Raw genomic sequence first — 230,686 nt, 5'->3', positions numbered from 1 at the left:
CGAAGAAGGTCAGTGCGCTGTTCACGAAGTACATCAGGAAGATCGCGCCTCCCGGCGTGACGGTCACCGTGCAGTCGCTGCATGGCGGTGAGCCCGCGATCACCCCCATCGACAGTCCGGGCGTGCGTGCTGCGTACGCGGCACTGGAGAAGGGCTTCGGCAAGAAGCCGCTCTATCAACGCGAAGGCGGTTCCATTCCGATCGTCGTGCAATTCAAGAAGCTGCTCAAGATCGATACGGTGCTTCTCGGGTTCGGATTGCCCGATGAGAACGCCCATGCCCCGGACGAGTTCATGCATTTGCCGAACTTCTTCGGCGGGATCCGCACCGCGGCACATTTTCTGAATGAGTTGCCTGCGTTCATGAAGAAGGGGGGCTGAGCCCGGGGGGCTTCGCATGCTACGTGTCAACATCCTCCTTCATGTGCACACCGTTGGCCTGAGGCGTGACCTCCGGGTCTTTCGTGCGGTCCTCCGCGGCAGGCCGGTTGAACTGACGATCACGGCTTTCGATCCCGCCCTCGCTCCGCGTCTCCGGCGTGGGGTCCGGCGTGCGATCTATACATTGCTTCCGCGAAAGCGGTACGACATCAACGTGTTCGTGGAAGAGATCAGTGAACAGTGGTTGCCGTTCGCACGCGTGAACTGCCTGATGCCGCATCAGGAGTGGTTGAGCGAAGGAAGCCGTGCGCTGCTGTCGCGATTGGATGTGGTCCTGAGCAAGACGCATTTTGCCGAGAGGCTGTTCGCGGAACTCGGTCTGCGGTCGATCTACACGGGGTTCACGACACTGGACCGGTACAACCCGGGCATTCGGAAGGACTTTGGCGCGTGCATTCACGTCGCGGGGAGCAGCCTCCAGAAGGGGAGCATGGCCGTGAACCGGACATGGCTCGACAACCCTTCCTTCCCGACACTGGAAATGTACTGGTACGAACCCTCGGCCCGGCCCATCGGGGCTTCCAACATTCGCCTCGAGCGCGGATTCCTGACGGAGCGTGTGATCCACGAGGCGCAGAATCATTGCGGGATCCACCTGTGCCCGTCGGAGGCCGAGGGATACGGACATTATCTTGCGGAGGCGATGAGTTGCGGTGCACTGGTCGTGAGCACCGACGCGCCGCCTATGAACGAGCTTGTCACGAATGAGCGGGGCGTCCTGGTCGGCTACGATCGTGTTGCACCGCAGGCAGTAGGCACGAACTTCTATGTGGATGAGCAGAAACTTGCCGTTGCCATGCGCGGGATCTTCGCGATGCCCATCGAAGAGCGGAAGCGTCTCGGTGAAGCGGCGCGCTCGTGGTTCGTCGAGAACGACAGGGCATTCCGAAACCGGTTCTGGGAGGTGTTGCAGGGGCTCGCCTGAGCGGTCCGGCAGGCGCGCTGTCAGCTTCCGTGAGTGAGCGGGAACCGCACATCGAATCGTGTGCCACCGGCGGTCGTGATCTGACACCGGCCTTCGATCTGTTCCACGAGGATCTCCACGAGGTGAAGGCCGAGTGTTGAGCCCTTTGCGTTCTCCGGTGCGGGGGGAAGCCCCTGCCCGTTGTCGGCAACGGTCAGCACACATTCTCCGTCCGGGGAGGATCGTGCGGTGACCCTGATGGTTCCTTCCGCATCCCCCGGGAATGCATGTTTGAATGCGTTGGTCACCAGTTCGCTCACGATCAGTCCGAGCGGGATAGCGACATCGAGGGTGACGGAGATCGGATCGCTCGACACATCGATGCGCACCCGGCGGCTCCCGTGCGAGCTCTGGAGATGATTCACGAGGTCCGCGAGGTAATCCGCGAGGTCGATCCCCATGAACGTTCCGGTCCTGTACAGTCGCTCGTGAACGAGCGCCATGGCCCTGATCCGGTCCTGGCTTTCGAGCATGAGGCCGCGTGAGTGTTCGTCGATGACATTGTCCGATTGAAGACTGAGAAGGCTGGAGACGACCTGGAGATTGTTCTTGACCCGGTGATGGATCTCCTTGAGGAGGATCTCTTTCTCCTGCAGTGAATCGCGCAGGTGGGTCTCGGAAGACTGTAGCTGTTCATTGCGCGCCACCAATGCCGCATTGAGATGCTCGAGTTCCCCCTGACGTGCCGCCAGTTCTCTGGCCGCACTGCTTCTCTCGCGGTAGCGGAAGAACAGGACGAGCCCCAGGAGGAGGCTCAGCGCGGCCAGCGCGATGAGGTAGTTCCTGACGGATCTGGCCTGTTCGAGGGCCAGTTGCTGGATGATCTGCTCCTTCCGTTCGGAATCGAAGCGGACCTGGAGCTCGGCAAGGTGGCGTCCGTTCCTTTCGTTGTCCAGGGAATCTCTGAGGCGAATGAAGGCGACGAGGCTGTCGTATGCCAGGCGGTAGTTCCCCTGGGCGGCAAGGTTGAGCGGGATCTCCTGTGCGCTCAGAATGGCGATGCGTGAGAGGCCGATGGACAGGCTGATGGCCTCAGCCTTGCGGGCGCAGGCGAGGGCCCGTGCATGATCGCCCTTCTCGCGGGCGAGGATGGCCATGTTCTTGTACGTTGTCGCGATGAGGTTTCCGCTTCCCGTGTGCATACTGGTGGCATGGGACTTCCTGTAGCTCTCCTCAGCCTCCCCGTAGCGTCGCTGCATCCGGTAGACATTGCCGATGTTATTGAGCAGGACAGCGATACTATTGGACCCGGGGCTCGTCCTTGTGCGATAGGCCAGTAATGCCTCATAGTAGATGAGAGCGGAATCGAGAGATCCGCGGCTGGCCATCCAGCTTCCGAGATGATTGCGGGTGATCGCGACGCCCTCGGAATCCCCAAGGGCCATGGCGGCGGCGAGAGCGCGACGGAAGAACCCGATATCGCTCACCGAGGTACCGAAGTCCCGTGCGGCAAGTCCAAGATGATTGTCGATACGCACCCCGAGCACGAGGTGGCCGGCCCGGCGTGCGATGGTCAGGGCTTCGAATCCCTGTTGGAGTGCGACGGTGGGGTCGCCCCGCGTATATGCCATCAACCCGGCATTGTTCAACGCTGCGGCTATGAGCGAGTCGTCGCCTGCAGAACGTGCGAGGTCCAGCGCGCGGAGATGGTACGCTTCGGAGGAATCGTTCGCGCCGCTTTGAAAGTACGCCTCGCCGGCAAGCTGGCATCCAAGTGCCTGAAGCCGGAGATCGCCATTGGTTCGGGAGATCGCAAGTCCGCGGAGTGCACACCGGAGAGAGGTTGCGGGGTCGGTTTCTGCGGTGAAGCGGGCCGAGTCGAAGAGCGCGGTCGCTGCGTAACGGACTGCGCTTGCCGTGGGGGCTTGCACGCTGTCCGGTCCGGCATTGCTTCGTGAGGCCGGAAAGAGCAGGATCGATCCTACGAAGAACGCACCGATCTTGATGAAGTGTTCGAATTCGGCTCGCATCAGGCTCTCTTTTGCGACGAAAGTACGAGGACTGCGCTTCAAATGCAACTGGATCGGCGGGGGTGGTCTGGCCCCTATGAGGGCCCGATCGCAACGTGCAGCAAACACGACGAAGCTGGAAGAAAAGATGTCGATATTCATCCGTTCGCTGGAACCCGGGGACGCTGCACTGCTCTGGGAATTCACATACCTTGCTGTGCATGTCCCGCCTGGCGAGCCGCCGTACCCGCGCGACATTCTTGATATCCCCGCCATCAGGCAGTATGCGAAAGCATGGGGTAGGGAAGGCGACCTCGGCGTTGTGGCGTGTGAGGGCGAACGCGTGGTCGGTGCTGCGTGGACACGGCTGCTGGGCGGCGAACCAAAGGGATTCGGGTATGTTGATGAGGAGACCCCGGAACTCGCCATGTCGGTGGTGAGGGAATACCGGGGCCAGGGGATCGGGACCGGTCTGTTGGCGCGTGTGCTTGAGGAAGCCGCGGAGCGATTTCCGGGAGTATCTCTGAGCGTAGATGACGACAATCCGGCGAAGCGGTTGTATCTGCGTGCGGGCTTCACGCCTGTAGGCCTGGTGGGGACTTCTGTGACGATGGTGAAGCGATTCGGCAACACCGGAAGATCACCGGTGAAATGAGGGCGCGAAGCAGTTGAAAATATCGAGGGGATTGAGTATATTATCTATCCCCTCACGGGGATTTTGCTGGCGTAGCTCAGTTGGTTAGAGCACCAGATTGTGGATCTGGGGGTCACTGGTTCAAATCCAGTCGCCAGTACTTCAGAAACGCCAATTCTCAGGTGCCGATGAAGGCGATGTTTTACCTTGACAAATGCAGGCGCAATAGGTACATTTGAGCAGCTTCATAATCCGATACGCCGGTAGGCCGGCACCGACCCCCCGGCACGATTCGTGCCGGGGGGTCACATTTTTTGGGGGGAGTAATGCAGATTGCTATATTGCTTGACGGGGACTTCACCCGTCGAATTCTCGAGCGCAAGATCGGCCATCGGCCGTCAGTGGCCGAACTTGAAGTGTCCTGTAAGAGACTGGGCCACCTGGGGGAGGATATTGTGGGAGTGTACTTCTACGATTGCCCCCCATTCGCAGAGACCAGGCCCCTTCCGGTGTCGCGTAGAGACTTTGACTTCTCGTCGACTCGCGTCTATCACCGAGCACAAGCATTCCAACATGATCTGAAGCATAACCCCTTTTTCACGTATCGGGCTGGTCATTTGTCATTTGATGGGTGGCAACTCAAGCAGGAATCGATCGATCGCTTGATCAAGAAGCCGGGACCCCTCACAGACGAGGATTTTGTGCCGGTGCTGTCCCAGAAGCAGGTTGACATGAAGATCGGCCTGGATGTGGCGAAGCTAGCGATTGACAAGAAAGTTGGGAGGATATTGCTCGCGACCTCAGACGCAGACTTTGTCCCGGCAATAAGCTTTGCTCGATCAAAGAACATCGAGATGGTCCTGGTGTCGGACCTCCCGGCGATCAAATACTCCAAAGGGGTTCTCCTCAAAGCATTCAACTCTCATCGGACCATGTGATCACATCTTAGATAGCACATCCGTTTTGAACCCGGCCCTTCGCCGGGTTCAATCGTTTACTACCCGATTCAATTCCTGTACTCAGCATCCACGATCCCCGTTCACCCCATTCCCTGGCATTCAAGCAACCACGCGTGATATTGAACCGGACACGTGCTTCTCTCCGTAGCTCCGCACGTGCTTCGTACCCCTGATGTAAACCATCGAAAGCGAACATGAAGAAGTGGCTCCTCGTCTTCCTTCTCTCCGCACCCACCGCCGTCCTCGGTCAGCACGGGTACGGACGCAAGCTCCTGCCCTGAACGCCCCTCCATCACAGGATTGGAATGGCACTATCCGCATCCGCTCAACGGAACGACACAGATCGTCTTCCGGATTGCAGACGCTGGTTATGCATCGTTGAAGGTGTATGATGTCTTGGGACGCGAGGTGGCGGATCTGTACGAAGGGCGGTGGCAACCCGGGGTGTACGCGGCGGCTTGCAATGCCAGCGATCTGGCGAGCGACGTCTACCTCTGCCGCCTCAGCGTGGATGGCTTCTCTGAAACGCGGAGATTGATCCTCATGAAGTACGTTTCACGGGATCGATGTGCAACTCCGGACCCGGCTCACGATGGGCCGGGTCCGGTGTTCTCCGTGTCACTGCCGCCAGGTGACGGGGACCTGTCTGTTCATGCTGAAGGTCGCGTCCACGGAGTGGAAGCCTGTGTCATCCACACTCCACTCCTGCGTTCGCGTGATGCTGAGCTTTCCCGGACCCGGATCGAAGCCGCTCACATCCAAGCCATCCAGGCTCCCATCATCGACCTGGGAGTTGCTGACGTTCCTGGATGCATCGCTTGCCCTCCCCAGCACGGTGTTCCCCGAACCCGCGACATAGCGGATCGTGAATTTGTCCGAACGGGACAGTGTGGCGCCCGCGATGGTGGGCGCGGCGAAGACGGGTCGCTCCGGCACTGTGACGCGCGCGGTGCTGATGATGCCTGCATCCTTGTACGTGATCACGTATGACCCTTTCGCAGGCTGTTGCGGGATGCGCTCGGCATGGCCGTAGAACGAGCCGTACCAGGACATCGTGATGCCATTGCACTGGACGGTGATGCCGGGATCGATCTGCACCGGATTCCCGCTGAAGAGGAATTGAACGACGGTCATTACTTTGCCATCACCGGGCTTCTCGTCAAGATCCAGCACCGTGATCCGTACATCAAGGCCGGACGCCGGTCCATGATAGATCGATGGGGTGCAACATCCGACACATCCCTCCATGGTCGCGCATAGCGCCACGAGTACCGCAAGGATGTATCCGCTGCCACCCCGGATTGTGCCACGCATGCCTGCCTCCTGGTGAGAGTGGCCATGGGGCATCTGATCTTCTCCGGTCCGCGTGCACTCCCTGCCTCCTTCTCCGATCCTCGATGCTCACAGCCATGTAATCGCTATAGTTGTGTTCGTGTCGTATTTGGTCTTCGCCGATGCGAAGCCCGTCCCGGACAGGGCTCCCTCCAGCGTCCGTGTGATGCTCAGGGTTCCCGGCCCCGGGACGAAGGCGCTGACATCGAGTCCGTCGTGTATCCCGTCATCAGGCTGCGAATTGTTCGCGGCGTTTGATGCATCGTTCGCACCTCCGCGGACGGACGTCCCGCCCCCCGGTATGTAATGTATGGAAAATGTAGTGGAACGTGCAAGTAGTGCGCCAGAAAGGGTGGGGGACGAGAATATGGGCCGCGCCGGCACCGTGACATTCGCTGTGGTTGTCACACCTCCCCGGGTGAATGTGCAGGTATAGGTCCCTCCGAAGGGCTGGATGGGGATCCGCTCGGCGTGCCCGAACATCAATCCGTTCCAGGGAAGCACAACACCATTGCATTTCAGCGTGATCGCCGATCCCAACTCCACGGTTGAGCTGCCCTGGAAGAACTGCATCACCACGATCACTTTGCCATCTGAGGGCATCTCGGCAAGATCCAGCACCGAGATCTTGAGATCCAACGCAGATGCCGGGGCGTCAACGACGGTCGGCTGCTGACATCCGCTGCATCCGGCCAGACCAAGACACAGCACAAGCACGATCACGCTCGTCATGAGCGACTGCACATTGTTCGTATTGGCTCGTATCATCCTACCCTCCGGGTATGTGTTGTGAATATGGACAATCCTCCGTCCTCGATCCTCCGTCTTCCAACTTCCATCTTCCATCCTCGATCTTCCATCCTCCATCTTCAATAAGTCTTCGCTACTCCCGACAGAAAGAACTTGCTCAGCAACTCACTTACCGAAAGCCCCAGCGACGACGGCACCCGTCCGGGTGTGCCGATCATCGAGATCGGGATGATGATGAGATGGCCGCCGGACGAAGGCCAGACCTCCCCCCCTTTCATGGTGAAGTTCCAACTCCCACCGGGGGCACAGGAGACGTAGTTACTGTCTCCCTGGTACCACCCGCGGTCCCGGGATGACGGCACAGCCCAGAGCCGGTTCGGATCCACGACCCAGATCTTCGAATTCCCGGACCCGTCGGTCGTTACTCCATAGGCGATGAGCGAATGTCCGCCGCCGCTGATCGGGTTCGTGGTCTTCGTAATGGAGATGATACACGGGCCTTCTTTTCCGATGGCCTGACGCGCAAGGGCTACCGCGAAGTTCGAGTTCTGCGAATGGCCCAGCTGCGCCTGGTCGAGATAGGTCTCGATGGAGGCAAGCGACAACTGCCGGCCGTGCATGATGTTGACGAGCCTGCGCAAGCCGGGGTCGTCCGGCCCCTTCGCCCCGGACCAGACCGTATCGCCCCGATAACTGCCCGTCGGAGCGCAGTAGCCATAGTACCCCCCGAACTTGTTCACCATCAGGCTCAGGAGGCAGATGCCGTAGCAATTGCCAAGCCCCCCGTCATTGTTGGGATCGGGCAGCTTCTTCCTGAACGCCTGCTCATAGAAGAGCTTGTCGAAGGTGGCCGAAAGCCACGTGCCTTCCGGATCTACGGGTATCCCGAAAAAGGAGTGGGAATAGATGTCCCACGTGAACAACGTGTCGGTGAAGTTCCGGAACCCCCAGCTGTATTTCTCTGCTGCGGCCGGATCGGGGTTCTGCGACCGTGCGCTCCCCCCGATGATCAGCAGCGCGGATCCGAGTAGCAACAGGCGGCTCACTCTCTGCACTGTCCTCATCACGCCTCCTATGGATGATTGCCGGGTTTCGGGTCTGACAACTTCGTCAACATCCCGTCGCGCCGGAGCGCAACGACCCGGTAATAGTAGTTCGTGTTCCGCGCAACGGAGACGTCCGTATAACTGCTGGACCGTTGCAGGCTCTCGATCTGATAGTACTGTCCGTTCGCCGACGTACTCCGGAAGACGAAGAAGCCCTGAACCTTCGAGGTGTCGTATCCCGGGGTCCAGACGAGCGTGAGTCCGCACGGGTCGTCCGCCGGCAGTACGGCGAGGATCTGCGGTGGTGTCTCACGGTTCGATGCGAATGTGAACGTGCCGATGGCCAGTGCACTGTCCGGGCGGCTCTGGTTCCCCGCCCTGTCGACACCCAGCACTTTGTACCAGTAGATCCGCTTGCGGTCGGCCGTGCTGTCCGTCCACGAACCGATACTCATGTACGGATTGCTCACCAGCGGGATGCTGTCGCATCCTACCGCGGGTGGCGCCGCATACGGCGCCTGCAAGCGGCTTCCCGTGCCGGGAGGAAGCACGACGGTCATGCCCCCCACCCACGCATACGGTCCGGCCTGCGACTCCGAGCGGAACACATGGTACGCCGCAATGTCCTGGACCGGCGGGCCGATGTAGTCCACCTGGATCGCGCTGTCGCGCGCCATCAGCCCCGCAACGATCGCGGGCTCGGGTGGCGTTCTGTCGCGCAGATGTTCGCAGACGATGATCTCCGATGAGAGTGGAAGTGGGAGTCTGCCGCTGATGTTCTGTGCATGATCCTGCGCCTTGACGAGGTACGCATAACACAGCGGGGACCCCGCCGGCACGGAATGATCATCGAAGTACGTAGGGTTGCCAAGCGCCTTCGCATCCGACGCGGACACGATGCCGACCAGCACGAACGGGCCTCCGCAATCCCGCTTGCCATTCGTGGAGATGTCGTGGATCACGCCGCCCGCATCCGCCGCCGACCGGCAGGGATACCACCCCCCGCGGTCACAGTGCGACCGGAAGATGAGGTACTGATCCACCCCGCACTCCGTGCTGAGTTCCCACTTCACCCGGATGAAGTCATCGAACCCCGTCGCCGTCGTACCGGTCACGATCGATGGAGGCGTAATATCCTTGAGCGCTGCGCCGACGGCGATGGACCGCCGCGATACGTTGCCGGCGTTGTCGCGCGCCTCGACGCGGAAGAAGAGGGTGCTGTCCAGACATGCGCTCCGCAAACCCGCTGTGCTGTCGAATGCTGTGAAGACGAGACTGTCGTTGGGAAGCGGAGCGGTCACAACCGGGGGGACGAGCACCGCTCCGCTATCGGGATGCTGTCCCTGGGTATACCGGTACACCCTGTACGATGCGACGGCTTCCCGGTGACCGTCGACATCGTGGCGAACCTTCGACCAGCGGACCCTGAATGCGCTGCTGGCCTCGATGGCATCCACCATGATGTCTCCCGGCACGGCGGGCGGCGTCCTGTCCACGGGTATGCCCGACACGGCATTCGATAGCGGCCCTGTGTTTCCGAGCACATCCCTGAGCTGCACGCGGTACCAGTATTTCACGCCATTGGCCGGGCCGGCGAACGGGAACGGATTGCCCGGAACGGTGCGCGGCTCAGGATCGCCGAGGGCTCCCCAGCGCTCGTAGTCCGTGAAGCCGTGAGCGATCGGTGCCACCGCGGCACTGTCCAGGTCCAGGGAGATCTCGGCACTCACGTCGGCGTCGTTGACCTTCCGGTATGGTCCGAAGAGGCTCGTCGACCGGACCACCACGAACGATGAGAACGCGGCAGGTGGCTTGTTCCACAGGATCTGGATCTTTGCGTCCCCGATGACCGGCCGGACGTTCGCAGGCACGGGGATGGGCGCTGGAATCCCTGCCGTGACAGCAGTTTCGTTCACTCCCGACGCCGGCAGTTCGGTGCCTCCGGTGCCCACGCGGACAATACGGTACGAGTACGGAGTACCGTTCACGACACTGCCGTCGATGAACGACTGTCCCATGACCTGCGCAATAGCGGGACGGGCAGCAGCGAGGATCTGGACGCGCCGCCACTGCGGCGAGCCGGCAGGGAAGTGGACGATCGAAAAGACGTTCGCCAGTGGCTGGATCGCACCGCCTGCGCCGGTGCTGTCCGCGAGCGCGTACGCGATCGTGTTCCAGTCGTCGGAATCACGGGGGATGATGCTCTTGAACGCCGTCGTGTCGGTGACCGGCGCGATCACGGCTGCATTCAGCGGCGACGGGGGATATGTTGCCGCTCCACCGAGCTTGCGGTACAGATGGTATCCCCGGATGGGCGTGCCGGAGGAGTCGGCGCTCCATGTGAGCAGTACCCGTTTCGCGGGTGCCGGCTGCGTGGCTGCGCTGAGGTCCTGCGCGAATGCTGCGTGTGGAGTGGCAAGGGCCAGAAGCGCCACAGCCAGGAACGTTGCGCCGCGGACCACGGTGCGCCAGCGAACCGCCGGAGCACCGTGACCCGCGAAATATGATCGAGTGTTCATGATATCTCCGTCAGTAAATGTAGAATCCCTGGCTGGCATTGAAGCCGCAATGGAGCGTCGTCCCGCCGCAGAACACGAGGAAGACACAGGCATCCATGCCGATCTCCCCGGCGAAGGCGGGGGGATAGCCCACGATGAGCTGCAGGTTTCCCCATGCGTCCGCGCTCACGATCCCGCCCAGGATCTTCCCCCAGAGGTACAGCCCGACATTGCCGATGAGACCGAATCCACCGCCGATGTCGCCACCATATCCCGCGAACGCGCCGAGCGCGGCGAATGCCTGATATCCTCCGGAGAAGACATAGCCAAAATTCTTCGCATCACCCCAGCTCACATAGGCGTACACGCCGGTGATGCGCTGCGGCAGCGCCTGTTTGTTCAGCCCGAAGCGTCCGCTGATCCCATCCATCACCCAGATGTTGTCCTTGTTGGAGTTGATCCCGAACCAGAGGCCGGCCTCCTTGTTGCTGGAGGAAGCACCCGATGCACCGCCGCCCATGGAGTACATCGAGACCGCAACGCGCCCCTGGATCGTCTCGTGGTCGGCCCCGATGTGCCACTGCAGCTCGCCTGCACCGGATGTCCCCGCGAGGAGGCTGTTCATGTCGACGATGCCCTTGAGGTATCCTTCGGCGTAGTCGGCATCGCGATCGATCGACAGCGTGATGTAGCCTATCACCTCGATGTTGCGCGTTAAGAGAACGGCATACGCATCACCCGCGAAGAGCATGTCCGTGCGCGAGGGCGTGTATCCGATGGCCACGCTTACGGCACCGGCGGTCCGACCGACGATGCTGAACCCCGCCCCGGCGTTCGCCGACAGTTCACCACCCACCGCGACGCGTTCAAGTTTGTCACCGACGATGCAACCACATCCCCAGATGTTCTTCATCGCACTCATCGTGAGGAGCGGGCCGAGATTCACGCCGCCTTCGGATGCGCGGCTCAGGGAGAAGCATGATCGTTCAGCCTTCACATCGATGCGACCGGGGAGCGGGCTGTCGAACAGGACATACCGGGTGATCGTCGCCGTTCCGGGCCCCGTGAAGCCGTCCTGCTGCAGACTGTCGTACCCGACCCTGAAGTCCAGATCGGCGACACCATCACCCCAGTCCCTTGCCAGATGGAGGTCGGAGATCCCTCTGCCATAGGAGGAACTCAGCGGCGTGCGCACCGTGCGCCCGGCGTAGACGCCGTCCGGGCGATTCGGCGATCTCCAGTCATACACCCAGAGCGGCTTTGCGCCGAAGAAGCTGAAGGCCAGATCGCCGTAGGTGACGAGGTACCCGGAATCGTTCGGAGCGGCGGGATTGTAGTCCGACAGCCCGACGAATGACGGTGCATACGGGATCCTGTCGAAGCACTGGCTCCGCCCGTTGTAGTCGAAGGAAAGCCTGCCGAGGTTACCCGTGGCCAGGATCTCACCCCACGTCAGCCAGAACGGGCGTGCAAAATGCCGCGGTTCGGCGATGCCGGCTGCCGTGGTGTAGATCACGCCGAGCTTCACGCACACCACGCCCGCAGCTTGTGTGGAATCCTCCGGAACGAGGGACACGCCCCAGTACTTCATGCTCAGTGTGTGCGAGAGATCGAGTTGCGCGCCCCCTGCTTCAGCCGTAGAGGTGAAGACGAGGTTGGAGAAGCGTGTCGTATCGTTGACCGGGCCGCCGAGGAAGATCCTTCCGTCGAAGTTACTGTCCCATGTCGCACTCTCGACGAATCGCATGCGCATCAGGCGTTGTTTGGAGCGCGGCTCGGACTTGAATGAGACACGCAACGGGCCGCCGCCGAGATAGCGGGGGTCGGTGGACCAGGTGGGACCGAGCTTCACCTCGTCCTTCTGTGCGATGAACTTGGCAATGATCACCTCCGTGTGGATCCCGGTGCCGATGACGTTCATCCAATCCACGATCACGCTGGAGTCCGCGAAGTCGAGTTTGCGCGGTTGCAGGATCGTCCCACCCGGCACGTCCTGGGTCCAGATCGTGAACTTCCGCCCGCGAAGATTCGTGAGCGTCACGCCCTGGATACCCTGTGCCTCGAGAGTGATGTCCGCGGTGTCGGTGACAGGCCGCTGGAACGTCCCACCGGCCGTGGGGTAGTACGGTGCGCGCTGCCGCGCAGCAAGATAGCAGAACCCGCGTGCAGGTTGCCCGAGGATGAGATCCTGTCCGAGCTGATAGTAACGCGGCGAACCGGAGGTCTTGAAGAACTCACCCCAGGTGAATCCCCCTCTCACCGTCACAGCACCGAAAAGGTCCATGTCGCTCTGGACGAGCAGGGTGTCATACGCGGCCACCACGCGCTGGCCCGATTCATCCCGGATCGCCGCGGACGGGAGCTGGATCTCGCCGGCGAAGAACTCGCCGGACTGCACCCCGCACGATCCGAGCCGGATCGATCCGTTGGGTGGATGCAGGGCAACGCGATAGCCAAGCGGCTCGAGGGTTTCGAAGGTGAAAGGTGCCGCGAGGTTGAGACGTGCAGAGAGTCCGGCCCCGGTGATCAATCCGTGGGTGAACGTGTACTTCGCTTTCACGTAGCCCCGGTTGGAGATCACGGGTGCCGAAGGCGGGTCCGGGGTTTCCCCCGCATGCAGGACGACGCCCTTCCACCCTGCCGCAAGGGGTGGAGCACCCGATGCGTCGGAATGTGTGTTCGAAAAATCGATCGTGTATCCGCGTCCCTGCACCTGGATGCCCGTCTCGCCGACATAGAACGGGCCGTACGAAGAGTCGGGCACTTCACGGTATAGATCACAGAGGACGGTGATCGGTGTCCATGGGAGCGCTAACTCAGACCGTATGCACTGGACCGCACTCACCATGCACACCGGAAGGCGGATGTTCCCCTTCACGCTCGCGCGGACCGGCGTGATGATCAGCGAATCGATGGCGAGGCCGAATCCGGCGGATGCGATCACATACGCCGGCGGTGTGGGGATCGCCGGTGAGGTGGGGTAGACCGCTTCTCCGGCGGTCAGCACCACCGTGGCCGCGGCCGGGCCGGACCACTGTGCGCCGGTGAACCGGACGCGTATTCCCTGTGGCCCATTGAGGTCATGGAGAATACCGAGGAGGTGATTCTTGTCCTTGAGGAGTTGCGCCGCCGTGGACCGTTGCGGAAGCTCAAGCTGTATCTTCTCGCCGATGCGGGCTTCAGGCGAAACAAGCAGTGCGTCGTCAATGTGGATCTGGCGGGATGAATCCTCGATGGACTCGACCACCGCAAAGGTCCTCGGAGAGCGCGGTATGTTACCCCATGGGAAGGGTGGAAAGATCGGGAGGCAGTTGAACCGTACACGTCCGATGCCGCTCCGGGGGCCGGCCACGACATTGATATCGTAGCGCTCAACCTCGATCCTGAACGTTCCAGCGATCAGCGTCCGGGGGAACGGCTTCGCAGGAGCGGGCAGGAGTGTCTGGGATCGGGTATGCGTGAGGCCCGGGATGAGAAGTGTGAGCAGAAAGGCTGCGGCCGGGAGATGCTTCATGGCTCCTCCGTTGCGGTGAACGGTCGTGCCGGATCAGGAGGGACGGGGATTCCGGAGTGGTGAGATCAGATGAATGTGAAGGGAGTGGCGCAACTGTGCGCGGGCCCGGTGGGAAAGCCGTGGCAGGGTACTGCTCATGCAGCATGAGTCGTGCGGCCAAGAGGCACTCTACGAATGAGTGGATGACGGTGCCGGTAATGCGACCCACATCAAAGAACGGAATGACCGGAAAAACGATTGCGAGAATATGAGAAATTCGGCGGTCTCTGTCAAGGAGCCGCGGCATCAGACCAATTCCAGTCCTTCCCCAGACGGACCGTCTCACGGATGAGGATGTCCAGATCATGGTTCGTGGTCCGGTGGTTGGTGATGCACACCCGCAGGGCGTATGTGCCATCGATCACCGTGTACGATGGGGCTGCCAGGCCCCCTTCGTGAAGGCGCAGGAGGAGTTCCTTATTCAAGGCATCCAGCGCGGATGGATCCGTGAGTCCGCCCCGGTACCGAAAACACACGATGTTCAGGGGGACATCGGAAACACATTCGAGGTCCGGGTTGTTTGCGACGATGTGTTCCAGGTACCGCGCCTGCCGGACATTCTGCTGGATCATCCTGCCGAATTTGTCGATGCCGTATTCCTGGATCGCCATCCAGACCTTCAGTGCGCGGAACCCGCGGCTGAGCTCGATCCCGTAGTCACTGAACCAGAGATCGCCGCCGCCGATGCCGCGCTTCCAGATAGTGCGGGGTGAGGGCGAATGTCGTCCTGTGCAGGTCCGCGTCACGGACGAGCGCGCATCCCACCTCGTACTGGAGATACATCCACTTGTGCATGTCGAACGCCAGCGAATCGGCACGCTCCATGCCTTTGACGAGGTGCCGCAGGTCCGGCGCCAGCGCGGCAAGCGCTCCGAAGGCTCCGTCCAGGGACGACGTTCACTGTGCCGGCATCCGACCACGCAGAAAGGATGATCACCGCGCTTGCGGTCTTCGAGTATCGCTGTTCGCAATGCCGCCGTGTCAATGGTGAGATCCTTGCGTGTCGGGATCATGCGCAAGGCCTGGTGCCCGAGTCCCAACAGCTCCGTGGCCTTCTGGATGGAACTGTGTGTTTCCACGGACGCGTAAAGCCGCATGGGGCGCGGCGCGTGTCCGACCCCCTCCGTCCGGATATCGAACCCTGCTTTGCTGTTCCGCGCCACCGTGAGTCCAACAAGATTGGCCATCGAGCCACCGCTGACAAGGAGTCCGCTCGCCCCGGTTGGGAAGCCGAGCATCTCTTTGCACCACGAGATCACCTGCGATTCAACCAGGCTTCCCGATTGCGACCCTCCGCCCTGATTCAGGTTGATCCCGGCCGCCAACATCTCGGCGAGCATTCCCGTCACGGTGCCGTTCCCCATGACCCCCAGAATCTCGGGTGCGTGTTTCCCGTAGGATAGGGAAGGACGGTGTCCTTGAATCTTGCGTAGACCTCCGCCGCATCGGTCGGCCCGTGCGGCAGCGGCTGATGGAACCCATCCCGGATCTCTTCGGGGATCGGTCGCCAGACGGGTCGCACCCGTGCCGTTCGCAGGTACTCGACCATGTCGTCAACCATCTGCTTCCCCAGCGTACGGATCGCGTTCCAATCCTCGGGGTCAAGGCTCTCTTCCTGGTGCAGTTCCGGATCTGCCATGGTGTTCGGTGGTGTTGTGGAGAATGTGATGGCGAAAGGATGACCCGCCAACTCACTATAACACGGCTGATCAGGAAATGTTCCGGCTCCGCGTCCGCTTGTTTGCCACACGCGATTCCGCTATATTGTTATGAAATGGCGATTTTCACTCCTTCCCTGGACAACGTTCAACCATGATCCGGTGATCGTTGTCCGCGGACAATTGACGCAACACACAGTCCTGCTCCACTATGCCCGACGAACGTATCGTAGAACCACGGCTCCTGCGCGGTTTCCGGGATTATCTCCCCGCACAGATGAACGCCCGCCTCAAACTCATCGCAACCATCCGCCAGGTGTATGAGCGCTACGGCTTCCTGCCGCTGGAGACCCCCGCGCAGGAGTACCGCGTCACCCTCATGGGGTATGGCGATGAGAACACCAAACAGATCTTCGGCTTCACGAACCCCGAAGAAGAAGAAGTCGCCCTGCGGTTCGACCTGACCGTTCCGCTCGCGCGGGTGGTCGCCCAGTACCCGGACCTCCCTCTGCCGTTCCGGCGCTATCAGGTTGCACCGGTCTGGCGCGCCGACAAACCCGACCCCGGACGCTTCCGCGAGTTCATACAATTCGATCTCGACTCCGTCGGCTCATCGTCCCTTGCGGCCGATGCGGAGATCATCTGTGGCATCTACGATACGCTCACCGCGTTGGTGGACGACCGCTTCATCCTGCGCTTCAGCAGCCGGAAGGTCCTGAACAGTCTCCTGGATTTTGCCGGCATCCCGCGCGAGATGGCGCACGGCGTGTTCCGCATCCTCGATAAGCTCGAGAAGATCGGGATCGAGAACGTCGCGAAAGAACTGATGACCGGCCGCATCGACGTGTCGGGCGACAAGATCCCCGGGCTCGGACTGGCCGAAAGCGCAGTGACGCGCATCCGCGAGTTCCTCGCGATCCCGCGCGGGACCCGGAGCGCAACCCTCGAAGCTCTCGCCCGGCTCTTCAGCGGTGTACCCTCCGCGGAGGAGGCGGTCAATGACCTCAGCTTCATCTGCACGTCCCTCGACGCTCTCGCGATCCCGGAAGCCACCGTTGTGCTCGACCTGAGCATCGCGCGCGGACTTGATTATTACACCGGCCCCGTCTTTGAAGCCCAGCTCCTCGATGCACCGGAGATCGGCTCGGTGGTTGGCGGCGGACGTTACGACGGCCTCGTGGAACGTTTCCTCGGGCGGAAGATCCCTGCTGTCGGTGCATCGATCGGCGTGGACCGGCTCTTCGCGGCGCTCCAGAAGCTTGGCCGCCTCCCCGCGCAGAGCGCCACCGCACACGCCCTCGTGACCATCATGGAACCGGCGCGACTGGCGGACTATCAGCGCCTGACACGCCAGCTCCGGCAGGCAGGCATCAACACGGAAATGTATCTCGGCGAAGAGAAAAGCCCCGGGAAACAGTTGCAGTATGCCAACCGCCTCGGTATCCCGGTCGCGATCCTGATGGGGAGCAATGAGTTCGAGAAGGGCGAGGTGACGGTGAAGGACCTGATCCTCGGCGGACAGTTGCAGGAGAAGAAGAAGTCGGCCGCAGGCAAGGACCGCGAGGCCTACCTGGCGGAGACACGCACGGTGCAGGTGACCGTTCCTGTCGACGCATGCGCGCAGACCGTCCTGGACGTGCTCGCGCGCCATTCCATCCATCCCGGACGCTGAACGGAGACAGAGCATGGCCAGGTCGATACAGGTTGATGGCGCGACACTGACGATCGATCGGGTGGTGGCCGTTGCGCGGGGCGGTGCTCCTGCCCGCCTCGCCACGTCAACGCGCGCTGCCATGCGGCGCTCCCGCGAGTGGGTCGAATGTGCGGTCCGCGATCATGCCGTCGTGTACGGCGTGACCACCGGCTTCGGCGCCTTTCAGAATGTCTCTGTTCGCCCCGAACGTCTCCGCGAACTTCAGCGCAATCTCATCCTCAGCCACTGTGCGGGCGTCGGCGCACCCTTCGCCGAAGAGATCGTCCGGGCAATGCTGTTGCTCCGGGCCAACGCGCTTGCGCGCGGACATTCCGGGATCCGCATCTCGACCGTTGAACGCCTCCTCGATATGCTTAATCGCGGTGTCCATCCGGTCGTTCCCGAGCAGGGATCGGTGGGATCCAGCGGTGACCTTGCCCCGCTGTCGCACGCCGCCGCGGTCCTCATCGGCGAAGGCGAAGCATTCTATCGAGGGAAGCGCATGACCGGCAAGGCAGCCATGCGTGCGGCGGGGATCGAACCCGTGGTCCTGGAAGCCAAGGAAGGGCTGGCGCTGAACAACGGCACGCAGGCCATGACCGCTGTCGGTGCGCTTGCCGTCTATGATGCCCGCCGGCTTGCGGACATTGCGGACATCGCCATGGCCCTCAGCCTGGAGGCGGTGAAAGGGAAGAGTACACCCTTCGCCGAGAAGGTCCTTGCCACACGTCCGCACGCCGGACAGGCCCGCGCTGCGCGGAACATCCGCGCCATGATCCGCAACAGCCGGCTCGTGGACCGTGTGGACCATGACACCCGTTCCAAGGTGCAGGATTCGTACTCCATCCGCTGCGCTCCCCAGGTGCATGGTGCGTCGCGCGATGCGATCGAGTATGTGGCCGGCGTGGTGGAGACCGAAGTGAATTCCACCACGGACAATCCCCTCATCTTCCCTGACTCCAACGAAGTGTTCAGCGTCGGCAATTTCCACGGCCAGCCGGTGGCGCTGGCCATGGACTTCCTCGCGCTTGCCGTTGCGGAACTCGGCAACATCTCCGAGCGGCGTACGGCGAAGCTTATGGACCGGCAGCACAGCTGCGGGCTTCCTGCGTTCCTCGCGGTGAACGGCGGACTCGAATCCGGATTGATGATCGAACAGTACGCTGCTGCCGCGCTCGTGTCCGAGAACAAAGTGCTGATCCATCCTGCCAGCGGAGATTCCATCCCGACATCGGCGAACCAGGAAGACCACGTGAGCATGGGAACCATCGCCGCACGCCAGGCACGGCAGGTGATCCAGAATGTGGAACGGGTGCTCGCCATCGAACTGCACGGGGCCATCGAGGCACTCGGGTACCGCTCCGAGCGGCCGGGCGACGGTACGCACAAGGCGTCTAAGCTCCTGCGTGAGGTCGTGCCACCGCTGCGCGGCGACCGTCCTCTGTCGGGCGATATCGAGGCGATCGTGACCTTCATGCGCGGCAAAGAACTGACCGATATCCTGAACTGACCGGACATTCGTCCGATCATGTGCCCTGTGAACTTCCGGAGGTGACCATGAGTGTCTGGACCGCCAACGCTGACCGCTACACAACCTTGCCTTTTCGCCGTTGTGGCCGGAGCGGGCTCCGCCTTCCGCCGATCTCGCTCGGACTCTGGCACAATTTCGGTGGGGTGGACACGCTGGAGACCGCCCGTGCGATCATCCGCCGCTCCTTCGACCTCGGCATCACGCATTTTGATCTCGCGAACAATTACGGCCCGCCTCCCGGCTCTGCGGAAGAGACCTTCGGCCTGCTCATGAAGCAGGACCTCCTGCCGTACCGTGACGAACTCATCATCTCCACGAAAGCCGGTTACTGGATGTGGCCGGGTCCGTACGGGGAGTGGGGGTCGCGGAAGTATCTCCTCGCCAGCCTCGATCAAAGCCTGAAGCGGATGGGGCTCGAGTACGTGGACATCTTCTACTCGCACCGCTTCGATCCCGAGACACCGCTCGAAGAGACCATGGGTGCGCTGGATCATGCTGTGCGGTCCGGACGCGCACTGTACGCCGGGATCTCGAGTTATGGTGCGGAGCATACGCGCAAAGCCGCCGCGCTCCTGCGCGAGATGGGCACGCCCTGCGTGATCCATCAGCCGGTGTACAATATGTTCAACCGCTGGATCGAACCCGATCTGCTCGGCGCGCTCAACGACGAGGGTATGGGGTGCATCGTATTCTCTCCGCTTGCGCAGGGAATGCTGACGACGAAATATCTCGGCGGCATCCCGGCGGATTCGCGGGCGGGCAAGCCTCATGGATTTCTCCGGCCGGAGCACGTCACCGATGAACGGCTCACGAAGGTGCGCGCCCTCGACGCCATCGCCCGCGGCAGGGGGCAGTCGATCGCCCAGCTTGCGCTCAGCTGGGTGCTGCGCCATCCGGGAGTCACTTCCGCACTCGTCGGTGCAAGCACCGTAGCCCAGATGGAAGAGAATATTGCCGTTGCCTACGCCCCGCTGCTCACCGCCGATGAACTCGCAGCGATCGAGAAGATCCTGGCGTAGCAGGGCGGCGGCCGGCGGAACCCCGTGCCCTTCCGGCATGTTAGGTAAAGAAAGGGAGATATGCGTATGCGTGGTTTCGGGTCGATACTTCTTGCTCTGATGCTCTTCAGCGTCACCGCTGCTCCCGCCCAGAAGGTCCGCGTCTTTGTTCTTGCAACGAAAGGATTCGTGAGCGTGGAGAAGGTGAAGAAGACGGATGAGGAATGGCGGAAGATCCTGGCCCCGGAGGTCTTCGAGGTCACCCGCCAGCGTGGAACAGAACGGGCATGCTCCGGCGCGTATTGGTCGCATCATGAAGCCGGATCGTATTCCTGCGTCTGTTGCGGCCTGGATCTGTTCACGTCGGACTCCAAATTCGACTCCGGCACGGGATGGCCGAGTTTCTTCCAGCCGGTGGCAAAGGAGAATGTGATCGAGGAGCAGGACCGGAGCTTCGGGATGGTCCGGACGGAGATCCTCTGTGCAAAGTGCGATTCCCATCTCGGGCACGTCTTTGAAGACGGCCCACGGCCCACCGGGCTGCGATACTGCCTCAATTCCCTTGCCCTGAAGTTCACGCCGGCCCCAGGCGCCCCGAAATAGGCATTGTCCGCCGCAGGCAACCGTCCCACCGGGGCCGGGCGGTTGCAACTGTGCATGCTGAACGGTATCTTTTCGCAGTATCCTCACATTCCAGCATCCCCGGACAGACGATTGCCACGCAGGAAGATACTCTTCACATCCAGCTTCACTTCCTCGTTCATTCTTGAAGACGCTGAGATCCTGCGGGGCCATGGCGAGGTCACGCATCTCCTTACACGTTCCCCGGCGGACCTGCTCCACCTTCCCCATGCGGTATCCCGTGCAGATGTGACCTTCACCTGGTTCGCTTCAACCTATGCGAGCGCCGTGGTCGGGCTTGCCCGGCTGTCGGGCAAACCGAGCATTGTCGTCCTCGGCGGGGCGGATGTCGTCACACGTCCGGCCATCGGCTACGGACTGGCGAATACGCCATGGAAGCGATGGCTGCTGATCCGCACGCTGCGGAACGCCACACGCTTGCTTCCCGTCGATCCCACGCTGCGCGATGCAGCGCTTGCCTTGACTCCCATCCGCCCCGAAGCCATCACGGTGATGCCGACGGGCTATGACGAGGCCTCCTGGCTTCCGGGCCAGAAGGAATCTGATCTCGTGCTGACCGTTGCGGGATGCGAGACTGAAGAACGCATGAGGGTGAAAGGTATCGACCGGTTGCTTGCCGTCGCGAAGGGGATGCCCGACGTCCGCTTTGTGGTGATCGGTATCGATCCCGCGATCGAACATCTCCTTGCACCGTTGCGTCCTCCGAATGTTCAGATCAACGGCCCTGTGGCACGCGAGGAGTTGTTGCCATGGTACCAGCGTACGTCGGTGTACTGCCAGCCTTCGCTGAGTGAAGGGCTCCCGAATGCGATGTGCGAGGCAATGCTGTGCGGCTGCATCCCGGTCGGGACGGATGTCGGCGGCATGCCGTATGCGATCGGCGATGCGGGCATCGTCGTGCAGGCCGGAAACGATGAGGAACTTGCCGCCGCCATCCGTGTAGGGCTCCGATCGTCCACCGACAGGCGCGCACGTGCGCGTGCACGCATCGCGCAGGAATTCCCACTCGTCAAACGCCGTGAGGCACTGGCCGCGCTGCTCGGGGAGTTGTGTCCGTGAAACGGCCTCTGCGCAATCTCCTGTCTCTCGCCTGGTCCGATCTCGGAAGCCGTGCGATCGGCTTCTTCATTACCGTGTATCTTGCCCGGGTCCTTGGCCCTGCGGCGTACGGACTGGTGGGCGTCGGATTCGCGGTGCTCGGCCATGCCCAGTTGCTCTCGAGTCCCGGTATGCAGGTGGTCGAGGCGCGCAACGCTGCGCGGCCGGGCATGATGGACGCGGTCCGCTTCGGTGGCGTCGTCAGCGTGCGCGTCCTCCTTGCCGTGTGCGTGTTGGTCCCTGCCGGGGTCGTGACCCTGTTGCTCCCGTTGGATGCACAAACGACGGCGGTGATCGTGTGGAGTCTCGTGGTGCTTCTGCCGCTTGCCATAGCGCCCGATTGGTTCCTTCAGGGGCGCGAACGGATGGGCCCCATGGGCACGGCACGGGTCTTTGGCTACGCGGTGTATGGCGCTGTGGTGTGGTTGCTGGTCGGCGCACCGGAAGATGCTGCGATGGCGCCGGTTGCGTATGGTGCGGGGATCCTTGCGACAGCGACGGTGTTGTGGCTGGTCGTGCGAAAGGAATTCGGGCTTCCGCATTTCAGGTTCGATGTTCCCCTCTGGAGGTCCATCCTGCGGGAGAACTTCCCGGTCGGGATCGCGATGTTCGTGGGACAGCAGGTGATGAACCTTCCTCCCATCCTGCTGGCGGCAATGCGGACGACGACGGATGCGGGTGTCTATACCGCCGCATTGAAACTCGTCTTCCTCTTGCTGGCGCTCGACAGGGTCCTGAATGCGTTGTTGCTCCCTGCATTGACGCGGGTTCGTGAAACGCGCCCCGCAGATCTGCTGCATGTCTCCGGACTTGTCGCAAGGTCCGTGGTGGCCCTTGCCGGACTCATCGTCGTACCGGGGATGTTCATCGCCCCCTTGATGATGCAGATGGTGTTCGGGAACGCCTATGCGGATGCCGGAATGATCGCACGCATCCTCCTGGTCTATGTCGGACTCACGCTGGTCAATTCCGTTGCCGTGTGTCTGCTCCTTGCTTTGGGAAGGGAACGCATCTATAGCCGCGCGATGATCATCGGATCAACTGTTCTTGCCGCGGCCATGGTGGTGTTCACCCCATGGTGGGGCCCCGCGGGTACGGCCCTGGGAGCCGTTCTCGGCGAACTCGTGACCGTCTTCCTGATGATCAGGTATGCATCGAAGGAGGTGCAGGCTTTCACACGTGAAGCATTCCTCCGGCCGCTGCTCGCAGCCGGGGGCGCGGTGATACCGGGGTGCGCTCTTGTGGGATGGTCCGCTCCCGTCGCCGCTGGTGTTGCCGTTACCACGTTCGCTGCGATCGCCATAGGTTTGAAGGTGTTCAATGGCGCTGATCTGGCGTATCTCAAGGAGCGCTTCCTGTGAATCTGTGCGCAGGCATAGCCGGCTCTTCGGCCCTCTGGGAACACATGCTCCAGCGGGAGGGATTCCCGTGGACCCATGTGGATCTGACGACCGGTGACGGTGTGGAAGGATGTAGTGTCGTGATCGTGACCTCGCCGACCGACCGCGCCGGCCTGGATACTCTTGCGCAGTTCCTTCATCGCGGAGGGGCCGTGCTCGCCGCCGCTGCGCATGTTGCCGGCCTGGGTGGCTCCACGGTGCGCAGGGAGGAACTTGCGTATCTCGTGTCCGATGGCGATCCGGTCTTCCCGACGGTCCGGCTGATCGACCTCGACATGGAAGGCCAGGTGCCGCGTGAAGCACGGCACCTCCGGACCCCCGGCGGGATGTTTGGTGTCTTTGCCGGGCCTCTCGCCGGCGGTTTCGCGGTCCTTCTGCCTTTCGATCCCGGAGAGGTGCTGTTCGGCACGCGCACCGTGGACCGCGCTTTCTACGCGCGGCATGACCGGCTTCCGACGGAACGCGTATCGCGCGTTTCCCGCGGAGAGATCTCGTCGCTCATCCATGATGCGCTGGCATTCCTGCATCACGCACGGTCCATCCCGTACGCACACCTCTGGTATTATCCCGGCACGCGCCGCAACGTGCTCTCGTTCCGCATCGACACGGACGGATCGGAACGGGCGGACATCGACGGTCTGTACGAAATGTTGCGGTCGGCTTCCGTGCCGGCGACATGGTTCCTCGACGTGTCGGCACATGAGGATTGGCTGGCCCATTTCAAGAGGTGTGAGGGGCATGAGATCGGGCTGCATTGCTACCGGCACCGGCTCCATGAAGATCTCCGCGATCAGGAATCCGACTGGCAGCGCGGGCTTGCGCTGATCAGGGCCGCAGGGTTCTCTCCCGTCGGAATGGCGGCGCCATTCGGCGCGTGGTCGCCCGCAGTGGGGCAGGTGATCGACCGGCTCGGTCTGTCGTATTCGTCCGAGTTCTCGTACGCGTATGATACATTCCCTGTGGTGCCATCGGTGCCGGGTGGTGCGTTGCGGACGCTGCAGCTTCCGATCCACCCGGTGAGTACCGGAAGTTTGCGCCGTGCGGGCTTCAGCATCCCTCATATGAAAGAATACTTCGTTGCCGCGGCCGAGTCGCTGCTCGCACGCGACCTTCCGTTGGCGTTCTATCATCATCCGACACAACGCGCCCCGGGTGTCTTCGAAGCATTGTTCGACCATATCCGCGCGCGTGGCATCTCACCGGTCCGTATGGATGCCATGGCGCAATGGTGGTCGGGCAGGATGGCTCTGACCCCTTCCTTCCGGACCGACGGTGGGATCCTGGAGGCCGCAGCGGCCGGGAGGATGCGCGAGGCTGATGCCGCGATCCACATCGTGTTCCCGTCCGGTGAAGATGCTCTTGTGGAGGCCGGGTCCACGATCGAGCTCCGGACCGTCGACAGGTCGCCGCGGCAGCAGCACATCGTTCCTGCCGATGTCCGCGTCATCAGAGAGTTCGATCCGCGCCGTACATTTGGTGACATGTTCACATCGTTGCTCAGGAGGTTGGCGTGACCGTTCATATGATCACCTATCATGCCGTCTCGATCCTGCACGGCGGCCCACGCACGCAGATCACCGAAACGGCACGTCATCTTGAAACGCAGGGCGTCCGCGTCCGGTTCTTCGATCCCTGGTCACCCTTCCGGCCAGAGCCAGGGGATATCGCGCACATCTTTGCCGCGAACATCGGCACGTATCATATCGCACGAGAGATCAAGGCCCTGGGCGTCCCGTTCGTGGTCTCGCCCATCACGTATTCAAGCCACGGCTCCTCGTTCATCCGCCGCGCCCGTGCCGCATCACGCATCATGCAGCGCGTGGGGCCGGGTATATGGACCGACTACGCGCTCTGTGCCGATATCTGTGCTTGGGCGGAGCGTGTGCTTCCGAACACAGAGGCGGAAGGGGAGTTGATCAGGAACGGGTATGGTGTGCCTCCGCAGCGCGTACGCGTTGTGCCCAACGGGGTGGATGAGCGTTTTGCATCGGGCGATCCCGACCTTTTCCGGAAAGTCTATGGGATCGAGAAGTTCATTCTGAATGTCGGACACATCGGGCACCGGCGCAAGAATGTGCTGCAACTTATCCGTGCGCTGGGTGCCATCGACTATCCCGCTGTGATCATCGGGCGGATCATTCAGGGGCCGTATGGTGATGCATGTGTGAAGGAAGCTGCGAAGCACAAACACATCCGGCTCATCGACGGGCTCGGGAACGACTCTGCGATGCTCGCATCGGCATACGCTGCCTGCGAGGTCTTCGCCCTTCCGTCGCTCTTTGAGACCCCGGGCATCGCTGCGCTCGAGGCCGGACTCGCGGGAGCAAAGATCGTGATCACGCCGCATGGCGGCACCAGGGACTACTTCGGTGCAATGGCGACCTACGTTGAGCCGGATGACGAGGGATCCATCAGGCAGGGGATCGAGGTTGCGCTCCGTACGGCGAAAGACACGAAGCTGAAGGAGCACATCGCCGGCAAGTTCCTGTGGAAGCACGTTGCTGCGAAGACGGAAGCCATATATAAAGAGGTCACGCGGTGCTAATCGGCTGATTTTTGAATGAATGGCTGATATTGTGCAGGCCGGGAGAAATCCCGGCCTTTTTTTGCGCTATTCTGAGGCATTTTCGGGGGATCGGATGGCGTGGATGTTGCAGGAAAGTAGTGTACGGACTCTGCGCGGATGGATCCGCCACCGTGCTGAGACGCCCCGAACTGAGCCTTTCGGGAGAACGCCACACGGTCATAGACGTCAACGGATTGCACTTCCATGCACCATTCTGCAATTGTCATTCTGCTGTTCGGGGTGGTGTTGTCCGGCCTCGGATCGGCTTTCGCCCAGGCCCCTCCGGCAGATGAGGGGGTGCAGTCGCTCGATGAACTCCTCTCCGTCCGCGTCAGCACCGCGTCGCTCTACTCCCAGCTTGCCCGTGAAGCACCTGCATCCGTCTCGATCATCGCTGCGGACGACATTGCCCGGTTCCAGATCCGCACCCTCGCCGAACTCCTGTCGCATGTGCGCAGCTTCTATGTGACCGATGACAGGAACTACGAGTATGTGGGTGTACGGGGATTCGGCCGGCCAACCGACTACAACAATCGTATCCTCCTGTTGTGGAACGGCCACGTCATGAATGACAATCTGTATTCCTCCTCCGCACTCGGTTTTGATTTCTCACCGGACCTCAATAGCGTCGAGCGCGTGGAGATCGTGCGTGGGCCCGGTTCGCCCCTCTACGGCGCCAATGCCATGCTCGCGGTCATCAACATCATCGGCAAGACGGGCGCCGAAGTGAATGGCGTCGAAGCTTCCGGGGAGTATGGCTCCGGTGCATATGCCCGGGGCTCGGTGGTGTATGGCACGCAGACCTCCAGCGGGGTGGATGCCGTGCTCTCCGGATCATGGGTGGACCGCCGCGGGTTCGATCTCTACTTCCCGGAATTCGATGCCCCCGAAACGCATGACGGTGTCGCCCGGGATGCCGATCGGGAACAGTCGATCGGTGCCACTGCGCGTTTGTCGTTCGGTGACCTCACCGTGATGGGTGTCTTCTCCAACAGAACCAAACGGATCCCCACCGCATCCTACGAAACGACGTTCGGTGACAGTCGCGCTCGCACGGAGGACCGCCGTTGGGCAGCGCAGATGGAATATGCACACGAATTCTCACCGTCCTTCCGTCTTTCCGGCAGGCTCTCGTACGATGGCTACGACTACGGAGGGGTCTATCCCTACGAGTATCTCCAGTTCGATGGCTCCTCGGGACGGTGGTGGACCGGCCGGGTTCATGTGCAATGGGATACCCATGAAGCCAACAGGTTCGATGCAGGGATCGAGTTCAGGCACAACCCCAGGGCGGATTACCGCGTGTGGACGGAGGAGATCTATGACTACTCGCGCAATGCACCTTTCGATGTTGCCTCGCTCTTCGTCCAGGATACCTACCAGATGATACCCGAGGTATCGCTTTCTCTTGCATTGCGCGCCGACCACCATAGTGTGTCGGGGTGGTTGCTCTCTCCACGCCTCACGCTGGTGGCCAACCCCGGCTCGCGCACGACCATCAAGGCATTGTACGGTGAGGCATTCCGTGCACCGAGCGTCTACGAGCTGTACTACGAAGAAGGGAACGGCCTCGTCAGCAATCCTTCTCTGCGTCCGGAGCGCGTGCGGACCTTTGAGCTGTCGGCGGAGCAACGCCTCAGCACCGTGACCTATGCCTTACTGTCCGTGTACCAGTATAGTATGTGGGATCTCATCGAGCAAACGACGCTGCAGGCGGAAGCGGTCGGCCAGCATCGGAATATCGGTTCGGTGCACGCCCGTGGCATCGAAGCAGAGATGATCACCCGGATGCCCGCGGGGCATACCGCATCACTGACCGTCGGGACGCAGTACGGCGAAGGCCTTGGCCTGCGACCCGCACTGGTCAACTCGCCGCGCACCATCATCGGACTCAGTGCCAGCGTGAAGTTTCTGGAGCGATGTGAGGTCGCGGTCAGAGCCCGGTATGAATCGGGGCGGTGGACCCTCGCAGGGGCAGAGACCGATGCTGCGGTCGTGGTCAATGCGTTCTTCAATGTTCTGCGCATCGGCGGACGCGTGGACCTTTGCTTTGCCGCACGGAACATCCTTGATGCGAGTGTTTCGTATCCCGGCGGGCTGGAACACCGGCAGGACAGGATCATACAGGATGGCAGGACGCTGGGGATGAAGGCGGTCGTTCGATGGTGATGTGCCGGATCCGACATACTGTCAGGATGATGTGCCGGCTGTGCCGTGTGGGAGCCGGAGCGCTCCTCATGGCCGGCCTGGCCGCCGCCATGACCGTGGCGGCGCAGGAGATGAGCGTCCCGCTCGATGTTCAGGTGGAGCTGATGGTGCGGTTGTTCTCCTTTGACCGCGCCATGGATGGAAGGGCGAGCGCCGGCCTGACCATTGGCATTCTGTACCAGGAACGGTACCGGGCCTCCGCGAGTGCGGCGGACGAGGTGGAGGAGCTTCTCTCGCATGCCGAGTGGGCCTCTGCAGGCCCGGCACAGATCGTCCGGATCCCATGGGAGGGGCGTGCTGCAACGGAACAACTGTTGCGTGAGAAGAAAGTGCGCATTCTGTACGTTGCCCCGTTGCGTTCGGTCGATCTTCAATCCCTCTGCGACATCTGCTCGGCACAGCAGATCCCTGCATTCACCGGGGTTGCGGACTATGTCAACGAAGGCATCCCGCTCGGCGTCGCCCGCAGGGGCGGAAGGGCGGCCATCCTCGTGAATCTGCCCGCGGCGCGGCGCGCCGGTCTCGATCTGAGTTCCCGCGTCCTCCATATCGCGGAGGTCATCGGCGAATGAACCTGACCCCGTCCCTGCTCCGGCGCCTCCCGTTGCGGTGGCGATTCGTCATCCCGACGGCAGTGGTGTTCCTGCTGATCTCAGGCTTCTTCCTGGTATTCATCCCGGCGAGCATCGAGCAGCAGGGGACGCGGGCGCTCATCGCAAAGGCCCGTGTCGTCAGCACCATGACCGCGGCGAGCGTGCTTCCCGCCCTCGTGTTCTCGGATTCCGAACAGATCGCCACGGGACTCCGCACGGCGCAGTTGAGTCCCGACCTGGTCTACGCCGTCGTCACCGACCAGAAGGGAGTGGTGCGGGGCTCCGTGGGCAAGGCGGACGCCGAGCGCTGTGACTACAGGCATACACCGCTCGATGGGCGGGAGATGGACAGGGGCCGGATCTGGCAGACCCAAACAGCGATCATCCATCATGATGAGGTGATCGGCACCCTCCACATGGGCTTTTCACGGGAGGCCATCCGGCAGGAAGGAGCCCGCATACGAAGCGAGACGGCATTGGTGATCTTCGGGGTGCTCCTTGTGGAGCTTATGCTCGTCATCGGCGTCAGCGGCGTCGTGACCTCCCACCTGGAAACGATGGCCGGCGCTGCGCATGCGGTGCGCGAAGGGAATCTCACGGTGCGCGCACCGGTGGGACCGGGAGGTGAGGTCGGCGAACTCGCTGAGGCATTCAACGCCATGCTGGACCGCCTGACGGCCGCGCAGCATGAACTGGGCGAGGTGAATCGCGACCTGGAAGATCGCGTGGCCGTCCGCACCGGTGAGTTGGAAGCCGAAGTGATCGAGCATCGCCGGACGGAAGAAGCACTGCGTATCAGCGAGGAGCGCCAGCGCCAGATCATCGACCTCGTCCCGAACCTTATCTTCGTCAAGGACGCGAACGGACGCTTCCTGATGGTGAATGCCGCCTTCGCGGAGTTCTACGGGAAGACCGTCGAAGAGATCCAGGGCGCGGACGAATCTGCACTCGGCCTGACTGACGCGGAAGTGTCGCGCTACCGCGCCGAAGACCAGGAGGTGTTGCGGTCCGGCGTACCACGGTTCGTTCCGGAGTCCAGTGCCGTGGCGGCCGACGGCTCCGAGCGCACGTTGCATTCCATCAAGATCCCGTTCACTTTCTCGCGGACCACCTCGGTGTGCGTGCTCTGCGTCACGACCGACGTCACGGCGATCAAGAATGCCGAGAAGGGCCTCACACAGTCGCTCCGTGAGAAAGACGTCCTGTTGAAAGAGGTCCATCATCGCGTGAAGAACAACCTGCAGGTCATCAACAGCCTGCTCTCCCTGCAGGCGCAGGAGTTCGTTGATCCGGTCCTCCGTGAGGCATTGATCGAGAGCCAGAATCGCATCCGCTCCATGGCAATGGTGCATGAGCAGTTGTACAGCGCGGGGGATCTGGCGGGGATCGACTTCGGCGACTATATCTCACGGCTTGCGGGACAACTCATGCGGTTGGTGACCCGCCCCGGGATCACCTATGAGGTGGAGAGCGATCATGTGTCGATCGGCATCGACGTTGCGGTGCCGTGCGGGCTGATCGTGAACGAACTCATCTCGAACGCCCTGAAACACGCGTTCCAGGGGAGGGAGAAGGGACACATCATCATCTCCCTCCACCCCTTCAATGATGAGTTCGCGGAATTCATGGTGCGCGACGACGGCGTGGGGTTGCCGGCCTCCCTCGATCCGGAAGCGGTACCGACGATGGGATTGACGCTCGTAACGAGCCTGACGAAGCAGGTCCATGGCACCCTGGCGCTGGACCGGACCGGGGGGACGGCTTTTGTGATCAGGTTCCGGCTTCGTTGAAGCGGTCAGGGGTGAAGGGGTTCCACGAGCAGTGGGATCTCCTTGCCGCTGAGCATGCCGAGCTGCATGTCGAAGCGCTCCCCGTGCACGGAGATCGTCCCCCACCCGGGCATCTGGTAGTCGCCCGTGCTGGCACGGTCGAAGCGAAGGGTGATGCCCCTGCCGAAATCAACGAGGAGCCACGTGGGCCCCTGTGCAGCGATGCGGCCGGTATCGCTTTTCGCCAGGACAAGATACAGATGGCCATCGTTCCGGAACGGGGTCGTGGTGTCGATCGGCACCAGCGTGTTGAGGGACCGGAACCTGATGGTGTTCGGGACGTGGAGGACCGCCGTGGAGAGGTCGGTAGAGGCACGGAGGGAGTCCGTCACGGGCTGGAATGAGGAAGCGCATCCGGTGAGGAGTGCTCCCAGAAGAAGCATCGGGATCATACGTGTCATGATGCAGGCACCATTCAGATGTGGCAGATCACGCATTCCCGGGCCGTTGCTGCTGCCCGGAAGGCGCGGGGTGTGCGTCTTTCGCCATTGCCGCTGACAGTTCGTGCCCGAGGTATCGGTCGACACCCGCGTGAACGAGATAGAGCAGTGGAGTGATGGCGATCGCGATCGCGAATTTATAGAGATAATTGGTGAGGCCGATCGAAAAAATCTGGCTCGCGGACAACGGGCCGTAGAATGCGATGAACAGCACGACGAACGAATCGATGAGTTGTGAGACGACGGTCGAGCCTGTAGCGCGCAACCAGAGCATCGAGCCCTTCGTGCGCTTCCGGATCTCGTGGAAGACGGCGATGTCCACGAACTGGCCAATGACGTAGGCGGTCAGCGACCCGAGGATGATCCGTGCGGAAACGCCGAACACGGTATTGAAGGCGACATCGGGCACCGGAGAGATGGCGGCAGCCGGGATCGCCATCTCGACCTGGAGGAGCACGAGCGCGAACAGGACCATCACCATCCCGAGGAGGGTGATGAAACGGATGCCTGTGCGCCCGTAGTACTCGTTGATGATGTCGGTGACGATGAACGTGATCGGAAAGGGGATAACCCCCATCGTCAGCGTGAACACGATGCCGTTACCAAGGGCCATCTGGATCAATTTGCCACCCGTGGTTTCGGCGAGGATGAGCGCCGTCAGAAAAATGGCACTGAGAACGGTGAAAAGGATGACGCGCTTGTCCATACGGTATCGGCCCTAGAGTGAATGCTGTAAGATACTAATTCTCTGACTAATCTGAAGTTAGGCGTGCCGATTTATTGATTTTCACGAAGCAAATCGATTGATTGCATCGTCGTCGAGCACAATAAGGTATCCGGTGAGAGCCCACGTCCTGTTCGTTGTCGTTCTTGTTGCACTTGGCCTGCTGATCCCGCTTGCGATCGGCTTGCGGGGCTGTGACTACTACACAACCCCCGAAGCCGAGCGTCCGTTCCACCCGCACTATGAAGAACTCAAGCCCTCGGGCGTGGAAAGCCACGGGTACGGGATCGTTGGATCGCTGATGATCATGAGCGGCGTGGGGATGTACGCCTCACGAAAGCGCCTGTCGTTCCTCAGGAATGCCGGCCCCATCCGGACATACCTGTCGGTCCACATCTTCCTCTGCCTGCTCGGCCCTTCCCTCATCATATACCATACGACCTTCAAGTTTGGCGGCCTCGTGGCTGTGAGCGTCTGGAGCATGCTTGCCGTCGTTGCCAGCGGCGTCATCGGGCGTTATCTCTACATTCAGATCCCAAAGACGATGCAGGGGCAGGAAATGACCGAAGGAGAGATGACGCGTGAGAGTGAGGCACTGCGTCAGACCCTTCTGGAAACGAGCGGCCTGTCGCAGGCAGATCTGGACCGGATGGAGGCTACGGTACATTCACGCGAAAGCAAGCGGCACACCGGGATGCTGGGTGTCCTGCTGGATGGTCTCACCTTCGATCTGCACCGCCGCCGCCAGCTCCGCATATTCCGCCAGGAACTAGAGCGGTCGCGCATCTCCGGCCAGCTCCTTGCACGGCTCTCCCATCTCGCGCTGCGGCGCTCGGTCCTCCGGCGACGGGTGGAGATGCTCGAACAGTCGCGCCGGATCTTCCATCTCTGGCATGTGATCCATCTCCCGTTCACGATCGTGATGTTCGTGATCCTTTTCCTTCACGTTGGGGTGGCTGTGGCGTTCGGCTATTGGTGGATATGGTGACATGAGAACTCTGTTCGGGGGCTTTCTTTGCGTCGTGGTCGTTCTGTCCACCGCGTCCGTCCGGGCTCAGATCTCTCCGGGCGAGCTGTCGACCGCGCACGCATCCCTGGAAGGCATGGACAAATGCACGACATGCCACAGCCTCGGCAAGAACATCGACAATGAGAAATGTCTCGGCTGTCATACGGACATCGCGGACCGGATGTCGCGCCGTGCCGGCCTCCATGGGGGCCTCCGCTCCCACAAGTGCGTGGAATGCCACAAGGAACACCACGGACGGGGGTTCAGCATCGTACGGTTCGATACGACGCATTTCGATCACGAGAGAGCAGGGTTCACCCTGACGGGGAAGCACGCGCGCAACGCCTGCGTCGCGTGTCACCGGCCGTCCAATGTCCGTGAGGAACGCATCCGGAGCAATACCGCCAGAATGAAAGCGGGGACGTTCCTCGGCCTCGGGAGAGAATGCCTGAGTTGCCACAAGGATCATCACGGAGGCCAGTTCACCAAGGCCTGCACCACATGTCACGGCCAGGAGAGCTGGAAACCTCCGACGGGATTCTCCCACGATCGGACACGGTTCGCACTCACAGGCCGGCATGAGAAAGTGGAGTGCAGCAAATGCCATCGCGCCCCTTCTCCCGGTGGGGTGATCGCGTATACCGGACTGAAGTTCGCCTCGTGCTCGTCGTGTCACAAGGACCCGCACGCAGGAAAATTCAAGAAGTCGTGCGAGAGCTGTCATTCGACCGCCGGTTGGAGCTCGGGTGTTGCAGCGCATTTCGATCATAGTACGACCCGTTTTCCGTTGCGGGGAAAGCACGCGACAACTCTCTGTGAGCGGTGTCATCGAGGCCGGGAGACCGGGAGTGCGCGGTTCGTGATCAAAGAGTTCGGGAAGTGCGTGGACTGTCACGCCGATCCTCACCGCGGCAAGTTCGTGCCGGATGGTACGACGAAGCGTTGCGAGGAATGTCATGTGGAGAGTGGTTGGAAGGATGGGAAGGCAATGACGTTCGATCATGGTGAAACCCGGTTCGCGTTGCGGGATGCCCACAAGGCCGCACAATGCGCGAAGTGCCACGGTAATGCCCCCCAGCAGTCGATAAAGGCTTCGCTGTCACAGCGCCAGACGCGCTACGAATGCGATGATTGCCATCTGGACACACATGAAAAGCAGTTCACGACGGCTGCAGGGCGCACGGCGTGTGAACGGTGCCACACCGAGCGGGCGTTCATCCCTCCTGCCTACACCGTTGCCGATCACCGGGCCTCCGGATTTCCGCTCATCGGATCACATGCGGCGGTCGCCTGCGCAGAATGTCACACACGCACGAGCATCAACGGAAGGTCCGTGAGGCGTTTCCACTGGGACCAGATGCCGGCGTGCAAAGAGTGTCATAAGGACGTTCACCGCGGCCAGTTCGACCGCATCGTGCAGAAAGGGTGCATCGAGTGCCATTCTCCCCGGTCATGGAACGAGGTGCAGTTCGGTCACGAGCGCACGCCGTTTCCGCTGACGGGGAAACACGTCGGGGTGACCTGTTCCCTGTGCCATGGCCCGGGTGGCAAGGATGCACCACTGGCGCAATGGCGGTTCGCAGGTACGTCACACCAATGTGTGGATTGTCACGGTAAGAATGTGGGGCCATTATGAGTGTGAGGACAGGGGAAGACAAGCATGCGGAGGGCATCATGCGATCAGTCATCGTGAAGTTCATCCTTGCCATCGCGGGGATCTGTCTCACGGCCATTGCCGTGCACGCGCAGGATTCGCCGCACGGCAAACTCTCCGTCGCGTGCGATCAGTGCCATGACACCGATTCCTGGAAGGTCCTGACACCGGGTGTGAAGTTCAAACATTCCCAGACGGGGTTCCCGCTGGTTGGGCAGCACGCGCAGGTGGCCTGCAGGCAGTGCCATGCAACATTGAAGTTCTCGGAGGCGACGGATCGTTGCGGTACGTGTCACACGGATGTCCATCGTAATGAGTTGGGCCCGAACTGCGAGCGATGCCATTCATCGGAATCCTGGCTGGTCCCGGATATGCCCCAGCGGCACGTCTCCACCAGATTCGCCTTGCTCGGCGCCCACCGCCGTGCACAGTGCCAGGCATGCCACACCAACGAGCAGAAGCATACGTACGCCGGCGCCCCGATCGACTGCTATAGCTGTCACCGCAACGACTATGATGCCACGACGGCGCCGGCGCACCGTGCGTCCGGTATCAACACCACGTGCGAAACGTGCCACTCGGTGTCGGCGGCGGCCTGGGGAGGGAAGTTCGATCACACCACGACCGGGTTCCCGCTGGTGGGTTCCCATGCCGCTGTTGCCTGTGCCCAGTGCCACAAGAACAACACCTTCAAAGGCCTGCCGTCACACTGCGCCTCGTGCCACACGGGCGAATACACACGCACGACCAAGCCGCCGCATCAGTCGGCAGGGTTCGGTACGGATTGTGCCCAGTGTCACGCCGCGTCTTCTTCCACCTGGACGGCGAAGTTCGATCACGCGGCGACCGCCTTCCCGCTGGTCGGATCGCACATGGCGGTGCCGTGCGCCGACTGCCACAAGAACAACGTCTACAAGGGTCTGCCATCAACCTGCTTCTCGTGTCATGCCAATGACTATAATGCAACGAAGAATCCGCCGCATCTGGCCTCGGGCCTGAGCACGGATTGCATCCAATGCCATTCGGCATCTTCGTCGGTGTGGGGCGGGAAATTCGATCATGCCACGACGGCATTCCCCCTGACCGGGCTGCATGCGACGGTCCAGTGTATGGCATGTCACAAGAACAATGTCTTCAAAGGTCTTGCTACTACCTGCAATGCATGTCATGCGGCGGACTTCACGGCAACGAAGAATCCGCCTCATCAGGCTGCCGGGTTCGGGACGGATTGCGCGCAGTGTCATACGACGACATCCTCGGCGTGGGTGTCGAAGTTTGACCACGCCACGACCGGGTTCAACCTGGCAGGCTCCCATGCGGCGGTGCCGTGCGTCGACTGCCACAAGAACAATGTGTACAAGGGGCTACCGTCGGACTGCTACTCGTGCCATAGCGCCGAGTATACGGCCACGACGAATCCTCCGCATCGGACATCCGGGTTGAGCACGGATTGTAATCTGTGCCATTCGGGCTCGGCGACCACCTGGGGCGGGAAATTCGATCACTCTGCCACGCTGTTCCCGTTGACCGGTGCGCATGTCACGGTACAGTGCATGACCTGCCACAAGAACAATGTCTTCAAGGGGCTGCCGGCGCGAACTGCTATTCGTGTCATGCCGCCGACTATGCCGCAACGACGACCCCGCCGCACCAGGTCTCGGGCCTGGGGACGGACTGCATCCAGTGCCATTCGGCGTCCTCGACGACATGGGGCGGGAAATTCGATCACGCAAGTACCGGCTTCCCGTTGAACGGTTCCCATGCTGCGGTGCCGTGCCTCCAGTGCCACAAGAACAATGTTTTCAAGGGGCTGCCGGCCGATTGCTACTCGTGCCACGCAACGGATTTCAATGGAACCAAGAATCCGCCACATCAGGCATCGGGGTTCGCGACCGATTGCGTGACGTGCCACGGCACGGGTGCGGCCAACTGGGCCGGAAGTTTCAATCACTCGCAGACCGGCTTTGCGTTGAACGGGCGGCATGTGGGCGTGGCCTGCGCCCAGTGCCACGTCAACAATGTCTACAAGGGACTGCCTTCCACCTGCGTGTCGTGTCACCAGCAGGACTACAACGCATCGACAAACCCGAATCACACGACGTCGGGTTTCCCGACGACCTGCGAAACCTGCCACTCGTCATCGGGTTGGACACCTTCGACATTCGACCACGAACCATCCTTCCCGATCTCGGCGACGGCGGTCCACCGGCCGGGACGGTGGACGTCGTGCGCGGATTGTCATACGTCGGCATCCGACATCCGGGTCTTCTCATGCATCGGGTGCCATGAGCATGCACAGAGTTCGATGGATTCCAAGCATCGTGGCAATACAAGGTATAGTTACAGCAGTGCGGCGTGCTATAACTGCCATCCGCGGGGGCGTGAGTGACCGGCATCTGGCGCTTCATAGGCGTATGCGGTATTGTGTGTGTGCTGGGCGGGGTCGGGCACGCACAACGTCAAGCGACGATCGTGAACGTGCGTGCCGCGGTGACGTATGTCTCCGGCGCCGCGGCGTACGTCGGCGCAGGCAGGGAACAACGCCTTGCGGTCGGCGATACGATCACGTTCGAGAAATCGGGCAAGGCGATCGGGCGGGGCGTGGTTGCTGCGGTCTCGGCACGTTCGTCGATGGTTCCCCTGGAAGGTGGCGCGCGTGCTGTGGCGGTCGGCGACAGCGTGACGGCCCGGCTCTGGCGCCGCCCTGAACCCGTCGTGACGCAGGGCCCGAAAGGCCGGGGCGAGTCCGGTGCCGCGCTGTCACCGCCGCTTGTCACCGGGCGCATCGCGCTGCAATATTTCGGCATGCGCTCCGCCGAGGGGTTCACGACCTCGTTGCCGACCCTGATGGCGAACCTGTCGATGCCTGCACTCTTTGGATCCCGGATCTCCTTCTCCCTGCACGGGAGAGTGTCGCGTGAGCTTGCGGATGCCTCACAACTGAATTTCTCACGGACGCGCACGAATGTCCGGATCTATGATGCCGCCTTCCGGCTCGAGCCGGCGGGCAATGGAGCAGGATTCGGCCTCGGCCGCGTGACGCCCCGGTATGCGGCGGGTCTCGGACCTCTCGATGGTGTGGAGGCCTTCGTGCGTTCCGGAAGGTTCACGACCGGCATCCTCGGCGGGTTCCAGCCGGACTATGCCAACTCGGGCATCGATACCTACCGTCAGAAGGCGGCTCTGTTCGTGAACTATGGATGGCCGAGTGCGGGGAATGGTGGTGGGGACGTCACGCTTGCCTACGGTCGCCTGATGTACCGGGGAAAACTGGACCGGGATTTCATGTACCTGCAGAGCAGCATGCGGCTCGGGTCGGCGTTCTTCCTGTATCAGTCCACGGAGATCGACATCGTCGGCCTCGACGGCGCTGCCCGGACGAGCAAACCACGTTTGACGAACACGTTCGTGAATATCTCCGTGTCTCCCACCGACTGGCTTACGCTGGATGGCGGATACGATGCCACACGTATGGTGTACTATCTTGAATCCATGAACGTCCGGTCCGATACCATTATGGACAATACCGTCCGGCAGGGGATCCGCGGCGGAATGATGATCCGCCTGCCGGCGCGCATCCAGATCGGCGGACGGATCAACGTACGCCCACGGATCGCGGATCTCCGGACATCGCGGACGATCATTGGCACATTCAGGATGGGGAATATTCTGCAGACGGGGGCGAGTCTGGGATTGATGGGTGCGACCATCAAGGGGACGTATGCGGATGGTACGAACTTCTCAGGGAACATCGACTATTCGTTCCCGTCGGGATCATCGCTGACCTTGAGTGCGGAGCAGTATGCGTACACGCTGTTCCGATCAAAAGAGAAGCAGACGACAACGACGGCGAGTCTCATGCTGCAGATGATCCTCGGTTCACGGTGGTACCTGTTCGGCGGGTTCGACCAGGTCTGGGAGAATGACCGTCCCCTTCAGAGGATCATTGCCGAGTTGGGGTTCCGACTCTAAGGAGCACCGTGGAATCACTTCTGACCATTGCGATAGCATTCGCGATCATTGCCGTTTCGGTGATCCCGTATTACCGGCGCCAGCGCCGGAAGGAAACGGACGCGAAGAACCGGATGCGCGAGCTGAAGATGACCGGCCTCGATGTTGCGGGCGGGATGCATCCGCGCATCGATGCGCTCCAGTGTATCGGCTGCGGGAATTGTGTCATGGCCTGCCCCGAGGAGAATGTTCTGGGGATCGTCGAAGGAACCGCCGTCCTCCTTCATGGGGCCAAATGTGTCGGCCATGGCCGGTGCGCCGACGCCTGTCCGGTAGGCGGGATCAACCTCGTGTTCGCCCCTCCGGGCCGCAATGCGGAGCTTCCCGTCCTGAATGACCGGATGGAGACCACGCGGCCGGGGATCTTTGTCGCGGGTGAACTGGGCGGCATCGGGCTCATCCGCAATGCGGTCTCCCAGGGCGTGCGGGTCGTCGGGGAGATCGCGGCCGATCCGACCCGGGCAAGCGGCGACATGTATGATGTGGTGGTCGTCGGCGCTGGTCCCGCGGGCCTGACGGCCTCTCTCGCGGCGCAGGAAGCAGGCCTCCGCTATGTCGCGCTGGAACAGGAGACCATCGGCGGGACCATTCTGCACTATCCCCGGCGGAAGATCGTCCTCACATCCCCGTTCGAACTGCCGCTCTGGGGGAAGGTGAAATTCTCCGAGGTCTCCAAAGAGGAACTCCTGTCGCTCTGGGAGCGGATCCTGCAGAAAACGAAGTTGAATGTGCATACGAATGAGAAGGTGCTCGCGGTAGCCGGCGATCCTGGCGGCTACGAAGTGCGAACGCCCGTAGGATCATACCGGACCAGGTACGTCGTGCTGGCGCTCGGGCGACGTGGCACGCCCCGCAAACTCGGCGTGACGGGTGAGGAGCAGGGAAAGGTGATGTATCGCCTTCTGGATGCCAGTTCGTATGAAGGAAGCGACATCCTCGTGGTGGGCGGGGGAGACAGCGCCGTGGAAGCCGCGGTGGGGTTGTCCCTCCGGGCAAGGAACCGTGTCACGCTGTCCTATCGTCGCGAGGCCTTTTCACGCATCAAAGACCGGAACAAGAAAGCGATCGATGAGGCCGTCAGCCGCAGCCTGGTCCGTCTGGTGTGGAACTCCGGTGTGCGCGAGATCCTGCCGGAGCAGGTCCGCCTCGAGATAGCCGGAAGTGAGGAGACAGTACGGAACGACTACGTGTTCATCTTTGCCGGTGGTGAGCTGCCGTTCGCATTCCTGAAAGAGATCGGCGTCGGGTTCCAGATGCAGGACGCGTGATGCATGCAGGCAGCAGAGAGCTGAATTCAGATATCTGATCGGGAAGCCCATCATCTCAGCAGCGTCATGCTTCTGAAGACGGCCCATGGATCTGCAGCCATTCCGCACCAGTACATCCCGCAGGGCAGTCCCTCCGCATCGTTGAATCTCAGCGGCATTCTCAATACATTCCATGATCCGTCCCACGATCATGGTCCCTCATGCGTGCACATGTCATTTCCATTTCCGTTGCACTAACGCTTGTCCTGGCGATCGTTGCGCTCGTTGTGTTCGATCGCGTGAGTGTCGGTGGGGACGAAACGGATGGCATTGTCCGCGTCTACTATGCCGATAACATCTCGCCGGCGCACCAGAGCGTCATCGACCGGTTCAATGCGCTGCATCAAGGCCGTGTCGAAGTGGTTCCTGTCAACCTGCCGTTCGAGAAGTTCAGCACCAATGAACGGAAGGAATTGTTGGCCCGCTCGCTGAGGAATAAGAGTGACCGGCTGGACATCTTCACCGTGGACCACATCTGGGTGGCTCGATTCTCGCGTTGGTGCGAGCCTCTGGACAGTCTCATCTCTGCGGATGACCGTTCGGCCGTTCTTCCCCAGGCACAGGAATCATGTTTCTTTGATGGCCGTTTGATGGCCATTCCGATGTACATCGACATCGGACTGCTGTACTATCGGGCGGACCTCATGCGTCGGCTACGGCCCGACCCCGCGTTCGAGGCCAGGCTGCGCGCGTCGCTCACCTGGGACGAATTCCGGGCGGTTGGCCGCGATGCGAGAGCAAGGGGTTGGCCGTTCTACTTCTTCCAGGCGAACGATTATGAAGGGTTGACATGCAACTTCTTTGAATTGATCGCCGGTCAGGACGACCGGTTCTTCACGCGCCGGCCCATCGATTTTGAACGTCCCGAGCCACGCCGGGCGTTGGGAATGCTTGTGGATTTTGCTGCCGTGGACGGCATCAGCCCCCGGGAGGTCTGCGAGTTCGACGAGATCCAGAGCTACACGCACATGCTGGAACGCAACGGCGTTGCGGTGCGCGGATGGCCGAACTTCCTGGAAAAATATCGCCGCTGGTACGCGGACACGCTGAAGCTGGACCTTGTGCAGCGCGCTCCGTTGCCACATTTCACAGGGCGCCGGCCGGTGAGTGTGTTCGGAGGATGGAACTTCATGGTCTCGCGCTTCAGCGCACGCAAAAAGGAGGCGGTGGAGCTGGCACGCTTTTTTCAGCGCGTGGACATGCAGAAGATCCTGTTCGAAGTGGGCGGCTACATCCCGACGAATATGGAGGTGTATACCGATCCCGCCTACATGCAGCGTCATCCGATCCTGCAGTACTATGCCGGGTTGATCGGCAACGGGTTCCACCGTCCGGCACTTATGGAATACACCAAGTTGTCGGACATCGTGTCACGTGCTGCCAATCGCGCGGTGAAGGGTGAGATCAGCATTGACAGCGCTCTCCACGACATGAATACACAGATCCGCGCCGCGGGCGCGATGCAGTGAGAAGGGCCGGGTCATGAGCAGCGAAACGATGCGGGCGGGCATGGCGGGTCATCTGCGAGCCTACCAGTTCGATCTGAAACACGTGACTGTGCTGTTCATTGTCCTTCTGATCTTCCAACTGGTTGTCTCTATCCTCCATAAGACCTCGGTGGCAAAGTTTCTCGGGCACACCCAGGAATGGTACCAGCAGGATTCCGCCGAACGCCTTGCGAACCTCACCGCAACATCGCTGGAGCTGCAACTCGAGGGGTATGGTGGCGAAGCAGATCCGGGGTCGCGAGAGGGCCGCCGGATCATCCAGGGCTTGAATATCATCCTCAGCCAGCAACTCCTCAATCAGAACGTCCGCGAGGTCTGCGTCATTGTTCCGGTCCAGGGCAGCCTTGCCGCGATCGATGACGGTCATACCCTCTACGAGTATATGTTCCTCGGCAGGCGGGAACTGCCCTCGACCGCGATCGATCACCATGCTGCCATCGCGCTCTACCGGGAGCACGAGCAGGAGTTCAGGAGCAGTGAGCAGATCCGGGCGATCGTCGAAGGGAAGCAGACCTTTCATGTCTATGTGCCATTCGTTGTGCGCGGAGAGTTCACCGGCGCTGTGTACATGAAGAACACTCCCGACTTCAGCTTCCTGTCCCGCGAGATCATCACCAATTACGACGAGATCGCCCTGACATTCTCCGCCCTTATCCTCTTCGGGTTGCTGGCCATGTTCTACGTCTCCTCGTACACGCTCCGCCAGCGCAACGAAGCCCAGGCCCAGCTCTTTCAAAAGGAGAAGGAGCATCTCGCCGAGCAGATCCATCACGAGAAAGAGCTGCTGTTCACCAAGCGCATCTACCACACGCACCACAAGGCGGAAAAGATCATGGGGTTCATCAAAGAGGACCTCCGGAACCTGACCGCCGGGACGATGGAGGGAGTGAAGTACCGGGTGACGCGCTATTCGAACTTCGTGGCGCGCGTGATCTACGACATGAAGTGGTTCGATCCACCCCTGCAGACCATCCGGAGCCCGATCTTCCACACGGACGTGAATGAAGTCATTCGTTTCCTTGTGCAGAACGTCTTCCTGCGGATCGCGCACAGCAGGGATCGGGTGAAATTCGACTTTGTTCTGGACCCCGCGTTGCCTCCGGTGCATATCAATGAATATGTGGTGTGGGAGGTGATAGAACCTATCATCCAGAATTCCATCGAGCATGCGGATGCCGCGTCGATCGTCGTCACCATCAGCACGTCCTTTGATGCCGCGAGCGGTACAGGGACGATCCGGATCGCCGATGACGGCAGGGGGATCGAACCCTGGTTGCTGGAACGCGACGACCAGGGGGTCCCCAGGATCTTCCGGGAGCAGAGCAGCACCAAAGGGACCGGCGAATCGGAGCACGCGGGGTATGGCTGCTATCTCGCCTATGAGATCGCCCGCCAGCGCTGCGGATGGTCGCTCGAAGCCGGGAATCTGGCCGGCGGCGGATGCGCGTTCACCTTCACCTTCACGGCATGACAGCAGAGCAGGAGACCACGAGTGACTACCCCGACACGCATCCGCACATTGCTCATCGAGGACGAAGAGTACGACGTCCGGAGGGTGCACAATACGCTCAGGCCGTATGCCCACCTGATCCAATGCGACGACCTGGTGTCGGATGGCTACACGGCGCTGGAGCTGCTCCGCGCGCATCCGGGCGCGTTCGATGTTGTGATCATGGATTTCCAGATCGCGGGTGGACTCATGGGGGAGCGTCTCATCACCGCGATCAAGACGAACGATCCGTCGGTGCAGGTGATCGTGGTGACCAAGATGACCGTGAACGTGGCCGATGTGGAGTTCGCGAACCGGCTCATGACCGCCGGGGCATTCTGGTACTGCACCAAATACCCGGGCGATATCGAGGCGCACATCTATCAACCCACCGACTTTGTGCTGAGCATCCTGAATGCGGCGAATAAGTGCCGCCTCGAACGCCAGCAGCAAATAAGCAACCGCAAACTGATGCGCAACGTCGAGGCGATCCTGGGGCAGAAGACCATGATCGGCACCTCCACGATGCTCCGGACCCTTGTCGAGGAGGTGGACCGGTGTGCGCGGAGCGATGCGAGCGTGCTCATCACCGGCTCGTCGGGCACAGGCAAGGAGCTGGTGGCGACGAACATCCATTATCGCAGCCGGCGGAAGCTCGAGAATTTCGTGGCGGTGAACTGCGGCAGCATTCCCCATGAACTGGTGGAAAGCGAGTTGTTCGGATATGTCAAGGGCGCGTTCACCGGTGCCAACACCACAAAAGCGGGGTTGTTCGAAACGGCGAGTGGGGGATCGCTCTTCCTCGATGAAGTGAGCGAACTGCCGCTTGCAGCCCAGGTCAAGCTCCTGCGCGTACTGCAGGAGGGAGAGATCGAGAAGATCGGACGCACGGGCCGCGTAGCGGTCGATGTGCGGATCATCGCCGCCTCCAACAAAGACCTGCGCATCGAGGTGGAAGAGAGGCGGTTCCGCGAGGATCTCTTCTTCCGGTTGAACGTGCTGCCGGTCTACGTCCCTTCGCTTCGTGAACGTCCGGAGGACACTGTCGCCTTGCTCCACCACTTCCTGCAGTCGTACGCGGTGGATATGGGGCGTCAAGTCCCCGGGCTGAGCGCGGAAGGGCTTCGCCTGCTCCAGGCATACACCTGGCCCGGCAACGTCCGGGAACTGATGAATGTGATCCAGCGGCTGTTGCTCCGCGTGGAGAACGTGATCACGGAGTACGACGTGCGTGAGGCCCTCGGCCCCCACGGGCAGGTGTCGCACACGAGCGACGGGCTGCTCATCGATTTCGGCGGGACAGGTGACCTTCCGTCGCTCCGCGAGATGGAGCGCGTATTCCGTGAGCGGTACCTGCTGTTCGTCCGTCAGCAGTCGCAATCCGACGCCGAGGCAGCCAAGCGCCTTGGCCTCGCCCCCCCCAACTATCATCGCATGTGCAAGGAACTGGGCATCAAATGACCACCCGCAACCGTCAGAACCTTTTCCGTGGCATCCTCATTGTTACCCCTCTGTTGCTGATCGGGCTTGCCGAAATCATCTTCCGTGTGGCGGGGATCTGGGCGCCGGAACCGGTGATCGTTGAAGTGCCGGGTACGTCCGGGCAGACCATCGAATTCAACATCCATGCGGGCCGCCGCTACTTTTCGGACCGCCAGACAGCCGTCCCGATGCTCGCGCCTGAGGTCTTCCCGAAGTCCAAGACCTCCACCACATTCCGCATCCTCTGCCTCGGTGAGTCGTCGACTGCCGGGTTCCCGTACGATTGCCAGGTCCCATTCCCGTGGCAACTGGGGCGCATTCTCACGGAAGCATATCCCGACAGAAAGATCGAAGTACTCAATGCCGGGATGTCAGCGATCAGCAGCTATGTGATCGTGGACATGCTCCCGGAGTTGCTTGAAGCCGGGCCGGATCTCGTGCTCGTCTATGCCGGCCACGATGAGTTCTACGGCGCGTATGGAAGTGCATCAGCGCTCTCCCGCGGGAATAACGACCTGCTCGTCAGGGCGTCGCTTGCGGTCCAGAAAACTCATGTCGGGCAAATGATCCGCCGCACCATCGACGCGCTCCGGCCGGAGCCGCCCGACAGTACCCCGGCCGATGCCCTGATGCAGCGCGTCGTCGGGGATCAGAATATCGCCCTTGGTTCGCCACAGTACCTTGCTACAATGGAGGCCTTTCGGAAGAACCTGGGCAGGATCGCCGATGCATGTGCGGCGCGCAAGGTCCCGGTCCTGTTCTCTACAGTGGTCAGCAATGATCGTGACCTTCCTCCCTTTGCAGGCACCGGAGGTGACTCCCCGGCGCGCGTTCGCGAGCTGCTGCAGGCGGGCGATAAAGCGTTGAAGAGCGGCGATGCCACGCGCGCTGCGCGGGGATACGCTGATGTGCTGGCGATCGATCCCACCAATGCCGATGCGCTGTACGGCTCAGCACGCCTTCTCTTTGCGGCCGGCGACAGCAATGGAGCACGGAAGAGGTTTCTGGATGCGCGCGATCACGACCAGATGCGCTTCCGGGCGTCCACCGGGGCGAATGAGATCATCGCTGCGGTGGCGAAAGAGAAAGGGGCGTGGCTGGTGGATCTCGAGGACATCCTCTCCGCGCGTTCGCCGGCCCGTACCATCGGGCGTGAGTGGATCTGTGACCACCTCCATCCGGATGCCCGCGGGTATTATATGCTCGCTGTGGCGTTCTCTGTGGGCATCCAGCGTATGCACCTGCTCCCTGCACCGGCACCGGGATTCAGGTTGCGTCAGGACCCGTACGGGGTGACGCCCCTTGATCGTGCGATCGGGCTCGCGAAGGTCAGCCCGACCATGCGCCGTTGGCCGTTCACACCGGAGACGGTCACACCCGATACAGCACTGGCACATGAGGACAGCGCGTGTGCCCGTATCGCCATGGAGTACGTGCGCACTCATGGCGTGTGGTCGCGCGCGCATGCAGACATGGCACTGTCATGGATGCACCGGAAGCATTGGGAGGCGGCACGCCGCGAATGTGAAGCCATCGCGCTGTTCGTGCCGGCCGATCCCTGGCCGTATCGGATGATGGCGGAGACATACCGTCAGCAGACGCGGTGGGACCTCTGTGCGGAGGCTCTGGAACAGGCGGCCCACCGTTCACGGCAGCAGGGGATGTTGCTCTACGAACTCGGGCTGGCCCGCATGCAGAGTGGCGATACGCGTGGTGCCATCGACGCCCTGACAACGGCGGTACAGGCCCCGGAGTTCTCACGCGATGAGCGGGCGAATGCGCGGTACCATCTCGCCGGCTTGCTCGCCGATGATGGCCGGCCGGACGAAGCCAAACGGGTCCTGCGATCACTCCTCACGGACCTGCCATCGTTCGAGCCAGCGCGCATTCTTCTTGCACGATTGGAAGGGATACAACAATGAGAACCCGCCTGCTCGCAGGTGCCCTCTTTCTTACCGTTGTCATGGCCTGGCAGGAATGTGCCGCCCAGAAGCCCTATCGAGGGGCCGAGTACAGGACCATTGCGACCATGACCTACGGCCGGTTCGAAGTGCGGATGCGCACCGCCGGTGTCTCCGGCATGCTCTCCTCCTTCTTCACCTACTACGATCCTGCATCGCCATGGAATGAGATCGACATCGAGAATATGGGGCGCTACACGAACGAAGTACAGTACAATACCATCGTCCCAACGCAGGCAGACAACCACGTGGAGCGGCAGATGGTGCAGTTCGATCCCCATGCCGGTTTCCATACGTATACGATCGATTGGACACCTGCGTACGTTGCGTGGCGCATCGACGGAGATGAGGTATGCCGGCAGACCGGCACACACATCGGCCTTCTGACCAAAGCGCAAAAGCTCATGATGAATATCTGGCAGCCGAACTATGTTGACTGGGCCGGCCCATTCTCCGCGGCACAGCTGCCGGTGTATGCATACTACGACTGGGTGAAGTACTACAGGTATACGCCTGGCAGCAATGATGATTTTACGCTGGAGTGGACCGATGACTTCACGTCCTTCGATGGGGGGCGCTGGCAGAAGGCCACCCACACCTGGGACGGGAACAACGCACAATTCGTTGCCGAGAACGCCGTGCTCAGGGATGGGCACCTGATCCTGTGCCTCACCAGCAACATCGCCAGCGGGTTCCGTGGCACCATCCCGACGGGCGATGCGCAGGCTCCGTTCCCGGTCGGGGCATGGGGATACGACTCGACGATCGTCGTCCGGTTCTCGGAGCCCGTGGACCCGGTGACCGCGCAAACAGCATCCAACTATTTCGGCGGTTCCGCTCTCACATTCAAGAGTGCTGCGCTCCGGGCCGACGGCAGGACGGTGGATGTCGCCGTGTCCGGCATGGACCTGGCCTCCCCGTTCATGCTCTTCACACAGAACATCAAGGACCTCGCCACGCCCGCGAATGCCATGCCGGTAAACTCATTCCGGGTCGTCATGCCACGCACGCTCCCGATCCGGATCGATGTCGGCGGTGATGGTGCCGGTGCATATCTTCCGGATTCCTCATGGACCGCGGTGAAGCTTTACGGATCGGTTGGCGGAGTGCGTATCGCCATTCCGTCCGGCACAGCTATCGACAATGCGATGGAACCCGGGATGACGAGGTCCACGCTCAGAGGGATCTCGGGATATCACGTGCGTGTACCGAATGGACGGTACAGGGTGACAATGTTCTTTGTCGAAGATAGGTATGGCGAGGCTGGCAAACGCGTCTTCCGCGGCTTCGCCGAAGGACGGTTGGCATTCTCTGATCTTGACCTTTTCAAGAGTGCGGGTGTCAGGGACCAGCAGGTGGCCGTTGAGGCTGCCGGCGTGGTGCTGACGGATAACATGCTCGATCTGACGTTCACGGCATCGGTGGACTCGACAACGCTCTCAGGGCTTCTGATCGAGAGGGAGGGCGGGTCTCTCATCATGAAATAGTATCCCCTCTGATAACCGTCGTGTTATCAGTTTGATAATGAAGGGTGCCGTGTCCCCTGGGAAGCACCCTTTGCCGACTATTTTCTGCAGTTTCAAATATGGCACAGTCCGTGCAAGTATATCCGTGCACGGCACAGGCACACCCCTCTCTCCGGATGCCTCTCCGTCTTCCCGTCTCACGTGATCAAGCATTGCGTCAGGATCCTTCTGCATGAAGCGATGTCGCCGTTTGCTTCTTGCGACGGTTCTCATTGTCGGGTTCGTTCCGCCTTCGGCTGCACAGGTCGCGCGCATTCCGGCGACGCTGGCGCCTGTCGCGTTCGACGGTGCCACAAGTTTCACAGGTAACATCCACGACGTCTATCCGGACTTCCCGGCGCGCTTCAGTGGTGTGCGGGCTGAAGCGATCTCGAAAAGCACCGGCGGAATTGTCGATGTCACGATCAGTGTGTGGAACAGTTCCGGCGTTGCCTGGAATGTCCGGATCGTCGTGGAGGCCTGTGAATCATCCCGATCTTTCCGAAGCCCGTCTATGAATGCAAATGGAAGACGAGAGCCGAGGCCGTGGCGATCGACACATGCGTGAAGTTCGGCAGGCCGTTCGACGGTTGCCCCTCGATTCGCGGCGGGTGCAGGTTCATCGGCCGCACTGAGTCGGAAGAGTCCCTCTCGGTCGGCGTGGGACAGCAGACCGTTGGCCCGATCGCCCCTTCGGCCGGCCACTGCTGCGCGAGTTTTGGATGCTTGAATACCACCTGGAAGATCTGCATTTTGAGGGGGTTCTGATCAAATCCTCCCTCCGGACCATCATATGGGGTGATGGCACGGAGCGGAACACATCACCACTGACGGATCATCAACGAACGTGAAACTTTTCCGGCCTTTCATTCTCTTCGTGGCAGGACTTCTGGTCCTGCACACTGCGGTTGCGCAGAAGCGCACTCCTGTTCGCCCCGGTGCGGTCCGGGGTGTGGAATATGCGATCGATTCCATTCTCGCCGGACTCACCCTGCAGGAGAAGATCGGCCAGCTGGTGCAGTATAGTGGCGGCTGGAGCACAGGACCCAAGGGTGAGCAGATCATCAACCAGGAACAGCGCTCTCTCATCAGGTCCGGCGGCACCGGATCCCTCCTGAATGTCACAGGGGCAGCAGCTACACGGGAACTGCAGCGCATTGCTGTCGAAGAATCGCGTGCCCGCATCCCGTTGATCTTCGGGCTCGATGTGATCCACGGATTCAAGACGACCTTCCCGATCCCGCTCGCCGAGGCGGCGTCATGGGACCCGGCGGCTGTGGAGTTGTCGGCCCGCATCAGCGCTACCGAAGCGGCATCGGCAGGCATCCATTGGACCTTCGCGCCGATGGTCGATATCGCGCGCGATCCGCGGTGGGGACGGATCGCCGAAGGGTCGGGAGAAGATACCTATCTCGGCTCGGTCATGGCCGCCGCGCGCGTCAGGGGGTTTCAAGGTACGCGGCTCGATGACCCCATGTCACTTGTCGCCTGCGTGAAGCATTATGCGGCCTATGGCGCCGCGGAAGGCGGGCGCGACTACAATACGGTGGATATGTCCGAACAGACCCTCCGCGATGTCTACCTTCCGCCGTTCAAGGCGGCATTGGATGCCGGTGCGGGGACCTTCATGGCTTCGTTCAACGAGATCAACGGTGTTGCCAGCTCGGGGAGCCGCTTCCTCATGACGAAGGTCCTTCGCGAGGAATGGAAGTTTGACGGCTTCGTGGTGAGCGATTGGGGCTCGATCGGGGAACTCATCCCGCACGGCTTCGCGGCCGATCCGGGGCAGGCGGCTGAGCGCGCCATCAATGCGGGCGTCGATATGGACATGGAGGCGCGCGCCTACCGCGACAGCCTCGCTTCACTCGTGAAGCAGAAGCGCGTGTCTGTTGCCACGATCGATGAATCGGTCCGCCGCGTCCTCCGTATCAAGTTCCGCCTCGGGCTGTTTTCGGACCCGTACCGCGGAACCTCGGTGGAACGGGAGAACGGGATGCTGCGCCATCCGTCACATATTGCGGCCGCGCGGACCATTGCCCGGAGTTCGATCGTCCTGTTGAAGAACGAGAACAGCCTCCTCCCGTTGTCGCTGAAGGCAGGCGCGATCGCGGTGATCGGACCGCTTGCACAGAACAAGCGTGACCCCGTCGGTACATGGCCCGGTCCCACGGACACGAATAATGTCGTGACGGTACTGGAGGGTATTCAGGAGGCGGCTGCGGGTTCTCTGATCATGTATGCCCGTGGATGTGGCATCGATGATGCCGATACCACGGGATTCGCGGCAGCCGTGAACGTCGCACGCAAAGCGGATGTGGTGGTGATGGTGATGGGTGAGTCCAATGAGATGAGCGGCGAAGCATGCTGCCGCTCTTTCATTGGGCTCCCCGGTAACCAGCTTGACCTGGTGAAAGCGGTGCAGGCGACCGGGACGCCGATCGTGCTGGTACTCATGAATGGCCGCCCGCTCGCCATCAGCTGGGAGGCGGCCAATCTCCCCGCGATCGTGGAATCCTGGCACCTCGGACACGAGACAGGTCATGCCATCGCCGATGTGCTCTTCGGTACCTATGCCCCCACGGGACGCCTCCCGGTAACCTTCCCACGCGTCACCGGCCAGGTTCCCCTCTACTATAACCATAAGAATACCGGACGGCCATTCAACGACACGTCCCACTATACATCCCGGTACCTTGACATTCCGTCGACTCCATTGTATCCTTTCGGGTACGGTTTGACCTACACCACGTTCGGATATTCCGATCTGGTGATCGACGCTGCGACACTCCATCCGGCGGATTCGTTGCGTGTGCGTGTGACCGTCAGGAATACCGGCACGCGTGATGGTGATGAGGTGGTCCAGGTATACGTCCGTGATGATGTGGGCACTCTGACCCGCCCGGTCCGCGAATTGAAGGCGTTCAAACGTGTCCACCTCGCTGCAGGTGCATCCGCTACGGTGGCCCTGGCGATCCCGGTGTCGGATCTCGCGTACACAGGCGCGGATATGAAGAGGCGTGTCGAACCCGGCACCTTCACGGTGTTCGTTGGCTCGAACGCCGCTGCAGACCTTGCCGCACATTGTGAAGTGGTGGCGAAATGAAGATGTCAGGTCGCAGCATCCTCCGGTGATATCCGGACGGCTGCGCGCGGTCAATCCTCGTCGCGGGACTCGCGTTCGATCAATCGCGTGATCGCCTTCTCCCATTTGATGCGCAGCGGGTGCGTGGGAGGAATACATGCGGCGGCTTCATTTCCCACGGTCTTCGTGCGTATCAACGGCGTGAGCAGGACGTCATAGAGCGCACCCCGCCTCACCAGCTTCAGCACGATTCGGCCTTCGGGTGCGGCATTCCCTTCGGATGTATCCGCCGCGGACAACTCATTCCTCTTCAGGGTTCTCCAACCCGATTCCAATGTGAACCCTGCCGGGTCCACATGTTCTACCTGATACCCGTCGACAGTGATCGCCAGACTGAGGGTCCGGAAGGCCTCTTCTACAGAGGGAGCCTGCGCACGGTATTTGATACCCTGGAATGGGGCCGCGCAACCCGCGACCGAGCCCAAAAGCCCGATGAAAAGGCCAAATATGGTCATATTGCGTGAGTGTGCTTTCACCTTATTGTCCTCTTTTCCCCAACCTATGAATCCTTCCTTGCAGAAGCAATACGGCTTTGCACCCGTTGCAGCGTCACGGTGTTCGGATCCACTTCCTGAGGCGCCCAGCAAGGTCGGGGGTGTCGCTCGCGCCTCCTTGCCCCGGGCTCATTGGAGGTGGAGGATGCTAACAATTTGGTAACACTGAGGTAACATTCAGATAACAGTCGTTTCCTACTTTTGTGCATAATTTACTGTTCTACATACCGGGGCGGAGTGCCCCTTGCACAAAGGACCATGCGGATGAACCATCGGGTGATGATCGGGCTCTGCTCACTCGTTCTTGCGGTTTCCACGCTTCCGGCGTTTGCCCAGGAAACCTCCAAAAATGAGGATGTGGAAGAGGTGCGGGTGGCGCTGGAGAACATGTCGGAGACGTTCACGGAGTACAAAGGATACATTGACGCGCTCCGGAAGATCAAGATCACAGGATACATGCAGACCCAGTTCCGCACCACGGACATGATCAATGCGCCGTGGACCGTTGGCAATTTCTCCGGTGGGGCATTCCCGGCGAACGCCAAGAACCTGTTCCAGGTGCGCCGCGGAAGATTGAAGTTCACCTACGACAACGTGCTGACGCAATTCGTCATCCAGGCAGACTTCATCAATACCGGGGTCACCCTGAAGGACGCCTACATCTCCGTGACCGAGCCCTGGATCCGGAGTTTCGGTGTCCAGGCGGGTGTCTTCGACAGGCCCTTTGGATACGAGATCTCGCTCTCGTCGAGCAACCGGGAGACCCCTGAACGGTCGCGCCTGTTCCAGACCCTCTTCCCCGGAGAACGCGATCTCGGCGCTAAGGTCTTCTACGCTCCGCAGATCGGTCCGCTGACCGGATTCCGTGCCGAGGTCGGGCTCTTCAACGGGGTCGGGCCCAATGCGAATGAGGTCGACAACTTCAAGGATCTCGTCGGACATCTCAGCTATCAGATCCCCTTCGAAGAGCAGAACGCCGAGCTTGACCTCGGGCTCTCGGGGTATTTCGGGAATGTGCGGTCTGCCTCGAAATTCGTGTACGGCATCGCCGATGCCGCCAATGGGGCAAAGCGGTTCGTGGTGGACAGCACGGCGTCCAATCTCAGCAGCGGGGTTGCCCGCACGTATATCGGCGCTGATGCACAATTGTATCTGAACGTGTTCGCGTTCGGGGGAACGATCCTGCGCGGGGAGGTCGTGATGGGGAAACAGCCCGGGACCCTTTCCAGCAATGCCAGCCTGCAGGCCGCGATCTCCGGGGATGTTGCGAAGCGCTCCTTCACAGGATACTATGTCTACCTCGTCCAGAACTTTGGTTCTCAGGACCAGATCGTCGTAAAATACGATGCCCTGAATCCGAACACGGAGGTCAGCACCACGGACTTCCGTACCGGAACGAATCTGACGGTCGCGGACATTCCGTTCCGGACCCTCGGCCTTGGCTATATCCACTATCTTGATGACAACGTCAAGGTGGTGCTCTACTACGAGTTCATTGCGAACGCACACCTCGACGCGGCTTCGCTCGCCACATCATCGTCGCTCTTTCCGTATACGAACGATGTACGCGACAATGTCCTCACGGTTCGCATGCAATACAAATTCTGACGATACCACTTCCATCAAAGGGATGCATATGAAGAAGACGATCTTCGGGCTCGCAGTGGCTCTGGCTCTGAGTGCCGCCGCCACTCCGGCTCAAGAGGTGATCACGGTCAAGGGTTCCGATACCATGGTGATCCTCGCCCAGCGCTGGGCGGAACGCTACATGAGCAAGCATAGCCATGTCACGATCCAGGTGACCGGCGGTGGTTCCGGCACAGGGATCTCGGCCCTGATCAACGGGACCACGGATATCTGCAATGCCTCGCGGCCGATGAAGCCCAGCGAACGCGACAAGCTGAAGGTCCGGTTCGGATCTCTCGGTGTGGAGATCAAGGCGGCGAAGGACGGACTCTCCGTCTACGTGAACGAATCGAACCCGATCGCCGAGCTGAGCATTTCCCAGCTCAAGGCCATCTACACGGGGCAGATCACGAACTGGAAAGCGGTGGGTGGGAGGGACGAGCGGATCATCGTGTATGGCCGCGAGAACAACTCCGGGACGTACGTGTACTTCAAGGACAATGTGCTTGATGGGGATGACTACGCTCCGGCGATGCAGAGCATGCCCGGGACGGCCGCCGTCGTGAACGCGGTGGCGAAGGACCGCAATGGGATCGGCTACGGTGGCGCGGCCTACGGAAAAGGGATCCGCGAGATCCGGGTCCGGAAGGATGAGAGTGGTCCCGGGTATGCGCCAACGGCCGAGAATATCAAGTCCGGCATCTATCCGATCACTCGGTTCCTCTATATGTATGTGAAGAACCGGCCCACGGGGGCGATGAAGGAGTACATCGACTGGATCCTGAGCGACGAAGGACAGTCCGTGGTGAACGATGTCGGCTATTTCCCCATCCGCTAGGAAACATCGTGACTCTCCCGGCTCAGCCCTCAGGATCGGCAATGAACGAAGCAGCACACCACAGGACTCTGACACGAACGGATCTGCGCAAGCGGATCCGCCCGTCGGAGTTCATCGCAGAGAAGTCCATCACGGCGGTGGCGTTGCTGTCCCTCGCATCGATCATCATGATCTTCATCTTCGCGTTCCGCGAGGCCGCCCCGATCTTCTTCCAGAAGCAAGCAGTGCCGTCGGCTGCCGCGCAGGCCCCGATGGAGGAACAGGAAACATACGGTGAGGAGATGGTTGCACAGATTCCGGGGGACGCCGTAGGGGGAAAGGGGGGAGTCGAGACGGGCAGCGGCGAGGGCGAGAACGTGACCATGGAGAACCTCCTGGGCACCATGTGGCAGCCGGTGTCTTCCGTCCCCAAATTCGGACTCTTGCCGCTCGTCGTCGGGTCATTCAAGGTCACGCTTCTGGCGATCCTGCTCGCCGCCCCCATCGGTATTCTGGCGGCGCTCTTCACGTCGTCGTTCGCCCCGCGCTGGTCGAAGGAGATCCTGAAGCCGGCGATCGAGATCCTGGCCGGCTTCCCCTCGGTGGTGATCGGGTTCTTCGGACTCGTCACGATGGCGACCTTCCTGCAGAGTACCTTCGGCTATACTTACCGGCTGAACGCCTTCGTGGGCGGGGTGGCAATGTCGCTGGCTGTCATCCCCATCATTTATACGGTCACCGAGGACGCATTGAACGCGGTCCCGAAGTACCTCACCGAGGCGAGCCTGGCTCTTGGCGCGACGAAATGGGAGACGGCATTGTTCGTGACGCTCCCCGCGGCGACGCCGGGGGTGTTCGCGGCGGTGGTCCTGGGCTTCGGACGCGCATTCGGAGAGACGATGATCGTGCTCATGGTCACCGGCAACGCAGCCCTTCTCACCCCGGGAGTGTTCGAGCCCGTCCGCACCATGTCGGCCACGATCGGTTCGGAGATGGCCGAGGTGGTGTTCGGCGAGACGCATTACACCGTGCTCTTCCTGATCGGCGCGATCCTCTTCGTCTTCACCTTCTCCCTCAACGCCTTCGCGGAGATCTTCGTCCGCCAGCGATTGTTGCGCAGATTCAGGGGGGCATGAGATGCGCGCCAGCAGAAAGATCATGGGTGCGGGGATCGTCACCGTCAGTGCCGTTGCGGCCCTGGGCATTGTGGCGGTCGTGGTGGTGGTCATGGGTACCATCATCATCGGCGGCTGGAGCACGATGTCCTGGGAATTCCTGACGGCGGCACCATCGGAAGGAATGACGGAGGGCGGGATCTTCCCGGCGATCGTCGGGACGATGCTCCTGGTGCTCATGATGTCCATTGCGGGCGTCCCGGTCGGCACGATCACGGCGATCTATCTGTGCGAGTATGCCGGCACACGTTCACTCCTTGTCCGCGGGATCCGGTTCGCCGTCAATATGCTGGCAGGTGTTCCGGCGATCGTGTTCGGCTTGTTCGGCCTGGGGTTCTTCATCCAGTTCGTCGGCGGGGGATGGATGCGATGCTGACGGGAGGACGCAGCTCCGGTGGGCCCAGCCGAACATCCTCTGGGCAAGCCTGACGATGGCCCTGCTGACCCTCCCGGTGGTGATCATCTCCGTGGAGGAGGCGATCAAGACCGTGCCACAGGATCTCCGCGCTGCGAGTCTTGCGCTCGGCGCAACGAAATGGCAGACGATCCGGCGTGTGGTGATCCCGAATTCGTTGACCGGCATCATGACCGGGGGGATCCTCGCGGTAAGCCGGGGGGCGGGGGAGGTCGCTCCCATTCTCTTCACAGGTGCGGCGTACTTCCTGCCTCATCTTCCGGGAAGTGTCTCCGACCAGTTCATGGAGCTGGGGTACCACATTTATATCATGTCCACGCAATCCACGAACGTTGACGCAACCCGCGGGATCCAGTACGCCACGACGCTGGTGCTGCTGCTCCTGACGTTCATCCTGAATTTCTCAGCAATCTTCCTGCGGTCCCGCGTGCGGGCCCGACAACAACGCGCATGAACTCCGACACCACACCGCTGCAGCCCAAGATCAGTGCGTCATCCGTCAGCGTCCTGTATGGACAGAAGGCAGCGCTCAGGAACATCTCGATCGATATTCCCGCGCACCAGGTGACCGCCTTCATCGGCCCGTCGGGGTGCGGGAAGTCCACATTCCTCCGGACATTCAACAGGATGAATGACCTCATCGACGATGCCAGCATCGAAGGGAGCGTCTCCATTGACGGCGTGGATATCTACGACCGGGGGATCGATGTGGTGGAGCTCCGGAAGCGTGTCGGCATGATCTTTCAGCGTTCGAACCCGTTCCCGAAGTCGATCTACGACAATATCGCGTACGGTCCGCGCATCAATGGCATCCGCGACCGCGCGAGACTGGATGGGATCGTTGAAACGGCACTGCGGCGCTCTGCCATCTGGGATGAAGTGAAGGACGACCTGCAGAAGAGCGCTCTGGCGCTGTCAGGCGGGCAGCAGCAGCGCCTGTGCATCGCGCGCGCCCTTGCCGTCGACCCGGCAGTGCTGCTCATGGATGAGCCTGCCAGCGCACTCGATCCCATCGCGACCGCGAAGATCGAAGAGTTGATCTATGAACTCAAAGAGCGCTACACGATCGTCATTGTGACACACAATATGCAGCAGGCGGCGCGGGTGAGCGACCGCACGGCCTTTTTCTACCTCGGCGAACTCGTGGAATACGACGAGACAAGGAAGATCTTCACTTCACCGTCGAAGCGGCAGACGGAAGAATACATCACGGGACGATTCGGATAGGACATGGAACGACATTTCGAGCAGGACCTCACGGAGCTCCGTGCGGACATCGTACGGATGGGACATCTGGTGGATGAGCAACTCGCCGCGGCCTGCCGTGCGCTCTTTTCGGGAGATGGTGTCCTGGCGGAGCGTGTGATCGGACGGGACACGGAGGTGGATCACTATGATACCCTCATCGAGGAGCGCTGTCAGAAGTACTTCGCGCTCACCGCGCCCGTGGCGGCGGACCTGCGGTTGCTGATGTCCGCGCTCATGATCGATGCGCAGCTCGAGCGGATGGGGGATATCGCGGTGAACATCGCGGAGCGTGTCGCCCCACTTGCCGCCCACCGCGACCTCCTGGCCACGACGCGCATCGAGGAGATGACCTCTGCGGCGCTGACGATGGTGCGGGAGAGTCTGGATAGTTTTATCCGTGGGGATGCCGTTCTCGCCAAGCGCGTGGTCGAAGCTGATGTCGTGGTGGACGAGATCGATCGGGAGATCATGGGGCGGGTGGTCGCATTGATGCAGAAAGACCAGGCACTCGTTGTGCCGGGAGTGCATATTCTCCTCCTGTCGCGGCACATCGAGCGGCTGGCGGACCATGCAACGAATGTGGCGGAAGATGTGGTCTTTCTGGTCGAGGCGCGGATCGTGAAGCATTCATGGCGCGGCGGCGACCCCGTATTATAGAAGGCGGGCAGCCCGGTTGCCGCCATTGATCGGATCCGATGGTGGGTGGGGTGGAGCATGCACCGCCCCTACAAAATCACGCGCCTCCCGGTTTCCCTCACGCAGACCCTCAGATCCCACCGAAGGCCCCTAAGAACCGCTCTTGTTTGTTGTAGGGGCGGGGTATCCTGCGCCCTGACACGAATTTTCCCGCCATTTCCGGCATTTTTGGCGGTTAAGAAACATTCTAGTTGCTACAATGCAACATTGTAGCTACATTTACGTCTACATAATGACTGTAAGTCATAAACTGGAATTTCGGTAAATTATGGGCATTTTCGAGCGAAAAGAGCGGGAGAAGGAGCGGCGCAAGGAAGAGATCGTGGATGCCGCCCGAAGAGTCTTTTTTGACAAGGGGTTGGTGGTGGCGACGATGGATGAGATCGCCGAAGCGGCGGAACTCAGCAAGGCCACGCTGTACCTCCATTTCCCAAGCAAAGAAGACCTCTACCTCGCCGTGGCCATGGGCGGCTTACGCTCCCTGCACGGAAGGTTCCAGGAGATCATCGAACAGGAGCCTTCCGTCGTCCGTGCATTACACAGGATGAAGGACGCGTACATGGAGTTCTTCCGCACCCAGCGGCAGTACGTCCAGATGTTCAGCTTCCTGCAGATGTCCCAGTTCCACAAGCAGGTGTCCGACCAGATGCGCTCCAATTGCGACGCGGAGAACGACAAGCACTGGGAAGCCATCATCAATCTGCTCCGTCGTGGGGTGGAGCAGAAGATCATCCGGGATGACATCGATCCGACGGAGATGGCGATCGTGCTCTGGTCCAATGCCTCGTCGTTGATGTTGCGGGCGGACAACGAGCACGACATGTGGAAGCGGCGCCGGAACATCGACCTGCGCAAGACCATGGAAACGTCGTTCCGTATGACCATCGATGCACTTCTTACCCCTGCGGCGCGGCTGGAATATCAGGCCATGCTGCTTGCTGAACGAGCAATTGTACATTCATCATGAGGGATACATGAAACGCCGATTCCTTCTGCTGGTCCTGGGCCTTGTGCTGGCGACAGCGGCCCTTGCCCAGCAGAAACTGACTTTGACGATCGACCAGGCCATCCAGACCGGCCTGCAGAACAGCAAGATGCTGCACACCGCACGCTTCAAGCAGGATGCTGCCGATGCACGCGCGAGCGAAATGCAGGCAGCCGCATTGCCGGCGTTGAAATTCAACGCCGCCTATACACGGCTCAGTGATGTCCCGTCGCAGGGATTCGTGATGCCGGCGAATACCTTCGGCCCGGGGTTCCCTCCCGCGCCGGTGAACGTCGTGCTGTCGCCTACCATCCTGGACAACTACACGCTCCGTGCGACGGTGCAGCAGCCGATCTGGACAGGTGGGAAGATCTCCGGTGCCATCGAAGCGGCGCAGGAAGCGGCGGTCGCATCCGGATTCGACGTGAAGAAGGACCGCGCCGACCTGATCTTCAACATCACTGCCGCGTACTGGAACCTGTTCCGTGCACGCGAAGCAAAGGCCTTCGTCGATACGAACGTGGCACAGGTGAAGGCTCATCTGACGGATGCGGAGAATCTGCAGCGGCAGGGGATGATCACCACCAACGACCTGATGAAGGTCCAGGTGCAGCTCTCCGATGCCCAGGTCCGCGCCATCGACGCCGACAATATGGTGCGCATGGCGCTCTACGGGTTGAACAACACGCTCGGCCTGCCCCTGCAAACGGAGATCACGCTGGCCTCCACGATGCAGCGCCACGACCGGACCTACGCATCGATCGATACGCTGGTGGAACGCGCCATGAACAACCGGCCGGAACTGGCCGCCATGCAGGCCCGTGTCCGCGCCAGCGAAGCCGGCGTTACCGCTGCCCGGGGTGGGTGGTGGCCACAGCTCGCGCTGGTCGGCAACTACAACTATCTGAATCCCAACCAGCGCTACTTCCCGCTCAAGAAGGAGTTCAAGGATAGCTGGGATGTTTCCGTGTCTCTCTCCTTCGACATCTGGAACTGGCTGCAGACCGCGAACCAGTCGGCGCAGGCGACCGCCCAGCTCTCCCAGGCCCGTGAAGGGCTGGCGATGATGGGCGACGGGGTGATGCTGGAGGTGACGCAGAACTATCTGGGCATCCAGAAAGCCCGTGAGCGGGCCACCGTGTCCGAGAAGGGCGTGGCGCAGGCCGAGGAGAATTACCGCATCACGAAAGGGAAGTTCGTACAGGGGATGGCCGCGAATTCTGAACTGCTCGACGCCGAGGTGGCGCTCCTGCAGTCGCGCCTGAACCTCGTGCAATCCAAGGTTGACTACGAACTCGCTGTCGCCGGGCTGACCCGCGCGATCGGTGAATAATTCAGACTCTCAGCGAACAGGAAGACATCAATGCGAACCAGATCGAAGATCATGCTTTTCGGCGGACTCCTCCTGGCCGTGCTTGTGGTCCTGATGTTCAGGAACCGGGCAGCCATGAATGCCCCCACATCCACCAGCGCGGTCATCACCACGCACTCCGTTGCGGTGGCCCGGGCGGTCCGCCAGTCCATCGATGAGAGCTTCTCGGTGGTCGGGACAACCTATGCCTTCAACGACGTCACCATTCTCTCCGAAACATCGGGTCGCGTGGTGAAGGTGCTCGCCGAGGTGGGCGACCACAAGCAGGCAGGTGCGGTGCTGGTTGAAGTGGACAGCGAACTGAAGGTCGCCGCGTTCAAGGCGGCGGAAGTGGCGTACGAAAAGGCAAAGAAGGACCTTGCCCGCTATGAGGCCCTGTACAAGGAAGGGTCCATCCCCGATGCGCAGATCGAACAGGCACGGTGGACGTTCCAGACGGCGGAGGCCGGGTTCATCGTGGCCCGCAGGCAGCTCTCCGACACACGCATCACCACTCCGATCGCCGGCGTCGTCACCGCTCGCTTTGTGAACCTCGGCACGATGGTGATGGGCGCCCCCCAGGCGACACAGATCGCGAATGTCGTCGACCTCTCCCGGCTCAAGGTGAAGGTCAATGTCGCCGAGAAGGATGTCTTCAAACTGCATACAGGCGACGCGGTGGACGTCCTGACCGATGTGTTTCCCGGGATGGTCTTTGCCGGGTCGGTATTCACGGTCTCCTCGAAGGGCGACGATGCGCATACGTACGGGGTGGAGGTTCTCGTGAAAGATCCCGCCCAGAAGCTGAAGGCGGGGATGTTCGCGCGTGTGACCTTCCGTCCGAAGTCCACCGGTTCGTCCGTGCAGATCCCGCGCCGTGCGATTGTGGGGAGCATCCAGGATCCGAAAGTGTATATCGTCAAGAACGGCACCGCACTCCTGCGCCCGGTGGTCGTGACCCGCGAGGCGGGCATGATGGTCGCTCTCTCGGAGGGTGTGATGGAAGGCGATTCGGTGGTCGTGGATGGCCAGAACAATCTGAATGACAACGTCGCCGTTGTCGTCCGTCAGCAGTAACGGCAAGGACCTGAAAACATGACGATCACAGAACTTTCTATCAAACGGCCGACGCTCGTGGTGGTGGTGTTTAGCGTCCTCGCGGTGCTCGGCCTTTTCAGTTACGTGCAGCTGAACTACGAACTGCTGCCGAAGATGTCGATCCCCGTGGTGACCATCACCACGGTCTATCCCGGCGCCTCGCCGTACGAGGTCGAGAACAATGTCAGCAAGATCATTGAAGACGCCGTATCGGGCATCGACAAGATCGATAACGTCCGGTCGAGTTCGTTCGAGGGGATGTCCCTCGTCATCATCGAATTCAAGCAGGATGCGATCATCGACTTCGTCGTCCAGGACGCTGCGCGCAAGGTGAATGCGGTCCTCTCGAGGCTGCCGACCGATGCAAAGCAGCCGACGGTCTCGAAGATCTCGTTCGACGAGATCCCGGTCCTCCGCATGGGGATCACGAGCAACATGGATTCCCGGGAGTTCTATCAGTTCGTGAAGGACCGGATCCAACCGCGGCTTTCCCAGGTGGCGGGTGTCGCCCAGGTGTCGCTCTCGGGCGGGGACGAGCGCGAGATCAAGGTGAACCTGAATGCCTCCAAACTGCGGTCCTATGGGCTCTCCGTGATGCAGGTTCTCGGTGCGGTGCGCAGTGCCAACATGGATTTCCCGACCGGCAAGTTCAAAGACACGGATGCGGAATTCGTCGTCCGTATCGCCGGCAAATTCAAGTCCATCAATGAGCTCCAGGAACTGGTCGTCGGGCGCTCGAAACAGGGCGGCGATATCCGCCTCGGCGATGTGGCGGAAGTCCAGGATGGCCTGAAGGACTACTCCCTGATCAACCGGGTGAACGGCATCACGGCCATTGGCATCCAGGCCGTGAAACAGTCCGACGGCAACGCCGTTGAGGTCAGCAAACTCCTTCACAAGGAGCTGGAGAAGATCCAGAAGGAGTATGCCGCGCAGGGGATCGTCTTCACCATCGCCCAGGATAGCTCGACCTTTACGCTTGAAGCTGCGAATGCGGTGAAAGAGGACCTTGCCCTTGCCGTGGTGATGGTGGCCATCGTCATGCTGCTGTTTCTCCACAGTGTCCGGAACTCGGTCATCGTGCTCGTTGCCATCCCGGCATCGTTGATCACGACCTTCGGGTTCATGTATGCCATGGGTTTCTCGCTGAACCTCATGACCCTGCTGGGCATGTCACTGGTGATCGGTATCCTTGTGGACGACTCCATTGTGGTGCTGGAAAATATCTACCATCACCTGGAAAAGGGGGAGGAGCCCCGTTCGGCGGCGCTCACCGGACGGAATGAGATCGGCTTCGCGGCACTTTCCATCACCATGGTGGATGTGGTCGTGTTTCTGCCGCTGTCCCTGGTGAGCGGTGTGGTGGGCCAGATCATGCGGCAATATGCCCTGGTCGTTGTGGGTGCTACGCTGACCAGCTTGTTCGTGTCGTTCACGATCACCCCGTTGCTTGCATCGCGCTTCGCGAGGCAGGAGCGCCTCACGGAACGGACGCTGCTCGGACGGTTCGCGCTGGCGTTCGAGAAGTTCTATCACGGGTTCACGGCATTCTATCAGCTCATCATCGCATGGTCGCTCCATCACAAGGGAAAGGTCTTCATCGCGACCACGGTGCTGTTCTTCCTGGCGATGCTCCTCGTGCCGTTCGGCTTCATCGGGAACGAGTTCATGCCGGTCGCCGACCGTGGCGAGTTCAGCGTCTCTGTGGAAATGCCCCCGGGAACGAGCATCGAAGACAACAATCAGACCACGTTGCGCATCGAGAAGATCCTGGCGGGGATGCCCGAAGTGGAAAAAGTGTTCACGGGCGTCGGCTCCCAGGAGTCCGGTTCGCTCACGTTCTCGAGCAATAACCTGACCCAATTGAACGTTGCCCTCGTGCCGAAGAACCGGCGGAAGCGCTCCACCACCGAGGTCGGTGAGGAGATCAAGCGCCAGCTCTTTGAGATCCCCGGGGTGAAGGCGTACGTCCTGCCGATCGGTATGTTCGGCTCTGCCAACCAGTCGGCGCTCCAGATCGGGATCTATGGGACCGACAACGCGTCGATCAGCCGCGCGGCCATCCAGGTGTCCGATGTGCTCAAAAGCGTGTCGGGTACCACCGACGTGCGTTTGTCGTCGGAGACGTCCAAGCCGGAGATGCGGGTGGAGATCGACCGTGCGAAGATGTCCCAGTTGGGCCTGAGCATCGCGGATGTGGGATCGACCCTGCGTGTGGCGCTCACCGGCGACGACGAGTCCAAGTATCGCGACGGGACCACGGAGTATGACATCCGGATCCAGTTCGACGAATTCAACAGGACGCGGACCGACGACATCGGCAGCATCGCGTTCATGAATGCGCGCGGGCAGCAGGTGGAGCTGAAGCAGTTCGCGACCGTGTCCCAGGGGGCGGGCCCGACGAAGCTCGAGCGTCGCGACCGTATCGGGGTCATCTATGTGAGCGGTGAAACGCTTGGCCGTGCCACGGGTACGATCATGGAGGACTTCAAAACGAAGATCGCCTCGGTGAAGTTGCCCGAAGGGATCTCCCTGACGTACCTGGGCATGGAAAAGATGCGTGCGGAAGGATTCACGAGCCTGTTCCTTGCCATGTTCGTGGGTATTCTGTTCATCTATCTGATCATGGTGGCGCTCTACGACTCGTATGTGTATCCGTTCGTCGTGCTCTTCTCGTTGCCGCTGGCCATGGTGGGTGCCATGGTGGCATTGGCGGTGACGGGCAAAGCGCTTAGTATCTTCACCATGCTCGGTATCATCATGCTCATGGGCCTTGTAGCCAAGAATGCCATCCTGCTCGTCGACCGTACGAATTCGACACGAGAGGATCAGGGGCTGTCGGTGTACGATGCGCTCCTGGAAGCAGCCCGCGCCCGCATGCGGCCGATCCTCATGACGACACTGACCATGATCTTCGGTATGCTGCCGATCGCACTGTCCAGGTCATCCGGGTCGGAGTGGAAGTCCGGCCTTGCATGGGCACTGATCGGTGGGTTGACGAGTTCGTTGTTCCTGACGCTGATCGTTGTGCCGGTGGTGTATCTGAAGGTGGAAGAGTTGAGAAAGAGCATCCCCGCGTTCTTTGCGAAGCCTTCCGGACTGTTCTCGCGCTTCCGCAAGAAGACGGCCACCGACGGCGAACTCGCCTCGTAACAGTGTTCTGGCACTCCGGTGGGATCCCCGATCCCACCGGAGTGCATGGGTGTGCTCCCTCCTCCTTCATCTTTTTCTTCTTCTTCCGTGCTTCACCCTTCCGCATCCCTGTCCGTACTTGCTCCGCGACCCTTCCTTTTGAAAAATAAAACCGTTTCACCCTTGATTTAATCAAGAATCCGATGCACTTTTCATGTGAGGGGGGCCTCCACAGCGGCAGCCAATCACGATCGGATCGTATTTCATGGGAACCTTTCAATTTTGGGACTGGTTTGCGCTCGGCGCATATTTCGCCATCCTCCTTGGCGTAGCATGGTGGGTGATCAGAAAAGGGAAGGATGAGACCGCAGACTACTTTCTGGCCGGAAGAAACCTCGGCTGGTGGCTGATCGGCGCGTCCATTTTTGCTTCGAATATCGGCTCGGAGCATATTGTCGGCCTTGCCGGATCGGGCGCGCGCGATGGCGTCACCATGGCGCACTATGAGTTCCATGGCTGGTGCCTGTTGGTGCTGGCATGGGTACTCGTGCCGTTCTATGCGCGTTCGCTCGTCTTCACGATGCCGGAGTTCCTCGAGCGACGCTTCTCCGTTCACTCCCGCTACGTGCTTTCCATCGCATCGCTGATCGCGTTCATCGTCACCAAGATCGCCGTCGGCATCTTTGCCGGAGGCGTCGTGTTCGGCACGTTGCTCCCGGAGATGCAGGTCACGATCGCCGGGGTCGTTGTCGACAGCTTCTGGATCGGGTCGGTCCTGGTGATCGTGCTGACCGGCCTCTATACCGTCCTTGGTGGCATGCGCGCTGTCGCCTATGGCGACGCGATCCAGGTGGTCATCCTGATCATCGGTTCGGCGCTACTCACGATCTACGGTCTCATCGAGCTTGGCGGATGGAGCGAATTGAGGCTCATTGCCGGATCGGAGATGTTCAATCTCTGGAAGCCGCTGATACCCGTGGGCGTTGAGGGTACCTGGTCTCCCGTGATCGAGTACAACCGCCGGTGCGCTGGTGAAGCAGGCGTGGTACTTCAACACCGAGTTCCCGTGGCTGGGCATGGCGATCTGTGCTCCGGTGATCGGACTGTGGTACTGGTGCACGGACCAGTATATCGTGCAGCGTGCCCTGGGTGCTCCGAACGAAAAGATCGCACGGCGCGGGTCACTCTTTGCAGCGATCCTGAAGCTCTTCCCGGTCTATCTCTTCATCATCCCCGGACTGATCGCGTTCGCTCTCGCAAAGAGTGGCAAGGTTCCCGGCCTGGAGGTCATGTATGACCCGGCAACGGGGAAAGCGACAGAGGCCGCACAGGCGGCATTTCCGCTGCTGGTCCAGCACCTGCTCCCGACCGGATTACGGGGGATCGTGGTGGCAGGGCTGCTGTCGGCTTTGATGAGTTCGCTGGCCGGCGTGTTCAATGCATCATCAACGCTGTTCACGGTGGATATCTACGAGAAGCTCCGTCCGAAGGCGACAGAGGCCGAACTGGTCCGGATGGGCCGGATCGCGACCGTCGTGCTGACCGTGATCGCTCTGGCATGGATTCCTGTGATCAAAGGTGCGTCGGGGTTGTACGTTTACCTGCAATCGGTGCAAAGTTACCTGGCCCCACCGATCTTTGTGGTCTTTTTCTTCGGTGTCTTCTGGAAGCGGCTCAATGCGAAGGGTTGCCTCTGGGCGTTGATCATCGGATTCGTGCTCGGGATCTTCCGTCTGCTGGTGGACACCCCCGTGACGCTGGGGATGAAGGATGTGTATGCCCCCGGGAGCATGTTGTGGATCGTGCAGAACATCAACTTCCAGTACTTCAGCATCCTGATCACACTCGTCTCGGCCCTCGTCATGGTGGGCGTGAGTTATATGACGGCGGCACCCGACTACGCGAAGATCCAGAACCTGTCGTTCGGCACGCGGACAGACCAGCACAAGCTGGATTCGGCCGCAAGCTGGGATTGGCGCGATATCGTCACATCGGCCGTTGTCCTCGTGGTCATCATCGCCGGATATCTGTACTTCGTCGGCTGAGCGAAACGCATCTTGACATAGGGCACACCCTCCCTGAGGAGGGTGTGCCTTTCTTTTGGATCGAGTCCTTGCTCCATCGGGACCACGGGCGATTCCGCACGGGCGCAAGATTGACTCTCGCGAAGTTGCGCCGTACATTGAAGAATAACGGTTTGCGATCCGATCAACTGCCTTTAGGGGGGCCCATGAAGCGCATCGCTATTCTCCTTACCGCCCTGTTCCTTGCCACACCGCTCACCGCTCAGTACGTGTCATTCTACGTCCAGCATCCGCAGCAGACGTGGAAATACGGCACCGGGACGATCAATAATGCAACAGTCGTCCTGCGTCCCCACGGGGCATTTCTCCAGTGCGACCTCTACCTGCTCTTTTCCGCAAAGGGTCTCAACTTTTCCAGCGCTGATAGCGTTGAGGTGCAACTGAACTTCCCACTTCCCGCCGGCGCGGCGGTGACGGACCTCTGGCTCTGGGTCGATCAGCAGACTGCGGGACCATCCTCGACCGCTGGACCGCATCAACATCTGAAGGATCGTAGCGGAGACGACCCCGCCTTCCGCCCCCTTACAAAGACCGGATCCTCCAGTTACTCCCTCAGGGTCTATCCATTGCCCGGCGATGCTACGCGGCGGGTCATGATCCTCATGTGATCCCGATGACCTGGGCGCGCCTCTTCGGGGGCTTGAATATCTTGAAGGCCTCCCGGTATGGCCCGCCGATGTTCAGAGTGCGTTATAAGCCGGATAGCCTGTACAACGCCGCGAGGATCAACGAGATACCCGGGATCCAGTTCCAGACGGTCACGGACTCCGCCTCAGGGGCAGTACTTCAAGCAGAGTTGCCATCAACGGCCTTGAACGCACTCGGCCAGCTTTCCGTCTCGATGGATCGACCTTCAACTGATTCCGTCTTCCTCTCCGTGTTCCGGCGCGGGAACGAAGGCTTCTACCAGTTGGGCCTGACCCCATCGACGATCATGGACTTCGTCGCGCCCCGGAAGATCGCCGTCGTTGTGGCCTATGACAGTCTGGCGACGAACGTTCGGCCGCCCACGTTCCGGCTTCCACGGTCTGAACTCGATCTGCTGTGCACTGCCGAGGATTCGCTTGCCGTCATCTTCGCAGGAAAGCAGGGTCTGCAGAGGGTCAATGAAGGCTGGCTCCCCGGCTCTTCAGATGGGATCGAATACCTCTTTTCCCGGATCGACGAGTACCGGCTATCGGGGACATCATCATTGAAGGCTCTTCTTCTCGATGCAGGAACTTTCATCAGTGAGTACGGCAACCGCGGTACGATCCTTCTTGTCTCCGCATCCGCCGAGTACACCGACCCGCTCAAGGCGAACCCTGTCCTGGCGGAGATCCGACAGGGACTGCCTGCGGATGCGACAGTGAACATAGTGAGCTTCGCCGGCCGTAAGTAGCACGCCATGTGAACAGGGTCCTACTCGCAACGATTATCTCTTTCTGAACCTCAGTGACATGACCAAGGGTATATTGTCGCCGCGACATCCTACACTGTGGAATTTGCACCGCTGTTGAAGGGTGTCCTTCCGTATCTGCGTGGCACGATCGAAGCACTGGATGTCCACACATCCGTTGCCGATGGCCTCGCAACGGCACGGTATCGGGTGTCTGACCAGAGCCTGGCCCTCGACGCTTCGTACATTCAGGTGGGGAGGTTCTACGGTGATCTGCCGTTCGAGGTAGAGGTGGGAATTCTACGGGGGGGGGTGCCTGAGGTCAAGCGATTCGTCATTCCGGACTCGCCACGACGAACTGGCGATTCCACTCTCGCGCAGGCCTGGGCCAGCGCACACATCGCGTTCCTGGAATCGCAACCCTCAACACCTTCCCTCACACAGCAGATCGTCTCACTCAGCGTCCGCGAGAGGGTACTTTCGAAATTCACCGCATTCCTGGCACTCGAACCCAATGATACGCTCCCAGCCTGCAAAACGTGCCGGGATGAATCGGGTGGCACGACGGCAGTTCAGGACCCGAAGGCTGTGTTCTTACCCAGGATTCCCTGCTCGCAGTCTACCCCAATCCGTTCAATGCGTCAACGGTGATCAGTGTGCGGCTGCCTTCGGGTGTGAAACCTGACGAAGTGAGTCTGCGCATCTATAACATTCTTGGCCAGCTCGTCCGTACCTTCGATACTGCCGGGTTGGATATGGCTGCACCGACGCGCGTGACGTGGGATGCCCGCAATGATCACGGGGCGGCGCAGTCCTCCGGTACCTACCTGCTGGTGTTGCAGTCGCCGAAAGGCAACATGGTCAAAAGGCTGTTGCTCGTCAAGTGACCCGGATGACAGACCGGGCGCATGTCATCATGCCGACCCCACAACGGTCGTGGCTGCTGACATTGATATCTCGATCCTTTGTGGTACATACGGTGTGTCCTGGCGAAAAGGTGTTTCCCATGCAATTGCGTCGTCAATGGAATTCCCACGTATCATCGCTCCTCCTGATGGTGGTCCTGTGCCTTGGGATCACGACAGCATCCGGTCAATTCGTGCAGCGTGGTGACAAGCTGCTGGTGCATGGAAGTACCAGCGACCCGCGTCAGGGTCTCGATGTCGACGTCTCGGGTGATGGAAGAACGGCCGTGATCGCGGGGCCGGGTGACAACAACGGCGAGGGCGGCATCTGGGTCTTCGTCCGGCAGAATGATGCCTGGGTCCAGCAAGGTGGGAAGCTTCTCGGAGCAGGGGCTGAGGAAAACGCCTATCAAGGCGCATCGGTCGCGATATCCCATGATGGAAATACGATCATCGTGGGAGGGACGAACGACTCCTACGGGACAGGTGCCGCTTGGGTCTTTGTCCGATCGGGCGGGACATGGGTGCAGCAGGGGAGCAAGCTCGTCGGGTCGGGTGCGACCTATCGGTCGAATCAGGGAGGGGATGTTGCCCTTTCTCACGATGGGAATACTGCCCTGGTTGGAGGCTATGGCGACTCGAACCGTGTCGGTGCCGTGTGGGTGTTCGTCCGGAGCGGCGGGGTCTGGATCCAGCAGGGATCCAAGCTCGTGGGGTCCGGATCCGCTGAGAGGCCTGCGCAGGGAGGCAGCATCGATCTGTCCGCAGATGGGAACACCGCGGTGGTCGGTGGGAGCGCTGACAGCACCGAGATCGGGGCATTCTGGACATTCACGCGGAACGGAGATACATGGTCTCAGATGGGTGAGAAAGTGGTCGCCCCGGGAGGCGTGGGGATCCAGTACCAGGGTTGTGATGTGTCGATCTCGGCTGACGGAAATACCGCCCTTATAGGCGCTAACGGCGATAGCGGCCTGACGGGTTGTGCACGCGTCTACATGCGGGAAGGGAATGCATGGGTGCAGCAAGGCGAGAAGCTCGTGCCCTGGGATGTCGGCTATCACTCGGGGGTCGGGTCTTCCGTGGCGCTCTCAGATGATGGCAATACTGCGGTTGTCGGGGCAATGCGTGACGATAGTCAACGAGGTGCGCTCTGGGTATTCAAGCGCGATGCTGGCGCGTGGAGCCAATACGGCATCAAGCTTGTCGGAACAGGAGGGTCCTGGGATGCCCGCCAGGGAAGGGTCGCGATCTCCGGTGACGCTACGACGGTGTTCTCAGGTGGAGTATGGGACAACAGCGGCATCGGCGCGACATGGGTATTTGTTGACCGATCGATCGATGTGACAGTCTCCGACCCCCGGTCAGCCGACCCCGCAGGTGCCGGCGGCCTGGTGCGACTCTTCGCTGAAGATGGAGAACTTGTGGCATCGGGTGCGACGAATGATTCGGGAAGAGTGTCGTTCTATGCGGTGGCGCCGGGTACCGGGTACACGTGCAGCGTGGACTGGCCCTCTCCTGATACGGGTGCAGTATTCGACACGACGTACTGGGGATCGCTGGATGGCGTTACTCTCGTCAGCGGCAGGACCACTTCGGTGCTCTTCGAACGGAATGCCCCGCGCCTCGACTCGATCGATGTGCTGGATGCGGGCTCGGGGGTCAGTGTGCGTGGATCCGTTGTGCATGCGGGTTTCCCGCTGCGGCTCAGGCTCACGGTCACCAACCCACACGCGGAACGCCCGGCACATGTTCAGGGGCGGATCATGCTTCGCACCGATTCTACCGGCGGATACCCTTTGGTGCTTGCCACAGAAGAACGCGACCTGATGCCGGAATCAACAGGGGTCCTGTCGGTTATCCTCACCCCCACCGCGGAAGGGGCGTATACCGGAGCCGCAGGAGTGATGACTGGAGTGCCCGGCGGGCTGCGGGTTTCCGATGCGTTGGAGTTCAGATCGACGCCACTCTTCACCACGGTGCTCCCGCCCTTGCCGGGCGTGCCGCTCCTGGCATACCCGGAACCGGATGTGCCGGACCAGGCGGTGGACCTCCAGCTTCGCTGGCATCCCGCACAGACAGCTGCACGATATCACGTGCAGCTTGCGACAGATTCGACATTCGCTGCGGGCTTGCTTCTGAATGATTCGACGATCACGGACACTGTTCGTCAGACCGGCGCACTTCCCTTCTTCACGTTGCTGTACTGGCGAGTGCGGGCGGTGAATCTCACGGGTGCAAGTGCGTACGGCCCGGTGTGGGCATTTCGTACAAGGGTCGACACTCCCGCTACGCCGGTGCTCAAGACACCCCTGCGCGATGCGGTGGGGCTGCTCTCTTCCGTTGAGTTCCGATGGTACGCCACGCCGGGCGCAGAGCAGTACCATATACAGCTTTCGCCGGACAGCGCCGCTTGGTCCGGACCCCTTGTTGATGACTCCCTGGTTACGGATACGAGTCTGGCGGTTCACGGTCTGAGGTACGTACAGGCCTATCGCTGGCGTGTCCGCGCCAGGAACGCGTCGGGCGCAGGTTCGTGGTCGGAGGTCAGGGGCTTCCGGACCCGCGAGACGGATCCGGCGATCCCTACGCTGATCGCACCAGCAGATGGTGCGTCGACGGGGGACAGTACGGTACATCTGGCGTGGTCGCGACCGGAAGGGTCTCAAGGATTCATCGTTCACCTCGCTCCGGAATCACTTTTCACACCGGGTCCGGCGCTGCGCGAGATCGTGTCGTCTGATTCTACGGTGAGCGTTCGGGGCCTGTCGTTTGCGTCACGCTATTGGTGGCGTGTGACCGCCCGGTTTGACAGCAGTGTGTACGGCCCCACCTCTCCGGCATGGACCTTCATCACCGGGCTTCCGGTTCCCGGGGCAGTGCAGTTGTTGCAGCCGGCCCGGGATCTCGTCATTGCACGGGACACGCTGACATTCGTATGGCGAAAGGCCGGGCCTAACGTGTTGCGGTATTGGCTGGAATACGCGATCGACTCGACGTTCGTCGTGAAGGCTGTAGATTCACTCGTCAGTGATACTTCCAGGACGGTGGCCATTCCGGGCAATGGTCTGAGGTACTACTGGCGTGTGCGCGCGGGGAATCCCACCGGGTGGGGGGTGTTCAGTGAGGCCCGCACGTTCACGCGTGCTCTGGTGGCGGCCGGGAGGGACGGACACGACATCCCGGAGCGCTGGGTCCTTGAACAGAACTACCCCAATCCTTTCAATCCGTCGACGACCATCCGCTACGGGCTTCCAGTCCGATCGCATAGTCGGCTGGTGGTGTTCAACACGATCGGCGAGGAGGTCGCAGTGCTTCAGGATGGTAACGAGGACGCGGGATATCACGAGGTCAGGTTTGATGCCAGCGGGTTGCCGAGCGGCGTGTACCTCTGCCGGATACGTGCGGGGGCATTTGTTGCGACGACCAAGCTTCTGCTTGTGCGGTGAAGCCGGAGGTTCGGGTGACGGTGGGCGCACCCGGTTCCTGTTCTCCTCCGGACGGCGAGGAGAGAGAAGTGATCGCCTACGCAGTTGACTTCGCCCCGGCGACCGTGAGCCTGCCACGGTTGCGCCATCTGAAAGGGACCTTCGCTCCGCCAGGCACGATATCGCCCCGCGCACGGGTACGCTGTGTCTTTCTGCTGATCGTTGCCGGCGTCTCTGCCTTCCCGCTGAGAGCGCAAACCGTGACTTCTCCGTACCTCAACGATCCCGATCTTGCCATCGGGTACGTCGATAGCTGTGCCCGGTTCTGGATGAAGGCGTATGATTCCGTGCAGGGCGGCTTCTATATGAACATCGACCGGACGGGGAATCTGATCCGCTCCTGGGGGACCGGGAAGAACCCGCTGAATCAGTCGAGGGACGCGTACGGTTTTCTACGTGCCTATCAGATGACGGGAAAGCGGGAGTATCTGACCTATGCCCGGCGGGCTCTCGATTTTCTGCATCGGTCGGGTTGGGATGCACGGTATGGCGGGTGGTACACCGAAGTGAATGCTGCCGGCGTGGCCTCGAACCCCACGGCGAACAAGACCGCATACAATCAGCACTATGCGATGCTTGGCATCACCGCATCCGTGGAAGTGACAGATGACAGTCTGGACCGTGCGATGCTGAACCGGAGTCTCGCGCACATGGAGGCGCGTTTCTGGGATGCGCGTCCGGGTTCCTTTGGCTATTACGACAATACCCATGCGGATGGGACGCAGCCCTCGGGGAAGAGCTTCAACGCAACGGTTGATGCCGTGACAACGCATATGCTCTCGCTCTACCTCATGACAGGCTCCTACGTCCATCAACAACGTCTCGAGGCCCTGGCGGACAATATGGTCGATCGCTTAGCGGCATCGGCGGCGACGCAGGCCGCGGGGTTTGTGGAAGGGTATGACGCTGACTGGAACCCGGATCCGGGGAACACCATGACGATCATGGGGCATGTGCTCAAGACGGCATGGTGTTTGGCGCGGATGCAGCCGATCTGGCCGGATAATGGGCGCCTGGCAGTCGCGAAGCGACTGGTAGAGTTGGTGTTACAGCAGGGGTACGACCAGCAGAACGGGGGACCATACAAGGATTATGATCGGGTGACGGGGCAGATGCTGATGTGGGGGCAGGCGGACACCGCAAAGGCATGGTGGCAGATGGAGCAGGCGGTGACCGCTGGACTGATGCTGTACGCGGCCGATCCGGTGTATCTGCAAATGGCCGACAAGACCCTGAACTTCTACATGACCCATTTCGTGGACCACGTCTACGGCGATGTGTATGAGAACCGCACGAAGTATGGCGGGCAGATCTGGGACACGAACAAGGGGAGCAGCGGGAAAGCGGCGTATCATTCCATCGAATTGGGATATTACATCTACCTCTACGGGCATTTGCTGCTGCAGAACGATCAAGCGACGTTGCATTATGCCTTTCGATCCTGTCGCTCATGACCGTGTCATCATTGTATCGCCGGTGAGTATCCAGACTCAGGTCCTGAAAGTGACACTGGATGGTGTCCCATGGGCGTGGTGGACGGGTGGCAACAGTCTGCACATTCCGGCGCATGTGGGTGGTGATTTCGCTGTGACGTTCAGGCGATTCATTGCGGACGCCGGCGATGGCGCTCATGCAGATTTTCCGGACCGCATGCGATTGGAGCAGAATTATCCCAATCCATTCAATCCTTCAACCACGCTCACGTTTGCGCTTCCCATGGAGGCAGGGCAGTGATCCGCGTGCATGACCTGTTGGGCAGGGATACGCCTCGGTCTTGCGATCAGGAGGCGGATTTGACGGCTCGACGCATCGTTCGTCTGGAGGTGATGGTACGCGTAGAATGGCCCTCATGAAATAGGTGCGGGCGCGCCTTTCCCCGAGAATCTACTGGGTCTCCCGACCCTAGATGTCTCGGGGGCATTGGGAGTCCTGGAGAATTGCGAGGAGGCACCATTGCAGTGATCTGATATCACGGTGGAAAAAGCAACGGCCAATTGAGATCGCTGCTTCTTCCTATAATGCGGACGAGACGTCAGTCTATCACCATCCGACACTGTCGCTTTCGGGAAGGGGACATAGAATGGCGACCCCCGACGAGGCTTGTCAAGTGATTTGGCGGATCCACATCTGGCGCCAGTCCTTCGTGCCGTAGACCTGTTGTGATCGGAGCCGGATGCGAAACCGATAGGGAACAACTCCACTGGTAAGGGTGACCGGCGATCGTGACCGCCGCCCGGTGGCGAAGTATCTCAGCTTCGACGAGACAACCGTGTCGGAGCGTGGACCGAGTGCCCGGAGGAAGACCCTGGAAGAAAGGTGGGGATCAAACGCCCTTTACCCGTCACAAGAGGACATCGACCGGAGGTCTCGCCTCAGGAAGTACAACTCGGCCAGCTCGCCGTGCTGACGGACTGGAAGAGAGCCCAATATGAAGTGCTGTGGCTCTGAACGTGCGGAGAGCTATCTTCCCTTCAGGCCGCGCTGCCAGCGGCGCATCGTGTCCGATCGTGGCCCATTTGCAGGATAGCGCAGGGGATGGCGGGAAGGCTATGAGGATCTCCTCCGGAAGATTCGTATTTTGAAGAAGACTTCGGGAAAGCCAATTGCTATTGCAATAGGCTGAGACGTGCTTTCATCTCACTTCGAATCCCTCGCTCTCCGCAAATCCATCGTAAGCGCCAATTTTTCAATGGGTTATGATCCGCCGGATCGTCAGTATGTCGAAAGCGTGCCCATTCTACACCCCTTTGGACACGTGAGGTCCGCGCTCCCCCGGTCAGTCGATATGCCCATGACCCTTCCCCCGGTCTCGCTCCGGATCCTCCCGCTCACCGGTTGACTGCTCAGTCTCCAAACGGCCTTTTGATCGCCCCGGTGTCCCACCGGTGGAGATAGTCCTTCGTGACTTTCCGTACAAGCCCCCCCAGCAACAGCAGTCCGATGAGATTCGGAACGGCCATGAGCGCGTTGCCGATGTCCCCCATATTCCAGACGATCTGTAGATGCTGCCCTTGCAGAGGACGGCGCCAAAGAAGACAAAGACGCAGAAGATGTACCGGTAGGGCATCACGCTCCTGATGCCCCACATGTAGCGTGCCCCCTGTTCGCCGTAATACGACCACCCGATCAAGGTCGTGTAGCCGAAGAGGAAGCTGCTCACGCTGACGATCCATCCCCCCAGATCACTACCGAGACCAACGGCGAATGCGCTCTTCGTCAATTCGGTGCTCGTCAGTCCGGTCGTGTGCGGATGAAGATCGGATGCAAGAATGACGAAGGTCGTCATGCTGCAGACGATGATCGTATCGATGAAAGTCCCCATCATAGCGACCATGCCCTGCGCGGCCGATTCATTTCCCTTCGCGGCAGCGGCCGGGATGGAGCACGACCCGATGCCCGATTCGTTCGAGAGCGTCCCGCGCGCCACGCCGTAGCGGATGGCTTCCTTCACCGTGTGCCCGAGGAATCCGCCGACCATCGCTTCGTTCGTCAGCGCAGAACGGAGTACGATCATGATGATATCCGGGATGACAAGCACATTGGTGAGGATCACATACATGCCCGCACCCATATAGAGAACGATCATCCCCGGGACAAGGCGCTCTGCGACCGCAGCGATGCGTTTGACACCGCCAATGATCACGATGCCCACCAGGATCGCAAGTCCGATCCCGGTCCCGATGAACGGGATCCCGAAATCGCTGTTGAGCGCAAGCGCGATCGAATTGGACTGCGCCATGTTCCCGCTCCCGAAGGTCGCCATGACGATCACGGCGATCGAGAACCAGAGCGCGAGGAACTTGCCAAATGCCTTCCAGCGGATGCCATCGCGCAGATAGTACATCGCGCCACCGCTGTACGTCCCGTCTTCGTTTCTCACCCGGAAGTGGAGGCCCAGCATGCCTTCTGCATACTTCGTGGCCATCCCGAAGACCGCCGTCATCCACATCCAGAACGGAGCGCCCGGCCCTCCGCTCGCTATTGCTGTGGCCACACCCGCGATGTTCCCATTACCGACCGTCGCCGCCAGCGCCGTCATCAACGCCTGGAACGGCGTGATATCTCCCGTCCGTCCTTCCATCTCTTCCTTGTCCCTCCCCCGGAACATCAGCTTGAACGCCAGACCCAGCCGGCGGATCTGAATGAAGCCGGTCTGGAACGAGAGATAGATGCCCGTACCGGCGAGCAGGAGGATCACGACCGGCCACCAGATGTTGTCGGCGCCGATCGTCGAATAGTGCAGAAGCAGATCAAGGAACTCAGTCATCTGGTGTCTCCGGGTCGGTGAAGGATCAATTATTCAAAGATGCCGGTAAGGTTCAGAAGCACGGCGGCGATGATCAGGGGACACACGAAGCGAAGCATGAACGACCAGCCGGGGATGAGCGCCGAGTAGCGCGGACCCGCGCCAAGCTGGAGTTCCTCCGCGGCCTTCCGCGTTCCCCATATCCATCCGACGAGGATCGCAAGGAGCAATCCGCCGAAGGTCAGAGAGAGGTTGCCGAAGACGAAGTCCATGACGCCGAGGAAGTCACGTCCGCCGAACCAGTCGATGGAACTCAATGCGGGAACCGTTCCCTGCGAAAGGGCACTCGGCAGGCCGATCACAAAGACGATGGACGTGACGATCGCGACGGCCTTCTTCCGGGACCATTTCTTCTGATCGACGAGGAACGCGACGGGCACTTCGAGTAACGAGACCGTGGACGTGAGCGCAGCGATCGCCAGAAGAATGAAGAAGAAGACACCGACGATCGTTCCGCCGGGCATCATCTCGAAGATGCGCGGAAGAACATTGAACACGAGACTCGGGCCCTGTGTCGGTTCCTGTCCGACCGAAAAGAGCGCGGGAAACACCACCAGCCCGGCAAGGACGGCGATCAGCGTGTCGGCCAGTGCAACGCTCGCCGCGGAAATGGCAAGATTCTCCCGCTTGGAGATGTAGCTCCCGTACGTGATCATCGCCCCCATCCCCAGGCTCAGCGAGAAGAACGCCTGTCCGAGTGCGGCGAGGACGGTCGATCCGGTGATCTTGCTGAAATCAGGCTTGAGGTAGAACTCCACGCCCTTCGAAGCGCCTTCAAGCGTCAGCGCGAATGCGATCAACCCGAGAAGGATGAGGAAGAGCAAAGGCATCAGGATCTTTGACCACCGCTCGATGCCGCGTTCGACACCGCCGACGACCACCCCCGCCGTCAGCAGGAGGAACAACGCGAAATTTCCGATCTCAATGGCCGGGTCCGCGACGAATGAGCCAAAGCTCGAGCTGGAATGGGCGATCGTGCGGAAAATGTAGCCGACGGTCCAACCGGCGATTACCGCATAATAAGAGAGGATCGCCGCGCCGGTGATGACGCCCAGATAGCCGACGAGCGGCCAGAACCGGGATGTCGTGATCGCGCGGATCGCACCGACGGGATTCAGGGCCGTGTGGCGTCCGAGCGTCAGCTCCGCGATCAACACGGGGACCCCGATCGCGAAGACGCACGCGAGGTAGACGGCAACGAAGGCAGCGCCGCCCTGCATGCCGGTCACATACGGAAACCGCCAGATGTTGCCCAGCCCGATCGCCGATCCCGCGGCGGCGAGGATGAAGCCGGTCCTGGACGTCCAGGCGCCCCGTGTACTCTGTTCCATTCGAAGCTCCCAGCAGGTTGGAAACGCATGAAGTATCGTTGAGTATACAGATTTCACGTCCGAGAATCAATGAAGAACCCTCCCCCCCCGGACTATATTCGTGAGACAGAATTTTGTATCATAGGAGAGTCGTACCACGGGCGGAAGGGTTTACGCGATCCATGAGGGGAGAGTGATCGTGCATCTTCTGCCATATCAACCACTGTCCCTGCTGCTGGAGTAGGACGAACGGAGGGGTACGAGCATGCCTGCAGCCGATTTTCATCCGGACTATCGCCACCTGGAGCGGGTCCTGCATAACCAGCGTCCGGAGAGGCTGCCTCTCTACGAGCACCACATCGACAGGCCGTTCATCGAGAAGGTGGTGGCCCGTCAGATCGGGTCCCCGGGCACACGTCCGGCTGACCTTGCGCACTACTACACGCAGATCATCGGGTTCTGGAAGGAGATGACGTACGACGCCTTCGACTACGAGGCGGCGATCTGCGACATCCTGCCCGGGCACGGTGCGATCATGGGAGGGATGGCCGGGCCGATCCAGACACGGGAGGACTTCGACCGCTACCCGTGGAATGAAATTCCAACGCGTTTCTGGCAGATCTACGGGCCGCACTTTGAGGCGATCCGCAACGTCCTCCCCCCGGGAATGAAGGCGTACGGAGGCTGCGGCTACGGCATCTTCGAAGGAAGCCAGGATCTGGTCGGCTTCGAGCATCTGTGTATCATGCAGTATGAGGACCCCGAGCTCTTCCGGGACCTCTTCCTGCGGATCGGTGATCTCTGGGTGACGCTGTGGACGGGCGTCGCGGAGAAGTACGCCGACCTCTTCGTCTTCTTCAGGATGGGGGACGATCTGGGCTACAAGACGGGGACGATGCTTGCTCCCGAAACCATCAGGCGGCACATCCTCCCTCAATATACAAGGGTGATCGATCTCGTGCACCGCTCCGGGAAGAGATTCCTCCTCCATTCGTGCGGATGCATCTTCCCCGTGATGGAGGACATCATAGGTCTGGGCATCGACGCCAAACATTCCAATGAGGACCAGATCGCTCCGTTCGACCGGTGGGTCGAGAAGTACGGCGATCGGATCGGGCTGTTCGGAGGATTCGACCTGAACCTGCTGGTTCTGGAGACACCCCAGACGGTCTTTGAAACTGTCCTGGAGAGGGGAAGGCAATTCCGCGCGAGAACGCAAGGGTATGGCCTGGGCTCAGGCAACTCGATCCCGGAGTACATCCCTGTCGAGAACTACCTGGCCATGATCGAGGCCGCGAAAGAGATCAGAAGGCGCGAGGTGGCTGGCGCCTAGCGCACGGCTCCCGAAAGGAGCACAAGCGCGGACACGAGGTGCATTTCCTCGCGGTGTACAATGCCGGGATCCTGGGGATATACGGCCCTGGCTGGGCAACGACAGTTCTTGTGGACAACGATCTGGCGGCACGCTTCAAGTTGTGAACGTCGCAACACAATGGTGAAGAGCCGTCCGATGGAACCTTGACAGAGGAAGGCGTCAATGGTATATTGTCTCGTCAAGAGTGGCACTGAGACATTCCGGTGTCCGAACAGTGTCCGATCATCGGAGAAGACCGGGGAACGCTAGGGTAGTGGCGGGAGGCCTGATCTCCGACAAGGACTGTCTTCATTACCTGGAGCCATCCACGATGCGCCTTCCCTGGTTGTGCTTTGCTGTCGTGTTGCTCGTGGCCTCGCCTGCGCACCCACAAACGTCCACCGCGCGAATCACTCTGCCCAATGGCTGGAGCCTCACCCCCGCGGGCACGCAGCTTACGCTGGGCGACCTTCCGTTGAATTGCGCCATCTCCCACGGAAAGACACTGCTGGCCGTGACGAACAACGGTCAGAGCCGGCACTCGCTGCAACTGGTCAACCTGAAGGCCGGGCGCATCGTGGCGACGGTACCCATCCCGAAGGCCTGGTTTGGCCTTGCGTTCGGTGATGACGACAGGACCCTCTACGCATCGGGCGGGAACGACAACTGGATCCTGCGCTACGATGTGGGGAAGGATACGATCACGATGCGCGATACGCTTGTCCTCGGCCCGCCCTGGCCCCGGCGCATTTCTCCGGCCGGGCTTGCTGTGGACGAAGACGGTGGACGCCTGTACGTCGTGACCAAGGAAGATAGTGCGCTGTATACCGTGGACCTCGCCTCGAAGCGCGTCGCGCACAGAGTTCCGCTCGGTGGCGAGGGGTATACCTGTCTGCTTTCCGGTGACCGCACAAGAGTGTTTGCATCATGCTGGGGTGCGGACGTGGTCCGGCAATTCTCTACGAAGGATATGCGGGAGCTCGCAACGATCCGGGTGGGGGACAATCCGAACGATATGTGCCTCTCCGCGGACGGCGACCTTCTGTATGTCGCAAATGCGAACGACAACAGTGTCTCCGTGATCGATCTCGCCGCCGGACGGGTGATCGAAGCGCTGAACGCCGCCCTGTATCCCAACGCACCGAGCGGATCGACAACGAACAGCGTGGCCCTGAGCGAGAACGGGGAGACCTTGTATATCGCCAACGCGGACAATAACTGCCTCGCGGTGTTCGACGTGCGAACTCCGGGGAAGAGCCGGAGTCTCGGGTTCATCCCGACGGGGTGGTATCCGACATCGGTACGCATCGCCGGCGATGTGCTGTATGTTGCGAACGGGAAGGGGCTGTCCTCCATGGCAAATCCGTACGGCCCGAATCCGGCCGTGCGACAGCAAAAGGTGGTGTATCAGCAGGGGGATACCACGCGGCCGATCGGTGTGCAATACATCGGCGGGCTGTTCAAAGGGGCACTGAGCATCATCCCGATGCCGGATCAAGCACAACTCGCTGCGTATTCCCGGTCCGTCTATCAGAACACTCCGTACACGAAGGAGCATGAACGTCTCGCCGCGGGCGAGCCGGGGAATCCGGTCCCTCAACGTGTCGGCGATCCGTCCCCGATCACACACGTCTTCTACGTCATCAAAGAGAACCGGACCTATGACCAGGTGCTCGGTGATATGCCCGAAGGGAACGGCGACACCAGCCTCGTTCTGTTCGGCGAACGGATCACCCCCAACCAGCATTTGTTGGCGTGGGAGTTCGTGCTGCTGGATAATTTCTTCGTGGATGGGGAAGTGAGCGCGGACGGACACAACTGGAGCATGGGGGCGTATGCCACCGATTACCTCGAGAAGACATGGCCGACGAACTATGGAGGGCGAGGTGGCGGCTACGATGCGGAAGGTGCTCGGGGGATCGCGAACAACAAGCTGTTCATCTGGGACCAGTGCAGCGCGAAGGGCGTCTCGTACCGCACGTACGGAGAGTTCACGGATGGTACACGGGTGGGGATCAAGGTGCTCGAAGGCCACGTGTGTTCATCGTTCACGAGTTGGGACCAGTCGGTGCGCGACACGACACGCTTTGCGCAATGGAAGCGGGAGTTCGATTCTCTCGTCGTTGTGGGTGGGGTCCCACGGTTCAATACCCTCCGGTTCATCAATGATCACACCGAGGGTTTGCGGAGGGGGCGCGCAACACCGTTCGCCGCGGTGGCGGACAATGATCTCGCCGTGGGGTTGTTCGTGGAGTATCTCAGCAAGAGCCCGATCTGGAATGAAAGCGTCGTCTTCATCGTCGAAGATGATGCCCAGAACGGACCGGACCATGTGGACGCGCACCGGAGCACGGCCTATGTTGCGGGTGGGCGGGTGAAACGGCACTTCGTGGATCATACGCCGTATACCACCTCATCCGTCCTCCGCACGATCGAACTGATCCTGGGATTGGACCCGATGTCCCAATACGATGCCGGGGCGACTCCCATGTGGCGTTGTTTCACGGCGCAACCGGACCGGTCTCCCTTTGTCCATGTGCCGAACCGGGTGGACCTGGGCGAGATCAATCTGGCACTGAATGAATGGCAGCGGCGGAGCGAGGAATTCGATTTCACCATGGAAGACCGCGCGCCGGATGACGATCTGAACCGCGTTCTCTGGTTCGCGGTGAAAGGCGCGCACGTGCCATTCCCCGCCATCAACCGCGCGGCGTTCCTTTCGGTCACCCCCGGTGATGACGATGATGATTGACGGCGTTGCCACGACTTGTGGCTCTCGTACCGTCGCCGTACATTCATAGAGACTGAACCACGACGCCTCTTCCTCTGGAGAACCGATCCATGACGTCCAAAGAACGGATGATGTGCGCGCTGCACTGCGAGAAACCGGACAGACTTCCCGTCACCGTCCACCAGTGGCAGGGGTACCATCTCGATAAATATCTGAACGGCGCGACGCCCCTGCAGGCCTTTGAACGTTTCGGCATGGACGCCGCGGTGCAGTATTTTGAGGATATGGGTCAGTTCTGGCTTGTCGGGGCGGATTTCTCGAAGTTCTCCACGCCGGAATGGCGCGATGAAGTGACGGTCCTCAAGTCGGATCCCGAGAACCGCGTGAACCACCACAGAATCGTGACACCTGAAGGGGTGCTCACCTATAAGACGGCAGGGGACAGGAAGACCACCTGGATCACGGAATACCTCATCAAGCACGACGAGGATATCGAACTCATCCGCAAGTACATGCCGGTCCCTGCGCTTGATCCGGCGCCCCTGGCCCGGGCCTATGATGAGGTCGGCGATAAAGGGATCGTGCGCGGGTTCGTCTGGGGGGACCAGGCGGGTTGCTGGCAGCACGCCGCGTGCCTGATGGATATTACGGAGTTGATCTTCAAAGCGATGGATGAACCGGAGTGGGTGCATCATTTGCTGCAGGTCCTGCTCGAGAAGAAGCTGCGTTTCGTGGAGGGGATGAAAGGCGCGAAGTTCGACGTTGTGGAAACGGGCGGCGGCTCGTCCTCGTCTACGGTGATCTCCCCGGATCTCCACGAGAAGTTCTGCCTGCCGTATGACCGCACGTTGCACGACGCTTTGCACGCCCACGGGTTCACCGTGAGTTATCATACGTGCGGGGGCACGCGTGGTATCGAGGATCTGATCATTGCGAACGGCGCCGATGCCTCAGAAACCCTGGCTCCGCTCAGTATCGGCGGCAACCAGGAACCGTGGGAGGTGAAAGCGAAAACCGGGAACAGGATCGCACTGATCGGCGGCATGGACCAGCATTCCGTACTCACGCGCGGCTCTCACACCGAGATCACTGCTCAGGTGGAAACGCTGTTCACGAGGGTGGGCTATGACGGCGGGTACATTCTTTCCTGCGCCGACCATTTCTTCGAAACGCCACTTGAGAACATCGCCGCGTTCGCTCAAGCGGCACGGGCGTGTGTGTACTAGGCTTCCACGTCACAAGGGACGCTTCGAGCACAAAGTGGCTCATCATCAGTGGCACTGCGACATTCCCGTGCCGACACCCTCCCCGATCATCGGGGAGGGCCAGGGAACGGCAGGGAAGTGGCGGGGGACCGGATCGCGGATGGGCCACGTGAACCGTCGCACAGGAGGCATCGTGCGCCCACTGCCGGTTATCTCACCAGCAGCATGCGCCTGGTGGTGGAATACCGCCCCGCCATGAGCCGGTAGAAGTATACCCCGCTCGGAAGTTGCGATCCGTCCATCCTGACCGCGTGATATCCCGCCTGCCGTTCGCCGTCGTCGAGGAGTGCCACCTGTTGACCGAGCACGTTGAAAACCGTGAGCGAGACGTATGACCGTGCTGGCAGGGTATAGCCGATGGTCGTGGAAGGGTTGAATGGATCGGGAAAATTCTGGTCCAGACGGAATTCATCGGTTATGCGTTCCGTTCCCGGATGCACTGCCGTTGTCAACTCCGACAGCGCCCGTCTCCAAATGCCACCGTGCTTGTAGCCAGCATAGACATGTGTCGGCGAACATGCGATTGCCGTCACCCACGTGCTCGTCACGGTCGGTGTTGATGACCTCCAGTGTGCTCCGTTGTCGGTGGACAGGAAGAGGCCGCTGTCCGTTCCCGCGAACACAAAGCCGCTCTGTGCTTCCATGGTTCTGATGTACCTATCGGGGATGCCCTCGCCAGCGTCATGCCAGCTCGTGCCATGGTCTGTCGAAGCATACAGTCCACTATCGCATACGGTAAAGACGGTGCCGCCGGCGGCAAAAAGTATTCCGACGACGGACGAAAAATGAGCATGGCGGTGTGGAATGCCTGAGTCGACAGCAGCCCAGCTCGCACCGCCATCTGTCGTACAAAACACACCGCCTCCGTGACCGACCACGTCATTACGGGTCGCGACAAAGAGGCTCGTGTCAGAGATCGCGAGGGCGTTCACATCAGAACTGAAATCTCCCAGCCTGACCCCACGCGTCACCCTGCCGTCGTTGGCTATGCCGAAAATGCCCCCGGACGTACCTGCGTAAAGGACAGTGTCGGAAACCACAAAGGCGCGGACAGCATATGGCAATAACCGGTGATCGATCGTCGTCCAGCCTGTGTCGCTATGTGTAGATATGTAGACTCCTGGACCCCCGGCAATGATCGTCTTTTCTCTCATCGCAATGAGATTGATCCCCTTGGCGTCCCATCCTCCTCCGATCTGGGTCCACTGATCGCCGTTTGCAGCGGAAAGAAATATCCCTCCTGCATCGGTGGCGGCGAGCAGAGTTGCGCCGGAGACACCGAGTGCGCTGACGACGACCGGTGGCATGCCTGCATTGCCCTGGACCCAACGCATGCTATTGTCTGTAGATCTATAGGTCCCGAGCCCGCTCGTCCCGGCAAGGAGGTTTGGGCCGGACACGGCAATTGCATTGACCGTTGCTGTCAGTGAATCCCGGCCCGCACCCGTCCAATGAGCGCCATTGTCGGTTGTGGAGAACACGCCCCTGAGGGTGCCGGCAAAGAGGACGCTATCCCTGGCGGCGAGGCAGTTGATGCCTTTCTGTTTCAGACCAGCATTGACCTCCGTCCAGCTCGACCCGTTGTCGGTAGAGAGGAAGACGCCTTCTTCCTCGGTTCCGGCAAAGAGTTTCCCCCCGCCGGCATGCAAAGCACTGACAGCGTACCTCCAGCCGGTATAGTCATTGAGCCTCTTGAATGTCCAGGTTGCTCCATGATCGGTTGACAGGTAGACGCCAATGCTGTCGGAACCGGCGAACAGACAAGAATCACCCGAGGCAATGCAACGGATGAAGCCGGTAGACCACTGAGGCATCACGGGGAGTCCTGCGCTGGCGGCCTCCCAGGTCGTGCCGCCATCGACAGACACGAAGATGCCATAGTTGGTGCCGGCGAAGACCGAAGAATCCACGACCGCCAGAGCGGTGGGCTGTGTCCACGCCGGCAGGGAGTCGGTCGGCTCCCATGTCGTACCATTGTCTGCCGAACGAAAGATCCCTTCGCTTGTTCCGGCAAAGAGATATTGTTCCATTGTGGCGAGGCAGGATGCGCCCCTGGCTGTGAGACCTGCATTGACCGCCGTCCAGCTTGCGCCATTGTCGGTGGAGCGGAATATGCCGTTGCTTTGCGTGCCCGCAAAGAGATACGTGCCGTGTACGACGTAGCAGTTGATCGTACATCCATACGGGCCGTTCATGAGTTGCCATTGCGCGGATGCATACGGATTGAACGTGCCGATGGCAAGGGCGAAAAGGAAGAGTCGGGTTCTCATTGTATCCCCCCGCAGTGAAGATGAGAAGCATAGGATGAGCCAGGGGGTCGTCGGGTGGGTCCTGGAACCGGAGTGGAGGTGGGGATCCAGATGGGCGGCTCGATGGCTGTACAAACCATCAGTAGCTTACCTGTATCAAATATAGCCCGGCATGTTGGCAATGTCAATGGGGTTGAGGGGCGGACCATTCGCTATTCGGTGCGTGCCTGAACCCGGCCGCCTCTTCACTGGCGTAGGGACGGATGGCAAAGGCTGCGCCTTGCCCCATATCCACGGCTTTGCCTGATCGCGTCTGGAAGCCATACCACTCTTCTGCTCTCAGACCAGCCGTAGGCCTGAATGCACCCGATACGACGCCCGGGGGAACTATATCGTGTAGTATTGACGTTCATGACGGTACACCGCTTCGTGTGGGCATTCAGCTCTGCTGAGTGGTCGCCGCCCACGGCCCAATCCGCTTGGCTTTTCGCGTGTGCGATCAGATTCCGCAGCTTTCAGGAAGTGCTTGCGGAACTCACCCAGGTCGATCTGTACAGTGCAAGTCACAAGACTCACATCGATCGTCGTATGTTCCGGTCTTCTCAAACCATACTGGAGTTCTCTATGTCAAAAACCATGACTCTCCTTGCCATCTGCTGCCTCGTTGTTCTCGCCGGCTGCGGTGCGTCCCAAATGTCGTCGTACACTTCCAAGAATGTCGCAACAGAATGGAACATCACTGCAACCAAGTCGGCCGTCACCAACGTGATCACCATCGCCATCAATGATAGCGTGGTCGTTTCCGACAAGCCCGCCGCGTTTGCGAACACGATTGAAGGAAAAGGGACCTACCGGGGACATGCAGTGCACTTCTTCTCGGTGTACAATAGCGGGGTGCTGGGGATCTTTGGCACCGGCTGGGAAACGACCGTCCTTGTCGACAACGACCTGGCGGCACGCTTCAAACTGTGAACCGGAGATGGCCTGACCCCTGCATGTGATCCAGGAAGTTGAGGAAGGGATCGCAAGTAAGGGGGAAACCCTTCCATGCGATGAAAACGAAAGGGGGCATCGCTGCCCCCTCTCGTCTATCCGTTCGGCAGGATCGGCTCCCGCTCCCCGGCATCGAACATCGTCGGGAGCAACGGACGGTAAGCGTCCACAGATGGACTCGCCGGTCTCAGCCCTGTATCCGCATCTGCAGTTCCTGTCCAAGCTTCAACACAAAATCGCGATCCCTCCGGGCGTTGTTAAGAACGGCCTCCAGGTTGAAGTCCACGGGGTTCTCAACCACACAATCCTTCGTGAACTCAATGCACAGGTATCCGCTGAATCCCTTATGGGCAAGGGCCCGGGTCAGCCTCCTGTGGTCCAGATCTGCATTCTCGAGTAGCTCCATGGAGTCCCCTTTGCGCCCCTGGTAGTGGACATGGATCACGTCTGCTGCTACGAGTTCGTAGTCCCGTATCGCCTGGTTCGTGTCGCGCAGATCGAATGGCTGGAAACAGATCTTGAATCTGTCACTCTGCACATCCTGCATGAACCTCCGACAGGACCCAACGGTATCGAATAAAGTGTTCGGATGGGTCTCGCCGGTGATCGTAAGATCAAGAGATTCCGCCCGTTGTGTCATCTGCTTCATGGCTTCAACGGAGAGTTCGTACTCCCTGGGAGTGATGAGAGCTGAATCCCGGCTGCCCGCGAAGACCTTCACAATGTCCGCACCCAATATCTTCGCATAACTCAAGAGCCTGTTGGTTCTCTCGCCTTCCCTGCGACATTCTTCCCCCCCGACATGCAGCTGAGGATAGAGTCCGACCACGGGGAAGGATACTCCCAGAGAATTGCCGGCTGCACGGATCGCGCTGATCTGTGCCTCTGTTTCTTCAGAGATATGATGCTGCCAGATCTCAACGAAACGAAACCCGGTCTGAGCAATGGGCGCGAGAAGTTGCTCGAGCTTGTGGAACGGGACCTTTTCCTTCGTCCATCGATGCGGGTCAAGAGCTATGGAGTTCAGGACGAGCGTGACCATTCAGAACTTAGCTCCCTGGATAAGACCACCGGCGATCGACGCGAGCGGCTTGGTCAGGCGCTTCGACAGGATCATTGCCACCCCGATGATGAGCAGCAGTCCGCTGATCCCGAGGTTGACCCCGATGTTCGTCCTGGTACCGGGCACGGCCAGGATGAGAAGCGTCACTCCTGCCAATCCAACCGAGATCCATCCCACGAGGGGAAAGATGTTGGCCTCTTTTGCGCCGGTGGAGAGGACTTCCTTGACAACATCGACCGGTCTGTCCAGTCTGTCGAAGAAAGCGTTCACTTCAGCCTGCGATGCCTGCAGATCTCTTCCGAACATGGCTGCAAATCGATATGTCAGTGCGAAGTACGCGAGTGCTGAAAGCAGAAGCCAGAAGTGGGCCGACACCAGGAACTCCGTCCAACCAGCCATCAGGCTGCCTGCGAAGGTTCCGGGCGACAGGTCCGGATTGTGGTTGGCAAACAGGAAGAAGAAGTAGAGAACGACACTCAGCACCAGGCTGATCGCCAGGGCAGACATACGCCGTGCGTTGTACATCCGTCCCAGAGGATAGGAAGCGACGACAAACAGGAGTGTGATGGCCACCGTGATCAGGAACTGTTCCCCCAGCGAATAGTGCAGCACAAAGCGTGCGAGCGACGCCATCAATGCGCCTGCGATGACGGATGCCATGGCGGACCAGCGCGAGATCTTTCTGGTCATGATCCCCAGCAACACCGGTATCGCGCTGGGAACAGCCGTGAGTCCAAAGAAGATGGTGCTGATCGAGAATATCCCAAAATCGCTGTGGATGATCACCAGTGCAAGGAGGATCGCGATCAGGGCGAATACCGAGACAGAGATGCGACCCACGCGAAGCGTCTGCCTTTCCGTGGCGGCCGGCCTGAAGCGATTCTTGTAGAGGTCGATCGAAACGATCGAGGATACGGTGTTCCAGACTCCGCTCATGGAGGACATGGATGCTGCCATCATGGCGGAGAGGAAGAACCCTACAATACCAGCGGGCATGTAGCGCAGCACCACTGCAATGAAGACATTCTCATCTGCCTTGGTGACACCGGCGAAGTACCCGAGCATGGTGATGTCGGGCCACAGCACTTTCCCGATCAGCGGGGGGATGCCGAACAGGACAGGGGCAGTCAGGAATAGAACGAACGTGAACCATCCGACCTTCATGGCTTCCTTCTCGTCGCGGACGCTGTAGTAGCGCTGGGCCTTGTCGCCGACGGCATTGCCGAAGATGTTCGCCGCGATAAGCCCGAGCAGATACCAGTGGTCGTACATGGTGCCATCCGGCAACACGTGATGAAAGGTCAGCGGCTGGACCTGCCGGAGCAGGTCTCCGGCCGAACTGAACTCCCCTGACAGAAGGACGGCCGGAAGCAGTACCACGCAGACGGCGATCAGGATCAGGAACTGGACGACGTCCGTAATGCACACCGCCCATAAGCCACCCATGAACGTGTAGAGCATGATGATGATCCCGATGACGACGATCATCACATCGATGGCGACCATGGATCCGGGGAAGAGCGTGGGCGCACATATCTTGCTCAGCGATGCCAGATGATGGGCCGGCCAGTAGAGCATGGCCAGTGCCATGTACACGCTGAAAAAGAGATGCGTGGGTCTGTTGAACCGTGTCTCAATGTACTCGACCGGAGACGTGACACGGGTTCTCCGCCAGCGTTTGGCCGACATCAGGAAGCCGATCAGGAACGCAATGCTCCATGTCAGAAAGTACAACAGGCCAAACCAGCCCGTGTGATACACGAAGCTTGCCCCGCCGGTGAAGGTCCAGGCAGAGAACATGGTCATGTAGAGCGAGATACCCGACACCCACCATGGGATGAGGTTGCCTCCAATGAAGAAATCCTTCCCCCCCTTCATGAACCGGCTGAAGTAGACCCCGATGCCCAGCATGGAGACAAGATAGATACCGATGACCACGTAGTCGACAGCAGGAAGGCCAAACGTCATTTCAATTTCTCCTCTCCCGAAAGCTGCTGGCACGAACGGACGAATTCCGCCGAGGTCGAGGTGTATCCCAGAAATGCCTCGACGTGCCGGATGATGGCGCGCGTGACGGTCTGATCATCCATCGTGTCGTGATACTCCATCGCCGCGGTGCCGTCACGCAACAGAACGATCCTGTAATTCCTGTACAGGGCATCGGTCAGCGTGCCGAGAACGCAGGCGTTGGCTGCGAACCCCACCGTGATCAGGTTCTTGATCCGGAGATTCCGCAGGAGGGTCTCCAGGCAGGTCTCGAAAAATCCGCTGTACATCTGCTTCTGTACGATGTACTCTCCGGGCCCTGGTTCGACCAGGGTGCTGAAGCGGAATTCCACAGGATCGGTCTCCCACCGTTCTTCCACCGTGAGGCCGTGCGTCCTGACAAGGATCGACCCGAACTCACTCTTCTGTGTCGCCACCATCTGGTTGGAGTTGTTCAGATAGATGATCGGGATCCCGATCCTGCGGGCAGCCTCGAGCGCAGGCTTCACATGGCCGACCATGACCCGGCGCTCCACCTCGGTGGACCCTCTATAGAAGAGCGCGGGCCTTTCAGGTTCCGGCTCACCCGGACTGTACCCCAGCCCATAGACGTCGATCAGCATGAAGGCCGTCTCATCGCATGGCAATTCCAGGATCTCTTCGGCGTGCCCGAGGTACTCTTCGGGTGGGTACATCCGGTAATACCTGCCCGGGATGCTCAGGTTCATTGTCATTCTCCTTGTTCTTGGTACCTGGACCGGCCTTACACCGCCACGGGACAGATCTCTCCACCCATGCCCAGGATGACGACGCGGGCCGCATCTCCCTTCCTCTTCGCGCCTTCTCTCATTGCTTCCTGCACAGTGCCGAACGGGGTGAACCCCAACCGGCGGATCTCGTCCGGAGGGATCCCGGGGGACACCATGTACGCCTCTGTCCGACCGATCAGCCGTCCTCCCTGAACGATGTTGTGAGCTGAAACTTTGTCAAGCCGCCCCTGCGCAAGGAGCCGGGACGTCTCCTCCAACCCCCTGTATCCGAACTCCAGCACCTCAGGATGCTGACTGCCGACGCCCTCGGGGGCCGGTGTCACAAGAATGACCACGGCGCCATCGGGGACGATGCACTCGAGCGCGCACATCGCCTTGACCCCCTGCCAGAGGTCCTGATCCAGGGGGTGCGTGTCGATGAGAAATATCCCCGCCGCAGCCGGATCCGGCACGGGGACACGGTAGAATTCCCCTGACAGCGCACAGCCCGCTCTGTGGGCCTCAACCGGTTCTCCCGAGAAGCACCGGACGATCCGTCCGCTCCCGTCGAGCACGACGTTGACGATCGCCGTGAGCCCGGCCATCCGCGCGATCCTGTCGATCTGCTCACGCATGGGGTTGTCTCTGACCCCGAGCACATCTCTCTGCGGGAAGTGCACGCTTTTCCAATGGAACTCGCCAACGGCTTCTTCAGTGGCAACCCCGGGGGCAATGATCTTCCCGCCGCCGGAGAACCCCGCGGCAGGGTGGGGGGCGATGCTTCCGACACCGATCACGATGTCCGCATCGTGCATGGCGCAGTTCAGGAGCACCCGGTGTCCGTCCAGCTCGCCGTAGTCGTGGAGCGCACCGGGGTTCGCCCATTCGTGGTTCGCGACCGGAATCCGTCCAGCGATCGACGGGCCCACCCTGGCCGCGATCTCTTCGCGCGTCATGTGCCGGTGCGTTCCGAGTGCTATCAGCAGCCGTATGTTCGCTTCCCGCGCTCCTCCCCGTGCGAGCTCCGTCAAGAGGGGAGGGAGGATGCGATGGACGGGTGTGGGCCGGGAGATATCATCGACCACGATGAGCACACGGGAGTTCGGGGTGACGAGCTCCGAGAGCCTCGGCATCCCGATCGGTGCGCCAAGGCTCTCCTCAACAAGTGCTTCGGGCAACTGGCCCGATGGTGCCATCGCCCTGACCGTGTAGACCTCTACCGGATGGGTGGCCGGGATCTCAACGGGCGCGATCGAAGGATACGGGAACGAGTAGTTGAAACTATTTGATGTACTCATGATCCCTTCTGTCCGGAAATGCCTGCGGCGCCAACCCCCGAACCTTGTACCGGGAAACCCCCGTGAACCCCGCGTACTCGACCTTGTCGGTGATGCTGATCCGGGCATAGCGGAAGTCCCCTTCGATGCCGTCGGTGAATCTCCGGTACGATCCGTCCGATATGATGATCAGATCCTGCCCTTCCGTTGTTGTTACCCGGCACACCAGCGCCGAATCACCGGGTACATCCACCCGTTCGACAGCGATCCGGGTAGGATCGATCCGGCTCGAAGAGGCGAACGGATAGATCAGTGTCACCATGCGGTCGACGTTCGGGTTTCCCGAAAGATCTTTCCTGAAGATCAACCAGTCGATCTCCCTGTGGGAGGGCTCATGGGGAAGCCCGTTCAGATCCGCGCTTCCTGCGGTGCGAACCCTCTGAACATTCCGCACGTCTCTCCGGTCCTGCTTGATCACGAAACCCTTCTCACCCTGTGATGTGAAGCCATCCGGGAGTTCGGCCATGGTGGAGGGGGTATGGAAATTGAACTCCATATCCTGGTTACGTCCGGCTGTGACCACGTCGTCGACAATGAGCCAGTACTTTTTCTTTGCGGAGATGATGTGCCGGCGGTGCTTCGCCTTCTGGTACGTGAGGTAGCCGTCGTGTGAGGCAGCGAACACGTCGGTCTGCGCCATGGGAGACCAGACCTTGTCGTACCCCCGCATGTTCATCTTTTCCGGAACTGCCTGGTTGATCGTCACCATGTTGTGCGCACGGGGATGCTTGTACCAGCTCACGTGCAGAGAGTCCAGGTAGCCCAGCTCGCCGAGTCCGGCGTCCAGTGCGATGGGGATCCCGTTGGCGTAGATCTCGAAGGCCAGATGGTCGTAGTGGCTGTGATTCTGCCACTCGCCGTAGTTGAGTATAAGGAAGTGACTCTCCGGGCTCCAGGAATCCCGCATGACGACGAACTGCGAATGGGGGAAGTCCACGGACGTCGTCGCGGGGGGCGTGACGTTGAACGGCATGGAGGAGATCTCCTCCGCGGAGAATTCGTGCCGGACGGCACCAACGAAATCGCCCCGGCTGAAGAACCCGGCCATTTCCCGGAACATACGGACAAGGCTCTTGCCTCTCCCCGCGTCGTTGAAGGGCGCATTGACTCCCACCGGGGTGTTCGTCAGGACAAAGAACTCGATGAACTTTTCCAGCCGCCCCAGATAGGCGTCCTTCAGCGAGGGGTCGTTCTTGAAATACTGGAACATCATCATATAGCGGTAGAACACCGTGAACATGTACTCCGCATAGCTCGGCGTTCTCTCGATGTATCCCCCGTCGTCTTTGATGTCGTTCTCGAGGTGCTGGACCATGGTCTTTCTCCCCCGGTCCAGCCAGGAATCCGACTCGCGGAACTCCGGGTAGACCAGTGCCGCATAGGAGAGCGTCATGGCGGTGTGGGTCTGCCAGTTGTACGGGTGAAACGGGGTTTGTGCCAGACACTGGTCCAGCCACCGGGAAGATCCCAGGATGATCTTCAGCAGCCTCTTGTTGGTCTCCGGCGAGAGGTGCCGGGCGAACACCCTGTGAGCATCGATCAGCCGCTGCGTCCTGGCGGCCAGACCCAGCTCATACCAGACCACATCGTATTCAGTGATCTGGTTCGGCGCACGCTCCCCGCGGATGCTGTCGAGCTGGTCATACCATTGGTTGAAGAGACTCTCGAACGCCGATGCCGTAGCGGGATCACGCCGCACCAGAAAGTCGGCGATCAGAGCGTCGAGGAAGGAGAGGTAGTGGACGCCGTGTTTCGATGCATTCGGATAGTTGTGATTGAAGTCGATCTTCTTGCCCCAGTTGACCCCGTAGAGCGTGAATCCCTTCCCGGGCGTGAAGACCTGTTCCGCGGAGCGGACGATGGCCTGTGCCCGGCTCGAGTCCGTCCGGACCTCGTTCAGGAATTCGTCCGTGGTAATGAAGAACTTCTTGTTCTGAGGATCATACGTCGAGAGCCGCCCGTTGTCGCTCTTCCCGGTAACGGAATGGCGCAGGAGACCGGACACCCGGTCATACCGCCGGGCCGAGAGGGCCTCCCGCAGGTCGCCGGCGATGGCGGGCACGGCAAGCGAACCGACGAGTTCTTCGTCGGTGATGGCGCGGATCTTCTTCTCGAAGTAGGACTTGTCGATGAGGACGTCGTGCCATTCCGAAAGTGCGAGCTTATGATCCCAGCCGGCACGGTCGCCATGGGGGACCTCCTGCCTGCACAGAGGGCAATACCATTTGTCCCCGACCTGGTAGACGGTGGACTGGAGACGGATAACGGGACCGGACCGGTCCTTCTCGTCACGAGGAGTCTCCTGAGAAGAGAACGTGATCGGGAGGAGGGCAAGCAGGAAGAGCACTCCGTGCAGCATCGGCGGGACCTCGGGGGGTGTTGGTGGACTGTGAACATGGTAGTCAGCGGTCTTCAGAAATGCAAGCCATGCCTTGACATCCAAGTTGTTATTCCCCTTATTCGGAGTACGCGAGCGGGAAGTGAATCAATTCGTACGGGATAGACAAGCAGGAGCGCATCATGATCAGATCGTTGGTCCTTTGTTCCATTCTTCTCATAACAGGCATGGCGCATTCTGCGCCGGCCCGGAAGCCGGCCCGTTTGGCTCTGGTGCAACTCCTGGGCGGGCAAACGCAGGACTGGCGGCAGTATCTCGCCAAGGGGCTGGAGGCCATCGACGAGGCAGGGAAGCTGCAGGTGGACATGATCGTACTGCCGGAAGGCGTGAACTTCGGTCCGGGGGTGGATGTGACGTATGCGGAGGCGGCCATCGGCCTGGATTCTCCCGAGCTGGTTGAAGTCAGCAGGAAGGCCAGGCTGTATAACTGCTATATTGTCTTTCCGTTCATCCAGAAGGAACGCGGGAAGATCTACAACAGCGCGGCGGTGTTCGGCAGACAGGGGGAACTCGTCGGCGTCTATCACAAGACCCATGAGCCGCGCGCTGTCATTGAGACACAGAACGTCACCGTGGGGAATGAATGGCCGGTCTTTGATCTGGATATCGGAAAAGTCGGCATCATGATCTGCTATGACACGATCACTCCCGAGCCCGCACAGGTCTACAGTCTGCTGGGAGCCGAGTTGCTCGTTTTTCCACATGTGATCTCCATCCATCAGAACGGGGATCAATTCGATCTGCGTACGCGGGCGCGGGCGCTCGACGCATGTGTGTATGTCGCTTCGTGCGGGTGGGCCCGGCCGCACGACGCGGGCGAACCGGGGCCGCTCTCCGGGACGTGTGTGATCGACTATGAGGGCCGCGTCACCGCCCAGGCGGCAAAGGATACGAAGGACATCCTCGTTGTCACGGTTCCATTCACACAACCTCGCATCACCAAGGACCTTGGTGTGTACGGTGAGGCGGAGTGGAAGAAGGTGTATTTTGGCGAAAGGAGGCCGTGGCTGTACAAGGTACTCAGCGACGACAATAAGGCATGGCGGAGCTGGGCAACAGAGGAGAACTACTAGCCGGAGAAGCCGCCGAAGACGTGCTGCGGAAGATCGGCCCGCCGATGATCGCGGAGGGATACCGCTTTGTTGAGGAGTTTGTTATCTTGTGTGATCCGATCCCGGAACAGGGCGGCACCGCGGGTCGATCCCATGAAACGAAGACCGAAGGACGAACTGAGATGAGCACCCCGATGGTGCAGGAGAACGCTGGTAAGGTATACGAGTTCATGAAACGAGGGAATGCCGGGTTGACGCGGGAAACCGCGAACGAGGTGGACCACGACCCTGCCAGCTGGGGAATGGACATCGACGACTGGGATTGGAATGCCGGCGTCGGCATGATCGCGATATCCGACTACTATGAGAAGACCGGAAAGCCGGAGATCCTGGAGTTCATGCGGGGATGGGTCGCCCGGAACAAACACCAGTGTGCGAAGAAGGACCACGTCAATTACCTCGCACCGCTGGCCATGTACCCGGACATGTTCCTGAGGACGAAAGAGGCCTACTACCGCGATACAGCGGTCGAGTACGCTGACTGGGTCATGGCCAGTGCCGGGAGATCTGCAGACGGCGTGTTCTATCACGGGGCATCTGTTTCGGGGGAGGTGTGGGCCGATACTGTGTTCATGGCCCTGGTGTTTCTCTCGAAGACGGCGAAGCTCACCGGGAACTCCGCGATGGCGGAGGCGGTGATCAACCAGATCCTTGCACACTGCCGGCTCCTTCAGGACCCGGCCACCGGCGTACTGTACCACGGGTATCACTGCGTGGAGGATCACCACATGTCGGGAGCCCTCTGGACACGGGGCAACTCCTGGGTGGTGATCGGAGCCCCGATGATCATCGAGACCATCCGGGACATCGTGGAGATCCCGAAGGAACTCTTTGAACGGTATGAAAAGTTGGTGAGTGGCCTGCTGTCGTTCCAGGCGGAGGACGGTCTCTGGCATACGGTGATGACCAGGCCGGATTTCTACAAAGAGACCTCGGGAAGTGCGGGAGTGGCGGGAGGCATCCTCAAGGCGGTGCGCATCGGCATGCTCCAGCCGGACCTGTTGCCACGCGCTCGCAGAGCTCTTGATGCGGTGGTTGCGCAGATCAGCGCCGACGGCGGCGTGCAGGGCGTCTCGGGCGGAACGCCGATCATGCCGACGATCGATGCCTACGGGAAGCTGACCCGCTATCCAACATTGTACGGTCAGGGGCTGACGCTTCTGATGCTGAGCGAATGCCTGTACCAGGACATGGCCGGGGCAGGAAAAACATCGTCATAGTGAAGGCCGGTGGCATGAAGCAACCCACTCTACCCGTTCGGATCGGCATCCGTGCGCACGATTTCGGACGGCTACCGGCCGGAGAGCTCGCGGCGAAGATCGCTGCCGGTGGATTCTCCTGCGCGCAGCTCGCGGTTGGCAAGGCGATCGCCGGGATCACGCTCAAGCCCGGACTTCTGAATCCGGGGCTTGCGTTCGAGATCGGCGAGGAATTCCGCCGGCACGGAGTGCAGATCGCGGTGCTCGGGTGTTATGTCAATCCGCTCCATCCGGATCTTGCCACGCGCCGATCCCTGCTGACCCTCTTCAAGGAGCATCTGCGGTTCGCGCGGGATTTCGGCACCGGGCTTGTCGCCCTCGAAACCGGCTCGGTCAACGCCGACTACACGCCTCATCCCGATAACCACGGGGAAGCGGCTTTCCAGGATTCGCTCGCGAGCATTGCGGAGCTTGCCGCCGAAGCGGAACGGTTCGGGGTCCTCGTGGGCATCGAAGGGGTCGCCTCGCATGCGGTATCCACACCCCGGAAGATGCGGAAGATGCTGGACGCCGTCGGGTCGGCGAATCTGCAGGTCGTCTTCGATCCCGTCAACCTACTGACAGCCGAGAATCACTCCGAGCAGGAACGGGTCATCGGTGATTCCTTCGACTTGTTCGGAGACCGGATCGTGGCGATCCACGCGAAGGACTTCGTTATCGAGCATGGCCAGCTCAGGCCGGTCGCCGCGGGTGAGGGACATCTCCGGCACGATCTGGTGATGCGGTTCGTGGTCGAGGAAAAACCCGGGATCAGTATCCTGCTGGAAGATACGACAGAGCTGACAGCCCGGCCGTGTGCGGAGTTTCTGCGCAAGGTCCTGGGATGAGATCGGTCCCGCCGGTGCCATAGCGAAGCCGGGTGTGGTCACCGTCCCAACAAGCGGCCTGCAAACAGCGCGGCAACCGGGTTGTGGCGCACCCTTCCCGCCAGCGTCACCTGGCACACGATGTACGAACCGGCGCCGCGACGTTTCTCGGCGGCTGCGAACTTGCTTTGCCATGCGCCGCCTCCCCAGACCCCGTTCCCATTCGTCAGGATCGGATCCCACTCCCTGGCATCGAACACCGTCGGAAGCAACGGTGTGAAGTAGTCTACCGTGGGGTCATACCAGCACTTGAAGTCCTCCGGCTCGAACCCGGCAACGAGCTGGTGGCCGGTGGCACGCGACACGAACTCCCTGGCGCGCATCACGCATTCCTCGACACGTACCTCAGAGCCACCGATCTTGTATGTCCCGACGGGAAGCTCCAGAAACACTGCCCTCGCACCTCCAGCGACAGCACTATCGATGGTGCTCCGATGCTTCGCATATTCGGCAACGTCGTCGATCAGGAGTACAGATGGTGTTGCGCCGCCCTCGTTCATTCCCAGTTCCTCCAGCAACTGCCGCGCCCTTCCGTCACCTGTGCCGATAACGCGGATAGCCGCTGCACCAGGCGGTGGGAGTGAAGGGAACACGTCGAACTCGATGCTTGTGTCAACGATGATGCTGTCCGTATCGGCAAGCCCCAGCCGCAGGAGGAATCGGGTCCGCTCACGCACGTCGGGTGCCTGATGGACGAAGTAACCCTGGAAGGCCGCTCGGATGGATTCGACGGTGGCGGGCGACTGGCGCGAATAGACGGCGCGTCCATCCTGCTCGAGTTGCCACCGGAGCTGCAGTCCCTGTGGCGACGCGGGCGTGTCGTTGCAGAGCCAGAACTCGAACGACATCTGTTCTCCGGCCGTGAACGCCCAGCGGTCGGTGCGGATGTTCACCGCCAGCGGCTCGAGTGCATCGCGATATGCGAAGTACGCCGGCTTGGGGCGGCGCTCACAGTCCATGATCGTCTTCATCCAACTGGAAGGGAAGGCATCGATGAACAGGTGGATCGCGAAGCCTGTCATGCGATCGTCGCGGCGGAACCGTTCGGCGAAGAGCCGCGTTGCCCAGGCCTGGTGCCGTTGACTGGCGGCCACCCAATCAGCCAGCGAGTGCTGCGTGTCGAACCACATGTAGTGGAAATTGCCGGTCTGTGAGCCGGGGATGGCATTGGGTGACCATCGGGATTCGTCCGCGCCCGGCAGCCACGTGCGGGGATACCGGCGCCGCATGAGATCGGCCGGGTCGAGCCCCTCCGCACCGAACTCACCGCACGCGTACATCCAATCGGGTTTCACCGGTACCCAATATCCTCTGTGAAGCTTTCCCAGCTCGAGGCCGTGGCCGTTGTACCAACCGCAGTACACGTGATTGTCCGGCAGTGTCTCGCCCGGTGGGTCGTAGTCGCCTTCCACATGCTTGATGACGCGGTCCGGATTCAGTATCCGCACGGCCCGGTCGGCAGCGCCGAAAAATGCTTCGAGGTCGGGACGGGTCAGATGGCGCTGGGGCTTGCCATTGGCATTGGGAAACGGCTCGTTGATGTAGCTGATCATGATGTTGGAAGGATGGGCGCGGACGATCCGTTCCATCTCCTCCGCCTGACGGACGCCTTCCGCGACCTTGTTGTAGCGCATGCAGCCGAACAATGGAAGATCGGTCTGCAGCATCAACCCGAGACGGTCACAGTAGTCGTACACCTCAGGTTGTACAGGCCTCTGCGTCAGCCGGAGGTAGTTCATGTTGCAGATCTTGGCGAGCAGGATGTCGTCCACGAGCTGCGGGAAGTCCTTCTGAAACACATCCTGCTGTTCGAATCCCATCGTGTTTGCGCCACGCAGCCTGATCTGCTTATTATTGAGGAGCAAGCGTCCCCGCGGGATCGCATCGACATCCTGGCGCATGGTGCGCATACCGAACTGACGCTTCGCCTGGTCCACAACACGTCCGGCATCGTCGAGCAGTCGGACCTGGATCTGATAGAGCCAGGGTGTGTTGAGATCCCACCACCGGACCTCCGGTATGACGAGCGGCACTTTGAGCAGGTTCATGCCGGGACCCATCGTGAGGGTCACGTCCTGATTGTCCGTCGGCTTCTGGAGGTCTCCGACGCCGGGAATGATCCGGGTGCCGGGGATGTAGCGAAGGCGGCTGATGACCGTATCCCTGAAGTTCTGACCGTAGACGGAGATCTCCAGAGACGCCGGCTTGTTGCGCCGGTCCGTATTCCACACCTCGACCCATGCCTCGGCGCGTTCCTCGTCGGGCAGCGGCCGTACCCAGAGATCGGCAACGTGCATCGGGGCTCGACCCTCGACGATCACGTCCTGATAGATGCCGAATCCGGGCGGGCAATGGTGCCAGCCAAACCCGGGATCGTCCCACCCGAGGTTGGTTGCCGCATACATCTTGTCTCCTTCCTCATCCTGCCCCCACGAGTCGTTCCCCATGTAGATCGCATCGTTCTCAACCTGCACAAGCAGCGTGTTGGAGCCCTCGCGGACGTACCGGGTGCAATCGAATTCGAAGCCGGCGAAGAATCCCTCGTGCGAGCCGAGGTAGTGCCCGTTGACAAACACGCGCGCCTTGTAGTCCACCGCGCCAAACCGGACAAAGACCGCGCCCTTGCCGAGCATGGTCCGCGTCACCGGGAATGTTGTCCTGTAGAATGCGACCGCGCGGCCGATCGGTCCGCCGAAATGGGGGACCCTGACGTTCGTCCACCTTCCGGCACCCCGCAGCGTATGCTGAAAGTCCGATCGGTCGGCGTCGGTTTCCAGGCGCCATTGAAAGGTCTCGATCCGCACGGTCTCGCGGAGAGAGGGGAGGGCGGGGGCGAGGTCCTTGAGGTACTGCGCGTACACGGCGCGCTGCCGGGCAAGTTCTTCCTTCAACTCTTCGGGTGTGTCGATCTTTGGCCGTGGTGTGAAGGCTGCACCCGGATCGGACTCTCCACCCCGGAGGATGGTCCGGGGAAGCGACGGGGGATGCACGTCCTCAAGCGGGCCTCGATCTGATCCGATGGCACGGCCGCCGATGGCCGCGAATACGTCCGTGGCAACGGTAGGTGTGTCTCTGGCCGCCGGGCTGTGTTGCGTTTGCCGGGGTGCAGCCGTCTGCGACCATCCGAGGTGCCTGCCTATGTGAAGACTGACGAGGAGGCCTGGTATCAAGAATACGCGGGTACACTCAGAGAGTCGTTGTCTCATGTCGACGGAGAACCTCCTGCCTATTCGTCCAATGGGGCGCAACTGTTGTGATCTGCCGTCACTCTTTTGTATCGCTACAAGGTCAGAACCCCCGATGCGTTCGCTTCGGTCCGTGCGCGACCGGATTCGGTACTCATCATGCGGGGGTCAGGTCAAGATACTACTACCACACCGGCGTGTCAAATGCCGTCCATACCGTAAACCATACCTGAATCACACCTCGGATGACTCCGCGTGCAAGGCCGGTTGGTGAGGCGCGATGCCGTTCCATACGTGGACTCTCTTTGCGAACGGCTTGCATTTCCAAACATCACGGCGTATACTCGTGACGTACCTGCCCGTGTGTCACTCGTACCCTGTTCTCGCGACCGCCAGCCGGTCCGCCCTCATTACCCATGCGATCAACGGGAATGCACGTCGCCAACGCGTCGGCCCTGCGATCGCCGTTGCGATCGAAAAGGATCCCGTGCATGAACCTATATCTTCTCCTCCCTGCCCAACGGCGAAGTGCCTTCGCTTTCGTCTTCCTCTGTGTGAGCGCCCTGGTGTGTGGCGGATGCCGGCCCGCTGAGCCGGGCTCATACGAGCTTCGCGTTCCAGCGATGACCGTGACGTTCGATCCCACCGGTGCCGTGCAGCAGATCGTGATCCCCGGCCCTGATGGAGCGCGCAAGGTGCGGGCATTCACGCAGCTCCGCGATTGTGATCCGGAAGGAAACGTCACGTTCACACGCAATGACTCGCTCCTCAGCTTCCAACAAAAATGGACCTCACGGTCCGGTGGTAACTCGGCCCTGGTGACCGATGTGTTCCGGCGTGGGATCGGCAGTGTCCGTTGGGAAGTGGAGGTTGCGGGCCTGGAAGGGCCGTGGAGCACGCCGATAGAGACACACCTCATCTATCCCGACAGTGTGTCCGCAAAATTCTGGACTGCATGGGGGGACCCGAGACTGGGCGACATCCGTGGCCGGACGCCCGAGCAACAGCGCACCATCGGCATTCTTCCTTCAGATGTGACCGGCAATTGGAGCGATCCGCTTCTTCCCATCCCCTTCGTGAACGACACCATCTGGTATGGTGCCCCGCCGTACAGCTACGAAACACCGCGGATCGGGTTCATCCCCTTCCAGGGAAACCTCCTCGGGATACCGCTGGTCACCGTCTCCGAGGAACATGGAGACAGAGGGCTGAGCCTTGTCCAGTCGCCGGCGGACACACTGTTCGATATGAACCTCAGAGTGCGTTCTTCGGGGGCAATGGTCATCAGCCGAGAGTATCATCGCATTTCCGCGGCCGGCCCGATCCGCTTTCATATGGACCTTGTCGCTCATGAATCCGGGTGGCGCGGAGGTCTCCGCTGGATGACGAAGGCCTACCCCGGGTACTTCGAACCGAATATCCCGGAGGCACACGAGATCGCCGGCACCGGCGCCTACTCGTCGCTCGAAAAACCGTTCAATGTCCGGAAGATGCGAACGATGGCCTTTGGCGTGAACTGGAAGGCCAGCTTCGACTTTCCCTATATGGGCATGTTCATTCCTCCGGTGGCGAACGACACCGCGCAATGGACCAGATACGGCGGTGGGAGGACGACCATCGAGGCGATGCGCATGTACAGTGAGGGGATGAAGTGGCAGGGGTTCCATGTCCTGAGCTATTTCAATGTCACAGAATTCGGAGCCGAGGTGACCGATCCCGCCCCGCCCCGGAAAGCAACGAGTGAAGAGGATCTCTGGAAGAATGCGGACGACTTTCTGTACGCGAAACTCGCCGATGCGATCCTTCCCCTCCCGGCGGGAGTGACGCAGGAGATGCTCCCGTCGTATCCGCGGTCCCGGACCGGCGGCCCATTCTTTACATGGGGGAACGGCATCATCATGGATCCGGGAGAGCCGGTCTATCAGACGTTCCTTCTCGATCAGGCAGAAAAACATATCTCTCTGATCCCGGATGCGGCGGGCATCTGCATCGACAGGATGGATTGGCTCAGGATGTACAATGACCAGCGAGACGACAGCCTGAGCTGGTTCGGTGGACGTCCGACCCGTTCGTTGATCGTCTCCTGGAAGAGCATGCTGGACAGACTCGGACCGATGATGCACGACGCGGGGAAAGTGATCTTCGTCAACAATCACGATAAGCGCATCGATGTGCTCCGGCAGACCGATGGATTCTTCGATGAGTTCACGTATGCGGGATCTCCCCTCAACCTGACCGCGCTGATGGGGATCCGGCGGCCTGTTCTCGGTTGGACCTCGGAAGAGAAGAATCTCCGGCCGGATGCGGACGCGTTCTTCCAGCGCTACCTCCACCTTGGCGTCTATCCGATGGCTCCTTTCCCGGCCAATGACCATTCGCTCCAGCCCAGCGCCTGGGTGGACAAGCAGTACCTGGACTATGGTCCGCTCCTCAGTGTCCTGAAAGGTAAGAATTGGGTCCTTGAACCTCATTGCGTCGAGGCGAGGAATCAGCAGGCGAAGGTGAATCTGTTCGAGGTACCCGGAGGGTGGGTTGTTCCTGTTACGTTCGGACCCTCTCGTGGAAAGGTCACTGTCACGCTCAGGCGTGTGCCCGGTCTCAAGGCAACGCTGAAGGCGTATGCAGTGTACCCGGGTGGAGGGGCGCATGTTCCGGTCGTTCTGGCACCGGCCGGAGACGCGGTGAGGATGGTCGTCGGTATGCGCCGGGGATGCGCCATGGTGAAGATCGAAAAAGGCCTGTGACAATGAACCAGAAGAGCTATCTGACCTTCATCTGCTCGGTCGCAATGGTCGGCGGATTGATGTTCGGCTTCGATATCGCCATCATCTCCGGCGCGAATGCCTCGTTGCAATCGTATTTTCATCTCGATGAACTGGAGCTTGGCTGGGGGACGGGCTCGCTTGTTCTGGGGGCGATGTTCGGCGCATTGGGATCGGGAGGACTGGCAGACAGGTACGGGAGGAAGAGACTCCTGAGCTATGTGGCGTTGCTGTTCGCCCTCTCGTGTCTGGGCAGTGCGCTTTCCCACACCTTTATTGCCTTCGTGGTGAGCAGGATCGTGGGCGGACTCTCCGTCGGCGCGGCATCCGTACTTGCGCCGATGTATGTTGCCGAGATCGCGCCGAAAAAGATCCGGGGGATGCTCGTCTCCATCTACCAGCTCACGATCGTCATCGGGATCCTGATCTCCTATCTGATCAACTATGGCCTGTATGGTATCGAGAATGACTGGCGGTGGATGTTCGCGACAGGCGTCGCCCCGTCGGTGCTCTTCTTCCTGGGGCTCTTTGCGATCCCCGAGAGCCCACGCTGGCTCTATTTGAAGGGACAGAAGGAGAAATGCAGGGCGATCATCGGCCGGATCGCCGGGCCAGCCGAAGCGGATCTGGAGGTCGAGGAGATCGCCCGCACGCTGGAAGACCAGAAGAGCACATCGCAGTCCGGCGACCTGCTTGCCCCGTCGGTGCGCAAAGCAAGTTTCGTGGGATTCCTCATCGCGGGGCTTGTCCAGTTGAACGGGATGAACGCGGTCGTCAATTACGCCCCGAAGATCTTTCAGGGGGCCGGTTTCGAGATCCAGAACGCTCTGTTGAATACCTCGTTCATTGGCCTCATCAATTTCATCTTTACGTTCGTCGCGATCGTCGTGATCGATAAGGTCGGACGGAAGACCCTGTATCTGACCGGATCCCTGGGAATGTCTGTCTCGTTGCTCTGCCTGGCAGCGACATACTTCCTGCATCTCGAGGGGGTCCTGACCATGGTCTTCGTCCTGGCCTTTGTGGCGTTCTTTGCCGCCTGCATCGGCCCGGTATTCTGGACGCTTGTGGCGGAGATCTTCCCGAACCGGATCAGGGGGAAAGCCGTTGCCATCGCGTCCGCCATTCAGTGGAGCGTCTATTTCATTGTGGCTTTGCTCTTTCCCCGCTTCCTGGAGGTGGCCGGTGGAGGGATGGCATTCCTGTTCTTTGCAGGCATGACGACCGTGCAGTTCCTGCTTGTGCGGCACTACCTCCCCGAAACGAGAGGGAAGAGTCTGGAAGAGATAGAGATGCATTGGCATGAAGCACCCACCACAGGACATGCGCACCAGGAGTCGACACCACGGCCATGAATTCACGCGAACGGTTATTGCGCACGATCAATGGAGAGGTCACTGACCGGGTTCCGGTGACACTGTTCATCCAGGACCACGGGCATTTCATCCACCAACTCCACCCGGGGATCGATCCTCTCGATTACGAACAATTGACATGCAGGGTGATCGACTATCAACGCAGCCTTGGATGCGATGTCTTCGCGCGCATGATCTTTGATCTGTACCACCCGTTGGGCATCTGCCTCGGTGGCGTGGACGATGGACACGAGACCGACACATGGAAGGTGAAGACCGACGTCACCGAGGAGGGGAATAATCTTGTGCGGTCCTCCGTCATCACGACGCCGGACGGGAAGCTGTCGCAGGTATTCGTGCGTACGGCGCTGAACAGGGGAACCTACGTCTATTGCTGCACCAGGAAGCCCATCGCGACCGAGGCGGACCTGGACATCGCGATGACGTACGAACCGAAGATGTCGGCGGCGTACGGAGAGATGGTAAAGGGGAAGATCCGCCGGATCAAAGAGTACATCGGCAACGACGGGATCCTGGGGACCTGGGTGTCGGGTGGCCCCTTCAATAATGCCTCTATGATCATGGATCACACCCAGCTGTATATGCTCTTCCTGACCGAGCCGGAGTTCTTCGAGAAGCTGATGCGGTTCACGATCGATCGCACGCTGGACTACACCCGCGCCTTCATTGAGGGCGGCGCGGACGTCATGCTCGTTGGGGGGAACGTGCCGGGCGGATTCCTCGGATCCAGGACGTACGAACAGCATATTCTCACCCACGAGAAGCGGTACATCGATCTCATCCAGGAACAGGGTTGTCCTGCAGTGTACCACAATTGTGGCGAGATCATGTCCCTTGTGGGTTCATACAAGAAACTTGGAGCCCGGGTCGTTGAACCGTTCTCGCCGGTGCCTCTTGGCGATGCCGATCTGGGAAGAGCAGTCGACATCGTGCGGGGAGACTATGTCATCATCGGGGGCGTGGACCAGGTGAATGTCCTTCAGAAGGGGACGGTGGAGCAGGTCCGTCAGGCGACCATCGCAACGATGGAGGCGGGCAAAAGGAACGGCCCGTTCATCATCCAGAGTGCGGATTTCCTCGAGTACAACACTCCGATCGAGAACGTCGAAGCCTTCGTTGCGACGGCGCGGGCACATGCAGCGTACACGTAGGGCGACGTGCGGGTCCCGCATGCGTTTCTTCCTACTCGATCACCAATGAAGCCACGGCCTTGTCCGCCTTGACGACCTCTGACCAGAACGCCCGGTAGTCAGCATACGCCTCACGTGGTAGTTCCGTCGCGATCACTTCGAGTCGCCGCACATACAATACTTCCTGGGGCTTGATCACCCGGATCCCGGCGCTGTACCGCGCGAACGGGACATTCAACGTCGTGGGTTTCGGGAGGCTCTCCATATGGCTTCCCGGCGGGAGAAGATACGTGATCGAGTCGATATCGGTATACGCGTAGCGCTCGACGATCGGCTGACGGCGCAGGGTGTCGGGCGGTGGGATGTATCTCCGCCGTTCCATGAGATTCGGTGTGAAGAGCAGCCTCGTGCCCGCCCGGGAGCAATAGTCGCGGAGTCCTGCCGTGAACGATACCTCCACGGACAACTGCCTTCCGCTCACACCGGTGAAATCGGTCCGACGCAATTCGGCATCAGGATGCCCGATATCTTCCCGGAGCCATTGCTCCCGTTCGCGGGGAGTGGCGGTCTCCAACGCACTGCGGATGCGGTCCTGCTGGTTTCCTGTGTATCGTGTCCGGACCGTGGCAAAGGCGTTTGCAGCGGGGGTGACCGCCACGGAAGCCACGCGGACCTGGCAATTGTCGCCGGATGAACTTGCCGGCGTTCTGCAGAGCGTGCCACCGTTCGGTAGCACGAGTAGTCCGAATCTGTTCTCACCAGCAGAGCCGAGGTGGCCGAAAGGAGCGGTTTGATTCGTACACTCCAGCCAGATCGTGTCCTCCTGGGCCGGGACGCACAGGATGACGTGGTTGAAACTGTTGTGGGGGAATTCCCTGACCATCCAACGGGGTTCGGCCCCGGAATAGACGAGGACCGGGGATGATCCTATCCCGGCTGCGTGCAGCAGGGACGACATATAGTTCGTCAGCGCCTTACAGTCGCCGTATCCGCGCTCTTCCACGTAGGATGCAGGGAATGGCTGCCAGCCTCCGATGCCGAGGGAGACGTTGACGTAACGCGTCCGGTCCTGCATGTATTCGTACAGCGCCTGCACCTTGCCGCGGATCCCCGTGATCCCCTTCGTCCGTTCTGCCACATCAGCGAGCGTGCGGGGTGAGAGTGTCTGGCGCCCGACCGACAGTCCATGGTACCATGCTCCGAGTCCTGCCCATGTCGTGAGATCTCCAGGATGCCCCTCGACCTCGAACGTGTGCGGTGCCGTTCTCACACATGCGTATTGGTCCGTGGCCGGTGGACCCACCTGCTCCAACTCCAGTGCCGGGACCCGATTCGCTTCCCAATGATACACGGATCCGTCCTCTGTGCGCACCACGCGGGGCGGAGCGCGGCATTCGTCCACCACCGGACCGTGTCCTTCCCGCTGAGCCCGACCTCGAACACGGAATGCTCCACCGAGGCCCGCGTGAATTCAGGTTGCCATGAGGGCCAAGAGATCCCGGCTTCGTCAGACATCTCGTAGGAATACGCCACCGTGTAAGGATACTCGCCATGAAAGAGCTCGGCTGTGCGCACCCGGCTCTCATCGTAGAGTATGTAGTCTCCGATCGCCGCGAAGTCCTGCTGATCCCGCTCACCCAGCGACCGGATGTAGTTGCCCCGGGCATCATAGAGCTCGCCCTCAAGCTCTTCGATCTTCCTGAACTTGTCATGAGGAAGGTAGATCTGTCCATAGGGCCGCCCGGCAGCATTCAGGATCGTCACGGCGGTCAGGACTTTCCTCGTGGTGGTTGAACCGTTGACGATGAAGTGGGTCGAATCGATCCGCACGACGGCGTCGACATCCTTGAGCATCGCGGAGGAGATCGAGGAGGCCGGGAGCTTTCCATCAAGGTCCTGAGCGACGAGATGTCCGGACGGGCCGTCCACGAGGGTCAGAGTGAACCAGAGCATGGTCAGGCTGAATGCCCTGACCCGATCGATACTTCGTTGCATGTTCATGGGGGCGGCTATCCGCTATTTTTTTCTGGTTTTGGGAGTTGACGCGCCCTTCGGCGGTGCCGGCGGCGGGGGAGGGACCTTCGTCAATACGATCAGCTCAGCCTCCCGCGTCACGGACTCGTCGAAGACCTTCCGTAGATCCTTGTACGATCGTGGCTCGAAATACGTTCTGGTGATCTCGAATCGGGTGACAAGGCTGATGGTATCCCCCTTGACTGCGACCGACCGGCTATACCGCCCTCCATTGCCGGGAAGCGGAGTGGAGAATTCGACGGGGACACTTGTGACCGTATACCCCGGCGGGATCGCCAGGGTGATGGTGTACGTCGATGTCGATCCATACGGGATGTCGACCGGGAACGTACGCGTAGCGAGTTTGAACGGACTTGACATCCTTCGTTCAAACAGCATGGGATTGAGGAATATGCGGTCCTCAAGAACCTGTCCGGCCGTCGCTGAATTGAACGTCATCCGTACGTCCAGTGGACGGTCGGAGGAGTCACGGTTCTCGATGCTGAAGGAGTCCTGCGCGAAGCCTGTTGTCTCGGTGCGGAGCAGCCCCTTCACGTACTCGTCATCCTTCTTGCCGCTGAGCGAACTCCTCGCGTCCAGGGCACTGTTGCCTGAAAAACTCTTCCGTGCGCTTCCCGCGATGGAGCCATCCGCCGTGAGTGTTGCTGTGACAAAGACCGCCTCCTGTGAGTCCCCGCCTGGCGCGATAGGGATCCATGTTTCCGTGCCTTCTTTCACGAGAAGGCCTTCGTGGTTCAAAGCCCGGGTCGGCAATACGTTGAGCGGCCTCTGCCGTTCCGTCGCATCCACAAGGAAGGTCTCCCCACCGGCACGCACCTGCGCGATGAGGTAGTCGAAGTTCGTATAGATCGGCCAGAGTTTCTGGATCTTGCCATGGCTGCGCGTGCTCAGGAGGACCGGCGTTGCTTCAAGTCCTGCTGCCCGGAGCATGGCGATCAGAAGCACGTTGATCTCCGCGCTGTTCCCCTTTTTTACTGTCAGAACATCATTGAGGTCATGATGCACCCCGTAGCTGCGCCCTCCATCCCAGACAATGGTCTGCCGGATGTGATCATAGATCGCGGTCAGCTTCTCTTTGGGGTCCGCACAATGGGCCGTGAGCTCCAGTGCGAGGTCGCGTGTCCGGCCGGTCCCTTCGAGCGCACCGCCGAGCGCCTTAGGCTTCAGAAGTTCCTCCAGCAGCGCCGGCCAGGTTTGCAGGACCTTGATCATGGTCTCCCCGGGCCACTGGACCGCGGCAAGCTGAACGTTCAGCTTCAGCCTGTAGTCGTCGAGCGTCGTAATGTACGGCTCGCTCCTGAGTGCGGGCACATCGCTGCGGGCGTAGTGCAGGATCTGCATCTTCATCATCTGGCTGTTGCCCGACGAGAGGAAGGGACGTGTGTCGTAGTGGACGTCGTTGATGGCGTACGGCTCCGCACCGAACGACACGACGGCGAACTGAAAGACCACGGGTGAGACGACGTGGTACTCGCTCCAGAGCACGGGTTCGGTGGTCTGGAAGTCCCAGTCCGGCAGGTCCATCGGACCGCCGCCAGTTCTGCTGTACCTGAATTCGATCACGCATCCCTCTGCCAGCGCCGGGAGCGTGAACCGGACACGGCGCCAGTCCCCCGTCACTTCCTCCGTGAAGATCTCGTCCTCATCGAGTTCCGTCTGAACGGGTTCACCGTCCGCACCGAGCGTCGTGGTGATCCCTTCGATGTCGGTGATGCGTTCTCCATCCTTGCCTGCGAAATAGCTCACCGCGACCGTACCCCGGTCGAAGCCGGCCTTGGTCAGGATCTTGATGCGCGTGTGGCGGGTGAATGTCAGATCGTACTGTGACGAGAACGATCCTTCCCCGTAGTCGAAGAGGATCACCGCGTTCGCGTTGGAGTCGGCGGGAAACGACGTCATCTGAAGATGTTCGCGCGGCACTTCGCCCCAGGTCATTGCGGGGCGCTCCGCGGAATGGCCGGTGCGGATCGCGAGGAGAAGGGCGATGGCGACAGCGGTGATCGTAGTGCAATTCCAGCAACGCGTATTCATTCCTGGCCTCATAACGTGGAACGGCAGTTGAGCGATTGTCCCATGGTGGTGCGATCGGGTCCCCTTGAGCAGCGATCGTTGCGGTCCGTCAGCTCAGGAGAACACGGGAAGTGAGGTGCTGATAGGACGTCGGGTGGGGTGAGGCATGATGGGAAGGCATGTCTTCTGCAGAGAACGCAGATGGGGAAGATGGAGGGCCTGAAACGCAATAGGCCTCTTTCTCCATTCCGGATGTAATGAGGCCCGCACAATTCCCCCCGAGAAACCCTGGTCTCTCCCCTGACCTGTACTACAATGTAGTGGCTGCACACGGGAAAATCAAGCGTGCGGATCCCGGGCGATCACACCGGGCGATCACACCCGGGTGATCCCACCCGAACGATCCGGAAGCTGGTGCCTGCTCACCAGGACAACCGTGGGCCGGCCGGCACCTGAGGATCACTGTGAGATCAACCAGATTCTTCTGTAACAAAACAGCATCTGTCCGTGTTATGACTCGCAGGATGGAAGTTCCTCCCGACAATGCGGAACTTGACTGCAACTCCTGACTTTCGTATTCTCTGTGGTTGTCATCACCCGTTCTCTCCATTCGAAAGCCCGTTTGTATGCCCGGAGGCCCCTGGTTTGCACCCCCGTATGCCCCCCTCTCTCCGGGCTGTCCGCTCTCCGTTGTTTCAGCTCATACCGTCTGTCCGCCCGATCTGATCCATCCCCCATACTCACGTCGTGAGAGATCCACCACCATGCGGAATACCCCGTCCCCTCTCTTCCGCACCATGCTCTTTTGTGTGCTTGCTGCTCTCTTCCTTCTTCCATCTTCGGAGAGCTTCGCACGCAGGAAGTCCATTGTGCAATATGTGCATCAGATCTGGTCCACGGCCAACGGCATGCCGCAGAATTCTGCGGGGTCCATTCTGCAAACGCGCGACGGGTACATCTGGTTCGCAACGCAGGAAGGCCTTGCCCGCTTCGACGGGATGGAGTTCAGGGTGTTCGACAGGGTGAACACCAAAGAGCTTCCCATATCCTGGATGGTACGATTGAAAGAGGATAGTTCAGGTGCCCTCTGGATGCGGCCCGCCGGATTTGCACCCGGCATGGTCCGCATGCAGAATGGCATCTTCAAGAAGATCGACACATCGAACGGCCTCTCGCACAACCGTGCGATCACCTGGGAGAACGATGCCTATGGCACCATGTGGATCGGCACTCAGGGCGGACTCTTCGAGGCCCTGGGGGACTCGTTCCGGACGTACACGATGAAGGACGGACTCCCCGCCGACACGGTGATCGGTCTCTTTCGTGACAGCAAGGAACACCTCTGGGTCAGCACGATGGCAGGCCTGGCACGGATGTCAGGCGGAAAGATCGAAAGGATGTCCGGGCAGAAGGAATTCCCCGAAACGCTGTTCGTTCGCCTGAATGGGCCCGCGAATTGTTTCGAGGAGCGGAGCGGAACGCTGTGGTTCAGTACCCGCACGCATCTTCTCGCATACAATGACGGAGTGGTTACGCGCTATGAGAAGAGCACCGTCCTCCCCAACCCGGTGATCCAGGCCATGCATCAGGATGCGAAGGGGACCGTCTGGTTCGCGACCGCAGGAGGGCTGGCGTCATTCGCCGGGGGGACGTTCACCGGTTTTACGATCTCGCAGAATGCCGACGAGAACGATATCTTCGTGATCCGGGAAGACCGTGAAGGAAGCCTGTGGCTGGCCACGGGAAAGGGCATCGCCCGCTTCGCCGACGGGACCTTTGAACGCTTCGACCGTGCGCATGGGCTCTCCGACAACACGGTCCAGGACCTTGTGATCGATCGCGAGGGGAGCATCTGGGTGGGGACGAACGGCGGCGGTGTTGACCGGTTCCGTGACGAAAAATTCGTTGCCTATTCCCCGAAGGTTGGCCTCAGTTACGATCTGGTCTCCGCGGTCACCGAAGACCGATCGGGTGCGGTATGGATCGGCACGGCCTTCGGGGGCCTCAACAGGCTGAAAGACGGCGTCATCACGGTGTTCGACAACAAGCAGGGCGCGCCGTTTCAAGAGGTCCGTGCCCTGAAGGAAGATAAGGAGGGCACCCTCTGGATAGGTGCCCGGGGCGGCCTCTACACGGTGAAGAACGAGACGGTCTCCTTGCGTTCACGCATCGTTGACGGACGGCCGGAACCGCTCCCGGGGGCGTTTCTTCTGATACGTTCCGGCGACTGGCTGTTGAGCTCACGCAATACCCTTCAATCATATAAGGGCGGATCATTCACGACAGTTGCGACCGTAGGCACGCCGGGTGTCGCCGCGGACTTCATTCAACAGCTGTTCGAAGACCGGACCGGTGTTCTCTGGATGGCAACAGAGAACGGTCTGTATCGCTATCGAGACGGGAAAGCGGAAGCGGTCGGAGAAGCACAGGGGTTCACCGGGGGATCCGTCAACGCCCTCTATGAAGACCAGGATGGGGCGATCTGGATAGCAGCCTCCGACAATGGCCTCTTCCGATTCAAGGATGGGATATTCACGAACATCACCCCGAAACAAGGATTGTTCGACTACATCGCCTTCACGGTGTTCGAGGACAAGACCGGCTACCTCTGGTTATCGTGCAACAAGGGTGTGTACAGGGTCAGGAAGAACGACGTCAATGCCGTCATGGACGGAAAGGCGAAGTCCGTCACGTGTACCGCCTACGGCACGGCGGACGGCATGGAAAGCCGGGAATGCAACGGTGGCTACGCGCCCTCGGGCTTCCAATTGCAGGACGGCAGACTCTGCTTCGCAACGACGCGCGGGCTCGCCATGGTGAATCCTGCTGATATCCGCATCAATGCGGTGCCCCCGCCGGTCGTGATCGACCGGTTCGCGGTGGAAGGAGAACGCCAACCGCCGGATAGTGTGATTCATGTACCCGCGGGGAAGGCCCGGTTCGAATTCCACTATGCCGGTATCAGTTTCGCCGGCGCGAACGATGTCCGTTACAAATATCAGTTGGTTGGCTTCGACGAAGGCTGGATCGATGCGGGATCCCGGCGGCAGGCCTACTATACCCGGTTGAATCCGGGAGAATACACATTCCGTGTGATCGCGGCGAACAGCGATGGCATATGGAACGATACGGGGGCGACAGTGCGTTTCGTTCTCGAGCCTCATTTCTATCAGACGACATGGTTCATCGCTCTTGCGGTCTTTGCATTCCTGACGGTCGGCCCATCATTCTACTTCTACCGTATGCGCAGTATGAAGAAGCGCAGGGCCGAGCTTGAACAACTGGTCCAGGAACGAACGGGGGAGTTGGAGAAGACGCTTACCCATCTCAAGGGGGCACAGAACCAGCTTATCCTGTCCGAGAAGATGGCTTCGCTCGGCCAGTTGACCGCCGGGATCGCGCATGAGATCAAGAACCCGTTGAATTTCATCACGAACTTCTCGGTGCTTTCGAGCGATCTGACCAGGGATCTGCGGAAGGAGCTTGCAGCGGAACGCGGCCGCGTGGACCCCGGGCGGGCAGCGGAGATCGAAAGCCTGCTGAATGACCTCGAGCAGAACGTGACGAAGATCAATGATCATGGCAAGCGGGCTGACAGCATCGTCCGCGGCATGCTGTTGCACTCCCGTGGAAAAGCCGGAGAACGTCAGGACACCGACCTGAACGCGCTGCTGGCCGAGTACACGAACCTTGCGTATCACGGGATGCGGGCGCAGGACCAGTCGTTCAATGTGAAGATCGAGACCGACTTCGACCCGGCGGTCGGCAAGGTGAGCGTCGTTCCCCAGGATCTGAGCCGTGCGATCCTCAATATTGTGAACAATGCCTGTTACGCAGCGAACGACAAGAAGAAGACGTCGAAGAACGGATTCATGCCGGTCGTGCGCGTGAGTGCCAGGAGCGTGCCCGCAGGAGTGGAGATCCGTATCAGGGATAACGGGAACGGCATTCCTCAGTCCGTCCGGGACAAGATCTTCAATCCGTTCTTCACGACGAAGCCGGCCGGCGTCGGGACCGGTCTGGGGCTTTCGCTCTCGTATGATATCATCACCCAGATGCACAGGGGGGAGATCAGCGTGGACACGCAGGAAGGGGAGTTCACGGAGTTCGTGATCGTCCTCCCCCGACAACCGGTACCCGAAAAAGGAGTCGCAGCATGAAGATCATGATCGTTGATGACGAGCGGGACGTGGAGATCCTGTTCCGCCAGCAATTTCGGAGAGAGGTGAAGGATGGGCGCGTCGAGCTCTGTTATGCGTTCTCGGGGGAGGAGGCACTCGACTACTTGCAGACCGTGAGCCCTCCCGATGTGGTCTGTATCCTCTCTGATATCAACATGCCGGGCATCACCGGCATCGACCTGCTGAAGGCCGTCAAAGAGAAATACCCCGCGATCAGGGTGTCCATGATCACTGCGTACGGTGATGAGGTCAACTTCAAGACCGCGATCTCGGCAGGTGCGGAGAACTACTTTACGAAGCCCATCGACTTCGACCAGGTGAAACGCGATGTGCTGAAGCCAGCACCCGACACCGGTGGAGCAGCATAACCGATCAGAAAGGATCTCACGGTGCCCCCCAAGATTCTCGTCGTTGATGATGAGCCGGATCTTGAAGTCCTCATCCGACAGCGCTTCCGCAAGCAGATCCGCGAGAACGAGCTCACGTTCGAATTCGCCCAGAATGGTGTGCATGCCCTGCGCAAACTGGATGAACATAAGGACATTACCGTCATCCTCTCCGACATCAATATGCCGGAGATGGATGGCCTGACGCTGCTGGAACGCGTGGGTGAAAGGAACAACCCCGCGATCAAGTCCGTGATCATCTCTGCGTACGGGGATATGGAGAACATCCGGACGGCGATGAACCGCGGAGCGTTCGACTTCCTCACGAAGCCGATCGACTTTGCGGATCTGGAACTGACGGTGCGGAAGACCATGGACCAGCTCGAGGTCATCCGGCACGCGCTGCGGTCCAGGGACGAACTGCTTGCGGTGCAGCGCGATCTGGGCACCGCGACGCGCATCCAGCAAGCGTTGCTGCCGAAGGTCTTTCCTCCATTCCCGCAACACCCGCAGATCGGCCTGTACGCCGAGATGCTCACGGCGAAAGAGGTGGGCGGCGATTTCTATGACTACTATTTCATCGATGCTGATCGTCTTGCGTTCACGATCGGCGATGTCTCGGGGAAGGGGATACCGGCGGCGATCTACATGGCGGTCAGCCGGACGCTCCTGAAGGCGATCGCCCACCAGATCGTCAACCCGGGCGAGGTCCTCCGGAGGCTCAACACGTTGCTCATTCCTGAAAGCGAATCATCGACCTTCGTCACGGTCTTCTTCGGGGTGCTGAATATCCGCTCCGGTGAATTGCAGTTCAGCAATGGTGCTCAGAATTCGCCGTATCTGATGCGGGCGTCGGGTGAAGTGGAGCAGCTCCCCTTGACGGAGGGGTCGATCCTCGGGAAATTCGGTCACCTGGACTACGATACGAAGAAGGTCCGGCTCCTGCCCGGAGATACGCTGTTCCTCTATACGGATGGTGTCAGTGAGGCAATGGACGCGGACAACAATCAATATGGGGATGATCGCCTGATGAGCTATCTAGCGTCGGTGACCGGAGCGGCCATCGAAGAGGTCGTGAAGGGGAACATGGGGGATCTGAAGAAGCATACCGGTGAGGCGCCGCAGTCGGACGACATTACCCTGCTTGCACTGCGGTACAACGGGACCTAGCCTTTCTTGCGGAGCCGGTATCGTTTCGGTGACGCCTTCATCAGTTTGTTGAATACGCGGGAGAAGTACAGCGGATCGCTGAAGCCCAGTGCCGCGCTGATCTCCTTGATCTCCATATCCGTGTGATCGAGGTACTGGCACGCCCGCTGGATCTTGAGCTGCGTGAAATACTGCAGGGGAGAGTATCCGGTGGTCTTCTTGAAGCGGACGGAAAGATGCGATGGGGAAAGCCCGGCCGCTCCCGCGAGCCGGGCAAGGCTGCACTGCTCCGCAATATGCCGCTTCATGAAGTAGATGAGCTTCTGGATGTTCGTCTCTTCTCCTGTATTCCGGATCCGGGCGAACTGATCGGGGAAGATCACGCTCCCGAGGAAATGCCAGAGGCACATGCTCGCATACATGAGATTCTCATGGCTGTACCCCATGGAGAGGGCCTCGAAGATGTCATCGAAGAGCCCGATCCGCTCCGCAAGAAACGCTATGCTCCGTGGTTGTTCCGAACGTGCTTCCAGCAATGCGACAAGCTCACGAGCCTTTTCTCCTGCAAAGTGCACCCAGTAGATCGTCCACGGATCCCTGCGGTCGGCTCCGTAGCGGTGCGCCGTACCTTTCGGCAGGACGAAGAACTGGTCCTTGCCTACCTCGTGTCGTGACCCATCGAGTTCGTACCATCCGCGCCCCCCAACACAATATATGAGGATGTTTTCTGCCGCCCCCGTACGCCTCTCCCTGAAGTGATACTTTGCCTGAGGATAGTACCCAATGCACGCCACATAGAGCGGATCCGAGACCTCCGACCGGGAGAGGCCGGCGATGATCGGGCCGGGGACAACGATCGACCGTTCCCCCTCAAATCCACTTGCTTTCAGAGTTCTCATAGTGGCCCGCAATGGCACTGCGCAGGAATTCTGTCCATGCTTTCATCAAATCCGTCCATTCCATTTTGTGGAATTCTGATGCAAAATTCAAGGCGCGGTCCCGGTCGATTGAATGAAGGCACCGCCGCCAACGATCACTTTCCTGGTATGCCTATGCCATCCTCGAAGCAGTTCTTCGCGCTGTTCATGCTCGTCCTGATCCCGTCGTTGTCCCTGGGCCAACGGGATACCCTCGACCTCACCGGCCGGTGGTCCTTCGCCGTCGACAGCCTCCACCAGGGACTGCTGCAACGCTGGTACTCGTCGGGGCTCCCATCGAAACTCACGCAAAGCGTCACGGTCCCGCATACCTGGAATAGCATGCAGAACCTCGAGACCTATGCGGGGACCGGTTGGTACGAACGCACGGTGACCGTGCCAGGCTCCTGGAAGGGAAAGCGGATCGTCCTGCAGTTCTCGGCCGTGTACCACGATGCCAGCGTGTGGATCAACGGCAAGAAAGCCGGCGGGCACATCGGGTCCGGGTTCACGCCGTTCCAGCTCGAGGTGTCGGAACTTGTGCACCCGGGAGGCAAGGATGTCATCCGCGTGGCGGCAAGCAATTCCTATAGCCGCAACTCCATTCCGTTCGAGCGGTCGTTCGACTGGCCGAACGACGGGGGGATCATACGCCCCGTCGCACTTGTTGCCATGCCCCTCCAGAGCATCGGCGGCCTCCGTGTCTCCGGAATACCGGTGGATGCTCCGAGAGCGCCTTCAAGAGGGAAAGCACACATCTCCTTCGAACTGCAGGGGACGAACAGTGAAGGATGGGATGGATCGTCCTATCAACTTATCTTCCGGTGTGAACCTTTCACCGTTGAAAAACCTCTCTGCGATACGTCCTTTGTGATCACCCCTCTACAACGCCAGTGCACACAGACCATCGATCTCCCGCAGGTAGAGGCATGGAGTTTCGATGCGCCGAACCTCTACTCGCTCGAGGTCCGATTGCGGCGTGGGAACGTGCTCGTCGACCGGGCGACGGCCGTGTTCGGATTCAGAGAGATCCGCACGGATGGTGAGCGGCTGGTCCTGAACGGGGAACAGGTGCGCCTGATGGGGGTCGAATGGATGCCCGGCTCAAGCCTCGCACATGGCATGGCTGAGACAAAAGATGAGCTGATCGGGATGCTGGAGAAGCTCCGCGGAGTGAATGCCATCTTCACCAGGTTCCACTGGCAGCAGGATGACGCGGTGTTCGACTGGTGTGACCGGCATGGTGTGCTCGTCCAGGAAGAGGTTCCCCTGTGGGGTGGAGCGACCCCGTTGAACGACACGATCCTCACACTCGCACAACGTCATCTCGATGAGATGATCCGCGCGCATGGCAATCACCCGAGTATCGTCATGTGGGGCGTGGGGAACGAACTTGCCTCGCGCGAGCCGGCGATCGTGCAGGGCGTGCGCCAGCTCTACCGATACACCAGAGCCCTCGATCCCACCCGCCTCGTGAATTACGTGAGCAACAAGGCAGCGTTCTCCGGCGGCCGTGACGCGATCCGGGAGGGAGATGTGCTGATGTTCAACGAGTACCAGGACACGTGGTATCAGGGCGATCCGGCGCGCCTCGGGAACATGCTTGACACGCTCCATCTCGAGTATCCGGGCCGCCCGATCGTGATCTCGGAGTATGGACTGTGTGAGCCCGCGTTCCAGGGAGGGGACGAACGGCGCAGCAATGACATGATCTATCACACAGCCGTGTATGAGAGTCGGTCCTACATCGCCGGTGCGATCTATTTCTGCCTCAATGATTACCGGACGCATGTTGGCGAGGCAGGCGAAGGCATCCTGAAACGCCGCGTTCACGGCGTGTATGATCTCCAGGGCAATGCGAAACGGTCGGCCGGTGTCCTCCGCCGGATGAGTTCCCCGATCAAGGTCATCAATGTGCCGTGGAAGGGTAGTCATCTCATCGAGCTGAAGCTCGTGGGAGGTGGGGGATTGCCGCAGCACGTTTGCACGGGATACGCCCTGTACTGGTCTCGCCCGGGGAGCAGTATCTATCAGGCCAGCGCGTGGCGATCCCGGAACTCCGTGCCAACGGATCCACACATGTCTACCTCGATGAGTTCTCAGGCGACACGGTTGTCGCCACGCTCGTCCGCCCGACCGGGGAGGTTGTCGACTCCTGGGAACTCGCCCTGGACCGCAAGCCACAGTAAGCTACCGATCGAACACGGCCTTCAACGAAGAATGGATGCGACAACATGAACGTCCGAGTCTGGCAGGAAGAAGTGATCATCCCGACGTATGGCGTCGGCGCCCCGGAAAAAGAACCCCGTCTATCTCGAGAAGCGGATCTACCAGGGGAGCAGCGGAGTGGTCTACCCGCATCCGGTGATCGAGAAGATCCTGGATGAGAAGGCCGACAGGAGTTACATCGGCTGTTTCCTGGAGAACGAGTATCTCAAGATCATGATCCTGCCGGAGCTGGGCGGACGCGTGCAGATGGCGTTCGACAAGGTCAAGCAGCGGCATTTCATCTATTATCAGGACGTGATCAAGCCGGCGCTGGTGGGATTGACCGGGCCGTGGATCTCGGGCGGGATCGAGTTCAACTGGCCCCAGCACCACCGTCCGAGCACGTTCGAGCCCGTGGACCACGTCCTCGAGCAGAACGAGGATGGGAGCGCCACGGTGTGGTGCAGCGAGGTGGAGAGGATGTTTCGCACCAAAGGGATGACGGGATTCACGCTCTACCCGGGAGTGTCCTACCTGGAGATCAAGGTCAGGCTCTATAACCGGACCCCGTACCCGCAATCCTTCCTCTTCTGGGCGAATCCGGCTGTCCATGTCAATGATCACTATCAGTCGGTCTTCCCGCCGGATGTGCACGCGGTGTTCGATCACGGACGGAGGGATGTGTCGGAATTCCCGATCGCCCGGGGGACGTACTACAAGGTGGACTATTCCGCGGGAGTCGACATCTCCCGTTACAAGAACATCCCCGTCCCCACATCGTATATGGCTGTGCATTCGGCATACGATTTCCTCGGGGGATACGAACACGATACCGGCGGTGGTGTCCTGCATGTGGCTGATCATCACATCGCGCCGGGGAAGAAGCAGTGGACGTGGGGGAATGGTGATTTCGGCAAGGCCTGGGACCGGAACCTCACCGATAACGGCGGCCCCTACATCGAGCTGATGTGCGGCGTGTTCACCGACAACCAGCCGGATTTCTCCTGGATCATGCCGTACGAAGAACGTTCGTTCGAGCAGTACTTCATGCCGTACCACGATCTTGGTCTGGTCAAGAATGCAACGAAGGATGCGGCACTGAACCTGGAGGTCGATGGGCTGACGGTGCACGTCAAGGTCGGGGTGACACGACGCTACGAGAACGCCGTGGTGGAACTCCGTGATGGCGATGACGTCCTCTTCCGTGCGCCATGCGACCTGCAACCGGAGGCGATCTTCAGCACGGCGGCCACGCGGCAGAGGACGGAGAACCCCGAGCGGCTCTCGCTCCGTGTCATGAGTTCCGATGGCAGCATGCTCGTGTCCTGGAGGCCACACGGAGAGGCGCAACAGGAGATCCCCGGGCCTGCGAAGCCAGCACTGAGGCCACAGGAGATCGCGGGCAATGACCAGTTGTTCCTGACGGGGCTGCATCTTGAGCTCTACCGGCACGCGACCTATGATCCGGCCGACTATTACACGGAGGCGATCAGGCGCGACGCGGGCGATGTGCGGTGCAACAATGCCATGGGACTCCTGCATCTTCGTCGGGGGCAGCCGGAGACCGCTGAAGCATACTTCCGGGTGGCGATCGAGCGGCTGACGGAGCGCAATCCGAATCCCTATGATGGCGAACCGTATTACAATCTCGGATGCGCTCTCACGATGCAGTCGCGGTTCGGAGAAGCGTTCGATAGTTACTCCAAGGCCGTCTGGAATGCGCCGTTCCAGGATGCCGGGTACTTCGCCCTTGCCCAGCTCAGCGCAAGAAAGGGTAGCTTCGAGCAAGGGCTCGCATATGCCGAGCGGTCGCTGTCGCGCAATACACGCAATCACCGGTGCCGCCACCTCATCGCGATCCTTCTGCGAAAACTGGGGCGGACGGAAGCGGCGTCGGCCATGGTACGTGCGTCGCTGGATCTCGACCACTTCAATGTTGGATGCCTCTTCGAAGAGATGATGCTCGCCGAAGGGCGGGATGATGATGCGCGCGATGCGGCACGCCGGCGCCTGGCAGGGATCGCCCGGGGCAACGTTCATACGCACATCGAGTTTGCTCTTGACTATGCGGCAGCGGGACTCTATGCCGAGGCCACTGCGCTGCTCGCCGGGTGTCGCTCTTCTTCCGGGGCCCGGTATCCGATGATCCACTATTTCCTCGGACACTTCGCTTCCATGCAGGGGCGGCCGGCAGAGGCGCGGACACACTATGCAGATGCTGCGGGGGCCAGTCCCGACCTCTGCTTCCCGAATCGCTGGGAAGAAGTGCAAGCTTTACGCGACGCTCAGACCATCACCCCCCCCGATGCCAGGGCACCCTACTACCTGGGCAACCTCTGGTATGGCTTCCGCCGGTACGATGAGGCCATTCGCTGCTGGGAGCGCTCGATCGAACTCGATGACCGGTTCCCGACCGCCTGGAGGAACCTCGGGTTGGCGTACTACAATAAGCGGAGCGACAAGGGGCGAGCCCTCGCTGCCATGGAACGGGCCTTCGCTCTCGATCCGGCCGACGCACGTGTGCTGATGGAGCTGGATCAACTGTACAGGAAGCTCGGGCGCGCTCCGTCAGAGCGGTTGAGCAAGCTGGAGCAACACCTTCGACTCGTCGAGCATCGCGATGACCTCTACCTCGAACGTATCACGCTCCAAACCCTCCTCGGACACTACCGCACCGCCTATGATCTTCTGGCGCAGAGGCGATTCCATCCCTGGGAGGGGGGCGAAGGGAAGGTGACCGGTCAGTATGTGACGTGTTGTGTTGGACTGGCGAAGGAAGCGCTGGTGGATCGGCGATATCAGGAGGCGATCGAATTCCTGCAGGCCGCCGGAGAGTATCCTGAGAATCTCGGCGAGGGAAAACTCCCCGGTGCGCTGGAGAATGATCGTCACTACTACCTCGGTTGCGCGTATCAGGGCAAGGGTATACCGGAGAAAGCGGAAGAACAGCTCCGCAGGGCTACGGTGGGCCTGAAGGAACCGGCGCCTAGCGTATTTCTACAACGACCAGCGGCCGGACACGATCTACTATCAGGGTCTTGCTCTGCGAAAACTCGGCAACGAAGAAGAGGCGTCCGGGCGCTTCGCGACGCTGGTGCGGTTTGCGGAACAGCACATGAACGATGCCGTGACGATGGACTACTTCGCAGTGTCGTTCCCCGATCTGTTGATCTGGGACGAGGACCTGAGCGAACGCAACAGGATCAATTGTACATACCTGAAGGCGTTGGGGCTCCTGGGGCTGGGCAAGGCCGGGGAAGCGTCTTCACTGTTTCACGCTGTCCTTGACGCTGACCCCGCCCATGCCGGTGCCGCGACACACCTTTTGTTGCTCTGATCGCGCTTCTGTTCGGGGGCCCGCGCTAGTTCTGTGTCGCCGAGACCTTGATCGTCCACGCATGCCGGCAGGGGGGAGCCTGCCGGAGCGAGGCGGGGATGGACACGATCATGCGGTCGCCGTCCTGCTTCCAGTCGAGTCCGCCCTTTGCCCCGAGGAGGGAAACCTTTGCGCCTTTCGCGGCCTTGACCCCGACGAGGACAATGGATCCCGGCATCGAGGTTTCCTTCTCATCCGCAAGGTAGACGGCGCACAGGGCACCGCTCTTCTGACGGGTAAACCGGATCTTCTCGTTCTTATACGGCGCTACCGGTCGCGTACCGTAGATCGCTTCGCCGTTCACCTTCATCCACGCCCCGATCTCCTGTAACCGTTCGTATGCCACAGGTTCCAGGTCGCCCTGCGGATTCGGACCGACATCGAGCAGGAGACTCCCGCCGTTGGATACCACATCGGCCAGCATGTGTACCACTTTCCAGGTCGGTTTGTAGACGTCGTTCGGTACGTACCCCCAGTTGTTGGCCAGCGTGACGCACGCCTCCCAGGGTACCGGCAGGGGCTTCTCAATGACCTTCTGCTCGGGGGTCAGGTAGTTCTCGTAGCGTGAGGGGACCCAGCGATCCACGACCAGGAGGCCGGGTTGATGGCTCCGTGCCATCGCAGCGATCCGCGGCATGTTGATGTCCTGATCGACCTTCCTCATCTCGATGGTATTGAAGAAAGGAGAGTACTGCGCGAGCGGGGCGACCCATGCGCCGTCGAGCCAGAGGATATCCATCTTCCCATACCCCGTCATGAGCTCTTCGATCTGGGTGTACGTGTACTCCTGGAACTTCTTCCACTTGTCCGGATACTTCTTGGGGTCGTAGTTCACGTTCCGGTCCAGCGGCGGCCAGTAGGGATCCCAGTAGTACGGCACGTGCCAGTCGGGTTTCGAGAAGTACGCTCCCACCCAGAACCCCTCATTCCGGAATGCGCCGAAGACCTCTTTCGCGACATTGGCGCGCGGGTGTGTACTGAACGGGCTCCGGGGCGAAGTGATCTTATAGTCCGTGGTCTTCGTATCGAACATACAGAAGCCATCATGATGCTTCGTGGTGAAGACCACGTACTTCATGCCCGCGGCCTTTGTTGCGGCAGCCCACTTTTCGGGAGCGAAGCCTCTCGGGTCGAACTGCGTGATGACGTTCTCGTAGTTCGCCCTGTACGTGAAGTAGTTCTCGGCCCCCATCCCGTCGCGCGTGATCCAATCTTCCGGACAGAGCGACCAGCTTTCGATGATCCCCAGCTGGCTGTACAACCCCCAGTGCATGAAGAAACCGAACTTCAGGTCGCGCCACTGTTCCAGTTTGGCCGCTACCGCGGGATCTGTTTCCCACACGTAGGTTTCGGCCGATTCCTGGGCGATGGCCGGTATCAGGGTTGAGGCGAAGCAGAATGCTGCGGAAAGAAAGAGAAGGGATCGAATGGCTGACATCGACATCTCCGGAAAACAGTGATTGATGACAGAGAATGCTTCACGGGGCACTGTGAATGTACGGTACATATCGTCGGAAATCAAACGGCACGCGCAGGAGTTCTGCGGCGCCTGGCGGTGCGTCACCGGAGTTGCCTGAGTATCGCGCCGGCTTTCTTGTAAACCTTTGCCGCCTCTTCGGCACACCTTCTGGAAATGAGGTCGACGGGGAGCATGCCATTCTGTCCCGCGCTCGTGAGGAGTCGGGTTTCAAAGGCCCCCTGGCTTCTGAACTGATCCGATTCGAAGACACGCCACGCCTTCCGCGCCACGGGATAGTTGCGTGTGAAGCTCTTCCTGACACGTTCGTTGAGTGCGACATACCTCTTGAATCCTGCGGGCACCACCGTCTTTTCGAGAACGAATGCCGTGTCGAGGTGCCAGGCCAATCCTGCGGCATCGTCTCCTGTACGAAGGATAGCCGGGGTAGACGTGACGGAAGGATACCATGCGCTGAAGCCCTGGACATCCGGGATATGCAATGCGATCCAGACGATGGGGGCGATCGCTTCCGGGAGTCCGCTGCGGAGTTGTGCGACGAAGCAGTACCGCGTTCCATCGGCGCACACGGTCGGATCGTTCAGTGTGTGCGGATCACCCGCGGTACCGTTGGCCGACGAATCACGGGGTGTTTCTTCAAAGTGATCCCTCATGACCGCCACGGCATCCAGGACCGTCAGCTTGTGTTTCGGCCTGACCGCAAAGGGGAGCTGCTTCCGCGGATCGAGATCGATCCCCGATACGCGCCGGATGGCACTCCAGTGCCTGTAGATATTGCCCGGATGATCCAATGAATGCGGATTCGAGTACGCCTTCGCGAAGTTGAAGGCGCCGTCCCTGGCCGGATCGTACCAGCCACGCTGCATCGCATACTCCACGATATCCGGAGAGCCCAGGAAGTTGGCCGTATCCTTCAGGTCCACTTCCTGGATCGTGAAGCAGTTCGGTATAAGCACAACCATATCGTCGGGGACACGCTGCGCTACCAAGTGTTTTCCGTTGACCACCGCAAGGATCCAGGCCTCGTTCCTGTCCGCGATCACATAGCTCCTGCCTGAGGACGCATATCCGAAGCGATCGATAAGGCCGGTGGCTATCCTGACCCCCTCCCGGGCGGTCAAAGCCCGATCTGCCACGATCCGCCGCAGCCAGAAGACGATCCCACCTTCGACGAGTTCCGGCTTGTCTTCACGGGATGGGCAGCCGTCGGAGCTGATCGCGACGCCGTGCTCGTTGATATAGCTATCGCACACATCCCACCCGGGGACGTTGATCCAGAGTGATCCGAGCGTCGATGCTGCCTGCTGAACCGTGCCCCCTTTCCGTAGTGTGATCTGCTCCCCGGGCGCATGCGTGCGGGCCGGGACCTTGTAGAGGTTCACCGCAGGAGCATTGACGTCCTCGTTGTGGGCGGTGATGACCGACCCGTCGGCCGTAGCACCTTTGCCTGCGACCAGCGCGAAACAATCGAATGGTGGTTCCGGTCGATCCTGAGCCATCGAAGGCAGGAAGGCAGATGCCACCACGATCACCACGAGAACGACCAGATGGAATTGCCGGTGGACAGACATGAGATTCGCAGCTCCTATGTGACGATGAGTAATATCGCATTCATGATGGTGTCCTGCAAGGGGGGGAGGGGATCGGGGCCCGGCTCGATCGACGCCTCCACGACTCCTCCCCACACGTTCGGACGAGAATTTTCGCGCGGATTCTTGATTGATGTGCCCACCGGTCGTATATTGCAGTGCATTCACCGCATCTGCGCCAGCTCGCCGATCGAGCACATCCATCGTCGTCCCGTATCACCGACAGAGGCATCGACCGTATGATCTCCAACCCCATTCTCGGCGTGATCTTTCACTGGCTTGGCGGACTCGCGGCTGGCAGCTTCTACGTTCCCTATCGGGGAGTGAGACAGTGGTCCTGGGAGGTCTACTGGCTTGTGGGTGGCGTCTTCAGCTGGATCTTTGCACCCTGGATCATGGCGGCGATCAACACGCACGAGTTGCTGGCGACGCTCAGCGAGGCCCCGTGGGACAGCCTCCTCTGGGCGTACTTCTGGGGAACCATGTGGGGCGTCGGTGGATTGACCTTCGGCCTGTCGATGCGCTATCTCGGCCTGTCGCTCGGCATGGGCGTTGCACTCGGATACTGTGCTGCCTTCGGGACGCTCATGCCGCCGATCTTTCACGGGGAGTTCGTGGGCCAGGTCCTGGGAACAACATCGGGCCTGATCATCCTCCTCGGTGTTGCGGTCTGCCTCCTGGGCATCGGGATCGCGGGCCTGGCGGGACGGTCCAAGGAACGGGAGATGACGGACGAGCAGAAGGCCGCGACCATCAAGGAATTCAATTTCACGAAGGGGATCCTCGTTGCGACATTCTCCGGGATCATGAGTGCGAGCTTCGCTTACGGATTGGACGCCGCGGCGCCGATCGCAGACCTGTCGGCGAAACACGGCACGGACGTGTTTTGGACCGGGCTGCCGAAGCTCTGTGTCGTTCTGCTCGGGGGGTTCACCACGAACTTCATCTGGTGCGTCGTCCTGAATGTGAAGAACCGGACAGGCTATCAGTATTTCAGTCCGACGCTCCGCGCGGAGCACGGCAACGGTACCGGCGCGCGGGTACCCATGCTGCGCAACTACATGTTCAGCGCACTCGCGGGTGTGGTGTGGTATCTGCAATTCTTCTTCTACTCGATGGGCGAAACGCAGATGGGCGCCTACAAATTTTCCAGCTGGACCCTCCATATGGCAAGCATCATCATCTTCAGCTCGCTCTGGGGGATCGCCCTGAAGGAGTGGGCCGGGAGCAGCCGTTCGACCAAACGGACGCTCTTCCTCGGATTGGCGACGCTCATCCTGTCAACGATCATCGTTGGCTATGGCAACTACCTCGGTGTCGGATGACAGAGAACCTCCGGCGTCGTGGAAGCGGTATGGATCCGGGGGGATCCCTTCGTGCATCGAACACTGATCAGGTACCTATGAACTCTCACAACATGATCGTCCGACTCGTGACCACCATCGCACTTCTCTTTGCCGGCTGCGCTGCCGGAAAGGTCGCAGACTCAGGTCAGCCTGCGCGCATCGTCTTCTTCGGAGATTCCATCACGGAGGCGGGCGCCGCACCCGGGGGATACGTCGCACTCATCAAAGAAGCGTTGCAGCGCCGGGGGAGTGCCGCCGAGGTCATCGGCGCCGGCGTCAGCGGCAACAAGGTCGAGCAATTGCAGGCAAGGATCGACCGGGATGTGATCGCACGGAAGCCGACCACGGTGGTCGTGTACGTCGGGATCAACGATGTGTGGCATTGGACCATCGGCATCCCGGATGCGAAGGGCTCGACGAAGGAAGAGTTCGAGGCTGGCCTCCGGAACGTGATCGCGAAGATCCAGGGTGTGGGAGCGAAGGTGATCCTCTGCACGCCGAGCGTGATCGGAGAACGGAAGGCCGGTGCGAACCCCGAGGATGCGATGCTGGAGGAGTACAGCGCCATCGCCCGGCGCGTGGCAGGAGAGACCGGATCCACGCTGTGTGATCTCCGGAAGGCCTTCATGGACCATATCGCCGGGAACAATCCGGGTGATCAGGAGAAGGGCATCCTCACCACGGACCGTGTGCATCTGAATCCGGCAGGGAATGCATTCGTCGCGGCAGAGATGCTGCGCGTGCTGGATGCGCGGTAGGCGGTTGAACACACGTGTCGTGCAGGCGATCCGGTGCTGATGAGTGATACGCCGTTCAAACCCGCCATCCCCCGGCGGGTCCTCCTCGCCGACCTCTCGTTCCTGGGTCTGAGGCCTCGCGCGCGCTGATTTGTTGGGCCTCCATGTGCTGCGTGTCCGTGCGACGGCGCACGCGGCATGCCGGGGAAGGTCGTCAGGCCAAGGAGTGCTCTTCGGGGGCGAGGTGTTCACTCATGGTGTGATGGTACTCAATCGCCGCAAGGGCGGCCACCGTACCGTCCGCCACGGCGGTCGTGATCTGACGGAAGCGTTTTGTGACCGCATCGCCGGCAGCGAATACGCCGGGGATGTTCGTTTCGAGCTGGGAACCGACCTGGATCTCGCCCGCGGGTGTCAATGCAACGACACCCTTCAGGGATTCCGTGTTGGGGACGTAGCCAATGAAGATGAACACACCGTCGATCGCCACCTCGCGCGTCTCTCCCGTCGGTATGTGACGCAGGGTGACCCCCTCCACCGCTTCACCCCCCTTGAATGCAGCGATCGTCGACTCCATGATGAACGAGATCTTCGGGTTCCGCTGCGCTTCTTCTACGGCATAGCGCGATGCCTGGAAATGATCGAACTGATGGATGATCGTGACCGACGACGCATACTTCGTCAGTGAGACCGCCTCCTCCAGCGCGGAGTTGCCTCCACCCACCACAAGGATGTTCCTATCCTGGAAGAAGTCCCCATCGCATGTCGCGCAGTAGGAGATCCCCTTGCCGCGAAGGTCCATCTCACCCGGCACGCCGAGCATACGTGACCTGCCTCCCGGTGCAAGGATGACGACGGGTGCGGTGAACAATTCTTTGCCGTTGACCTCCACGGTCTTCGTCTCGCCTTCCAGCGCCAGCCGGGTAACCGACACGTTCGACCGGACGGTGCACCCGAAGTGCATCGCCTGCTTCTTCATGATCTGTCCGAGCTGATGGCCGCTCGTACTCTCGACGCCGGGGTAGTTCGCGACCTCATGGGTGAGCACCATCTGTCCGCCGGCCGTGCCCTCATTCAGAATGAGGGTCTTCAGCCTGGCGCGCGACAGGTAGATCCCCGCGGTGAGGCCCGCAGGGCCTCCGCCGAGCACGATCGCATCATAGTGCATGGTGGTCATAGCCATCATGCCTTCGCGGTGAAGACGGAGTTCAGGATCCCGGTCACCTGGTCCTTGGATTGGATGCTGCTTGTTGCCTTCACCACCTTGCCGTTCTTGTAGTACACGGTGAAGGGGAGGCCGCGGAAGGAGCTGCATTCGGGAAGGTTGCGGATGATGGCCGCTTCCGGACTATCGAAGGGGAAGTCACGGAATGCCACGTGTTTGTAATCGCCTTCGAGCTCTTCCATGACGCCATACACCGGGATGCACATGGGTCCCATGCGGCCGCAGCACACCATGACGTTCTCGTTCTTGCTGATGGCTTCGGTCAGTTCTGCGGCAGTGTTCAGATGTTGAAGATTGGTGTCCAGCATGATCATTCCTCGATTGTTGTGTCCATGTGATGCATGCGATGCCCCGGGAGGGTCAGGCCGAACTCCTGCCTCTCAGCGGCCGACGAACATCGCTCCGATGACAGCGCCGTAGATCGTGCTTGCCCAGGGGTTACTGGTGATCGGGCATGCGCCGCTCCGGCAGCCGATCACCTTATAATAGAGAAAACCTCCGGCAGCGCCGACGAGCACCGGCGCAATGAGCCAGAGCCATCCGAGGATGGTGGGGAGTGAAAGGTCGTCCATGGATCTCCTTGTGGGGGGTGGATGTGTATAAGATGCAGCCAGTTGGGGAAAAGGGGCGGCATCCCCAGGCCCTTCCACAGACCCATCCGCCTTAGGTACGGGAATCTGACCCTTTCTTCTCCCGGGGTGCATCCTATAGGTTGTATCTTCCATGACCATAAGGTGAGCTATGTCGCGACGTGCCCCCGTGAAACGGACAACCACTGTCTTCGTCTGGATCGCCATTACCCTTGTCGCTGTGGCCGCAGGATACTATGTCCTGCAGAATAGCGGCACCGTAGAGGCTGCATCTCCTGTCCCTGCGCTTCCCCCCTCGGCGGCATCCGGGACGGCTCCGGCATTCACCCTGAAGGATCTCTCCGGGAAGAATGTGTCGCTCGCCGATCTCAAGGGGAAGGTTGTCGTCCTGGATTTCTGGGCGACGTGGTGCCCGCCGTGCCGGAAGGAGATCCCGGATTTCATCAGCATCCAGAATGAATATGGCGCACGGGGCGTGCAAGTCGTGGGCATTGCACTCGACGAACTGCCGAAGGTGCAGGCCTTCGTGCGGGCCAACGGCATGAACTATCCGGTCCTCATGGGCAATGACGCGATCACCGCACAATACGGCGGCATCGAAGGTATCCCCACGACCTTCATCATCGACAGGAAGGGGAAGATCGTCGAGCGATTCGAAGGGTTCCGACCGCGTGAGACGTTCGTAGCGGCGATCACTCCGCTTCTCTGAGTTATCCCCGCCACAGTGTTGAGTTTGTCCGGGAGCCGGCGTACATTACGGAGGGGACCGAATCTCCTCCGTACTCTCCCGGAAGCATCCTGGCCATGCCCGCTTCGACCGATTCCTTTTCTTGCACCCATCAACTTCTGTCCTTCCAGTTCCTGAATTCTCTGCGAGGGGTGAGAGGACCGATCCGTTTCCACATCATCGTCATGCTCCTGCTTGGTGCGCCTCTCCGCGCACCGCTCGTGGCGCAATCTACTTCTTCGGCGTCCATTCAAGGATCGGTCCTGGCCCGGGACGGATCCCCGATCCCGCAAGCGTACGTCGAGATCCTGCATGTCCCAACATCGGATGTTCACCGCTCTGCAGCCAATATCGAAGGCCACTTTCATATCCCGGGCTTGAGGGTCGGGGGGCCATACGAACTGAAGGTTTCGCACATTGGCTACGGCACGCAACGCAGGACCGGCATCTACCTGAGGCTCCTGGAAGAGGTCAGAGTGTCCGTGGTCCTCGACCAGGTCACGCTCCCCGGAGACGAGGTCGTGGTCACCGGCACACGCGAGGGTTCCCTGACGACCCAGACCCAGGGCGTGTCTTCGCAGATCGGCAGAGAACAGATGGCAGCCTTGCCGCTTCCCTCTGCATCGATCGAAGATGCCCTGCGCCTGTCGCCGTATATGGTCGGGTCCAGCGCACTCGGCGTGAATGCGGTCTACAATGATGTATCCCTTGACGGCATCAGTGTTGCCGACCCCTTCGGCCTCCAGCGTGCAGAAAACCTCCCCGGTGGAATGCAGATCAGCCCTGTAGGAGTCCAGGCACTGGAGGAGGTTCGTGTGGATTTTTCCCCTTTTGATGTCCGCAGGGGCGGGTTCACCGGTGCCTCGATCGCTGCGGTCAGCCGCAGCGGCTCGAATACCCGGACGTGGTCGGCGTTCGCGCAGGGGGCAGGTGGATGGGCGCGTGGCCCGAATCCGGACGATGGCAGGCATGATCTCCGTGGATACTTCGATGGACGGGCCGGATTCAACGTCGGCGGGGCCGTGGTCCCGTCCAAGGCGTTCTATTTCCTCTCTGCCGAAGTCGCCGAGCAGCGTCTTCCTATCGAACGGCGATTCGGCGCACCATCGACGCGGGGGTCGGTGTACAGTTTTCCCGCCGGCGCGGCCGCGCAGTTCGTGTCCACTCTGAAACGCTCGGGGTACGACCCCGGTCGGATGGACATCGTAACGCTCGGACAGAAGATGATGACGATCTTCGGCCGGATCGACCTGGCCCTGACACCCCAGCACCAATTCAGTGTGCGCGTGAACTCGCTCGTGACAAGGGGCGACACGCCACCTCCGGGGACGACGGTGTTCGCCAGCGGAGCCCTTGCACGGACGTGGGCGGTGACGCATTCGCTCACACTGGAAGTGAACAGCGTGTGGAATTCCCGCGTGTCGAATGAGCTGCTCGCAGGGTATACGTCACGTCGTTTCTCCGTGACCCCGACAGGCGATGGATCTCCGTTCGTGGATGTGGTCGTGACGGACACCCGGGGATGGTGGAACCACCTGACCGCCGGTAGTGAGGTGGGCGGCCGCGGGAAGGATGTCGCACAGGATCATGTCGAGGTCAGGGACGCGGTCTCGATCACCTCCGGCGCGCATCTGTGGACGATCGGGTTGCATGGAGAGTTGAACTGGATCACGAACCGGCAGCTCTCGGCCCGATGGGGAAGCTACACCTTCGCAACATTGAACGACCTCTCCAGAGGGGCCCCGAGCGGATATGAATACCGGTACCCTCTCGAAGGGACGTCTCCCGACGGCGTGGCGTGGCGCATCGGTCAGATCAGTGCTTTCCTGCAGGATGAGTGGCGACCGTCCTCCCAGGTGTCGCTCTCTGCCGGGGTCCGGGTGGACCTGCCGTTCCTTCTCGACCGGCCACGGGAGAATGCTGCGGTACGGGAGGCATTCCTTCCACTGGGATATTCACTATCAACCTCGACGTTGCCGGCCATGCGGGCGATGATCTCGCCGCGGGTCGGCCTTTCCGTGTACCCGAAAGAGGACCGGACGGTCAGGCTTCGTGGGGGGATCGGACTGTTCACCGGACGGATCCCATACGCGTGGTTCGGCAATCTGTATGAAGGCACGGGGCTGGAATACGGCCATGTCAAACGCTCGGAGCGCGTGCCGGCATTCGTCGCCGATCCGGCCCGTCAGCCGACGCCCATGACCGACACGAACCTCTCTGCTACGTCGGAAGTTGTCGTTGCCGCAAGCGACTTCGTCCTTCCTCAGGAACTCCGATGGACCCTCGCGTTTGATCAAGACCTGCCGTGGAATCTGCGCTTGTCGGTGGAAGGGGTATTCTCGCGGACGATCAACGGCGTGGTCTTCAAGAACCTGAATCTGGCGCAAACCGGCACGATGGATGCCGAACGGGGCGGGGATCCCAGGGCCGTCTATGGATGGGCGTTCCCCATCGGACGTTGGCAGTATTCCCGCAATGATGGGAGATTCACCGATGTGATGTTGATGACGAATGCGACGGAGGGGACGTCCACGTTCCTCACGATGCAGCTCCAGCGCCGGCCGGGCCCTGATGGGGTCTTCGCCAGTCTGGCGTACACCTATGCCGACACGAGGGATCTGAATAGTGGAGCCTGGGACAACGCGTATGACCAGTGGCGGTACAATCCCGCTGCGGAACCGAATACCCCACGGCTGAACTATTCGTCCTTCGACCGAACGCATCGTCTTGCCGCCGCGGTAGCAGTGAAACACGACTGGGGGGGCGGGCATGCGACGACGCTGGGGATGGTGTACACGGGAGCATCCGGCATTCCCTACTCCTACGTCTACGATGGTGACCTGAATGGGGATGGTGAGTCCTTCAATGACCTGTTCTACATTCCAGGCACCTCCACGGAGATCCTGCTGGTGAATGAGGACGGTGGGTTAACGATCCCTACGGATCCGGGGTACAATGAACTGTTCAGCTTCATCGCGCACGATCCCTATCTCTCCATGCACCGCCGCCAGATCGCCGAGCGCAACGGGGCCCGTACGCCGTGGACCCATCTGCTTGATCTGCGTTGTGCGCACACCCTGCCGATGACCGGGGGGAATACGCTCGAGGTCAGTGCGGAACTGCTGAACGTGATGAACCTTCTCGATCCTTCATGGGGACAGGTGCAAACGGTGCCGTATCAGGTCGTACCGATCCTGCGGTTCTGGACACGGGATTCCCGTGGGCGTCCATGGTTCCGGTGGGCACCGCGGACGACGCCGTTCGTTGCCGAGCCGCTTCTTTCGCGCTGGCGGCTCCGGCTGGGGGTCAGGCTCTCATTCTAGGGGTGAGGGGAGAAACAGTGGCATAACAAACGAACGGCCCCGCCTTGCAGCGGGGCCGTTCTGGGTCTTGACCTGTGAAGTGCACGTACTAGACCACGTGCTTCCACCAGTAGTAGTATTCGTTGTTCAGTTGCTCCTGAGACGGCATGGGGAAGAACAACGTCTCGCCCTTCGTTGCGAACCAGAACCCGTGGCGAATGAGCGAGAAGGAGGTCTCGCCGAAGGCGGAGTTCAGACTCACGGTCTTTGTCTGCTTCTCGGGATGGCCCCTGAGCTCCATGATGTACTCGTACAGCCGGCGCGGATTCGTATCGGGGAACGGTGAATGCATCATCTCCCGGTTCGCGTTCTGCTTCAGGAACTCCTCGACGTTGAACTCATACTGTGTGAAACAGAAGGCCGGGGCGCCCTTGGACTCGGACTGCGTAAGGTACTTGGCGAACGACCGCTGGTCGAGTGTGGATGCGACCATGGCCGTCAGCGGCGTGATACCCTGATACACACGCACGAGGCCGGGTTCGTTCACCGCGGTGTACGGTTGCTGCTTCAGCGGCAGGCATTTGCCGTTCGGCAGCACCAGGTACAGGTCCTTCAACGCCTTGAAGTCGATGTGCTCGATGACGCCGTACGACTTGACGAATTTCGTCCGCTTCGGTGTGCCGTCCTCATGGGGAACCGTCAGGCCGAGGTAATGGTCGATCTTGAAGTAGGGATCGCGGTAGTTGATATCGATCTCAGCGAAGATCACCTTGCCGCGAAAATGCTTCGAGCTGCCGATGGTATAGTGTTCCGCGAACTGATCCGGGGCGAGCTGTGATGCCACCAGCGCATTGATCGGAAAGACCACCATGTACAGATGCTTGTTGTACTCGGCCATACCGTCACCTCAGGATTGACAGGAGAGTGAACGGGGCGCACCGCGCGCCCCGTTCGTTGCTAGTTCCGTGCGGGGTTACAGCTCGTCGAGTGACAGCGTTTCCCTGCCGCTTTGCCAGATCGCCCAGGCGATGGCCACGATGCAGACCACGACCACAAGGATCCCGGTCCCGATCGCGCCGCTGACAGAGGGGCTGATGACATTGTACTGCAAAACGAGTCCAAGTGCAAGAAGGCTGACCATGTTCATCACCTTGATGAGCGGATTGATCGCCGGGCCTGCCGTGTCCTTGAGCGGATCGCCGACCGTATCGCCGGTGATCGCCGCTTTGTGGGCCTCGGAACCCTTGCCGCCATAGATACCGTCCTCGATCATCTTCTTGGCATTGTCCCATGCGCCACCGGCATTGGACATGAACACGGCGAGCAGCTGGCCGACGAGGATCATGCCGGCAAGGAACCCACCCAGGGCGTACGGCCCGAGGAGGAAGCCTACCATCAGCGGCGTCATGATCGCGAGGATGGCCGGGCCGATGAGCTCTTTCTGGGCCGTCGCAGTACAGATGTTGACGACGCGGCCGTAATCCGGCTCCTTCGTGCCCGCCCAGATCTCCGGATCGCGGAACTGGATACGGCATTCCTTGACGATGAAGTAGGCAGCGCGTCCGACGGCACGGATGAGCATGCCGCTGAACAGGAACGGCACGGAGCCGCCGATGAGCATGCCGATGAACACATTCGGGTCGGCAAACGTCAACCGGCCGGCGTGTTCCGCATACTGGGCGAGTGTCATCAGATGGATGTTCTCTTCACTGCCGACAGCGATCACGGCGATGAAGCTGGAGAACAGGGACACGGCAGCGATGACCGCAGACCCGATCGCGATACCCTTGGTCTCTGCCTTCGTCGTGTTCCCGACCGCATCGAGGTCCGCGAGGATCTGGCGGGCGCGATGATAGTTGCCCGGTTTTTCCTGCTCCATCTGATGCGGATCGTAGCCCATTTCGCCGATGCCGTTGGCGTTGTCGGCCACGGGACCAAAGACGTCCATGGAGATCGTATTGCCGGTGAGGGTCAGCATGCCGATACCGGTCATGGCCACGCCATAGGCCACGAACAATGGCGGTGCGCCCGCATAGACCAGCACCGACAGGAGGATCGAGATCGCGATGACCAGCACAGCCGCAACGGCACTCTCATAGCCCAGCGCAAAACCCTGGATGATGTTCGTTGCATGGCCGGTCTGACATGCACGGGCAAGGTCCTGCACGGGCTTGTGACCGGTGTGCGTGTAGTAGCTCGTGACCTTATTCAGTGCGACCGCGAGGAACACACCGATGAGACAGGTCAGTGCCGGACGCAGATCGAGTCCCGGGAAGCCGAAGTTCTGGAAGAAGCTCAACGCTGACGGATCCCCGCCCGGGAAGCCGGCGAGGGCCGTGGGATTGGTTGCGAGATACGTTGCATCGAAGTTCAGGTAGAAGAACCCGAGAGCGAAGAACCCGATGACGCTGATCGCCGAACCGATCCAGAACCCACGATGCACGCTGCGCAGCGCGGTGTCCGAACTGTCGTCGGCCCCTGCCTTCACGGTATACGTGCTGATGATGGAACCCAGCACGCCGATACCGCGGACGAGGAGCGGGAAGATCACGCCTTTGTGTCCGAACGTTGCCATACCGAGGATCATGGCTGCGACGATGGTGACCTCGTAGGATTCAAAGATATCCGATGCCATGCCGGCGCAATCGCCGACATTGTCACCGACGTTGTCAGCGATCGTGGCGGCATTCCGCGGATCATCTTCCGGAATGTCCTTCTCGATCTTGCCCACGAGGTCGGCCCCGACGTCTGCCGCTTTCGTGTAGATACCGCCGCCAACGCGCATGAAGAGGGCGATGAGCGTTCCACCGAAACCGAAGCCGAGCAGCGCTTCGTAGGCCGATTCACCGAAGATGAGGAAGATCATCGTGCCGCCAAGGAGGCCGAGGCCGTCCGTCAGCATGCCGGTGACCGTCCCGGTCCGGTAGCCGAGCTGCATGGCTTCGCCGTACGAACGCGTTGCGGCCGCGGCGACGCGCAGGTTTCCCGTGGTCGCAAGACGCATGCCCACGAAGCCGACGGTCCAGCTGAAGATCGCGCCCACGAGGAATGCCATTGCCCGTCCCCACCGGAAGGCTTCTTCACTGCCGGAGTACGTGAAGTACAGCAGGGCGGAAATGATGATGATGAGCGGCCCGATCTGCTTGAACTGCGCAGCGAGATAGGCATTCGCGCCCTTGCGGACGGCGTTCGCGACATCCTGCATCTTCTGCGTGCCCTTGTCGGCCGCCAGGACCTGCCGGCTGAGGAGCAGGGCGTAGAGGAGTCCACCCACCGCGATACCGAGAACGGAAAGGAGACTCACGACCTCCATCTCCGTGTACTTCGGATTCGAGAAGAGTGAGAATGCACTGAATGAGTGTGACCCGGTCTCGGCGGAAGTCACCGCCTGGGGTTGAATGAAGTAGGCGCCGGCGAACGCGACGGCCATCACAACGAGGAAGGCCGTTTTGGTCGAGCGACGCCTGAAGAATTGAGAAATCGATTTGATCGTCATATGATCTCAGATGTCAGGTTCGTGTCAGATGGGATGTCAGGAAAGGCTCTCGGAAGCGGAGCGCCACCACTTGGCATATTCCACTTCGAGAACGCGGCGCTCGGGGAACCGGAAGAACTTCACTCCGGTGTTGTCGCCGAGGTAGAAGCCGCGATTGATCGTCCGGAAGAAGCCGCGCAGCACCGGATTGCGTGAAACAGTCTTTGTCGTCTTGGTCAGCCCCTTCGCAACATCCTTGAGGCAGTCGGAAATGTGCATCGGGTCCGGATACGGCAGATAGCCTGCAAGGTGACCGGCCTCATCCTTGTCCACGAGCAGGTCAGCGAAGAAAATGCGGGGAACATGGATGGCGCTGGCCGGATCGGTGATGAACTTGCAGAACTTTGCCGGATTGAGCGCTGAGGCGACGAGCGGGGAGAGAGGACTCAGCTCCTGGAAAAGATGGGCATCACCCTGCTTCTCCTCTTCCGGCTGCTGCGATTCACTCAGGTACATCACCCGTCCGTCGGCCGTGACGAGATACAATTTCTCGATCGCGGTCAGCGGGAGGTGCTCCAGCACCCGGTACACGCTGATGTACTTCGAGCGCTTCGGAGTGCCATCCTCATGCGGTGCACACCGCTTGGCGATATCGTCGAGTTTGAAGTAGTCGCTCTTCAGCTTGGGATCGATCTCGAAGAACAGCACGTTGCCCCGTGTGTGCTTCTGGTCACCCATTGCCATATAGCGACCGAATTCGATAGGTTCCAGATGGGAAGCCACGAGGGCTTCGAATCTGTAACATAACATATAAAAGTGAATGTTCATGGGAGTCACTTTCTGGTTGCTCATTCAATCAATCAATTCATCCCACCCCTCTACCCGTCCCTCCGATCAGAAATATACAAAAAAAACATCAGAATTCGTCCACGTTACCGGTACATGAATGGATTTTTTGGGTTCTCAGGTCCGGCTGTACAGTTACAGCTCCTCCTTTTTCCCCAATGCACTCCAGTATTCTTCAGAAATCAGGAAGCACTTCCAGCCCCGCAAGCTCCCGGGTCGGAGAACGTGCGGGGACCACGCACAAGGAAGCCTGGTGACGACGCTTTCCGGAGGGTGCGGGCGCTCCTTCCGGAAATTGATAGTTCCCCCGCGAATCAGTATCATGATGCGTCCACGAATTGACTCTCGCCGAAGAGTTCCGTGTGCCCCTGATCCGCTCCGAACCCCGAACCGAAAGAGCCTCTCGCATGAATCTGACCTCCCACCTCTCCCGGATCCTCTGTTTGCTCGCAGTGCTGGTTGGACCGATCTTCGCGGCAGAGAACAGTCCCGACTCGCTCACGTGGTATGAGCCGCCCGCCTGGAGCATCGAAGGGCGCGGCTGGACCGATGTGAAGCGTGCCTATGACCGTCTGCCCGCCCATGCCGAGAACGTCGTGCGCCGACCGGTATGGGATCTCTCCCGTCAGAGCGCAGGGATGAGTGTGCAGTTCCGGACCGATGCACAGGAGATACAGGTGAGGTACAGCCTGCTGCGGCCAGCCCTGGCCAAACCGCATATGGCAGCCACAGGTGTGAGCGGGGCAGACCTCTATGTGACGACCGAAACAGGAGAGTGGCGTTGGGTCGGTACCGTGCTGCCTGAGGATCGCATCGTGCGAGCGCCACTCATCAAGCAGATGTCACCCGGGATCAGGACATACCGTCTGTATCTGCCTCTCTATAATGGGGTCGACTCTCTCGCCCTCGGTGTTCCGCATGGTTCCCGGTTCGAGCCGATCGCGGCCGGGACCGGCAAATCGATCGTATTCTACGGAACCTCCATCATGCAGGGCGCATGCGCCTCCCGGCCCGGCATGGCGATCACGGCGATCCTCGGCAGGCGATTGGATCAGCCGACGATCAATCTCGGGTTCAGCGGGAATGGTTGGATGGAACCCGAACTGGCCGATCTCCTGGGCGAACTCGACGCGACGGTCTACGCACTCGATTGTCTGCCGAACATGAAGCCCGCACAGGTCCGGGAACGCGTGGAGCCCTTCGTGCGGAAGCTCCGTGCGGTCCGCCCGAAAACGCCGATCATCCTGGTGGAAGGGCGCATTTTCCCCAATGCCTTTGCGCTACCCGAACGTCGTTCGGCCCATGACGAGTCCCATGCCGCATTGCGTGCGATCTTCGAGAAGCTGCAGAAGGAAGGCATGCCAGCGCTGTACTATCTCAAGAGTGACGATCTGCTCGGGTCCGATGGAGAAGGGACGGTGGACGGGTCGCATCCGACGGACCTGGGGATGATGAGGTACGCGGATGCCTATGAGGTCATCCTGCGGCGCGCGCTGCGGGGGGAATGATCCTTCTCATCGCTTCAATGAGAGGTCCCTACGTGCTGATGCCCGGATGATCGCCTGCCTCCAGGATCCGCGTTCGTGGGATCGTTCGTAGGGGCGCAGCATGCTGCGCCCGTGCACATGCCCGGTCCGGCCTACCGAATGAATCCCGCCGGCGTTCGGAATCCGAGTACCTTGCCGGGAAGGTGGATCTGTATCGAGTCCGGAGGGAATGCATGCACGGTGGCAGAGCGGATGACGTCATCGGGCAAACGTGAATCCAGCAGCAGCACAATGTGGAGGGTGTCCCCGGTGCGTGTGATCCGTGACGGTACCTGTCCGGGCTGCGACCCTGCATCGCGGCGATACATCGGCAGAATGACCTCCTGATCCACGATGTACCGGGCGTGGCTGTATGTATTCGAAGTCCTGGCCCCCTGCATCTGCGCGCCGCGCGCCTCCATTCTTGCATCGTCGGTTGAAACGTCCCGGGCCCGTCCGGCCTTCGCTTTCGCTTCGCCCTCAAGCGGGAGGATGTTGCCCCACATGATGAGTGCTTCCCCGGTGCTCTTCTGCATCGCCCCTGCTGCATGGTCCGCCATCATTTCGACGGCTGGCGTGGCTTCTGCCGGAGCCGGGGCCAGGGCAAGCGACTCGCTTTCCCGTTTTGTCCGGATGTCAGTGTGTTCTTCCTGGACCGCTTCCTTCTTGACCGCGGGAGGCGGGACCGTCCGGGGTGTCTTTGCTTCCGCGAATTCCTGTGAGACGGGGTCCGTACCCGGTGCAGGGAGCGTACCGGTGGCCGCTGTTCCGGCGGTGTCGCTGATGGAGGAAGCCGGCGGCATGCGGAGCCACTGGTAGTAGATCCCGGTCCCCGCGATCACCAGGAGGACCGCAGCAGCGGCTAGAATGCGCGTCCACGGGACCTGCACCCTCTGCCCCTGCGCAACCCGCGACGCGATCCGGGCCTTCAGTGCGGCGCGTGCCCACGAGCGGGTTCCACGCACGATGAGAAGTTCCTGATCGTAGGCGGTGCGACACGGTGAGCACACGGCGCAGTGAGCTTCGACGGCCGCGAGGCTGTGGGCAGGGAGGCGGCCGCATGCGGCTTCCTCGAGCTGCTCAGGGGAAATGTGGGCCTGCTCAGCGTTGCTCATGGCCGTCCCGTGTCGAGCGCATCAAACGTTTCAGTTGCTCTTTGCATTGATACTTCTTTGATTTGGCTGTGGCCGCGTTGGCAAATCCGAGTGTACGGGCGACCTCTTCCATTGAGGCATCTTCCCAATAGAAGAGGACGAGCAGTGCCCGACAGGGGTCGCCCAGTGCATCGAGGGCAGCGTGGACAATGGTCAGGTCCTCTTCTTCTTCGAGCGCTTCCTGCGGCGACGGATCGTCATGCGGGACATCGAATTCCCGGATATCGGCGGGTGATTCCCGCCGGGCGCGCGCCAGACGTCGGAGCCAGAGGTTCCGGGCTGTGGCAAAGAGAAATGTGCCGATGGCGGCGGTATGCTCATAGCGCCCGGCTCTGACACGTTCCCACAGGATGACCAGGGCGTCCTGGAGGACGTCGGCGGCATCGTCTTGACTTCCGTTATTACGCATCACCAGTGCCGTAATAGTGCGCCGGTTGGCCGCATACAGGGCCTCCAGCGCCGATTCGTCGCCGCTACGGATGCCCTCCAGGATCCTGGCATCGGAGTTCAAGAATACGAGCGGCGGCCTCATTTACCTTTCACTGGTGAATGTCATGAACGGGTGTAAGGTGAACGGCACAACATACGAAGTTCACCGGATGGTATCAACCAGAACCAGAGGAGAAAACACCATGCGCACTGCCGTCCGCAGTATCACTGTCGTCGCGGCCTTCATCCTTGCTGTACTCCCGGGGGCCGCCCAGCCCCTGCGGACCACCACGGCCGGGGACCGGACCTCCGTCGATCTCACGATCTACAACCAGAACCTCTCCCTTATCCGTGAAGAGCGCACCCTGACCCTCGTACGTGGCCTGAGCCGGGCGGTGCTGCCGCAGATCCCCACCACGATCGATGGGACCTCACTGCACTTCCTCAGCCTGACGGATGCCGCAGCGGTACGGGTGCTGGAGCAGAACTACCAGTATGACCTGGTGCACCAGTCGAGACTGCTCGAACGCTACCTCGGAAAGGAGATCGAGTTCGTCCGCGTGAACCCCGAGACCAACAAGGAGTATACTGTCACCGGACGGCTACTGTCCACCGGCTACAGCGGACAGTCCATGATGAGCGGAATGGTCGCGGAGATCAACGGAAAGATCGAGGTCAATCCTGCCGGCCGGCTCGTCCTGCCCAGTCTGCCCGAAGGCCTCATCATTCGCCCGCAATTGGAATGGCTGGTATCCAACACGCGCGAAGGCGCACACCGTGCCGAGATCAGCTACCTGGCAGGCGGCCTGAGCTGGTCCAGCGACTATGTGGCCCTGCTGAACGCGGAGGATACCAGGGTGGACATCACCGGCTGGGTGACGTTGACCAACAATTCCGGCACATCCTTTCTGAATGCCGGGCTGAAGCTGGTTGCGGGCGACGTGAACGTTGTGCAGGAGGAGTTCGCGGGGAGAGTGCGGGCGCAGAAGACGATGATGGCCGAAGTTGCCGACGCCGCGCCTCAGTTCCAGCAGACCGAGTTGTTCGAGTACAAGCTCTACACATTGCAGCGGAAGACCGACATCCGCGACAATGAGACGAAGCAGGTGGAACTCATCGCGGCGAAGAATGTCCCCTCCCGCAAAATGTTCATTTACGACGGGCTGGGCGACCAGTGGCGGTACTGGTACAACAACTATTCGTACCGGTCGCAGGGAAGCTTCGGACAGTCTTCGAATCCGAAGGTCGGCGTGTACATGACCATCAAGAATGAGGAGAAGGGCGGACTCGGCATCCCTCTGCCGAAAGGGAAGGTGCGGGTGTACAAGCGCGATGCGGATGGCAAGGAGCAGTTCATCGGCGAGGACCGGATCGATCACACGCCGAAGGACGAGGAGATCCGGTTGTACCTTGGCAACGCGTTCGACATCGTCGGTGAGCGCTCACAGAAGGACTTCAAGACGATCGCCAGCGGCCATGTCGTGGAGGAGACCTTCGAGATCAAGATCCGCAACCATAAGAATGAGCCGGTCGAGGTCCAGGTCTACGAACACCCGTGGCGCTGGAGCCAATGGGAAGTGGTGAGTGCCAGCAACGAATGGGAAAAGGTCGACCAGTCCACACTCCGCTTTCCGGTGAAGCTCGGAAAAGATGGAGAGAAGGTGGTGCGGTACACGGTGCGCTACACCTGGTAATACGGTCGAAGGGGATACAACAAAGGGAAGAAGGAGTGTTCCTTCTTCCCTTTTTCATTGGCTCCGCGATCTTCGCCGCTCAGTTCACTCTGAACGGTATCGTCAACCACTTGACCGCCGGTGCGGAAGCGGTCGTGCCGGGGGAGAACGTGGAACGAAGCACCGCCGTCACAATGGGCTGATTGAATGCCGGGTTGGTGGACTTTGCGATCATGGTCTTTGCAGGTTTGCCATCCAGCCCGATCTGCACCATGACGACCACGTCGCCTGACGGCATGCTCTGCTGTTCGCTTGTGAACACGGGCTGAACGAGTTCCACGATACGCGGGTCACGATCTGCGATCACCGGTTCCACGGTGGGCTGCTGCCCGGCCACGGCTGCAGCGGTCTGCACCGGTGCTTCCACGGTCTTCGATGCGGTGACAGACTGTGGTTGAACGGCCGGGACGGAGACACTCTCCTGTACCGGCTCAGGCCCCTGCGCCTCCGGCGCCACCATGGTGCTTGCTTCCTGGAGCGGGGTGGACGCTGTCTCCGCGTCCCCGGTAGCCGGCGATGCTTCCACCGATGCCTGGTGCTGAGGATCCTCCGGTGATGACTGCTGTGCCTCAACCTGTAGTGACGGCGCGCTCTCATCCGCCGCGGAGAGGATCGTCACCAGCCCCGTGCCTCCCACCAGAGCGGCAAGCAAGACGGCGAACAGCCACCATTTCTTTCCACCCTTGTGTTCGCGGGCGGCGCCGGCCGTTTCAAGGACCCCGCATGTTTCCCCGGTGGCTGCGGACAGTGCGGACGCGTGCGCCGGCGGTGCCGGGATCGATGGCGCTGCAACCCAGGCAGTGTCGGAGGCAGTGACCTCGATGATACGTTCCTCAACGCGCGGGGCGGGAACCGGCGGTGCTGCGGCCTCTTCGGCGGCCCCGGCGATCCCGGCCCTCTGCTGCAGTTCCACGAGCTGGCGGATGGTCCGTTCGTATTCGAGTGCGGTCTTGTCGTCCGGCGCGATGATCTTCACCCGGCGGATCTCCACGAGCGCGCTGCCGTAGGCACCCTTCTTCAGATATTCGTCGGCGTGCTGGAAGTACTGCTCCTTCAATTGCGTGCGCGCGGCCTCGCGATCCACGCGGTCCGGTGCCGGACGCGGTGGTGCGGGGGGCGGGGGAACGGGCTTCGCGGGTACGCCGGAGCGGACCGCCTGCACCGCACCCTGGATCAATCCGGGCAACGAGTCGAGCAGTTCTTTCTTCTGTGCTTCGCTCGGGTCGGTGTCGCGAGGAAGGACGAGCAATCGCTCGAGCTGCTTCTCAAGTGCGACAAAGAAGGTTGTCTGGGGATAGTGTGCCTTGATCTTCCGCAGCCGGATCAGGGCATCGGCGAATTGGCCGCCTTCTGCCATCGCCTGGATCTCATAGACCTGCTCGGCTGCCAGGCCCTGCTGGGATGATGTCGCTCCGCTGCTCATTCTCCGTTCGCCACTTTGTCGTAGTGATAGATCAGTTTCAGGGGCGTATTCGCCGACTGCTGGTGGTGCCGGAGCTCCTGCTGACGGATCTTGATCTCCGCCCGCTTGAGGTCCGTGTTCGTCGGGTCAAGGACGTAGGCTTTTGCAAGTCCGTCCAGGGCGCGCGTGAAATCACCGCTTCGTGAAAACTCTTCTGCTGCCAGGATCTGCAGCCGGATCAGCCGTGCCGTCTCGGCGTTCGTGCGCGGATCGGCCTGCTCGCGTGCCGATGCATTCTTCCGCTTCCAGATCTCTTCCTCGAGTGCGTGCAGTGACTGCGCGGTAGGGTCGATCAACTGTCCGAGTGCGATCTCCGTCAGCGCCTCATCGAATGCCGCCGCTGTCATCAGTTCGCGCCCGCGCGCGAGATGGTGTGCGAGCCGTCCGAGGAGCGCGTCTTCGGCCAGCTTGTCCTGCTCGATGCGGTGGGCAGCGGCATCCACGGCCGTCTGCTGCATATCCGACAGCAGCCTGCTGTAGTTGATCAGGCGTTCGCATTCGAGGAGGTCGCGGTCAGCGGGATCGAGAACGAAGCCCCGTGCCACGAGTTGCATCGCTTCCATGAATTCGCCGTGTGCTGCCAGGTCGCATGCTTCCTCGCAGTAGGCCTGGATCGTCGAGCGGACAACGGCGTAGTGTGTGCCGGTCCCGGCAGGGGTTGAGGGGGCGCTGACCGCCGCGCTGATCTGCTCTTCAAGCGCAGTGATGTCACCGTTCGTCGGATCGAGCTGACGTGCTTCGCCGAGGATCGCAAGCGCCCCGCTGAAATCGCTGTTCGAGAGGGCGTCGTACGCCTTGCTCAGGAGGCCAACGATTTCAGCGAGGGGCATCGCCGGCTCTGCCGGTGGCGCCGATGGCATTGCGTCCCTCGTTTCAGGAAGCGGTGCTGCCGGTCCCTGGCCAGCATCGGGCGGCATCAGCGCCTTGACCCGTTCCTCATACGCTTCCGCGTAACGGTTGTCCGGATTCTCTGCACGAGCCTTCTGGATCAGCCCGAGTGCCCCGGCGAGGTTTCCTTCCCGCACGCACTTGTCCGCCAGCTTCAGGTACATCGTATGTGGTGAACCCTTACGTTCCATGGTCTTTGTCCTGCGTCACAGGGTACAAAGGGCATGCCATGGAGTTGACTCGGGTAACATCCGCAAGCTACTCGGGAATCGCCCCCGGAGTTCCCGGATGGACTGGAAAAACAGGCAGGAGTGCATGGGATGAAGGGACAGGGGTGACACACGACCCCCCAAAACAGGCGATGGAAGGCCTCCGCAGGAAAGTTCTACAAAGTGCCATACCAATATTGCACCGGGCCGGTGATCTGCATCACCGGCCTGTTCTCACTGCGGAACAGCGGTGGCAGAGGTGTCCGCGCGGGCTGAATCCGGCGTCGCCGGAGGGGGGATCTTATAGACCGGCTCGTCCGCCTCTTCCGCGGGGATCGTCTGTTCCTCCGCTGGCGTGATATTCACCGATCGAGGTTGTTCGCGCTTCCAGAAATAGTAGAACGCAAAGACGAGGAGAGCGATCGAGGCAATGATCGCGATGCGCAGCGCCCACCCCGACTTCTTCTCCGCCGGAGGAGGGGGTGGGGGAACAGGCTTCTCGATGACAGGCTCCGCCGGCTGTCGCGTGACCCCATTCTCGAGGCCACCCTCGTCGAAGACGAGCGTCTTCCGCCTGCTGAGTTCCTGCATCTGAAGCACTTTCAGTTCGAACTCCCTGGCAAAACGGTCGCGGTCGTCGATGATGAACACGCGCCTGATCTCGGACAGCGCCTTGTCATATTCCTTCTTGATCACATGGGAATGCGCACGCTGCAGATACTGGTTCTTGAGCCACTGGCGCGCCGCGCGGACCTGTTCCCGTTGCTCGGGTGCGGGTTCCGGTTGTCCCGGGGCTTCTTCGGACGGTTCGGGCTGGACCTCTGACGCGGTCGCGTTCTGCACGATGCCGGCAAGGGAATCGATGATATCCTTGCGCTGATCGTCGGACAGCGTCCCCGACGCCAGATGTTCCTGGATCTGCTCGATCTGCCGTTCAAAGGCCAGGATGAACACGTTGCTGGGATCGAGCCCCCGGACCTTGCGTATGGCGTTGAGGGCCTCCTGGATCGCTCCGGCGTTCGCGTGGTCCTTCGCTTCGCCGAGAAGCCGGCGCACGAGCGCCTGTGCGTGGGCTTTGTCGTCGTTATTCATGGTTGATCTCGATTCGTTGCGCTGTCCGCGCGTCCGTGCACCGCACCGTGATCTCGCGGGCTGAAGCGTCATACGTCCAGCCGGTTGCACCCGGGACCGGCACCGGGGTAAGCTGTCCGGCAGCCGTGCCATTGATGTGCACCGCCGTCGGTGGAGCGTCCACATGCACCACGCGCACCACCAGCGTGCGGGTTGGCGGGAGATACGATCCCTCCGCCGCACCGATATCGACGATGAGCCGGGGCCCGATCTTCTGCTGTGCATGGGTCCTGCGCAGAAGCACGCCCTTCTGGAAATCGAAGGAGAGCCCGTCGTCTTCATAGTACGTCCGCGATGCCGTGCCGTTGGCCTGCAACGGGTACACGGTGAGCGTCAGCGGATCGATGGGCTGCTCGCCCGTATGCTGCATCACCTGTTGCATCGGGACAATGGCCCCCTCGCGGACGTAGAGCGGAATGCGTTCGAGAGGCGCCGCCACCATGGTGTCCCGGCCTCCCGCAACCGGCGCCCCTGTCCAGAAGTCGTACCATGTTCCCTGCGGAAAGCGGACCTCCCGCGAGCGGGCATCGGCGGCGAGCACGGGCGCCACAAGGATGTCATGGCCAAAAAGAAAGCTGGAAGATTCCTGGAGGAAGCGTCCGTCGGAAGGATATTCCAGAACGAGCGGCCGCATGGCCGGCATGCCGGTCGCACTCGCTTCCGCCATCACTGTATAAATGTAGGGGAGCATGCGATAGCGCAGCTGGATGCTCTCACGGTTGATCGCCGTGAATGCATCGCCATACTCCCACGGCTCTTTGTTCTTCTCATTGATCACGGAATGTGACCGCATCAGCGGTGTGAATGCTCCGAGCTGCAACCACCGCGCGAACAGTTCGCCGGACGGGTACCCGATGAATCCGCCGATATCGCTTCCGCAGAATGGCTGGCCGGAGAGCCCCCAGTTGAGGCACATCGTGAGGGCGAGGGAGAGATGTTCCCACGATGACACGTTATCTCCCGTCCACCCTGCACTGTAGCGTTGCCCGCCCGCATACGAAGCACGGGTGAGTACGAAGGGCCGTTCCGCGGGGTTGTGGCGGAGCGCGCCTTCGTACGAGGCACGTGTCATCTGCAGACCGTAGACGTTATGGTTCTTCGCGTGCGGGGTCCGCAAGCCACCGTCATGGTGGATCACGTTCAGGTCGACGGTCTTCGTGGGGACGTTGAAGACCGACGGCTCATTCATATCGTTCCAGAAGCCGCGGACGCCGGTGCGGATCAGATCTTCCATCTGATCGCCCCACCACCGCCGGCCACCTTCGGAGGAAAAGTCCGGGAATGCACACCGTCCCGGCCAGACATCGCCGTAGAAGACCCGTCCGTCGGGATAGGTGAGGAAGTGCTTCCCCTGGAGTCCGGTCGTGTAGGCAGCATACGCGGAATCAGCCTTGATCCCCGGATCGAGGATCACGGCAACGTGGAAACCGTCCGCGGAGAGGTCGCGGATCAACTGTCCCGGCGCCGGAAAATTCTTCGCGCTCCAGGTGAAGACCCGGTAGCCTTCCATGTAGTCGATGTCGAGATAGATCACGTCGCACGGAATGGAACGTGACCGGAATCCCTTCGCGATCTCACGGACGCGCGTGTCCGGTGCGTAGCTCCAGCGGCATTGTTGGTATCCCAGCGACCATCGTGGGGGGAGGGGCATGCGTCCCACGAGGGCCGTGAACCGTTCGACCACCGTGCGCGGGGCGGGGCCGGCAATGACGTAATAATTGAGCTCACCACCCTCGGCGCCGAAGGCATACTGGTCGCGGGCTTCCTTCCCCATGTCGAACGACGACCAGTAGGTATTGTCGAAGAACACGCCGTGGGCCTTGCCGCCATCGAGCGACATGAAGAACGGGATCGATTGATACAACGGATCGGTCGTGGTGCCGTAGGCGGGGATGTCCGAATTCCACATCGTGGCCGAACTATTGCGCTTGTCGAGCGTCCCTGATTTCTCGCCGAGTCCGTAATAATGGGCATCGCGGGGCATCATCTGCCACACGCGCACGCCGGTTGTGGCGCCGGCGGCCCATGCCATACCCTTGTCCGGATGGTCCTGCGTCAGGATCGTTCCGGTGGAATCGGTGATGGTGATCCGGACGGGCTTCTTGGTGATCGTTACGCGGAGTGCCCGCGTGGTGAGCGTGAGCGCGCCCGGTGCATCCGCGAATTCCGTGGCCGGCGCCGGCCACCGCGCGGGGATCACTGCCTGCGATACGTCGGGGGGCAGTGTGCCCGTTGACGAAGGAGGGATGCAGCGGACGCGGGCCACGTGGTCGCTGAGGAGGCTGACCTCGACCGTGGCGCCGGATGCTTTCAGGACAACGGTGTTGCCGCCCCGCACCAGATACGACTCGGCGTTGCCGATGCTCTGCCATCCCGCGTCGAGCCGCAGGGACATGAGGATGAGGAGGGAACACAGCACAAGCCGTCGCATGGATGGTTCCTGGATGTCTGTCTCAGAGGGCCTGTTCGGTCGTGGCGTCGAACAGATGGATGCGCGAAAGATCGAACAGCAGTTCGCACGGCTTGCCCACTGCGGGTGCCTGCTCCGAGGATATGCGGGCGACGAGGTGCGAAGCGGCGCCGGACGAGAAGTAGATGAAGATCTCGTTCCCGACGGGTTCAACGACCTCGACCGTGGCCGGGACCTTTGCCAGGGCGCCCACGCCTGCGGGTGGATGCAGATAGATGTGCTCGGGCCGGATGCCGAGGGTCACGTTCCCGACCTGTGCCTGGCCGATGCGTGAAGAGAGTTCGGGCGGAAGCGTCAGGTGCGTCCAGTCGCTGTTCTGCGTGAAGGCAACCGCGCCGTTGCGGACGAGCGAACCCGGGATGAAGTTCATCGTGGGGCTGCCGATGAACCCGGCCACGAACTTGTTCACGGGCCGGTGGTAGATCGCGAGAGGTGCATCGACCTGTTGGACCACGCCGTCGCGCATGACCACGATGCGGTCGCCCATGGACATGGCTTCGATCTGGTCGTGGGTGACATAGATCATGGTGGTCTTGAGGCGGTGGTGCAGCCGGGAGATCTCGGTGCGCATCTGGACGCGGAGGTTCGCGTCGAGGTTGCTCAGGGGCTCATCGAAGAGGAACACTTTGGGTTGCCGGACGATCGCGCGTCCGAGGGCAACGCGCTGGCGCTGTCCGCCGGAGAGGGCCTTGGGTTTCCGGTCGAGGTACGACTCGATCCCGAGGATCTTTGCCGCCTCGCGAACGCGCTGCTCGATCTCCTCTTTCGGGTACTTCCGGAGTTTGAGTCCGAAGGCCATGTTTTCATACACACTCATATGCGGGTAGAGTGCATAGTTCTGGAACACCATGGCAATATCTCTATCCTTCGGGGCCACGTCATTGACCACCCTGCCGTCGATGCTGATCGTTCCGCCGGAGATCTCTTCGAGTCCGGCGATCATGCGGAGCACCGTGGACTTGCCGCAGCCCGAGGGTCCGACAAGCACAACGAACTCCTGGTCGCGGATGGTGGTTGTTACTTCACGGACAGCGGTGACCTTGCCTTCATAGACCTTGGATACCGATTCCAGTTTTACTTCGGCCATCGGGAAGATTCCTCTCTAGGGGAGCCAAACGTGCGCGGACGGGAGATACATACGAAGAATATATCAAGGAGGGCTGAGAAACACAAGCTTTGGAAGGGGTTCCGGTCGATCTGGAAGGCCCCATGGAAGCCGGGACGCGGAGTCACAGATTTTGCTTGACTCGGGTGACGGAAAGGCTTACATTCATGGAAGCGCTTCCATGAACGGTTCCCTGGTTACTCCCAGTAACTCTTGTAGCACAGCATAACACTCCTCGATGGGTGTCACGATCTACGATCTTGCCCGAGAAGCCGGTGTTGGTATCGGGACCGTGTCGCGGTGTCTGAACAACCACCCGCACGTCTCTCCCGGAACCCGCGCACGGGTGCTCTCCATTGTCAAGCGGCTCAATTACCAGCCGCACGCCGGAGCCCAGCGCCTCGCCTCCCGCCGCACGAACACGATCTCGGTCATTATCCCATCCTTCACCAATTATTTCTACGTTCAAACCCTTCAGGGCGTGCAGGACATCGCGGCGGACATCGGCATGGACCTCATGTTGTACGGTGTGAGTCATACCGCCCAGGTGGAGCACTACCTCCGCCGCTCGTTGCACCGCGGACATGTGGACGGGGTGTTGTTCTTTAGTATGGTGCTGCCGGAGAGCTTCGTCTCACGGTTCCAGCAGATGCACCTGCCGATGGTGCTCGTGGACGCCTTTCACCCGGCCTTCGATTCGATCCGGGTCCAGAATAACGAAGGCGGGTACAGTGCCACGCATCATCTTCTCTCGCTCGGGCACCGGGACATTGCGATGATCAACGCAAGCCTCGACACCCAGCCGGCGAAAGACCGCATGACGGGGTACCGGCGTGCACTCGACGACGCGGGGATCCCGTTCCGCGAAGACCGGGTCATCATCTCCTCCGCCGGAAAGAATGATGGGTTCAACCGCGATGCCGGCCGCGATTCCATGCGACGGCTGCTCACCACGACGGCAGGCCCCGGCCGCCCGACCGCCGTGTTCATCGCCAGCGACGTGCAGGCCATCGGCGCGCTGGAGGGCGCACGTGCCGAGGGGGTGCGTATCCCCGAAGATCTCGCGGTTGTCTCCTTTGACGACATCGAGCTCGCCCAGTATGCGGAGTTGACGACGATGCGCCAGCCGATGTATGAGATCGGCAGGCTCGCGATGGAGAAGCTGATCACACGCATGAAGGACCCCGATGCTCCGCCAACGCTTTCTTCATTTGTTCCCGACATCATCATCAGAAAGTCCTGTGGTGCTTCGGTCCGTTCGTCCGCGAGCACCCCTGTCCCGTACCATCCTGCGCCGGTCCAGAAATCGTAATACAACAGGAGCCATTCACGCATGAACCTCCGTACCACAGTACTCCTCATCCTCGCCCTCGGCATCGCCGTGTCCGCCTTCGCGGGCAACACGGGGAAGATCGCGGGACTGGTCAAGGACGCACAGACAGGGGAGACCCTTGTCGGTGTGAACATCGTCATCGAAGGGACGTCGATGGGTGCTGCTACCAACATCGACGGCCAGTACGTCATCCTCAACGTGCCGCCGGGCAAGTACACCCTGGTCGCGTCCGGCGTCGGCTTCAATAAGAGGACCATCACGAACGTGTCGGTCTCTATCGACCTCACCACGACCATTGATGTCGTGATGTCGTCGCAGGTCGTTGACGTCGGCGAAGAAGTGGTCGTCACGGCGGAGCGTCCGCTCGTGCAGCGCGACCTGACGGCAAAGACGGCGGTGGTGGGCGGCGACCAGATCGCTGCTCTCCCGGTGACGGAGGTCGCCCAGGTCCTCCAGCTCCAGGCGGGGTTCGTGGCCGGCAGCCTTCGCGGTGGCCGCAAAGGCGAGGTCGCATACTGGATCGACGGTGTGCCGGTGACCGATGGGTACAACGGCTCGCAGATCGTAGAAGTGAACAAGAACCTCGTGCAGGAACTCCAGCTGGTGTCCGGGGCGTTCAACGCCGAGTACGGACAGGCAATGTCCGGCATCGTCAACATTGCCACGAAAGAAGGAAGCCCCAGGTTCACCGGAGGGGCAGGTGCGTACATCGGACAGTACGTCACGACGTACGCCGGCGATTCGCTCTTCCCGGGGCTCGATGCTTTCAAGCCGACCGCCATCAGGAACTTCGAAGCGAACCTGAGCGGGCCGGTCCTCGGTGAGGACCTGACCTTCTTCATTAACGGCCGTTACATCTACTTTGACGGCTGGCGCAAAGGGTACCGGCGGTACACGCCGTCCAACATCTCGTACACGGACGACATCACCCGCCAGTTCACGATGTACCGTGATGCTTCCGGCAGGGGCGACAGCGCGGTGGTTCCCATGAACTGGAGTGAACGGTATTATGGCCAGGGCAAGCTCACCTGGCGCATCACCCCGGTGGTCAAACTCAATGCCAACTACATCTACGATTACAATAAGGGACAGGCCTACGACCGGAACTACTTCTACAATCCGGATGGCAAGGGTGTGGATATCAACGACAGCCACACCCTCATCATGCAGTTGTCGCACACGCTCAGTTCTTCCACGTTCTACACCCTTGGCGCGTCGTGGTTCCAGCGCGGATCCAGGTACCGCCTGTACGATCTGACGTACGAGCCGGCAACCGATGGATCGGGCGATCTCATCGAAGCGCTCAATCCCTCGGGTCCGCACTACGTCCATCCCAAGCTGTTCCTCACCGATGATCCGTACAGCTTCTACACGGGCGGCACGGACATGGGCCGTTTCCGCCGCTCGACGTCGACGAAGCTTCTCAAGGTGGATATCTCCTCGCAGCTGGATTTCTCGAACCTGGTGAAGATCGGGGGCGAGGTCCGGTTGAACAATGTGTACTACGAGAACATCACCCTGCAGCCGGTCGCAGAACAGTCGGACATCAACCTGGCGACCGCGAGCCCCTTCATCCGGACGCGCATCCTGCCCCTGTCCTCCCTCTATCATGATATGTACAATCACAGTCCGAAGGAGCTTTCGGCGTACATCCAGGACAAGATGGAGTTCAAGGACTTCATCCTGAACATCGGTATTCGTTTCGACTATTTCGATCCGGACGGGTATGTGCTGAACGACGAGCACCCCGATGTGAATGATCCGCTGCACTCCACGTATACGGTGGACGATCCGAACATCTACAGTCCGATCAAGCCCGAGAACCGGGCGAAGTCGCTGGCCGAGCGCTTCACGTACTGGTACCGCAAGGCGAAGGCGAAATGGCAGTTCAGCCCGCGCATCGGTGGTTCCTTCCCGATCACCGCGGAAGGCATCGTGCATTTCTCCTACGGGCACTTCTTCCAGATCCCGCGCTTCGAGCGGTTGTATGAGAACCCGGATTTCAAGATCGGATTCGGGACCGGCAACCAGGGCGTGGTGGGCAATGCGGACCTCGAGCCGGAGCAGACGATCAATGCTGAGATCGGCATGCAGCAGCAGCTCGCGCCCGACCTCTCGGTGGATGTGACGGCGTATCTCCGCGACATCCGCGGCCTGACGGGAACGCGGGCCGATGAGATCATCGTCTTTGGCGGGAGCGCCAAATACAGCAAGTATGTGAATAGTGACTTTGGTTTCGTGAAAGGTATCGTGCTGACGCTGAACAAGCGGTTCGGCGGCGGGTTCTCGGCGACCATCGACTATACCTATCAGGTGGCCAAGGGCAGTGCTTCGGATCCGCAGGAAGCACGCAATGCCGTGGCAGGCGGCTCGCTTCCCGAGGTCCAGTTGACCCCGCTCGGGTGGGACCAGCGTCATACGCTCAATATGACGGCGTCGTATGCCGCGCCCCATTGGGGTATCAGCGCGATCGGACAGTATGGCAGCGGCACGCCGTACACGCCGCGCCGTGCAGCGGACATCACGACACTCCTCACGAACAGCCAGTTGAAACCCGGGTTCTTTAACATCGACCTCCGTGCCTATTACGAGGTCAAAGTCGATCCGTTCAACGTCGTGGTCTTTGCGCGTGCGTTCAACCTGCTGGATATCCGGAACGAAACGGACGTGTTCGATGACACCGGCCGTGCAGGCTTCACCACGGATGAGGCACGTGTCAGTCTGACGAATCCGCGCCAGCGCATCAATTCACTCGACGAGTGGTACCGGCGTCCGCAGAACTACTCGGAGCCCCGTCGTCTCGAATTCGGCATGAATCTGGAGTTCTAGCATGAAAACCATCCGGCTTCTTCTGTTCCTGTCAGCAGCAACACTCCTTGTCGCCGGGATCGCACACGCCCAGAGCGGCCGCGAGTACCGCCGGTCAGCCGTCATGAACGGCAACCAGGTGCGCACGGTCTTTGGTAACTGGGGTGTCATCGGCCAACCGACCGACACACGTCCGCGCGGTGCGTGGAAGAATGACAATAACGGGTATCTCGGCGACGTGAGTCCGTTCGTCGGCGCCGAAGTGCGGTGGCAGGATACCTCCTTCCGCTCGGTGGTGTCGACCCCGGTGGCACGGCCGACGCAGCTCGCGGATCTCGACCCTGCGACGGGTGAGAATTGGACGTTCGAACCGGTGAACGGATACTTCGCGCCGTCACCGAACCAGAGCATCGCCTTGAGCAACGATGCGAAGACCTGGCCGGAATTCTGGCCGGACAAATCCGCCGATGGCGTGGACCCGGGGTGGAAGGGTTCATGGAACGGGTATTTCGGCAAGCGCATCAGCGCCGATCTCGAATCCTACTTCGTGCTGGATGACAACGTGGACCGCCGGTTCAACTTCCCGTTGAACAACGCGCGGGGTATCGCCTTCAAGCCCGACTCCAACAACGTCAGCCGGAACGGCCTCGCACTCGAGGTGCGGGTCCGTGCGATGCAATGGGCGCAGTTCCTCGCGCAGGACAATATCTTCTGGCTGTACGAGATCGCCAACAAGGGCACGACCACGTACGACCGCGCCGTGTTCGGGATGCTCGTCGGTACCTATATCGGTGTCACCGGCAGCGACGGCAGTCCGCAGGAATACGACGACGACTGGTCGTTCTATGATGTGTTCACCAACATCACCTACACCGCGGACTTCGACCGGAACACGCTCCGCAATCCGCGCTGGAACCAGCGCTTCCCGGTCGGTATGGTCGGGTATGCCTTCCTGGAGAGCCCGGGCAATCCGTTCGACGGCATCGACAATGACGGCGATGCGGACTCCACCACGATCGGAAGTGCGGCACCGCAGTTCGACGCGACGAGTTTCGACTCCCTCCTGGTCCGGGCCGGGCAGACCATCATCCTGATCCGTGACGACTATAGCCGTGTGGCATTCGTCGTGCCGAACCGCGACTCGGTGAAGGTCAAGACCCGCGGCATGCGCGATTCGGTCTGGATCTATCCCGGCAAGACGAAGGTCGCGGAAGGGAACATCGTCCGCGACATTCTCGGGAATGATGTCGTCAACCGGAATGCGTACGACGGCATCGACAACAATTTCAACGGCCTGATCGACGAGAACAGGTACCTCCACTACCGGCAATTCAAGCGGAACCGGAACGCGCCCTTCCAGGTCCTCCTGGATGTCCTCCGTCCGGTCCGGCACGCCGACATCGCCGCGGGTGGTGTGGCCAATCCGCTCAGCCTGATCGACGAGCGCCGGAACGACCGGATCGACAATGATCAGGATTGGAACATCGCGTTCGATGATGTCGGCCGTGATGGTATCGGAGCGACCGCCGTCAACTATCCGGGTGCGGATGCCGGCGAAGGTGACGGGCTGCCCACCTCGGGCTATGACGCGCTGGGCAAGGACACCGGGTTGCCGGGCGAGCCGAATGTGGACAAGACCGACGTGGACGAATCGGACCAGATCGGGCTCTCGAGTTTCTACTACTTCACGCCTGCCAACGTTGTCCGGCTCGGCGATGACGAGGAACTCTGGAAGGGCCTCGCTCCGGGGTACTTCGATGTGCCCACATCCATCGTGAACAATAAGCCGGAACGTGGTGAGGACGGCGACTTCATCTACGGGTCGGGGTATTTCCCGCTGCTCGCAGGGGCGACCGAACGGTTCTCGCTCGCGCTCGTGTATGGTGGCGGCAAGGGTGGCAGCACGCAGGACGATATCAACGACCTCCTGAAGAACAAGCGCACCGTGCAGAAGATCTACGATGCGAACTATCAGTTCCCGACCCCGCCGGACAAGCCGACGCTGGTCGCCGTTCCGGGTGACCGTCAGGTGACGCTGTACTGGGACCGCGTTGCGGAAGCGACGGTGGATCCGGTGTTGCGCACGCGCGATTTCGAGGGGTACAAGATCTACAAGTCCACCGATCCGGACTTCAGCGACGTGTTCACGATCACCGATGCGACGGGAACGCCGCGCGGGTATCAGCCGCTTGCACAGTTCGACATCGTGAACGGCGTCCGCGGATACTTCCAGGCGACCGGCGAACTCTTCCAGGCCGCCGCCGGGTACTCCTTCAGGATGGGCGACGACACCGGGCTCAAGCACTCGTATGTGGACACGGAAGTGGAGAACGGGCGCCGGTACTATTACGCGATCGTGGCTTATGACCGCGGTGACGAGGTGACCGGCATTTTCCCGGGTGAGAACACCAAACAGGTACGCGTCCTGTCCACCGGCGAGGTCGAGAGGGACATCAACGTGGCCGTGGTGACGCCGAATGCGCGCACCGCCGGGTACGTCTCACCGTCCTCCGGCGTGTCCGCGCTCCATCAGGCGGGCCCGGCGACCGGCTCCATGCTGTTCGGCATCCTCGATCAGAAGGCCCTCACGGGTCACCGGTACCGCGTCAGCTTCAACGACACGCAGATGGACAGCATCGACAACAATGCGAACGGCAAGATCGATCTGGCCGACAGCACCGAATGGTCGCGGATCACGACCTCGTATTCTGTCGAGGACATGACCGTGCTGACGGAGCAGTTCATCAGTCAGGACACGGTCAACATCAGTCTCAGCAGGAAGAACCTCATCGCCGGTACCATCACGGTGAAGAACCAGCAGGGGAGTGTCATCAACCCGTCGAACTACGTGTTGAACCTTGCCCGGGGCGCCATCCGCGGCAACGGCCCCGGCGCATTGCCTGCCGGCACCTACACCATCAGTTACCGGTACTATCCGGTCTACCGGAGTCCCAATCTGCAGGGGTCGCCGTACCAGGTCGAGAACGGTGAGTCGGATATCTTCGACGGCGTCACGCTCATGTTCAACAACTTCTGGTCCGTGAAGGACACAGCAGACGCGACCACGGGATGGGTCGGGAAGAGCGCCTATGTGGTCAATCTCGGCGCCACGAACCTCACGCTTCTCGATCCACCGCTTCTCGGCTACAAGCGCTCGGCGGACTACGAGATCCAGTTCGCGAACAGCGTGGTGGACACGTCCCTGGTGGGTCCGTTCCCGTACGATGTGGCGATCCCGACGAACTTCCGGATCTTCAACCGCACCGATAGTACGTTCGTGAAGTTCCTCTTCACCGAGGGCCCGTCCGCGAATGGCAATGGGAAGCTGTCGCCGCTGGACGAACTTATCGTCATGGAGAGGAACCCCCGTGGTGACGTGTGGCCGACGTGGGACCTGTTCATCCTTGCGAAAGTGGGCGATCCTTCGGACACCGTGTACAATCTCGGCAACGGGGACAAGTTCATCTTCAAGACCACGAAGCCCTTCCGGAACGGCGATATCTTCGAGTTCGTCACCGAACTTCCGACAGTGGACAATGCGACGGCGAGCGGGAGCCTGGACCGGATCCGTGTCGTGCCGAACCCGTATGTGACCGCCGCGGAATTCGAGCCACCGCTGAACCCCGGCATCACCAGCGGGCGTGGCGAGCGCAAGATGGACTTCACCCATCTTCCTGCGGGAGCGTCGATCAAGATCTTCACATCGCGCGGCGATCATGTGGCCACGCTGCATCACGACGGGGCCATCGACGATGGGACGGTCTCGTGGAACCTGAAGACGAAGGAGAATCTGGACATCGCCTTCGGCGTCTATTTCTATGTCGTTGAATCGCCGGTGGGCAACAAGACCGGCAAGATCGCGATCATTAAGTGAGGATGACCATGAAAACACTCCGTAGTCTGACCGTGGTGTGCGCGATCGCCGGAATGCTGGTCGTCCTGGGTGTACAGGAGCCGGTGTCCGCACAGAGCAAAGTCGGGACCACCGCCGCGCAGTTCCTGGGCATCTCGGTGGGTCCGCGGGCCATTGCCATGGGCAGTGCCTTCGTGGCGTCCAACGACGACGCCACATCGTTGTACTGGAACCCCGGCGCCTTCCAGCAGGCCGGCACGTCCCAACTCACATTTTCGAACACCGACTGGCTCGTCGGCACGAAGTTCCGCTGGTTCGGCCTGATGCTGAATCTCGGCAGTGAAAATGCCGTCGGGATAAGCCTGACACAGCTCGACTATGGCGAGGAAGATGTCACGACCGTCGGGTCGCCGAACGGCACCGGTGAGCGGTGGTCGGCGCAGGACCTGGCCATTGGGCTGTCCTACTGCCGCCGTCTGACGGACCGGTTCTCGATGGGTGGGACGGTGAAGTATGTGGAGCAGCGCATCTGGAACGAGAGTGCAAGTGCCTTCGCGTTCGATCTCGGGTTGCTGTTCGTCACGGGCTTCAACGATATGCGGCTCGGTGTGTCGATGTCGAATTTCGGGGGCGAGATGACATTGGCCGGGCGCGACCTGCTCGAGCGGGTGGACATCGATCCGCTGAATTCGGGATCGAACAAAGCTCTTGTCGGGAATCTGAAGACCGATGCCTGGGCCATCCCGTTGTTGTTCCGTGTCGGTGTTGCGATGGATGCGTACAAGGATGACATGTTCCGGCTGACGGTTGCCGCGGATGCACTGCGGCCGAACGACAATGATGAATCGGTGAACGTCGGTGGCGAGTTCGCATTCAACGATATGGTCTTCCTCCGGGGCGGGTACAAGTCGGTGTTCGGCAACGGCCTGGAAGAGGGGCTGTCGCTCGGCGCGGGGGTGAAGTACACGGCCGACGGGATCGGTGCGCTCGAGGTCGACTATGCATACACGAAATTCGGACTGTTCGGCAACATCAATACGATCGCATTGGCAATTTCATTCTAACTGTTCATTCACAAGACAAGGAGATCGCGCCCCACAGCTACTCAGTCATGAAAGGTTGTGCGGTTGGGCCGGAACGCTTGACCGAGGCCGGCAGAATCCCTATATTTGGTACCTTTTTTTGCATTTGTTCTCAGTCACCAGTAGTACTCATTCACAACCCATACACCAATAAGGAGTGCAATATGAAGCGCTTCGCAATGCTACTGCTCCCGCTGCTTATCGCGGCCCTTGCTTTTGGCGCCTCGGATGTGCGCAAAGCAAAGATCGCGGAAGAGCGTGCAGTTGCCAGAACCGGCGCATCGACCGGTCTGGAATCTGTCAACGCAGGCTGGCTGCGGATCTCCCCCGAGCCGTCAGGTCATGACTATCGGGGTATCACGCTGAGCCCCGCCGGCGCGATCTGGGTGACCGGCTTCAGCACCACGAGCAATCTGGACTACGTCTGGCGCTCGGATAATGGCGGTGCGACCTGGACCAAGAAACAGGTCCTGAACGGCGAAGGCATCACCGAAGTGGCCGTCGTGAACGAGACCACCGCGGTGTTCGGCGATTTCAACGGCAAGCTCTATCGCACCACGAACTCGGGTCAGAAATGGGACTCGGTGTGGTCCTACTCTGTGCCGGGAACAGGATGGATGAACGGCGTCAGGATGATCGGGCAGGACAGCCTTATCGCCATCGGTGACGCGGACGATCAGGGCTTCATGATCGCGCGCAGCTTCGACGGTGGAAGCACCTGGACCCGTGCCACGAACCTTCCGGATTCATTGAAGGAAGCGGGTGCCTACGCATCCTATTCGACGTATCGTCAGGCCCTCGACGTCGTGGGCAAGACGATCTGGGTCGCTGCATACTTCGGATCCACCCGCAATGGCCGTATCGTGAAATCGACGGACGGTGGCGACACGTGGACGAGCTGGCAGGTCGATCTGACCGGCGGCACGACCAACAACTATCGTCTGCGGTCCCTCAACTTCATGGACGCCGACCTCGGGTTCGGAGCGGACAATCAGATCGCCTCAAGCAATGACCACTGGCTCCACAAGACGACCAATGGTGGTACGACCTGGGGTGACACGCTGAATGTGGAACCTGCGGTCGCTCACGCGAGTGCCAAGGTCCGCTCCGCGAAGCCTATCCGCGGTACGAACACCGTCGTTGCGGTCGGTTGGGCGGTCACCGGTCTTGTCTCCAAGGTCTGGATCTCCGGCGACAAGGGCGTGACCTGGTCGAACCTGCATCCTGGCACGACCGGTATCCTGACGAACAGCGCATGGCGTTCCGCTACGGAAGGCTATGTGATCGGCAACGGGGTCGTCCTGAAGTATTCAGCGAAGAACGTCCGTGCCGTCACGTTCATGCTGAACACGTCAACGGTGCCTGACACCCTGCCGGTGGCAGGCTCCACGCTCCAGATGCGCGGCGGCGTCAATCACGCCGGCGGTTTCTCTCCGATCACCTGGGGTAACGATGCCCAGAACAACATGACCAGGATCGGTGGCGACTACTGGAAGAAGACCGTCTACATGCAGGTCGGCGATACGCTCCGGTACAAGTATGTTGTCGCGTACGCAACAGGAACCGGCTGGGAAGGTGGCGTTGTGCCGGCGAACTATCCCTCGGCCACGAACGGTGACCGCTCGTTCGCCGTCCCCGACCAGGATACGACGGTGAACGTCGAATTCTGGAACAACGGCGCGGGAACGCGTCCGCAGTATTTCCGTCCGTGGACAGCAGCAGCCGACTCGTACTTCACGGTGTACTTCCGCGTGAACATGAACGGCGTCATCTCGGGCGGCACCTATGGCTACAACGGCGACAAGGATACCATCGCAGTGCGTGGCGGCGGTTCGGCAGGCAGCGACCTGGATTGGGGACGTTCCTCATTCCTCACGCGTGAAGCCCCGCCGTCGAACGGCGACGGCTACACCAGCCCCGCGAACTCGTTCTGGTCGGCCGGTCTCAAGATCAAGAAAGCCGGACTCACCGAAGGTGCGACGATCGGCTTCAAGTATCTCATCGGTTCCGACTGGAATCGTCCCGTGACCGGAACGAAGGCCGACGAAGCTGTGGACCGCAACTTCAAGGTTCCGCAGGGCTTCAGGGATACGACGCTTGCGTGGGTGTACTTCAACAACGAGACCCCGACCGTGCGGGCGAACCCCGACACGATCAAGATCACGTTCCGTGCGAACCTGGCCCAGGCAGCTGCCAACGGCGGGTTCAACGTCACGACCGATACGCTGTATGTCCGTACCGGGTACTTCAACACGACCAACGAATCGGGCCGCAGCAAGATGATGGTCCGCCTCTCCGGTACCGTGTTCCAGGTGTCCGATACGATCATCACCGCGAAAAAGAAGATCATGGATTATCAGTACTACACCGTCCGCGATGGTCAGGAGTATCGCGAGTCCTATTACAACTTCTTCTATACGGGACCGGTGCCGTCCGAAGCTGAACGCCGCCAGGTGATGATCGATTCGCTCGCATCGAAGACCGTGGCTCAGGTCGTGCTCGATACGGCGACCTCGATCACCGTTGCCCGCCGCCAGCCTGTGTTCTCGAACGGACGCAAGCTTGCCCGCAAGGTGAACGTGAAGTGGGAAGTGGACCTCCGTCCGGCATACTACCAGGTGAAGCTGGGTGGCGATTCGCTGTCCGACATCCAGGGCACCTACACGATCCATACCTCCGAAGTCGACTCCATCATGAAGTGGGGCGTCTGGATCAACGGTCCGGCAGCTGGTGGCTGGAGCAACGACGGTGGCGATTGGGGCCTTCCGCTTGCCAGCAATCTGCTGAAGAAGCTGTATGATAACGGCACCAACGGCGACCGTGTCGCCGGCGACTCCATCTTCACGCGTCAGATCCTTGCATCACCGGACAGCATCGCGATCGGCACGAAGGACCGTGTCGGCCAGACGTTCAAGTTCGGTATCCGTGGTGGTGACAACGAAGGCGGCAAGGGCGGGTTCGGTAACAACCACAATGAGAACATCGTGGACACCGATACCATCTATACCCTGAACAGCCAGTTCGGTAGCATCAACCCGGCATTCTACGATGCATGGGATTATGATCTCCGCAAGCCCAAGCTGCCGACGAGCGTGTTCGATGCGGACAAGCCGCTGGTGTACGAGCTTGCACAGAACTATCCGAACCCCTTCAACCCCACGACGAAGATCGAGTACTCCATCCCGCTGCAGTCGCAGGTGGAGCTGAAGGTCTACAACGTGGTCGGTCAGGAAGTGGCAACGCTGGTGAATGAGGTCCAGAAGTCCGGTATCCACAATGTGAAGTTCAGCGCATCGAACTTCGCCAGTGGCGTGTATTTCTACCGGTTGGTCGCTGGGAACTTCGTCAGCGTGAAGAAGATGGTGCTGGTGAAGTAGGGGCGTCACATCGATGCCCGGGAAGGCGGTTCCGGCTCCTCCGGAGCCGCCTTCTTTTTTTTCCAGGAACAACGCAGCGGACCGAGTACCAGCCCTACCATGATCCGGATCATCATCCTTCTCCTGCTTGCTACCTGCAGCGCGGCCGCACAGTCCGGTGCTGCAGACAATGCGATCATCGCGCGGGCAGGACACGCATTCATCTCCGAACGGGAGTTCGTCGAGCGCTTTGAACTGACGCCGGGACTCTACCGTCATCGAAAACCGCAACTGGAAGCCGAAAAGCTCGAGATGCTGTATTCGATGGTGGCCGAGAAACTCCTGGCCCAGGAGGCCTCGGCACGCTCCCTTGATACCACGGCGTTGTACCGTTCCGCGCTCGCCGATCTTACCCACCTCCTGGTCCGTGACGAACTGTACAGGCAGGAGGTCCGCGCGCGCGTGCAGATCGCTCCGGCAGAGATACGGCAGGGAGTCCTACGTTCCCGTGAGCGCCGGCTCGTGCGTTTTCTCTTCTTTGAACGTGAAGACGATGCCCGCTTCATCCGGGGACAGCTCCGCACTTCCGTGGATCTCGACCGGCTCACGCTGGATCCGACGATGCGCGCCATGAAAGATACGGCGACCGTCCATTGGGGCGATGCCGATGAAGCGATCGAGCAGGCCGCCTATGCGCTCGATCGCACCAGCCTCTCCCCGGTCGTGCGTGCCGGGGACGGATGCTACATTCTCCGCTTGATCTCTGTGGTACCTGACCCGGCCGTCCTCGCATTGCCGGCGGCGACGCTGCGGGAACGCGTCGCATCAACGCTCCGCGTCAGGAAAGAACGTGTCCGGGAAGCAGAGTTCGTGGCCGGGCTGCTCGCATCCCGTCACGCCTCCTCGCCGCCAGCAACCTTCCGGATCGTTGCGGATACGATCGCCCGCATCTTCCGCGAACTCTATACGCCGCCCTCGATGGCGTTCTCTCCGGCGATGCGCGACATCGCTCTGACGCGGCTTGCGGGCCGGACCGCGGACACGCTGATCCTCGCGGGCGACAGGATATGGACGGTTGCTGAGGCACTCGACCGGTTGGTGCAACGTGGCTTTACGATGAATGGCGATTCCGTTCGCGGGACCGCTGCGCGGTTGTATACCGTCTTCCGTGAATGGGCCCATCAGGAACTCCTCGCACAGGAAGGGCTGGCACGTGGGCTCGATCGTCATCCCGAGGTCGTCCGCCGGCTTGCCCCGTGGAAGGATCATTATCTCGCCGGGATGGTCGAACGGAAGATCAGCGACAGGGTCGAGATCACCGAGGCGGAGGTCTATGCCTACCTCAAGAGTACCGATGCCACGGTGAAGGTCCCGGAAGTCCGGGTGCGCGTCCTCCGGACGAACAGCATCGAGGAGATGCAGGGCGCATTCAGGATGATGGAGCAGGGGCGGAGTTTCGAAGAGGCCATCGCGGCATCCGGTGCGGACGACCGGCAGGGGGATACGGGATTCTTCCCCGTCACGGACCGTCCGCCGCTGGGGTTCCTCGCGTCACGCCTTGAACCCGGACAGTACTACGGCCCGTTCCGCGATTCCTCCGGATATGTCTACATGCAACTGCTTGAACGAAGGAACGGCAGGGATGCGGCGGACACCACGGGTGCGGCACGCCTTACGGCGGCACGCGATGAGGTGCACCGCATGAAGACACGCCGCAGCATCACCCGGTTCCTCGCCCGGAGCGCGGCCAGCTATGGATTCGAGGTGTACCAGGACAGGTTGAAGATGGTGAGCGTCACGCCCATACCGATGCTCGCGTACCGGCTTCTCGGATTCGGCGGGCGCATGTTCGATGTACCCTTTGTGCAGCCGCAGATCGACTGGCTGAATGAGGAACCACCGAAAGAGGTGATCCTCCCGTGAGCACGAAGGACCCGGTCCGGACGATGTCACGGTGGAAGCGCCTGGTGTTCAGTCTGGTGCCCACGCTCGTGATCCTGCTGCTCATCGTGGCGGCGGAATATCTCCTTCGGGCGACCGGTCCGCCGGCGGATGATGGCCTTGTGACCGAGGTGCAATTCGACGGGACCACCTGGTATCAGACCAACCGGGCCTCTTTGCGCCGCTATTTCGCCGCGGGCAGCCCCCTGGTGCCTGAATTCAAGACCATCCTGTTCCGCAAGGAGAAACTGCCGGAGACCTTCCGGGTGATCTGTCTCGGCAGTTCATCGATGTTCGGTACGCCGTACGACATGAACGCGAACATCCCGGGGATCCTGCGGAGGCAAGTGCGGCACCGGTATCCCGCGAAGGAGTGGGAGATCATCAATTTCGGCGCGTCGGCGATCAACAGTAACGTTGTGCGGGATCTTGCGCCGGCGTTGCTTGCGTTCCGGCCGGATCTCGTGCTGATCTACATGGGGCATAATGAATACTATGGCCCTGATGGGATCGGCGCATCGTATCCTGAAAAGCTCCTGCCGTTCCTGACGCCGCTGAAGTACCGCGCCCGACAGCTCCGCCTGGTGCAGATGCTGGAGTCATGGTTCGCATCCGGCAGGGCCGGGCAGGGGGCAGCTGTCAACCTCATGCAGCAGGTCTCGGGTGGACAGCGTGTTTCCCTCCGTTCGGCGGAAAGCGACAGGGTGCTGGAGCATTTCGGAGACAATCTCGACGCGATCTTCACGACGTTCGCGGAAGCCGGCGTCCCCGTGATCGTGAGCGATATCGCATCGAACACCATGTTCCCGCCGTTCGTCGGCGACACTATGGTCGCCAGCAGGAATGCCGCGGCATTCGATGCACAGATGCGGGCCGATGCGGCGGCGCGAAGGTATGCGGAGATGGTCAACGCTGTGGATGCTCTCGGAGCGGAAGCGACCGATCACCCGGTTCCGCTGTACTGGAAGGGCGTTGCGCTGCGCGCACTCGGGCGGCCGGCCGAAGCAGCACCGCTGCTGCGGATGGCGCGCGACAATGACCTGCTCAAGTTCCGGGCGCCAGGAGCGGTCAATACGATCATCCACGACGTCGCAGCGCGCCGCGGCGTGCCGTGCATCTCCGCGGATACCCTGCTGCAACAGGCATCGTCGGATGGGATCGCCGGCGACTCGTTGTTCTGGGAGCATCTGCATCCGACCCCCGCCGGATACTATTGCATCGCCTCGGGCTTCCTCGACGCACTCACGCAGAGCGGGCTGGTGAACGATGCCCCCGCCACGATGTCGCCTGTGCCGTTCGCAATGGACGCGCTGCACATCTGCTGGCTTGATCTTGCGTACGGTGACGTCTCGATCCAGCACCTCACCGGCCGGTGGCCGTTCGAGCGCTACGAGAGGGCGCCGCTCGTCCTTGCTGCCGCGGATCCCGCGATGCGCGATCTTGTCCGTGACACGCATGCGCGGAAGCTGGCGTGGAACGATGCGTGTTACCGGTCGGCGACGATCTTCTGGCGGACAGGACGGTATCAGGAGGCCCTCACGACATACCGGGCCATGCTCGAGGAATACCCATACAGTTTCTATACGAACTACCTGGCAGGGAGCCTGCTGAATACGATGGGGAGGGGCGACGAAGCGGTCGGGTATCTGAAGGTGTCGTTGAGGTCCAATCCGGACTATCTTCGCGCCCGGTTGGATCTCGGCCTCCTCCAGGTCAATGCCGGGCGATCCGACGAGGGGGTGGGTCATTTGCAGGACGTGGTCCGAAGGGCGGGATCATCCGCAGAGGACCTGCGGATGAAAGCGAATGCCCTGTACGGCCTGGGTGCGGCCGCGTTCAACAGGAACGATCGGGCTGCCGCGGCCCGGGCCGTGGAGGAAGCACTGCAACTCGTGCCAGGCTACCCTGATGCACTCAGGCTGCGTGCCGCGGTCCAGCAGATGGGACGCTGAGTACTGTTCTTTCACTTTCCGTTGATCTCCGCCATCAGTGCGATGGCGGGTGCATGGTCCGGCTTGAGCCGCAGCACTTCGGCGAGGCGCTTCAGCGCGAGATCGGTATGTCCGGCCTGGCGGTGCGCAAGCGCGAGAAGGTATCCGTTCTCCACCTGCTCGGGAGGGGGCAGGACGAACGTGAACATGGCGCTGTACATCTTCTCCGCTTCTTCTGGCCGTTTGGTCCGGAGCGCGATATCGCCCAGGGCACGGTACGCAAGCAATGTGGGTTTGATGGTGAGCGACCTCCGCAGCAGGGACTCCATTTCGGGGATCCTGCCGGTCTCCAGGTAGACCCTGGCAAGTTGAAGGTAGGGCAGGACGTTCACGACCGGGAACTGGTCGATGATCGTCCGGTATTCACGCTCAAGCCCGTCGGCATCGCCGCGGGAGCCATAGTATTCGACCGCTCCTTCATGGGCCTGCAGCCAGTGGATCTCGCCGCGTGTCGCACGGTCCGCGATGAGCCCGAGGGTGTCGGTCTTTGCGATCGCACTGACGAGGCCTTCCTCTTCCTGGAACGGCCAGGCAGTGACGAGGACCTCGGTCCGTCGTTCCGCGAGTCGGTCATCGAGCGGGGTGACGCGGCGATCGCGCCAGATCGCAGTATCCGTGATCGTGTCGCGGCGTGCCCATTCGTCTGTATGGGCGAGGTACCCGCGGGAGCGCATGGCCTCCGCATAGCCCCGCGCCAGGAGGAACTGGCCGTAGGAGGAGGGATGCAGGTGTTCGAGGATGAGCCCGTATCCGATGAGGCTGTCACGGGAATGTGCGGCGAAGATCCGTTCCATGTCGACCGCGGTGGCCAGGCTTCCGTCGTCCATGGCAAGGATCGCTTCATTGAAATCGGAACTCGTACGGAAGCGCAGCTCGTCGTGATCGCGGGCGAGACGGTAGGCCGCCTGTGCTTCGGTGTGGCGCCCGAGCGTATCGAGGCACCGCGCCTCACGGTAGTGTGCTTCGGCATGATACGGGAGAAGTTGGAGCGCCTCACGGAACGAGTTCAATGCTGACGTGAAGGCTCCGTTCATCATCGCCGACTGGCCGGCATTGAACGATGCATGGAATGTCAACTGTTCTTGCGGAGCCAGGGCGGACGCGTCCGTAGAGATGAACGGCGGCAGGCCGCGAAGGTTCGAGACCTGCGTGCCGAAGATGACCGGCACGCCCCGGGATGTGCAGAGGTCGCGGATGTCCGCCATGTTTGCGCGGAATGCATCGAGGCCGTCACGATAGAGGTCGCTGCCGTACGGGATGTATCGTCCGCGGGCCAGTTTTTCCATCATGGTCCCGCGTGATGCAGGGTCATCGCCGGCGAACAGTTTCCCGAGCATGGCATAGCCGTCGCGCATTGCCAGGAAGGTCCGCAGGTGGATGAGGCGCAGGGAGAGGTTCGCGAGCCAGCGGGAGCCTCCCATGGATTCGCGGGAAGCGACACCGAGCGCCCCGTAGAATTCATTGTGGCCATCGTACACGACGATCAGATCGGGTTCATAGTCGAGCACCTCATGCGCCATGTCCCGGGCCGTGAAACTGTTCGTTGCCGTCATCCCGAGGTTGATGACCTCGATGCTCTTCTCGGGAAAGAGGGCACGGAGACGGTCCCGGAGGAACGATGAGAACGCGGCATTGTACCAATAGGGAAAGCCGACGGTCGTCGATCCCCCGAGACAGAAGATGCGGTAGGTGCCGGGGGGTTTCGGGACGAGAAAGTAGTCCGGCGAAGTGGACGGCAGGAAAGAGACCCGTGTGAAGTAGCGGTGCTTCACGCCGGGGTTCATGATGTGGTACTCCCGGCCGTTGAGGTTCTCCGTCGTGAAGAGCGAGAGATCCGGGCCGTATCCCATGATGCGCAGGCCGCCCTCGATGAAGCCGAAGAGGAGGACTGGGAACGCGACCATGATCCCGAAGTACAACCGCCGCCGTTGATTCGTCATAGATGTACGCACGCTCATGATGTCTGGATTCATTCAATATACAAGGTTCGCTGTGGAAAGAAAAGGCAGGACAGGGTGGGGGAGGGGTCTCGTGCTGTGCCACATGGCCGCGATCGGTCTGGTGTGCGTCCTCCTTCCGGTACCGGGGATCGCCCAGCCGCACGTGCCCGCGTGGGTCGGCGATGCGGTCTTCTATCAGATCTTTCCGGAACGCTTCGCCAACGGCGACCCGTCCAACGACCCCCGCGGTGTGCAACCATGGGGAGGCCAGCCGCGCAACGACAACTTCTTCGGGGGGGATCTGGCAGGCATCACCGAACACCTGAACCATCTTCAGGGCCTGGGCATCACGGCGATCTACCTGAACCCCCTCTTCGCCTCCCCGAGCAATCACAAGTACAACACGACGGATTACATGAGGATCGACCCGTCGTTCGGAGACGATGCGACGTTCCGTGTGCTCGTGGATGAGTGTCATGTGCGGGGGATCCGCGTGATCCTCGACGGGGTCTTCAATCACACCTCGGTGGATTTCTTCGCGTTTGCAGACCTCCGCAAGCGGGGAGAACGGTCCGTGTACCGCTCGTGGTACAACGTGGTCAGTTTCCCGATCGCTCCCCCCGAAACGCCGAACTATGAATGCTGGTGGGGCTACGGCACCCTGCCGAAGCTGATGACCTCCGACCCTTCCGTGCGGTCATACATCTATGGCGTCACACGCAAATGGATGAGCTTCGGCATCGATGGGTGGCGGCTCGACGTTGCGAATGAGATCCCGCACGACTTCTGGGTGGCCTGGCGCGCCGTGGTGAAATCGATCAATCCCGATGCCTATCTCTGCGCCGAGGTGTGGGATAATGCGGCGGCGTGGCTGAATGGCAACGAGTTCGATGCGACGATGAACTACCGGTTCCGGACCGCCGTGCTGAATGGCCTGGTGTCCCGCACTACGACGCTTGCCTCGATGGATTCAGCGCTGGCGTCACAGCGCGGCGACTACAGTCCCGGTGTGAATCATGCGCTGCTGAACCTCCTCGGGAGCCATGATACGGAACGGATCCTTACCGCAGCCGGCGGCGATTCGGCAGCGGTCCGTCTTGCGACCCTCCTCCAGTTCACGTATCCCGGCGCGCCGATGGTCTATTACGGCGATGAATTTGGGATGAAGGGCGGGAAGGATCCCGGGTGCCGCGGGACGATGGTCTGGGATCGCACGGAGCAGGACAGTACGGCGTTCCGCTATCTCCGGAGTGTGATCGCACTCCGCCGGTCCCATCCGGTCTGGAGCAGGGGGGACTTTCAAACATTGGTCGTCGACGACGCCCGTCGCGTGTATGCCTACGCACGAACGGGGCTCGGGGTGAGAGGGGTGGTGGTGATGAACGATGGCGACGGACCTTCCACGGTCCGGATCCCCTCGTACAAAGAGCATGGCATGCGCTGTTCCGAAGTGTGGCCACTGTCCGGTGTCCCATGTCCGACCAGTGAGGGATGCCTGGAGATCACCGTCCCCGCCCGGTCCGGCAGGGTGTTTCTGGAGGTGAAGGAATGACCATCATGAAGAAGGCTGGGCTGATGTTGGTCGTCGCCGGGCTTGTTGCCGCCGGCGCCAGGGCGCAGGACAGCGTTGATGTCACATTCCGGTATGTGGTTGCCGGTAAGGCCGGGGTGTCGGTTCCGGGCGAGTTCAACGGATGGAACAACACGGCGGCGCCGATGGCGGCCATCGGCGACAACATATGGACGAAGACCGTGCGTCTCCGCGAAGGGGGAAATCCGTCGCCTCCCGCCTCCGGCATTCCCGGGGCGTGGCAGTACAAATTCTATTACACGGGTGCATCACCGTGGCCGAACGATCCTCTGAACCATCATCAGAACGCGAACGACAACGGCAACTCGTACGTGTATGTGCGGCATCCGACCATCTACCAGTTCATCCCGAACCAGCGGATGGCCGTGCAGACCACCCCTACACCCGCGATCTCGGCATACCTCTTCCCGCGTGTCGGTGCAACCGTGGATACGTCCACAGTGTCGCTCACGATCGATGATGAGACCTTTACGGGGATCGGTTCGGCGTACGATCAGGGGACGCAACGTTTCACTTTCACTCCTCCCTTGCCGTTGCGCAACGGCGAGCACACCGCGATCCTTCGTGCAGGGACGTCCGCTGATACCGTGCATTTCACGACCAGCGCGGGCTTCTTACAGATCACGACGCGTGGCGGGTTTTCCACGGTGAAGCCCGTTCTGGCAGTGCGTGGACTTGTGCAGGATACGAACGCCGTCGTCGTACGCATCGTACGCAATGGCGTTGATACCACTACAGGAGTTGCTGCTGGTGGACGCTGGGTGATCAGTGATACACTGGAGGGCGGGGACAATCACTTCACGGCCATCGCAGATTCCGCCGGAACACGAATCGTTTCGGACCCCATCGTCATCACCAGGCCCGTGTCGCGCTCTCCGATCGCCCGGTTAAGCATCGTCGCTGCCGGTGGCACCATCACCCTGAATGCCGGGACGAGTACCGACCCGGAGGGCCTGCCGATCGCAGCATATGTCTGGCGGGATGATCCCGCAACACCACTGGGCCTCGGCGGACAGACCGGGAGCAGTGTGAGCATTCCCGTGCCCGCGGCCCCCGGTGAGTACTATTTCGGATTGATCGTGGCGGACCAGGAGGGGCTCCGTGATACGATCCGGTCCTTGTTCACGGTCACGCCCGAACTGACGGTAGTGACGCCGACGATCGCATCGAACCCTGCCTGGGCCGCGAAGGGCCGCATCTATTTCATGTTTCCCAAAGCCCTCTCGCAACAAGGGACGCTCGCGGCCGCGGCCGCACACCTCGAGCGGGTCAGGGACCTCGGATTCTCGGTGATCTGGCTGATGCCGGTGATGAAGAACGCATTCCCGATCAACAACTGGACCGGGCCGGGATACAATATCACGGATTTCTATGCGGTCGCCCCCGAGTACGGCACGAACGAGGACTTCCGTGCCTTTATGGCGCAGGCCCATGCCCTCGGCCTTAAGGTGATCCTGGATATCACCCCGAATCACAGCAGCCGGTCGCATCCGTGGGCAGTGGATGCGCGGGCCTTCGGCGAAGATGCACCCTCCTGGCCGTGGTATGAGCACACGATCATCTCCCACAACACGAATGGGCTCGGCCAGTCGTACGATGCCGATGGCTTCACGTACTATTCCGGATTCAGCGAGCAATTGCTGAACCTGAACTGGAGCGATCCCGATCTGCGCAGCGAGATGATCCGCATGTTGTCGTACTGGGTGAAGGAATTCGATGTCGATGGGTACCGGTTCGACGTCTACTGGGGCCCGCACCGCCGGTATGGCGAAGCCGCGATGGGGAACCCGGTCCGTACTGCGCTCAAACGTATCAAGCCTGATATCCTCCTGCTCGCGGAGGATGATGGCACAGGATCGGGCACCGAGGTGATCTACGCAGACAATGTGATCGGCGACGTTCATGGTGGCGTCGATGCCGCGTACGATTTCAAGTTGTACTTCGATCAGATCCGCGCGTTCGGATGGACGGCGAATTCCATCAACGCCCTGCACGCAGCGATCGATAACAGCGGATTCTTTCCCGGTGAGCACGCGCTGTATATGCGGTTCATGGAATCGCAGGACGAGGACCGCATCGTGTATTTCTACTCCGGGGCATTCGCCCTGGATGCACCCACGACCTTCCGTCGGACCATGCCGATGGCCACCGTGCTCTTCACTGCACCCGGCTTGCCGATGCTCTGGAACGGCCAGGAAGTGGGATGGGGATACGGGATCGGTGGGGCCAAGGAAGCACGGGCGCGGAGCATCATCGACTGGCAGTACCAGGGCAGGGGTGTGCTTTCGCCGCACTATCAACGTCTCGCGACCCTTCGGGGTCAATTTCCTGCATTCACGGCACCGAAACTCGATACCGACGGGAACGGCGCGGTGAATGCCGCCGATGCATCCGTCTTCGTTCGCGTGGCATCGTCGAACGACATGGTGTATGCGTTCAGCCGTCCGTACAGCGGGCAGAACGGACTGACGGTCGTGAACATGGCGCCGACGGAGCAGAGTACCGTTCTGGGCGTGACCAACGGGGTCGCGGTGCGCTTCCCGGACGATCTGAAGCCCGGCTCCACGATCTATCTGAATGATCTGATGGCCGACACGACCATCCTCACGACCCCTTCGGGCCTCAACGCTGTGCCGGTGATCCTGCCGCCGTTCGGCAGCAAAGTCTTCACCGTTTCGATGACTCCGGATACGCTGAAGGTCCTTCACCCGGTGACGGAGGTCAGGATCCGTGACGCCGTCCCCGGGGAGTTCGCGGTGTATCCGAATTTCCCCAATCCGTTCAATCCTTCCACCGTCGTGTCGTACGATCTCCCCGTGGCGGCAGAAGTGTCCGTCGTGGTGTATGATGTCCTCGGCAGAGAGTGTGCACGTCTCGTTGATGGGATGAAAGAGGCCGGCGCACACCGGGTGATCTGGGACGCAACGGCAGGGACCGGTGTGCCGGCATCGGGGGTCTATTACGTTCGCGTGATCGCGCGGGGCGCGCGATCGGTACAGTCGGCAACACGCAGCATGCTGTTCATCAAGTGAGGCGTTCATGACCATTCGCCATTCAAGATCCGCGCGTTGTCATCCGAAGAGCGCAGGCCGCCTTCTGCCCGGGCTTCTGGCCGCGTCGTGTCTCATCCTCTGGGCGTCCGTTGCGTGCGCCCAGCCGAGCGCCGTGGAGGGTGGGGTGCGCTTTCACCTTCCGGCGGGGAATGAACGCTCCGTCTCCGTCGTGGGGGATTTCAACGGGTGGAGCAAGGATGAGTTGAGAATGGCCCGGGAGGGCGGCGCGTGGGTCGCCGTGGTGAGACTCCGGCCAGGGATGCAGAACTATAAATTTCTCGTCGACGACGAGCGCTACCTCCTGGACCCCACCAATCCCGTCACGATCGACAACTACAACCGTACGGCACAGAATTCCGCGTTCTATGTTGCGGAGGACGGCAAGGTCCTGCTCATCGGTGCGGCGCCGGGTTCGAATGGCAACCGCGGGGATGTGTATCCCGTCCGGGCTGACCGGCAGACGCTCTTCGTGAACATCATCTGGCACCAGCATCAGCCCCTCTATGCCGATCCCGCGACCGATCAGCTTGCCGGCCCATGGGTCCGCACCCACGGGACGAAAGACTATTATGATATGGCCGCCATGCTGCGCGGCTATCCGGACGTGCATTGCACCTTCAATCTCACCACGTCGCTGCTGCATCAGCTCCGTGAATATTATCTGAACCGCATCGGCCCCTCCGTGGACGTCCGGAAGGGCACCATCGATGTCGCCGGTTTCTGGAAGCGTTGGAAAGGGAAGACCGATCCCTGGATCGACCTCGCGTTGACCCCGGCGGCGGCCTACACGGCAGAGCAGCAGAAGATCGTCTATCAGGATCCGTGGAGTGCGCTCGGCGTGAGCGAGGTGATGATGGAGCGCTTCCCGGAATACCGGGACCTGCGCGACCGGGCTCATGCGGCGAAGGCAGGAGGGCCACAACTCACCGTGGATGATCTCCGTGCGATCACGTTCTGGTTCTATCTGGCGAATTTCGACCCTGATTTTCTGCGGGGTCCTGTGCTTCTGCCCGGCGGGAGCGTCTGCGATCTGAGCGCGTACATTGAAGAGCGCCCGGCAGGCCAGTTCCGATTGCGTGGGCCGGTGACGGATGATGATTGCCGCAGGATCGTCGTCGAGACGTACAAAGTGCTTGCCGCGGTGATCCCGGCACACCGCGCCCTGCGCTACGATCCCGTGAAGCATACGGGGCAGATCGATATCATCACGACGCCGTTCTATCATCCGATACTTCCGCTGATCTACGATTCGGATCTTGCACGCACATGCCAGCCCAACGATGCCCTTCCCACGCGGTACTCCTATCCGGAAGATGCCGATGCACAGGTGGTCAAGGCTGTTCGTATGTATCGTTCCATTTTCGGCGCTGACCCTACCGGGATGTGGCCGGGTGAGGGCTCCGTTGCCCAGCCGGTGCTGAAGATCCTCCGCGATCACGGCATTCTCTGGACCGCAAGCGACGTGAAAGTGTTGCGCAATTCGCGACCGGCCGGCAAGCCGAACACCACACCGTATCGCTTCCCTGCGGGCCGGCAGGGGATGGCGCTCGTGTTCCGCGATACAGAACTCTCGGACCGTATCGGGTTCAAATACCAGTCGATGGAAGGCGAAGAGGCCGCCGAGGATTTCGTGCGGAGCCTCCTCGAGATGGCGCCACCGAAGGGTTCTCCGGATGCGCTTGTGACGGTGATCCTGGATGGAGAGAACGCCTGGGAATGGTATGCGAAGGACCAGGACGGGAAGGCCTTCCTCCATGCGCTGTATCGGAAACTGAGTGTGCTCGCGAAGAGCAAGCAGGTTGTACCGGTGACGATGAGTGAGTATCTCAACGGCAATATCACCCGGGGAGTGCAACCGCACCCTGTGCACAAGCTTCCCTCGATGGAATGGCTCTGGCCGGGATCGTGGATCAACGGCAACTACGATACCTGGGTGGGCGAACCGGAAGAGAATGCGGCGTGGGAGTATCTCGGGATCGCACGCAAGGATCTTGCGAATGCCGGCGTGCCCCGGCCCGATCCGCGCACTCCTGCTCCGCGGGTGAACACGAAGGCATGGTACGCCTGGATGGCATGGGAAGAGATGTATGCGGCAGAAGGGTCCGATTGGTTCTGGTGGTATGGCGGCGATCAAACCGCTCCGGCCGGTGATACGCCGTTCGATCAGGGATTCCTGGCACACCTGAGGAACATCTATCGGTTCGGTTCTCGTGCCGGCGGCACGTTCCCGGAGCGTACGTTTGCCCCCATCCTCACGGCTGGTGGAACGGCCGGAGGCGGACCGACAGGAGCGACCACGGGCAAAGGTGCCATGGCAAAAGGCGATGTGCCGGAGCGCGAGGTGCTGTTCATGTGCGATGCTTCGCATGAGCGGGTCACGTCGGCGATCTACATCGTCGGTGAACTCCCGGCTCTCGGCGCATGGCAGCCGAACGTCATTGCAATGCGGGACGACGGTCACGAAGGTGACGAACATGCGGGAGACGGGATCTGGACGATCCGCATCACGCTTCCTGCGGGCACGCGTGTCGCCTACAAGTACACGAACAGCGGGTCCTCGGGCCAGTGGATGCCCGGCGACGAATCCGCACAGCGCAACCGCACTGTGGTCATCGAAGAGAGTTCTAATCCCAGTATCATACGTGACACATTTGGACAGTAAGCCGACCATGAAGACCTACACACCTCCGAAAGCCCTGGATCTTGTCGCCGATGCCCTGAAGCGAAAGATGAAGGAGACACGGCTGCGCAAATACAACTACAGCGTGCCGTCCATCTGGAGCTCCGGCCGTGGCAAACCGAAGGCCGTCCGTGTGCAACCCTATGCCTACTATCTGGGCGTCGTGAAAAAGCTCAAGGCCGCCCGCGCGCCGAAGCCGGGCCCGGCGAGCGGTGGCGAATGGTCCAGAGATGCGGTGATCTATAATCTGTTCATACGCACGGCCACGGCCTATGACCACAACGGGAATGGCACGCTGGATCTCCCCGTCAGTCCGGAAGGATTGCGTGAAACAGGCACGTTCCTCAAGGCGATGGCGATGCTGCCGTACATGAAGCGCCTCGGCGCCACGACGGTGCATGTCCTGCCCATCACGTCCATCGGCCATGATGGCAACAAAGGGACGCTGGGTTCACCGTACGCGATCAGGAACCCGTATGAGCTGGACGAGACGCTCAGTGAACCGTCGCTCGGACTGGACGTGAAGGTGGAGTTCCGTGCGTTCGTGGAAGCCGCCCATCGCCTCGGGCTGCGCGTGGTGGTGGAATTCGTGTTCCGCACTTCGGCGAAGGATGGGGATTGGGTGAAGGAGCATCCGGAGTGGATGTACTGGATCAAGGATGCCGTCCCCCCGAGGGCCCCGGGTGAGACGGATGAGCATACGTACGGCAGTCCGTTGTTCTCCCGCGATGAGCTTCACAGGATCCATCACGATGTGAACAGCGGACATCTGGGCGATCTCCTTCCGCCGCATCAGGTCTACCGCGACTTCTTCACGGCGCCGCCGAAGCCGGAGAATGTGAACAAGGAAGATGGGCGATACATCGGCACGCTCGAGGACGGCACACGGGTGCGTATCCCGGGTGCATTTGCCGACTGGCCGCCGGATGATAACCAGCCTCCATGGGGCGACGTCACCTACCTGCGGATGTACACGCATCCGGAGTTCAATTATATCGGCTACAATACGATCCGCATGTATGACACGCGTCTTACTCAGCCGGAATTCGTGAACCGTCCGCTGTGGGACCGCATCGTCGGGATCATCCCGTACTACCAGCGTGAGTTCGGCATCGATGGCGTCATGATCGACATGGGGCATGCCTTGCCGATGGCGCTCAAAGAGGAACTGGTCGCCAAGGCCCGCTCCATGAACCCCGATTTCGCTTTCTGGGACGAGAACTTCTCGATCACCCAGCGGAGCCGGGAGGAAGGGTACAATGCGGTGTTCGGATTCCTCTGGGTGGATCAGGCCCATCAGGACCGCATCCGGCGATTGGTGGAGAGGCTGGCGCATGAAGGTTTTCCCATCCCGTTCTTTGCGACACCCGAGAACCACAACACACCGCGCGCTGCTGCCCGCCCCGGCGGCCTGCCGTATGCCCGGTGGACCATCTGTGTGAACGCGTTCCTGCCCGCGATCCCGTTCATTCACTCGGGGTTTGAACTGGCGGAGAAATTCCCGATCAACACGGGGCTGGATTTCACATCGGAAGATCTCAAGCATCTCCCTTCGGAAACACTCCCGCTGTTCAGTGAGTACGGCTACGACTGGCAGAGCAAGGACGAGTTCACCCATCTGATCGCGAAGGTCCTGTCCATCAGGAAGAAGTATGCCGCTCTCATCGCTGATCCCAGGCCGGCATCGTTCCGGATGGTGGAAGAGCACAATAGCCAGATCCTGGCGTTCGCCCGGTCGGCGGAGAAGGGCCGCACGCGCATCGCCGTCGTGGGCAATATGGACTACGGCCATCCGCAGATGACGTCCACGCGGCCGGACACGACGCGGAAGACGCTCACGGATCTCCTGACCGGGAAAAAAATGAAGTTGCAGGAAGGGTGGCTCAAAGTGCAACTCGATCCGGGCGAATGCCTCATCTTCGAATTCTAGGAGCAGTACGACCATGAACGATATCCAGCGCCGGCTTGCACGGAGCTTCTACGCACTCGTCAGTCTTCCATCCACGGCCATGGGCTTCGCCCTCTCCGTGCAGATCTCGGCGCTCAGCTGGCTGCTCACCACGCGGTATCATCTGGACATCCACCAGGTGGGGATCGTGTGGGCGGCGGGTCCGCTCGCGGGGATCGTCGGACAGGTGGTGATCGGCCTGATCAGTGACCGGGTCTGGTTCTGGGGAGGGCGGCGGAGGCCGTTCATCGTCATCGGCGGTACCCTGGCAGCACTGATGCTGCTGGCATTGCCGAATATCGGCGAGATCGACGGGGCCCTCGGCATCGGGAATCTGCTTGTGGTGGCGACTGCCGTGGCGCTCACGCTTGACCTCGCGATCAATATCAGCTTCAACCCGACGCGCTCGATCATCGCCGACGTGACGCCTGAAGGCGCCGCGCGGACGCGTGGCTACACGTGGATGCAGACGATCAGCGGGTTCTTTGGCGTCCTTGCGTATGTGATCGGAGCCGCGGCGGGCAACTTCATGCTCATCTATGCCGGTGTGGGTCTGGTGCTCGCGTTCTCCCTGATCCCCGTGTTCTTCATCGAAGAGCCCCGTGCGCTGGCAGGTGTCGCGTCGGCAGGCGAGGGCACGGTGGCCGTCCGCCGCACGCAGTGGGGGCAGCTCTTTGAGCTCTTCTTCGCGCATGCCTTCGCGTGGATCGGCGTGCAGACGATGTTCGTGTACATCATCGCGTTCATTCAACAGAAGATGCCGCTGCCTCTCGATGCCGCACTGGCGGCGGAGGAAACGGGGCGGATCATTCCTATCGCCTTTGCCGTGCTCAATACGATCGGGTTCCTTCTCCCGGCGCCTGTGCTCGAACCGCTCGCGCGCAGGATCGGCCGCGTGCGCGTCCATACCATCGCCATGGCCATCATGGCGGCCGGCTACTTCGGGATCGTCGCTGTCGGAGACACCCCGCTGATGCTCTATCTCCTCATGGCGGTCGTCGGGATCGGCTGGGGTTCGGTGGTCTCGCTGCCGTTCGCGATCATGTCAGAGAAAGTGGAGACCGGCCGCATGGGGTTCTTTATGGGGCTGTTCAATCTATCCGTGGTGATCCCCCAGCTGCTCGTCAGCCTGGTGCTGGGTTCCGTGATCCAGGCCGCGGGCGACAAGACGATAATCTTCGTGATCAGCGGAACAGCCCTTGCGGCTTCCACCTTCCTCTGGACCTTTGTGCGCGATGAACGCGGAGAGCGGCCCGCCGTTCCTCCGGGAGGGCATTGACCGCCATGAACCATGTTCGCCAGACCCTGGTGTTCGCCGTCGTGGCTCTCCTTGCTGCCATGGTGGCCACCCCGTGGACGGGATGCCACCGCCGCGATGATGGGAAGATCCGGATCACGATGTGGCATCAGGACCGCATCGATGTGCGGCTGATCCTGCAACGGCAACTCGACCGGTTCATGCAGTTGCATCCGGAGGTGCGCGTGGAGCAGCTGTTCAAAGAGACCGAAGAGCTGCGGTCCGGATTCATCATCGCCGCTCTGGCCGGGCAGGGTCCCGAGATCGTCTACGGTCCATCCGACCAGGTCGGGCCGTTTGAGATCATGAAGATCATTCTGCCGCTGGAAGACATCTTTGAGAAGGAGTGGCTCGCGCAGTATGACTCCCGCGGGCTGACCTGGTACAGGGGCCACCTCTACCAGGTCGCAGACAAACTCGGGAATCACCTTACCCTCGTGTACAACAAGAAGCTCGTTCCCGTTCCGCCAACCACCGATGTGGAACTCGTGGAGATCGGCAAGCGGATCACCGCGGATCTCAATGGGGATGGCAAGACGGACCGGTACGGGCTCACGTGGAATTACACCGAGCCATTCTTCTTCATCCCGTTCATGACCGGTCATGGCGGTTGGATCATGGATGACGCCGGGAATCCCACGCTCAACAGCCGCGGGACGATCGACGGGTTGGGGTTCGTGAAACGGCTCCGCGACGAATATCACATCATTCCGAATGAAGCCGATTACAATGTGGCGGACATCCTCTTCAAGGATGGGAACGCCGGGATGATCATCAACGGTGACTGGTCATGGGCAGGATACCGGAATGCCGGCCTCGATATCGGCGTGGCGCCGCTGCCCCGGATAACATCGACCGGGCTCTGGTGCGAGCCGATGGTCTCGCCGAAAGGCTTCTCGATCAATGGCAACATCTCCGCGGAGAAACGGCGCTGGGTGATCGAGTTGATCCGGTACCTGATGAATCCGGAGAACCAGCTCGAATCCACCAAGGAGCTCTTCACTATGCCCACGCACATGGCGGTGCAGCAGGGAGAGTTCGTGCAGGGAAATGAGATCCTTCGCAACTCGGCCCTCCAGATCGCTCACGGCCGGACGATGCCAGTGGTGCCCGAGGTGCGGGCGATCTGGGATGCCATGCGTCCCGGGTATCAGGCCGTGCTGGCCGGCAGGGTGAGTGCGGAACAGGCAGCGGCCGAGATGCAGGCGATGGCGCTCCGGCGGATCAAAGAAATGAACGAATAGGCACATCATGAACCTCTCCCCTCGCACACGACACCGGGTGTACCTGTTCTTCCTCGTCGCGCCGACGTTCCTGATCCTCTTCGGCGTCGTCATCTATCCCTTCTTCTATAATGTCATCCTGTCGCTGTCGAACATGAGCCTGCGCCACATCCGCGACTGGCAGATCATCGGGTTCGGACAGTACGTGAAGGTGTTCACCGAACCGTCGCAACCCGACTTCTATATGGTCTTCGGCAAGACGATCATCTGGACCGTGGTGAACGTCGTCTGTCACGTGGTGATCGGCGTCTTCCTTGCCCTCGTGCTCAACCAGAAGGAGATCAAAGGGAAGTGGTTGTTCCGGGCGATCCTGGTGCTCCCCTGGGCGGTGCCACAATTGATCGTTGCGCTCACCTGGCGGGGGATGTTCAACTACGAGTACGGTTCCATCAATCTGATGCTCACGCAATGGCTCGGCATCGAAGGTGTGCAGTGGCTCCGGCAGCCGCTGGAGGCATTCATTGCGGTGATCGTGACGAACGTCTGGCTCGGGTTCCCGTTCATGATGGTGATCGCCCTGGGGGCGCTGCAGAGCATTCCCCATGATCTGTACGAAGCGGCGGACATCGACGGGGCGCGGTGGTATCACAAACTCTGGCACATCACCGTGCCGCTCATCCGTCCGGTCATGGTGCCGGCCATCACCCTCGGTACCATCTGGACGTTCAACAACCTGAACATCGTGTGGCTGGTGAGCAACGCCGGTGAGCCGTCGGACCAGACACACCTGCTCGTGTCCTTCGTGTACAAGGCGGCATTCAATTTCTACCGGTATGGCTACGGCGCTGCCGTGTCGATGGTGATCTTTGTCATCCTCCTGGTGTTCAGTCTGACCTTCATGCGCCGATCCAAAGCAACCGACAACGTGTATTCCTGAGGAGTACTGCATGGTACGCAGCAGATCCACCACCATGGTCCGTGTCGCCGCCAGCTATGCGGTCCTGATCGTCTTCTCGATCATCGCGCTGTATCCCGTCTGGCAGATCGTGAATATCTCGCTCCGGCCGGCCGATCGTCTGCTGTCGACGTCGCTGGAACTGATCCCCGATCAGGCGTCCTTCAAGAACTACGTCGACCTCTTCACCGAGCGACCCTTCTTCACGTGGCTCCTCAATAGTACGCTGGTCGCGGTCGTGGTCACCGCCACCGGCGTTGCCTTGGCGTCGATGGCCGGGTATGCCTTCTCCCGGTATTCGTTCATCGGGAAGAAGTCCGACCTGCTCAGCCTTCTCGTGACGCAGATGTTCCCCGCAACGATGCTGTTGTTGCCGATGTACATCATGCTTGTGCAGTTGCAGCTGATCAACACCTATATCGGCATCGTGGTGATGTACTCCGCGACGGCCCTGCCCTTCTGTATCTGGCAGATGAAGGGGTATTATGATACGATCCCGCCGAGCCTCGAGGAGGCCGGACGCATCGACGGGGCCTCGCAGAGCCAGATCTTTTTCCGCATCATCCTGCCGCTGGCGGCACCGGCGCTGGTGATCACCGCGCTGTTCTCGTTCATGGCATCATGGACGGAGTACGTGGTTGCCGCGCAGATCCTGCAGGATACCGAGCTGTGGACGCTGCCGCTGGGCCTCAAATCCTTTGAATCGAATATGGGATCGGAGTGGGGGCTCTATGGCGCCGCTTCGGTCATTGTGACCATCCCGGTCGTCGTCCTTTTCCTGTCGCTCAGCCGTTGGCTTGTTTCCGGCCTGACGCTCGGCAGCGTGAAAGGGTGACGCCTCCCACCACCATCAGGGCACACGTCATGGACAAGCCGCGGTTATCGTTCTGGCAGATCTGGAATATGAGTGTTGGATTCTTCGGCATCCAATTCGGGTGGGGGCTGCAGATGGCGAACATGAGCGCCATCTACGAGTACCTCGGCGCGTCACAGAAGGAGATCGCCTGGCTGTGGATCGCCGCTCCACTCACGGGATTGATCGTGCAGCCGATCGTCGGCTACGCCAGCGACAGGACGTGGGGGAGATTGGGGCGGCGCCGTCCGTACTTCCTTGTGGGCGCAGTCCTCTCGACGCTTGCACTCATCGCTATGCCGAATGCCTCTGCCGTGTGGATGGCAGCGGGACTCCTCTGGATCCTGGATGCCAGCATCAATATCACCATGGAACCGTTCCGCGCATTTGTCGGGGACATGCTCCCGCAGGATCAGCGGAAGACCGGTTTCGCCATGCAGAGCCTGCTGATCGGGCTGGGTGCTGTCCTCTCGTCGGCATTGCCCTACATGCTGACGAACTGGTTCGGTGTCGCCGATACCGTTACGGGGAATGCGATCCCCCGAACGGTCCAGCTGGCGTTCTATTGCGGGTCGGCGGTCTTCATCGCGGCTGTCCTCTTCACGGTCGTCCGTACGAAGGAATACCCGCCCGAGGATATCGGGGAGTTCAGAAGACAGAATGCGGCCTCCTCCGGTGCGGGAAGGGCCTTCATCGAGATCTTCCGCGGCATCACTTCCATGCCGACCGCCATGAAGCAACTTGCCGTGGTGCAGTTCTTCACCTGGTTCGCGATGTTCTGCATGTGGATCTACTTTGTACCCGCGGTTGCAACGGTGGTCTTCGGTGGAACTCCGGGATCCCCGGCATATCAGGCCGGCAACGAGTGGGGAGGTGTCTGCTTCTCGGTGTACAACGGCACGGCGTTCGTGTTCGCCTTCGTGTTGCTGGCATTGGTCCGCCGGTTCTCCCCGCGCTCGATCCACCGGATCTGCCTCCTCGCCGGAGGGCTGGGCTTGATCTCCGCCGCCGTCTTCCAGGATCAGTATCTGCTGCTCGGTTCGATGGTGCTGGTCGGCGTTGCATGGGCGAGCATCCTGTCGATGCCCTATGCCATGCTGTCGAATGCGATCCCTCCGGAAAAGATGGGCTTCTACATGGGGGTCTTCAACTTCTTCATCGTCCTTCCCCAGATCCTTGCATCCGCCGGGCTCGGCGTGCTGATGACAGGCTTGTTGGGCGACGATCCGATGCATGCAGTGGTCCTGGGAGGGGGTTCGATGATCGTTGCCGGACTGAGCGTGGGATTGGTGTCGAAGAACGTCGATGATTTCGGGACGCAGACAGCCCGTTGAGGGTGCGCTCAGGCCTGTGGATCGGACCGGAGCAGGCTGTAGCTGAGGAGGTCGGTCGTTCTGCCGTCCTTGTACACCGCGCCGCGCAGCCTGCCCTCGAATGTGAAGCCGGCTTTTTCGAGAACGCGGGCTGACGCCGGGTTCCATGCGAACACCTGGGCGAAGATGCGGTCGATATCGAGGTGTGTGAATCCCCACGCGGTCACGACCCGCACGGCGTCACTCGTGATGCCCCGTCCCCAGTACTCCTCGCCGAGCCAATAGCCGAGCTCTGCGCTGCGCCGCATGAAATCCCCCTGTCGGTGAAGTCCGATCCCGCCAATGGCTTCCTCCGCCGAAGCGATGGCGAACGCGGTCTCGGGGCGGTCGAGCATCACCTCGCGGATCCAGGCCTGTGCATGGGCGGTGTTGTAGGGGAAGGGAAAGAGGTCGCGCAGGTTCACCCACACGTTCCGGTTGTTGGCATGGCGGGCGATGGCAGCGGCATCGTCAAGGACGAAACTTCTGACCGCGAAGTCGCCGATGGGCAGATAGGTATTGTATGTGGGCATAGGTACTTCGTGCGCGCGCAGAACCGGATGCGCCGGCATCCGCGCGCTTGAGATCCGCGTCAGAACAGGATGGGGATGAGAATGTACGCCACGCTCAATCCGGAGATGATGAGCGATGCGAACATGCCCAGCGCCCAGAAGAACATGGGGAGTTCGCCGTCCGTCCTCCGGGCCTGCCGGAGGGCATTGCGCCAGCACCAGATCGTCGATCCCAGTGCCAGGGTGGCAATGGTTCCGAAGGCGAGAAGGAGGATCAGATCGAGGCGTCCCATGGAAGAATATACGAAAGGGTGATTGCTCTTCCAAACCGAGGGTTGCAGTTCAGCCAGTGGGTGGCTATATTAAAGAGGTCGAACCATCGGAAGGAGCGGGAATGGCATCGTCAGCCGGCGCATCGATCCTGATCGTGGAGGATGAGGCGGAACTTCGGAATCTGTTCGCGCTCATTCTGGAGATGGAAGGATTCACCGTGTTGCAGGCCGCGGACGGGCAGAAGGGGCTGGATATCCTGTCCACGCATGCCGGTTCGATCCGGATGGTGATCACGGACCTGAATCTCCCGAAAGTGGGTGGGATGGACCTGATCAATCAGGCCCGCAAATTGAACCCCGCAGTCAAGATCGTTGGCACCAGCGGCATGTCCGGCGATAAGGTCCGTGAGATGGTGATGCGCGCAGGGGCTGATGATTTCATCCCGAAGCCGTTCCAGGCCCAGGATGCCATACGCAAGCTGAAGGCGATACTGGACCAGCCATGAAAGCAGCGACCGAATACCTCTGGTTCACTACCCGCACCAAACGCGACTACATCAATATCACCCTGAAGGTCCAGGAGATCGTCACCGCCAGCGGTATCCGTGAAGGTATGGTGCTCGTTTCGGCCATGCACATCACCGCGGGGGTGTATGTCAATGACGCGGAGGACGGGCTGATCAAGGATATTGATGAATGGCTGGAGCATCTGGCGCCGTATCGCGATGACTACCGGCACCATCGGACGGGGGAGACGAATGGTGATGCGCATCTGAAGAGTCTGCTGGTCCATCATGAGGTTGTTGTCCCTGTCACGAACGGGGCGCTGGACCTCGGTCCGTGGCAGCAGGTGTATTATGCGGAATTTGACGGCATGCGGCGCAAGCGGCTCGTCGTCAAAGTACTTGGTGAATAACACTCTGTCGTACCATCCCTGAAGCAGGAGCTCCCATGAAGTCCATCGTCCGTGCCGGATCCGTCCTCGCACTTCTGGCCGTGCTGCAAGTTGCAGCCACATCGCAGGTGGTGAAACCTATCGTCCCCGTGAGCGTCAGCGCCGACATTTACCGCTTCCGTGGAGGCGATGATGAACACGTCCTTGTAGAGATCGCGTATGCATTCCCCGAGCGCGCCCTTACATACCGGCCCGATTCCGCCGGCCTCGCAGCAGGCGGCGCAGTGAACATCCTGGTCTACCAGCGCGACTCGCTCATTTCCAATGACGGTTGGATCACTCCTCATCGCGTGCCTGATACATCGTCATTCTCCCGCGGGATGAACCTCGTGGGGCTCCATCGGTTGGAACTCGCGGCGGGCGACTACATCCTCCGTATCCTCGTGCGCGACCGCTTCGCTCCGGATCGTCGCGATAGCATCACGGTCCGCCTGCCTATCCGGGTCTTCACGACCGCCGCCCCCGCACTGAGCGATCTGGAGTTCGCATCCGTCATACGCCAGGGAAATCCGGGTGGCGTCTTTTACAAGAACACCCTGGACGTGGTGCCGAATGTGGGAGGGATGTTCAGCGAAGATCAACGCTGCAACTACTATCTTGAAGCCTATAACCTCACCACCGGGCAGGATACGGGCCAGTTCGTGATCCGGACGAGCGTTCTGGATGCGGTCGGGAAAGAGATCATCTCGCGTGACCGCCCGCGGCGCCGTGCCGGGGAGTCCAGTGTGATCGTGGACAATGTCCCCGTCAAGAATCTCCGCACCGGAACGTATTCCATGATCGTGTCATTGCTCGACCGTGACGGCAAGCCTTCGAGTTCGTCGAGCAGGAAGCTGTATGTCTACAATGAGACCCTCGGGATCGATTCCTCGCTCCTCCGCACCGCGTCCACGCTGCCCATGCCCCAATACATGTCGATGGATGAAGCGGAGGTCGATCGCGAATTCCAGTGGTGCAGGTACGTGGTGATGGATGATGAGAAATCGCAGTGGGCCGACCTGAAAGGCGTCGATGCCAAACGCAGGTTCATGTCCGATTTCTGGCGCCAGCGCGGCGCCGGCGTCCGCGAAGAGTACCTGTCGCGCGTCGCGTATACGAACACGAACTTCCGCGTCCTGGGGCGCGACGGATTCAAGACCGACCGCGGGCGGGTGATGATCCTGTACGGACAGCCGGACGATGTGGATCGTCATCCCAATGAGACCGAGATGCGTCCCTATGAGGTCTGGTCGTACAACAACATCCAGGGCGGCGTCATCTTTGTGTTCGTGCTCCGGAACGCCGCCGGCGACTATGAACTCGTCCATTCCACGCACCGGGATGAATTGCACGACGAGAACTGGGACCGCGTGGGAGTGTCCCGCTAACGGTCGGTCCCCGGGGGCCCGGACACCAATGACATCCTACATTGAATATCTGGGCTTCCGTGCGCTGGCAGTGCTCGTGAGCCACGCGCCGTACCGGTGGGTTGGCGCCATGGGATCGCTCCTCGGCCTGGCGGTGATGTACGTGACCGGATACCGCCGGACGGTCACGATGGACAATCTGCGCCACGCTTTTCCCGGGAAGCCCCAGGAGGAGTTGGATGCCATAGCCCGTGGCGCCTATCGCAACTACGGTCGGGCGATACTGGAAATGCTGTGGGCGGGAGGGCAATCCGCCGATGTTCTCCGGGCCCGGATCCATCCGCGCAACATCGAGGTGCTCAGGGAAGCTCTCGCAGGCGGGCATGGCACCATCCTCATGTCCGCCCACTTCGGTTCGTGGGAGTTCCTCCTCACCGGGCTCAAACTGCATATCCCCGAACCTTTTGTCGCGATCGCGCAACGTCAGCGGAATGAACGCATCGATGCAATGATCGACGAGCGCCGCCGCCGCTTCGGCGTGATGACCGTGCCCATGGGTCCATCCGTGCGGGAGGTACTCCGGGCACTCGGCGAAGGGAAGGTGATCATCATCCTTGGTGATCAGAGCGGCCCCCGCGAATCCGTCTTCATCCCGTTCTTCGGGCGACCCTCTGCGACCCACCGGGGTGCGGCAGCATTCGCGCTCCGCGCACACGCTCCGATCGTCCTCGTGCTGCTGATGCGACGTGAGGACGGGGAGTACGATGCGGTGTTCGAACGCATCGATACCACAGGGCTGACGGGTGACCGCGAGGCGCAGATCGTTGAGCTTACCGCACGGCATGCCGCGGTGCTGGAACGCCACATCAGAGAACGGCCGGACCACTGGCTCTGGATGCATAAGCGTTGGAAACATACCCCTGAGTATGAAGCGCGCATGACTGCATCGGCGGTGCATGCGGAGCTCCCATGAACGGGGCCCGGCGATTCCTCGTCTTTCACACGGCATTCATCGGGGACCTTGTGCTGACGCTTCCGGTCACACAAGCGTTGCGCGCGGCATATCCCGACGCATGGATCGGGGTGGTGGCCATCCCTGCCGCCGGGTCCCTGCTGCATGGTCACCCGTCCATCGACGAAGTGATCGTGTATGACAAGAAGGGGACGGACCGCGGAGTGGGTGGGTTCTTCACCCTTGTCCGGCGGATGAGGGCCTTGCATGCGGCGACGGCCATCGTGCCGCATCGTTCGCTGCGCAGCGCACTGGCGGTCTGGTTCGCAGGCATCCCCCGCCGTGTTGGATTCACCACAAGCGCGGCGGCCATGCTCTTCACGGACCGCGTGCCATATGATCCTGCGGCCCATGAGGTGGACAGGAATCTCGCACTCCTCGGTCCGGTGGGGGTTGACCCCCGCGGGGCGCGGCGTCCGGTACTCCCGCTTTCGTCCGACGATGCGGTTGTCGTGGATCGCGCGCTGGGGCGGACCGGTGGAGCCACCGGTGCTGCACCGCTGGTCGCGCTGGCTCCCGGGTCGGTCTGGTTCACCAAGCGTTGGCCCGCACGGCATTTCGCATCCCTCGCCATGGGGCTGAGCCGCGCAGGCTGCCAGGTCGTCCTGATCGGGGGGAAGGAAGATCGATCCCTCTGCGGCGAGATCGCGGCAGCGTGCACAGAGGGCGAGACGGCAAAGAACATGGCGGGCGAGCTCACGCTCAGGCAGTCGGCCGAACTCCTGCGCAGATGCAGGCTCGTCGTCACCAATGACAGCTCCCCGCTGCACATCGCGGGGGCTGTGGGAACGACGACATTCGCGATCTTCGGGGCGACCGTCCCCGCATTCGGATTCGGGCCGCTTGGCCCGATCGACCGCACGTTCGGTGTAGAGGGATTGTCCTGCCGCCCCTGTGCGATCCATGGCGGCGACCGCTGTCCCATCGGGACCTTTGATTGCATGGAACGCCTGGATCCGGACACTATCCTCCGGGCCGCCCTCGATCTGCTTCACGCCCATAGGGAGGAACGCTGAATGGCACTCACGCTGGCAGTCGACCGTGAACATCCCGCCGATAGGCCGCTCGTCCTCGCGGCAGAAGTGATCCAGGCGGGTGGGGTGATCGTGTATCCGACCGAGACCGTGTATGGCATCGGTGCGAATGCCTGGGACGGGACGGCGATCGCCAAGGTGCGTGCGTTGAAGCGCCGGACCGATCAGAAACCCATCCTGGTGATCGTGGGATCGCGCGATCAGCTTGCCTCCGTCGTGGATGGCATCACGCCGCTTGCAGAGCGCTGCATGGATGCGTTCTGGCCTGGCCCTCTGACGCTCGTCTTCAAGGCTTCCACACGGGTCCCCGACCTCCTCTCGCGCGGCACCGGGACGATCGGCGTCCGCATCCCCTCCAGCCCGGTATGCCTCCGCCTTCTCGCACTCGCGGGCTGCCCACTGACCTCGACGAGCGCCAATCTTTCAGGAATGCCCACGTTGCACACGGTCAGTGAGATCAGGCAGGTGATCCCGCTCGGCATCGATCTGGTCCTGGATGCAGGCGTTCTTCCGCCGTCGGAACCGTCAACGGTGCTTGATGTGACAACCGCTCAACCGCGCCTTCTGCGGGCCGGTGCGGTCAGTGAGGCGCGGCTCCGGGAGGTCGTGCCGACCCTGGTGATCGGGGCGTAAAGCCATACCGCGGCCGGAACCCGGTTCGCATCCCACACAGAGTTTCCGGAGGAGTACGTTTCATGGTCTCCCAGCGTCCGAAGTTCCTGACGTTCCCGGTCATTGCGGCCTTCGTCGCTGCCAGCGCGGCGCTCGCTGTGATGGGAGGGATGGCGGTGATAGACCACCGCGCGGATGCGGAACGCCAGACCACGTCAGAACTGGCCTCCATCGCCGACCTCAAGCTTGAACAAGTGAGTTCCTGGCGGCGTGAACGCATCTCGGACGCAAGCTTCGTTGCGAACAATCCCCAGATCCACCGGAACGCCTTGCTGCTGGCCGCCGGGAACGCCCCGCCGCTGGCGCGTAAAGAGATGTTCGGCTGGATGGCCTCGATGTTCAGAAATGGGCAGTATGGCCGCATCGTCGCCTTCGACCGGGACGGGCGTGTCCTGATGTCCGTCCCGGATTCCAGCGCAGGGCCCGCTCCCTTTGCCTCGTCACTGATCAAGCGCGCGGCGGCGGAGCGGACGCTCCTGTTCTCCGATCTTGTGGCACACGACGGCCATGAACCCGTGCTCGATGTGGTCGTCCCGATCTTCGCTGAACCCCGGCCCGGCGCTCCTCTGGTCGCGTCCGTGGTCCTCAGCATCGATCCTCATCGTGTCCTGTTCCCGATCCTGCGGTCGTGGCCCATCCCGAGCGCAAGCGGCCAGCTCGCCCTGATCCGCCCCGAAGGAGCGGAGATCGTGTTCCTCACGGAAGTGCGCGATACGGCGGTGCATCCGCTGGGATTGCGCGTCCCTCTCGCATCGTCCACACTTCCCGCAGCGCAAGGGTTACGCGGGCAGAATGGCCTGTTGCATGGCACCACGTTCGGCGGGGCGTCCGTTCTGGCGGTGCTGCGGCCAGTTCCCGAGACCACCTGGTATCTCCAGGCGCAGGTGGATGACGATGAGGTCTTTGCCCCGGTTAATGAGTATACGAGATTCGTTGTCGCCCTGATCACCCTCCTCGTCCTTGTCGGGGCGGTCACCCTCGCCCTGTTCCTGCGCAAGAAGGAAGCAGACCACTACCGGAACGAATACGAGCGGGAGATCGAACGGCAGGCGCTGGTCCGCCACTACGATCTTCTGACACGGTATGCGAACGATATCGTCCTGCTGTTCGACGACAACGGCAAGGTCCGCGAGGTCAACAACCGGGGTGAGTCTGCATACGGCTATGAACGAGAAAAGCTCTCCGGCATGAATGTCGGTGCCCTCGGGTTCTGGCCTGAGGACCCGGAAGAGACGGCCCGGATCCGCAAGGAACTCGACACCGACGCCGATGAACACCACGGTGTGCTGTTTGAGGCCGTTCACCGACGGGCTGATGGGTCGACATTCCCCGCCGAGGTAAGCGCCCGTCGACTGACGGTGGAAGGGGGAAGGTTCATCCATGCGATCATACGCGACATCAGCGAACGCAAACGCACGGAGCAGGCATTGATCGCTGCCAAAGAGCGGGCGGAAGAAGCCGGAGTATTCCAGCGTGTGCTGCTCGAGAATATGAGCCACGAATTGCGGACCCCCATGCAGGGGATCCTCGGGTTCGCAAGACTCCTTGCCTCGGGGAGCCGTGAGCCGGCGCAGCGGGAGATGGCGGGGAACATCCTGGCATCGGGCAGACGCCTCATGGCCACATTGGATTCCATTCTCCTGCTCTCCGAACTCGAAGCCGGTACGCTCGCCCCACGCCTTCCCGTGCAGCCCGTGGATGAGTTGGTCGAAAGCACCGCGCGTTCGTTCGCCGGCGATGCCGAAGCCAAGGGCCTGTCATACTCGGTGGTCTGTTCGGTGCGGACGGTCTACGCCGCGCTCGATGCGGATCTGTTCCGCCGGGCATTGGGATATCTCATCGAGAACGGCATCAAGTTCACGCCTGCCGGCTCGATCCGGATAGAAGTGAAGAGTGCGCTGACAGAGGGGAGCGAGTCCGTTGCCATCAGCGTGAGCGATACCGGGATCGGGATCGCGCATCACCACCAGGGTGTGATCTTCGAAGCGTTCCGGCAGGCGAGCGCCGGGATGACGCGGGACTATGAGGGCGCCGGGCTCGGGTTGACGCTTGCTGGACGGATCGTGAAAGCGCTGGGGGGAGTGCTGACGGTCGAGAGCGACGAGGGGAAGGGGTCTTCGTTCACAATGATGTTCCCGTGCGCTCCGACACCCGTTGCCGGCATGCGTGCGTCCAGCACCCCTTCCGCACTGGTCGGCCAGCCGCGGCCGGTGGCTCTGCGCCCCACGGTGTTGCTGGTGGAAGACAATTTTCTGAACGCGATCGTTGCGCGCCAGTTCCTTGAAGGGCTCTGCGACGTGGTGCATGCTCCCGACGGGCCGCGTGCCCTCAACATCGCGCGCGAACGGCATTTCTCCTTCGTGCTCATGGATATCCACCTGGGGGCAGGAATGGACGGCGTCGAAGTCGTGGAGGAACTGAGGAAGTTTCCAGGATTTGAGGATGTACCGATCGCAGCGGTGACGGGGTATACCAATTCCGTGGACCGTTCCCGCTTTGAGTCTGCAGGGATGGCCCATTTCCTTGCGAAACCGTACGACAAGTCGGATATGGTCGGCCTTGTCAGCGCGGTCCTCGGCGTCACCCCGGCGCCGGAAGAGAATGGCTGAGGCCGTGAGGGCCGGTCAGGGCCACAGATGTTGCCTCAGGACGAGAAAGGCCTTCTCGACATTCTTCTTTTCCAGGAGAAGTGTGAGCTCCGTCATCGTTGAGACCACTTCGACGACGTTGATCCCCGCCCAGGTCAGCTGCTTGAGTATCGCGTAGTACACACCCGGGACCTCCACCACTTTGGGTGTCAGGTGGATTCCGAGTGCAGCGAGGTTCCGCACACGCGACACCCGCTTCTCTCCGTGGAAGACCTTCTCCACCATTCCCTCCAGGTCTTCCTGCACCATCACCGTCATCTCATGAACGCCCTGCGTGCAGGTGATGAAGTGGTCGCCCTGCTTTCTCACCCGGTCGATGAGCCGCACCTGGCACTGCAGGATGGTGTCGGAATTCCGGAATGTGAACTCCGTGATGTTCGAACGCACGGTCAGGTCGCGCACCAGCCGGAGGATCCCGCGCGGATCGCCCGCACGGTGGCGGAGGTGTGGCGCAAGGCGCCGGAGCGCCATCACCAGCGCGGCGGTCCCGGCCTTCTTCATGCATTCCTTTTCCACGCGCGGACGGATGGTACGGGCGACGGCGGAGAGATTCAGGAGTCCGGCGGCGAGACATTCTTCCAGCACCGGGGATTCGTGGACCACCTGTTCAACGGCTGCAGCGATCGTACGCATGTCTTAAATATAACATTGTGTCATAAAATAGTCAAAGGCAGAGCGTTTTTTTGACTCTCCGCTCCCCGGGCCGTATCCTGGTGCATTCACAGCAAAGGAGTGTACCATGGCCACTGTCCCCGTCTGTCCCGTGTGCGATGCCGAGGTGCACCTGCAGGGTGCCACCATCGTCTCGGAACTCGTGGTGTGTGATTCCTGCTCGTGCATGCTCGAGGTGCGGTCGCTCGATCCCCTGCAGCTTGCCGAAGCCCCCCAGGAACAAGAAGACTGGGGTGAATGATGATCACCATTCTCGATACCACCCTGCGTGAGGGGGAACAGACGCCGGGGGTCTATTTCGATACGCATATCAAGCTCGCCGTTGCGGACCTCCTGTCACGCATCGGCGTCGATATCGTCGAGGCCGGCCACCCGGCCGTGACCGAACAGATCCGCGATGCCGTCCGGCAGCTGGCCCACCGCGGCCTGCGCCCGCGGATCGGCGCTCATGCGCGTTCCCTCGAGACCGATGTTGAACTGGCACTCGAATGCGGCGTGTCGTTCCTCGGCGTATTCTACTGCGTCTCGGATGAACGGCTGGAGGGGAACAGGCGGACCCTCGGCGACGCCATCGACCAGATCTGTGCCACGATCCGCTATGCACGTCAGCGCAACAGCGATCTCCTCATCCGCTATACACCCGAGGATGCCGTCCGGAGTCCGTTTGCGAACGTCCTCCGGGCCGCCGCTGCTGCGGTCGAGGCCGGTGCGGATATCATCAGCATCGCGGACACGACCGGGTACATGATCCCGGGAACCCCCCGGAACATGTACGACTATGTCCGTAACCTCCGCGAAGGCCTTGCCGCGAAGGATCTCCATCCGCGGATCGCCGTTCATTGCCACAACGACCGGGGCCTTGCGCTGGCAAATGCACTCGATGCGTACCGGGGGGGAGCGACGATCATCGACGCATCGGTGCTCGGCCTTGGCGAACGCGCAGGCATCGTGGATCTGGCCACGCTTCTCACGGTCTTGCGGTTCGACTACCATGAAGGGCCGCACTGGAACCTCGCGCTCCTGCCGGAATTGTATGAACTCGTCAGCAGGTTCGCAGGGGTCCCCATCCCCGCAACACTCCCGGTGATGGGCGCGAACGCCTTCAAGCATTGCGCCGGTATCCATACCCAGGCGGCTGTGCGCGACCCCAGGCACTACCAGAGTCTGCCACCGGAGCTGGTCGGTCGCCGGTCGGAGATCGCTCTGGACCACATGTCCGGACTTTCCTCGATCCGCGCCTGCCTCACCGAGATCGGTGAACAGGTGGATGATGACCTCGAGCGCGTGCTCCTGCACCGGGTGAAGCAGATCGGTCAGACCGGGCGCACGGTGGACCTCCATGAATTGTCGTTATTGGTCAATGCCCTCCGACATCCCACCCCCGTTGCCGCGATGGAGTCGATCCCATGATCCGTATCGGATTCCTGCATTCCGTCCTCCGGAAGGACGAGAAATTGCTGCTGGATGCGTTCCAGGCCTGGCAGGATGTGGACGTGATCCCCATCGACGACAGGGATATCCGCTTCACCCTTGGCGCGGGTGACCGGCCCTATGACGTCGTGATCGAACGGTGCATCAATCATTCCCGCGCACTCCACGCATTGAGGATCTTCGAGAGTCAGGGTGTCCGGTGCGTGAATTCGTCGCACGCGGCGTGGACCTGCGGCGACAAGTTGCTGACGTCGATCGTCCTTGCGGAGAACAAGCTCCCGCAACCGGAGGTCCGCGTCGCCTTTACGGAAGAGTCGGCCCTTGCGGCGATCGAAGAGATGGGATACCCGGTCGTTCTCAAGCCCGCTGTCGGTTCGTGGGGAAGGTTGCTCGCGAAGGTCAACGACCGTGACGCCGCAGAAGCGTTGCTGGAACACAAGACCACCCTCGGCAGCTACCACCACTCGATCTTCTACATCCAGAAGTATGTCGAGAAACAGGGACGCGATATCCGCAGCTTCGTCATCGGGGACCGGTGTGTGGCGGCGATCTACCGCACATCACCGCACTGGATAACGAATACGGCCCGCGGCGGCATGGCGACGGAGTGTCCGGTCGATGCGGCACTCGCCGATCTCTCGGTACGCGGTGCACGTGCCGTTGGCGGGGACGTCGTGGCGCTCGATATCTTTGAGACCGGGTCAGGGTATCAGATCAACGAGATCAACTACACGATGGAGTTTAAGAACAGCATCGCCCCGACCGGTGTGGATATCCCGCGCCTGATCGCCGAGCATGTGGTGAAGGTGGGAAGGGAACAGCATGGATAGGGTCCGCACAGCGGTCGTCGGCGCCTCGGGATACACCGGCGGCGAACTCCTCCGCATCCTCCTCGGTCATCCCTCCGTCGATGTTCTCCAGGCGACATCGGAACGCCTTGCGGGGAAGCCGGTGGTGCTGGCACACCCGAACCTGCGCGGACGGACGGAACTGCGGTTCACGTCGCTCTCCACACTTTCGGCATGTGACGTCCTGTTCCTGTGCCTCCCTCACGGAACGACTGCCCGGCAGTTCGACACGTTCGCGCAGCTCGCCCCGCGGATCATCGATCTGAGCGCGGATTTCCGCTTGAAGGATCCCGCGGCGTACGAGAAGTGGTACGGTGGCCCGCACCCTGCGCCTGCGCTCCTTCAGGAGTTCGTCTATGGCATCCCGGAACTCCATCGGGCGGAGATCGTCAGTGCGCGTTATGTGGCCACGGCGGGATGCAACGCCACAGCGTCGATCCTCGGCCTGCGCCCGCTCTACGCCGCGGGCCTGGTGCAACCGGGACGAACGGTGGTGGATGTGAAGGTGAGCTCCAGCGAAGGCGGTGGCGTGCCGTCCGCTGCATCGCATCATCCGGAGCGTGCCGGAGTGATCCGGTCGTATAAGCCAACGGGCCATCGGCACCAGGCGGAATTGCGCCAGGAACTCGGCCTTGCGCCGGACGATCATCTGCATTTTTCCGCGACGGCGGTGGATATCGTCCGCGGATTGCTCGTGACCGCCCATGTCTTTCCGTCACGCCGTCTGGAGGAGATCGATCTCTGGAAGATCTATCGTGCGGCGTACGGCAAAGAGCCGTTCATACGGCTGGTCAAGATGAAAGACGGCATACACCGGTATCCCGAGCCAAAACTTCTCTGGGGGACGAACTATTGTGATATTGGGTTTGATGTGGATATGGACACCGGGCGGGTGGTGGTCCTGGCAGCCATCGACAATCTGGTGAAGGGGAGCGGCGGCCAGGCGGTCCAGTGCATGAACCTCATGCACGGGTTTCCGGAGACCGCCGGATTGGAATTCACCGGCCTTCATCCGGTGTGACCATGTGCCGATTGCTCGCGGTCATCGCGCGCACGCCGATCGACGTGCGCTACCATCTGGACGCCTTCACCCGCGTGTGCACGTCCAGCCCCGAGTATCAGGGCCACGGTTGGGGGTACAGCGTACTGCGCGATGGGGAGTGGGAGCGCTATCGCTCCGTCACACCCATCTGGGATGATGGGTCGCGCCCCGTCGGCGACGTGCGAGTCCTTCTGGCGCACGCGCGGAGTGCTTTCCGCGACGAGGGGATCGTGGTGGAGAACAATATGCCGTTCATCGACGGCCAGCAGGCGTTCATCTTCAACGGCGAGCTTCAGGGGGTCCGCCTGCCTGTGGACGGGCGGACCGGCGCGGAGCGGCTCTTCCGGTTCCTCCGCCGGCCGGCCGCTTCCCACACTCCTGAGGCGGTCTCCCATGCCCTCGGGATACTCAAGAGCAGGACAACGAATATCCGGGCATGCAACTTCATCATTGCTGACCGCACGGCCGTGATCGTGCATTCATTGTTCGCCGGGGAGGCTGCGTATTTCACATTGCATCACCATCGGACAGACGATGCTCTGGCGATCTGTTCTGCTCCGTATGACGACGGGGATCCTCGCTGGGCCCCGATGCAACAGGACCATGTGGAGATAGTTCCATGCTTCTTCTGAAGATCGGCGGTGGCGCCGGCATCAACATCGAAGGGATCGCCGATGACCTGGCCGGCACGACCGGGCCCGCGGTCATCGTTCATGGTGCGAATGCATGGCGGGATGATCTCGCTGACCGGCTTGGCATTGCCCGTGAGGTCGTGACGTCCGTGCGGGGATACGACAGTGTCCTCGCTACAGAGTCGACGATGGACGTTATGCTCATGGTATATGCCGGCCTCCGGAACAAGCGCATCGTCGAAGCGTTGCAGCGGCGGAAGGTCGCTGCGCTCGGTCTGACCGGCCTCGATGGGCGGTTGATCCAGGGGAAGCGCAACCCCGGGATCCAGGTCCGCCAGGGCGAAAAGATCCTGCTTCGCCGCGATCTCTCCGGCAAGCCGCAAGGGATCAATGGCGCTCTGGTGAAGCTTCTCCTGGAGAACGGCTACACGCCGGTCCTGACCGTTCCGATCTGCGACGAGCAGGGCATTGCGATCAGTGCAGACAACGATGACATCACCGCCGTACTGCACCGGGAACTCCATGCCTCCACCGTCGTGAGCCTGCTCGAAGCACCCGGCTTTCTCGCGGATCCGGCAGACCCGGGATCGGTCATACCCGCCATGTCCCGTTCCGACGTGAAGCAATGGGAAGAGCGGTCCACGGGGCGCATCAAACGTAAATTGCACGCGATCAACAGGATCATGGAAGAGTATCCAACCCGGGTCATCCTGGCGGATGGCCGGACAGCGCATCCGCTGGCCGATGCCCTCGCGGGGAGGGGGACGACCATCGCATGAGTACAGCCATCGCTGAGGAGCGTTGTTCACTCGGGGTGTATGCGCGTCGTGGCCTGACGCTGGTGCGCGGAGAGAACGCCGTGGTGTGGGACGACAGGGGGAACCGATACATTGATTGTGTGGCAGGGCATGGTTCGGCGAACATCGGGCATGCGAATCCGCGTGTGGCCGCTGCCGTGGCCACCCAGGCACTGCAATTCACGGCGTGCAGCAATGTGTTCTTCAACGATGTACGTGCGTCATATCTCGATCTCCTCCTCGGCATCGCTCCTTCTCCCCTCGAGCGCGCGTTCCTGTGCAATTCGGGCGCAGAGGCGGTCGAAGCGGCGATCAAATTCGCACGCCATGCGAGCGGACGGACGGAGGTTGTGAGCACTTTCCGTGCATTCCACGGCCGGACCCTTGGGGCGCTGAGTACCACGCATAATCCGGTGTACCGTGAGAACGTTGGCCCGCTCCCAACGGGCGTAACGTTCGTTCCGTACAATGATCCTGCCGCGATCGCCACAGCCGTCACCGACGCGACCGCCGCGGTGATCCTGGAGGTGGTCCAGGGTGAAGGGGGAGTGCACATCGGGACACAGGAATTTCTTGCGACCGTTCAGCGGGTGTGCCGTGAGCATGGTGCGTTGCTGATCGTGGACGAAGTGCAGACAGGGTTCGGCCGGACGGGGAGAATGTTTGCGTTCGAGCACGCCGGGCTGGAGCCGGACATGGTCTGTCTGGCCAAGTCCATGGCGGGCGGGTTGCCGATGGGGGCGGTGTTATGTTCGGGCCACATAACGGTAACGCCGGGGCTGCATGGGACGACCTTTGGCGGGAATCCGGTATGCTGTGCGGCTGCTCGTGCGACCCTGGAATTCATACTGGAGACGGGCCTGGTCGATGCCGCGGCGCAGAAGGGGGAGTATCTCGGGGTGCAGCTCGGCCGCATCGCATCCCCGCGGGTCCGCGAGGTGCGCCGGCTCGGCCTCATGGTGGGGATCGACCTGCGCGAAAAGGCCAAACCGTTCATTGAGAAGTTGCAGACCGCCGGTGTGCTTGCCATGCCGGCAGGGCCTACGGTCGTGCGTCTCCTTCCCCCGTTGACCATTGGCCATGTCGAGCTCGACCAGGTGGCTGCTGCGGTCCGGGATGTTCTTACCGCCTGAATCCTGCTGTTTTGTGCCCGAATTCTTGCAATTGGGAGGGCGATTTCGTACATTGATGTGCACAGCCATTCCGGCATATGCGAACGGCGGTGCAGCAGCATGCACGCCCCATGCGCCTGTAGCTCAATTGGATAGAGTGTTGGCCTCCGGAGCCAAAGGTTTCGGGTTCGACTCCCGACAGGCGCACAGGTTTTTCCCCATCTGCAATCCGTTACGATAGGATCGTATGCTCAAACCGAAGAAGAAGATCTCGAAGCGCGAACTGAAACAGGATTCGCTCCTCACCACCTACATGCAGGTCACGGGCTTCTACGACCAGTACAAGAAGCAGATCAGCATCGGGATCACGGCGTTCGTCGTTGTGATCGTTGCCCTGGTGATCTTTCTCAAGAACCGTGCGGACAGCAACGAGCAGGCGCTGACACAGTTGGCTGCGGTCCATGCGGTGTATGATGCCGGACAGTACCAGCAGGCGATCGACGGCGTGCCGGCACAGAACATCCGTGGCCTCAAAGAGATCGTGGACAACCACAGCGGCACCAGGGGTGGCGATCTGGCGGGGTTCTATCTTGCCGATGCCTACTTCCAGCTCGGCAAGTACGCGGAAGCGCTTGAAGCATTCGAGTCGTGCGATGCGTCCGAGGCACTGGTCGAGTCGTCGCGCCTTGCCGGCATCGCAGCATCCCACGAGGCCCTCGGACAGTTCGCCGATGCGGCCCGGTATTTCGAGAAGGCCGCGGGTGAAGATGTCACGGAAGGCACGGCCGCCGAGAATTTGAACAACGCCGCACGGAATTTCGCGTTGGCGGGCGACAAAGAACGTGCCGTCGACATCCTGAAGCGCATCAAGAAGAGTTACCCGACGACCACCTACGGTCGCGAAGCAGACAGGTTCATCGCCCAGTTGTCGCTGTAACCCCTCGCTCCCGGCGAGAGGCGGGGCCAACGGAAGGAGTGCATGGGGCTTCTCCCTGACAGGGCGCTTACCCGCACCGTTCTCAAGATCTCGACTCCGGCGGTCGCTGGCCTGTCGATGCAGATGGTCGTTACCGTGACCGAAACGGCCATGGTCGGCCGGCTCACCGGGGCCAATATCGTCCTTGCCGCCATGGCCCTCGCTTCGCTCGCCGCGTGGGCCATCACCAGCGCGTTCTCCAGTCTCGCCACAGGCACACACGTCCTCGTCGCACGCCGTTCCGGTTCCCGTCAGCATGTCGGGGCAGGGGACGTGCTCAACAACTCGCTCCTCCTCTCGTTGTTCATCGGACTCCTTGTCGGCCTGCCGGGCTACATGTTCGCCTACGATTTCATCGATTTCTTCGCGGCGAATCCCGATGTCGCGAAGGCGGGGACCGGGTACATGCAGTGGCGGTTCATCGGGATCGGGTTCTTCCTGTTCGTGGTCTCCTATCGCGGATTCTTCAATGGGATAGGGCATACCAAGGTCTTCCTGTACTCCGCCATCATCATCAACGTGTCGAATATCGTCTTCAATTATATCCTGATCTTCGGCGGATTCGGGATCGCTGCAATGGGGTTGACGGGAGCCGGTCTGGCGGTCGCGCTCTCGAATGTTGTGGGTTGGTTGTTCTTTATCGGTGCAACTTTTCTGCCGGAATACCGAAAAACCTACAAGTACTACTCCAAGTTCAGCCTCCGGGGCGATGTCCTGAACCAGATCGTCCGTATCTCGCTCCCGGTGTCGTTCCAGAATATCCTGATCCTTCTCGGATTCCTTGTCTTTGCTGCGATCGCCGGGTATATCGGGACGACGGAACAGGCCGCGACACAGGTGGTGATCTCCGCCCTGTTCATGTCGTTCCTCCCCTGCTTCGGTTTCGGCATGGGAGCGCAGACCCTGGTCGGTCAGAGCCTGGGAAATCACGAGTACACGCTGGCGCACCGGTACGGCCTCGAGGCGGCCCGTCTCGCCACCTACTTCACGATCCTGCTCGGCCTGCTGTTCATCCTGATCCCCGAAGCGGTGATCAGCATCATCACCAACGATCCCGAAGTGACCGCGATCGCGCGTCCGGTGCTGCAGATCGCAGGTGCCGCACAGATGTTCTATGCATCGGGGATCGTGCTTGCCCACGCGCTCCAGGCTGCAGGTGCCACCGTCTACGTGATGTGGGTGGAAGTACTGACGCACTGGGTGATCTTCCTCCCGGCGTCGTATGTTCTCGGGGTTGTTCTGGGTGCGGGACTGGTGGGTGCCTGGCTGGCCCTGCCGGCATATATCATCGCCTATAGCCTGTTGGTCTACGCGAAGTATCGTCGCGGGACGTGGCTTCACATACGAGTGTAAGCAACCATGAAGTTCCGGCGGGTCCTCTTTGTTGTTGGCGCCTTCGTTCTGCTTCTTCTGAAGTTCTCGGCGGATATCTTCCGCAAGAACGTGGAGTTGCAGATGGGCGGACTGCTGGCGTTGCGCGAGCTCGCCGCGGTGGGGGCTTTCATCCTCATCTTCATGGCACTCCGTCCGCTGTTCCCGGAACGCGCCTCCATCCGCCCTGTCCGCTGGCTCGGCATCCAGCTGATCTCTCTCGGTGTCTTCCTGGTGGTCATGCTTCTTCTCGGGCTCCTTCCCGGCGACGGCTTTGATGCAAAGGACCTGGGGCTGCTGCCGTTGGATTACCCCTCACTCTTCATGGCGTCGCTGTTTGGCCTGTTCGCCGGCATCTTCTCGATCGTGAATTTCCAGATCCTGCGGGATCTTGTGCTGGCATCGAGAACGAAGCGGGGCCGCAGGAATTTCTTTGTCTTCATGCTCCTGGTCCTCGGGACCGCGGCATCCTCTGCGCTCATCCGCCCGCTCGACTCCAGCGTGGTCACCGGGGTCCTCTACGGCCTGGCGGTCTGCTTCGCGCTCGTCAATGCTTTCCGTCTTCCGTGGATCGTCTATCTGACCAAGCGCGAAAAGCTCCTCGTGCTCACCCTGACGTTCTTCCTCTTCGTCATGTTCTCGGTCGTTGCTGTCCTCATCAAAGAGAACGCCTCGTTTGAGCGCGGATTGTTGTACTACTCCCACCCGCTCCAGGAGTTCGTCCTGCTCTCGCTTGTGACGGGCGCGATCTACGGCGGGATGGCATTCATCAGTACGCTCTTCCACCTTCCGACCGCCGAAGCATTCGACCGGAAGAGGTCGGAGCTTACATCGATCCATACGCTCAGCAAGCTCGTGACGCAGGTCTTCGATTTCAATGAGTTGATGGAGACCGTCACGAGCATGACCCTGCAGATGGTGGGCGCCCGGAGTGCGTGGATCGAACTCCTGCCTCCTGCCCAGCAGGATCCGGTGATGGCGGGAGTGGATGGTTTCGCCGGCGGGCAGGTTGTCGGGATGAAGAACATCACGCGCGGAGAGATCGAGGAGCTGCAGGGGACGGGCTTGCATTATCTCCGCACGGCGGCCGGGCGGGAGCGCAAGCCGATCGTGGTGGATGAGGTCGCGCGCGACCCCCGCTTCGCGGCTGCTGCAGCGGATGCGGGCCACCCCGGATCCCTCGTCATCGTCCCGCTGGTCTCGCATACGGGCCTGATCGGGTTCCTGTATGCGACCAAGGCGGGGTCATTCGGCTTCGTCAAGGATGATGTGGAACTGATCTCGACCTTCGCGGACCAGGCGACCATTGCGATCGAGAATTCACGGCTCATCAGGACCTCCATCGAGCGCGAACGCCTGGTGCAGGAAATGACCCTGGCCCAGGATATGCAGCGGAAGCTGCTCCCGCAGCGGTTGCCCCGTATCCCCGGGATCGATCTGGATGCCCTGTCCACCCCCGCGTTCGAGGTCGGCGGGGATTACTACGATTATGTGGTCCTTTCGGACCATGAGCTCGGGATCATCGTGGGAGATGTCTCGGGGAAGGGTGTCCCCGCGGCGTTCTATATGTCCGAGGTCAAAGGGATCTTCCAGTCCCTGAGCCCCCTCTATAAATCGCCCCGGGAATTCATGCTCCGGGCGAATACCGTATTGATGGAATCTATTGACAAACACTCGTTCGTTAGTTTAATTTATGGTATCCTTGATGTACGCACCGGATGCTTCCAGATCGCCCGCGCAGGACATTGCCCCCTGTTGCATTGCGGGGAGGAACGTGGTGTGTATCTCAGGCCCGATGGCATGGGGCTCGGGCTGGCGGAGAATTCGATCTTCGCCGGCTCGATCGAGGAGCATACCGTCCGGCTGCGCCCGGGTGACCTCTGTGTGCTGTACACGGATGGGGTCACCGAGGCTCACCGCAACGGAGAGGAATTCGGCTACGAACGGTTACGTGCAGCGGCTGGCTGTGCGGATGGACGACCGGCTGCCAGGGTCAAGGATGATATCCTCCTGGCGGTGGATGCCTTCATCGACCACGGCGCGCCACATGACGATCTGACCCTTGTCGTCGTCCGGTGGCTTGGCCCGGTGGCACAGTCATGATCCGCGATCTGTCTACGGGAGGACGCAGTATGAGTGAATTCACTATAGCGCAGCGGGAACGTGAGACCATCCAGGTGCTCGATCTGAAGGGGTACCTGGACGCACACACCGCTCCGAAACTTGAAGAGGCCTTTCAGGGACTGCTGAAGAACCAGCGGTTCAATATCATCGTGAACTGCAAGGACCTCTCCTATATCAGCAGCGCCGGCCTCGGCGTCTTCATGGCGTACATTGAGGACGTCAGGAAGAACAAAGGCGACATCAAACTCTCGAACATGTCGACCAAGGTGTACAACGTCTTCGACCTGCTCGGGTTCCCCTTGCTCTACGAGATTACCCCCGATGAGCAGGATGCCTATAACAAGTTCGGCAATGCCCTGACACAGAAGTGAAGTCCCGGACCCTCCATATTGAGAGCCGGACGGAGCGACTGATCGCCGTCCGGGATTTTGTTTCCGAAGCGGCCCGCGAATTCGGTTTCGCGGACGACGATGTGAACAAGATCGCCCTCGCCGTGGACGAGGCGTGTACGAACGTCATCAAACACGCGTACCAGTTCGCACCCGACTGCGACATCGCCGTGACCGTCCGCCCGCACAATACGGCGTTCGAAGTGGCGATCCGCGATACGGGGGTCGGGTTCGATCCCTCGGACGTCCATGCACCCGACATGAAAGATTATTTCTCGCATTTCCGCAAAGGCGGCCTGGGGGTGTACCTCATGAAGCGCCTCATGGACAAGGTGGAATACGAGATCGATCCCGGCAAACGCAATGAAGTCCGCCTGACCAAGTATCTCGCGCGCTGATATGCCGCCGTCATCCCCTTCCTCTTCGTACGAGAGCCACTTCGAGCACTCCGCGCTCTTCGAGTTCAGCACCGTCATCAACGCTTCTCTCGACCTCCGGTTCATCCTCGGCCATATCCTGCTCACGCTGATGGGGAAATTGCTCTCCACCCGCGCGCTTGTGGCCCTGGCGCACGATGAGGGCCGCTACCGCGTGGAGATGACCAAGGGGCTGCCGGCCGGACTCGAGGGGAACGAGCTCATGATCAAGACGCTGCCATCGACCGTTGCCCATGTCGGACGCATGAGCGAGAAGCGCCATCCCTGGACCTCCTACTTTGCGGAGCACGAGCTCAGCATCCTGATCCCGCTCATGGCGTCGAAGAGGCCGATCGGCATCCTCGCGTTCAGCGCCCGGCAGGGTGACCGCGGACTCAAGAAGCAGGAAGAGACGTATCTCCGCTCGCTTGCCAGCATCTCGGCCACAGCGATCGAGAAGTGTCACATGATCGAGGAACTCGGCCTCGTGAACAGGAAACTGGACCGCAAGATCCAGGAGCTGAACACTCTCTTTGAGGTCGGCAAGGAATTCGGGGCAGTGCTCGATCCCGAAAAACTGGTCCGCCTGCTCGTGTTCTCTCTCCTCGGACAGGTCGGCGTGAACAGGTACCTGATCTGCCTGAAGGAGGGGAGTGACATGCGCATCGCGGCGTCCCGCATCGATGGCGCCACACCCCAACCGGAACTGCTCGCCGGATTGACAAGGATCCACGCCGGCGTGCATATCGAAGACATGATCGTGACCGGCGCGATCGATCCGCGGCCGGTGTTGCTCGCGCTCCGGTTGAAGGTCGCCGTGCCCATGGAGCTTCAGGGCCAAACGCGCGGTGTCCTCCTGCTCGGCGAGAAGTTGAACCGTGAACCGTTCACACCCGCGGATTTCGAGTTCCTGTCGGCACTGAGCAGCCTCGCGATCATTGCGCTCGAGAACGCACGCCTCTTCCAGCAGGCCATCGAGAAACAGAAGATGGAGGATGAGCTTGCGATCGCCCGTGAGATCCAGAAAGGGCTGTTGCCCAGCATCCTCCCGGCATTGCCGGGTTTCGAGCTGGCCGCGGCGAATTTTTCGTCGAAGCAGGTGGGCGGCGACTACTATGATGCGATCCCGCTGGACGACCACCGGTTGATCCTCGCTATCGGCGATGTGTCCGGGAAAGGAACGCCCGCGTCGCTGCTGATGGCGAACATTCAGGCAACGATCCGTGCGCTGGTGCCGTTGGATCTGCCTCTGACCGATCTCACGGCCCGGGTGAACAATCTCATGTGCCCGAATACAGGCGGGAGCAGATTTGTCACGTTCTTCTGGGGGTGCCTTGATCATGCGCGTCGTGTCTTCACGTATGTGAATGCCGGGCACAATCATCCGTATCTCCTGCACGCCGACGGTTCGGTCGACCGCCTGGACAAGGGTGGCATGATCCTGGGGGTGATGGAGACGACGATGCCGTATGAGGAGGGGAGCGCCGAGTTGACCGAGGGAGATGTGCTGGTCCTCTTCACAGACGGCGTGAGCGAGGCGATGAATGCCGCCAGCGAGGAGTACGGTGAGGAGCGCCTCGAAGCGGTGATCCGTAAGGCCGCAGGGTGGGGGGCGCAGGGTTTGATCGACATCATCCATCAGGACATCATCGCGCACGCTCATGGCGCTCCGCAGTCGGACGATATCACGATGATGGTCATGCGGGTCGTGCCTACCTGATCTTCTTCTTTTCTCTCGTTCGCTTCTCCTTTCCCCCCTCATTGCAATTCCGCTGAATTTATCGTAATTTCTGTTATTGCACACGAACAACTCCGGCCATGTCCGACGATCCCGTCATCCATCCCGTCCGCCTCTCGCGCAAAGCGCTGGAGCGCCATTTTGATGGCTTTGTGACGAGCCTCCGGAAAGCGACCCCCGAGACCCGCGGCACCTATTCACGGGCATTGCGGGAGTTCGTCCGGTGGTTCCCGGCCGACGGGAGTTTCCGGTTCCGCATCGCCGATGTCCGCAAGTACAAGCGTCACCTCGAAGTCCGCAAGAAGCTCTCCGCGGTCAGCGTCTCCACCTATCTCACCGCGTTCCGCCGTTTTTGTGATCATCTCGTGCACCGCGGCGTCCTGAAAGAGAACCCCGGGAAGTTTGTCGGGGGGAACAGCCGGCCTACATCGCATTCTCGCGACTATCTCACCCCCGAGGACATCCGGGCGGTCATGTCCGCCGTTGTCCCGGCCGGACTGCGCGGGGCACGCGACCAGGCCATGATCCTGCTCATGCTCCGTTGCGCTCTGTCGGAGATCGAGCTGGTGCGGGCGGACTGTGCGGACCTCCATGCGGAAGGCGAAACATCGCGACTGATGGTGCAGGGAAAGGGAAGGACGAGCAAGGACGAGGCGGTCATCCTTCCCGCCGATGTCCGCGAGTCGTTGTTCCGGTATCTGGCGGCGCGCGGCCGTACCTCGCCGCAGGACCCGCTCTTTGCCAGTGAAGGAAACCGTACGCGCGGACAGCGCATGACGACACGGGGGATACGCGACAGGGTGAACCTCGGACTCACTGCGGCAGGAGTGAAGGGGGGAACGGTACGCCGGATCTCCCCGTTCTCGCTACGCCACACCGCGGCCCTCCTGATGGCACAGGAGGGGGCGACCGCGGAGGAGATCCGCCAACGCCTCCGGCTCGGCAGCAATGCCACGGCGGCATTGTACCTGCAGTACAAGAACAGCAATGATCCCCAGCAACCGACAAGCGAAAAGGAAGATCACGGTGCCTTACCCGTTCAGCACGATTGAAAAGAAGTGGCAGCAGTACTGGGACGATCACAAGACGTTCCGCACGGAACCCCTCTCCACGAAGCCCAAGCTGTTCGTCCTCGACATGTACCCCTATCCCTCCGGTGCGGGCCTGCATGTTGGCCACCCCGAAGGGTATACCGCCACTGATATCTTCACCCGCTACAAACGGATGCGCGGCTTCCATGTGATGCATCCCATGGGCTGGGATGCCTTCGGCCTGCCTGCCGAGCGTTACGCGATGCAGACGAACATCCATCCGCGCATCACCACCGAGAGGAACATCGATACCTTTCGCCGGCAGATCAAAATGCTCGGTTTGAGCTACGATTGGGACCGCGAAGTGGACACGACGGCGCCAGGCTATTACAAGTGGACGCAGTGGATCTTCCTCACGATCTACAACTCATGGTACGATCCGCAGAAGGATGCCGCCCGGCCGATCAGCGAACTCGAAGCAGCGCTCGCGAAGAACGGTTCCGCTGTTCTGCCGGCCGAGGAGCCTTTCACGGCCGCCCGGTGGAACGGGATGTCGCGGAAAGAGCAGCAGGACGTGCTGTCGCGCTACCGGCTGGCCTACGTGGCCGAGATCCCGGTGAACTGGTGTGAAGGGCTCGGTACCGTGCTCGCCAATGAAGAAGTGGACGAATGGGTGGAGAAGGGGTATACGGTCGAACGGCGCCCCATGAAGCAATGGATGATGCGCATCACCGCGTATGCCGACCGCCTGTTGCGCGATGCCGGCACGCTCGACTGGCCCTCCAGCACTCTGGAACAACAGCGCAATTGGATCGGCAGGTCGGAAGGTGCGGAGGTGGACTTCCCACTCGTTGGTGTGGAAGGTTCCATGCGCGTGTTCACGACGCGCCCCGATACCATCTTCGGGGCGACGTATATGGTCCTTGCGCCCGAGCACCCGCTCGTGGACCGTCTGACCACGGCTGCACAGAAGGCTGCGGTAGAAGGGTATCGCGAGCAGGCGAAACGGAAGAGCGAGCGTGACCGCGACATCGAACAGGACAAGACCGGCGTGTTCACCGGCGGGTTCGTGACCAACCCCGCGACGCGCACGCAGATCCCTGTCTGGATCGCGGACTATGTCCTCATGGGGTACGGCACCGGCGCCATCATGGCGGTACCGGCACACGACGAGCGCGATCATGCCTTCGCGAAGAAGTACGCGCTGCCGATCATCGAGGTCGTGACCGGCGGGGCCGATGTGCAGACGGGATCGCACACCGCAGACGGGAATGCCGTGAATTCCGCCAACGCCGAGATCTCCTTGAATGGACTCGGGACGGCCGAAGCCAAGTCGAAGATGATCTCGTGGCTCGTCCAGACGGGTATCGGCAAGGGGGTGGTGCAGTTCAAGCTCCGCGACTGGCTCTTCTCGCGCCAGCGCTACTGGGGCGAACCGATCCCCATCATCCATCTGTCCGATGGGTCGATGAAGGCCGTGCCCGAGAGCGCACTGCCGCTGTTGCTCCCCGATCTGAAGAAGTTCCAGCCCAGCGGGACCACCGAGTCGCCTCTGGCGCTTGCGACCGATTGGGTGCAGGTGGTCGACACGGAGACCGGCCTCGAAGGCCGCCGTGAGACGAACACCATGCCTCAATGGGCAGGGTCGTGCTGGTACTACCTCCGGTTCATCGATCCGGAGAATGACACGGTATTCTGTGACCCGGAACTGGAAAAGTACTGGATGCCCGTGGACCTCTACGTCGGCGGGTCCGAGCACGCGGTCCTGCACCTGATGTATGCGCGTTTCTGGCACAAGGTACTGTACGATCTCGGCCACGTGAGCACCGCGGAGCCGTTCATGAAGCTCCGCCACCAGGGGATCATCCTCGGTGAGGATAACCGCAAGATGTCGAAGTCGCGCGGCAACGTCGTGAATCCGGATGACGTGGTGCTCCGGTACGGCGCCGATGCCATGCGCCTGTTCGAGATGTTCATGGGGCCGCTGGAGGAGATGAAGCCCTGGAGCACCAACGGCGTGGAAGGGGTGTTCCGCTTCCTCAACCGTGTGTGGCGTCTGTTCGTCGATGACGAGGATGCGATCGATGCCCGGATCACACAGGTCCAGCCGTCCCCCGAGCTCGAGCGCGTGTTCCACACGACCATTCGCAAGGTGGGCGAGGATATCGAGGGGCTCCGGTTCAACACGGCGATCTCGCAGTTGATGATCTTCGTGAACGACATGATGAAGGAAGAGCAACGCCCCCGTGCCATGCTGGATCAGTTCATCCTGCTGGTCGCGCCGTTCGCCCCGCACCTGGCCGAAGAACTCTGGTCGCGGTTCGGTCACACCTCCAGCCTCTCCCACGAGCCCTGGCCGGTGTTCGATCCCGCAAAGATCGCCACCACCACCGTGGAGATCGTGCTCCAGGTGAACGGAAAGGTCCGTTCCAAGATGGAGGCCGCGGTCGCAATGGACGATGCCGCCCTGCAGGCGGCTGCCCTGGCGGACGATGTCGTGAAGCGGAACATCGAAGGGAAACAGGTGGTGCGTGTCATCATCGTGAAGAATAAACTCGTCAACATCGTGGTGCGGTGATCCCATGGAACGACTCTCGGTCGTCCTCGTGACCTACAATGAGGAGCGCAACATCGATCGGTGCCTGGGGTCCATGAGCTGGGCGGACGAGATCGTTGTGGTGGATTCGTTCAGCACGGACAGGACCCTCGAGCTGACGAAGAAGTACACCACGAAGATCTACCAGCACGAGTATCCCGGCACCAGCAAGCAGGTGGAGCGGGGGATCGGCTACGCAACGGGTGACTGGATCTTCGTCATCGATGCCGACGAGGAGATCTCGCCCGAGCTGCGTGCCGAGGTGGAACAGGTGCTGCGGCACGGGACGGACTGCGCCGGGTACACGTTCATCCGCAAGCCGAAGGCATTCGGGCAATGGATCGAACACGGCGGGTGGTTCCCGGATGTGCAGTTCCGGTTCTTCCGGCGGGACAGCTATTATCCCGAGCACCAGGAGATCCATGGCGGGTTCAACACGAAGGGGAAGAAGGGTGCGTTGAAGGGGTATCTCTACCATCACACGTATGAGACGATCTACGCATACGTGGAGAAGATGAACGAGTACACCTCCCTGCACGTGTCCAACAAGTTGAAGGACAATGCGCAGGTCGAAGTGCCCTGGCACAAGGTGCTCCTGAGTCCGCTCTCGCACTTCCTCCGCATGTTCCTCTCACGGAAGGGATATAAGGACGGCTTTCACGGCTTCGTCCTGGCGCTGCTGGATGCGAATTACGCGATGCTGCTCTATGCGAAGCTCTGGGAATACCGGATGCGCCAGCGGGACGGCAGCGGGCTTCTGCCGCCGACGACCAATGCTGAACTCAACGTTCTCAAGAAGAAAAACGCATGATGATCTATCGCCGGGTCCTCCGGTACCTCCGGCCGTACTGGTACAAACTGGCCGCCTCCATGGCATGCTCGATCATGTTCTCGATCTTCAGCGGCATGTCCATCTACCTCATCATCCCCCTGCTGGAGACCCTGTTCTTCAAGCCGGATGCGGCCGTGAAGGCGGCGCCGTCCGTGGCGGCTCCGGCGGTTTCGCTGATCCCGGGATGGTTGACGAACATGAAGGACTGGATCGCGCATGGATTCCAGCAGATGGTCTTTCGCGATACCCCTGCCGAGTCGCTGTTCAACATCTGTATCGTGGTGGTCGTGGCGTTCCTCTTCCGGAACGTCTTCAGTTACCTGCAATCCAATCTGATGATGGCGGTGGAGCAGGGATTGATCCGCGACCTCCGGAATGAGCTGTACCGGCATATTCACGCGCTGCCGCTCGCGTACTTCTCGAACGAACGGACCGGCAATCTGATCTCACGCATCATGAACGATGTGCCGGTGATCAATACGGGCATCTCCGCGACGTTCCAGACGCTGATCAAGGAACCGATGCTCATCATGGTCTACCTGACCATCACGCTGCTCATCAGCTGGAAGTTGACGCTCATCGCGTTCGTCGTGTTCCCGCTCGCCGTGGCCGTCATCGCCGGCATTGGCAAGCGGGTGCATCGGGAGTCGGGGCTGGTCCAGGAACGCATCGCCGATCTTACCTCCGTGCTTCATGAGACCATCTCGGGCGTGAAGGTGGTGAAGGCATTCGGGATGGAAGGGTTCGAGAACCGGAAGTTCGCCGCGGAAGGGCAGGGGTACCTCGACACGATCCTGCGGGTCACCCGCATCCGCAACCTGGCATCGCCCAGCACAGAATTTCTCAGCGCCGCGGCCGGTGCCGTGATCATCTGGTACGGCGGTATGCAGGTGCTCCAGCATGAGGCTCTGAAGGCCAGTGAGTTTCTCGGTTTTCTCTTCGCCATCTTCCAGCTCATGCCGCCGATCAAGGAACTCAGCGGGGTGAATAACCGCATCCAGGAAGCCACGGCGGCAGGGAAGCGCGTATTCGAGATCCTGGACACCGAGCCGGGCATCAAGGATCCCCCCGTACCGGTGCAGCTGGACGGCTTCAGGGATGCCATCGAGTTCAAGAAGGTCGCATTCCACTATGTCGAAGGCGATCCGGTCCTTGCGGACATCTCGTTCACGATCAAGAAGGGTGAGGTCGTGGCGATCGTCGGTCCCAGCGGCGCGGGGAAGTCCACGATCGTGGACCTTGTCCCCCGCTTCTACGACCCCATCGCAGGCGGGATCGAGATCGACGGGATCGACCTGCGCCAGATCCAGGTCAGTGCGCTGCGCGAGCATATCGGCATCGTGACCCAGGAGACGATCCTGTTCAATGATACGGTGCGAAACAACATCGCGTACGGGCTGGATGATTGTCCGCTGGAGCGGATCATTGCCGCGGCGAAGGCCGCCAATGCCCATGCATTCATCAGCCAGATGCCGAACGGCTACGAATCGCGCATCGGCGAGCGCGGCGTGAAGATCTCCGGGGGCGAACGTCAGAGGCTGGCGCTGGCCCGTGCCATTCTGAAGAACCCGCCGATCCTTATCCTTGACGAGGCGACCTCGGCGCTCGACACCGAGTCGGAGATCCTCGTCCAGGAGGCGATCGAACGCCTCATGAGCGGACGCACATCGATCGTCATCGCGCACCGCCTGTCCACGGTGCAGCATGCCGACCGCATCATTGTGGTCGAGGCCGGGCGGATCGTCGAAAGCGGGCGCCACGCCGATCTCGTCAAGAAAAAGGACGGATTGTACAAGAAGCTGTTCGATATGCAATTCAGGATCTAACGATGCGCGTTCTCCGGTACATGGTCACCGGCTCCCTGCTCATCTTCGCCGCGTCCTGCTACTTCTCGATCGCGGTGAACTCGCTGTCCCTCGGCCTGCTTGCGCTGTCGTGGGCCGGCGTGATGATCGGCGAGCGCCGCTGGTTGGCCCCGGCAACGCCGTACGATCTGTTCTTCCTCGCCTATGTCCTTGCCGAACTTGTGTCGACGGCGTTCTCGGTGAACCGCCCGCAGTCGCTCCTTTTTTCGAAGCGGTTGCTGCTTATCGCGATCGTTTACGCCATTGTTGCCAATATCACGTCCGTACGGGACCTCCGCCGGTTTTTCGTAGTGCTCACGGGGAGTGCGACGCTCGTGGCGCTCATTGGACTCGGGAAGCTCCTCTTCGAAGATGTTGTCCGTCTGGGGATCTTCCAGTTCTATATGACAACATCGGAGCTGATGATGATCACGCTCCTGATGGTCCTTCCCTTTGCCATCTTTCCGGGGACGCCCCGCAAGATACGCATGATCAGCCTTGCCGCCCTCGTCCCCCTGGGTATCGCCCTGTATGCCACCGTGACCCGCGGTGCGTATCTCGCAGTGATCGCGGGGGCATTGTTCATGGCCGTTGTGCGCAACCGCTGGCTCCTGATTCCTCTGGTGCTGATCGTGGTCCTCATCATCCTGTTCGCGCCGCCGTACGTCCAACAGCGGCTGGCCAGTATCGTGGATCCGGCACACCCCGAGAATGCCACGCGCATTGCCCTGTGGCAGACGGGGTGGACGATCTTCCAGCACTATCCTGTCGTGGGGGTGGGAGACATCGACCTGCGCGAACTCTACGACCAGTATACCACGGTCCGTAACCCGGAACACCATGGCCATCTGCACAATGTACCGCTGCAGGTGCTCGTGACGCTCGGGGCTGTCGGGTTCATCGCGCTGTACGCTCTGTTCGTCCGGATCGGCATCACGGAATGGAAGATCTATCGTGAAGCCCGGAGCGACTGGTTCCGCGGTTCGATCGCCCTGGGTGCCCTTGGTGTGTTCGTCGGATTTCACGTGATGGGCCTGACGGAATGGAGTTTCGGTGACCAGGAAGTGGTGATCCTCTTCTGGATCTCGGTGGCGCTTTCTCTTGTTGCCGGACGGTTGAACGGTACCGGGCCGGGTGCAGGGACAGGAGGAGAGGCCTGATGAGCAGGGTCACGGTCATCACACTCACCCTCAACGAGGCCCGGAATATCGGGCCGTGTCTGGAGAGCGTCCGCTGGGCGGATGAGATCCTCGTGATCGATTCCGGAAGCACGGACGATACCATCGACCGCGCCCGGGCTTTCTCTGCGCGCGTGCATGAGATCGAATGGAGGGGGTATGGCGCCGCCCGCAACTTCGCCCTGGAGAAGGCGACGGGGGAGTGGATCCTGTGGCTGGATGCGGATGAGCGGGTGACCCCGGAACTGGCGGCCGAGATCCAGCAGATCCTGCGCGATGATCCGGCCGGGATCGATGGGTACTCGATCGCACGCCGGGCGTATTTTCTCGGCCGGTGGATCCGGCACAGCGGCTGGTATCCGGGGCGCGTCACACGCCTGTTCCGCCGTGGCAAAGGGACCTTCAGCGAATCCCGTGTGCACGAGCAGTTGCGCCTCGAAGGGACGGTCGCGCACACGAAGCATGACCTGCTGCATCTCACGGACCCGGACCTTGCGCACTACATGCAGAAGTTCAACACCTACACCACGCTGGCGGCGCAGGATATGGTGGCGGCGGGCAGGAAGAGCGGCATGGGGGACCTGACCGTTCGTCCGGCCTTCCAGTTCTTCAAGATGTACATCCTCCGCCTCGGGATGCTGGACGGGTTGGAAGGGTTCATTCTTGCGGTGCTGTCGTCCGCCTATGTCTTCACGAAATACGCCAAGCTCTGGGAACTCACACGCGAACGGGGGCAAGGGAGGTCTTGATGGACGAAGCACAGAAATTCGGCCTGTTGTTCTCGCAGCTCATCATCATGCTGCACTCGGTCGGGATGCAACAGCTCGGCAGAACGGTCAATCCGGCGACCAACGTGGTGGCCAGGGACCTTGCTGCGGCCTCCAGCACGGTCGACCTGATCGCGATGCTCCGGTCGAAGACGATGGGGAATCTCTCCTCGCAGGAAGAGGCCCTGATCGATCAGGTGCTCGCGGAACTCCGTGAGGCATATGAAGAGGAAACGAGATCATGAAACTCGCCATCATCGGCAACCTCGACAAGCGGGGTGTTCCGGATGCGGTGGGAGTTCTCCTGGAGCGTTTGGAACGATCGTCCGCTTCGTTCGTCATCGACGAACGGGTCGCTGACCTGCTGGATGCCGCGGGGCGCCGCATTGCCGGCGCACACCGTCGTTCGTTGCAGCAATGTGTCGAAGAGGGGGAACTCCTCATCGCGTTCGGCGGTGACGGCACGATCCTCTCCGCGGCACGCGCGGTGGGTGCGCGGGCGACCCCGATCCTTGGCGTGAACCTCGGCAAGCTGGGGTTCCTTGCGGAACTCTCGCCGGAAGAGCTCCCGGCGGTGACGGACGACCTGCTTGCCGGGCGGTACGTGATCCAGGAACGGCTGGTCCTCGAAGCACGGGTGCCGGCTGTGCCGGGCGCCGTGACGCATGCCGTGAACGATATCGTGGTGGACAAAGCGCGGTCGTCGCGCCTCATCGATGTGCACACGCACATCGACGGCGCGTTTGCGGTGACCTACCGCGGCGATGGTCTCATCGTCTCGACCCCGACCGGCTCAACGGGCTATGCCCTGTCCAATAATGGCCCCATCGTGATCCCGACGTGTAACGTCATCGGCATCACGCCCATCGCCCCGCACACCCTGAGTGGCAGGCCGATCCTTGTGCCGGATACGAGCAGGATACGCATCGTCGTGGAATCGATGAGCACGGAAGTGTTGCTCTCCTCCGACGGCCAGGAAGAGGGGCTCTTGACCGCGCCGGTGGAAGTGGAGATCAGTAAGGCACCGTTCCCCGTGAGACTGGTGAAGCGGATGGATAGGTCGTACTTCGAAGTGTTGCGGGCGAAGCTGTTCTGGGGAGCAGACGCCCGGAGGGTCTAGTTGTTCAATGCCCCTTCACCGATCCAGGCCCGGATCCCATTGATCTGGTTCTGGTTCAGTGCTCTGCGGTTCAACGGCATCCGTTCGCCGATCCTTCCTTCGATACGCATGACCAGCGTGCTCTGATCGGGCTGGTTGCGGACGATCACCAGTGCACCCCCGTACATCAGGTTGTCGTAGTTCGTCAGGCGCAGGATGCTCGACTGCGAACCATCGCCGTGGCAACCGGTGAGGGCGCAGGTCTGGTTGAACAGCGGCTGCACATGCACCGCATAGCTCACGCCGGAGATCGGGAAGATGATGTTCGACGGGCTATCGCCGTCGATCGGGTTGTTCTCATCCTTGCAGCCGGAGGCGAGGGCCATCGCGGCAACCGCACACCAAAGAACGACTCTCCTCATCACAGTATCTGCTCCTTCGATTCTTTGGACAGGTACAACACCCCGCTCAGGTACGACGACACCACGTAGCTGTAGAAGATCGTGAAGAAGATGCCGACCAACAGGAGGAAGAGTCCGATCGAGGCGATCGACTGTATCCCGAGCGTGATCATGGCCACGACGATCGCATTCTGCCAGTTCCCGCGGAATTCGCGGATGACCGCCCCGACGTTCAGCGCGTCGCTGATGCTCTCCCGCTCCGCGAAGCGGTAGGCGATGATGGGCGCGAACAGGCTGATCGCGAGACTGTACGGGATCATGAGGAGGGTCATCGCGAAGATATAGATCGATACGAAGACGGGCATGGCATCGCCTTCATCACCCGTGGCGCCGGCCACGACGGCCATGATGAACACGGGGAGGAAGAGGATGAAAATGGGGATCAGGTACACGAAATAGGCCACGCAGAATTTGAAGCCGGTCACGATCTTGCCGCCGATGTCGTCCCAGTCGGGGAGGGTGGGTTCTTCACGCCGCATGACCCGCTGGGTGATCCGGATGAAATACCCGGCCAGGACGAAGATCCCCACGCCGAGCAAGCAGGCGAACATCCAGAGGACGCCGATCAGGGATTTGGTGAACCACCGGGGATCCTTGAAGTAGGCGGAAAACGCCTTGCCGAGGTCTTTCATAAGGTCTGTCTGCGCTCCCTTTCTTTTAGTATACGTAAGCGGGTTGCTGAAAGCAAGCCGGATTGGGCATCTTCAGTTGCATTTTTCCCTTCAGATGTGTATCTTTATAAGTGCTTTCGAAGAGACCGCTCCTTTTGTTTCGTCTCTTCCGGTGCAAATGTGCGACTGATGTTCCCATGGGGCTGTAGCTCAGCTGGGAGAGCGCGTGAATGGCATTCACGAGGTCAGGGGTTCGATCCCCCTCAGCTCCACAATAATTATCCATGATCCATGGATAATGGATAACTGATAATGAGGGACCGAAACCGGTCCCTTTTTTGTTATGGGTACATGACGAACGATACCGAAAGCCATCCTCCCATGTCCGCCCCCTCCGGTACACCCAACCGCCTCGCCACAGAGAAGAGCCCGTATCTCCTCCAGCACGCATACAACCCCGTGGATTGGTATCCGTGGGGGGAAGAAGCGTTTGCACAGGCGAAGGCCACGGAGCGCCCGATCTTCCTTTCGATCGGATATGCCACCTGCCACTGGTGCCACGTCATGGAACGCGAGTCGTTCGAGAACCCGGAGATCGCACGGCTGCTGAACACGCTGTTCGTCCCGATCAAAGTGGACCGCGAGGAGCGGCCGGACGTGGACCGTCTGTACATGGCCGCGCTGAATGCGCTGGGACACAATGGCGGGTGGCCGATGTCGATGTTCCTGACGCCTGACCTCACGCCGTTCTACGGAGGGACGTACTTTCCGCCGGAGAGCCGCCACGGCCGCGCGGGGTTCCCGCAAGTGCTGCGAAAGATCGCGGATCTCTGGAACACCGAGCGCCCGGCGATCGAAGCGTCGGCCACGTCCGTGGTGACCTATCTGCAAGAGGTCGCGGAGGCGAATGGCGGCACAGCTGTGGACCCTACAGCAGCAGCAACCCGTTGCCTCGAAGAGTTCGCGGGGATGTTCGATCATGCCGAGGGTGGCTTCGGCGGCGCGCCGAAATTCCCCCGGCCATCCGTCGTTCATTTTCTCACGCGGTACCATTACCGCACCGGCGATACGGAAGCACGTGCCATGGCGACGGAAACGCTCGACGCGATGGCGGCGGGCGGCGTGTATGATCACGTCGGAGGCGGATTTCACCGCTACGCGGTCGATGCCGCCTGGCGCGTACCCCACTTCGAGAAGATGCTCTACGATCAGGCGCAACTCGCGCTTGCCTACCTCGAGGTCCATCAGATCACGCGCTCGGCACACATGGCGGACGTCGTGCATGAAACGATCGGCTACGTTCTGCGCGACCTCACCGGTCCGGAAGGGGAATTCTACTCCGCGGAAGATGCCGACAGCGCCAGGCCCGGCGATCCGGCGGAACACGGTGAGGGCGCGTTCTACCTCTGGTCGATGGAGGAGATCCTCCGTGTGCTCGGCGACGATGCACATCCGTTCGTGTCACGGTATGGGATCGAGGCGGAAGGGAATGTGCCGTTCGATCCGGGCAACGAATTCACCGGCCTGAACATCCCCTACCGTCCTGCGTCCGATGAGGATGCAGGACGGTCAGTAGCTGAGGAGGGTCCGAATGACGTGCAGCGTCTCCAGCGGGCACGGCAGACACTTCTTCAGGTCCGCGGGGTACGGCCGCGCCCGTTGCGTGACGACAAGGTGCTCGTGGCGTGGAACGGCATGATGATCGCCGCCTGTGCGCGTGCCGGGGCCGTGCTCAACCAACCCGCCTACATCACTGCCGCGCAACGCGCAGCGACGTTTCTCCTCGACCGTTTGTATGATGCTGCCACGGGCACGCTCCTGCGCCGCTGGCGTGATGGCGAAGCGCGGTTCGCGGCCCATCTGGACGACCATATGTGGCTCGTCGACGGACTGCTCGAGCTGCACGCCGCTACGGGCGATCCCGCGTGGTTGGAGAATGCTGTGGCGGTTGGGAAGGCCGCACTGAAGAAGTTCGCCGATGAGCGGGGTGGCGGGTTCTTCGATACGGATGGTACGGACGGCTCCGTGCTGGTGCGGATGAAGGAACGACACGATGGGGCGGAGCCTTCCGGGAATGCGGTCGCTGCCCGGGTCCTGGTACGCCTCGCGGCGCTCACCGGGGGGGACGAGTGGGAGCGAGCCACCGATGGATTTGCGACGGCCTTCCAGCCGTGGCTGGAGAAGCAGCCATCGGTGATGCCGCTCATGACCGCAACGCTGCAGGGAATGGAAGGGAAGGGGTCGCAATTGGTGATCGTCGGGCCCTCCGGCCACGACGAGACCCGGGCAATGATGCGCGCCTACTGGACACGCTTCCTGCCGGATACCGTGGTGATCCTTGTCGACGACGCCCACAGGGAAGCACTCGGCCGGCTGGTGCCTTTCGCCGCGCATCTCCCTCTGATCGACGGAAAGCCGGCGGCGTACCTCTGTGAGGATTTCGCCTGCCGGCTTCCGGTGACTTCTGCTGATGACCTGGGTGGACTGCTTGATGCGCTGCGCGGGTAAGAGCCCCTACGCCGCGGTCGCCTCGCCCGTTGCCAGGTTGATGGTGTAGCTCTTGCTGCCGATCACCAGCGTTGCCTGCTGGTTGCCGAGGAATGTGACAGTACCATTGAACGAATAGATGTTGCCGGTACTGCTCTGGCCGTAGATGATCACTGCCGCCGATCCGCCGCTGACGCGTTTCGTGCTCTTGTCGATCAGCAACGCGGTCGTGGACACGGTGATGGTGCTCGTGAAGCTCACCTTGTTCCGGACCTTTGACGCTTGTGAGCCATAGCGGTTGTAGATGCCCGTGACGCTATACGCGGTGCCGGTCAGCAGGTTCGACACCTGGAATGATGCCGCGGCGGAGTCGTTGGACGACATCCGCGGTGTATCGTAGATACCCTTCATCGTGTATCCGAAGTCCAGCCGGTTCACATTCGCCAGCACGACAGAATACCTGAACGAGTAGGAATAACTGTAGGTCCCTACCCGTACGCGCGTGATGGTCGTGTCCCACATCGTGCCCGCTGAGGCATCAACCTTCCCGAGGGAACCACCGCCGGCGATCGTTGCGGCTTCTTCCAGTTGCGCTGTGAGTCCCGCGGTTGATTGGCTCCCGCCGAGGGTGCTGGCGAAGGTATCCGCGGCATCGTCGGCCGTGAGCACCACAGCATCCTCTGTTCCTACCGCCCCGTCATCTTTCTTGCATCCTCCGATCAGCAAGGCCGAAAGCCCGGCGATCAGCAGCCATCGATACTGGTGCCTCATTGTGTGCCCTTTCATACGTCCCTGTTCTCCCTGAGATGATGCAATCGTTAGACAAATCCGGTGCCAATGGTTGACCGCTTATTTTCGCCGGATTTGAGCCCGCGTGTGTCACCCCGCGCAGGAGATCATCACCAGGTGCGGAAAATCAGCCTCCTCGTGCAGTTTTCCTGAATGAGATCGTGATCCCACCAGCGCCCAGAAGGATCATGATCGCAGCCTGGACGACCGTCCTGTACGGGATGGACGGGCTGCGGAAGAGCGCGGAATACAGGAACCAGAGGCCGATCAGGCACAGTGCCGTATAGAGGCCGATCATGATCTTTCGTGCCAGCGCCCGCGTTTCAGGGGTGTCCGTAGCAAAGGTCCGGTTGTACAGCATAAGCCCCGCCATGGCAACGAAACCGAGTCCGGCAAAGATGAGCCAGAACTGACGGATGTCGCCCGACGGGTCGGCGGTGCCGAGGAGCGGTTTGAGCATGGCCTCGTACATCATGCCGCCGAGATTGGATCCGATCAGGCTTCCCACGACGCCGTACAGGAAGGCGTACCCCATGTACACGGCTTTCCGGTCCTGCGGTGCAACGAGCCCCACGTAACTGTAGTACTTTGGATGCGCCGTCATTTCGCCTACGGAGAAGACGGCGATGCCGAGGATGAAGATCCAGACATTCGTTGCGAAGGAGAGGCAGATGAAGCCCATGACACCGATGCCGATGCCGATCACCATGGCACGCAGCGGCGGGACATTCTTCACGAGTCTGCTCACGAGCACCTGCAGGAGGATGATCGTACCGGCGTTGATCACCGTGACATGTTCGGAATCGAAGGAGAGCGGGATCCCGATCCCAGCGAAGAACTCATTGATCGGGGCCGGCGAGATGAAGTCGCGGAGGAACCAGAGCACGGAACCGAAATTCTGAAAGTACAGGATCCAGAACCCCGAGTAGACGAAGATCATGAGCATGAACCGCGCGTCACCGAGTACCTCGGCGGCGCCGGTGAGCACTTCGCGGATCGTTCTCGTGTTCGCCGGACGGGGCGGATCGCGGAACAGGAACACGGTGGGCAGCAGCATGAGGCCGCAATAGAGCGATGATGCCATGAAGACCCATGTCCAGGAGAATCCTTTGAGGTAGCTGACGAGCAATGGTGCGAGGAAGGCGCCAAGATTGATCATCCAGTAGTAGATGCCGAATCCGAAGCCGGAGTTCTGCTCGTTCGTGGTCCGTGCAATGGTGCCCGAGATGATCGGCTTGAAGAGTCCGGAACCCGATGCCATGAGGAGCAGGGAGGCGAAGACAGCGCCGTACCCTGACATCTGTCCCGCAAGGAAATATCCGGCGGACAGGAACGAGAACGCAACGAGGAGCATCCGGCGGTATCCGTACCGGTCGGCCAGCGCCCCGCCCAGGATCGGGATGATGTAGGTCGCGGCATAGATCAATCCCTGGAGGAACCCGACCGACTGCTCGGTGAACCCGAGCCCGCCTTCAACGACGGTGTTGGTGAGATAGATGGCGAGGACCGAGTTGAGCCCGTAGTACGCCCCCCGCTCGAACAGTTCCATGATGTTGGCGAGCCAGAAGACGCGCGGGTAGCTCCGCAGCAGTCCGAGTCCGCGTGGAGAGTCCATGCGGTATTCCCTATGTTGGTGGAGTGGAAGTGTGTCAGTGCGCCGGGCGGCGGAGGATCCATCCCGGGCGGCGTTTCTTGATCAACTCCGTACCGCGCTCGAGTTCTGTGGCAAGCTGCAGAGCGAACAGGTCCGCCTGCTCACGGTTCAGGAACCAATCGGAGCTGATGAGGCGCTTGAATCCAAGGATCTTCTTGTAGGTCCGGACGGTCCATACGCAGCCAATATCCGTCCGCTGCTGAAGGTCGATCGTGTAACCGTTGGAGGTCTGCGTGTGTGATGCCATGGGAGAACTTGCGGGAGCGATGGAAATACCGTTCATTGTACTGCAACATACTCAGAACACAACAGAAGAGCAAGGAACGTGGACGGTCTCGAGGTCAGCGAGGGCGTGGTGATCCCCGCCCGGGAGATCCGCTTCCGCTTCGCGCGAAGCGGAGGGCCCGGCGGACAGAATGTGAACAAGGTGGAGAGCCGCGTGGAGCTCCTGTTCGATCTCGCCGCGTCATCCGCATTCAGCGATGCGCAACGACATCGCCTCCGGTCGGCGCTGCGCACAAAGTTGGATGATGATGGCGTCCTGCAGATCGTCGTCCAGGAGTCACGGAGCCAGTGGCAGAACCGGGAGACCGCATTGGCACGTCTCGCGGAGACGATCCGCGTGGCACTCATTCCCCGGAAAAGGCGAGTTGCCACGAAGCCTTCCCGTGGATCCAAAGAGGAGCGTGTCCGTTCCAAGAAAAAGAGGGGCGAGATCAAGCGGAACCGTGGCCGCATATCGGACTAAATTTTGTATGAGCATGGAACGAAATTCGGCTGTTCGGGGTTAAATATGGCGATAGTTCGTTTTGTGCGATTTAACCGAAAATAGCGAAAATCGACCATTTCAATGAAACTCACACTCCTTCTCCTTGTCACAGCATTCCTTTTCCCCGGCCAGGCTTCCGCCCAAACCGGCGCTGTCTCCGGGATCGTGGTTGATAAATCCACCCTTGAACCCCTCCCTTCTGCGGCAGTCCAGATCCTCGGTTCGTCGCTCGGGGCCTCCTCGAATGAAGAAGGGAAGTTCACCATCACCGGGATCCCGTTCGGTACCTACCAGGTCCGGGCCTCCATCGTCGGCTATGAGCCGGAGATCATCAGCGATGTCGTCGTTGCCTCCGGACGCAAGCTCGACCTGCGCTTTGAGCTCCATGAGTCCGCCATCGGACTCGAAGGCGTGGAGGTCCGTGCGAACTACTTTCAAAAATCGCCCGACGCCCCGGTGAGCATCCAGAAACTGTCCTATGAAGAGATCCGACGTTCACCCGGCGGCTTTGAGGATGTGATCCGCGCCATCTCCGTCCTCCCCGGCGTCGCGCAGGTCCAGTCCGGCCGCAACGACCTCGTCGTGCGCGGCGGCGCTCCATCGGAGAACCTCTTCACCGTGGACAACATCGAGATCCCCAACATCAACCACTTCGGTACCCAGGGTTCGAGCGGCGGCCCGCTGAGCTTCATCAACCTGGATTTCGTGCGCGAGACCTCCTTCTCCACCGGCGGATTCGGGGTGCGCTACGGCGATCGCCTGTCGTCCGTCCTCAACATCACGCTCCGTGATGGCCGCTCGGACCGCCTCGGAGGCAAGGCGACGATCTCGGCGACCCAGTTCGGTCTCAATCTCGAGGGACCCGTCGGCTCCTCCGGCACGTTCCTCTTCTCGGCGCGGCGGAGCTATCTGGATTTCATTTTCAAAGCGGCGGGATTCTCGTTCGTGCCGGAGTACTGGGATTTCCTCGGCCGGGCCAACTATTCCATCGACGCTCACAATGAAGTGACGTTCCTCGCCGTCGGCGCGATCGACGATGTGTCGTGGTTCGACCGCGATGCGGACGACCGTTTCAAGAACTCACGCGTGCTCGGGACCGATCAGCGGCAGTATGCGTCAGGCTTTTCCTGGCGCAACCTGTTCTCCCATGGCTTTGCATCGCTGACACTGAGCCGATCCTCTGTCACCTATGATGGCCTGCAACGTGATTCGTTGTTGAATCCGATCTTCATGAACAGGTCCAAGGAAGGCGAGACCGGGCTGCGCGCCGATATCGTGTATAAGGTCTCCTCCTCGATCGAGATGTCCGCCGGGGCGTCGGTGAAGAATATCAACTTCACTTCGAACCTGGCACTCCCCGGCTATGTCACCACGTTCGGTGATACCCTCGACGTCCAGGTGAATGACTACGCAAGCCGTGCAACGAAGGCGTCGTCGTATGTCCAGGCCTCCGGGCATCCGCTGGACCGGTTGACCCTCACGCTGGGCGGCCGCCTCGACTATTTCGATCTCATCGAACAGAAAGCGACGTTCGCACCGCGGGGGTCTCTCGGCTACGAGATCACTCCGCTCACCTCGGCATCGGCGAGCATCGGACGATACTATCAGAGTCCGTCCTATATCTGGCTTGTCTCCAATCCGGCGAACCGCGACCTCAAGCCGATCGCCGTGGATCAGTACATTCTCGGCGTGGAGCATCTCCTGCAGGCAGACCTGAAGGTCCGGGTCGAAGGCTTCCTGAAACGATACGCTGACTACCCGGCAAGCGTGGACCGCCCGTATCTGGTGCTTGCCAACACGGGGGGTGGTTTCGAGGGGTCGGACGACAACTTTGCCTCGTTCGGGCTGGACCGTCTCGTGAGTGGCGGGAAGGGGCGTGCCTACGGCATCGAATTGCTCGTCCAGAAGAAGCTGTCCGATTCTCCGGTGTACGGGCTCGCAAGCCTGACGCTGGCGCGTTCGCGGTTCACGGCGTTGGACGGCGTGGAGCGGTCCGGGACGTTCGAGCAGGATGTGATCGTCAATCTGTCGGGCGGCTATATGTTCGACGAGAACTGGTCGGGGAGCATGAAGTTCCGCTTTGCCACCGGGCGTCCGTACACACCCTTCACCTCAACGGGCACACAGAACGTCGCCGAGTACAATGCGCGGAACGTCGATCCTCTCCATAGCCTGGATGTACGGGTGGAACGGCGCTGGAATTTTGACGCATGGAACCTGATCGCGTACATCGATATCCAGAACATCTACAACTATAAGAACACCGGCAGTGTGCGCTGGAACGCCCGGGAGCAGAAGGTGGAGATCAACAACAGCTCGATCGGGATCCTCCCCTCCATCGGGGTGAGCGCTGAATTCTAGGCCGGGCGTTGACTCTGAACTGAAAAAACTGTATACTGAGCCATCATGAACAGCCTCGGTCATCATTACCATCATCACCATATTCGCACCGGATCCTCTGGTGGGTGATGGAAAGGTCTGTTCGTACGAATTGAACACGAAGCCCTTCCTGGTACCACCGGGAGGGGCTTCTGGCTTTCAGAGGGAACATGACACCATTATCAGCTTCAGCACTGCCCCCCGGCTTCCGGGATCTGGCATCGCAGGATGCGGCCCGGCGCCGGCAGACCGATGCACGGCTGGCGGCGATCTTTGACGCGCGCGGGTACCGTGAGGTGCTCCCGTCAGGGATCGAATTCCTGGATATGTACACCCGCGGGAACCAGGTCATCTCCGAACGTGCCTTCAAGTTTCTGGACCGTGAGGACCGCCTGCTGGCACTGCGTGCGGATTTTACGCCTGCCGTCGCACGCATGGTCGCGCCCCGCATCACGCCCGGCGCAGAACCGATGCGCCTGTGGTACAGCGGGAACGTCTTCCGGCGCGTGGAACCCCGCAAAGGGGGGTATGCGGAATTCTGGCAGGTCGGCGCGGAGCTGATCGGCGGCAGCACGCTCGCGCACGATGCGGAAATGATCTCCCTCGCACTCGAGAACCTGGATGCTGTCGGCATGTCCAGCGCCTCCGTGCACATCAACCATGCCGGCATCTTCCGGGGCATACTGAACGCCGCGAACCTGCCGGAGACGGCCCGCGAGCGCCTGGCATCCGAGATCGATCACAAAGATGCACGTGCGCTTGCCACCCACCTCGAAGAGTTGGGCGTGACGGCGGCGATCGGGGAACAGGTCCATGTGCTTGCGCGGTGCATCGGCGGCCCCGAGGTCCTCGAAGAAGCCGCCGGCGTGCTCACCGATGCCGAATCCCGTGCCGCGATCACGCACCTGCAGCAGCTCGCGGCAACGCTCGCACCACACGCGGAGCGCCTGGTGTTCGACCTGACCGAGATCGACGAGATGGAATACTACACCGGTATCATGTTCACCCTGTTGAGCCCTGCCCGCAGAAGTCCGTTGGGCACGGGCGGCCGTTATGATACACTCTTCCGCGCATTCGGCGGCGATTCGCCTGCCGTCGGGTTCTCGCTGACGATGGATAGCATTCTGGAGGGGCGATGAGATCGACATTGCTGATCGCGCTGCCGAAAGGCAGGCTCTTCGATGCTGCCATCGGCCTTCTGCAACGGGCAGGGGTGGATACCGACGGCGGAGTAGGGAGCCGGAAGCTCACCTTCATGGACAAGGGCGGGCAGTATGAATTCGTCGCCCTCAAACCAGCCGATGTCCCGGTCTATGTCGAGTCGGGTGCGGTGGATGCCGGGATCGTCGGGAGCGATGTGCTCCGCGAACTCGAATGCGATGTGAATGAGCCGCTGGACCTCCGCATCGGCCTCTGCCGGCTTGCCGTCGCGGCCATCGAAGGATCCGACCTCACTGCCCTGGACCATCTGCGCATCGCAACGAAGTACCCGCGCACCGCTACACGTTTCTTTTCCGCGCGCCATCAGCACACACATATCGTGCGGCTGGAAGGCTCCGTGGAGATCGCACCGATCCTCGGGCTGGCGGATGCGATCGTGGATCTTGTGGAGACCGGCCGGACGCTCAAGGAGAACGGCCTCGGGATCGTCGAAGAGATCGCTCCGGTCAGCGCGAAGTTCGTTGTGAACCGCACGGCGATGAAGACGCGCAATGCGGCCGTTCGGAAGCTCATCACATCACTGGACAAGGTGATCTATGCGCATCCTTGAGTTCAACGACGACGAGGCCGCGGTCCGCACCCTTCTCCGCCGCCGACATACCCTCGACCCCGCGGTCATCGGCCGCGCACAGGAGATCCTCACCGCCGTCGAACGGGACGGCGATGCTGCCGTGCTGCAGTATACCCGCACCTATGATTGTCCGGATATCGAGAAGATCGGCATGCGTGTGACCGATGCGGAGGTCCGCGCTGCCTACAAGGCCGTGCCGGCAGAGCTGCTCCGTGCGCTCCGGAAAGCCCGTACGAATGTTGCCCGGTATCACAAAAGGCAGATGCCGAAGTCATGGTCGATGAACGACGCCGGCCTCCGGCTCGAGCAGCGCTTCAAACCGCTCAGGCGCGTGGGTATCTATGTTCCCGGGGGAAAGGCGGCGTATCCGTCGACGGTGATCATGAATGCCGTCCCCGCATCGATCGCCGGCGTGAACGAGATCGTGATGGTCACCCCGGCAGGGAAGGATGGCAGCCTCTCTCCCGCCGTCCTCGTTGCCGCCGCGGAATGCGGCGTGACGGAGATCTACCGCATCGGTGGCGCACAGGCGGTGGCGGCACTTGCGTTCGGCACGGCGACGATCCGTGCGGTGGACAAGATCACGGGTCCCGGCAATGCCTATGTGGCTGCCGCGAAAAAGCTCGTCTATGGCACCGTGGGCATCGACATGATCGCGGGGCCCACGGAAGTGGTGGTGATCGCGGATGAGACCGCCGATCCATCCTTCGTGGCCGCGGACCTCATCGCGCAGGCCGAACACGACCAGGATGCGACCGCGCTCTGCCTTGTCACGTCCCGCCACCTGGCCGGCCGGATCGGGGCTGAGGTGATGACACAACTCGAAAGCGCGGCACGTTCGCTCATCGCGCGTACCTCACTCGAACAGAACGGCCGTATCATCGTGGTCCCGTCGGTGAAGGTCGCTGTGGAACTGGCGAACACGATCGCCCCCGAGCACCTGGAGATCGTCACGCGGAACGCACGGAAGGTGTCGCGCGATATCCGTCATGCCGGTGCGATCTTCGTCGGACGCTGGGCGACCGAGGCTCTGGGCGACTACGTCGCAGGCCCGAACCACACCCTGCCGACATCCGGCACGGCGCGGTTCAGCTCCGCCTTGAATGTGATGGATTTCCTCACGTTCAGCAATGTCATCGAATGCTCGAAGGAACATTTCATGAAACTCGCACCCTATGGCGAAACGCTGGCCCGGGCCGAAGGGCTCGCGGGCCACGCCGCGTCGATGGCGATCCGGAGGAAACAACGATGAAACCGCTCGTCCGTCCTGAGATCCTGGGCCTCGCCGAGTATCATCTCGCACAGTATCCGCATACGGTGAAGTTGAACCAGAACGAGAACCCGTACGAGCTCCCCGAAGAGATCAAGAAGGAGGTCCTCGAACGGCTGGCCGCGGCACACTGGTCGCGGTACCCGGCGTTCATCCCGCAGGAGCAGATCGACCTCGTTGCGGGTTTTGCCGGGTGGGAACCCGCGGGCACGCTCCTGGGCAACGGATCCAACGACCTGCTGCAGCTCCTGTTCATGTCGATCCTGGAACGCGGCACAACCGTCGTGATCAGTCAGCCCACATTCACGCTCTACAAGCTCCTCGCGCGTGGATTGGGAGCCGACGTCCGCGAAGTGATGATGGACCGGACGTTCCGCTATGACATCGATGGCATCATTGCCGCGGCACGGGAGACGAAGGCCGCGATGATCGTGTTGTGTTCGCCGAACAATCCCACCGGGACCTATCTCCAGGAAGCCGATGTCGTACGTGTCCTGGAATCGACGGAGGGTGTCGTTGTCCTCGATGAGGCCTACGTACACTTCTCGCCGGGCTCGCTGCATCACCTGATCACCCGGTATGACAGGCTCGTGGTGCTGCAGACGTTCTCGAAGGCCATGGGAGCCGCGGGGCTCCGGTTCGGCTATGCGCTGGTGGCACCCGCACTGGCCGTCCAGCTCAACAAGATCAAACTCCCCTACAGTGTGAATATCTTCACACTCATAGGAGCCGAAGTGTTCATACGCCGGTGGGATTCGATCCGCGGTTGGATCGGGAAGATCCTGGACGAACGTGAGCGCGTGCGCCACGCCCTTGCGGCCCTTCCGGGCGTCACCGTGCACCCGTCGGAAGCCAATTTCCTCCTGATGGAGTTGGATCGGAAGACGCCGAAAGAGGTATTCCAGCACCTTGCAAACAAGGGGATCCTGATCCGCGACGTCTCGTCGTATCCCATGCTCGACAGGGCACTCCGCGTCACGATCGGTACACCCGGGGAGAACACCGCCATGCTGAACGCGCTCGTGGAGGTCCTATGAGCCGCACATCGCACATCGTCAGGAAGACCTCCGAGACGGACATCGATCTCCAGATCTGGCTAGATGAACCCGGTCCTCCGGAGATCGCGACCGGCGTGGGATTCTTCGATCACATGCTGACACACATCGCCAAACACGGGAATATGCGGATGGTGCTCCGGGCGAAGGGGGATCTGCATATCGACGAGCACCATCTTGTTGAGGATGTCGGCATCTGCATCGGGAAAGCGTTGACGGAGGCGCTCGGCGAGAAGCGTGGTATCGAGCGTTTTGGAGCGGGGTTCGTTGCCATGGATGAGGCGCTGGCACGCACGGTGATCGATCTCAGCGGCCGGCCGTATCTGGTCTTCCATGCCGGTTTCTCGCGCGAGATGATCAACGGCTTCGCGCTGGAGATGGTGAAGGAGTTCTTTCAAGCCATCGCCTCGGAGGGGAAGATGAACCTGCACGTCGCGCTCTTGTACGGCGACAACGCGCACCACCAGGCGGAAGCGATCTTCAAGTCGTTCGGCCGGGCAGTGCGCCAGGCGGTGCGGCTGACGGGAGGGAGCGACATCCCGTCCACGAAGGGAGCATTATGATCACGGTCGTCGACTACGGGATGGGCAATCTCCGGAATGTCCGCCGGGCCCTGGAACATCTCGGCTGCGAGGTACTGGTCACGCCCGACCCGGAGGCGGTCCGGCAGGCGACGGTAGTGATCCTTCCCGGTGTCGGTGCGTTCGGCGAAGCGGTGGCACGCATCGACGGGCTCGGGCTGCGCGGGCCGATCCTGGAGCATGCCGCTTCCGGGAAGCCGATGCTCGGCATCTGCCTCGGGATGCAATTGCTCTTTCAGGACAGTGAAGAATCTCCCGGGGCGGCGGGCCTTGGCCTGATCCCCGGCAGCATCGTGCGCTTCCGTACCACCCTGGTGGTCCCGCATATCGGGTGGAACGATGTCCTTCCCGTGGCACCGTCAACCCTTCTGGCACCGGATGGTGGGTGCTTCTATTTCGTCCACTCGTTCCACGCCGGTGCAACCCCCGCAGCAGTAGGCACAACGGAGTATGGCGTGACCTTCACGTCGGTTGTCGAGAAGCAGAACGTCTTCGGGGTGCAGTTCCATCCGGAAAAATCGCAGGCGGCCGGGATCGAGCTTCTCCGGCGGTTCGCGGCATTCGACAAGGAAAAGGCACACGCATGATGGATATCATTCCGGCGATCGACCTGAAGAACGGCAAATGTGTCCGCCTTCGCCAGGGGGAAGATGCCGCAACGACGGAATACTCCAGCGACCCGGTGTCGGTGGCCCGCGATTGGTTCGCGGGAGGGGCACAGCGGCTGCATATGGTGAATCTGGATGGCGCATTCGGCAGGTCATCGGATCATCTGGAGATCCTCCGGAAAGCCGCGGCGCTGAGCCCCTATCCGGTGCAGTATGGCGGGGGCCTCCGCTCCATGGAGTCGGTGCGCCTCGCCCTCGATGCCGGCGCTGCAAAGCTCGTCTTCGGGACCGTCGCCGTTGAGGACCCTCCGCTGTTCGATGAAATGATGAAGCTGTGCGGGCCGGAGCGGACCATTGTTGCTGTCGACGCGAAGGATGGAAAGATCGCCACGCGGGGGTGGACGGACGTGACCGCACACGATGTCGTGGTGTTCGTCCGGGGACTGCTGGAAAAGGGTGTGCGTGAAGTACTCTTTACCGATGTTGCCCGCGACGGGATGCTGACCGGGCCGGATACCGCAACGCTCGTCCGTATCGCGGAGACGGGCATGCATGTCATCGCTTCGGGCGGGGTCTCTTCCGAGGAGGATGTCCGCGCCTTGTTCGAACTCCGGAACCCTGCGGTCTCCGGTGTGATCATCGGGAAGGCGTTGTATGAACGCCGCGTGACGCTTCCCGCACTCCTGGCACTCGCGGCCGGCTATCACTCCTGACCCGGGAACGACCATGCTGCACAAACGCATCATTCCATGTCTGGATGTCCGCAATGGCACCGTCGTCAAGGGTGTGAACTTCGTCGGCCTGCGCGAGATGGGTGAACCCGCTGCCCACGCCCGGTTCTACAACGACGAAGGGGCGGATGAGCTCGTGATCCTCGACATCACCGCCTCCCGTGAAGAGCGCCGCAGCATCCTTGCTGTGGTGGAATCGGTCGCCGATGTGCTCTTCATCCCGCTCACCGTGGGTGGCGGGATCCGCACCGCGGAGGACGTGCGCGCAATGCTGAATGCCGGCGCCGACCGCGTCAGTCTGAATACGGCGATGGTTCAACGCCCCGTGCTCATTGAAGAGGCCGCTGCACGCTTCGGGTCGCAGTGTGTCGTTGCCGCCATCGATGCACGCCGCAAGGCGGACGGCAATGGATGGGAGGTCTTCATCTACGGTGGCCATCAGGCCACGGGCCTGGACGCGCTCGCCTGGGCGATGGAGGTGGAGAAACGCGGGGCAGGGGAGATCCTGCTGACGAGCATGGACCGCGATGGCACACAATCCGGGTACGACATCGCACTCCTCCAGGCGATGACCTCACGCGTCCGCATCCCCGTGATCGCCTCAGGAGGTGCCGGCAAACTCGAGCACTTCTCCGAAGGGCTCATGGATGGCGGCGCCAGCGCCGTGCTTGCTGCGTCCCTCTTTCACACACGCGCTCTCACCATTCCGCAATTGAAATTGTATCTCCGATCGGAAGGAGTGTCGGTACGATGACCATAGACAAGGTACGTTTCGATGAACGCGGGCTTGTCCCCGCTGTCGTTCAGGATGCCCTCAGCGGCGAAGTGCTCATGCTCGCGTACATGAACCGTGAGAGCCTTGACAAGACCATTGCTACCGGCGAGACACATTTCTGGAGCAGGAGCCGGGGCGAACTCTGGCATAAGGGGGCGACCTCGGGACACACGCAGAAGGTGACGGGGATGTCGCTCGACTGTGACGGCGACACGATCCTGGTGCGGGTGCTGCAGACCGGTGCCGCCTGCCACACAGGTGCGTATTCCTGTTTCTTCGAGAAGTTCCGGCCGGAGGCAGAAGGCACTCATGAGTTCGCGCTCGGCGAGGTGCTCGGAGCGGTGGCGCGCGTGATCCATCAACGGAACATCGATAGGCCGGAGGGATCCTACACGACGAAGCTGCTCGAGGGTGGACTTGACCGGATACTGAAGAAGGTCGGGGAGGAATCAGGCGAGGTGATCATCGCAGCGAAGAATCATGCGCCGGTGGAGATCACCTGGGAGGTGGCGGATCTTCTGTATCACCTTCTCGTGATGATGGAAGTGGAGGGCGTCTCCCTCGCCGATATCGCCGGAAAGCTCGGCGAACGACGCGGGGGAAAGTGATCATGGAATGACAACGGGCCCGCAGCACGGGCCCGTTGCGCTTCACTCACTCCGTGGCGGCTTCCCGCTCCACGGACCGGAGGTAGGCGATACCTTCGGCAATGAATGCCCGGCCGTCCGGGCACACGTCGTGGAACATCCCCCGTTCGAATGCGAAATCCCCGATCCCCGAGTTGTACCCTTCCAATCCGACGTACCCCTTGAATCCGATCTCCCGCAATGCCTTGAAGACCGTGAGCCAGGGAATGAGCCCGCCTCCCGGTTTTCCCCGGTCGTTCTCACATGCATGAATGGCGAACAGCCTATCGCCGAGGAGCCTGAGTGCAGATGCGTAGTCGCGGACCTCGGTCACCAGATGATACGTGTCGAAAAGCACTCGCAATGCGGGGTGGTTGTCTGCAAGGGCGATGAGCTTCAGCACCTGTGCCGGCGTATTGACCATGTGGGTCCGGAAATGGCTCATCGGTTCCATCGCCAGCAGGACATTCCGTTCTGCGGCATATTCCGCAAGCGTGTGCAGCCCTTCCGCTGTGCGGTTGAACTCATCGGCCGGTGGCCGGCGCCGCTTGACCATGCCGGGATGGCCGTACATCGCTCCGGCATAGGCGGCCGCCCCCACTTCGGCGGTGATATCCACCACCCGTTTGTGCCAGTCGAGCCCTTTCGCGCGGTCGGAGGCGGATTCCGAAGACATGTCACATTCCATCGGCCATGTGCCGCCCGGGCCAACGAGCAGATGGAGCCCGAGCTCACGGGCATGACGGCCCGTCCGCTGGTGATCGAAGTGAATATCGTCGCCGACCGAAAGCTCGAACATGTCGAGCCCCAGTGCATGGGCAGTGTCGAGATGCCGCAGCTGGTCGTCTCCCCAGCGTGGCGTGAGCAGGTAACAGTGTGCACCGTAGAGCATGATCGGATAGGAGTGTTGTTCGTGTG

General features: G+C 60.9%; 164 protein-coding genes, 3 tRNA genes and 6 pseudogenes (1 of these 173 cut by a window edge). 126 read left to right on the top strand and 47 right to left on the bottom strand.

Annotated features, from left to right (window positions below):
• Together IPI01_07970 and IPI01_07965 are read left to right on the top strand one after the other, a co-directional pair.
• Positions 1-380 carry the end of a dipeptidase gene (locus tag IPI01_07970; GenBank protein MBK7257724.1) on the top strand. It extends 1,003 nt beyond the left edge of the window, so 380 of the gene's 1,383 nt are visible here — the last part of the coding sequence; its start codon lies beyond the left edge, outside the window; the stop codon is at positions 378-380.
• A 16-nt stretch (positions 381-396) separates the two neighbouring features.
• The gene (locus IPI01_07965; GenBank protein MBK7257723.1) at positions 397-1,365 is read left to right on the top strand and encodes a glycosyltransferase; all 969 of its coding nucleotides are present in this window, start codon (positions 397-399) and stop codon (positions 1,363-1,365) included.
• 20 nt (positions 1,366-1,385) lie between these two features.
• On the opposite strand, the gene IPI01_07960 is transcribed toward IPI01_07965, so the two are convergent.
• Positions 1,386-3,374: a tetratricopeptide repeat protein gene (locus IPI01_07960; protein MBK7257722.1), complete on the bottom strand. Its 1,989-nt coding sequence runs from the start codon at positions 3,372-3,374 to the stop codon at positions 1,386-1,388.
• A gap of 127 nt (positions 3,375-3,501) precedes the next feature.
• On the opposite strand from IPI01_07960, the gene IPI01_07955 reads away from it, so the two are divergent.
• The 5 genes from IPI01_07955 to IPI01_07935 all read left to right on the top strand — a co-directional run bounded on the left by IPI01_07955 (position 3,502) and on the right by IPI01_07935 (position 6,206).
• Entirely contained in the window at positions 3,502-4,008 is a 507-nt protein-coding gene (locus IPI01_07955; protein ID MBK7257721.1) for a GNAT family N-acetyltransferase, read from the top strand.
• A gap of 65 nt (positions 4,009-4,073) precedes the next feature.
• A tRNA-His gene (locus IPI01_07950) sits at positions 4,074-4,147 on the top strand.
• Positions 4,148-4,649: 502 nt separating this feature from the next.
• Complete coding sequence (locus tag IPI01_07945) at positions 4,650-4,925, top strand: NYN domain-containing protein (protein MBK7257720.1); 276 nt, start codon at positions 4,650-4,652, stop codon at positions 4,923-4,925.
• Between the two features lie 321 nt (positions 4,926-5,246).
• Positions 5,247-5,936 (top strand): T9SS type A sorting domain-containing protein, encoded by a 690-nt coding sequence (locus tag IPI01_07940; protein MBK7257719.1) that lies wholly within the window; start codon positions 5,247-5,249, stop codon positions 5,934-5,936.
• Positions 5,937-5,969: 33 nt separating this feature from the next.
• Positions 5,970-6,206 (top strand): hypothetical protein, encoded by a 237-nt coding sequence (locus IPI01_07935; protein MBK7257718.1) that lies wholly within the window; start codon positions 5,970-5,972, stop codon positions 6,204-6,206.
• A 141-nt stretch (positions 6,207-6,347) separates the two neighbouring features.
• Here the strand turns inward: IPI01_07935 and IPI01_07930 are convergent, their stop codons facing one another.
• The 5 genes and pseudogenes from IPI01_07930 to IPI01_07910 form a co-directional block, all read right to left on the bottom strand.
• Positions 6,348-7,046: a hypothetical protein gene (locus tag IPI01_07930; protein MBK7257717.1), complete on the bottom strand. Its 699-nt coding sequence runs from the start codon at positions 7,044-7,046 to the stop codon at positions 6,348-6,350.
• A gap of 101 nt (positions 7,047-7,147) precedes the next feature.
• Positions 7,148-8,092 carry a hypothetical protein gene (locus IPI01_07925; GenBank protein MBK7257716.1) on the bottom strand — a complete coding sequence of 315 codons (945 nt, stop codon included), beginning with the start codon at positions 8,090-8,092 and terminating at the stop codon, positions 7,148-7,150.
• 8 nt (positions 8,093-8,100) lie between these two features.
• Complete coding sequence (locus tag IPI01_07920; protein MBK7257715.1) at positions 8,101-10,593, bottom strand: hypothetical protein; 2,493 nt, start codon at positions 10,591-10,593, stop codon at positions 8,101-8,103.
• A gap of 10 nt (positions 10,594-10,603) precedes the next feature.
• Entirely contained in the window at positions 10,604-14,086 is a 3,483-nt protein-coding gene (locus IPI01_07915) for a hypothetical protein (GenBank protein MBK7257714.1), read from the bottom strand.
• Positions 14,087-14,355: 269 nt separating this feature from the next.
• Positions 14,356-15,764, bottom strand: a pseudogene (locus IPI01_07910) (amino acid decarboxylase).
• A 296-nt stretch (positions 15,765-16,060) separates the two neighbouring features.
• Between IPI01_07910 and hisS the strand changes: the two are divergent.
• The 11 genes from hisS (at position 16,061) to IPI01_07855 (ending at position 30,302) form a co-directional block, all read left to right on the top strand.
• Positions 16,061-17,455: a histidine--tRNA ligase gene (gene hisS, locus IPI01_07905; protein MBK7257713.1), complete on the top strand. Its 1,395-nt coding sequence runs from the start codon at positions 16,061-16,063 to the stop codon at positions 17,453-17,455.
• Between the two features lie 13 nt (positions 17,456-17,468).
• Positions 17,469-18,986 carry a histidine ammonia-lyase gene (hutH, locus tag IPI01_07900; GenBank protein ID MBK7257712.1) on the top strand — a complete coding sequence of 506 codons (1,518 nt, stop codon included), beginning with the start codon at positions 17,469-17,471 and terminating at the stop codon, positions 18,984-18,986.
• Positions 18,987-19,033: 47 nt separating this feature from the next.
• Positions 19,034-20,026, top strand: coding sequence for an L-glyceraldehyde 3-phosphate reductase (gene mgrA / locus IPI01_07895; GenBank protein MBK7257711.1), 993 nt, complete (start codon positions 19,034-19,036; stop codon positions 20,024-20,026).
• A gap of 60 nt (positions 20,027-20,086) precedes the next feature.
• A complete protein-coding gene (msrB, locus tag IPI01_07890; protein ID MBK7257710.1) occupies positions 20,087-20,608 on the top strand; it encodes a peptide-methionine (R)-S-oxide reductase MsrB in 522 nt (173 codons plus the stop codon).
• A 111-nt stretch (positions 20,609-20,719) separates the two neighbouring features.
• Complete coding sequence (locus IPI01_07885; protein ID MBK7257709.1) at positions 20,720-21,706, top strand: glycosyltransferase family 4 protein; 987 nt, start codon at positions 20,720-20,722, stop codon at positions 21,704-21,706.
• On the top strand, positions 21,703-23,106 hold the full coding sequence (locus IPI01_07880) for an oligosaccharide flippase family protein (protein MBK7257708.1): 1,404 nt from the start codon (positions 21,703-21,705) through the stop codon (positions 23,104-23,106). The genes IPI01_07885 and IPI01_07880 overlap by 4 nt, the downstream gene beginning before the upstream one ends.
• The gene (locus IPI01_07875) at positions 23,103-24,659 is read left to right on the top strand and encodes a polysaccharide deacetylase family protein (GenBank protein ID MBK7257707.1); all 1,557 of its coding nucleotides are present in this window, start codon (positions 23,103-23,105) and stop codon (positions 24,657-24,659) included. The genes IPI01_07880 and IPI01_07875 overlap by 4 nt, the downstream gene beginning before the upstream one ends.
• Positions 24,656-25,690: a glycosyltransferase family 4 protein gene (locus tag IPI01_07870; GenBank protein MBK7257706.1), complete on the top strand. Its 1,035-nt coding sequence runs from the start codon at positions 24,656-24,658 to the stop codon at positions 25,688-25,690. Before IPI01_07875 ends, IPI01_07870 begins: the two co-directional genes overlap by 4 nt.
• Positions 25,691-25,915: 225 nt before the next feature.
• A complete protein-coding gene (locus tag IPI01_07865) occupies positions 25,916-27,880 on the top strand; it encodes a TonB-dependent receptor (protein MBK7257705.1) in 1,965 nt (654 codons plus the stop codon).
• A 68-nt stretch (positions 27,881-27,948) separates the two neighbouring features.
• Positions 27,949-28,491, top strand: a complete 543-nt coding sequence (locus IPI01_07860) for a DUF4154 domain-containing protein (protein ID MBK7257704.1) — start codon at positions 27,949-27,951, stop codon at positions 28,489-28,491.
• Positions 28,488-30,302, top strand: coding sequence for a HAMP domain-containing protein (locus tag IPI01_07855; GenBank protein ID MBK7257703.1), 1,815 nt, complete (start codon positions 28,488-28,490; stop codon positions 30,300-30,302). Before IPI01_07860 ends, IPI01_07855 begins: the two co-directional genes overlap by 4 nt.
• Positions 30,303-30,307: 5 nt before the next feature.
• On the opposite strand, the gene IPI01_07850 is transcribed toward IPI01_07855, so the two are convergent.
• Positions 30,308-30,742, bottom strand: a complete 435-nt coding sequence (locus tag IPI01_07850; protein ID MBK7257702.1) for a hypothetical protein — start codon at positions 30,740-30,742, stop codon at positions 30,308-30,310.
• Between the two features lie 28 nt (positions 30,743-30,770).
• On the bottom strand, positions 30,771-31,487 hold the full coding sequence (locus IPI01_07845) for a queuosine precursor transporter (GenBank protein ID MBK7257701.1): 717 nt from the start codon (positions 31,485-31,487) through the stop codon (positions 30,771-30,773).
• 133 nt (positions 31,488-31,620) lie between these two features.
• Here IPI01_07845 and IPI01_07840 point away from each other — a divergent pair, with 133 nt between their 5' ends.
• From IPI01_07840 to bglX, 13 genes are all read left to right on the top strand, one after another.
• Complete coding sequence (locus IPI01_07840; GenBank protein ID MBK7257700.1) at positions 31,621-32,493, top strand: hypothetical protein; 873 nt, start codon at positions 31,621-31,623, stop codon at positions 32,491-32,493.
• Between the two features lies 1 nt (position 32,494).
• A complete protein-coding gene (locus tag IPI01_07835) occupies positions 32,495-34,150 on the top strand; it encodes a hypothetical protein (GenBank protein MBK7257699.1) in 1,656 nt (551 codons plus the stop codon).
• Between the two features lie 38 nt (positions 34,151-34,188).
• Entirely contained in the window at positions 34,189-35,919 is a 1,731-nt protein-coding gene (locus IPI01_07830; protein MBK7257698.1) for a hypothetical protein, read from the top strand.
• Positions 35,916-36,557 (top strand): hypothetical protein, encoded by a 642-nt coding sequence (locus IPI01_07825; protein ID MBK7257697.1) that lies wholly within the window; start codon positions 35,916-35,918, stop codon positions 36,555-36,557. Before IPI01_07830 ends, IPI01_07825 begins: the two co-directional genes overlap by 4 nt.
• A complete protein-coding gene (locus IPI01_07820; GenBank protein MBK7257696.1) occupies positions 36,554-38,140 on the top strand; it encodes a hypothetical protein in 1,587 nt (528 codons plus the stop codon). The genes IPI01_07825 and IPI01_07820 overlap by 4 nt, the downstream gene beginning before the upstream one ends.
• 8 nt (positions 38,141-38,148) lie before the next feature.
• Complete coding sequence (locus IPI01_07815; protein ID MBK7257695.1) at positions 38,149-39,447, top strand: NAD(P)-binding domain-containing protein; 1,299 nt, start codon at positions 38,149-38,151, stop codon at positions 39,445-39,447.
• A 200-nt stretch (positions 39,448-39,647) separates the two neighbouring features.
• Complete coding sequence (locus IPI01_07810) at positions 39,648-40,955, top strand: extracellular solute-binding protein (GenBank protein ID MBK7257694.1); 1,308 nt, start codon at positions 39,648-39,650, stop codon at positions 40,953-40,955.
• Positions 40,956-40,983: 28 nt separating this feature from the next.
• Positions 40,984-42,465, top strand: coding sequence for a sensor histidine kinase (locus IPI01_07805; protein ID MBK7257693.1), 1,482 nt, complete (start codon positions 40,984-40,986; stop codon positions 42,463-42,465).
• Between the two features lie 21 nt (positions 42,466-42,486).
• Complete coding sequence (locus tag IPI01_07800) at positions 42,487-43,944, top strand: sigma-54-dependent Fis family transcriptional regulator (protein ID MBK7257692.1); 1,458 nt, start codon at positions 42,487-42,489, stop codon at positions 43,942-43,944.
• Positions 43,941-45,887: a tetratricopeptide repeat protein gene (locus IPI01_07795; protein ID MBK7257691.1), complete on the top strand. Its 1,947-nt coding sequence runs from the start codon at positions 43,941-43,943 to the stop codon at positions 45,885-45,887. Before IPI01_07800 ends, IPI01_07795 begins: the two co-directional genes overlap by 4 nt.
• A complete protein-coding gene (locus IPI01_07790; GenBank protein MBK7257690.1) occupies positions 45,884-47,413 on the top strand; it encodes a family 16 glycosylhydrolase in 1,530 nt (509 codons plus the stop codon). Before IPI01_07795 ends, IPI01_07790 begins: the two co-directional genes overlap by 4 nt.
• 211 nt (positions 47,414-47,624) lie before the next feature.
• On the top strand, positions 47,625-47,999 hold the full coding sequence (locus IPI01_07785) for a hypothetical protein (GenBank protein ID MBK7257689.1): 375 nt from the start codon (positions 47,625-47,627) through the stop codon (positions 47,997-47,999).
• 300 nt (positions 48,000-48,299) lie between these two features.
• Positions 48,300-50,534 carry a beta-glucosidase BglX gene (bglX, locus tag IPI01_07780; GenBank protein MBK7257688.1) on the top strand — a complete coding sequence of 745 codons (2,235 nt, stop codon included), beginning with the start codon at positions 48,300-48,302 and terminating at the stop codon, positions 50,532-50,534.
• Between the two features lie 50 nt (positions 50,535-50,584).
• Here bglX and IPI01_07775 read toward each other — a convergent pair whose 3' ends face one another.
• On the bottom strand, positions 50,585-51,049 hold the full coding sequence (locus IPI01_07775; GenBank protein MBK7257687.1) for a hypothetical protein: 465 nt from the start codon (positions 51,047-51,049) through the stop codon (positions 50,585-50,587).
• A 282-nt stretch (positions 51,050-51,331) separates the two neighbouring features.
• Here IPI01_07775 and IPI01_07770 point away from each other — a divergent pair, with 282 nt between their 5' ends.
• The 17 genes and pseudogenes from IPI01_07770 (at position 51,332) to IPI01_07690 (ending at position 73,199) form a co-directional block, all read left to right on the top strand.
• On the top strand, positions 51,332-52,675 hold the full coding sequence (locus IPI01_07770) for a hypothetical protein (protein MBK7257686.1): 1,344 nt from the start codon (positions 51,332-51,334) through the stop codon (positions 52,673-52,675).
• Positions 52,676-52,703: 28 nt separating this feature from the next.
• The gene (locus IPI01_07765; GenBank protein MBK7257685.1) at positions 52,704-53,531 is read left to right on the top strand and encodes a phosphate ABC transporter substrate-binding protein; all 828 of its coding nucleotides are present in this window, start codon (positions 52,704-52,706) and stop codon (positions 53,529-53,531) included.
• Between the two features lie 41 nt (positions 53,532-53,572).
• A complete protein-coding gene (pstC, locus tag IPI01_07760) occupies positions 53,573-54,646 on the top strand; it encodes a phosphate ABC transporter permease subunit PstC (GenBank protein MBK7257684.1) in 1,074 nt (357 codons plus the stop codon).
• A gap of 1 nt (position 54,647) precedes the next feature.
• Positions 54,648-55,554, top strand: a pseudogene (gene pstA / locus IPI01_07755) (phosphate ABC transporter permease PstA).
• Positions 55,551-56,327, top strand: coding sequence for a phosphate ABC transporter ATP-binding protein (locus IPI01_07750; GenBank protein MBK7257683.1), 777 nt, complete (start codon positions 55,551-55,553; stop codon positions 56,325-56,327). Before pstA ends, IPI01_07750 begins: the two are co-directional and overlap by 4 nt.
• Positions 56,328-56,330: 3 nt before the next feature.
• On the top strand, positions 56,331-57,005 hold the full coding sequence (gene phoU, locus IPI01_07745; GenBank protein MBK7257682.1) for a phosphate signaling complex protein PhoU: 675 nt from the start codon (positions 56,331-56,333) through the stop codon (positions 57,003-57,005).
• 307 nt (positions 57,006-57,312) lie between these two features.
• Positions 57,313-58,011: a helix-turn-helix transcriptional regulator gene (locus tag IPI01_07740; GenBank protein MBK7257681.1), complete on the top strand. Its 699-nt coding sequence runs from the start codon at positions 57,313-57,315 to the stop codon at positions 58,009-58,011.
• Positions 58,012-58,018: 7 nt separating this feature from the next.
• Positions 58,019-59,362 (top strand): TolC family protein, encoded by a 1,344-nt coding sequence (locus tag IPI01_07735; GenBank protein ID MBK7257680.1) that lies wholly within the window; start codon positions 58,019-58,021, stop codon positions 59,360-59,362.
• A gap of 30 nt (positions 59,363-59,392) precedes the next feature.
• A complete protein-coding gene (locus IPI01_07730) occupies positions 59,393-60,457 on the top strand; it encodes an efflux RND transporter periplasmic adaptor subunit (protein MBK7257679.1) in 1,065 nt (354 codons plus the stop codon).
• Between the two features lie 18 nt (positions 60,458-60,475).
• Positions 60,476-63,631: an efflux RND transporter permease subunit gene (locus tag IPI01_07725; GenBank protein MBK7257678.1), complete on the top strand. Its 3,156-nt coding sequence runs from the start codon at positions 60,476-60,478 to the stop codon at positions 63,629-63,631.
• Positions 63,632-63,875: 244 nt separating this feature from the next.
• Positions 63,876-65,655 (top strand): annotated as a pseudogene (locus IPI01_07720) (sodium/solute symporter).
• Between the two features lie 185 nt (positions 65,656-65,840).
• Positions 65,841-66,302, top strand: a complete 462-nt coding sequence (locus IPI01_07715; protein ID MBK7257677.1) for a hypothetical protein — start codon at positions 65,841-65,843, stop codon at positions 66,300-66,302.
• Positions 66,299-67,075 (top strand): hypothetical protein, encoded by a 777-nt coding sequence (locus IPI01_07710; protein ID MBK7257676.1) that lies wholly within the window; start codon positions 66,299-66,301, stop codon positions 67,073-67,075. The genes IPI01_07715 and IPI01_07710 overlap by 4 nt, the downstream gene beginning before the upstream one ends.
• Before the next feature lie 653 nt (positions 67,076-67,728).
• Positions 67,729-67,959, top strand: coding sequence for a T9SS type A sorting domain-containing protein (locus IPI01_07705; protein ID MBK7257675.1), 231 nt, complete (start codon positions 67,729-67,731; stop codon positions 67,957-67,959).
• A 119-nt stretch (positions 67,960-68,078) separates the two neighbouring features.
• On the top strand, positions 68,079-71,426 hold the full coding sequence (locus tag IPI01_07700; protein ID MBK7257674.1) for a T9SS type A sorting domain-containing protein: 3,348 nt from the start codon (positions 68,079-68,081) through the stop codon (positions 71,424-71,426).
• A 68-nt stretch (positions 71,427-71,494) separates the two neighbouring features.
• The gene (locus IPI01_07695) at positions 71,495-72,919 is read left to right on the top strand and encodes an AGE family epimerase/isomerase (protein MBK7257673.1); all 1,425 of its coding nucleotides are present in this window, start codon (positions 71,495-71,497) and stop codon (positions 72,917-72,919) included.
• A 22-nt stretch (positions 72,920-72,941) separates the two neighbouring features.
• On the top strand, positions 72,942-73,199 hold the full coding sequence (locus IPI01_07690; protein MBK7257672.1) for a hypothetical protein: 258 nt from the start codon (positions 72,942-72,944) through the stop codon (positions 73,197-73,199).
• A gap of 1,109 nt (positions 73,200-74,308) precedes the next feature.
• Here the strand turns inward: IPI01_07690 and IPI01_07685 are convergent.
• Together IPI01_07685 and IPI01_07680 are read right to left on the bottom strand one after the other, a co-directional pair.
• Positions 74,309-75,732 (bottom strand): annotated as a pseudogene (locus tag IPI01_07685) (sodium:alanine symporter family protein).
• Between the two features lie 29 nt (positions 75,733-75,761).
• Positions 75,762-77,102, bottom strand: a complete 1,341-nt coding sequence (locus IPI01_07680) for a sodium-dependent transporter (GenBank protein MBK7257671.1) — start codon at positions 77,100-77,102, stop codon at positions 75,762-75,764.
• Positions 77,103-77,346: 244 nt separating this feature from the next.
• On the opposite strand from IPI01_07680, the gene IPI01_07675 reads away from it, so the two are divergent.
• The 3 genes from IPI01_07675 to IPI01_07665 all read left to right on the top strand — a co-directional run bounded on the left by IPI01_07675 (position 77,347) and on the right by IPI01_07665 (position 82,392).
• On the top strand, positions 77,347-78,414 hold the full coding sequence (locus IPI01_07675; protein MBK7257670.1) for a hypothetical protein: 1,068 nt from the start codon (positions 77,347-77,349) through the stop codon (positions 78,412-78,414).
• Between the two features lie 352 nt (positions 78,415-78,766).
• The gene (locus IPI01_07670; protein ID MBK7257669.1) at positions 78,767-81,187 is read left to right on the top strand and encodes a bifunctional YncE family protein/alkaline phosphatase family protein; all 2,421 of its coding nucleotides are present in this window, start codon (positions 78,767-78,769) and stop codon (positions 81,185-81,187) included.
• A gap of 89 nt (positions 81,188-81,276) precedes the next feature.
• A complete protein-coding gene (locus tag IPI01_07665; protein ID MBK7257668.1) occupies positions 81,277-82,392 on the top strand; it encodes a hypothetical protein in 1,116 nt (371 codons plus the stop codon).
• A gap of 188 nt (positions 82,393-82,580) precedes the next feature.
• Here the strand turns inward: IPI01_07665 and IPI01_07660 are convergent, their stop codons facing one another.
• Positions 82,581-84,701 (bottom strand): T9SS type A sorting domain-containing protein, encoded by a 2,121-nt coding sequence (locus tag IPI01_07660; GenBank protein MBK7257667.1) that lies wholly within the window; start codon positions 84,699-84,701, stop codon positions 82,581-82,583.
• Between the two features lie 603 nt (positions 84,702-85,304).
• Between IPI01_07660 and IPI01_07655 the strand changes: the two genes are divergently transcribed.
• A complete protein-coding gene (locus IPI01_07655; GenBank protein MBK7257666.1) occupies positions 85,305-85,652 on the top strand; it encodes a hypothetical protein in 348 nt (115 codons plus the stop codon).
• Between the two features lie 208 nt (positions 85,653-85,860).
• Here the strand turns inward: IPI01_07655 and IPI01_07650 are convergent, their stop codons facing one another.
• The 5 genes from IPI01_07650 to IPI01_07630 are packed head-to-tail and all read right to left on the bottom strand — an operon-like array spanning position 85,861 to position 93,251.
• A complete protein-coding gene (locus tag IPI01_07650) occupies positions 85,861-86,715 on the bottom strand; it encodes a sugar phosphate isomerase/epimerase (GenBank protein ID MBK7257665.1) in 855 nt (284 codons plus the stop codon).
• Positions 86,716-88,704 (bottom strand): hypothetical protein, encoded by a 1,989-nt coding sequence (locus tag IPI01_07645; GenBank protein MBK7257664.1) that lies wholly within the window; start codon positions 88,702-88,704, stop codon positions 86,716-86,718.
• Positions 88,701-89,450: a cysteine hydrolase gene (locus IPI01_07640; GenBank protein ID MBK7257663.1), complete on the bottom strand. Its 750-nt coding sequence runs from the start codon at positions 89,448-89,450 to the stop codon at positions 88,701-88,703. The genes IPI01_07645 and IPI01_07640 overlap by 4 nt, the downstream gene beginning before the upstream one ends.
• A gap of 35 nt (positions 89,451-89,485) precedes the next feature.
• Positions 89,486-90,769: a nickel-dependent lactate racemase gene (gene larA / locus IPI01_07635; GenBank protein ID MBK7257662.1), complete on the bottom strand. Its 1,284-nt coding sequence runs from the start codon at positions 90,767-90,769 to the stop codon at positions 89,486-89,488.
• Positions 90,753-93,251, bottom strand: a complete 2,499-nt coding sequence (locus tag IPI01_07630; GenBank protein MBK7257661.1) for an alginate lyase family protein — start codon at positions 93,249-93,251, stop codon at positions 90,753-90,755. Before IPI01_07630 ends, larA begins: the two co-directional genes overlap by 17 nt.
• A gap of 77 nt (positions 93,252-93,328) precedes the next feature.
• Between IPI01_07630 and IPI01_07625 the strand changes: the two genes are divergently transcribed.
• From IPI01_07625 to IPI01_07615, 3 genes are all read left to right on the top strand, one after another.
• The gene (locus IPI01_07625; GenBank protein ID MBK7257660.1) at positions 93,329-94,279 is read left to right on the top strand and encodes a carbon-nitrogen hydrolase family protein; all 951 of its coding nucleotides are present in this window, start codon (positions 93,329-93,331) and stop codon (positions 94,277-94,279) included.
• A gap of 161 nt (positions 94,280-94,440) precedes the next feature.
• Complete coding sequence (locus tag IPI01_07620) at positions 94,441-95,538, top strand: glycoside hydrolase family 88 protein (protein ID MBK7257659.1); 1,098 nt, start codon at positions 94,441-94,443, stop codon at positions 95,536-95,538.
• Positions 95,539-95,552: 14 nt separating this feature from the next.
• The gene (locus IPI01_07615) at positions 95,553-96,404 is read left to right on the top strand and encodes a sugar phosphate isomerase/epimerase (GenBank protein ID MBK7257658.1); all 852 of its coding nucleotides are present in this window, start codon (positions 95,553-95,555) and stop codon (positions 96,402-96,404) included.
• Between the two features lie 38 nt (positions 96,405-96,442).
• Here IPI01_07615 and IPI01_07610 read toward each other — a convergent pair whose 3' ends face one another.
• Positions 96,443-99,433: a glycoside hydrolase family 2 gene (locus IPI01_07610; GenBank protein ID MBK7257657.1), complete on the bottom strand. Its 2,991-nt coding sequence runs from the start codon at positions 99,431-99,433 to the stop codon at positions 96,443-96,445.
• 686 nt (positions 99,434-100,119) lie between these two features.
• Here IPI01_07610 and IPI01_07605 point away from each other — a divergent pair.
• From IPI01_07605 to IPI01_07595, 3 genes are read left to right on the top strand one after another with little or no spacing between them, the layout of a single operon-like run.
• Entirely contained in the window at positions 100,120-102,372 is a 2,253-nt protein-coding gene (locus IPI01_07605; GenBank protein MBK7257656.1) for a hypothetical protein, read from the top strand.
• Positions 102,369-103,745: a sugar porter family MFS transporter gene (locus tag IPI01_07600; protein ID MBK7257655.1), complete on the top strand. Its 1,377-nt coding sequence runs from the start codon at positions 102,369-102,371 to the stop codon at positions 103,743-103,745. The genes IPI01_07605 and IPI01_07600 overlap by 4 nt, the downstream gene beginning before the upstream one ends.
• Entirely contained in the window at positions 103,742-104,917 is a 1,176-nt protein-coding gene (locus IPI01_07595) for a hypothetical protein (GenBank protein ID MBK7257654.1), read from the top strand. The genes IPI01_07600 and IPI01_07595 overlap by 4 nt, the downstream gene beginning before the upstream one ends.
• Positions 104,918-104,948: 31 nt before the next feature.
• Here the strand turns inward: IPI01_07595 and IPI01_07590 are convergent, their stop codons facing one another.
• From IPI01_07590 to IPI01_07580, 3 genes are read right to left on the bottom strand one after another with little or no spacing between them, the layout of a single operon-like run.
• Positions 104,949-106,166, bottom strand: coding sequence for a transglutaminase family protein (locus IPI01_07590; protein ID MBK7257653.1), 1,218 nt, complete (start codon positions 106,164-106,166; stop codon positions 104,949-104,951).
• On the bottom strand, positions 106,163-106,897 hold the full coding sequence (locus tag IPI01_07585) for a DUF3857 domain-containing protein (protein ID MBK7257652.1): 735 nt from the start codon (positions 106,895-106,897) through the stop codon (positions 106,163-106,165). Before IPI01_07585 ends, IPI01_07590 begins: the two co-directional genes overlap by 4 nt.
• Positions 106,898-106,912: 15 nt before the next feature.
• On the bottom strand, positions 106,913-108,961 hold the full coding sequence (locus tag IPI01_07580; protein ID MBK7257651.1) for a DUF3857 domain-containing protein: 2,049 nt from the start codon (positions 108,959-108,961) through the stop codon (positions 106,913-106,915).
• A 743-nt stretch (positions 108,962-109,704) separates the two neighbouring features.
• Between IPI01_07580 and IPI01_07575 the strand changes: the two genes are divergently transcribed.
• From IPI01_07575 to IPI01_07565, 3 genes are read left to right on the top strand one after another with little or no spacing between them, the layout of a single operon-like run.
• Positions 109,705-113,100, top strand: coding sequence for a hypothetical protein (locus tag IPI01_07575; protein MBK7257650.1), 3,396 nt, complete (start codon positions 109,705-109,707; stop codon positions 113,098-113,100).
• Positions 113,097-113,489: a response regulator gene (locus IPI01_07570; protein MBK7257649.1), complete on the top strand. Its 393-nt coding sequence runs from the start codon at positions 113,097-113,099 to the stop codon at positions 113,487-113,489. The genes IPI01_07575 and IPI01_07570 overlap by 4 nt, the downstream gene beginning before the upstream one ends.
• Positions 113,490-113,510: 21 nt before the next feature.
• Positions 113,511-114,677, top strand: a complete 1,167-nt coding sequence (locus IPI01_07565; GenBank protein ID MBK7257648.1) for a SpoIIE family protein phosphatase — start codon at positions 113,511-113,513, stop codon at positions 114,675-114,677.
• Here the strand turns inward: IPI01_07565 and IPI01_07560 are convergent.
• Positions 114,674-115,555 carry a helix-turn-helix domain-containing protein gene (locus IPI01_07560; protein ID MBK7257647.1) on the bottom strand — a complete coding sequence of 294 codons (882 nt, stop codon included), beginning with the start codon at positions 115,553-115,555 and terminating at the stop codon, positions 114,674-114,676. The two genes, IPI01_07565 and IPI01_07560, sit on opposite strands and share 4 nt — an antisense overlap.
• Positions 115,556-115,708: 153 nt before the next feature.
• Here IPI01_07560 and IPI01_07555 point away from each other — a divergent pair, with 153 nt between their 5' ends.
• Positions 115,709-117,811 carry a beta-galactosidase gene (locus tag IPI01_07555; GenBank protein MBK7257646.1) on the top strand — a complete coding sequence of 701 codons (2,103 nt, stop codon included), beginning with the start codon at positions 115,709-115,711 and terminating at the stop codon, positions 117,809-117,811.
• A pseudogene (locus IPI01_07550) lies at positions 117,808-121,118 on the top strand (DUF5107 domain-containing protein). Before IPI01_07555 ends, IPI01_07550 begins: the two are co-directional and overlap by 4 nt.
• A 25-nt stretch (positions 121,119-121,143) precedes the next feature.
• Here the strand turns inward: IPI01_07550 and IPI01_07545 are convergent.
• Both IPI01_07545 and IPI01_07540 read right to left on the bottom strand, forming a co-directional pair.
• Complete coding sequence (locus tag IPI01_07545; GenBank protein MBK7257645.1) at positions 121,144-122,595, bottom strand: alpha-L-fucosidase; 1,452 nt, start codon at positions 122,593-122,595, stop codon at positions 121,144-121,146.
• A gap of 122 nt (positions 122,596-122,717) precedes the next feature.
• Positions 122,718-124,205, bottom strand: a complete 1,488-nt coding sequence (locus IPI01_07540; GenBank protein ID MBK7257644.1) for a C69 family dipeptidase — start codon at positions 124,203-124,205, stop codon at positions 122,718-122,720.
• A gap of 257 nt (positions 124,206-124,462) precedes the next feature.
• On the opposite strand from IPI01_07540, the gene rhaT reads away from it, so the two are divergent.
• Both rhaT and IPI01_07530 read left to right on the top strand, forming a co-directional pair.
• Positions 124,463-125,548, top strand: coding sequence for an L-rhamnose/proton symporter RhaT (gene rhaT, locus IPI01_07535; GenBank protein MBK7257643.1), 1,086 nt, complete (start codon positions 124,463-124,465; stop codon positions 125,546-125,548).
• Between the two features lie 92 nt (positions 125,549-125,640).
• Positions 125,641-126,327: an SGNH/GDSL hydrolase family protein gene (locus tag IPI01_07530; GenBank protein ID MBK7257642.1), complete on the top strand. Its 687-nt coding sequence runs from the start codon at positions 125,641-125,643 to the stop codon at positions 126,325-126,327.
• Positions 126,328-126,520: 193 nt separating this feature from the next.
• Here IPI01_07530 and IPI01_07525 read toward each other — a convergent pair whose 3' ends face one another.
• The 3 genes from IPI01_07525 to IPI01_07515 all read right to left on the bottom strand — a co-directional run bounded on the left by IPI01_07525 (position 126,521) and on the right by IPI01_07515 (position 128,103).
• Positions 126,521-127,474, bottom strand: coding sequence for an FAD-dependent oxidoreductase (locus IPI01_07525; protein MBK7257641.1), 954 nt, complete (start codon positions 127,472-127,474; stop codon positions 126,521-126,523).
• 14 nt (positions 127,475-127,488) lie between these two features.
• The gene (locus tag IPI01_07520) at positions 127,489-127,839 is read right to left on the bottom strand and encodes a thioredoxin (GenBank protein MBK7257640.1); all 351 of its coding nucleotides are present in this window, start codon (positions 127,837-127,839) and stop codon (positions 127,489-127,491) included.
• 72 nt (positions 127,840-127,911) lie between these two features.
• Positions 127,912-128,103, bottom strand: coding sequence for a hypothetical protein (locus IPI01_07515; protein MBK7257639.1), 192 nt, complete (start codon positions 128,101-128,103; stop codon positions 127,912-127,914).
• A gap of 169 nt (positions 128,104-128,272) precedes the next feature.
• On the opposite strand from IPI01_07515, the gene IPI01_07510 reads away from it, so the two are divergent.
• The gene (locus IPI01_07510) at positions 128,273-128,830 is read left to right on the top strand and encodes a redoxin domain-containing protein (GenBank protein ID MBK7257638.1); all 558 of its coding nucleotides are present in this window, start codon (positions 128,273-128,275) and stop codon (positions 128,828-128,830) included.
• Between the two features lie 170 nt (positions 128,831-129,000).
• Positions 129,001-132,171 (top strand): TonB-dependent receptor, encoded by a 3,171-nt coding sequence (locus IPI01_07505; protein MBK7257637.1) that lies wholly within the window; start codon positions 129,001-129,003, stop codon positions 132,169-132,171.
• 88 nt (positions 132,172-132,259) lie between these two features.
• Here the strand turns inward: IPI01_07505 and IPI01_07500 are convergent, their stop codons facing one another.
• From IPI01_07500 to IPI01_07490, 3 genes are all read right to left on the bottom strand, one after another.
• Positions 132,260-133,048, bottom strand: a complete 789-nt coding sequence (locus IPI01_07500; protein ID MBK7257636.1) for a hypothetical protein — start codon at positions 133,046-133,048, stop codon at positions 132,260-132,262.
• A 75-nt stretch (positions 133,049-133,123) separates the two neighbouring features.
• A complete protein-coding gene (locus tag IPI01_07495; GenBank protein MBK7257635.1) occupies positions 133,124-135,646 on the bottom strand; it encodes a sodium-translocating pyrophosphatase in 2,523 nt (840 codons plus the stop codon).
• Positions 135,647-135,682: 36 nt separating this feature from the next.
• Positions 135,683-136,408 carry a hypothetical protein gene (locus tag IPI01_07490; protein MBK7257634.1) on the bottom strand — a complete coding sequence of 242 codons (726 nt, stop codon included), beginning with the start codon at positions 136,406-136,408 and terminating at the stop codon, positions 135,683-135,685.
• Positions 136,409-136,878: 470 nt separating this feature from the next.
• On the opposite strand from IPI01_07490, the gene IPI01_07485 reads away from it, so the two are divergent.
• Positions 136,879-137,979 (top strand): SGNH/GDSL hydrolase family protein, encoded by a 1,101-nt coding sequence (locus tag IPI01_07485; protein ID MBK7257633.1) that lies wholly within the window; start codon positions 136,879-136,881, stop codon positions 137,977-137,979.
• A gap of 131 nt (positions 137,980-138,110) precedes the next feature.
• Here IPI01_07485 and IPI01_07480 read toward each other — a convergent pair whose 3' ends face one another.
• Positions 138,111-139,112 (bottom strand): hypothetical protein, encoded by a 1,002-nt coding sequence (locus tag IPI01_07480; protein ID MBK7257632.1) that lies wholly within the window; start codon positions 139,110-139,112, stop codon positions 138,111-138,113.
• Positions 139,099-139,683 (bottom strand): sigma-70 family RNA polymerase sigma factor, encoded by a 585-nt coding sequence (locus IPI01_07475; GenBank protein ID MBK7257631.1) that lies wholly within the window; start codon positions 139,681-139,683, stop codon positions 139,099-139,101. Before IPI01_07475 ends, IPI01_07480 begins: the two co-directional genes overlap by 14 nt.
• A gap of 100 nt (positions 139,684-139,783) precedes the next feature.
• Between IPI01_07475 and IPI01_07470 the strand changes: the two genes are divergently transcribed.
• The gene (locus IPI01_07470) at positions 139,784-141,274 is read left to right on the top strand and encodes a DUF4139 domain-containing protein (GenBank protein ID MBK7257630.1); all 1,491 of its coding nucleotides are present in this window, start codon (positions 139,784-139,786) and stop codon (positions 141,272-141,274) included.
• A 79-nt stretch (positions 141,275-141,353) separates the two neighbouring features.
• Here the strand turns inward: IPI01_07470 and IPI01_07465 are convergent, their stop codons facing one another.
• The 5 genes from IPI01_07465 to ugpC all read right to left on the bottom strand — a co-directional run bounded on the left by IPI01_07465 (position 141,354) and on the right by ugpC (position 148,560).
• Positions 141,354-142,736, bottom strand: coding sequence for a hypothetical protein (locus IPI01_07465; GenBank protein MBK7257629.1), 1,383 nt, complete (start codon positions 142,734-142,736; stop codon positions 141,354-141,356).
• Positions 142,733-143,854 carry a hypothetical protein gene (locus IPI01_07460; protein ID MBK7257628.1) on the bottom strand — a complete coding sequence of 374 codons (1,122 nt, stop codon included), beginning with the start codon at positions 143,852-143,854 and terminating at the stop codon, positions 142,733-142,735. Before IPI01_07460 ends, IPI01_07465 begins: the two co-directional genes overlap by 4 nt.
• A 252-nt stretch (positions 143,855-144,106) precedes the next feature.
• Positions 144,107-144,964, bottom strand: a complete 858-nt coding sequence (locus IPI01_07455; GenBank protein MBK7257627.1) for a hypothetical protein — start codon at positions 144,962-144,964, stop codon at positions 144,107-144,109.
• The gene (locus IPI01_07450; GenBank protein MBK7257626.1) at positions 144,957-147,434 is read right to left on the bottom strand and encodes a DUF4968 domain-containing protein; all 2,478 of its coding nucleotides are present in this window, start codon (positions 147,432-147,434) and stop codon (positions 144,957-144,959) included. The genes IPI01_07455 and IPI01_07450 overlap by 8 nt, the downstream gene beginning before the upstream one ends.
• Before the next feature lie 22 nt (positions 147,435-147,456).
• Positions 147,457-148,560: a sn-glycerol-3-phosphate ABC transporter ATP-binding protein UgpC gene (gene ugpC / locus IPI01_07445; protein ID MBK7257625.1), complete on the bottom strand. Its 1,104-nt coding sequence runs from the start codon at positions 148,558-148,560 to the stop codon at positions 147,457-147,459.
• A gap of 256 nt (positions 148,561-148,816) precedes the next feature.
• On the opposite strand from ugpC, the gene IPI01_07440 reads away from it, so the two are divergent.
• From IPI01_07440 to IPI01_07410, 7 genes are all read left to right on the top strand, one after another.
• Positions 148,817-149,890: a LacI family DNA-binding transcriptional regulator gene (locus tag IPI01_07440; protein ID MBK7257624.1), complete on the top strand. Its 1,074-nt coding sequence runs from the start codon at positions 148,817-148,819 to the stop codon at positions 149,888-149,890.
• A 21-nt stretch (positions 149,891-149,911) separates the two neighbouring features.
• Positions 149,912-152,740 (top strand): TonB-dependent receptor, encoded by a 2,829-nt coding sequence (locus IPI01_07435; protein MBK7257623.1) that lies wholly within the window; start codon positions 149,912-149,914, stop codon positions 152,738-152,740.
• A 1-nt stretch (position 152,741) separates the two neighbouring features.
• On the top strand, positions 152,742-156,593 hold the full coding sequence (locus tag IPI01_07430; protein ID MBK7257622.1) for a hypothetical protein: 3,852 nt from the start codon (positions 152,742-152,744) through the stop codon (positions 156,591-156,593).
• An 8-nt stretch (positions 156,594-156,601) separates the two neighbouring features.
• Positions 156,602-157,636 (top strand): PorV/PorQ family protein, encoded by a 1,035-nt coding sequence (locus IPI01_07425; protein ID MBK7257621.1) that lies wholly within the window; start codon positions 156,602-156,604, stop codon positions 157,634-157,636.
• Between the two features lie 182 nt (positions 157,637-157,818).
• A complete protein-coding gene (locus IPI01_07420) occupies positions 157,819-161,031 on the top strand; it encodes a T9SS type A sorting domain-containing protein (GenBank protein MBK7257620.1) in 3,213 nt (1,070 codons plus the stop codon).
• Positions 161,032-161,130: 99 nt separating this feature from the next.
• Positions 161,131-162,933, top strand: coding sequence for a peptidyl-prolyl cis-trans isomerase (locus IPI01_07415; protein ID MBK7257619.1), 1,803 nt, complete (start codon positions 161,131-161,133; stop codon positions 162,931-162,933).
• Positions 162,930-164,903: a tetratricopeptide repeat protein gene (locus tag IPI01_07410; protein ID MBK7257618.1), complete on the top strand. Its 1,974-nt coding sequence runs from the start codon at positions 162,930-162,932 to the stop codon at positions 164,901-164,903. Before IPI01_07415 ends, IPI01_07410 begins: the two co-directional genes overlap by 4 nt.
• Positions 164,904-164,914: 11 nt before the next feature.
• Here the strand turns inward: IPI01_07410 and IPI01_07405 are convergent, their stop codons facing one another.
• Positions 164,915-166,900 (bottom strand): tetratricopeptide repeat protein, encoded by a 1,986-nt coding sequence (locus tag IPI01_07405; GenBank protein ID MBK7257617.1) that lies wholly within the window; start codon positions 166,898-166,900, stop codon positions 164,915-164,917.
• A 73-nt stretch (positions 166,901-166,973) separates the two neighbouring features.
• Between IPI01_07405 and IPI01_07400 the strand changes: the two genes are divergently transcribed.
• The 8 genes and pseudogenes from IPI01_07400 to IPI01_07365 all read left to right on the top strand — a co-directional run bounded on the left by IPI01_07400 (position 166,974) and on the right by IPI01_07365 (position 181,816).
• Positions 166,974-168,434: an alpha-glycosidase gene (locus tag IPI01_07400; protein ID MBK7257616.1), complete on the top strand. Its 1,461-nt coding sequence runs from the start codon at positions 166,974-166,976 to the stop codon at positions 168,432-168,434.
• Complete coding sequence (locus IPI01_07395) at positions 168,431-171,505, top strand: hypothetical protein (protein ID MBK7257615.1); 3,075 nt, start codon at positions 168,431-168,433, stop codon at positions 171,503-171,505. Before IPI01_07400 ends, IPI01_07395 begins: the two co-directional genes overlap by 4 nt.
• Before the next feature lie 7 nt (positions 171,506-171,512).
• A complete protein-coding gene (locus tag IPI01_07390) occupies positions 171,513-174,188 on the top strand; it encodes a hypothetical protein (GenBank protein ID MBK7257614.1) in 2,676 nt (891 codons plus the stop codon).
• Between the two features lie 7 nt (positions 174,189-174,195).
• Positions 174,196-176,136: an alpha-glucosidase C-terminal domain-containing protein gene (locus IPI01_07385; GenBank protein MBK7257613.1), complete on the top strand. Its 1,941-nt coding sequence runs from the start codon at positions 174,196-174,198 to the stop codon at positions 176,134-176,136.
• Between the two features lie 13 nt (positions 176,137-176,149).
• Complete coding sequence (locus tag IPI01_07380; GenBank protein ID MBK7257612.1) at positions 176,150-177,433, top strand: MFS transporter; 1,284 nt, start codon at positions 176,150-176,152, stop codon at positions 177,431-177,433.
• Positions 177,434-177,492: 59 nt separating this feature from the next.
• Positions 177,493-179,611: pseudogene (locus IPI01_07375) on the top strand (extracellular solute-binding protein).
• A 34-nt stretch (positions 179,612-179,645) separates the two neighbouring features.
• On the top strand, positions 179,646-180,464 hold the full coding sequence (locus IPI01_07370) for a sugar ABC transporter permease (GenBank protein MBK7257611.1): 819 nt from the start codon (positions 179,646-179,648) through the stop codon (positions 180,462-180,464).
• A 29-nt stretch (positions 180,465-180,493) separates the two neighbouring features.
• The gene (locus IPI01_07365) at positions 180,494-181,816 is read left to right on the top strand and encodes an MFS transporter (protein MBK7257610.1); all 1,323 of its coding nucleotides are present in this window, start codon (positions 180,494-180,496) and stop codon (positions 181,814-181,816) included.
• An 8-nt stretch (positions 181,817-181,824) separates the two neighbouring features.
• On the opposite strand, the gene IPI01_07360 is transcribed toward IPI01_07365, so the two are convergent.
• Together IPI01_07360 and IPI01_07355 are read right to left on the bottom strand one after the other, a co-directional pair.
• Entirely contained in the window at positions 181,825-182,367 is a 543-nt protein-coding gene (locus IPI01_07360; GenBank protein MBK7257609.1) for a GNAT family N-acetyltransferase, read from the bottom strand.
• Between the two features lie 59 nt (positions 182,368-182,426).
• The gene (locus tag IPI01_07355) at positions 182,427-182,639 is read right to left on the bottom strand and encodes a hypothetical protein (protein ID MBK7257608.1); all 213 of its coding nucleotides are present in this window, start codon (positions 182,637-182,639) and stop codon (positions 182,427-182,429) included.
• 101 nt (positions 182,640-182,740) lie between these two features.
• Between IPI01_07355 and IPI01_07350 the strand changes: the two genes are divergently transcribed.
• The 7 genes from IPI01_07350 to IPI01_07320 all read left to right on the top strand — a co-directional run bounded on the left by IPI01_07350 (position 182,741) and on the right by IPI01_07320 (position 190,246).
• Complete coding sequence (locus IPI01_07350; protein MBK7257607.1) at positions 182,741-183,124, top strand: response regulator; 384 nt, start codon at positions 182,741-182,743, stop codon at positions 183,122-183,124.
• On the top strand, positions 183,121-183,534 hold the full coding sequence (locus IPI01_07345; protein MBK7257606.1) for a YjbQ family protein: 414 nt from the start codon (positions 183,121-183,123) through the stop codon (positions 183,532-183,534). Before IPI01_07350 ends, IPI01_07345 begins: the two co-directional genes overlap by 4 nt.
• Before the next feature lie 35 nt (positions 183,535-183,569).
• On the top strand, positions 183,570-184,940 hold the full coding sequence (locus IPI01_07340) for a GWxTD domain-containing protein (GenBank protein ID MBK7257605.1): 1,371 nt from the start codon (positions 183,570-183,572) through the stop codon (positions 184,938-184,940).
• A gap of 28 nt (positions 184,941-184,968) precedes the next feature.
• Positions 184,969-185,892: a lysophospholipid acyltransferase family protein gene (locus tag IPI01_07335; GenBank protein MBK7257604.1), complete on the top strand. Its 924-nt coding sequence runs from the start codon at positions 184,969-184,971 to the stop codon at positions 185,890-185,892.
• Positions 185,889-186,947, top strand: a complete 1,059-nt coding sequence (gene waaF, locus IPI01_07330) for a lipopolysaccharide heptosyltransferase II (protein MBK7257603.1) — start codon at positions 185,889-185,891, stop codon at positions 186,945-186,947. The genes IPI01_07335 and waaF overlap by 4 nt, the downstream gene beginning before the upstream one ends.
• On the top strand, positions 186,948-187,598 hold the full coding sequence (locus IPI01_07325) for a threonylcarbamoyl-AMP synthase (protein MBK7257602.1): 651 nt from the start codon (positions 186,948-186,950) through the stop codon (positions 187,596-187,598).
• Between the two features lie 62 nt (positions 187,599-187,660).
• Positions 187,661-190,246 (top strand): PAS domain S-box protein, encoded by a 2,586-nt coding sequence (locus IPI01_07320; protein ID MBK7257601.1) that lies wholly within the window; start codon positions 187,661-187,663, stop codon positions 190,244-190,246.
• Positions 190,247-190,261: 15 nt separating this feature from the next.
• On the opposite strand, the gene IPI01_07315 is transcribed toward IPI01_07320, so the two are convergent.
• On the bottom strand, positions 190,262-190,918 hold the full coding sequence (locus IPI01_07315; protein MBK7257600.1) for a hypothetical protein: 657 nt from the start codon (positions 190,916-190,918) through the stop codon (positions 190,262-190,264).
• Positions 190,919-191,024: 106 nt separating this feature from the next.
• Here IPI01_07315 and lysW point away from each other — a divergent pair, with 106 nt between their 5' ends.
• From lysW to IPI01_07205, 22 genes are all read left to right on the top strand, one after another.
• Positions 191,025-191,198 carry a lysine biosynthesis protein LysW gene (gene lysW, locus IPI01_07310; GenBank protein ID MBK7257599.1) on the top strand — a complete coding sequence of 58 codons (174 nt, stop codon included), beginning with the start codon at positions 191,025-191,027 and terminating at the stop codon, positions 191,196-191,198.
• The gene (locus IPI01_07305; GenBank protein ID MBK7257598.1) at positions 191,198-192,367 is read left to right on the top strand and encodes a 2-isopropylmalate synthase; all 1,170 of its coding nucleotides are present in this window, start codon (positions 191,198-191,200) and stop codon (positions 192,365-192,367) included. The genes lysW and IPI01_07305 overlap by 1 nt, the downstream gene beginning before the upstream one ends.
• Positions 192,367-193,218, top strand: coding sequence for a lysine biosynthesis protein LysX (lysX, locus tag IPI01_07300; protein ID MBK7257597.1), 852 nt, complete (start codon positions 192,367-192,369; stop codon positions 193,216-193,218). Before IPI01_07305 ends, lysX begins: the two co-directional genes overlap by 1 nt.
• Complete coding sequence (locus IPI01_07295; protein MBK7257596.1) at positions 193,211-194,257, top strand: N-acetyl-gamma-glutamyl-phosphate reductase; 1,047 nt, start codon at positions 193,211-193,213, stop codon at positions 194,255-194,257. The genes lysX and IPI01_07295 overlap by 8 nt, the downstream gene beginning before the upstream one ends.
• 2 nt (positions 194,258-194,259) lie before the next feature.
• On the top strand, positions 194,260-194,910 hold the full coding sequence (locus IPI01_07290; GenBank protein MBK7257595.1) for a hypothetical protein: 651 nt from the start codon (positions 194,260-194,262) through the stop codon (positions 194,908-194,910).
• A complete protein-coding gene (locus IPI01_07285; GenBank protein ID MBK7257594.1) occupies positions 194,898-195,689 on the top strand; it encodes an acetylglutamate kinase in 792 nt (263 codons plus the stop codon). The genes IPI01_07290 and IPI01_07285 overlap by 13 nt, the downstream gene beginning before the upstream one ends.
• Complete coding sequence (locus IPI01_07280) at positions 195,686-196,840, top strand: acetylornithine/succinylornithine family transaminase (protein MBK7257593.1); 1,155 nt, start codon at positions 195,686-195,688, stop codon at positions 196,838-196,840. Before IPI01_07285 ends, IPI01_07280 begins: the two co-directional genes overlap by 4 nt.
• Positions 196,841-196,952: 112 nt before the next feature.
• Positions 196,953-197,026: transfer RNA gene (locus IPI01_07275), tRNA-Arg, on the top strand.
• 40 nt (positions 197,027-197,066) lie between these two features.
• Positions 197,067-197,756, top strand: coding sequence for a tetratricopeptide repeat protein (locus tag IPI01_07270; GenBank protein ID MBK7257592.1), 690 nt, complete (start codon positions 197,067-197,069; stop codon positions 197,754-197,756).
• A gap of 42 nt (positions 197,757-197,798) precedes the next feature.
• Complete coding sequence (locus IPI01_07265) at positions 197,799-199,148, top strand: MATE family efflux transporter (protein ID MBK7257591.1); 1,350 nt, start codon at positions 197,799-197,801, stop codon at positions 199,146-199,148.
• 6 nt (positions 199,149-199,154) lie between these two features.
• Positions 199,155-201,269 carry a SpoIIE family protein phosphatase gene (locus tag IPI01_07260; protein MBK7257590.1) on the top strand — a complete coding sequence of 705 codons (2,115 nt, stop codon included), beginning with the start codon at positions 199,155-199,157 and terminating at the stop codon, positions 201,267-201,269.
• Positions 201,270-201,298: 29 nt separating this feature from the next.
• Entirely contained in the window at positions 201,299-201,661 is a 363-nt protein-coding gene (locus tag IPI01_07255; protein MBK7257589.1) for an STAS domain-containing protein, read from the top strand.
• Complete coding sequence (locus IPI01_07250) at positions 201,658-202,077, top strand: ATP-binding protein (GenBank protein ID MBK7257588.1); 420 nt, start codon at positions 201,658-201,660, stop codon at positions 202,075-202,077. The genes IPI01_07255 and IPI01_07250 overlap by 4 nt, the downstream gene beginning before the upstream one ends.
• Before the next feature lies 1 nt (position 202,078).
• Positions 202,079-203,815 (top strand): SpoIIE family protein phosphatase, encoded by a 1,737-nt coding sequence (locus IPI01_07245; GenBank protein ID MBK7257587.1) that lies wholly within the window; start codon positions 202,079-202,081, stop codon positions 203,813-203,815.
• A gap of 98 nt (positions 203,816-203,913) precedes the next feature.
• Positions 203,914-204,885, top strand: coding sequence for a tyrosine-type recombinase/integrase (locus IPI01_07240; GenBank protein ID MBK7257586.1), 972 nt, complete (start codon positions 203,914-203,916; stop codon positions 204,883-204,885).
• Positions 204,860-207,442 (top strand): leucine--tRNA ligase, encoded by a 2,583-nt coding sequence (locus tag IPI01_07235; GenBank protein ID MBK7257585.1) that lies wholly within the window; start codon positions 204,860-204,862, stop codon positions 207,440-207,442. Before IPI01_07240 ends, IPI01_07235 begins: the two co-directional genes overlap by 26 nt.
• A gap of 4 nt (positions 207,443-207,446) precedes the next feature.
• A complete protein-coding gene (locus IPI01_07230) occupies positions 207,447-208,271 on the top strand; it encodes a glycosyltransferase family 2 protein (protein MBK7257584.1) in 825 nt (274 codons plus the stop codon).
• Positions 208,268-210,118, top strand: coding sequence for an ABC transporter ATP-binding protein (locus IPI01_07225; protein ID MBK7257583.1), 1,851 nt, complete (start codon positions 208,268-208,270; stop codon positions 210,116-210,118). The genes IPI01_07230 and IPI01_07225 overlap by 4 nt, the downstream gene beginning before the upstream one ends.
• 2 nt (positions 210,119-210,120) lie before the next feature.
• Positions 210,121-211,296, top strand: coding sequence for an O-antigen ligase family protein (locus IPI01_07220; protein MBK7257582.1), 1,176 nt, complete (start codon positions 210,121-210,123; stop codon positions 211,294-211,296).
• Complete coding sequence (locus tag IPI01_07215) at positions 211,296-212,063, top strand: glycosyltransferase family 2 protein (protein ID MBK7257581.1); 768 nt, start codon at positions 211,296-211,298, stop codon at positions 212,061-212,063. The genes IPI01_07220 and IPI01_07215 overlap by 1 nt, the downstream gene beginning before the upstream one ends.
• Entirely contained in the window at positions 212,063-212,326 is a 264-nt protein-coding gene (locus IPI01_07210) for a DUF1844 domain-containing protein (GenBank protein ID MBK7257580.1), read from the top strand. The genes IPI01_07215 and IPI01_07210 overlap by 1 nt, the downstream gene beginning before the upstream one ends.
• A complete protein-coding gene (locus tag IPI01_07205) occupies positions 212,323-213,201 on the top strand; it encodes an NAD(+)/NADH kinase (protein MBK7257579.1) in 879 nt (292 codons plus the stop codon). The genes IPI01_07210 and IPI01_07205 overlap by 4 nt, the downstream gene beginning before the upstream one ends.
• Here IPI01_07205 and IPI01_07200 read toward each other — a convergent pair.
• On the bottom strand, positions 213,198-213,602 hold the full coding sequence (locus IPI01_07200; GenBank protein MBK7257578.1) for a hypothetical protein: 405 nt from the start codon (positions 213,600-213,602) through the stop codon (positions 213,198-213,200). The genes IPI01_07205 and IPI01_07200 overlap by 4 nt on opposite strands.
• Positions 213,602-214,273, bottom strand: coding sequence for a DUF4013 domain-containing protein (locus IPI01_07195; GenBank protein MBK7257577.1), 672 nt, complete (start codon positions 214,271-214,273; stop codon positions 213,602-213,604). The genes IPI01_07200 and IPI01_07195 overlap by 1 nt, the downstream gene beginning before the upstream one ends.
• A gap of 178 nt (positions 214,274-214,451) precedes the next feature.
• On the opposite strand from IPI01_07195, the gene IPI01_07190 reads away from it, so the two are divergent.
• Both IPI01_07190 and IPI01_07185 read left to right on the top strand, forming a co-directional pair.
• Positions 214,452-214,524, top strand: a tRNA-Ala gene (locus IPI01_07190).
• 109 nt (positions 214,525-214,633) lie between these two features.
• Entirely contained in the window at positions 214,634-216,760 is a 2,127-nt protein-coding gene (locus IPI01_07185) for a thioredoxin domain-containing protein (GenBank protein ID MBK7257576.1), read from the top strand.
• A 6-nt stretch (positions 216,761-216,766) separates the two neighbouring features.
• On the opposite strand, the gene IPI01_07180 is transcribed toward IPI01_07185, so the two are convergent.
• The 3 genes from IPI01_07180 to IPI01_07170 form a co-directional block, all read right to left on the bottom strand.
• On the bottom strand, positions 216,767-217,525 hold the full coding sequence (locus IPI01_07180; GenBank protein ID MBK7257575.1) for a hypothetical protein: 759 nt from the start codon (positions 217,523-217,525) through the stop codon (positions 216,767-216,769).
• A 130-nt stretch (positions 217,526-217,655) separates the two neighbouring features.
• The gene (locus IPI01_07175; GenBank protein MBK7257574.1) at positions 217,656-219,143 is read right to left on the bottom strand and encodes an MFS transporter; all 1,488 of its coding nucleotides are present in this window, start codon (positions 219,141-219,143) and stop codon (positions 217,656-217,658) included.
• Between the two features lie 34 nt (positions 219,144-219,177).
• The gene (locus IPI01_07170; protein ID MBK7257573.1) at positions 219,178-219,429 is read right to left on the bottom strand and encodes a hypothetical protein; all 252 of its coding nucleotides are present in this window, start codon (positions 219,427-219,429) and stop codon (positions 219,178-219,180) included.
• 78 nt (positions 219,430-219,507) lie between these two features.
• Between IPI01_07170 and arfB the strand changes: the two genes are divergently transcribed.
• The 11 genes from arfB (at position 219,508) to IPI01_07115 (ending at position 229,750) form a co-directional block, all read left to right on the top strand.
• Entirely contained in the window at positions 219,508-219,930 is a 423-nt protein-coding gene (gene arfB / locus IPI01_07165; GenBank protein ID MBK7257572.1) for an aminoacyl-tRNA hydrolase, read from the top strand.
• A gap of 102 nt (positions 219,931-220,032) precedes the next feature.
• Positions 220,033-222,312, top strand: a complete 2,280-nt coding sequence (locus IPI01_07160) for a TonB-dependent receptor (protein MBK7257571.1) — start codon at positions 220,033-220,035, stop codon at positions 222,310-222,312.
• A gap of 188 nt (positions 222,313-222,500) precedes the next feature.
• Positions 222,501-223,469, top strand: a complete 969-nt coding sequence (gene hisZ / locus IPI01_07155) for an ATP phosphoribosyltransferase regulatory subunit (protein MBK7257570.1) — start codon at positions 222,501-222,503, stop codon at positions 223,467-223,469.
• Positions 223,466-224,101, top strand: coding sequence for an ATP phosphoribosyltransferase (locus IPI01_07150; protein ID MBK7257569.1), 636 nt, complete (start codon positions 223,466-223,468; stop codon positions 224,099-224,101). Before hisZ ends, IPI01_07150 begins: the two co-directional genes overlap by 4 nt.
• Positions 224,088-225,374 (top strand): histidinol dehydrogenase, encoded by a 1,287-nt coding sequence (hisD, locus tag IPI01_07145; GenBank protein ID MBK7257568.1) that lies wholly within the window; start codon positions 224,088-224,090, stop codon positions 225,372-225,374. The genes IPI01_07150 and hisD overlap by 14 nt, the downstream gene beginning before the upstream one ends.
• Entirely contained in the window at positions 225,371-226,429 is a 1,059-nt protein-coding gene (hisC, locus tag IPI01_07140) for a histidinol-phosphate transaminase (protein ID MBK7257567.1), read from the top strand. Before hisD ends, hisC begins: the two co-directional genes overlap by 4 nt.
• The gene (gene hisB / locus IPI01_07135) at positions 226,426-227,010 is read left to right on the top strand and encodes an imidazoleglycerol-phosphate dehydratase HisB (GenBank protein ID MBK7257566.1); all 585 of its coding nucleotides are present in this window, start codon (positions 226,426-226,428) and stop codon (positions 227,008-227,010) included. Before hisC ends, hisB begins: the two co-directional genes overlap by 4 nt.
• A complete protein-coding gene (gene hisH / locus IPI01_07130) occupies positions 227,007-227,615 on the top strand; it encodes an imidazole glycerol phosphate synthase subunit HisH (protein ID MBK7257565.1) in 609 nt (202 codons plus the stop codon). The genes hisB and hisH overlap by 4 nt, the downstream gene beginning before the upstream one ends.
• Positions 227,612-228,349: a 1-(5-phosphoribosyl)-5-[(5-phosphoribosylamino)methylideneamino]imidazole-4-carboxamide isomerase gene (gene hisA, locus IPI01_07125; GenBank protein ID MBK7257564.1), complete on the top strand. Its 738-nt coding sequence runs from the start codon at positions 227,612-227,614 to the stop codon at positions 228,347-228,349. The genes hisH and hisA overlap by 4 nt, the downstream gene beginning before the upstream one ends.
• Positions 228,350-228,362: 13 nt before the next feature.
• Positions 228,363-229,121: an imidazole glycerol phosphate synthase subunit HisF gene (hisF, locus tag IPI01_07120; protein ID MBK7257563.1), complete on the top strand. Its 759-nt coding sequence runs from the start codon at positions 228,363-228,365 to the stop codon at positions 229,119-229,121.
• Positions 229,118-229,750: a bifunctional phosphoribosyl-AMP cyclohydrolase/phosphoribosyl-ATP diphosphatase HisIE gene (locus tag IPI01_07115; protein ID MBK7257562.1), complete on the top strand. Its 633-nt coding sequence runs from the start codon at positions 229,118-229,120 to the stop codon at positions 229,748-229,750. Before hisF ends, IPI01_07115 begins: the two co-directional genes overlap by 4 nt.
• A 46-nt stretch (positions 229,751-229,796) precedes the next feature.
• Here the strand turns inward: IPI01_07115 and IPI01_07110 are convergent, their stop codons facing one another.
• A complete protein-coding gene (locus tag IPI01_07110; protein MBK7257561.1) occupies positions 229,797-230,660 on the bottom strand; it encodes a sugar phosphate isomerase/epimerase in 864 nt (287 codons plus the stop codon).
• Positions 230,661-230,686 lie beyond the last annotated feature (26 nt).

It is taken from the genome of Ignavibacteriota bacterium (assembly GCA_016707525.1).
Lineage (GTDB): Bacteria > Bacteroidota > Ignavibacteria > UBA10030 > UBA6906 > JAGDMK01.
Note: the sequence above shows the minus strand (reverse complement) of the source record. Positions and strands in the feature narration are given on the sequence as shown.

Excerpts from the sequence above, each read along its gene's own strand:
- hutH (MBK7257712.1), top strand. The coding sequence starts at position 17,469 with ATGGCCAGGTCGATACAGGTTGATGGCGCGACACTGACGATCGATCGG.
- IPI01_07290 (MBK7257595.1), top strand. The coding sequence starts at position 194,260 with ATGTGCCGATTGCTCGCGGTCATCGCGCGCACGCCGATCGACGTGCGC.
- IPI01_07960 (MBK7257722.1), bottom strand. The coding sequence starts at position 3,374 with ATGCGAGCCGAATTCGAACACTTCATCAAGATCGGTGCGTTCTTCGTA.
- IPI01_07735 (MBK7257680.1), top strand. The coding sequence starts at position 58,019 with ATGAAACGCCGATTCCTTCTGCTGGTCCTGGGCCTTGTGCTGGCGACA.
- IPI01_07860 (MBK7257704.1), top strand. The coding sequence starts at position 27,949 with ATGGCCGGCCTGGCCGCCGCCATGACCGTGGCGGCGCAGGAGATGAGC.
- IPI01_07395 (MBK7257615.1), top strand. The coding sequence starts at position 168,431 with ATGACCATCATGAAGAAGGCTGGGCTGATGTTGGTCGTCGCCGGGCTT.
- IPI01_07230 (MBK7257584.1), top strand. The coding sequence starts at position 207,447 with ATGGAACGACTCTCGGTCGTCCTCGTGACCTACAATGAGGAGCGCAAC.
- IPI01_07245 (MBK7257587.1), top strand. The coding sequence starts at position 202,079 with ATGCCGCCGTCATCCCCTTCCTCTTCGTACGAGAGCCACTTCGAGCAC.
- IPI01_07795 (MBK7257691.1), top strand. The coding sequence starts at position 43,941 with ATGACCACCCGCAACCGTCAGAACCTTTTCCGTGGCATCCTCATTGTT.
- IPI01_07455 (MBK7257627.1), bottom strand. The coding sequence starts at position 144,964 with ATGAATAACGACGACAAAGCCCACGCACAGGCGCTCGTGCGCCGGCTT.
- IPI01_07370 (MBK7257611.1), top strand. The coding sequence starts at position 179,646 with ATGGTCCGTGTCGCCGCCAGCTATGCGGTCCTGATCGTCTTCTCGATC.
- IPI01_07515 (MBK7257639.1), bottom strand. The coding sequence starts at position 128,103 with ATGGACGACCTTTCACTCCCCACCATCCTCGGATGGCTCTGGCTCATT.
- IPI01_07920 (MBK7257715.1), bottom strand. The coding sequence starts at position 10,593 with ATGAACACTCGATCATATTTCGCGGGTCACGGTGCTCCGGCGGTTCGC.
- IPI01_07355 (MBK7257608.1), bottom strand. The coding sequence starts at position 182,639 with ATGGGACGCCTCGATCTGATCCTCCTTCTCGCCTTCGGAACCATTGCC.
- IPI01_07415 (MBK7257619.1), top strand. The coding sequence starts at position 161,131 with ATGATCCGGATCATCATCCTTCTCCTGCTTGCTACCTGCAGCGCGGCC.
- IPI01_07185 (MBK7257576.1), top strand. The coding sequence starts at position 214,634 with ATGTCCGCCCCCTCCGGTACACCCAACCGCCTCGCCACAGAGAAGAGC.
- IPI01_07470 (MBK7257630.1), top strand. The coding sequence starts at position 139,784 with ATGCGCACTGCCGTCCGCAGTATCACTGTCGTCGCGGCCTTCATCCTT.
- IPI01_07450 (MBK7257626.1), bottom strand. The coding sequence starts at position 147,434 with ATGCGACGGCTTGTGCTGTGTTCCCTCCTCATCCTCATGTCCCTGCGG.
- IPI01_07360 (MBK7257609.1), bottom strand. The coding sequence starts at position 182,367 with ATGCCCACATACAATACCTATCTGCCCATCGGCGACTTCGCGGTCAGA.
- IPI01_07570 (MBK7257649.1), top strand. The coding sequence starts at position 113,097 with ATGAAGATCATGATCGTTGATGACGAGCGGGACGTGGAGATCCTGTTC.
- IPI01_07540 (MBK7257644.1), bottom strand. The coding sequence starts at position 124,205 with ATGTCTGTCCACCGGCAATTCCATCTGGTCGTTCTCGTGGTGATCGTG.
- IPI01_07425 (MBK7257621.1), top strand. The coding sequence starts at position 156,602 with ATGAAAACACTCCGTAGTCTGACCGTGGTGTGCGCGATCGCCGGAATG.
- IPI01_07715 (MBK7257677.1), top strand. The coding sequence starts at position 65,841 with ATGAAGCGCATCGCTATTCTCCTTACCGCCCTGTTCCTTGCCACACCG.
- hisB (MBK7257566.1), top strand. The coding sequence starts at position 226,426 with ATGAGCCGCACATCGCACATCGTCAGGAAGACCTCCGAGACGGACATC.
- IPI01_07150 (MBK7257569.1), top strand. The coding sequence starts at position 223,466 with ATGAGATCGACATTGCTGATCGCGCTGCCGAAAGGCAGGCTCTTCGAT.
- IPI01_07665 (MBK7257668.1), top strand. The coding sequence starts at position 81,277 with ATGACGTCCAAAGAACGGATGATGTGCGCGCTGCACTGCGAGAAACCG.
- IPI01_07420 (MBK7257620.1), top strand. The coding sequence starts at position 157,819 with ATGAAGCGCTTCGCAATGCTACTGCTCCCGCTGCTTATCGCGGCCCTT.
- IPI01_07595 (MBK7257654.1), top strand. The coding sequence starts at position 103,742 with ATGAATTCACGCGAACGGTTATTGCGCACGATCAATGGAGAGGTCACT.
- hisD (MBK7257568.1), top strand. The coding sequence starts at position 224,088 with ATGCGCATCCTTGAGTTCAACGACGACGAGGCCGCGGTCCGCACCCTT.
- IPI01_07725 (MBK7257678.1), top strand. The coding sequence starts at position 60,476 with ATGACGATCACAGAACTTTCTATCAAACGGCCGACGCTCGTGGTGGTG.
- IPI01_07500 (MBK7257636.1), bottom strand. The coding sequence starts at position 133,048 with ATGGCCGAGTACAACAAGCATCTGTACATGGTGGTCTTTCCGATCAAT.
- IPI01_07175 (MBK7257574.1), bottom strand. The coding sequence starts at position 219,143 with ATGGACTCTCCACGCGGACTCGGACTGCTGCGGAGCTACCCGCGCGTC.
- IPI01_07405 (MBK7257617.1), bottom strand. The coding sequence starts at position 166,900 with ATGAGCGTGCGTACATCTATGACGAATCAACGGCGGCGGTTGTACTTC.
- IPI01_07580 (MBK7257651.1), bottom strand. The coding sequence starts at position 108,961 with ATGAATACGCGTTGCTGGAATTGCACTACGATCACCGCTGTCGCCATC.
- IPI01_07585 (MBK7257652.1), bottom strand. The coding sequence starts at position 106,897 with ATGAACATGCAACGAAGTATCGATCGGGTCAGGGCATTCAGCCTGACC.
- IPI01_07195 (MBK7257577.1), bottom strand. The coding sequence starts at position 214,273 with ATGAAAGACCTCGGCAAGGCGTTTTCCGCCTACTTCAAGGATCCCCGG.
- IPI01_07260 (MBK7257590.1), top strand. The coding sequence starts at position 199,155 with ATGAAGTTCCGGCGGGTCCTCTTTGTTGTTGGCGCCTTCGTTCTGCTT.
- IPI01_07545 (MBK7257645.1), bottom strand. The coding sequence starts at position 122,595 with ATGTCAGCCATTCGATCCCTTCTCTTTCTTTCCGCAGCATTCTGCTTC.
- pstC (MBK7257684.1), top strand. The coding sequence starts at position 53,573 with ATGAACGAAGCAGCACACCACAGGACTCTGACACGAACGGATCTGCGC.
- IPI01_07750 (MBK7257683.1), top strand. The coding sequence starts at position 55,551 with ATGAACTCCGACACCACACCGCTGCAGCCCAAGATCAGTGCGTCATCC.
- rhaT (MBK7257643.1), top strand. The coding sequence starts at position 124,463 with ATGATCTCCAACCCCATTCTCGGCGTGATCTTTCACTGGCTTGGCGGA.
- IPI01_07170 (MBK7257573.1), bottom strand. The coding sequence starts at position 219,429 with ATGGCATCACACACGCAGACCTCCAACGGTTACACGATCGACCTTCAG.
- IPI01_07810 (MBK7257694.1), top strand. The coding sequence starts at position 39,648 with ATGCGTGCACATGTCATTTCCATTTCCGTTGCACTAACGCTTGTCCTG.
- IPI01_07495 (MBK7257635.1), bottom strand. The coding sequence starts at position 135,646 with ATGACGATCAAATCGATTTCTCAATTCTTCAGGCGTCGCTCGACCAAA.
- IPI01_07830 (MBK7257698.1), top strand. The coding sequence starts at position 34,189 with ATGCGATCAGTCATCGTGAAGTTCATCCTTGCCATCGCGGGGATCTGT.
- IPI01_07160 (MBK7257571.1), top strand. The coding sequence starts at position 220,033 with ATGAAACTCACACTCCTTCTCCTTGTCACAGCATTCCTTTTCCCCGGC.
- IPI01_07305 (MBK7257598.1), top strand. The coding sequence starts at position 191,198 with ATGATCACCATTCTCGATACCACCCTGCGTGAGGGGGAACAGACGCCG.
- IPI01_07390 (MBK7257614.1), top strand. The coding sequence starts at position 171,513 with ATGACCATTCGCCATTCAAGATCCGCGCGTTGTCATCCGAAGAGCGCA.
- IPI01_07640 (MBK7257663.1), bottom strand. The coding sequence starts at position 89,450 with ATGAACCTGAGCATCCCGGGCAGGTATTACCGGATGTACCCACCCGAA.
- IPI01_07385 (MBK7257613.1), top strand. The coding sequence starts at position 174,196 with ATGAAGACCTACACACCTCCGAAAGCCCTGGATCTTGTCGCCGATGCC.
- IPI01_07215 (MBK7257581.1), top strand. The coding sequence starts at position 211,296 with ATGAGCAGGGTCACGGTCATCACACTCACCCTCAACGAGGCCCGGAAT.
- IPI01_07460 (MBK7257628.1), bottom strand. The coding sequence starts at position 143,854 with ATGGAACGTAAGGGTTCACCACATACGATGTACCTGAAGCTGGCGGAC.
- IPI01_07220 (MBK7257582.1), top strand. The coding sequence starts at position 210,121 with ATGCGCGTTCTCCGGTACATGGTCACCGGCTCCCTGCTCATCTTCGCC.
- IPI01_07730 (MBK7257679.1), top strand. The coding sequence starts at position 59,393 with ATGCGAACCAGATCGAAGATCATGCTTTTCGGCGGACTCCTCCTGGCC.
- IPI01_07555 (MBK7257646.1), top strand. The coding sequence starts at position 115,709 with ATGCCATCCTCGAAGCAGTTCTTCGCGCTGTTCATGCTCGTCCTGATC.
- IPI01_07770 (MBK7257686.1), top strand. The coding sequence starts at position 51,332 with ATGAACCATCGGGTGATGATCGGGCTCTGCTCACTCGTTCTTGCGGTT.
- lysW (MBK7257599.1), top strand. The coding sequence starts at position 191,025 with ATGGCCACTGTCCCCGTCTGTCCCGTGTGCGATGCCGAGGTGCACCTG.
- IPI01_07670 (MBK7257669.1), top strand. The coding sequence starts at position 78,767 with ATGCGCCTTCCCTGGTTGTGCTTTGCTGTCGTGTTGCTCGTGGCCTCG.
- IPI01_07680 (MBK7257671.1), bottom strand. The coding sequence starts at position 77,102 with ATGGAACAGAGTACACGGGGCGCCTGGACGTCCAGGACCGGCTTCATC.
- IPI01_07790 (MBK7257690.1), top strand. The coding sequence starts at position 45,884 with ATGAGAACCCGCCTGCTCGCAGGTGCCCTCTTTCTTACCGTTGTCATG.
- IPI01_07605 (MBK7257656.1), top strand. The coding sequence starts at position 100,120 with ATGAACCTATATCTTCTCCTCCCTGCCCAACGGCGAAGTGCCTTCGCT.
- IPI01_07350 (MBK7257607.1), top strand. The coding sequence starts at position 182,741 with ATGGCATCGTCAGCCGGCGCATCGATCCTGATCGTGGAGGATGAGGCG.
- IPI01_07575 (MBK7257650.1), top strand. The coding sequence starts at position 109,705 with ATGCGGAATACCCCGTCCCCTCTCTTCCGCACCATGCTCTTTTGTGTG.
- phoU (MBK7257682.1), top strand. The coding sequence starts at position 56,331 with ATGGAACGACATTTCGAGCAGGACCTCACGGAGCTCCGTGCGGACATC.
- IPI01_07865 (MBK7257705.1), top strand. The coding sequence starts at position 25,916 with ATGCACCATTCTGCAATTGTCATTCTGCTGTTCGGGGTGGTGTTGTCC.
- ugpC (MBK7257625.1), bottom strand. The coding sequence starts at position 148,560 with ATGGCCGAAGTAAAACTGGAATCGGTATCCAAGGTCTATGAAGGCAAG.
- IPI01_07435 (MBK7257623.1), top strand. The coding sequence starts at position 149,912 with ATGAACCTCCGTACCACAGTACTCCTCATCCTCGCCCTCGGCATCGCC.
- IPI01_07835 (MBK7257699.1), top strand. The coding sequence starts at position 32,495 with ATGAGAACTCTGTTCGGGGGCTTTCTTTGCGTCGTGGTCGTTCTGTCC.
- IPI01_07805 (MBK7257693.1), top strand. The coding sequence starts at position 40,984 with ATGCGGGCGGGCATGGCGGGTCATCTGCGAGCCTACCAGTTCGATCTG.
- IPI01_07700 (MBK7257674.1), top strand. The coding sequence starts at position 68,079 with ATGCAATTGCGTCGTCAATGGAATTCCCACGTATCATCGCTCCTCCTG.
- IPI01_07850 (MBK7257702.1), bottom strand. The coding sequence starts at position 30,742 with ATGACACGTATGATCCCGATGCTTCTTCTGGGAGCACTCCTCACCGGA.
- IPI01_07475 (MBK7257631.1), bottom strand. The coding sequence starts at position 139,683 with ATGAGGCCGCCGCTCGTATTCTTGAACTCCGATGCCAGGATCCTGGAG.
- IPI01_07510 (MBK7257638.1), top strand. The coding sequence starts at position 128,273 with ATGTCGCGACGTGCCCCCGTGAAACGGACAACCACTGTCTTCGTCTGG.
- IPI01_07240 (MBK7257586.1), top strand. The coding sequence starts at position 203,914 with ATGTCCGACGATCCCGTCATCCATCCCGTCCGCCTCTCGCGCAAAGCG.
- IPI01_07200 (MBK7257578.1), bottom strand. The coding sequence starts at position 213,602 with ATGAGGAGAGTCGTTCTTTGGTGTGCGGTTGCCGCGATGGCCCTCGCC.
- IPI01_07480 (MBK7257632.1), bottom strand. The coding sequence starts at position 139,112 with ATGAGCAACGCTGAGCAGGCCCACATTTCCCCTGAGCAGCTCGAGGAA.
- IPI01_07650 (MBK7257665.1), bottom strand. The coding sequence starts at position 86,715 with ATGGTCACGCTCGTCCTGAACTCCATAGCTCTTGACCCGCATCGATGG.
- IPI01_07625 (MBK7257660.1), top strand. The coding sequence starts at position 93,329 with ATGATCAGATCGTTGGTCCTTTGTTCCATTCTTCTCATAACAGGCATG.
- IPI01_07265 (MBK7257591.1), top strand. The coding sequence starts at position 197,799 with ATGGGGCTTCTCCCTGACAGGGCGCTTACCCGCACCGTTCTCAAGATC.
- IPI01_07530 (MBK7257642.1), top strand. The coding sequence starts at position 125,641 with ATGATCGTCCGACTCGTGACCACCATCGCACTTCTCTTTGCCGGCTGC.
- hisA (MBK7257564.1), top strand. The coding sequence starts at position 227,612 with ATGATGGATATCATTCCGGCGATCGACCTGAAGAACGGCAAATGTGTC.
- IPI01_07925 (MBK7257716.1), bottom strand. The coding sequence starts at position 8,092 with ATGAGGACAGTGCAGAGAGTGAGCCGCCTGTTGCTACTCGGATCCGCG.
- msrB (MBK7257710.1), top strand. The coding sequence starts at position 20,087 with ATGCGTATGCGTGGTTTCGGGTCGATACTTCTTGCTCTGATGCTCTTC.
- IPI01_07280 (MBK7257593.1), top strand. The coding sequence starts at position 195,686 with ATGAGTACAGCCATCGCTGAGGAGCGTTGTTCACTCGGGGTGTATGCG.
- IPI01_07295 (MBK7257596.1), top strand. The coding sequence starts at position 193,211 with ATGGATAGGGTCCGCACAGCGGTCGTCGGCGCCTCGGGATACACCGGC.
- IPI01_07660 (MBK7257667.1), bottom strand. The coding sequence starts at position 84,701 with ATGAGAACCCGACTCTTCCTTTTCGCCCTTGCCATCGGCACGTTCAAT.
- IPI01_07740 (MBK7257681.1), top strand. The coding sequence starts at position 57,313 with ATGGGCATTTTCGAGCGAAAAGAGCGGGAGAAGGAGCGGCGCAAGGAA.
- IPI01_07525 (MBK7257641.1), bottom strand. The coding sequence starts at position 127,474 with ATGCACTATGATGCGATCGTGCTCGGCGGAGGCCCTGCGGGCCTCACC.
- IPI01_07520 (MBK7257640.1), bottom strand. The coding sequence starts at position 127,839 with ATGCTGGACACCAATCTTCAACATCTGAACACTGCCGCAGAACTGACC.
- IPI01_07115 (MBK7257562.1), top strand. The coding sequence starts at position 229,118 with ATGACCATAGACAAGGTACGTTTCGATGAACGCGGGCTTGTCCCCGCT.
- IPI01_07655 (MBK7257666.1), top strand. The coding sequence starts at position 85,305 with ATGTCAAAAACCATGACTCTCCTTGCCATCTGCTGCCTCGTTGTTCTC.
- IPI01_07285 (MBK7257594.1), top strand. The coding sequence starts at position 194,898 with ATGCTTCTTCTGAAGATCGGCGGTGGCGCCGGCATCAACATCGAAGGG.
- IPI01_07645 (MBK7257664.1), bottom strand. The coding sequence starts at position 88,704 with ATGACGTTTGGCCTTCCTGCTGTCGACTACGTGGTCATCGGTATCTAT.
- IPI01_07485 (MBK7257633.1), top strand. The coding sequence starts at position 136,879 with ATGAATCTGACCTCCCACCTCTCCCGGATCCTCTGTTTGCTCGCAGTG.
- IPI01_07560 (MBK7257647.1), bottom strand. The coding sequence starts at position 115,555 with ATGAGAACTCTGAAAGCAAGTGGATTTGAGGGGGAACGGTCGATCGTT.
- IPI01_07765 (MBK7257685.1), top strand. The coding sequence starts at position 52,704 with ATGAAGAAGACGATCTTCGGGCTCGCAGTGGCTCTGGCTCTGAGTGCC.
- hisS (MBK7257713.1), top strand. The coding sequence starts at position 16,061 with ATGAACGCCCGCCTCAAACTCATCGCAACCATCCGCCAGGTGTATGAG.
- IPI01_07180 (MBK7257575.1), bottom strand. The coding sequence starts at position 217,525 with ATGAAAGGGCACACAATGAGGCACCAGTATCGATGGCTGCTGATCGCC.
- IPI01_07915 (MBK7257714.1), bottom strand. The coding sequence starts at position 14,086 with ATGAAGCATCTCCCGGCCGCAGCCTTTCTGCTCACACTTCTCATCCCG.
- IPI01_07935 (MBK7257718.1), top strand. The coding sequence starts at position 5,970 with ATGGCCGTAGAACGAGCCGTACCAGGACATCGTGATGCCATTGCACTG.
- IPI01_07855 (MBK7257703.1), top strand. The coding sequence starts at position 28,488 with ATGAACCTGACCCCGTCCCTGCTCCGGCGCCTCCCGTTGCGGTGGCGA.
- IPI01_07675 (MBK7257670.1), top strand. The coding sequence starts at position 77,347 with ATGCCTGCAGCCGATTTTCATCCGGACTATCGCCACCTGGAGCGGGTC.
- IPI01_07335 (MBK7257604.1), top strand. The coding sequence starts at position 184,969 with ATGACATCCTACATTGAATATCTGGGCTTCCGTGCGCTGGCAGTGCTC.
- IPI01_07955 (MBK7257721.1), top strand. The coding sequence starts at position 3,502 with ATGTCGATATTCATCCGTTCGCTGGAACCCGGGGACGCTGCACTGCTC.
- IPI01_07365 (MBK7257610.1), top strand. The coding sequence starts at position 180,494 with ATGGACAAGCCGCGGTTATCGTTCTGGCAGATCTGGAATATGAGTGTT.
- mgrA (MBK7257711.1), top strand. The coding sequence starts at position 19,034 with ATGAGTGTCTGGACCGCCAACGCTGACCGCTACACAACCTTGCCTTTT.
- IPI01_07845 (MBK7257701.1), bottom strand. The coding sequence starts at position 31,487 with ATGGACAAGCGCGTCATCCTTTTCACCGTTCTCAGTGCCATTTTTCTG.
- IPI01_07210 (MBK7257580.1), top strand. The coding sequence starts at position 212,063 with ATGGACGAAGCACAGAAATTCGGCCTGTTGTTCTCGCAGCTCATCATC.
- IPI01_07465 (MBK7257629.1), bottom strand. The coding sequence starts at position 142,736 with ATGAGCAGCGGAGCGACATCATCCCAGCAGGGCCTGGCAGCCGAGCAG.
- hisC (MBK7257567.1), top strand. The coding sequence starts at position 225,371 with ATGAAACCGCTCGTCCGTCCTGAGATCCTGGGCCTCGCCGAGTATCAT.
- IPI01_07930 (MBK7257717.1), bottom strand. The coding sequence starts at position 7,046 with ATGATACGAGCCAATACGAACAATGTGCAGTCGCTCATGACGAGCGTG.
- waaF (MBK7257603.1), top strand. The coding sequence starts at position 185,889 with ATGAACGGGGCCCGGCGATTCCTCGTCTTTCACACGGCATTCATCGGG.
- IPI01_07255 (MBK7257589.1), top strand. The coding sequence starts at position 201,299 with ATGAGTGAATTCACTATAGCGCAGCGGGAACGTGAGACCATCCAGGTG.
- IPI01_07440 (MBK7257624.1), top strand. The coding sequence starts at position 148,817 with ATGGGTGTCACGATCTACGATCTTGCCCGAGAAGCCGGTGTTGGTATC.
- IPI01_07620 (MBK7257659.1), top strand. The coding sequence starts at position 94,441 with ATGAGCACCCCGATGGTGCAGGAGAACGCTGGTAAGGTATACGAGTTC.
- IPI01_07205 (MBK7257579.1), top strand. The coding sequence starts at position 212,323 with ATGAAACTCGCCATCATCGGCAACCTCGACAAGCGGGGTGTTCCGGAT.
- IPI01_07965 (MBK7257723.1), top strand. The coding sequence starts at position 397 with ATGCTACGTGTCAACATCCTCCTTCATGTGCACACCGTTGGCCTGAGG.
- IPI01_07340 (MBK7257605.1), top strand. The coding sequence starts at position 183,570 with ATGAAGTCCATCGTCCGTGCCGGATCCGTCCTCGCACTTCTGGCCGTG.
- larA (MBK7257662.1), bottom strand. The coding sequence starts at position 90,769 with ATGAGTACATCAAATAGTTTCAACTACTCGTTCCCGTATCCTTCGATC.
- IPI01_07430 (MBK7257622.1), top strand. The coding sequence starts at position 152,742 with ATGAAAACCATCCGGCTTCTTCTGTTCCTGTCAGCAGCAACACTCCTT.
- IPI01_07270 (MBK7257592.1), top strand. The coding sequence starts at position 197,067 with ATGCTCAAACCGAAGAAGAAGATCTCGAAGCGCGAACTGAAACAGGAT.
- hisF (MBK7257563.1), top strand. The coding sequence starts at position 228,363 with ATGCTGCACAAACGCATCATTCCATGTCTGGATGTCCGCAATGGCACC.
- IPI01_07320 (MBK7257601.1), top strand. The coding sequence starts at position 187,661 with ATGGTCTCCCAGCGTCCGAAGTTCCTGACGTTCCCGGTCATTGCGGCC.
- IPI01_07325 (MBK7257602.1), top strand. The coding sequence starts at position 186,948 with ATGGCACTCACGCTGGCAGTCGACCGTGAACATCCCGCCGATAGGCCG.
- IPI01_07615 (MBK7257658.1), top strand. The coding sequence starts at position 95,553 with ATGAAGCAACCCACTCTACCCGTTCGGATCGGCATCCGTGCGCACGAT.
- IPI01_07315 (MBK7257600.1), bottom strand. The coding sequence starts at position 190,918 with ATGCGTACGATCGCTGCAGCCGTTGAACAGGTGGTCCACGAATCCCCG.
- hisZ (MBK7257570.1), top strand. The coding sequence starts at position 222,501 with ATGACACCATTATCAGCTTCAGCACTGCCCCCCGGCTTCCGGGATCTG.
- IPI01_07785 (MBK7257689.1), top strand. The coding sequence starts at position 47,625 with ATGAAGCGATGTCGCCGTTTGCTTCTTGCGACGGTTCTCATTGTCGGG.
- hisH (MBK7257565.1), top strand. The coding sequence starts at position 227,007 with ATGATCACGGTCGTCGACTACGGGATGGGCAATCTCCGGAATGTCCGC.
- IPI01_07380 (MBK7257612.1), top strand. The coding sequence starts at position 176,150 with ATGAACGATATCCAGCGCCGGCTTGCACGGAGCTTCTACGCACTCGTC.
- IPI01_07110 (MBK7257561.1), bottom strand. The coding sequence starts at position 230,660 with ATGCTCTACGGTGCACACTGTTACCTGCTCACGCCACGCTGGGGAGAC.
- IPI01_07225 (MBK7257583.1), top strand. The coding sequence starts at position 208,268 with ATGATGATCTATCGCCGGGTCCTCCGGTACCTCCGGCCGTACTGGTAC.
- IPI01_07345 (MBK7257606.1), top strand. The coding sequence starts at position 183,121 with ATGAAAGCAGCGACCGAATACCTCTGGTTCACTACCCGCACCAAACGC.